At 69.8% G+C, this 227,565-nt stretch carries 197 protein-coding genes and 2 pseudogenes (2 of these 199 cut by a window edge); 97 read left to right on the plus strand and 102 right to left on the minus strand.

Features of this window, described 5'->3' with window-relative positions:
• From INQ48_05505 to INQ48_05570, 14 genes are all read left to right on the plus strand, one after another.
• On the plus strand, positions 1–524 hold the 3' end of the coding sequence (locus INQ48_05505; GenBank protein QRF58701.1) for a UDP-N-acetylmuramoyl-L-alanyl-D-glutamate--2,6-diaminopimelate ligase. Its footprint begins 1,033 nt before the window's first position; 524 of the gene's 1,557 nt are visible here — the last part of the coding sequence; its start codon lies beyond the left edge, outside the window; its stop codon occupies positions 522–524.
• The gene (gene murF / locus INQ48_05510; GenBank protein QRF58702.1) at positions 521–1,981 is read left to right on the plus strand and encodes a UDP-N-acetylmuramoyl-tripeptide--D-alanyl-D-alanine ligase; all 1,461 of its coding nucleotides are present in this window, start codon (positions 521–523) and stop codon (positions 1,979–1,981) included. The genes INQ48_05505 and murF overlap by 4 nt, the downstream gene beginning before the upstream one ends.
• A gap of 22 nt (positions 1,982–2,003) precedes the next feature.
• Entirely contained in the window at positions 2,004–3,182 is a 1,179-nt protein-coding gene (locus INQ48_05515; GenBank protein QRF58703.1) for a phospho-N-acetylmuramoyl-pentapeptide-transferase, read from the plus strand.
• A gap of 10 nt (positions 3,183–3,192) precedes the next feature.
• Positions 3,193–5,517 (plus strand): UDP-N-acetylmuramoyl-L-alanine--D-glutamate ligase, encoded by a 2,325-nt coding sequence (locus INQ48_05520; protein ID QRF58704.1) that lies wholly within the window; start codon positions 3,193–3,195, stop codon positions 5,515–5,517.
• Entirely contained in the window at positions 5,514–6,812 is a 1,299-nt protein-coding gene (ftsW, locus tag INQ48_05525; GenBank protein QRF58705.1) for a putative lipid II flippase FtsW, read from the plus strand. The genes INQ48_05520 and ftsW overlap by 4 nt, the downstream gene beginning before the upstream one ends.
• Positions 6,809–7,873 carry an undecaprenyldiphospho-muramoylpentapeptide beta-N-acetylglucosaminyltransferase gene (murG, locus tag INQ48_05530; GenBank protein QRF58706.1) on the plus strand — a complete coding sequence of 355 codons (1,065 nt, stop codon included), beginning with the start codon at positions 6,809–6,811 and terminating at the stop codon, positions 7,871–7,873. The genes ftsW and murG overlap by 4 nt, the downstream gene beginning before the upstream one ends.
• Positions 7,870–9,339 carry a UDP-N-acetylmuramate--L-alanine ligase gene (locus tag INQ48_05535; GenBank protein QRF58707.1) on the plus strand — a complete coding sequence of 490 codons (1,470 nt, stop codon included), beginning with the start codon at positions 7,870–7,872 and terminating at the stop codon, positions 9,337–9,339. Before murG ends, INQ48_05535 begins: the two co-directional genes overlap by 4 nt.
• Positions 9,336–10,307: a D-alanine--D-alanine ligase gene (locus INQ48_05540; GenBank protein ID QRF58708.1), complete on the plus strand. Its 972-nt coding sequence runs from the start codon at positions 9,336–9,338 to the stop codon at positions 10,305–10,307. Before INQ48_05535 ends, INQ48_05540 begins: the two co-directional genes overlap by 4 nt.
• A gap of 2 nt (positions 10,308–10,309) precedes the next feature.
• A complete protein-coding gene (locus INQ48_05545; protein ID QRF58709.1) occupies positions 10,310–11,101 on the plus strand; it encodes a cell division protein FtsQ/DivIB in 792 nt (263 codons plus the stop codon).
• Between the two features lie 21 nt (positions 11,102–11,122).
• The gene (gene ftsA, locus INQ48_05550; protein QRF58710.1) at positions 11,123–12,352 is read left to right on the plus strand and encodes a cell division protein FtsA; all 1,230 of its coding nucleotides are present in this window, start codon (positions 11,123–11,125) and stop codon (positions 12,350–12,352) included.
• Between the two features lie 170 nt (positions 12,353–12,522).
• The gene (gene ftsZ / locus INQ48_05555) at positions 12,523–13,728 is read left to right on the plus strand and encodes a cell division protein FtsZ (GenBank protein ID QRF58711.1); all 1,206 of its coding nucleotides are present in this window, start codon (positions 12,523–12,525) and stop codon (positions 13,726–13,728) included.
• A 255-nt stretch (positions 13,729–13,983) separates the two neighbouring features.
• Entirely contained in the window at positions 13,984–14,907 is a 924-nt protein-coding gene (locus INQ48_05560; GenBank protein QRF58712.1) for a UDP-3-O-acyl-N-acetylglucosamine deacetylase, read from the plus strand.
• A gap of 23 nt (positions 14,908–14,930) precedes the next feature.
• Entirely contained in the window at positions 14,931–15,107 is a 177-nt protein-coding gene (locus tag INQ48_05565; GenBank protein ID QRF58713.1) for a hypothetical protein, read from the plus strand.
• Between the two features lie 128 nt (positions 15,108–15,235).
• Complete coding sequence (locus INQ48_05570; GenBank protein QRF58714.1) at positions 15,236–16,405, plus strand: acyltransferase; 1,170 nt, start codon at positions 15,236–15,238, stop codon at positions 16,403–16,405.
• Positions 16,406–16,418: 13 nt separating this feature from the next.
• Here INQ48_05570 and ruvC read toward each other — a convergent pair whose 3' ends face one another.
• Genes ruvC through INQ48_05585 form a run of 3 tightly spaced genes read right to left on the minus strand, consistent with a single transcriptional unit; the run spans position 16,419 to position 18,618 of the window.
• Complete coding sequence (gene ruvC, locus INQ48_05575; protein ID QRF58715.1) at positions 16,419–16,967, minus strand: crossover junction endodeoxyribonuclease RuvC; 549 nt, start codon at positions 16,965–16,967, stop codon at positions 16,419–16,421.
• A 7-nt stretch (positions 16,968–16,974) separates the two neighbouring features.
• Positions 16,975–17,964, minus strand: coding sequence for a phosphatidate cytidylyltransferase (locus tag INQ48_05580; protein ID QRF58716.1), 990 nt, complete (start codon positions 17,962–17,964; stop codon positions 16,975–16,977).
• A gap of 6 nt (positions 17,965–17,970) precedes the next feature.
• Complete coding sequence (locus INQ48_05585; GenBank protein QRF58717.1) at positions 17,971–18,618, minus strand: 1-acyl-sn-glycerol-3-phosphate acyltransferase; 648 nt, start codon at positions 18,616–18,618, stop codon at positions 17,971–17,973.
• 7 nt (positions 18,619–18,625) lie between these two features.
• Here INQ48_05585 and INQ48_05590 point away from each other — a divergent pair, with 7 nt between their 5' ends.
• Positions 18,626–19,054 carry a DUF2809 domain-containing protein gene (locus INQ48_05590; GenBank protein ID QRF60624.1) on the plus strand — a complete coding sequence of 143 codons (429 nt, stop codon included), beginning with the start codon at positions 18,626–18,628 and terminating at the stop codon, positions 19,052–19,054.
• Here INQ48_05590 and mtgA read toward each other — a convergent pair.
• The 5 genes from mtgA to INQ48_05615 form a co-directional block, all read right to left on the minus strand.
• Positions 18,999–19,742, minus strand: a complete 744-nt coding sequence (mtgA, locus tag INQ48_05595; protein ID QRF58718.1) for a monofunctional biosynthetic peptidoglycan transglycosylase — start codon at positions 19,740–19,742, stop codon at positions 18,999–19,001. The genes INQ48_05590 and mtgA overlap by 56 nt on opposite strands.
• Positions 19,743–19,748: 6 nt before the next feature.
• Positions 19,749–20,603: a shikimate dehydrogenase gene (gene aroE, locus INQ48_05600; GenBank protein ID QRF58719.1), complete on the minus strand. Its 855-nt coding sequence runs from the start codon at positions 20,601–20,603 to the stop codon at positions 19,749–19,751.
• A gap of 43 nt (positions 20,604–20,646) precedes the next feature.
• The gene (locus tag INQ48_05605; GenBank protein ID QRF58720.1) at positions 20,647–21,498 is read right to left on the minus strand and encodes a TonB family protein; all 852 of its coding nucleotides are present in this window, start codon (positions 21,496–21,498) and stop codon (positions 20,647–20,649) included.
• Positions 21,495–23,567, minus strand: a complete 2,073-nt coding sequence (locus INQ48_05610) for an RNB domain-containing ribonuclease (protein ID QRF58721.1) — start codon at positions 23,565–23,567, stop codon at positions 21,495–21,497. The genes INQ48_05605 and INQ48_05610 overlap by 4 nt, the downstream gene beginning before the upstream one ends.
• 68 nt (positions 23,568–23,635) lie before the next feature.
• The gene (locus tag INQ48_05615) at positions 23,636–24,232 is read right to left on the minus strand and encodes an esterase (protein QRF58722.1); all 597 of its coding nucleotides are present in this window, start codon (positions 24,230–24,232) and stop codon (positions 23,636–23,638) included.
• Between the two features lie 316 nt (positions 24,233–24,548).
• On the opposite strand from INQ48_05615, the gene INQ48_05620 reads away from it, so the two are divergent.
• The 6 genes from INQ48_05620 to INQ48_05645 all read left to right on the plus strand — a co-directional run bounded on the left by INQ48_05620 (position 24,549) and on the right by INQ48_05645 (position 31,897).
• Positions 24,549–25,274, plus strand: coding sequence for a response regulator transcription factor (locus INQ48_05620; protein QRF58723.1), 726 nt, complete (start codon positions 24,549–24,551; stop codon positions 25,272–25,274).
• A 45-nt stretch (positions 25,275–25,319) separates the two neighbouring features.
• Complete coding sequence (locus INQ48_05625) at positions 25,320–27,149, plus strand: histidine kinase (GenBank protein QRF60625.1); 1,830 nt, start codon at positions 25,320–25,322, stop codon at positions 27,147–27,149.
• A 32-nt stretch (positions 27,150–27,181) separates the two neighbouring features.
• On the plus strand, positions 27,182–28,336 hold the full coding sequence (gene rodA / locus INQ48_05630) for a rod shape-determining protein RodA (protein ID QRF58724.1): 1,155 nt from the start codon (positions 27,182–27,184) through the stop codon (positions 28,334–28,336).
• Positions 28,337–28,441: 105 nt separating this feature from the next.
• Entirely contained in the window at positions 28,442–29,902 is a 1,461-nt protein-coding gene (gene tldD / locus INQ48_05635; protein ID QRF58725.1) for a metalloprotease TldD, read from the plus strand.
• Positions 29,903–30,147: 245 nt separating this feature from the next.
• On the plus strand, positions 30,148–30,516 hold the full coding sequence (locus tag INQ48_05640) for a hypothetical protein (GenBank protein QRF60626.1): 369 nt from the start codon (positions 30,148–30,150) through the stop codon (positions 30,514–30,516).
• A 262-nt stretch (positions 30,517–30,778) separates the two neighbouring features.
• Positions 30,779–31,897 carry a 3-deoxy-7-phosphoheptulonate synthase gene (locus INQ48_05645; protein ID QRF58726.1) on the plus strand — a complete coding sequence of 373 codons (1,119 nt, stop codon included), beginning with the start codon at positions 30,779–30,781 and terminating at the stop codon, positions 31,895–31,897.
• 4 nt (positions 31,898–31,901) lie between these two features.
• On the opposite strand, the gene INQ48_05650 is transcribed toward INQ48_05645, so the two are convergent.
• From INQ48_05650 to mpl, 3 genes are read right to left on the minus strand one after another with little or no spacing between them, the layout of a single operon-like run.
• Complete coding sequence (locus INQ48_05650) at positions 31,902–32,408, minus strand: cupin domain-containing protein (protein QRF58727.1); 507 nt, start codon at positions 32,406–32,408, stop codon at positions 31,902–31,904.
• 14 nt (positions 32,409–32,422) lie between these two features.
• Positions 32,423–33,724 (minus strand): hypothetical protein, encoded by a 1,302-nt coding sequence (locus INQ48_05655; protein QRF58728.1) that lies wholly within the window; start codon positions 33,722–33,724, stop codon positions 32,423–32,425.
• A 12-nt stretch (positions 33,725–33,736) separates the two neighbouring features.
• Positions 33,737–35,146, minus strand: a complete 1,410-nt coding sequence (gene mpl / locus INQ48_05660; GenBank protein QRF58729.1) for a UDP-N-acetylmuramate:L-alanyl-gamma-D-glutamyl-meso-diaminopimelate ligase — start codon at positions 35,144–35,146, stop codon at positions 33,737–33,739.
• A gap of 105 nt (positions 35,147–35,251) precedes the next feature.
• On the opposite strand from mpl, the gene INQ48_05665 reads away from it, so the two are divergent.
• The 7 genes from INQ48_05665 to INQ48_05695 all read left to right on the plus strand — a co-directional run bounded on the left by INQ48_05665 (position 35,252) and on the right by INQ48_05695 (position 41,837).
• Positions 35,252–35,851, plus strand: coding sequence for a hypothetical protein (locus INQ48_05665; GenBank protein ID QRF58730.1), 600 nt, complete (start codon positions 35,252–35,254; stop codon positions 35,849–35,851).
• Entirely contained in the window at positions 35,848–36,393 is a 546-nt protein-coding gene (locus INQ48_05670) for a TlpA family protein disulfide reductase (protein QRF58731.1), read from the plus strand. The genes INQ48_05665 and INQ48_05670 overlap by 4 nt, the downstream gene beginning before the upstream one ends.
• A 100-nt stretch (positions 36,394–36,493) precedes the next feature.
• Positions 36,494–36,952 (plus strand): acetyl-CoA carboxylase biotin carboxyl carrier protein, encoded by a 459-nt coding sequence (locus INQ48_05675; GenBank protein ID QRF58732.1) that lies wholly within the window; start codon positions 36,494–36,496, stop codon positions 36,950–36,952.
• A 2-nt stretch (positions 36,953–36,954) separates the two neighbouring features.
• Positions 36,955–38,304 (plus strand): acetyl-CoA carboxylase biotin carboxylase subunit, encoded by a 1,350-nt coding sequence (gene accC, locus INQ48_05680; protein ID QRF58733.1) that lies wholly within the window; start codon positions 36,955–36,957, stop codon positions 38,302–38,304.
• Positions 38,305–38,320: 16 nt separating this feature from the next.
• A complete protein-coding gene (gene prmA / locus INQ48_05685) occupies positions 38,321–39,205 on the plus strand; it encodes a 50S ribosomal protein L11 methyltransferase (GenBank protein QRF58734.1) in 885 nt (294 codons plus the stop codon).
• A gap of 88 nt (positions 39,206–39,293) precedes the next feature.
• The gene (locus tag INQ48_05690) at positions 39,294–40,862 is read left to right on the plus strand and encodes a zinc-ribbon domain-containing protein (protein QRF58735.1); all 1,569 of its coding nucleotides are present in this window, start codon (positions 39,294–39,296) and stop codon (positions 40,860–40,862) included.
• Between the two features lie 69 nt (positions 40,863–40,931).
• Positions 40,932–41,837 (plus strand): carbohydrate kinase family protein, encoded by a 906-nt coding sequence (locus INQ48_05695; protein QRF58736.1) that lies wholly within the window; start codon positions 40,932–40,934, stop codon positions 41,835–41,837.
• Between the two features lie 121 nt (positions 41,838–41,958).
• On the opposite strand, the gene INQ48_05700 is transcribed toward INQ48_05695, so the two are convergent.
• The 8 genes from INQ48_05700 to ccsA form a co-directional block, all read right to left on the minus strand.
• On the minus strand, positions 41,959–42,465 hold the full coding sequence (locus INQ48_05700; protein QRF58737.1) for a histone H1-like DNA-binding protein: 507 nt from the start codon (positions 42,463–42,465) through the stop codon (positions 41,959–41,961).
• Positions 42,466–42,662: 197 nt separating this feature from the next.
• Positions 42,663–43,886, minus strand: a complete 1,224-nt coding sequence (locus tag INQ48_05705; protein QRF58738.1) for a ribonucleotide-diphosphate reductase subunit beta — start codon at positions 43,884–43,886, stop codon at positions 42,663–42,665.
• 214 nt (positions 43,887–44,100) lie between these two features.
• Complete coding sequence (locus INQ48_05710; protein QRF58739.1) at positions 44,101–47,019, minus strand: ribonucleoside-diphosphate reductase subunit alpha; 2,919 nt, start codon at positions 47,017–47,019, stop codon at positions 44,101–44,103.
• Positions 47,020–47,369: 350 nt separating this feature from the next.
• The gene (ampD, locus tag INQ48_05715) at positions 47,370–47,990 is read right to left on the minus strand and encodes a 1,6-anhydro-N-acetylmuramyl-L-alanine amidase AmpD (GenBank protein QRF58740.1); all 621 of its coding nucleotides are present in this window, start codon (positions 47,988–47,990) and stop codon (positions 47,370–47,372) included.
• On the minus strand, positions 47,977–49,566 hold the full coding sequence (locus INQ48_05720; GenBank protein ID QRF58741.1) for a sigma-54-dependent Fis family transcriptional regulator: 1,590 nt from the start codon (positions 49,564–49,566) through the stop codon (positions 47,977–47,979). Before INQ48_05720 ends, ampD begins: the two co-directional genes overlap by 14 nt.
• A 4-nt stretch (positions 49,567–49,570) precedes the next feature.
• Entirely contained in the window at positions 49,571–51,277 is a 1,707-nt protein-coding gene (locus INQ48_05725; protein QRF58742.1) for a PAS domain-containing sensor histidine kinase, read from the minus strand.
• A 28-nt stretch (positions 51,278–51,305) separates the two neighbouring features.
• Positions 51,306–51,557 carry a hypothetical protein gene (locus tag INQ48_05730; protein ID QRF58743.1) on the minus strand — a complete coding sequence of 84 codons (252 nt, stop codon included), beginning with the start codon at positions 51,555–51,557 and terminating at the stop codon, positions 51,306–51,308.
• A gap of 9 nt (positions 51,558–51,566) precedes the next feature.
• Complete coding sequence (ccsA, locus tag INQ48_05735; GenBank protein QRF58744.1) at positions 51,567–52,376, minus strand: cytochrome c biogenesis protein CcsA; 810 nt, start codon at positions 52,374–52,376, stop codon at positions 51,567–51,569.
• A 126-nt stretch (positions 52,377–52,502) separates the two neighbouring features.
• On the opposite strand from ccsA, the gene ffh reads away from it, so the two are divergent.
• Complete coding sequence (gene ffh / locus INQ48_05740; GenBank protein QRF58745.1) at positions 52,503–53,891, plus strand: signal recognition particle protein; 1,389 nt, start codon at positions 52,503–52,505, stop codon at positions 53,889–53,891.
• Between the two features lie 65 nt (positions 53,892–53,956).
• Here ffh and INQ48_05745 read toward each other — a convergent pair whose 3' ends face one another.
• The 9 genes from INQ48_05745 to INQ48_05785 form a co-directional block, all read right to left on the minus strand.
• Complete coding sequence (locus INQ48_05745) at positions 53,957–55,096, minus strand: AAA family ATPase (GenBank protein ID QRF58746.1); 1,140 nt, start codon at positions 55,094–55,096, stop codon at positions 53,957–53,959.
• Positions 55,093–55,992 carry an RNA ligase family protein gene (locus INQ48_05750; GenBank protein QRF58747.1) on the minus strand — a complete coding sequence of 300 codons (900 nt, stop codon included), beginning with the start codon at positions 55,990–55,992 and terminating at the stop codon, positions 55,093–55,095. Before INQ48_05750 ends, INQ48_05745 begins: the two co-directional genes overlap by 4 nt.
• A 319-nt stretch (positions 55,993–56,311) precedes the next feature.
• On the minus strand, positions 56,312–58,315 hold the full coding sequence (gene mdoH / locus INQ48_05755) for a glucans biosynthesis glucosyltransferase MdoH (GenBank protein ID QRF58748.1): 2,004 nt from the start codon (positions 58,313–58,315) through the stop codon (positions 56,312–56,314).
• Between the two features lie 5 nt (positions 58,316–58,320).
• Positions 58,321–58,527, minus strand: coding sequence for a hypothetical protein (locus INQ48_05760; GenBank protein QRF58749.1), 207 nt, complete (start codon positions 58,525–58,527; stop codon positions 58,321–58,323).
• Between the two features lie 181 nt (positions 58,528–58,708).
• Positions 58,709–60,109, minus strand: a complete 1,401-nt coding sequence (locus INQ48_05765; protein ID QRF58750.1) for a sigma 54-interacting transcriptional regulator — start codon at positions 60,107–60,109, stop codon at positions 58,709–58,711.
• The gene (locus tag INQ48_05770; protein ID QRF58751.1) at positions 60,106–60,771 is read right to left on the minus strand and encodes a hypothetical protein; all 666 of its coding nucleotides are present in this window, start codon (positions 60,769–60,771) and stop codon (positions 60,106–60,108) included. The genes INQ48_05765 and INQ48_05770 overlap by 4 nt, the downstream gene beginning before the upstream one ends.
• A 63-nt stretch (positions 60,772–60,834) precedes the next feature.
• Positions 60,835–62,259, minus strand: coding sequence for a two-component sensor histidine kinase (locus tag INQ48_05775; protein ID QRF58752.1), 1,425 nt, complete (start codon positions 62,257–62,259; stop codon positions 60,835–60,837).
• Positions 62,259–63,617, minus strand: a complete 1,359-nt coding sequence (gene miaB / locus INQ48_05780) for a tRNA (N6-isopentenyl adenosine(37)-C2)-methylthiotransferase MiaB (GenBank protein QRF58753.1) — start codon at positions 63,615–63,617, stop codon at positions 62,259–62,261. The genes INQ48_05775 and miaB overlap by 1 nt, the downstream gene beginning before the upstream one ends.
• A 139-nt stretch (positions 63,618–63,756) precedes the next feature.
• Positions 63,757–64,215, minus strand: a complete 459-nt coding sequence (locus INQ48_05785; protein QRF58754.1) for a hypothetical protein — start codon at positions 64,213–64,215, stop codon at positions 63,757–63,759.
• A 184-nt stretch (positions 64,216–64,399) separates the two neighbouring features.
• Here INQ48_05785 and INQ48_05790 point away from each other — a divergent pair, with 184 nt between their 5' ends.
• Together INQ48_05790 and INQ48_05795 are read left to right on the plus strand one after the other, a co-directional pair.
• Positions 64,400–65,629: an efflux RND transporter periplasmic adaptor subunit gene (locus INQ48_05790; protein QRF58755.1), complete on the plus strand. Its 1,230-nt coding sequence runs from the start codon at positions 64,400–64,402 to the stop codon at positions 65,627–65,629.
• Positions 65,626–68,775, plus strand: a complete 3,150-nt coding sequence (locus tag INQ48_05795; GenBank protein QRF58756.1) for an efflux RND transporter permease subunit — start codon at positions 65,626–65,628, stop codon at positions 68,773–68,775. The genes INQ48_05790 and INQ48_05795 overlap by 4 nt, the downstream gene beginning before the upstream one ends.
• Positions 68,776–68,790: 15 nt before the next feature.
• On the opposite strand, the gene INQ48_05800 is transcribed toward INQ48_05795, so the two are convergent.
• Positions 68,791–69,717, minus strand: coding sequence for a LysR family transcriptional regulator (locus tag INQ48_05800; protein ID QRF58757.1), 927 nt, complete (start codon positions 69,715–69,717; stop codon positions 68,791–68,793).
• A gap of 222 nt (positions 69,718–69,939) precedes the next feature.
• Between INQ48_05800 and INQ48_05805 the strand changes: the two genes are divergently transcribed.
• The 8 genes from INQ48_05805 (at position 69,940) to INQ48_05840 (ending at position 78,014) form a co-directional block, all read left to right on the plus strand.
• Positions 69,940–70,713 carry a 5-oxoprolinase subunit PxpA gene (locus INQ48_05805; protein QRF58758.1) on the plus strand — a complete coding sequence of 258 codons (774 nt, stop codon included), beginning with the start codon at positions 69,940–69,942 and terminating at the stop codon, positions 70,711–70,713.
• Positions 70,714–70,763: 50 nt separating this feature from the next.
• Positions 70,764–71,012 (plus strand): biotin carboxyl carrier domain-containing protein, encoded by a 249-nt coding sequence (locus INQ48_05810; GenBank protein ID QRF58759.1) that lies wholly within the window; start codon positions 70,764–70,766, stop codon positions 71,010–71,012.
• A 13-nt stretch (positions 71,013–71,025) separates the two neighbouring features.
• Entirely contained in the window at positions 71,026–72,438 is a 1,413-nt protein-coding gene (locus tag INQ48_05815; protein QRF58760.1) for an acetyl-CoA carboxylase biotin carboxylase subunit, read from the plus strand.
• On the plus strand, positions 72,435–73,343 hold the full coding sequence (locus INQ48_05820; protein QRF58761.1) for an allophanate hydrolase subunit 1: 909 nt from the start codon (positions 72,435–72,437) through the stop codon (positions 73,341–73,343). The genes INQ48_05815 and INQ48_05820 overlap by 4 nt, the downstream gene beginning before the upstream one ends.
• A complete protein-coding gene (locus tag INQ48_05825; GenBank protein ID QRF58762.1) occupies positions 73,333–74,310 on the plus strand; it encodes a biotin-dependent carboxyltransferase in 978 nt (325 codons plus the stop codon). The genes INQ48_05820 and INQ48_05825 overlap by 11 nt, the downstream gene beginning before the upstream one ends.
• A gap of 65 nt (positions 74,311–74,375) precedes the next feature.
• Entirely contained in the window at positions 74,376–75,458 is a 1,083-nt protein-coding gene (gene torT / locus INQ48_05830; GenBank protein ID QRF58763.1) for a TMAO reductase system periplasmic protein TorT, read from the plus strand.
• Between the two features lie 7 nt (positions 75,459–75,465).
• A complete protein-coding gene (locus INQ48_05835) occupies positions 75,466–76,971 on the plus strand; it encodes a sugar ABC transporter ATP-binding protein (protein ID QRF58764.1) in 1,506 nt (501 codons plus the stop codon).
• Positions 76,968–78,014 carry an ABC transporter permease gene (locus tag INQ48_05840; GenBank protein ID QRF58765.1) on the plus strand — a complete coding sequence of 349 codons (1,047 nt, stop codon included), beginning with the start codon at positions 76,968–76,970 and terminating at the stop codon, positions 78,012–78,014. Before INQ48_05835 ends, INQ48_05840 begins: the two co-directional genes overlap by 4 nt.
• Before the next feature lie 9 nt (positions 78,015–78,023).
• On the opposite strand, the gene INQ48_05845 is transcribed toward INQ48_05840, so the two are convergent.
• From INQ48_05845 to INQ48_05865, 5 genes are all read right to left on the minus strand, one after another.
• Positions 78,024–78,671, minus strand: a complete 648-nt coding sequence (locus INQ48_05845) for a histidine phosphatase family protein (GenBank protein QRF58766.1) — start codon at positions 78,669–78,671, stop codon at positions 78,024–78,026.
• A 66-nt stretch (positions 78,672–78,737) separates the two neighbouring features.
• A complete protein-coding gene (locus INQ48_05850; protein QRF58767.1) occupies positions 78,738–79,364 on the minus strand; it encodes a DUF4136 domain-containing protein in 627 nt (208 codons plus the stop codon).
• A gap of 46 nt (positions 79,365–79,410) precedes the next feature.
• Positions 79,411–80,355, minus strand: coding sequence for a tRNA 2-thiocytidine(32) synthetase TtcA (ttcA, locus tag INQ48_05855; protein QRF58768.1), 945 nt, complete (start codon positions 80,353–80,355; stop codon positions 79,411–79,413).
• Positions 80,356–80,413: 58 nt separating this feature from the next.
• Entirely contained in the window at positions 80,414–80,791 is a 378-nt protein-coding gene (locus INQ48_05860) for a dihydroneopterin aldolase (GenBank protein QRF58769.1), read from the minus strand.
• A gap of 44 nt (positions 80,792–80,835) precedes the next feature.
• Positions 80,836–81,636, minus strand: a complete 801-nt coding sequence (locus INQ48_05865; GenBank protein ID QRF58770.1) for an SDR family oxidoreductase — start codon at positions 81,634–81,636, stop codon at positions 80,836–80,838.
• Between the two features lie 21 nt (positions 81,637–81,657).
• Here INQ48_05865 and INQ48_05870 point away from each other — a divergent pair, with 21 nt between their 5' ends.
• The 5 genes from INQ48_05870 (at position 81,658) to INQ48_05890 (ending at position 87,389) form a co-directional block, all read left to right on the plus strand.
• The gene (locus tag INQ48_05870; protein ID QRF58771.1) at positions 81,658–82,791 is read left to right on the plus strand and encodes an SAM-dependent methyltransferase; all 1,134 of its coding nucleotides are present in this window, start codon (positions 81,658–81,660) and stop codon (positions 82,789–82,791) included.
• 828 nt (positions 82,792–83,619) lie between these two features.
• Positions 83,620–84,501 (plus strand): TauD/TfdA family dioxygenase, encoded by an 882-nt coding sequence (locus tag INQ48_05875; GenBank protein QRF58772.1) that lies wholly within the window; start codon positions 83,620–83,622, stop codon positions 84,499–84,501.
• 106 nt (positions 84,502–84,607) lie between these two features.
• On the plus strand, positions 84,608–85,618 hold the full coding sequence (locus INQ48_05880; protein QRF58773.1) for an ABC transporter substrate-binding protein: 1,011 nt from the start codon (positions 84,608–84,610) through the stop codon (positions 85,616–85,618).
• Between the two features lie 92 nt (positions 85,619–85,710).
• Positions 85,711–86,523, plus strand: a complete 813-nt coding sequence (locus INQ48_05885; GenBank protein ID QRF60627.1) for an ABC transporter ATP-binding protein — start codon at positions 85,711–85,713, stop codon at positions 86,521–86,523.
• The gene (locus INQ48_05890) at positions 86,520–87,389 is read left to right on the plus strand and encodes an ABC transporter permease (GenBank protein ID QRF58774.1); all 870 of its coding nucleotides are present in this window, start codon (positions 86,520–86,522) and stop codon (positions 87,387–87,389) included. Before INQ48_05885 ends, INQ48_05890 begins: the two co-directional genes overlap by 4 nt.
• 6 nt (positions 87,390–87,395) lie before the next feature.
• On the opposite strand, the gene INQ48_05895 is transcribed toward INQ48_05890, so the two are convergent.
• A complete protein-coding gene (locus INQ48_05895; protein ID QRF58775.1) occupies positions 87,396–87,797 on the minus strand; it encodes a DUF5329 family protein in 402 nt (133 codons plus the stop codon).
• A 155-nt stretch (positions 87,798–87,952) separates the two neighbouring features.
• Here INQ48_05895 and hisN point away from each other — a divergent pair, with 155 nt between their 5' ends.
• The 4 genes from hisN (at position 87,953) to INQ48_05915 (ending at position 92,200) form a co-directional block, all read left to right on the plus strand.
• Positions 87,953–88,729 (plus strand): histidinol-phosphatase, encoded by a 777-nt coding sequence (gene hisN / locus INQ48_05900; GenBank protein ID QRF58776.1) that lies wholly within the window; start codon positions 87,953–87,955, stop codon positions 88,727–88,729.
• 9 nt (positions 88,730–88,738) lie between these two features.
• Entirely contained in the window at positions 88,739–88,933 is a 195-nt protein-coding gene (locus INQ48_05905) for a DUF2905 domain-containing protein (GenBank protein ID QRF58777.1), read from the plus strand.
• 32 nt (positions 88,934–88,965) lie between these two features.
• Positions 88,966–89,892 carry an ROK family protein gene (locus INQ48_05910; protein QRF58778.1) on the plus strand — a complete coding sequence of 309 codons (927 nt, stop codon included), beginning with the start codon at positions 88,966–88,968 and terminating at the stop codon, positions 89,890–89,892.
• A 166-nt stretch (positions 89,893–90,058) separates the two neighbouring features.
• Positions 90,059–92,200, plus strand: coding sequence for a hypothetical protein (locus INQ48_05915; protein QRF58779.1), 2,142 nt, complete (start codon positions 90,059–90,061; stop codon positions 92,198–92,200).
• Positions 92,201–92,212: 12 nt separating this feature from the next.
• Here INQ48_05915 and INQ48_05920 read toward each other — a convergent pair whose 3' ends face one another.
• A complete protein-coding gene (locus INQ48_05920) occupies positions 92,213–93,670 on the minus strand; it encodes a PLP-dependent aminotransferase family protein (protein ID QRF60628.1) in 1,458 nt (485 codons plus the stop codon).
• 199 nt (positions 93,671–93,869) lie between these two features.
• Between INQ48_05920 and INQ48_05925 the strand changes: the two genes are divergently transcribed.
• Positions 93,870–94,247 carry a hypothetical protein gene (locus INQ48_05925; protein ID QRF58780.1) on the plus strand — a complete coding sequence of 126 codons (378 nt, stop codon included), beginning with the start codon at positions 93,870–93,872 and terminating at the stop codon, positions 94,245–94,247.
• 9 nt (positions 94,248–94,256) lie between these two features.
• Here INQ48_05925 and otsA read toward each other — a convergent pair whose 3' ends face one another.
• The 5 genes from otsA to INQ48_05950 form a co-directional block, all read right to left on the minus strand.
• The gene (gene otsA / locus INQ48_05930; protein QRF58781.1) at positions 94,257–95,642 is read right to left on the minus strand and encodes an alpha,alpha-trehalose-phosphate synthase (UDP-forming); all 1,386 of its coding nucleotides are present in this window, start codon (positions 95,640–95,642) and stop codon (positions 94,257–94,259) included.
• Entirely contained in the window at positions 95,639–97,603 is a 1,965-nt protein-coding gene (locus INQ48_05935) for a glycoside hydrolase family 15 protein (GenBank protein ID QRF60629.1), read from the minus strand. Before INQ48_05935 ends, otsA begins: the two co-directional genes overlap by 4 nt.
• A gap of 86 nt (positions 97,604–97,689) precedes the next feature.
• Positions 97,690–98,490, minus strand: a complete 801-nt coding sequence (gene otsB, locus INQ48_05940) for a trehalose-phosphatase (protein QRF58782.1) — start codon at positions 98,488–98,490, stop codon at positions 97,690–97,692.
• 89 nt (positions 98,491–98,579) lie between these two features.
• A complete protein-coding gene (locus tag INQ48_05945) occupies positions 98,580–100,451 on the minus strand; it encodes a hybrid sensor histidine kinase/response regulator (protein QRF60630.1) in 1,872 nt (623 codons plus the stop codon).
• A gap of 113 nt (positions 100,452–100,564) precedes the next feature.
• The gene (locus tag INQ48_05950; protein QRF58783.1) at positions 100,565–101,824 is read right to left on the minus strand and encodes a multifunctional CCA addition/repair protein; all 1,260 of its coding nucleotides are present in this window, start codon (positions 101,822–101,824) and stop codon (positions 100,565–100,567) included.
• Between the two features lie 166 nt (positions 101,825–101,990).
• Between INQ48_05950 and INQ48_05955 the strand changes: the two genes are divergently transcribed.
• Positions 101,991–102,716 (plus strand): OmpW family protein, encoded by a 726-nt coding sequence (locus INQ48_05955; GenBank protein ID QRF58784.1) that lies wholly within the window; start codon positions 101,991–101,993, stop codon positions 102,714–102,716.
• Positions 102,717–102,762: 46 nt separating this feature from the next.
• Here INQ48_05955 and INQ48_05960 read toward each other — a convergent pair whose 3' ends face one another.
• The 3 genes from INQ48_05960 to INQ48_05970 all read right to left on the minus strand — a co-directional run bounded on the left by INQ48_05960 (position 102,763) and on the right by INQ48_05970 (position 106,183).
• On the minus strand, positions 102,763–103,446 hold the full coding sequence (locus INQ48_05960) for a glutathione S-transferase family protein (protein QRF58785.1): 684 nt from the start codon (positions 103,444–103,446) through the stop codon (positions 102,763–102,765).
• 114 nt (positions 103,447–103,560) lie between these two features.
• On the minus strand, positions 103,561–104,148 hold the full coding sequence (locus tag INQ48_05965) for an MgtC/SapB family protein (protein ID QRF58786.1): 588 nt from the start codon (positions 104,146–104,148) through the stop codon (positions 103,561–103,563).
• Between the two features lies 1 nt (position 104,149).
• Positions 104,150–106,183, minus strand: a complete 2,034-nt coding sequence (locus tag INQ48_05970) for a lytic transglycosylase domain-containing protein (protein QRF58787.1) — start codon at positions 106,181–106,183, stop codon at positions 104,150–104,152.
• A gap of 9 nt (positions 106,184–106,192) precedes the next feature.
• Between INQ48_05970 and INQ48_05975 the strand changes: the two genes are divergently transcribed.
• Complete coding sequence (locus INQ48_05975) at positions 106,193–106,810, plus strand: 5-formyltetrahydrofolate cyclo-ligase (protein ID QRF58788.1); 618 nt, start codon at positions 106,193–106,195, stop codon at positions 106,808–106,810.
• Between the two features lie 184 nt (positions 106,811–106,994).
• Here INQ48_05975 and INQ48_05980 read toward each other — a convergent pair whose 3' ends face one another.
• Positions 106,995–107,978 carry a LysR family transcriptional regulator gene (locus INQ48_05980; protein QRF58789.1) on the minus strand — a complete coding sequence of 328 codons (984 nt, stop codon included), beginning with the start codon at positions 107,976–107,978 and terminating at the stop codon, positions 106,995–106,997.
• 177 nt (positions 107,979–108,155) lie between these two features.
• On the opposite strand from INQ48_05980, the gene INQ48_05985 reads away from it, so the two are divergent.
• Positions 108,156–108,479 carry a DUF2917 domain-containing protein gene (locus INQ48_05985; GenBank protein ID QRF58790.1) on the plus strand — a complete coding sequence of 108 codons (324 nt, stop codon included), beginning with the start codon at positions 108,156–108,158 and terminating at the stop codon, positions 108,477–108,479.
• Positions 108,480–108,602: 123 nt separating this feature from the next.
• Here the strand turns inward: INQ48_05985 and INQ48_05990 are convergent, their stop codons facing one another.
• Positions 108,603–109,034 carry a BLUF domain-containing protein gene (locus INQ48_05990; GenBank protein ID QRF58791.1) on the minus strand — a complete coding sequence of 144 codons (432 nt, stop codon included), beginning with the start codon at positions 109,032–109,034 and terminating at the stop codon, positions 108,603–108,605.
• A gap of 100 nt (positions 109,035–109,134) precedes the next feature.
• Here INQ48_05990 and INQ48_05995 point away from each other — a divergent pair, with 100 nt between their 5' ends.
• A complete protein-coding gene (locus INQ48_05995) occupies positions 109,135–109,905 on the plus strand; it encodes a Crp/Fnr family transcriptional regulator (protein QRF58792.1) in 771 nt (256 codons plus the stop codon).
• Positions 109,906–109,918: 13 nt separating this feature from the next.
• Here the strand turns inward: INQ48_05995 and INQ48_06000 are convergent, their stop codons facing one another.
• Complete coding sequence (locus INQ48_06000; protein QRF60631.1) at positions 109,919–110,791, minus strand: hypothetical protein; 873 nt, start codon at positions 110,789–110,791, stop codon at positions 109,919–109,921.
• A gap of 16 nt (positions 110,792–110,807) precedes the next feature.
• Between INQ48_06000 and glmU the strand changes: the two genes are divergently transcribed.
• Complete coding sequence (gene glmU, locus INQ48_06005) at positions 110,808–112,235, plus strand: bifunctional UDP-N-acetylglucosamine diphosphorylase/glucosamine-1-phosphate N-acetyltransferase GlmU (GenBank protein ID QRF58793.1); 1,428 nt, start codon at positions 110,808–110,810, stop codon at positions 112,233–112,235.
• Between the two features lie 6 nt (positions 112,236–112,241).
• Here the strand turns inward: glmU and INQ48_06010 are convergent, their stop codons facing one another.
• A complete protein-coding gene (locus tag INQ48_06010; GenBank protein ID QRF58794.1) occupies positions 112,242–112,733 on the minus strand; it encodes an Lrp/AsnC family transcriptional regulator in 492 nt (163 codons plus the stop codon).
• 159 nt (positions 112,734–112,892) lie between these two features.
• Here INQ48_06010 and glmS point away from each other — a divergent pair, with 159 nt between their 5' ends.
• The 5 genes from glmS (at position 112,893) to INQ48_06035 (ending at position 117,354) form a co-directional block, all read left to right on the plus strand.
• Positions 112,893–114,776, plus strand: a complete 1,884-nt coding sequence (glmS, locus tag INQ48_06015) for a glutamine--fructose-6-phosphate transaminase (isomerizing) (GenBank protein QRF58795.1) — start codon at positions 112,893–112,895, stop codon at positions 114,774–114,776.
• Positions 114,777–114,915: 139 nt separating this feature from the next.
• A complete protein-coding gene (locus INQ48_06020; GenBank protein ID QRF58796.1) occupies positions 114,916–115,281 on the plus strand; it encodes a hypothetical protein in 366 nt (121 codons plus the stop codon).
• 121 nt (positions 115,282–115,402) lie between these two features.
• Positions 115,403–115,996 (plus strand): helix-turn-helix transcriptional regulator, encoded by a 594-nt coding sequence (locus tag INQ48_06025; protein ID QRF58797.1) that lies wholly within the window; start codon positions 115,403–115,405, stop codon positions 115,994–115,996.
• Between the two features lie 7 nt (positions 115,997–116,003).
• Positions 116,004–116,543: a GNAT family N-acetyltransferase gene (locus tag INQ48_06030; protein QRF58798.1), complete on the plus strand. Its 540-nt coding sequence runs from the start codon at positions 116,004–116,006 to the stop codon at positions 116,541–116,543.
• Positions 116,544–116,550: 7 nt separating this feature from the next.
• Complete coding sequence (locus INQ48_06035; protein QRF58799.1) at positions 116,551–117,354, plus strand: class I SAM-dependent methyltransferase; 804 nt, start codon at positions 116,551–116,553, stop codon at positions 117,352–117,354.
• A gap of 6 nt (positions 117,355–117,360) precedes the next feature.
• Here INQ48_06035 and INQ48_06040 read toward each other — a convergent pair whose 3' ends face one another.
• A complete protein-coding gene (locus INQ48_06040; protein QRF60632.1) occupies positions 117,361–118,455 on the minus strand; it encodes an NADH:flavin oxidoreductase/NADH oxidase in 1,095 nt (364 codons plus the stop codon).
• Between the two features lie 29 nt (positions 118,456–118,484).
• Positions 118,485–119,468, minus strand: coding sequence for a DMT family transporter (locus INQ48_06045; protein ID QRF58800.1), 984 nt, complete (start codon positions 119,466–119,468; stop codon positions 118,485–118,487).
• 137 nt (positions 119,469–119,605) lie between these two features.
• Here INQ48_06045 and INQ48_06050 point away from each other — a divergent pair, with 137 nt between their 5' ends.
• From INQ48_06050 to INQ48_06065, 4 genes are all read left to right on the plus strand, one after another.
• Positions 119,606–120,487 (plus strand): LysR family transcriptional regulator, encoded by an 882-nt coding sequence (locus INQ48_06050; GenBank protein ID QRF58801.1) that lies wholly within the window; start codon positions 119,606–119,608, stop codon positions 120,485–120,487.
• Between the two features lie 115 nt (positions 120,488–120,602).
• Positions 120,603–125,450: a CapA family protein gene (locus INQ48_06055; GenBank protein QRF58802.1), complete on the plus strand. Its 4,848-nt coding sequence runs from the start codon at positions 120,603–120,605 to the stop codon at positions 125,448–125,450.
• A complete protein-coding gene (locus INQ48_06060) occupies positions 125,447–126,400 on the plus strand; it encodes a prolyl oligopeptidase family serine peptidase (protein ID QRF58803.1) in 954 nt (317 codons plus the stop codon). Before INQ48_06055 ends, INQ48_06060 begins: the two co-directional genes overlap by 4 nt.
• Before the next feature lie 37 nt (positions 126,401–126,437).
• Entirely contained in the window at positions 126,438–127,508 is a 1,071-nt protein-coding gene (locus INQ48_06065) for a galactose mutarotase (GenBank protein ID QRF58804.1), read from the plus strand.
• A gap of 141 nt (positions 127,509–127,649) precedes the next feature.
• Here INQ48_06065 and INQ48_06070 read toward each other — a convergent pair whose 3' ends face one another.
• From INQ48_06070 to INQ48_06080, 3 genes are all read right to left on the minus strand, one after another.
• Positions 127,650–128,336 carry a Crp/Fnr family transcriptional regulator gene (locus INQ48_06070; protein ID QRF58805.1) on the minus strand — a complete coding sequence of 229 codons (687 nt, stop codon included), beginning with the start codon at positions 128,334–128,336 and terminating at the stop codon, positions 127,650–127,652.
• Positions 128,337–128,405: 69 nt separating this feature from the next.
• The gene (locus tag INQ48_06075) at positions 128,406–129,374 is read right to left on the minus strand and encodes a helix-turn-helix transcriptional regulator (GenBank protein ID QRF58806.1); all 969 of its coding nucleotides are present in this window, start codon (positions 129,372–129,374) and stop codon (positions 128,406–128,408) included.
• Positions 129,375–129,462: 88 nt separating this feature from the next.
• Positions 129,463–130,401, minus strand: a complete 939-nt coding sequence (locus INQ48_06080; GenBank protein QRF58807.1) for an SMP-30/gluconolactonase/LRE family protein — start codon at positions 130,399–130,401, stop codon at positions 129,463–129,465.
• A gap of 150 nt (positions 130,402–130,551) precedes the next feature.
• On the opposite strand from INQ48_06080, the gene INQ48_06085 reads away from it, so the two are divergent.
• Positions 130,552–131,328, plus strand: a complete 777-nt coding sequence (locus tag INQ48_06085) for an SDR family oxidoreductase (GenBank protein ID QRF58808.1) — start codon at positions 130,552–130,554, stop codon at positions 131,326–131,328.
• 140 nt (positions 131,329–131,468) lie between these two features.
• Here the strand turns inward: INQ48_06085 and INQ48_06090 are convergent, their stop codons facing one another.
• Positions 131,469–132,428 (minus strand): LysR family transcriptional regulator, encoded by a 960-nt coding sequence (locus INQ48_06090; GenBank protein ID QRF58809.1) that lies wholly within the window; start codon positions 132,426–132,428, stop codon positions 131,469–131,471.
• A 144-nt stretch (positions 132,429–132,572) separates the two neighbouring features.
• Here INQ48_06090 and INQ48_06095 point away from each other — a divergent pair, with 144 nt between their 5' ends.
• From INQ48_06095 to INQ48_06140, 10 genes are all read left to right on the plus strand, one after another.
• The gene (locus tag INQ48_06095; protein QRF58810.1) at positions 132,573–134,039 is read left to right on the plus strand and encodes an aldehyde dehydrogenase family protein; all 1,467 of its coding nucleotides are present in this window, start codon (positions 132,573–132,575) and stop codon (positions 134,037–134,039) included.
• 60 nt (positions 134,040–134,099) lie between these two features.
• Complete coding sequence (locus INQ48_06100) at positions 134,100–135,065, plus strand: ABC transporter substrate-binding protein (protein ID QRF58811.1); 966 nt, start codon at positions 134,100–134,102, stop codon at positions 135,063–135,065.
• A 9-nt stretch (positions 135,066–135,074) separates the two neighbouring features.
• Positions 135,075–136,148 carry a sugar-binding protein gene (locus INQ48_06105; protein ID QRF58812.1) on the plus strand — a complete coding sequence of 358 codons (1,074 nt, stop codon included), beginning with the start codon at positions 135,075–135,077 and terminating at the stop codon, positions 136,146–136,148.
• 38 nt (positions 136,149–136,186) lie between these two features.
• Positions 136,187–137,713, plus strand: coding sequence for a sugar ABC transporter ATP-binding protein (locus tag INQ48_06110; GenBank protein QRF60633.1), 1,527 nt, complete (start codon positions 136,187–136,189; stop codon positions 137,711–137,713).
• A 7-nt stretch (positions 137,714–137,720) separates the two neighbouring features.
• Positions 137,721–138,908 carry a sugar ABC transporter permease gene (locus INQ48_06115; GenBank protein QRF60634.1) on the plus strand — a complete coding sequence of 396 codons (1,188 nt, stop codon included), beginning with the start codon at positions 137,721–137,723 and terminating at the stop codon, positions 138,906–138,908.
• Positions 138,909–138,912: 4 nt separating this feature from the next.
• Positions 138,913–140,442 (plus strand): sugar ABC transporter ATP-binding protein, encoded by a 1,530-nt coding sequence (locus tag INQ48_06120; GenBank protein ID QRF58813.1) that lies wholly within the window; start codon positions 138,913–138,915, stop codon positions 140,440–140,442.
• Positions 140,443–140,767: 325 nt separating this feature from the next.
• Complete coding sequence (locus INQ48_06125) at positions 140,768–141,781, plus strand: ABC transporter permease (protein ID QRF58814.1); 1,014 nt, start codon at positions 140,768–140,770, stop codon at positions 141,779–141,781.
• A complete protein-coding gene (gene yjfF, locus INQ48_06130; protein QRF58815.1) occupies positions 141,778–142,803 on the plus strand; it encodes a sugar ABC transporter permease YjfF in 1,026 nt (341 codons plus the stop codon). The genes INQ48_06125 and yjfF overlap by 4 nt, the downstream gene beginning before the upstream one ends.
• An 11-nt stretch (positions 142,804–142,814) precedes the next feature.
• The gene (locus INQ48_06135) at positions 142,815–144,554 is read left to right on the plus strand and encodes a dihydroxy-acid dehydratase (protein ID QRF58816.1); all 1,740 of its coding nucleotides are present in this window, start codon (positions 142,815–142,817) and stop codon (positions 144,552–144,554) included.
• A gap of 16 nt (positions 144,555–144,570) precedes the next feature.
• Positions 144,571–145,488 carry a dihydrodipicolinate synthase family protein gene (locus INQ48_06140; GenBank protein QRF58817.1) on the plus strand — a complete coding sequence of 306 codons (918 nt, stop codon included), beginning with the start codon at positions 144,571–144,573 and terminating at the stop codon, positions 145,486–145,488.
• A 25-nt stretch (positions 145,489–145,513) separates the two neighbouring features.
• Here the strand turns inward: INQ48_06140 and INQ48_06145 are convergent, their stop codons facing one another.
• Positions 145,514–145,762, minus strand: coding sequence for a DUF3297 family protein (locus tag INQ48_06145; protein QRF58818.1), 249 nt, complete (start codon positions 145,760–145,762; stop codon positions 145,514–145,516).
• Positions 145,763–145,848: 86 nt separating this feature from the next.
• Here INQ48_06145 and INQ48_06150 point away from each other — a divergent pair, with 86 nt between their 5' ends.
• On the plus strand, positions 145,849–146,736 hold the full coding sequence (locus tag INQ48_06150) for a LysR family transcriptional regulator (GenBank protein QRF58819.1): 888 nt from the start codon (positions 145,849–145,851) through the stop codon (positions 146,734–146,736).
• Between the two features lie 126 nt (positions 146,737–146,862).
• Here INQ48_06150 and INQ48_06155 read toward each other — a convergent pair whose 3' ends face one another.
• From INQ48_06155 to cphA (INQ48_06245), 19 genes and pseudogenes are all read right to left on the minus strand, one after another.
• Positions 146,863–148,053: an ABC transporter substrate-binding protein gene (locus INQ48_06155; protein QRF58820.1), complete on the minus strand. Its 1,191-nt coding sequence runs from the start codon at positions 148,051–148,053 to the stop codon at positions 146,863–146,865.
• A gap of 56 nt (positions 148,054–148,109) precedes the next feature.
• A complete protein-coding gene (locus INQ48_06160) occupies positions 148,110–148,817 on the minus strand; it encodes an ABC transporter ATP-binding protein (protein QRF58821.1) in 708 nt (235 codons plus the stop codon).
• Entirely contained in the window at positions 148,804–149,568 is a 765-nt protein-coding gene (locus INQ48_06165; GenBank protein ID QRF58822.1) for an ABC transporter ATP-binding protein, read from the minus strand. The genes INQ48_06160 and INQ48_06165 overlap by 14 nt, the downstream gene beginning before the upstream one ends.
• On the minus strand, positions 149,561–150,562 hold the full coding sequence (locus INQ48_06170) for a branched-chain amino acid ABC transporter permease (GenBank protein QRF58823.1): 1,002 nt from the start codon (positions 150,560–150,562) through the stop codon (positions 149,561–149,563). The genes INQ48_06165 and INQ48_06170 overlap by 8 nt, the downstream gene beginning before the upstream one ends.
• On the minus strand, positions 150,562–151,428 hold the full coding sequence (locus INQ48_06175; protein QRF58824.1) for a branched-chain amino acid ABC transporter permease: 867 nt from the start codon (positions 151,426–151,428) through the stop codon (positions 150,562–150,564). The genes INQ48_06170 and INQ48_06175 overlap by 1 nt, the downstream gene beginning before the upstream one ends.
• A 248-nt stretch (positions 151,429–151,676) precedes the next feature.
• The gene (locus tag INQ48_06180) at positions 151,677–152,582 is read right to left on the minus strand and encodes an NAD(P)-dependent oxidoreductase (GenBank protein ID QRF58825.1); all 906 of its coding nucleotides are present in this window, start codon (positions 152,580–152,582) and stop codon (positions 151,677–151,679) included.
• Positions 152,583–152,600: 18 nt separating this feature from the next.
• Positions 152,601–154,049, minus strand: coding sequence for an aldehyde dehydrogenase family protein (locus INQ48_06185; protein ID QRF58826.1), 1,449 nt, complete (start codon positions 154,047–154,049; stop codon positions 152,601–152,603).
• 97 nt (positions 154,050–154,146) lie between these two features.
• Complete coding sequence (locus INQ48_06190) at positions 154,147–155,550, minus strand: amidase (GenBank protein QRF58827.1); 1,404 nt, start codon at positions 155,548–155,550, stop codon at positions 154,147–154,149.
• Positions 155,551–155,554: 4 nt separating this feature from the next.
• A complete protein-coding gene (locus INQ48_06195; GenBank protein ID QRF58828.1) occupies positions 155,555–157,048 on the minus strand; it encodes an ABC transporter substrate-binding protein in 1,494 nt (497 codons plus the stop codon).
• Positions 157,049–157,084: 36 nt separating this feature from the next.
• Positions 157,085–157,891: an ATP-binding cassette domain-containing protein gene (locus INQ48_06200; GenBank protein QRF58829.1), complete on the minus strand. Its 807-nt coding sequence runs from the start codon at positions 157,889–157,891 to the stop codon at positions 157,085–157,087.
• Positions 157,888–158,880: an ABC transporter ATP-binding protein gene (locus INQ48_06205; GenBank protein ID QRF58830.1), complete on the minus strand. Its 993-nt coding sequence runs from the start codon at positions 158,878–158,880 to the stop codon at positions 157,888–157,890. The genes INQ48_06200 and INQ48_06205 overlap by 4 nt, the downstream gene beginning before the upstream one ends.
• A 5-nt stretch (positions 158,881–158,885) precedes the next feature.
• Positions 158,886–159,767, minus strand: coding sequence for an ABC transporter permease (locus INQ48_06210; GenBank protein QRF58831.1), 882 nt, complete (start codon positions 159,765–159,767; stop codon positions 158,886–158,888).
• Positions 159,764–160,714 (minus strand): ABC transporter permease, encoded by a 951-nt coding sequence (locus INQ48_06215; GenBank protein ID QRF58832.1) that lies wholly within the window; start codon positions 160,712–160,714, stop codon positions 159,764–159,766. Before INQ48_06215 ends, INQ48_06210 begins: the two co-directional genes overlap by 4 nt.
• Before the next feature lie 340 nt (positions 160,715–161,054).
• Positions 161,055–162,137 carry a tartrate dehydrogenase gene (locus INQ48_06220; protein ID QRF58833.1) on the minus strand — a complete coding sequence of 361 codons (1,083 nt, stop codon included), beginning with the start codon at positions 162,135–162,137 and terminating at the stop codon, positions 161,055–161,057.
• A 481-nt stretch (positions 162,138–162,618) separates the two neighbouring features.
• Positions 162,619–162,885: a hypothetical protein gene (locus INQ48_06225; GenBank protein ID QRF58834.1), complete on the minus strand. Its 267-nt coding sequence runs from the start codon at positions 162,883–162,885 to the stop codon at positions 162,619–162,621.
• A gap of 330 nt (positions 162,886–163,215) precedes the next feature.
• Positions 163,216–163,617, minus strand: a pseudogene (locus INQ48_06230) (hypothetical protein).
• 40 nt (positions 163,618–163,657) lie between these two features.
• Positions 163,658–164,047, minus strand: coding sequence for a hypothetical protein (locus INQ48_06235; protein ID QRF60635.1), 390 nt, complete (start codon positions 164,045–164,047; stop codon positions 163,658–163,660).
• 236 nt (positions 164,048–164,283) lie between these two features.
• A complete protein-coding gene (gene cphA / locus INQ48_06240) occupies positions 164,284–166,851 on the minus strand; it encodes a cyanophycin synthetase (protein ID QRF58835.1) in 2,568 nt (855 codons plus the stop codon).
• Positions 166,852–166,931: 80 nt separating this feature from the next.
• A complete protein-coding gene (cphA, locus tag INQ48_06245; GenBank protein ID QRF58836.1) occupies positions 166,932–169,223 on the minus strand; it encodes a cyanophycin synthetase in 2,292 nt (763 codons plus the stop codon).
• Between the two features lie 85 nt (positions 169,224–169,308).
• Between cphA (INQ48_06245) and INQ48_06250 the strand changes: the two genes are divergently transcribed.
• Both INQ48_06250 and INQ48_06255 read left to right on the plus strand, forming a co-directional pair.
• Positions 169,309–171,588: an ABC transporter ATP-binding protein gene (locus INQ48_06250; protein QRF58837.1), complete on the plus strand. Its 2,280-nt coding sequence runs from the start codon at positions 169,309–169,311 to the stop codon at positions 171,586–171,588.
• Complete coding sequence (locus INQ48_06255; GenBank protein QRF58838.1) at positions 171,585–172,076, plus strand: DUF1854 domain-containing protein; 492 nt, start codon at positions 171,585–171,587, stop codon at positions 172,074–172,076. Before INQ48_06250 ends, INQ48_06255 begins: the two co-directional genes overlap by 4 nt.
• A gap of 5 nt (positions 172,077–172,081) precedes the next feature.
• On the opposite strand, the gene INQ48_06260 is transcribed toward INQ48_06255, so the two are convergent.
• Positions 172,082–172,492: a DUF2177 family protein gene (locus tag INQ48_06260; protein ID QRF58839.1), complete on the minus strand. Its 411-nt coding sequence runs from the start codon at positions 172,490–172,492 to the stop codon at positions 172,082–172,084.
• Positions 172,493–172,656: 164 nt separating this feature from the next.
• On the opposite strand from INQ48_06260, the gene queC reads away from it, so the two are divergent.
• Complete coding sequence (gene queC, locus INQ48_06265; GenBank protein QRF58840.1) at positions 172,657–173,385, plus strand: 7-cyano-7-deazaguanine synthase QueC; 729 nt, start codon at positions 172,657–172,659, stop codon at positions 173,383–173,385.
• On the opposite strand, the gene INQ48_06270 is transcribed toward queC, so the two are convergent.
• On the minus strand, positions 173,343–175,127 hold the full coding sequence (locus tag INQ48_06270; protein ID QRF58841.1) for an ABC transporter ATP-binding protein/permease: 1,785 nt from the start codon (positions 175,125–175,127) through the stop codon (positions 173,343–173,345). The genes queC and INQ48_06270 overlap by 43 nt on opposite strands.
• 119 nt (positions 175,128–175,246) lie before the next feature.
• Complete coding sequence (locus INQ48_06275) at positions 175,247–175,813, minus strand: HD domain-containing protein (GenBank protein QRF58842.1); 567 nt, start codon at positions 175,811–175,813, stop codon at positions 175,247–175,249.
• A 241-nt stretch (positions 175,814–176,054) separates the two neighbouring features.
• Between INQ48_06275 and INQ48_06280 the strand changes: the two genes are divergently transcribed.
• The 11 genes from INQ48_06280 to INQ48_06330 all read left to right on the plus strand — a co-directional run bounded on the left by INQ48_06280 (position 176,055) and on the right by INQ48_06330 (position 188,790).
• Positions 176,055–177,089, plus strand: coding sequence for a putative 2-aminoethylphosphonate ABC transporter substrate-binding protein (locus INQ48_06280; protein ID QRF58843.1), 1,035 nt, complete (start codon positions 176,055–176,057; stop codon positions 177,087–177,089).
• Positions 177,090–177,180: 91 nt separating this feature from the next.
• Entirely contained in the window at positions 177,181–178,254 is a 1,074-nt protein-coding gene (locus INQ48_06285) for an ATP-binding cassette domain-containing protein (protein QRF58844.1), read from the plus strand.
• Between the two features lie 287 nt (positions 178,255–178,541).
• A complete protein-coding gene (locus tag INQ48_06290) occupies positions 178,542–180,257 on the plus strand; it encodes a putative 2-aminoethylphosphonate ABC transporter permease subunit (GenBank protein ID QRF58845.1) in 1,716 nt (571 codons plus the stop codon).
• Complete coding sequence (locus INQ48_06295; GenBank protein QRF58846.1) at positions 180,254–181,387, plus strand: TIGR03364 family FAD-dependent oxidoreductase; 1,134 nt, start codon at positions 180,254–180,256, stop codon at positions 181,385–181,387. Before INQ48_06290 ends, INQ48_06295 begins: the two co-directional genes overlap by 4 nt.
• Positions 181,388–181,417: 30 nt before the next feature.
• Positions 181,418–182,242, plus strand: coding sequence for a phosphonoacetaldehyde hydrolase (locus INQ48_06300; protein QRF58847.1), 825 nt, complete (start codon positions 181,418–181,420; stop codon positions 182,240–182,242).
• A gap of 435 nt (positions 182,243–182,677) precedes the next feature.
• A complete protein-coding gene (locus INQ48_06305) occupies positions 182,678–183,940 on the plus strand; it encodes an MFS transporter (GenBank protein QRF58848.1) in 1,263 nt (420 codons plus the stop codon).
• Positions 183,941–184,006: 66 nt separating this feature from the next.
• Complete coding sequence (locus INQ48_06310; protein ID QRF58849.1) at positions 184,007–184,747, plus strand: GntR family transcriptional regulator; 741 nt, start codon at positions 184,007–184,009, stop codon at positions 184,745–184,747.
• 118 nt (positions 184,748–184,865) lie between these two features.
• Positions 184,866–185,909, plus strand: coding sequence for an ABC transporter substrate-binding protein (locus tag INQ48_06315; GenBank protein ID QRF58850.1), 1,044 nt, complete (start codon positions 184,866–184,868; stop codon positions 185,907–185,909).
• Positions 185,910–185,913: 4 nt separating this feature from the next.
• Complete coding sequence (locus INQ48_06320; GenBank protein ID QRF58851.1) at positions 185,914–186,729, plus strand: ABC transporter ATP-binding protein; 816 nt, start codon at positions 185,914–185,916, stop codon at positions 186,727–186,729.
• Positions 186,726–187,541 carry an ABC transporter permease gene (locus INQ48_06325; protein QRF58852.1) on the plus strand — a complete coding sequence of 272 codons (816 nt, stop codon included), beginning with the start codon at positions 186,726–186,728 and terminating at the stop codon, positions 187,539–187,541. The genes INQ48_06320 and INQ48_06325 overlap by 4 nt, the downstream gene beginning before the upstream one ends.
• Positions 187,542–187,554: 13 nt before the next feature.
• The gene (locus INQ48_06330) at positions 187,555–188,790 is read left to right on the plus strand and encodes an aspartate aminotransferase family protein (protein QRF60636.1); all 1,236 of its coding nucleotides are present in this window, start codon (positions 187,555–187,557) and stop codon (positions 188,788–188,790) included.
• Positions 188,791–188,938: 148 nt separating this feature from the next.
• Here the strand turns inward: INQ48_06330 and INQ48_06335 are convergent, their stop codons facing one another.
• The 22 genes and pseudogenes from INQ48_06335 to gspG form a co-directional block, all read right to left on the minus strand.
• Positions 188,939–190,363 carry an 8-oxoguanine deaminase gene (locus INQ48_06335; protein ID QRF58853.1) on the minus strand — a complete coding sequence of 475 codons (1,425 nt, stop codon included), beginning with the start codon at positions 190,361–190,363 and terminating at the stop codon, positions 188,939–188,941.
• 1 nt (position 190,364) lies between these two features.
• Positions 190,365–191,780, minus strand: coding sequence for a purine permease (locus tag INQ48_06340; GenBank protein ID QRF58854.1), 1,416 nt, complete (start codon positions 191,778–191,780; stop codon positions 190,365–190,367).
• A 119-nt stretch (positions 191,781–191,899) separates the two neighbouring features.
• Complete coding sequence (locus tag INQ48_06345) at positions 191,900–192,802, minus strand: LysR family transcriptional regulator (protein QRF58855.1); 903 nt, start codon at positions 192,800–192,802, stop codon at positions 191,900–191,902.
• 47 nt (positions 192,803–192,849) lie between these two features.
• Positions 192,850–195,111: a phospholipase C, phosphocholine-specific gene (locus INQ48_06350; protein ID QRF58856.1), complete on the minus strand. Its 2,262-nt coding sequence runs from the start codon at positions 195,109–195,111 to the stop codon at positions 192,850–192,852.
• 40 nt (positions 195,112–195,151) lie between these two features.
• The gene (locus tag INQ48_06355) at positions 195,152–195,340 is read right to left on the minus strand and encodes a hypothetical protein (GenBank protein QRF58857.1); all 189 of its coding nucleotides are present in this window, start codon (positions 195,338–195,340) and stop codon (positions 195,152–195,154) included.
• Between the two features lie 247 nt (positions 195,341–195,587).
• Positions 195,588–197,840: a phospholipase C, phosphocholine-specific gene (locus tag INQ48_06360; GenBank protein ID QRF58858.1), complete on the minus strand. Its 2,253-nt coding sequence runs from the start codon at positions 197,838–197,840 to the stop codon at positions 195,588–195,590.
• Positions 197,841–197,854: 14 nt separating this feature from the next.
• Positions 197,855–200,047 carry a phospholipase C, phosphocholine-specific gene (locus INQ48_06365; GenBank protein QRF58859.1) on the minus strand — a complete coding sequence of 731 codons (2,193 nt, stop codon included), beginning with the start codon at positions 200,045–200,047 and terminating at the stop codon, positions 197,855–197,857.
• 47 nt (positions 200,048–200,094) lie between these two features.
• Positions 200,095–200,286, minus strand: coding sequence for a hypothetical protein (locus INQ48_06370; protein ID QRF58860.1), 192 nt, complete (start codon positions 200,284–200,286; stop codon positions 200,095–200,097).
• A gap of 55 nt (positions 200,287–200,341) precedes the next feature.
• Positions 200,342–202,444 (minus strand): LamG domain-containing protein, encoded by a 2,103-nt coding sequence (locus tag INQ48_06375; protein QRF58861.1) that lies wholly within the window; start codon positions 202,442–202,444, stop codon positions 200,342–200,344.
• A gap of 360 nt (positions 202,445–202,804) precedes the next feature.
• Positions 202,805–203,698 (minus strand): annotated as a pseudogene (locus tag INQ48_06380) (5'-nucleotidase).
• 17 nt (positions 203,699–203,715) lie between these two features.
• Positions 203,716–204,300, minus strand: coding sequence for a hypothetical protein (locus INQ48_06385; GenBank protein QRF58862.1), 585 nt, complete (start codon positions 204,298–204,300; stop codon positions 203,716–203,718).
• A gap of 35 nt (positions 204,301–204,335) precedes the next feature.
• On the minus strand, positions 204,336–205,574 hold the full coding sequence (gene gspF / locus INQ48_06390) for a type II secretion system inner membrane protein GspF (GenBank protein ID QRF58863.1): 1,239 nt from the start codon (positions 205,572–205,574) through the stop codon (positions 204,336–204,338).
• A 15-nt stretch (positions 205,575–205,589) separates the two neighbouring features.
• Positions 205,590–206,981 carry a Flp pilus assembly complex ATPase component TadA gene (gene tadA, locus INQ48_06395; protein QRF58864.1) on the minus strand — a complete coding sequence of 464 codons (1,392 nt, stop codon included), beginning with the start codon at positions 206,979–206,981 and terminating at the stop codon, positions 205,590–205,592.
• Between the two features lie 50 nt (positions 206,982–207,031).
• Positions 207,032–209,365, minus strand: coding sequence for a type II secretion system secretin GspD (gspD, locus tag INQ48_06400; GenBank protein ID QRF58865.1), 2,334 nt, complete (start codon positions 209,363–209,365; stop codon positions 207,032–207,034).
• 7 nt (positions 209,366–209,372) lie between these two features.
• Entirely contained in the window at positions 209,373–210,173 is an 801-nt protein-coding gene (gene gspN / locus INQ48_06405) for a type II secretion system protein N (protein ID QRF58866.1), read from the minus strand.
• A gap of 28 nt (positions 210,174–210,201) precedes the next feature.
• Positions 210,202–210,768: a type II secretion system protein M gene (locus INQ48_06410; protein QRF58867.1), complete on the minus strand. Its 567-nt coding sequence runs from the start codon at positions 210,766–210,768 to the stop codon at positions 210,202–210,204.
• Positions 210,765–211,976, minus strand: coding sequence for a general secretion pathway protein GspL (locus tag INQ48_06415; protein ID QRF58868.1), 1,212 nt, complete (start codon positions 211,974–211,976; stop codon positions 210,765–210,767). The genes INQ48_06410 and INQ48_06415 overlap by 4 nt, the downstream gene beginning before the upstream one ends.
• Positions 211,977–212,104: 128 nt before the next feature.
• Positions 212,105–213,100 carry a type II secretion system minor pseudopilin GspK gene (gspK, locus tag INQ48_06420; protein ID QRF58869.1) on the minus strand — a complete coding sequence of 332 codons (996 nt, stop codon included), beginning with the start codon at positions 213,098–213,100 and terminating at the stop codon, positions 212,105–212,107.
• A complete protein-coding gene (locus INQ48_06425; protein ID QRF58870.1) occupies positions 213,097–213,807 on the minus strand; it encodes a prepilin-type N-terminal cleavage/methylation domain-containing protein in 711 nt (236 codons plus the stop codon). Before INQ48_06425 ends, gspK begins: the two co-directional genes overlap by 4 nt.
• Positions 213,807–214,199, minus strand: a complete 393-nt coding sequence (gene gspI, locus INQ48_06430) for a type II secretion system minor pseudopilin GspI (GenBank protein QRF58871.1) — start codon at positions 214,197–214,199, stop codon at positions 213,807–213,809. Before gspI ends, INQ48_06425 begins: the two co-directional genes overlap by 1 nt.
• Positions 214,196–214,675, minus strand: coding sequence for a prepilin-type N-terminal cleavage/methylation domain-containing protein (locus tag INQ48_06435; protein QRF58872.1), 480 nt, complete (start codon positions 214,673–214,675; stop codon positions 214,196–214,198). The genes gspI and INQ48_06435 overlap by 4 nt, the downstream gene beginning before the upstream one ends.
• On the minus strand, positions 214,650–215,090 hold the full coding sequence (gene gspG, locus INQ48_06440; GenBank protein ID QRF58873.1) for a type II secretion system major pseudopilin GspG: 441 nt from the start codon (positions 215,088–215,090) through the stop codon (positions 214,650–214,652). The genes INQ48_06435 and gspG overlap by 26 nt, the downstream gene beginning before the upstream one ends.
• A 50-nt stretch (positions 215,091–215,140) precedes the next feature.
• On the opposite strand from gspG, the gene INQ48_06445 reads away from it, so the two are divergent.
• Positions 215,141–215,764 (plus strand): hypothetical protein, encoded by a 624-nt coding sequence (locus INQ48_06445; protein QRF58874.1) that lies wholly within the window; start codon positions 215,141–215,143, stop codon positions 215,762–215,764.
• A gap of 98 nt (positions 215,765–215,862) precedes the next feature.
• Here INQ48_06445 and ilvA read toward each other — a convergent pair whose 3' ends face one another.
• A complete protein-coding gene (ilvA, locus tag INQ48_06450; protein ID QRF58875.1) occupies positions 215,863–217,455 on the minus strand; it encodes a threonine ammonia-lyase, biosynthetic in 1,593 nt (530 codons plus the stop codon).
• Positions 217,456–217,525: 70 nt separating this feature from the next.
• On the opposite strand from ilvA, the gene INQ48_06455 reads away from it, so the two are divergent.
• A complete protein-coding gene (locus INQ48_06455) occupies positions 217,526–218,656 on the plus strand; it encodes a hypothetical protein (protein QRF58876.1) in 1,131 nt (376 codons plus the stop codon).
• Positions 218,657–218,882: 226 nt separating this feature from the next.
• Here the strand turns inward: INQ48_06455 and INQ48_06460 are convergent, their stop codons facing one another.
• Entirely contained in the window at positions 218,883–220,172 is a 1,290-nt protein-coding gene (locus INQ48_06460) for a porin (GenBank protein QRF60637.1), read from the minus strand.
• A gap of 276 nt (positions 220,173–220,448) precedes the next feature.
• Here INQ48_06460 and INQ48_06465 point away from each other — a divergent pair, with 276 nt between their 5' ends.
• A complete protein-coding gene (locus tag INQ48_06465) occupies positions 220,449–220,898 on the plus strand; it encodes an OsmC family protein (protein ID QRF58877.1) in 450 nt (149 codons plus the stop codon).
• A gap of 12 nt (positions 220,899–220,910) precedes the next feature.
• Here INQ48_06465 and coq7 read toward each other — a convergent pair whose 3' ends face one another.
• Complete coding sequence (gene coq7 / locus INQ48_06470) at positions 220,911–221,540, minus strand: 2-polyprenyl-3-methyl-6-methoxy-1,4-benzoquinone monooxygenase (GenBank protein QRF58878.1); 630 nt, start codon at positions 221,538–221,540, stop codon at positions 220,911–220,913.
• A 280-nt stretch (positions 221,541–221,820) separates the two neighbouring features.
• On the opposite strand from coq7, the gene INQ48_06475 reads away from it, so the two are divergent.
• From INQ48_06475 to INQ48_06495, 5 genes are all read left to right on the plus strand, one after another.
• On the plus strand, positions 221,821–223,101 hold the full coding sequence (locus INQ48_06475; protein QRF58879.1) for a porin: 1,281 nt from the start codon (positions 221,821–221,823) through the stop codon (positions 223,099–223,101).
• Positions 223,102–223,325: 224 nt separating this feature from the next.
• Entirely contained in the window at positions 223,326–224,306 is a 981-nt protein-coding gene (locus INQ48_06480) for an ABC transporter permease (protein QRF58880.1), read from the plus strand.
• 1 nt (position 224,307) lies between these two features.
• Positions 224,308–225,582: an amidohydrolase gene (locus tag INQ48_06485; GenBank protein ID QRF58881.1), complete on the plus strand. Its 1,275-nt coding sequence runs from the start codon at positions 224,308–224,310 to the stop codon at positions 225,580–225,582.
• 32 nt (positions 225,583–225,614) lie between these two features.
• Positions 225,615–227,198, plus strand: a complete 1,584-nt coding sequence (locus INQ48_06490; protein QRF58882.1) for an ABC transporter substrate-binding protein — start codon at positions 225,615–225,617, stop codon at positions 227,196–227,198.
• Positions 227,199–227,357: 159 nt separating this feature from the next.
• On the plus strand, positions 227,358–227,565 hold the 5' portion of the coding sequence (locus INQ48_06495) for an ABC transporter permease (protein ID QRF58883.1). It continues 704 nt past the right edge of the window; the window shows 208 of its 912 coding nt (coding positions 1–208); its start codon is at positions 227,358–227,360; its stop codon lies beyond the right edge, outside the window.

Raw genomic sequence — 227,565 nt, forward strand, 5'->3', positions numbered from 1 at the left:
AGGCCGTGGCGGCGTGCGCCAACTTGAGCAGCGTGCCGGGCCGCATGGAGCGCGTGAGCGCCGAGGCCGGCGTGCCGCTCGCGGTGGTCGACTACGCCCACACGCCCGACGCCATCGACAAGGCGCTGGCCGGCCTGCGCCCGCTCGCGCAGCAGCGCGGCGGCAAGCTGTGGTGCGTGTTCGGCTGCGGCGGCGACCGCGACCCGATCAAGCGCCCGATGATGGCCGCCGTGGCCGAGCGCCAGGCCGACCTGGTCGTGGTGACCAGCGACAACCCGCGCAGCGAGAAGCCCGACGCGATCATCGCGCAGGTGCTGCGCGGCTTCGCGCGGCCCGAGCATGCGCGCGTGCAGGCCGACCGCGCGGCCGCCATCGCCGACACGATCGCGCAGGCCGCGCCCGAGGACGTGGTGCTGATCGCGGGCAAGGGCCACGAGGCCTGGCAGGAGATCGCGGGCCAGCGCCTGCCGTTCTCCGACCGCAGCCATGCGCACGACGCGCTCGCGAAACGGAGGGCTGCATGAGCGACACCACCTCCCTCGCGCTGACGCTGGCGCAACTGCAGCAGTGGATTCCGGGCGCGCGCCTCGTGGGCGATCCCGCGACCGTGATCGCGCGTGTGCACACCGACACCCGCACCCTGGCCGCGGGCGACCTGTTCGTCGCGCTCAAGGGCGAGAACTTCGATGCCAACGACTTCCTGCCGCAGGCCCGCGCCAGCGGTGCGGCGGCGGCGGTTGCGCACGGTGGCCTCGAGCCCGCGGGCCTGGCCGGCCTCGAGGTGCCCGACACTCTGGTGGCGCTCGGCGCCATCGGCGCACACTGGCGCGCCCAGTTCTCGCTGCCGCTGATCGCCGTGACCGGCAGCAACGGCAAGACCACCGTCACCCAGATGATCGCGGCCATCCTGATGGCCTCGAAGCCCGAGCGCGCGCTCGCGACCGCCGGCAACTTCAACAACGAGATCGGCGTGCCGCTGACCCTGCTGCGCCTGCGCGCGCAGCACCAGCGCGCGGTGGTCGAGCTCGGCATGAACCACCCGGGCGAGATCGCGCGGCTGGCCGCCATCTCGCGCCCGACCATCGCGCTGGTGAACAACGCCCAGCGCGAGCACCAGGAGTTCATGGTCAGCGTGGAAGCCGTGGCGGTCGAGAACGCCGCCGTGTTCGCGGTGCTGCCCGACGACGGCACGGCCGTGTTCCCGCACGGCGACGAGTTCACCACGCTGTGGAGCGACATGGCGCGCGACGGCGCCGCGCGCCGCTGCCTGAGCTTCGGCGAGCACGACGATGCCGACATCGGCCTCGAGCACGCCGAATGGACGCAGGGCGCCTGGCAGGTGCGCGTGCGCACGCCGCTCGGCGGTTTCGCCACGCGGCTGCACATCGCGGGCCGCCACAACGTGATCAATGCGCTCGCGGCCACCGCCTGCGCGCTGGCCGCGGGCGTGTCGATCGACACCATCGCCGCCGGCCTCGATGCCTTCGAGCCGGTCAAGGGCCGCTCCAAGGCCAGCGCGCTCGCGCTGGCCGGCGGCCGCGCCATCACGCTGGTCGACGACAGCTACAACGCCAACCCCGACTCGGTGCGCGCCGCGATCGACGTGCTCGCCGCGCTGCCGGGCCCGCGCCTGCTGGTGCTGGGCGACATGGCCGAGGTCGGCGAGCGTTCGGACGAATTCCATGCCGAGGTCGGCGACTGGGCGCGCCAGCGCGGCATCGAGACCGTCTACACGCTCGGCAGCGCCTCCGAGCACACCATCGCCGCCTTCCAGCGCGGCGACGCGGCCACGGTCGGCGGCGGACGCCATTTCGAGGACATCGACACCCTGAACGCCGCGGTGCTCGCGCGGCTGCCGCTGGTCGGCAGCGTGCTGGTCAAGGGCTCGCGCTCCATGAAGATGGAACGCGTGGTCCAGGTCATCGCCGCGCAGGGTGCGACCCCGCAGACACAACCACAACAAGAAGGAGGCCGTCCCTGATGCGGGGGCGGTGCGCAATTTCATGTTCATGAGCCTGGCCCAATGGCTGCAGACCCTCTCGCCGGAACTCGGGTTCCTGCGGGTGTTCCAGTACCTGACCTTCCGCGCGCTGATGGCGGCGCTGACCGCGCTCGTGGTCGGCCTCGTGGCCGGTCCGTACGTGATCCGGCGCCTGACCGCGCTGAAGATTGGTCAGCCGGTGCGCGGCTACGCGATGGAGACCCACCTGAGCAAGAGCGGCACGCCCACCATGGGCGGCGTGCTGGTGCTGTTCGCGATCGCCTTCGCCACCATCCTGTGGTTCGACCTCTCGAACCGCTTCGTCTGGATCGTGCTGTGGGTCACGCTGGGCTTCGGCGCGATCGGCTGGGTCGACGACTGGCGCAAGGTGGTGCACAAGGATCCCGAGGGCATGCGCTCGCGCGAGAAGTACTTCTGGCAATCGGTGGTGGGGCTGCTCGCGGCCTTCTACCTGCTGTTCAGCATCTCCGAGAGCTCGAACTGGCGCGTGCTGCAGCTGTTCTTCGCCTGGGTGCAGTCGGGCTTCGACCTCGACTTCCCGCCCAAGATCAACCTGCTGGTGCCCTTCTTCAAGGAAGTCAGCTATCCGCTGGGCGGTATCGGCTTCGTGATCCTCACCTACCTGGTGATCGTGGGCGCGAGCAACGCGGTGAACCTCACCGACGGTCTCGACGGCCTGGCGATCATGCCGGTGGTGATGGTGGGCTCGGCGCTGGGCGTGTTCGCCTACGTGACCGGCAGCGCGGTCTATTCGAAGTACCTGCTGTTCCCGAACATCCCGGGCTCGGGCGAGCTGCTGGTGTTCTGCTCGGCGATGGCCGGCGCGGGCCTGGCCTTCCTCTGGTTCAACACCCATCCGGCGCAGGTCTTCATGGGCGACGTGGGCGCGCTCGCGCTCGGCGGCGCGCTGGGCACCATCGCGGTCATCGTGCGCCAGGAGATCGTGTTCTTCATCATGGGCGGCATCTTCGTGGTCGAGGCGATCTCGGTGATGGCCCAGGTCACCTACTTCAAGTACACGAAGAAGCGCTTCGGCGAGGGCCGCCGCGTGCTCAAGATGGCGCCGCTGCACCACCACTTCGAGAAGAGCGGCTGGCGCGAGACGCAGGTCGTGGTGCGCTTCTGGATCATCACGATGCTGCTGTGCCTCGTGGGCCTGTCGACGCTGAAGCTGCGCTGAGAGACGACGCATGCGGCACCTGAAAGACCTCCCCGTCCTCATCCTCGGCCTCGGCGCGTCCGGGCTGGCGATGGCGCGCTGGTGCGCGCGCCACGGCGCGCAGGTGACGGTGGCCGACACGCGCGAGGCGCCGGCCTTGCTCGACACGCTGCGCGCCGAGTGGCCCGAGGCGGTGTTCGTCGGCGGGCCGTTCACGGCCGCGCTGATCGAGGGCACGCCGATCCGCGCCGTCTACCGCTCGCCGGGCCTGAGCCCCGAGACCATCGCGCCGGTGGCCGATGCGGCGCGCGCGGTCGGCCTGCCGGTGGGCGGCGAGCTCGACCTGTTCGCGCGCGCGCTGGCGGATCTCGCGATCGTCGAGACGCCGGCAGTGGCCGAGGTCGAGGAGGAAAGCGCGGCGCAAGGCGAACTGGCGCTGGAGGCGACGGTGCCGGCCGAGAGCGAGCCGGTGCCCGAGGTGGAGGCGCCTGTCGTGGCGCCCGAAGTTCAAGCGCCGGTGGCGGAAGAGGTCGTGGCCGAGGTCGAGCCAGCCGCGCCCGAGGCGCCCGCTGTGGCCGAGGCCATCGACGCCGTGACGCCCGCGAGCGAGGCATCGCCCGCCGAGCCCGAGCCTGCACTCGGCGAAGAAACCCCCGAGGCACCGCGCGCTCCGGCCGCCTTGCCCGAATCGATGCCGCGCGATCCCTCGCTGAGCGTCCCCGTGCTGCAGCCGCCCGAACCCGAGGCGCCGGCCGCCGATGCGCCCGTGGTGCAGGAAGGCGTCGAAGCAGCGCGGGAGCAGGGCGCCGAACCCGCCGCGATCGACACGCCGGACACCGCCGAAGACACGCCACCCGAGTCCGCCGAGTCCGAAGCCGCCGCCACGCCCGCCGCCGCACCGGCCCCCAAGCCCGCATCGAACCTGCCCGCCTTCACCGTCGGCAAGCCCTACGTCCCCACGGCCGCGAAGGAAGCGGCCGACTTTGTCGCGAAGATCGCCGAGTTCGCCGCCACCAATCCCGCTTCGGCCGTGGCCGAGGAAGAGCCCGCGCCGCAGCCCGAGGCCCAGCCCGAGCCGGCCCCCGCGCCCGAACCCGCCAAGGGCTACACGCCGGTCGTGCTCGCGATCACCGGCACCAACGGCAAGACCACGGTCACGGCGCTGACCGGCCAGCTCATCGAGCGCGGCGGCAAGAGCGTGGCGGTGGCCGGCAACATCGGCCCGACCCTGCTCGACACGCTGAGCGCGCACCTCGATGCCGGCACGCTGCCCGAGGCCTGGGTGATCGAGCTCTCGAGCTTCCAGCTCGACGGTGTGCAGGGCTTCGAGCCCGCGGCCGCGACGGTGCTCAACATCACGCAGGACCACCTGGACTGGCACGGCGACATGCCGGCCTATGCGCAGGCCAAGTCGCGCATCTTCGGCAAGACCGCGCTGATGGTGCTCAACCGCGACGACCCGACCGTGATGGCGATGCTCGCCACCGCGGGGCAGGAGCCAGTCAAGCCCGTCGAGGAGGTGGTGAACGCCCGCGGCGCGCGCCGTGCGCCGGCCAAGCCCAAGGCGCAGCGCGTGCAGGTGCGCCCGCACGTCACCTTCGGCGCCAACATGCCGCAGCGCCCCGGCGACTACGGCATCGAGCGCGTCAACGGCATGAGCTGGCTGGTGCGCGCGCACGAGGCCGACGAGACGCAGAAGCGCAAGCGCGGCCAGGTGGTCGAGGAAGAGATCTTCGTGCAGCGCCTGATGCCGGCCGACGCGCTGCGCATCCGCGGCCGCCACAACGCGATGAACGCACTCGCCGCGCTGGCGCTCGCGAACGCGGCCGACTGTCCGCTCGGCCCGATGCTCTACGGCCTGCGCGAGTACCGCGGCGAGCCGCACCGCGTCGAGCCGGTGGCGCTGATCGACGACGTCGAGTACTTCGACGACAGCAAGGGCACCAACGTGGGCGCCACCGTGGCGGCGCTCGGCGGCCTCGGCGAGGACCGCCGCGTGGTCGTGATCCTCGGCGGCGACGGCAAGGGCCAGGACTTCGAGCCGCTCGCGCTGCCGGTGCGCCAGTACGCGCGCGCCGTGGTGCTGATCGGCCGCGACGCGCCGCTGATCGAGGCCGCGCTGGCTGCCACCGGCGTCACGCTGATGCATGCGGGCTCGATGCACGAGGCCGTGCAGCTGGCCGCGCGCCGCGCCCACCCCGGCGATGCCGTGCTGCTGTCACCGGCCTGTGCGAGCTTCGACATGTTCAAGAACTACCCGCACCGCGCGGCGGTGTTCCGCGAGGCCGTGCAGGCGCTCGAGGACGAGCCGCGCGACTTCGGGGAAACCGATTCGACGGAAGGACCGGCATCGTGAACTCCGCCGCCGCGGGCGCCACGCCCAACACCCGACCCGGCCGCTTCAGCGGCTGGTTCCGGCGCGCGCGCAGCGGCATCGACGCGCTGCCGGTGCATCTGCCGGTGCGCCTCGGTGGCGCCGGCTTCACGCAGACCAAGGCCACGCCGATCCGCGTGTTGGGCTTCGACCAGGCGCTGGTGTGGGTCACGGTCGCGCTGCTGACCTGGGGCCTGATCATGGTCTATTCGGCCTCGATCGCGCTGCCCGACAACCCGCGCTTCGCGCGCGCCGGCTACAACGCCTCGTACTTCCTCACGCGTCACGCGGCCTCGGTGGTGTTCGCCTTCGTCGCCGCGCTGCTGGCCTTCCAGATCCCGATGAAGACCTGGGAGCGCGCCGCGCCCTGGCTGTTCGTGGCCTCGCTGCTGCTGCTGGTGGCGGTGCTGATCCCGCACATCGGCATCAGCGTGAACGGCGCGCGGCGCTGGCTGCCGATGGGCTTCATGCGCTTCCAGCCCTCCGAGCTCGCGAAGGTCGCGATGGTGCTCTATGCCGCCAGCTACATGGTGCGCAAGATGGAGATCAAGGAGCGCTTCTTCCGCGCCGTGCTGCCGATGGGCATCGCGGTGGTGGTGGTTGGCATGCTGGTGATGGCCGAGCCCGACATGGGCGCCTTCATGGTGATCGCGGTGATCGCGATGGGCATCCTGTTCCTCGGCGGCGTGAATGCGCGCATGTTCTTCGTGATCGCCGCGCTGGTGGTGGTGGCCTTCGGCACCATCGTGGCCACCAGCCCATGGCGGCGCGAGCGGATCTTCGCCTACCTCGATCCGTGGAGCGAGGAGCACGCGCTCGGCAAGGGCTACCAGCTCTCGCACTCGCTGATCGCCATCGGCCGCGGCGAGATCTTCGGCGTCGGCCTCGGCGGCAGCGTCGAGAAGCTGCACTGGCTGCCCGAGGCCCACACCGACTTCCTGCTGGCCGTGATCGGCGAGGAGTTCGGCCTGGTCGGCGTGCTGCTGATCATCGGCCTGTTCCTCTGGCTCACGCGCCGCGTGATGCACATCGGCCGCCAGGCGATCGCGCTCGACCGCGTGTTCTCGGGCCTCGTGGCCCAGGGCGTGGGCGTGTGGATCGGCTTCCAGGCCTTCATCAACATGGGCGTGAACCTCGGCGCGCTGCCGACCAAGGGCCTCACGCTGCCGCTGATGAGCTTCGGCGGCTCGGCGATCCTGATGAACATGGTGGCGCTGGCGATCGTGCTGCGCATCGACTACGAGAATCGAGTGTTGATGCGGGGAGGCCGCGTATGACCGGCCGCACCGCGCTCGTGATGGCCGGCGGCACCGGCGGCCACATCTTCCCGGGCCTCGCCGTGGCCGAGGCGCTGCGCGAGCGCGGCTGGCGCGTGCACTGGCTGGGCGCGCCCGGTGGCATGGAGGAGAAGCTGGTGCCGCCGCGCGGCTTCGCCTTCGAGCCGGTGCAGTTCGGCGGCGTGCGCGGCAAGGGCCCGCTCACGCTGTTCCTGCTGCCGCTGCGCCTGCTGCGCGCCTTCTGGCAGAGCCTGCGCGTGGTGCGCCGCGTGAAGCCCGACGTGCTGGTGGGCCTGGGCGGCTACATCACTTTTCCGGGCGGGATGATGGGCGTGCTGCTCAACAAGCCGCTGGTGCTGCACGAGCAGAACTCGGTCGCGGGCCTCGCCAACAAGGTGCTGGCGGGCGTGGCCGACCGCGTCTTCACCGCCTTCCCCAACGTGCTCAAGAAGGCGCAGTGGATCGGCAATCCGCTGCGCGCGGCCTTCACCTCGCAGCCGGCGCCGGCCGAGCGCTTCGCGGGCCGCGGCGGTCCGCTCAAGCTGCTGGTGGTCGGCGGCAGCCTTGGCGCCAAGGCGCTCAACGCGGTGGTGCCGCAGGCGCTCGCGCGCATCGAACCGGGCACGCGCCCGCAGGTGCTGCACCAGAGCGGCGCCAAGCAGATCGACGAGCTGCGCGCCAACTACGCGGCCGCCGGCGTCGAGGGCGAGCTCACGCCCTTCATCGAGGACACGGCCCTGGCCTATGCCGAGGCCGACCTCATCGTCGCGCGCGCCGGTGCCAGCACCGTGACCGAAATCGCGGCCGTCGGCGCCGCGGCGCTGTTCGTGCCTTTTCCTTCCGCGGTCGACGACCACCAGACCACCAACGCGCGCTTCCTCGTCGATGCCGGCGGCGGCTGGCTGGTGCAACAGACCGATCTCACCCCTGAATTGCTGGCCGATTTGCTACAGAAGACACAACGAACCGAACTGATCGAACGCGCGGAACGCGCCAAGACGATGCGCAAGACCGAGGCCGTCGAGGCGATGGTGCGCGCTTGCGAGGAGCTGGCCCGATGAAGCACGCGATCCATCACATTCACTTCGTGGGCGTCGGCGGCTCGGGCATGAGCGGCATCGCCGAAGTGCTGCTGAACCTCGGCTACCGCATCACCGGCTCCGACCTGTCCGACAGCGCCACCCTGCGCCGGCTCGCCGACCTGGGCATCGGCACCTTCGTGGGCCATGCGGCCGCGAACGTGGAGGGCGCCGACGCGGTCGTGACCTCGACCGCGGTGCAGGCCGACAACCCCGAGGTGCTGACCGCGCGCGAGAAGCGCATTCCGATCGTGCCGCGCGCCGTCATGCTGGCCGAGCTGATGCGCCTGAAACAGGGCATCGCGATCGCCGGCACGCACGGCAAGACCACCACCACCAGCCTGGTGGCGAGCGTGCTCGCGGCCGCGGGGCTCGATCCCACCTTCGTGATCGGTGGCCGGCTCAACAGCGCCGGCGCCAATGCGCGCCTGGGCAGCGGCGACTACATCGTGGTCGAGGCCGACGAGTCCGACGCCTCGTTCCTGAACCTGCTGCCGGTGATGGCGGTGGTCACGAACATCGACGCCGACCACATGGAGACCTACGGCCACGACTTCGGCAAGCTGAAGAAGGCCTTCGTCGACTTCCTGCACCGCATGCCCTTCTACGGCACGGCGATCCTGTGCACCGACGATCCGGCGGTGCGCGAGATCGTGGCCGACGTGACCTGCCCGGTCACCCGCTACGGCTTCGGCGAGGACGCGCAGGTGCGCGCGGTCGACGTGCGCGCCGTCGGCGGCCAGATGCACTTCACCGCGCAGCGCCGCAACGGGGTGACCCTGCCGGACCTGCCGGTGGTGCTGAACCTGCCGGGCGAGCACAACGTGCGCAACGCGCTGTCGGCGATCGCGGTGGCGGTCGAGCTCGGCATCGCCGACGAGGCGGTGCAGCGCGGGCTGGCCGGCTTCAAGGGCGTGGGCCGGCGCTTCCAGAGCTACGGCGAGGTCGCGGCCAAGGCCGGCGACGGCAGCTTCACCGTGATCGACGACTACGGCCACCACCCGGTGGAGATGGCCGCCACGCTCGCGGCCGCGCGCGGCGCCTTCCCGGGCCGGCGCCTGGTGCTGGCCTTCCAGCCGCACCGCTACACCCGCACGCGCGACTGCTTCGAGGATTTCGTCAAGGTCATCGGCACCGCCGACGCGGTGCTGCTCGGCGAGGTCTACGCGGCCGGCGAGCAGCCCATCGTGGCGGCCGACGGCCGCACGCTGGCGCGCGCGCTGCGCGTGGCCGGCAAGGTCGAGCCGGTGTTCGTCGACGACATCGCCGCGATGCCGCAGGCCATTCTCGACAACGCGCGTGCCGGCGACGTGGTGCTGTGCATGGGCGCGGGCTCCATCGGCGCGGTGCCGGGCAAGGTGGTCGAGCTCGGCGCGGCGCCGGCGGTGGCCGCATCTTCTTCATCCACGACATCGCAGCACGCTGCGCACAAGGGGGAGGCGTCGTGAGCCTTCAGGATCCCAAACTCTTCGGCAAGGTCGCCGTGCTGTTCGGCGGCAGTTCGGCCGAGCGCGAGGTCTCGCTGATGTCGGGCACCGGCGTGCTCGAGGCGTTGCGCTCGCGCGGCGTCGATGCCCATGCCTTCGACCCGTCGCAGCGCGACCTGTCCGAGCTCCGGCGCGAGGGCTTCGCGCGCTGCTTCGTGGCGCTGCATGGCCGTCACGGCGAGGACGGCACGGTGCAGGGCGCGCTCGAGATGCTCGGCATTCCCTACACCGGCTCGGGCGTGATGGCCTCGAGCGTGGCGATGGACAAGGTCATGACCAAGCGCATCTGGCAGGCCGACGGCCTGCCCACGCCCAGGTACGTGCGCCTGGCCTTCGACCAGCAGAGCCGCGAACAGGTGATGGCGGTGCCCGACGTGCTGGGCCTGCCGCTGATCGTGAAGCCGCCGCGCGAGGGTTCCTCGATCGGCGTGACCAAGGTCGAGGGCTACTCGCAGATGCAGGACGCGGTGACGCTGTCGGTCAAGTACGACGCCGACGTGCTGTGCGAGGAGTTCATCGAGGGCGAGGAAGTCACCTGCGCCGTGCTCGGCAGTGGCCTCGACGCGCATGCGCTGCCGGTGGTGCGCATCGCCGCGCCCGAGGGTGCCTACGACTACCAGAACAAGTACTTCACCGACGACGTGAAATACCACTGCCCGAGCGGCCTGCCCGAGGCGGAGGAGCGCGAGATCCAGCGCATCGCGCTGGCGGCCTATCGCACGCTCGGCTGCCGCGGCTGGGGCCGTGCCGACGTGATGATCCGCGCCAGCGACCGCAAGCCCTTCCTGCTCGAGATGAACACCTCGCCGGGCATGACCAGCCATTCGCTGGTGCCGATGTCGGCGCGCGCGGCGGGCATCGCCTACGAGGAACTCTGCCTGCGCGTGCTGGCCACGGCCACGCTCGACGCCACGGGAGGCGCGCACTGAAGATGGCCGACAGCATCCCCACGCCCTTCGACGTCAAGCTCATGAACATCGTCGCGAACCTCGCATTCGTGGCGGTGGGCCTGATGCTGCTCGCCGCAGGCGCCTGGTGGGTGCTGCGCCAGCCCTTCTTCCCGATCGCGGGCATCAAGGTCGACGGCGAGGTGACGCACAACAACGCCGTCACCCTGCGCGCCAACGTGGCGCCGCAGCTCAAGGGCAACTTCTTCACCGTCGACCTCGCGCGCGCGCGCACCGCCTTCGAGTCGGTGCCGTGGGTGCGCAGCGCGGTGGTGCGGCGCGAGTTCCCGAACAGGCTGCGCGTGACGCTGACCGAGCAGGTGCCGGTGGCCAACTGGGGCGACGAGTCGAGCTCCAGGCTGATCAACGGCTTCGGCGACGTGTTCGAGGCCAACGTGGCGGAGGTCGACGACAAGCTGCCGCGACTCGACGGCCCGATCGAGCAGGCCGGACAGGTGCTGGGCATGTATCGCGTGCTGCAGCCGATGTTCGAGCCCTACGACCTCGGCCTCGACGCGCTCACGCTGTCGAGCCGGGGCAGCTGGCGGGCGCAGCTCGACAGCGGCGCGACGATCGAATTGGGCCGAGGCCAGAGCGAGGAGGTGGCGGCGCGACTGCAGCGCTTCCTGAAGACCGTGACGCAGGTCGCGGGGCAGTACCGCCGGACCATGGACGACGTCGAGGGCGCCGACCTGCGCCACAACGACGCCTATGCGTTGCGCTTGCGCGGCGTCACCACCGTGGTGACCGACCCCAAGACGCCCAAGAAGAAATAGACGAATACCGAGGACATATCAATGCCCAAAGAATACAAGGACCTGGTCGTCGGCCTCGACATCGGCACCGCGAAGGTGATGGTGGTCGTGGCCGAGGTGCTGCAAGGCGGCGAGCTCAAGCTCGCGGGCCTGGGCATCGCGCCCAGCAATGGCTTGAAGCGCGGCGTGGTGGTGAACATCGACGCCACCGTGCAGAGCATCCAGCAGGCGCTCAAGGAAGCGGAGCTGATGGCCGACTGCAAGATCGGTCGCGTCTACACCGGCATCACCGGCAGCCACATCCGCGGCATCAACTCCAGCGGCATGGTGGCGGTGAAGGACAAGGAAGTGACGCCGGCCGACGTGGCGCGCGTGGTCGAGACCGCGCGTGCCATCAACATCTCGAGCGACCAGCGCCTCTTGCTGGTGGAGCCGCAGGAGTTCGTGATCGACGGCCAGGACGTGAAGGAGCCGATCGGCATGAGCGGCATGCGGCTGGAGGCCAAGGTGCACATCGTGACCGGCGCGCAGAGCGCGGCCGAGAACATCATCAAGTGCGTGCGCCGCTGCGGCCTCGAGGTCGACCAGCTGATGCTGAACCCGCTGGCCTCGAGCCAGGCGGTGCTGACCGAGGACGAGCGCGAGCTCGGCGTGGTGCTGGTGGACATCGGCGCGGGCACCACCGACGTCGCGATCTTCACCAACGGTGCGATCCGCCACACGGCCGTGATCCCGATCGCGGGCGACCTGATCACCAGCGACATCGCGATGGCGCTGCGCACGCCGACCAAGGACGCGGAAGACATCAAGGTCGAGAACGGCTTCGCCAAGCAGCTGCTGGCCGATCCCGACACGCAGGTCGAGGTGCCCGGCCTCGGCGACCGCGGTCCGCGCATGCTGAGCAAGCAGGCGCTGGCCGGCGTGATCGAGCCGCGCATCGAGGAGATCTTCTCGCTGGTGCAGCAGGTGGTGCGCGAGTCGGGCTACGAGGAAGTGCTGTCGTCCGGCGTGGTGCTCACCGGCGGCAGCGCCGTGATGCCCGGCATGGTCGAGCTCGGCGAGGACATCTTCCTCAAGCCCGTGCGCCGCGGCATCCCGAAGTATTCGAGCGCGCTCTCGGACATGGTCGCGCAGCCGCGCGCGGCCACCGTGATGGGCCTGCTCGAGGAGGCCCGCTTCGCACGCATGCGCGGCTTCAAGGTGGCGCAGAAGAACGGTTCGGTAAAAACCGCGTTCGGACGTTTCAAGGACTTCATCGTGGGGAACTTCTGACCATGAACCACTCCCCACTCTGGCTCGCGCGCGGCAGCCCTCCCTTGCATTTCAACGAGCGATGGCGACGAACAGGTCCACCATCGCGACGATGAATTCGTTCTCGTCGGGTACCCCCAAAAAAGATTCATTGATAGACAACGGCAACTGCAAGATTCAAGGAGTAGAAGATGACCATCGAAATGATCGAAGTTGAAGAATTCAACCAAGGCACGCAGATCAAGGTGATCGGTGTTGGCGGTGGCGGCGGCAACGCGGTCGCGCACATGATGGAACGCGGCGTGCAGGGCGTGCAGTTCGTCTGCGCGAACACCGACGCGCAGGCCCTGCAGCGCAGCAGCGCGCAGCGCAACATCCAGCTCGGCCTGAGCGGCCTGGGTGCCGGCAGCAAGCCCGAGAAGGGCCGTGAGGCCGCCGAAGCCGCGGTGGACGAGATCCGCGCGGCCATCGACGGCGCGCACATGCTGTTCATCACGGCCGGCATGGGTGGCGGCACCGGCACCGGCGCCGCGCCGGTGATCGCGCGCGTGGCCAAGGAAATGGGCATCCTCACCGTGGGCGTGGTGACCAAGCCCTTCGACTGGGAAGGCGGCCGTCGCATGACCAACGCCGAAGCCGGCCTGGCCGAGCTCGAGGCCAACGTCGACTCGCTGATCGTGGTGCTCAACGAGAAGCTGCTCGACGTGCTGGGCGAGGACATCACCCAGGAAGAAGCCTTCGCGCAGGCCAACGACGTGCTGAAGAACGCCGTGGGCGGCATCTCGGAAATCATCAACGAGTACGGCGGCGTGAACGTCGACTTCGAGGACGTGCGCACCGTGATGGGCGAGCCGGGCAAGGCGATGATGGGCACGGCCGTGTCCTCGGGTCCCGACCGCGCGCGCATCGCGGCCGAGCAGGCCGTGGCCTGCCCGCTGCTCGAAGGCATCGACCTCTCGGGCGCCAAGGGCGTGCTGGTGCTGGTGACCGCGTCGAAGAATTCGCTGAAGCTCAACGAGTCGAAGCTCGCGATGAACACCATCCGCGCCTACGCTTCGCCCGATGCGCACGTGATCTACGGCGCGGCCTACGACGACGCCCTCGGTGACGAGATGCGCGTGACCGTGGTCGCCACCGGCCTGTCGCGCGCCGACGCGCGCCGCCAGGCACCGACGCTCGAGGTGATCCGCACCGGCACCGACAACATCCCGTTCAACGTGCCCTCGATGGGTACCGGCCACAGCCTGGGCGGCAGCCAGCCCAACTACGAAGGCATGGCCGTGCCCAGCGTGTGGCGCACCAACCGCACGATGGCCGCGGCCAAGGTCGACGCGCTGTCCTCGGGTGGCATGGACGACTTCGAGATCCCGGCCTTCCTGCGCCGCCAGGCCGACTGAGACCCTACCGGACCAGGGCCCGCCGCGGGTATCCCGAAAGAGATGCCGCGCGGCGCGCCCGACCGGACGCAGAGGGTTTGAAGAACACGCAAGAGGCGCAGGAGGAGGCCCAGATAAAGCCTTCCCGCCTGTATCAGGCGCGTTTTCTTCATCCCTTTGCGTCCATTTCGGGGCTACGCCATACGAACGATGTCTATGGGTGTAATAGCCAGGGGATTGGCGCGCCACGCGCGCCGCGCGCCTAAAATCGCAGGCGTGCTGCAACAACGAACCCTCAAGTCGATCAGCCGCGCCGTGGGCGTGGGGCTTCACAGCGGGCAGCGCGTGGAACTCACGCTGCGTCCCGCGCCGGCCGACACGGGCATCGTGTTCCGCCGCGTCGACCTGCCCGAACCTGCCGAGATCCGCATGACCGCCGAGGCGGTCACCGACACCCGGCTGGCCTCGACCGTCTCCACCGGCGGCGCCAAGGTCCAGACCGTCGAACATCTGATGTCGGCCTGCGCCGGCCTGGGCATCGACAACCTCTACATCGACATCACGGCCGACGAGGTACCGATCCTCGACGGCTCGGCCTCGTCCTTCGTGTTCCTGCTGCAGAGCGCGGGCATCGAATTCCAGAAGGCGCCGCGGCGCTTCATCCGCGTGCTGCGCAAGGTCGAGGTGCGCGAGGGCGACGGCGCCAACGAGAAGTGGGCGAGCCTCGAGCCGTACCACGGCTACAAGCTCAGCTTCGAGATCGACTTCGACCACCGCGTTGTCAATTCCACGGGCCAGCGCGTCGAGTTCGATATCGGCAGCGGCTCGTACAGCCGCGACATCGCGCGCGCGCGCACCTTCGGCTTCACGAAGGACGTCGAGTACATGCGCACCCGGGGCCTCGCGCTCGGCGGCGGCCTCGACAACGCCGTGGTGATGGACGACACCAAGGTGCTCAATGCCGGCGGCCTGCGCTACGACGACGAGTTCGTGAAGCACAAGATCCTCGACGCGATGGGCGACCTCTACATCGTCGGCAAGCCGCTGCTCGCGGCCTACACCGCCTTCCGCTCGGGTCATGCGCTCAACAACAAGCTGCTGCGCGAACTGCTCGCGCACGACGACGCCTACGAGATCGTGACCTTCGCGGACGAGAAGCGCGCGCCGCGCGGCTTCAACGAAGTCGCGCGCGCCTGGTAGGCCAGGCCGCGGCCGATCCACGCATGCTCCTCTTTCGCTGGGCCCTGCTGTTCCTCCTGCTGATGGCCGGCGTCTCGTTCGCGTTCTATGCCGGCACCGGCCAGCCCAAGTACCGCCGCTTCGGCTGGATCGTGCTCAAGTGGACCTTGCTCGCGGCCTGCGGTTTCTTCGCGGTGCTGATCGCCGAGCGCGTGGCCTGATCCACGCCGGCGACGCCGGATGGCCGGCGCCGCGTGGATCGCGGCTCACACTCCTCCGTCCGGAGGAGATTTCATTAAGAATTCCTTTTGTAGTATCCGCCCCGAAATTTTGATCGGGGAGTGGGTGGATGACTCCATCGCAACAGGGTGGCGTCTGCGGCGTGGCCGAGGCGCAGGAAGAACAGAAAGAACAGGCAGCGGGACGGATCTTCGGGCTGGATCTTCTGCGGGCACTGGCCATCGGCGGCGTGCTCGTCAGTCATCTGCAACTGGTGTTCTGGGGCGGCCGCTCGGCGCTGGCCGGCGTCCTGGGCACCCTGGGCGTCGAGCTCTTCTTCGTGCTCAGCGGCTTCCTCATCGGCGGCCTGCTGCTCGACATCCTCGAGCAGGGCGCCGGCCCGCGCGCCCTGTGGACCTTTCTCGTGCGGCGCTGGATGCGCACCATCCCGCTGTACTACCTGTGGCTCGGCGTGCTGCTGCTGTGCGGAACCTGGGCCGGCGCCACGCGATGGCCCTGGTTCTTCATGAGCTTCACGCAGAACCTGGCCTGGCCGATGACCAGCGTCTGGTACGACGTCTCCTGGTCGCTGATGGTCGAGGAGTGGTTCTACCTGCTGTTCGCCAGCCTTCTGCTCGCGCTGGCCGGCGTCATGCGCGCCTCGCGGGCCCTCGGCATCGCCTGCGCGCTCTTCATCGTGCTGCCCTTGCTGGCGCGCTGGCTCGCCGACGACCCGCTCGTGGCCGACTGGGATGCCCAGATCCGCAAGGTCGTGCTGCTGCACCTCGACGCCATCGCCTATGGCGTGGCCATGGCCTGGCTGATGCGCAGCCGGCGCCGGGCCTGCGATGCGCTCGCGCTGCCGATGCTGGCGCTGGGCCTGGCACTGGTCGCGGCCTCGCTGCTGAGCAGCCTGGATCCGGCCTCCTACCGCAGCGCGACATGGCGCGCGGGCTTCTTCGGCATGGCCTCGACGGGCTTCGCGCTGTGCTTTCCGGCCGTCGTGCGGCTGCGGCAGCCGGGCTGGGGCCTGGATGCGGCGGTGCGCTGGACCAGCCAGCGGTCCTACGGCATGTACATCGTCCACCTGTCGGTGATGGAGTTCGCGCGCCGGCTGGTGCTCGACGGCACGCTGCAGCCGCGCGAGGGCCTGCTGCTGGCGGGCCTGGCCACCGCCGCGCTGGCCGAGCTGTCCTACCGGCTGGTGGAGGTGCCGCTGCTGGTCCGGCGTCCGCCGCAGCATGCGCGCGGCGAAGGCGGCCATCGCAACCGCCGCGGCATGCGCGTCATCGCTTCCTGAGCGCGCCGCCGCTTCAGCGCGAGCGGCCCTGCCGGTAGCGCCCGGTCGACGAGCTCGACAGCGTGGTGGCTTCGGCCAGCCGCGCCAGCGAACGTCCGACCTGCGCATGCGTGATCGCGATGCCCAGCGCGTCGGCCGCGTCGCTGCCGGGCAGGCCCGGCAGCTCGAGCAGGCGCTTCACCATCTCCTGCACCTGTGCCTTGGCCGCCTGGCCGTGGCCCGCCACCGCCTTCTTCATCTGCAGCGCGGTGTACTCGGCCACCGGCAGGTCGTTGCTGACCAGCGCGGTCACGCAGGCGCCGCGCGCCTGGCCCAGCAGCAAGGTGGACTGCGGATTGACGTTGACGAACACGATCTCGACCGCCGAACTGTCGGGCCGGTAGCGCTCGGTGATCTCGGCGATGCCGTCGAACAGCACCTTGAGGCGCTGCGGCAGGCTGCCGCTGGTGACGCTGCGCGTGCTGATGGTGCCGCTGGCCACGTAGCGCAGCGCATGGCCGTCGACATCGACGATGCCGAAGCCGGTGGTGTTGAGGCCGGGGTCGATGCCCAGGATACGCATCGTGTGTCTAGGCTCCGAAGTACCAGCGCACGGAATGGAAGAAGATCGGCGCCGCGAAGCACAGCGCGTCGACGCGGTCGAGCAGGCCGTTGGCGCCGGTCACGCCCACGCCCTTCTGGCCCCAGTTGGGAATGCCGCGGTCGCGCTTGAGCGCCTTCATCACCAGGTGGCCCATCGAACCCGCGATGCAGGCGATGACCGAGACCGCGAGCGCCTGGCCGAACCTGAAGGGCGTGATGAAGGAGAACAGCGCGCCCACCAGGCTGGCGACCGCGATGCCGATGCCCCAACTGGTCCAGTTGAAGCTGCGGCTCACGTTCGGCGCGAACGGCGCGCGCTGGCTGCGGCGCGAGATCAGGTGCTGCACCAGCACCGAGGTCTGGACCACGAACACCAGGAAGAACACGAGGAAGGCGCTCTTGCCCTCGTAGCCCGGAAAGCTCAGCAACAGCAGCGCCGGCACGTGGCTCATGCCGTAGACGCAGACCATGATGCCCCACTGCAGCTTGGCGTTGCGCTCGAGGAAGTGGCTCGGGTCGTCGGCCAGCGCGCTGGCCACCGGGATCGCGAGGAAGACGTAGACCGGGATGAACACGGTGAACAGGTCGAAGCGCGCGGTGGCCACGAGCCAGAACTGCACCGGCAGCACCACGAAGAAGGCGAGGATCAGGCTGCGGTGGTCGCCGCGCCGCGTGGGCGAGAGGGTGATGAACTCGCGCAGCGCGAAGAAGGCGATCAGCGCGAACAGCACCGTCGCCACGGTCTCGCCGAGCGCCCAGCCGATCCAGAAGATCACGGCCATGAACCAGGTGGTGCCCAGCAGCTTGCGGAAGTGCGCGAGCTCGGCCTGCCAGGTGGCGTCGTGCACCGGGGTGCGCCGCTCCCTGAAGCTCAGGAAGAAGGCGGCGGTGCTCACGATCACGAGCACGCCGAAGACGATCAGGAACAGCGCCGCGACCTGCTGCGTGGGGCTGAGGCTGCGCAGGAACTGGTTCATTCTTCTTCAAACGTCGCGCAGGGCGATCACTGCGGCACGCGCGCGGTCGAGGAAAGCGCGCCGCTCCTCGCCGGCCTCGACGCGGATCGGCGCGCCGAAGGTGACGGAGCAGAGGATCGGCACCGGCACGATCTCGCCCTTGGGCATCACGCGCTGCACGTTGTCGATCCAGGCCGGCACCAGCACCACCTCGGGGAACTGGGTGGCGAGCGCATAGAGGCCCGACTTGAATTTCTGCGGCTCGCCGGTGTGGCCGCGCGTGCCCTCGGGAAAGATGATGATCGAGTCACCGCTGCGCAGCGCCTCGACCAGCGGCGCGAGCGGGTCGACGGCGCGGGCCTCGTCGGGCACCGCGGCGGACGGGTCGGGCGCGGGCGCCTGTCGTTCCACGTACACGGCGTTGAACACCTCGGTCGTGATCCAGCGCTTGACCGGCGTGTTGGCCCAGTAGTCGCGCGCCGCGATCGGGCGCGTGATGCTGCGCAGCTCCTCGGGCAGCGCGGCCCAGATCATCACCAGGTCGGCATGGCTCTGGTGGTTGGCGAAATAGATGCGCTGCTCGGCCTTCGGCGGGCAGCCGTACCAGCGTGCCTGGGCACCGGTGAGCAATCGCACCACGCCCAACAGCAACCATCCCACCAGCTTCGCCAACATGGAGGCGATGATACGGGCCATGCGATGGCGTCTAGCTCCTCTCTCCCTGGCCGGGGCTTTGGCCCTGTTCGTGCTGCTGGCACTGCTCGCGACCGTGGGCGCGCGCTGGGGCTGGGTGCGCAGCTTCCTCGGCGACGTGCTGGCCGTGGTCTGGGTCTACCTGGTGTTCAAGGCCTTCGTCGAGGCGCGCGTGCTGCCGCTGGCGCTCGCGGCCTTCGGCGTGGGGCTGCTGGTGGAACTCGGCCAGTACCTGGCGGCCACCTGGCAGCTGCACATTTCCAACCGCGCGCTGCGCATCGTGCTTGGCAGCACGGCCGACTGGTGGGACGTGCTGGCCTATGCGATCGGCTTCGCCGCGGTGCTGGCGGGCGAGGCCCTGTTCAGGGCAGCTCGGCCGACGGCATCCGCGCCACGATCGTCGACGCCCGTCCGTTGAGGTAGGGCGAGTTGGGACGGCGCTCGTAGAACTTCGGGCTCGGCAGCATCACCGCGAGGCGCGCCGCCTCGTACGCGCTCAGGCGCGCGGCCGGCTTCTTGAAGTAGTACTGCGCGGCCGCCTCGGCGCCGAACACGCCTTCGCCCCATTCGACGCTGTTGAGGTAGATCTCGAGGATGCGCCGCTTGTCGAGCAGCGTCTCGAGCAGCACGGCGAGCACCAGCTCCTGGCCCTTGCGCAGCATGGTGCGCTCGCCCGACAGCAGCAGGTTCTTCGCGAGCTGCTGCGTGATGGTGGAGCCGCCGCGCAGCGGCGCCGGCTGCACCGACTTGCCGCGCGCGGCCGCGCGTGCCATGCGCTTGGCGGCCAGTTCCTCGGCACGCGCATTGCGCTGGCGCGCGCGTTCGATGGCTTCCCACTCCACGCCGTCGTGGTCGATGAAGCTGGCGTCCTCGCTCGCGATCACCGCGCGCTTGAGGCTGTCGTTGATCTGCGCATAGGGCACCCACTGCTGGCGCCACGCGCCCTCGCTGCCCTTGTCGGTGGCGATCTGCCAGGCCTCGGAACGCTGGAAGGCGGTGCTCTGTGGATCGATCGCCGCCATGGCCGCGATGCGCACGACGAAGAACAGTTCGAGCGCGAGGCCGGCCAGCAGCAGGCAGGCGATCCAGCGCAGCGCGGCCTTCATCGTGCTTCAGGCCGCGGCGAGCCGCGCGCGCAGTTCGTCGAGCACCTGTGCCGAAGGCGGGCGCACGCCGCGCCAGATCTCGAAGGATTCGGCCGCCTGCTCGACCAGCATGCCGAGGCCGTCGCGCGCCACGGCGCCGTGGGCCTGCGCCCATTGCATGAAACCCGCGGCCGCGGGGCCGTACATCATGTCGACCGCCAGCGCGCCGGGACGCAGCACCCGCGCGCCGACCGGCACCGCATCGCCCGCGAGGCTGGAGGCGGTGGCGTTGACCACGACGTCGAAGTCGCCCGGCACCGCGTCGAGCGCCCAGGCCTCGAGCGAGGCGCCGTGGGCCAGCGCGAGCGCCGCATGCCGGCGCACCAGCGACACGGCCTTGTCGACCGTGCGGTTGGCCACCACCACGCGTGCCGCGCCCGCGTCGAGCAGCGGCCCGAGCACGCCGGCCGCGGCGCCGCCGGCGCCGATCAGCAGCAGCGACCTGCCGGCCAGCGGCACGCGCGCATTGCGCTCGATGTCGTTGACCAGGCCGATGCCGTCGGTGTTGTCGGCATGGATCTCGCCATCGGCCGCGAAGCGCAAGGTGTTGACCGCGCCCGCCAGCGTGGCGCGCTCGCTGGTGTGCTGCGCGATGCTGGCGGCATCGAACTTGAAGGGCACGGTGACGTTGCAGCCACCCGCGAGGTCGCCGCGTTCGGCGGCCTCGCGGCGGAAGGCGGCGATGCCCTCGGCGAAGGCGCCGAGCGCGATCAGCCGGCGCTCGTAGGCGATCGGCTGGTGGCAGAGCTCGGCGAAGCGGGCATGGATCCACGGCGAGCGGCTGTGCTCGACCGGGTTGCCCATCACGCAGTACAGATCCATGGCGCGGGTCTCCTGGCTTCTTTTTCTTCGTCGGGCCGCGCGGCTACTGCGACGACAGCTCGATGGTCTCGTCGCGCGTGAAGCGGAAGCGCGACTGGATCACGATCTGGTCGGTCTGGCGGCGCATCGCGTCGGTGAACTTGCCGAAGCTGCCGATGCTGCGCACGATGGCCTGGGCACGGCGGTCGAGCGTGGTGTTGCCCGAGCTCTCGTCGACCGCGGTGTCGAGCAGGCTGCCGTCGTGGTTGATGGTGATCGTCATCTTGAGTTCGCCGTAGAGCTTCTTGCCGGCCGCGGTCGGGAAGTTCTCGGTGCCGCGCACCTCGATGCGCCGGCGCAGCGAATCGACGTACAGCGCATAGGCGGCCTCGCGCGTCGACGGGCTCAGGTAGCGCTTCTTGGGACGCGCGTTCTCCTCGTTCACGCGGCGCTCGATCTCGGCCAGCAGCTCGACCATCTGGCGGCGTTTCTCCTCGCGCGCGGTGGCTTCCTTGGGATCGCCGCTCACGCGCGGATCGGGCGGCGGCATGGCCGCGAGGTCGCGCTTGAGCTGCGTCAGCAGCTGCATCTGCTGCTGCTGCATCAGGTCGACCTGGCGCTGCACCTCCTCGGCGGAATCGCCGACCGCGCTGAAGGAGGAGGGTGGCAGCGGACTGGTGGCGCGGCCGCGCTCGAGGTCGCCGCCGCCGGCGAGCGAGGTCTGGGCCATCACACGGGCCTTGGGATCCGGCGCTTCGTTGGTCTTCGAGTTGACGAGGATCACTTCGAGCGGCGTTTCGGTGAAGGCGCGGTTGAAGGCCTCGGGGTCGACGAAACGCACCGCCAGCAGCGCGGCATGCGCGATGACGGACACACCCAGCGCAATCTGCAGGGTGCTCAGATCCTTGAGGTTCATGCGGGCGCGTTCTCCACGGCCGCTCCCGTGTCGGGGGCGGCATCGCCATCGGCCAGGTCGACCGCGATCGCGATCGGGCCGGCGACCACCTCTTCCTCGTCCTCGGCGTCGTCCACCGCGCCGGCCGCGGGCGCATCGAGGCGCTCGAGCACGGTGCCGCTGACGTCGAGCGCGATCTCGTCGATCTCGCCGAGCTTCACGCGCAGACGCGCGCCGCGTTCCTGCTGGCCGGCCACCGGGAACACCAGCGGCAGCGCATCGGCCCGCACCAGCGCGCCGTTGGGCAGGTCCTTGATGACGGTGGCCTCGAGCTCGGTGATGCCCTGCTGCTCGAGGTACTTCAGCGTCCAGAAGCGTTCCATGCCGCCCTGGTAGCCGTTGTAGGCCGCATAGGCCGCGTCGAAGCCCGAGAGGATCGAGAACAGGTCGGCGTCCTTGGGCTTGAACGGCGCGGCCAGCGCGGCGGTCTTGCCGTGGCGCGCGGCCGCGATGATCTGCCACTGGTTCACCAGGTCGGTGTAGCGGCGCAGCGGCGAGGTGCTCCAGGCATAGCTCTTCACGCCCAGGCCCGCGTGCGGCAGCGCGCGCGTGCCCATGCGCACCTTGATGCCGGGCGCGAGGCTGGCCTGGCTGCGGTAGAGCGCGGGCACGCCGAGCTCGCCGAGCCAGCCGCCCCAACTGCTGTTGGCCAGGATCATGGCCTCGGACACGATCAGGTCGAGCGGCGCGCCGCGCTGGCGCGTCGTGATCTGCACCTGCTCGGCGCCCGTGGGTTCGGCGCCGTCGTTGCCGACGAGGCGGAAGTTGTAGTCGGGCCGGTTGAAGTTCTCGGGCTTGCCGCGCACGACCTCGCGCTGCGCCTTCAGGTGGCGCGCGAGGCGGTGCAGGAACGAGAGCTGCGGGCGGAAGCGCGTGGCCACGGCCGGCGTGTCCTCGGGCGCGACGCTCGCGTCCTCGAGCCAGGCCTGCGTCACCGCCGTGTCGAGCTGGTCGTGGCGCAGGTTGGCGGCGATCGGCACGCGCTCGAGCTTCGTCTCGGTGGACTGCAGCTCGAGCGTGGCTTCGTCGAAGCGCGCATAGAGCGACACGGCCGGGCGGTCGGCGCCCTCGAGCAGCGTGTAGGTGTCGACCACCGCGTCGGGCAGCATCGTGATCTTGTAACCCGGCATGTAGACCGTGGACATGCGCGCGCGCGCCACCTGGTCGATGGCGCTGCCGGGAGCGAGCGCGAGGCCCGGCGCGGCGATGTGGATGCCGACCGTGATGGTGCCGCTGCCCAGGCCCTGCACCGAGAGCGCGTCGTCGATCTCGGTGGTCTGCGAGTCGTCGATGGAGAAGGCCTCGACGCCCTCGGCCAGCGGCAGCTCGTCGGCGATGGCCGGTGCCGTGAGCGCGGGGAAGCCCGTGCCCTTGGGGAAGTTCTCGAACAGGAAGCGGCGCCAGTGGAACTGGTAGGGCGAGTCGATCGCGCCCGCGCGCTCGAGCAGTTCGAGCGGCGCGCGCTGCGAGGCGCGCGAGGCTTCCACCACCGCCTTGTATTCGGGCGCGTTCTTGTCGGGCTTGAACAGGATGCGGTAGAGCTGCTCGCGCACCGGCGCCGGGCACACGCCTTCGGCGAGCTGGCCGGCCCATTCCACGATCTGCGCCTGGACCGCCTTCTTCTTCTCGATCGCGGCCAGCGCCTGCTGCACGATCTCGGCCGGCGCCTTCTTGAAGCGCCCCTTGCCTGCGCGGCGGAAGTAGTGCGGCGCCTCGAACAGCGCGAACAGCGCCGCGGCCTGCTGCGCCAGCGAGGGCTTGTCGCTGAAATACTCGGCCGACAGGTCGGCGAAGCCGAATTCGCCCTCGGCCGCGAATTCCCAGGCCAGGTCGAGGTCCATGGCGGCCGCGAGCGCACGCGCCTCGGCGATCAATTCGGCGGGCGAGGGCTTCTCGAACCGCAGCACGATGTTGGCGCCCTTGACCTTGACGCGCTTGCCGGTCTCGAGCTCGACCTGCGCCGAGGCTTCCGCCTCCGACAGCACGCGCCCGCCGAGGTATTTGCCGGCTTCTTCAAACAATACAAACATGGGGCGGATTCTCCCATGCAGGCGGGGCGGGCCTGTGGCGCGGGAGCCGCAGGCGGGCGGTTGGCGCGTTAAGGAACGGGGTTGATGAAGGCCATCACGTCATCCAGATGGCTCTTCTTGAAGTCCGAAAGGGCATGGTCGCCGCCCTCGATCAGCTTGACGCGGCTGTCGGCGTAGCGCGCCGACATCTCGTGCCAGTCGAGCACCTCGTCGCCCTTGGCGATGACCGCGAACACGCGCTCGGGGCGGGTCAGCGAGCCGACCTCCATGGCGCGCAGCTCGTGGATGTATTCGGGGCGGAAATAGAAATGCTCGGCCGGATCGTGCCAGGCGCTCTGGTCGCCGATGTAGAGCGTGAGGTCGCGCGCGGGATAGACGGCCGGGTTCAGCAGCACGGCGCGGCAGCGCGTCATGCCCGCGACGTAGGTCGCGTAGAAGCCGCCGAGCGAGGAGCCCACCACCGCCATCGACTTGCGCGGCCAGTCGGCGATGCCCTTCATCACCATGTCGATCGCATCCTTGGGGGAGGGCGGCAGCTGCGGGCACCACCAGTGCAGGTTCGGGTGCCGCTGCGCCACCCGGTCCGCCACCGCGCGCGCCTTGGTCGAGCGGGGCGAGGAACGGAAGCCGTGCAGGTACAGCAGATGGGTGGTTTGTGGTTCCATGCGGGGGGGCGACGGAAAGCGCGTCGATGGCGCGCTGCTTGCGAAGTCCAGGTAATTTTGCATGAGGTCCGTGCCCATCAGATGGCGTCGAGGCGAGAAAAACCCCGCGGCGCGGGCTTCCCGGAACGGGAGGAGGTCCTCGATGCCAGCGTGGCGCGGCAGGGGCACAACGCGAAAGTATTCATCGCGTGTTCCTCCCAGCGTGCAAAGTTCGAAGACGATTCGAGTGTGTGTGCAAGCCGCCCGATGCACATCCCATGAAAGGGTGAGGATTCGCGGACCTGCGAAAGCGTGCGCCGGCTTATGCTTCGGCCCCATGACTACCGAGGACCCCCATGACGCTACGCCCCGCCGCTGGGGCGTGCTCGTGGTCGAGGACGACAGCCGCGCGCGCGCATTCTTCGAGACCAGCGTGCAGCGCAGCCCGCAGCTGTTCTGGCTCGGCAGCGCCGGCACGGTGAGCGAGGCCCTGGGCTGGCTCGCGCGCACCGCCACCATTCCCGATGTGCTGCTGGTCGACCTCGGCATGCCCGACGGCACCGGCCTGGACGTGATCCGCGATGCCGTTGCGCGCTTCCCGGGCTGCGAGCCGCTGGTGGTGTCGGTGTTCGGCGACGAGGAGAACGTGCTCGCGAGCATCGAGGCCGGCGCCGTCGGCTATATCCACAAGGACGCCGCGCCCGAGGACATCGCCCAGACCATCGTCGAGATGAAGGCCGGCGCCTCGCCGATCTCGCCCATGATCGCGCGCCGCGTGCTCGCCAAGTACCGCAGCCTGCAGTCGGCCAGCGTGCCGGGCACGGCCGAACCCGAGGCCGCGCCCGACGCGGGCGAGCGCGCGCTGCTGTCGGCGCGCGAGCACGAGGTGCTGACCTTGATCGCGCGCGGCTTCTCGTACGCCGAGATCGCTCGCCTCAAGGGCCTGAGCGTGCACACGGTGCAGACCCACATCAAGAACCTCTACGGCAAGCTCGCGGTGCATTCCAAGAGCGAAGCCGTGTTCGAAGCCACGCGACTGGGGCTGCTGTCGCGCTCTGGCTGAGACGGGACGTCCGTGCTCCGGATCCTGCGCGGGCGGCTGCCCGCGATGCCGATCGCGTCGTGGCTGCTGCTGCTCGTCCTGGCGCTGTGCAGTGGATGGGCCGGGGGGGCGCATGCGGCCGACGCGCCGATCGAGCTGCGCAGCGGCACCGTCACCACCGCGGTCGATGGCGTGCTGCGCAGCGAGCCGGTGGAGTTGTCGTACCACTGGGACCGGCAGCACCGCGGCCGCTCCGGCTTCGCGAGCTTCGACCTGCCTTTCAAGCTGGCGGTCGCGCCGAACACGCCCTGGGGCATCTTCATCCCGCGCACCGGCAACGTGTTCGAGGTGGAGCTCAACGGCGCGCTGCTGCAGGTCTACGGCGACCTCTCGAAGGGCAACGGTGCCGACTACGCCAAGGCGCCGATCTACGTGCCGGTGCCCGGCGAGTTGCTCCGGGCCGGCGAGAACCACCTGCTGATCCGCATCCATGCCGACAGCGCGCGCCGCGCGGGGCTGTCGCGGGTGTTCATCGGTCCGGCCGACCCGGTGCGCAACGGGCTGTTCGAGCCGGCCTACGCCTGGCGCTTCACCGCCTCGGTGCTGCTGACCGCCTTCAGCCTGGTCGTCGGCGCCATCGCGCTGGCGCTGTGGCTCACGCAGGTCGACGCGACCACGGCCGGACAGCCGCGCCGCGACGGCATCTACCTGTGGGCGGCGCTGGCCGAGTGCTGCTGGGCGATCCGGGTGGCCGACGGGGTGATCACCGAGCCGCCGCTGCCGTGGGTGCCCTGGGGCGTGCTGATGGCGGCCTGCTATGCCGGCTGGGCCGCCTCGGCCATGATGTTCTGCTACCACCTGGCCGACTGGGGCCGCACGGCGCGCACGCGCTGGCTGCGCTGGCCGCTGCTGGCCGTGGTGCTGGGCACCGTGGTCTCGACCACGCTCGCGCTGCAGCGCGAGGAGCCGATCTGGCTCACCGGCTGGCTCGCGATCGAGATCGTGGTGATCGCGGTCTTCGTCGGCGCCTTCGTCGGGTCCACGGCGCGGCGGCCCAGCGCCGAGCGGCTGCTGGTGGCCGCCGCGGCCCTGCTCACGCTGGCCTTCGGCGTGCGCGACTGGCTGGTGATCCGCCTGAGCGACGCCTACGGCGAGACCACCTGGGTGCGCTACTCGTCGGTGTTCTTCGGCATCGCGCTGCTTCTGATCGTGCTGCGGCGCTTCCGCGCGGCCAGCGTGGCGGCGCGCGGCGCGGTCCGCACCCTGGCCGAGCGGGTGGCGCAGCGCGAGCGCGAGCTGGCCTCGACCTATGCCGAACTCGAGCGGGCGGCGCGCGACCAGGCGCGCACCCACGAGCGCGAGCGCATCCTGCGCGACATGCACGACGGCGTGGGCTCGCACATCAGCTCGGCCATCCGCCAGCTGCAGTCGGGCCAGACCAGTTCCGAGGAGCTGCTGCGCACGCTGCGCGACTCGATGGACCAGCTCAAGCTGTCGATCGACTCGATCCACCTGCCGCCGGGCGACGTCGGCGCGCTGCTGGCGGCGTTCCGCTACCGGCTCGAGCCGCGGCTGGCCACGGCCGAGATCGCGCTCGACTGGGCCGTGGACGAGGTGACGCCGGTGGCGCACCTCGACGCGCACGGCATGCGGCAGTTGCAGTTCCTGCTGTTCGAGGCGATCTCGAACGTGCTGCAGCACGCCCGGGCGCGGGTGCTGCGGCTGGAGGCCAGCATGGAGGGCACGGCGGTGGCGCTGCGCGTGATCGACGACGGGCGCGGCTTCGACGCCAGCCGGCCGCCGCGCTCGCTGGCCGAGCGCGCGGGCGCCATCGGGGCGCGGCTGGCGATCGAAAGCCGACCGGGCCGCACGGTCGTTCAACTGGTCTTCGATTGAGCGGGCGCAGCGGGCGCGGATAATCCGCGCCCATGTCCGCCGTGTTCAATCAGCCCTCCCTGGCGCGCCGGGTCGCGCCCATCTTCCAGGGCTTCGACGGCTTTCTGGCCTTCGCCGTGCTGCTGCTGGCCTTCGCGGGCCTGCTGACGATGTACTCATCGGGCTACGACCACGGCACCCGCTTCTTCGACCACGGTCGCAACATGCTGCTGGCCGGCTTCATCATGTTCGTGGTGGCGCAGGTGCCGCCGCAGCGGCTGATGCTGGCGGCCGTGCCGCTCTACGCGGCGGGGGTGGCGCTGCTGGTCGCGGTGGCGCTGTTCGGCATCACCAAGAAGGGCGCCACGCGCTGGATCAACGTGGGCATGGTGATCCAGCCCAGCGAGATCCTGAAGATCGCCATGCCGCTGATGCTGGCCTGGTGGTTCCAGCGCCGCGAGGGGCAGCTGCGGCCGCTCGACTTCGTGGTGGCGACCGTGCTGCTCGCGGTGCCGGTCGGCCTGATCATGAAGCAGCCCGACCTCGGCACCTCGCTGCTGGTGCTGGCGGCCGGCCTGGCGGTGATCTTCTTCGCCGGCCTGCCATGGAAGCTGATCGTGCCGCCGGTGCTGCTGGGCGCCGTGGCGATCACGCTGATCGTGAGCTTCGAATCGCGGCTGTGCACCGACGGCGTCGACTGGCGCGTGCTGCACGACTACCAGAAGCAGCGCGTGTGCACCTTGCTCGACCCGAGCAAGGACCCGCTGGGCAAGGGCTTCCACATCATCCAGGGGATGATCGCCATCGGCTCGGGCGGCGTCGGCGGCAAGGGCTTCATGCAGGGCACGCAGACGCACCTCGAGTTCATCCCCGAGCGCACCACCGACTTCATCTTCGCCGCCTATTCCGAGGAGTTCGGCCTGGTGGGCAACCTGGCGCTGATCTCGGCCTTCATCCTGCTGATCTTCCGCGGGCTGGCGATCGCGCTCAACGCCACCACGCTGTTCTCGCGCCTGCTGGCGGGCGCGGTGACCATGATCTTCTTCACCTACGCCTTCGTGAACATGGGCATGGTCAGCGGCATCCTGCCGGTGGTGGGGGTGCCGCTGCCCTTCATCAGCTATGGCGGCACGGCCATGGTCACGCTGGGGCTGGGGCTCGGGATCCTGATGTCGATCGCGCGAGCTCGAAAACTGGCGCAGTCGTAGCGGGAAACACCGCGGAAACGGCTTTGCCGGGCCGCTGGTGTTGCCCCCGGTAGGGGGTTGGAGCGCACGCAGTGCGCGGAGCCTGGGGGCGAGCAATAATCCTTCATGATCTCCCGCGAACCCACCATCGAGCGCCTTGCCACGGCGCAACAACTGCTGCTCACGCCGTTCGGCCTCGACGAATCGCATCTGAGCAAGGCCCTGGCCGAGATCACCGCGCACCGCGTGGACGACGCCGACCTGTATTTCCAGTACACCCGCAGCGAGGGCTGGAGCCTCGAGGAAGGCATCGTCAAGACCGGCAGCTTCAGCATCGACCAGGGCGTCGGCGTGCGCGCGGTCAGCGGCGAGAAGACGGCCTTCGCCTATTCCGACGACATCTCCGAGGCCTCGCTGCTCGACGCGGCGCGCACCGTGCGCTCGATCTCCTCCGCGGGCCGCACCGGCCGCGTGAAGACCGTGCCGCGCAAGATCGCCTCGAGCCGCTCGCTCTATGCCGGCCTCGATCCCATCGCCACGCTCGACAGCACCGCCAAGGTGAAGCTGCTCGAGAAGGTCGAGCAGCTGGCCCGCTCGCGCGACCCGCGCGTGTCGCAGGTCATGGCCGGCCTCGCGAGCGAGTACGACGTGGTGCTGGTGGCGCGCGCCGACGGCACGCTGGCGGCCGACGTGCGGCCGCTGGTGCGGCTGTCGGTCACCGTCATCGCCGAGCAGAACGGCCGCCGCGAGGTGGGCTCGGGCGGCGGCGGCGGACGCTTCGGCCTGGCCTACTTCGACGACGAGCAGATCGCCGAGTACGTCGACCATGCCGTCAAGTCGGCGCTGACCAACCTCGAGTCGCGCCCCGCGCCCGCGGGCGAGATGACCGTGGTGCTCGGCCCGGGCTGGCCCGGCATCCTGCTGCACGAAGCCATCGGCCACGGCCTCGAGGGCGACTTCAACCGCAAGGGCTCGAGTGCCTTCTCGGGCCGCATCGGCCAGCGCGTGGCCGCCAAGGGCGTGACCGTGCTCGACGACGGCACCATCGCCGACCGCCGCGGCTCGCTCAATGTCGACGACGAGGGCAACGCCAGTCAGCGCAACGTGCTGATCGAGGACGGCATCCTCAAGGGCTACATCCAGGACGCGCTCAATGCGCGCCTGATGAAGGTCAAGCCGACCGGCAACGGCCGCCGCGAGAGCTATGCCCACGTGCCGATGCCGCGCATGACCAACACCTACATGCTCGGCGGCGACAAGGCGCCCGAGGAGATCGTGGCGAGCATCAAGAAGGGCCTGTACGCCGTCAACTTCGGCGGCGGCCAGGTCGACATCACGAGCGGCAAGTTCGTGTTCTCGGCCAGCGAGGCCTACTGGGTCGAGAACGGCAAGATCCAGTACCCGGTCAAGGGCGCGACCATCGTGGGCAACGGCCCCGACGCGCTGACCCGCGTGAAGATGATCGGCGACGACATGGCGCTCGACTCGGGCGTGGGCACCTGCGGCAAGGAAGGCCAGAGCGTGCCGGTGGGCGTCGGCCAGCCCACCTTGCGCATCGACGGGCTCACTGTAGGCGGAACGGCTTAAGACTTTCGTCACTTGCGAAGCGTTTCCTCCCGTTGCTAAGCTGCGCCCTTTTGCGAACGACGCATTCAAGGAGCATTTCAATGGGGAACAGGATCCACTCGCCCGCCGCCCTCTGGGCCATGACCGCCCTGGTCGCGCTGGCCAGCGCCGGCTGCGCATCGCGCGGCGGCTCGGGCAGCCAGAGCGAGGCCGCGCCCGCGGCGGCCGCCCCGGCGGCTCCCGCGCGCAGCGGCTCCAGGGCCGGCATGGACGCGCAGGGCAATGTCGTCGATTCGTCCAAGGTCGAGGCCGGCAGCGGCCGCACCGTCAAGGGTCTCAACGGCTACGAGGGCGAGATCACCGGCAACCCGGCGCGCAACAGCAAGTTCACTCGCCTGCAGATCGGCATGAGCGCCAAGCAGGTCACCGACCTCGCGGGCCAGCCCACCGACCAGGGCGCCTACGTGACCGGCAAGGCCTTCATCCCGTTCTATTTCGGCAGCGACCGCCATCGCTTCGAAATGACCTACAAGGGCCAGGGCCGCCTGATCTTCGCGGGCGGCGGCATGGGCGACTACTCGAGCGGCAACCTGATCTGGATCATCCACAACGCCAACGAATCGGGCTACCGCTGAGCCCGTTCCCGGGCGCCGGTCCCGTCGGCGCCAAAACAACGAACGCCCGGCCTCCAGGCCGGGTTTTGTTTTTCCGTGCTACATTCGCGCCCATGTCCGCCGCTCTCCGCGCCTATTTCTTTGCCTACTTTTGGTTCCCGGTTTCCGGCGGACGAGAGGCGAGCGCGTAAAGCAGACAGGCACCCCTCCCAAAACCGCCGGCGCAAGCAGCCCCGGCGGTTTTTTTATGCCCTGACGATATTCAATCCAACAAGGAACCCTCATGAGCACGAACACTGCCCCGGCCAGCGAGAGCTGGTATGCGAGCGTCGAAAAAACCAGCAAGACCGACGACGAACGCATCAAGGACATCAACGTGCTCCCCCCTCCCGAACATCTGATCCGCTTCTTCCCGATTCGCGGCACGCCGGTCGAAACGCTGATCACGGGCACGCGCCGCAGCATCCACAACATCATGGACGGCAAGGACGACCGGCTGCTGGTGGTGATGGGGCCCTGCTCGATCCACGACCCGGCCGCCGCGCTCGACTACGCGCGCCGCCTCAAGGTCGAGCGCGAGAAGTACGCCGACACGCTGGAGATCGTGATGCGCGTGTACTTCGAGAAGCCGCGCACCACGGTCGGCTGGAAGGGTCTGATCAACGACCCCTACCTCGACGAGAGCTACCGCATCGACGAAGGCCTGCGCATCGCGCGCCAGCTGCTGATCGACATCAACCGCCTGGGTCTGCCGGCGGGCAGCGAGTTCCTCGACGTGATCTCGCCGCAGTACATCGGCGACCTGATCGCCTGGGGCGCGATCGGCGCGCGCACCACCGAGAGCCAGGTGCACCGCGAACTGGCCTCGGGGCTGTCGGCACCGATCGGCTTCAAGAACGGCACCGACGGCAACATCCGCATCGCCACCGACGCCATCCAGGCCGCGGCCCGCGGCCACCATTTCCTCTCGGTGCACAAGAACGGCCAGGTCGCGATCGTGCAGACCAACGGCAACCGCGACTGCCACGTGATCCTGCGCGGCGGCAAGGCGCCCAACTACGACGCGGCCAGCGTCGAGGCGGCCTGCAAGGACCTCGAGGCGGCCAAGCTGCCGCCCACGCTGATGGTCGACTGCAGCCATGCCAACAGCTCGAAGCAGCATCAGAAGCAGATCGACGTCGCGAAGGACATCGCCGGCCAGATCGCCGGCGGTTCGCACCGCGTGTTCGGCGTGATGGTCGAGAGCCACCTGCAGGCCGGCGCCCAGAAGTTCACGCCGGGCAAGGACAGGATCGCGGGCCTCGAGTACGGCAAGAGCATCACCGACGCCTGCCTGGGCTGGGACGACTCGACCCAGGTGCTCGAGACGCTGTCGCAGGCGGTCAAGCAGCGCCGCGGCTGATCGCTCAGATCAGCGCGGCGAGTTCGGGCCAGTGATGGCGCACCGCGGCGGCCTCGTCGCCGTCGGGCGCCATCAGCGAGAAGTCGGCGAAGTCGAAGCCCGGCCCGACCATGCAGGCGACCAGCGTGAAGTCGCCCGCCGCATGGCTTTCGATCGGCCGCGCGGCCTGCCACTGGCCCGCGGGCACCACGTGCTGGGGCCGCGTGCCGTGCACGTCGACGGGCCCGAGCCGCACATGGGCCGGCGCGGTGCGCAGCGCGGCATCGCAGGTCCACAGTGCCAGCGGCACGCCTTCGAGATGCACCCAGACCTCGTCGGACAGCACCCGGTGCCAGCGCGAATGCTGGCCGGCTTCGAGCAGGAAGTAGATGCTGGTGAGTGCGCTGCGGGCCGCGCGATCGTCGGCGGGAGTCACCTGCACCGCGGAGCGGAACACCTCGCGGTACCAGCCGCCCTCGGGATGCGGCTGCAGCCCCAGCGTGTCGATGAGTTGGGTGGCGCGCTGGGTCATGGGCGGGTCCTCGTTCAGGGGGTGGCGGGAAAGTGCCAGCCGGCCAGGTGCTTCAGGTCGCTGGCCTGGCCGCCGGGAATGCGCTCGGGCAGGGGCTGGGCATGCGATGGCGCCGGCACGCCGACCGCGATCCGCGTCACGCCGGTGGTCTTGCCGAGCCCGGCGACCCAGCTCTGCCAGCGCTCGCCGTTGCGGCGGTCGCGAAAGCCGATGCCGACGATCTGCTCGGCGGTGGGTGGTGTGGGCGAGAGCAGGTCCAGGTATTCCACGCGGCCGCGCACGATGCCGCGATGGTCGGCCTTCACTTCGTGGCAGTAGGCGGCGGTCCACAGGTCCTCGCGCAGGCGCACGGCATGCACGTCGCCTGCGGCCGGCGCGCCGGGGATCGACTTGGCGCGCGCACCGGCGGCGGGCTTGCGCCGAACCGGCTCGGCGGCCTCGGCGGGCGGTTCCTGCCTGGGACGCTTCAGATGGCCGAACAGCCGCGCCACCAGTTGCTCGTCGAGGCCGTCGGCCGCGCGCCACCAGCCCAGCGGGGCCGGTGCCTCGACCCTGGTGGAAGGGCGCTGATCGCGTTCGATCGCGGTGGTCCAGCGCGTGAACAGTCCCGGATGCTCGGGCGTCTGCATGACGCCGAGCGTGGCCAGCGCCTCGAGCACCGTCTCGCGGCGATAGGGATTGTTCACGCGCAGCAGCTTCGCATCCTTGAGCGCGGTGCGCGCCTTGCCGTAGCGCGCATCGGCCGGCAGCGCGCGCAGCAGGTCGAGCAGGCGATGGAAGACCCAGATGTCGCGCGGTGTCGGCCGCGGCCAGCCATCGGCCGGGCCCGCGGCTTCCAGCGCCAGCAGGCCTTCGACCGGTCCGCCGGTGCCCCAGCCCGCGCCCTGCAGATGGCGGAAGTAGGCGCGCAGCGTCGGGTCCGCGCGCTCGTCGCGGTGGAAGCAGACGCGGCAGCTGCCGCCGCCCATGGCCTCCATCGGATGCGCCGGCATCGCGAGGCCGAGGGCAGTGGCGGGCAGCACCGTGAGCCAGGCCAGGTCGCTCGAGCTCATCGAGGCGACGAAGGCGTCGGCCGCGCGGCGCAGGTCGACGCGGGCCGCGGCCTGCCGCAGGCGGTTCACCGCCTCGTCGTGCGGGATCGCGATGAAACGGTTGGGCTCGAGGCCGGCGTCGGCCAGCGCTTGCCGCTCGGTCTCGCTGAAGGTGTCGGGAATGCGGTGGCAATGGTTGCCGTCGGCGTCGAAGTAGCTGTTGCCGTTGTCGTAGACGCGGCGCAGCAGGCCGAGCAGCGTGTCGTCGGGTGCCGCGGCCGCCATGCGCGATCCCGCTCAGGCGATGCCGTCGCGCAGGGCCTGCAGCAGCTTGTCGTGCACGCCGCCGAAGCCGCCGTTGCTCATGCAGACGATGTGGTCGCCGGGCCGCGCCGTGGCGACCAGCTGGCCCACCAGCGTGCCGATGTCGCCAGCCACCCGAGCGCGTTCGCCCATCGGGGCCAGCGCGGCGGCCGCGTCCCAGTCGAGCCCAGCCGTGTGGCAGAACGACAGGTCGGCCGACTCGAGGCTCCACGGCAGCTGCGCGGCCATCACGCCGAGCTTCATCGTGTTGCTGCGCGGCTCGAAGGCCGCGAGGATGCGCTCGCCCTGGTGGCCCGTGGCGTCGAGCTTCTGGCGCAGGCCGTCGAGCGTGGTGCGGATCGCGGTCGGATGGTGGGCGAAGTCGTCGTAGACCGCGATCGCACCGCCCGCGCCCTCGACCGTGCCGCGCAGTTCCATGCGCCGGCGCACGTTGCGGAAGCTGCCGAGCGCGCGCGCCGCGTCGGCCGGCGACACGCCCACGTGCTCGGCGGCAGCGATCGCGGCCAGCGCGTTCATCTGGTTGTGCAGGCCCGACAGCGCCCATTCGACGCGTCCGACCGGCTCGCCCTCGTGCAGCACGTCGAAGGCGTCGTGCGTGCCGCGCGCCTGCCACTGCGCGCCCGGGCCTTCGCCGCCGAAGCGCGCGAGTTCGCTCCAGCAGCCCTGGGCCAGCACGCGCTCGAGGCTGGGCTCGGTGGCATTCACCACCAGCCGGCCGGTGGACGGCACGGTACGCACCAGGTGATGGAACTGCCGCTCGATGGCCGCGAGGTCGTCGAAGATGTCGGCGTGGTCGAACTCGAGGTTGTTGAGGATCGCCGTGCGCGGTCGGTAGTGCACGAACTTGCTGCGCTTGTCGAAGAAGGCGGTGTCGTACTCGTCGGCCTCGATCACGAAGGCCGGTCCGTCGCCGAGCCGGGCCGAGACGCCGAAATCGAGCGGCACGCCGCCGACCAGGAAGCCCGGCGCCTTGCCCGCGCGCTCGAGCACCCAGGCCAGCATCGAGGTGGTGGTGGTCTTGCCGTGCGTGCCGGCCACCGCCATCACGTGGCGGCCCAGCAGCACATGCTCGGCCAGCCACTGCGGGCCGCTGGTGTAGGGCTTGCCGGCGTCGAGGATGGCTTCCATCAGCGGAAACTTCGGCGTGCCGTCGGCCAGCCGGGCACGCGACACCACGTTGCCGACCACGAACACGTCGGGCGCCAGCGCGAGCTGGTCGGCGCCGAATCCCTCGATCAGGTCGATGCCGAGCGCGCGCAACTGGTCGCTCATCGGCGGGTACACGCCGGCGTCGCAGCCGGTGACCCGGTGGCCTGCCTCGCGCGCCAGGGCGGCCAGACCGCCCATGAACGTGCCGCAGATGCCCAGAACATGAATATGCATGGGGGGCGATTCTAGGGAGGCCGATCGTCCGGGCCCGGGGCCACGGCCTTGGCCGCGGTACTGATGTTCATCGTACGGACCATGCTCTGCGGGCAAAATGGCCCGATGGACACGTCCAAGCGCGAAATCGCCGCCACCGCCGCCCGTCTCGTGGTCGAGGAGGGGCTCGAATACGGCCCCGCCAAGCGCCGCGCGCTGCGCGATCTGGGGCTGTCGGCGCGCACCGCGCTGCCGAACAACGACGAGGTGGAGGCCGAGGTGCGCGACTACATCGCGCTGTTCTGCGCCGACACCCAGCCCAGGGAACTCCAGGCGCTGCGCCTGCTGGCGCTCGAATGGATGGAGCGCATGGCCGTGTTCCGGCCCCATGTGGGCGGCGCCGTCTGGCACGGCACGGCCACCCGGCTGTCAGACATTTATATTCAGTTGTTCTGCGATGATTCGAAGTCGGCCGAGATCGCGCTGATCGACCATCACGTGGATTACGAGCCGCGCATGGTGACCGGCTTCCACGGCGAGCAGGTCGAGGCCTTGAGCGTGCACGCGCCGAGCCGGGCCCTCGGCGAGGAGATCGGCGTGCACCTGCTGGTCTACGACCTCGACGACCTGCGCGGCGCGCTCAAGCCCGATGCCCAGGGCCGCACGCCGCGTGGCGACCTGGCGGCGCTGCGGCGGCTGATTGAAAGAGAAAAGGACAACGGATGACTTCTTCGACCACACGACGCGGCCTGCTGTATGGCGGCGTGGCGGTGGTGGCCGCCGCGGCCGGCCTCGGTGGTGCCTGGTGGCGCCATCGCGGCAGCGGCACGGCCGGAGAGATGCTCGGCGCCGACTTCTGGGCCCAGCGCTTCGAGCGGCCCGAGGGCGGCGAGCTCGCCATGACCAGCCTGCGCGGCAAGCCGGTGCTGCTCAACTTCTGGGCCACCTGGTGCCCGCCGTGCGTGGAAGAAATGCCGATGATCGATCGCTTCTTTCGCGATCATGGTGCCAACGGCTGGCAAGTCGTCGGCTTGGCGATCGATCAGCCGAGCGCGGTGCGCAAGTTCCTGCAGCGCACGCCGGTCACCTATCCGACCGGATTGGCTGGGTTGCAGGGCACGGAACTGGTCAAAAATCTCGGCAACACCGGCGGTGGCCTGCCGTTCACGCTGGTGCTGAACGCCGACGGTTCGGTGGCGGCCCGTAAAATGGGCAAGCTCGAAGAGGCCGACCTGGAGGGTTGGCGACGTGAACTCGTTCACAGTTAGAATTAGATACACAGGTCGGCGTTAACCGCCGAAAGCCGACAATCAACGATGTTCGGCCTAGTTGTATCCTAATAACCGGAAAACCCGGCACTGGAGTCCCATGGATCTGCGCAAACTCAAGACACTGATCGATCTGGTGTCCGAATCGAATATTTCCGAGCTGGAAATCACTGAAACCGAAGGCAAGGTCCGCATCGTCAAGGGTGGCGGTGCCGCTCCCGTTCAGTACGTGCAGACCCTGGCGGCACCCGCCGCGGCCCCGGCCGCAGCCCCCGCGGGCACGGCGGCTCCCGCTGCTGCTCCCGTGGCCGAGGCCGCCCCCGCCGGCCATGCCGTGAAGTCGCCGATGGTCGGCACCTTCTACCGCGCCGCGAGCCCGGGCGCCCCGTCCTTCGTCGAGGTCGGCAGCAAGGTCAACGAGGGCGACACGCTCTGCATCATCGAGGCGATGAAGATCCTCAACGAAATCGAGGCCGACAAGGCCGGCACCGTCACCCAGATCCTCGGAGAAAACGGTCAGGCGGTCGAATACGGCCAGCCGCTGTTCATCATCGAGTGACCATGTTCAAGAAGATCCTGGTCGCCAACCGCGGCGAGATCGCTTTGCGCATCCAGCGCGCGTGCAGCGAGCTCGGCATCAAGGCCGTGATGGTCTATTCCGAGGCCGACCGCGAGGCCAAGTACGTCAAGCTGGCCGAGGAAGCCGTCTGCATCGGCCCGGCCCCCTCGTCGCTGAGCTACCTCAACATGCCGGCCATCATCTCGGCGGCCGAAGTGACCGATGCCGAGGCGATCCACCCCGGCTACGGCTTCCTGAGCGAGAACGCCAACTTCGCCGAACGCGTCGAACAGAGCGGCTTCCAGTTCATCGGGCCGACGCCCGAGAACATCCGCACCATGGGCGACAAGGTCTCGGCCAAGCAGTCCATGATCAAGGCCGGCGTGCCCTGCGTGCCCGGCTCCGACGGCGAGCTCTCCGACGACGCCACGGCCAACAAGCGCATCGCGCGCGCCATCGGCTATCCGGTGATCATCAAGGCCGCGGGCGGCGGCGGTGGCCGCGGCATGCGCGTGGTCCACACCGAGGCCGCGCTGATCAACGCGATCCAGATGACCAAGGCGGAGGCCGCGGCGGCCTTCAACAATCCCTCGGTCTACATGGAGAAGTTCCTCCAGAACCCGCGTCACGTCGAGATCCAGGTGCTGGCCGACAAGCACCGCAACGCGGTCTACCTCGGCGAGCGCGACTGCTCGATGCAGCGCCGTCACCAGAAGGTGATCGAGGAATCGCCCGCGCCGGGCATTCCGCGCAAGCTGATCGAGAAGATCGGCGAACGTTGCGCGGCCGCCTGCAAGAAGATCGGCTACCGCGGTGCCGGCACCTTCGAGTTCCTCTACGAGAACGGCGAGTTCTACTTCATCGAGATGAACACCCGCGTGCAGGTGGAGCATCCGGTGACCGAACTCACGACCGGCATCGACATCGTCAAGACGCAGATCATGGTGGCGGCCGGCGAGAAGCTGCCGTTCACGCAGCGCCAGATCCAGATGCACGGCCACGCGATCGAATGCCGCATCAACGCCGAGGACGCGTGGAAGTTCACGCCGTCGCCGGGCCGCATCACGATGTGGCATCCGCCGGGCGGTCCGGGCGTGCGCGTGGATTCGCATGCGTACACCAACTACTTCGTGCCGCCGAACTACGACTCGATGATCGGCAAGATCATCGTCTTCGGCGACACCCGCGAGCAGGCCATGGCGCGCATGCGCACCGCGCTCAACGAGACCGTGATCGAAGGCATCCAGACCAACATCCCGCTGCACCGCGAGCTGATGGTCGACGCCAAGTTCATGGCCGGCGGCACCAACATCCACTACCTCGAAGAGTGGCTGGCCGCGCACAAGCGCTGAGCCGTCCCTGCCCGCCATGTTCGAACTCCGCCTGCTGGCCCCCGAGGAACGCATCGAGTCCCTCGGCGATGCGCTCGATGCGCTCGACGCACTGAGCATCTCGGTCGAGGATGCCGACGCGCAGACCGACGCCGAGCATGCGCTGTTCGGCGAGCCCGGCATGCCGCCGCCCAAGGAGGGCTGGCAGCGCTCGCGCGTGATCGCGCTGTTCGCCACCGAGGAACTGGCGCGCGACGCGGGCTCGGTGCTCGCGCTGCAGGACTTCTTCGAAGGCTGCACCTTGCTGGGCATCGCCGAGCTGCAGGACCAGGACTGGGTGCGGCTCACGCAATCGCAGTTCGCGCCGGTCGAGATCACGCCCGAGTTCTGGATCGTGCCGAGCTGGCACGAGGCGCCGGCACAGGCCACGCAGGTGATCCGGCTCGATCCGGGCCTGGCCTTCGGCACCGGCACCCATCCCACCACGCGCATGTGCCTGCGCTGGATCGCGACCCGCGGGGCGTTCGCGGGCCAGCGCGTGCTCGACTACGGCTGCGGCTCCGGCATCCTGGCCATTGGTGCCGCGAAGTACGGCGCTGGCGAGATCGACGCGGTCGACATCGACGAGGCCGCCGTGAGCTCGACGCGCCTCAATGCCGAGGCCAACGGCGTGACGCTCAATGCGGGCCTGCCCGAGGCGGCGCAGGGCCAGTACGGCACGGTGCTCGCGAACATCCTCGCGACCCCGCTCAAGGTGCTCGCGCCGCTGCTGTGCGAGCGCGTGGCGAACGGTGGCTCGCTGGTGCTCGCCGGCATCCTCGAGCGCCAGGCCGACGAGCTGAAGGAAGCGTACGCGCCCTACGTGGCGCTCGAAGTCAGCGACAGCGAGGACGGCTGGATCCTCATGACGGCACGCCGCTGAACGCGCTCGCGCCGGGGGCTTTCTCCGGCGCAAACGGCGCCGCCGGCATCGCGTCGCGCCGAGGGCCCAACCCTACAATCGCCCCCTCATGAGCCTCGTCACGCGTTGCCCCGCCTGCGCCACCACCTTCAAGGTGGTGCGCGACCAGCTCCGGATCTCGGACGGGTGGGTGCGTTGCGGTCGCTGCAGCCATGTGTTCGATGCGACGCTCGATCTTCATGAGACGCCGGATGGGGTCGTTGGGTCGGGCAGTGGTGTCGCGTCGCCGCAGGTGCAGGTGCCATCGATGCCATCGGCGCCCGCGGTCGTGCCGAGCGCGGCGCCCGAGGCTTCGACACCGCCGGCACCTGCCAGTCCTTCGGTCGACTCCGGCTTCGGATTCGATGCGCCCGCCGGCAAGGCCGCATTGCCATCGCACGAGCCTGTCGGCGAACTCGACAAGCTGTCGGCACCGCCTTCCTTCGCGCCGGCCCCGCCGCAGGTCGAGGAGTCCGACTTCCTCGACGACGAGGTCAACGAAGACCTGTCGCCGGCACGGTCCGAGCCGCCACCGCCTCCCGCTCAGCCGCAGTCCCCGGAAGCTCGCGACAGCGCGGACTTCGCCTTGCCCGCGCACGGCATCGTCGCCGACGAGCCCTGGTCCGACCTCGAGGTGCGCGAGCCGCAATGGCGGCCGCCGCCGAGTTCGCTGCCGCCGTTTCCCGACATCGACCTCAACCTCGCCGCGCCACCATCGCCGCCGCCCGCGCCGGTGCCGCCGCTGCCCGCGGTGTGGACGCGTCGCTCCAGCGCGAGCGCGGCGCCGTCGAATGAAAGGCCGGCGGGCTTCGCGACGCTGCGCCGTTCCGGTTCCGACGAAGACAGCGACGAGGACACCGAGCTCGAGCGCGACGACGCCGACGCACCCGAGACGGGCGACGATCGGGACCAATTGCAGATGCAGAAGGCGCTGCGCCGGGCGCGCGCCAAGTCGGCCAAGATCGCCGCCAGCGCCAAGGCGCGCGAGGAGCGCGACGACCAAGAGGCGCGCGCGCGGAGCGAGGACCCCGCGCCGCCGCCCTTCGCCACCGTGCTCGACGCGGCGGACGAGACCGAGGATCGCGCGGCGCACCGCTTCGTCGACGATGCCGAGGACGACGAGCGCGACGATCGGCCGACATCCCTCTGGCAGCGCATCGGCAAGCGCCGCGCGCTGATCGCGCTCGCGGTGCTCGCGGGCCTGCTGCTGGTCGTGCAGATCCTGCGTCACGAGCGCGACGGCATCGTCGCGCGCCAGCCCTCGCTGCGTCCCGCGCTCGCCGCGCTGTGCCAGGCGACGGGCTGCGAGCTCGCGCCGCTGCGCCGCATCGGCGACATCGTCATCGAGGGCGCCGCCTTCGCGCGCGAGAAGAGCGGCGGCAACGACTACCGCTTCAGCTTCAACCTGCGCAGCAACGCCGCGGTGCCGCTCGCGATGCCGTCGATCGAGCTGGTGCTGCTCGACACGCAGGAGCGTGCCGTGGTGCGGCGCGTGCTCTCGCCGGCGGACTATGGCGCACCAACGGTGCTCGCGGCGCGCGGCGAACGCGCGGCCTCGCTGCCGATGACGCTGACGGCGACCGAGGCCGCGGCCCTGCCGCCAATCGCGGGCTATCGCGTCGAGGCCTTCTATCCCTAGGCCCGCGGCGAGCCGCCGGTTGCGCGTCCGCGCCTTCCTTCCTTTTTCTTCACCTCAACGGATCAGCCCATGGCAGCAGTGATTTGCGGTTCCCTCGCCTTCGACACCATCATGACCTTCGAGGGCCGGTTCGCCGACCAGATCCTCCCGGACCAGTTGCACATCCTCAACGTGTCCTTCCTGGTGCCGAGCCTGCGCCGCGATTTCGGCGGCTGCGCCGGCAACATCGCCTACAGCCTCAACGCGCTCGGCGGCACGGCGCTGCCGATGGCCACGCTGGGCAGCGATGGCGCCGACTACATCGAGCGCATGCGTTCGCTGGGCATCAGCACGGAGTTCGTGCGCCAGCTCGACGACACGTTCACCGCGCAGGCGATGATCATGAACGACGCCGACAACAACCAGATCACCGCCTTCCATCCGGGCGCGATGCAGCAGGCGCACATCACGAAGATCGCGGCGCGCGAGGACATCCGTCTCGGCATCGTCGCGCCCGATGGCCGCGAGGCGATGCTGCAGCACGCCGAGCAGTTCGCGGCCGCCGGCATTCCCTTCGTGTTCGATCCGGGCCAGGGCCTGCCGATGTTCGACGGCGAGGCGCTCAAGCATTTCGTCGAGCTCGCGAGCTGGGTCGTGGTCAACGACTACGAAGGCAAGATGCTCTCGCAGCGCACGGGCTGGAGCCTGGCGGAGATCTCGCAGCGCGTGCGCGGCCTCGTGGTCACGCTCGCGGCCGAGGGCTGCGAGGTGTGGACGAACGGCGAGCGCGAGCATGTGCCGGGCGTGGTGCCGACCGCGGTGATCGAGCCCACGGGCTGCGGCGATGCATGGCGCGGCGCGCTGCTGTTCGGGCTGGAGAAGGGCTGGCCGCTCGCGCAGTGCGCGGCGCTCGGCAACCAGGTCGGCGCGCTCAAGATCGCGCAGCGCGGCCCGCAGAACTACCAGATCGATCGCCAGGCACTCGGCCTGGCTTGACGAGCGATGGCATGGCGGTGGATGCCACCGCCTTTCCGCTTCGCGTTTATCTTTGCCCAATGAAAAAGCCCGGCACCTTGCGGTGCCGGGCTTGATGCCTTTTCAGGGCTGCCGAGAAAACTCAGGGCTTGCTGGCCGTGGGAAACGGCCAGGCTGCCTGGGGATTCAGCGTCGTCTGCGCAGCAGGGGCGGGCGCAGCGGCAGCGGCCTTGGCGGGTGCCTTGGCAGCCTTCTTCGCAGCAGGCTTCTTGGCAGCAGCGGCAGGCTTGGCAGCGGGCTTTTTCGCGGCTTTCTTGGCCGCAGCCTTCTTGGCAGGAGCCTTCTTGGCGGCAGCCTTCTTCGCAGGCGCCTTCTTGGCAGCGGCCTTCTTCGCCGGCGCCTTCTTCGCAGCGGCCTTCTTGGCCGGAGCTGCCTTCTTCGCCGGCGCCTTCTTGGCGACGACCTTCTTCGCGGCTACCTTCTTGGCAGCGACCTTCTTGGCCGGAGCCTTCTTGGCAGCGACCTTCTTGGCTGCCGGAGCCTTCTTGGCGGCGACCTTCTTGGCCGGAGCCTTCTTCGCTACGACCTTCTTGGCCGGAGCCTTCTTCGCTGCGGCTTTCTTAGCCGGTGCTTTCTTTGCAGTTGCCATTTCTGTTTTCTCCTTGATCAAGTTGAAAAAATCAACCTATTGAAGCACTCCGCGCATGTTGGTAGCGCTGGAGTGATTCATGGCGTTGGATTCCGTGCTCCAGCACCATGAACACCTGAGCCCTCGTCCATGCCGCGCTCTTCGGCGCAGTCGGTGGCAAGGGCAATTCTTGAATTCATTTATTGTTATCGAAATATTCAATCCCAGGAGAGCGCACCACCCGATTGGTATTCGATCACGCGGGTCTCGAAGAAATTGCGCTCTTTCTTCAGGTCAATCATCTCGCTCATCCACGGGAACGGATTTTCCTCGTTCGGGAAGAGCGTTTCGAGGCCGATCTGCTGCGCGCGCCGATTGGCGATGTAGCGCAGATAGCCCTTGAACATGGAAGCGTTCATGCCGAGCACGCCACGCGGCATGGTGTCTTCGGCGTACTTGTATTCGAGCTCGACGGCGCGCATGAACAACGCCTTGATCTCGGCCTTGAACTCGGCCGTCCAGAGGCCGGGGTTCTCGAGCTTGAGCTGGTTGATCAGGTCGATGCCGAAGTTGCAGTGCATCGATTCGTCGCGAAGGATGTACTGGTACTGCTCGGCGGCGCCGGTCATCTTGTTCTGGCGGCCCAGCGCGAGGATCTGCGTGAAGCCGACGTAGAAGAAGAGGCCTTCCATCAGGCAGGCGAACACGATCAGCGACTTGAGCAGCGTCTGGTCGGTCTCGTGCGTGCCGGTCTTGAAGTTCGGATCGCTGATCGCGTCGATGAACGGAATCAGGAACTGGTCCTTCTCGCGGATCGACGGCACCTCGTTGTAGGCGTTGAAGATCTCGCTCTCGTCCAGGCCGAGCGACTCGACGATGTACTGGTAGGCGTGCGTGTGGATCGCTTCCTCGAAGGCCTGGCGCAGCAGGAACTGGCGGCATTCGGGCGCCGTGATGTGGCGGTAGGTGCCCAGCACGATGTTGTTGGCGGCCAGCGAGTCGGCGGTGACGAAGAAGCCGAGGTTGCGCTTGACGATGCGGCGCTCGTCTTCGGTCAGGCCGTTCGGGTCTTTCCACAGCGCGATGTCGCGCGTCATGTTCACTTCCTGCGGCATCCAATGATTGGCGCAGGTGGCGAGGTACTTTTCCCACGCCCACTTGTACTTGAACGGCACCAGCTGGTTGACGTCGGTCTCGCCGTTGATGATGCGCTTGTCGGCGGCCCTGACGCGGCGCGTTTCAGCCGGAGCGCTCGCGCCGCTCGATGCGGGCACGGCCTGGCGGGCAGGCTGCTGCACGGGTTGCAGCGAAGGTTGTGCCATCGATGAAGCCGACACATCCACCGCACGGCCGGCGGCGACGCCGGTCGAGGGGTGGTGATGCAAACCTTGTTGCATGTCCTTTGGCAAGGAGGGCTTGACTTCTTCGTCCCAGGTCAACATAGAAAAATCCAATGCTCAAATTATCCGAGCAACGATGTGAGTTGCAAAGTGCTCGTTCACATCGCACTCCATTTATGTGGTTGTTATGTTGCTCGCATGCATCGCGCGATGTCGGTCAATGCCTTCAACTGGCCTCCGTCATCGCACGACATCGCATGCGCCTCACTCTTGGTAGCGCAGCGCACAGCGCTGTGTTCGCGGTGCGCTGCGTGCATCACTGGCAGGCTTCGCAGGTCGGATCGTCGACGCCGCAGAAGGCGATGTCGGTCGCGGGGATCGCGCTCATCTGTGCCTTCGCCGCGGCAGCCGCTGCCTCGAGTGCGCTCATGCCCGACGGTGCGTCGTTGCCCGAGGACACCGCGTTGAGGCGGCCCGACTGCACCGTCGACTTCTCGGCGTGCGTCGCGCTCTGCGTGCGCAGGTAGTAGGTGGTCTTCAGACCGCGCAGCCATGCGAGCTTGTAGGTGTCGTCGAGCTTCTTGCCCGAGGCGCCGGCCATGTAGATGTTCAGCGACTGCGCCTGGTCGATCCATTTCTGGCGACGCGCGGCGGCTTCCACCAGCCACGTCGTCTCGACTTCGAACGCGGTGGCGTAGAGCGCCTTCACGTCCTGCGGCACGCGGTCGATGGGACGCAGCGAACCGTCGAAGTGCTTCAGGTCCATCACCATCACGTCGTCCCACAGGCCCAGGCGCTTGAGGTCGCGCACCAGGTAGTGGTTGATCACGGTGAATTCGCCCGACAGGTTCGACTTGACCGAGAGGTTGCCGAAGCAGGGTTCGATCGAGGCGTCGACGCCGATGATGTTCGAGATGGTCGCCGTCGGGGCGATGGCCACGCAGTTCGAATTGCGCATGCCGTCGGCCTTGATCTTGGCGCGCAGCGCGTCCCAGTCGAGGGTCGACGAGCGGTCGACCTCGACGTAGCCGCCGCGGGCCTTCTCGAGCAGGTCGAGCGAGTCGATCGGCAGGATGCCCTTGTCCCACAGCGAGCCCTTGTAGCTCGAGTACTTGCCGCGCTCGCGCGCCAGCTCGGTCGAGGCCCAGTAGGCGTGGTAGCAGATCGCTTCCATCGATTCGTCGGCGAACTGCACGGCTTCCTGCGAGGCGTAGGGAATACGCAGGTCGTACAGCGCGTCCTGGAAGCCCATCAGGCCCAGGCCGACCGGACGGTGGCGCAGGTTCGAGTCGCGCGCCTTCTTCACGGCGTAGTAGTTGATGTCGATCACGTTGTCGAGCATGCGCATCGCGGTCGAGATCGTCTTCTTGAGCTTCTCCTGGTCGACCTTGCCGTCCTTCAGATGCTGTAGCAGGTTGACCGAGCCGAGGTTGCAGACCGCGGTTTCGGTGTCGCTGGTGTTCAGCGTGATCTCGGTGCAGAGGTTCGACGAGTGCACCACGCCGGCGTGCTGCTGCGGCGAGCGCACGTTGCAGGCGTCCTTGAACGTGATCCAGGGATGGCCGGTCTCGAACAGCATCGTGAGCATCTTGCGCCACAGGTCGGTGGCCTGCACGGTGCGGCTGGGCTTGATCTCGCCGCGCGCGGCCTTCTCTTCGTAGGCGACGTAGGCCTTCTCGAAGTCGGCGCCGAACAGGTCGTGCAGGTCGGGCACGTTCGAAGGCGAGAACAGCGTCCAGGAACCCTTCTCCATCACGCGGCGCATGAACAGGTCGGGGATCCAGTTGGCGGTGTTCATGTCGTGCGTGCGGCGGCGGTCGTCGCCGGTGTTCTTGCGCAGCTCCAGGAACTCCTCGATGTCGAGGTGCCAGGTTTCGAGGTACGTGCAGACGGCGCCCTTGCGCTTGCCGCCCTGGTTCACGGCCACGGCGGTGTCGTTCACCACCTTGAGGAAGGGCACCACGCCCTGCGATTCGCCGTTCGTGCCCTTGATGTGGCTGCCGAGCGCGCGCACGCGGGTCCAGTCGTTGCCCAGGCCGCCCGCGAACTTCGAGAGCAGCGCGTTTTCCTTGATCGACTCGTAGATGCCGTCGAGATCGTCGGGCACGGTGGTCAGGTAGCAGCTCGACAGCTGCGAGCGCAGCGTGCCGCTGTTGAACAGCGTCGGCGTGCTCGACATGAAGTCGAAGGACGACAGCACTTCGTAGAACTCGATGGCGCGGGCTTCGCGGTCGATCTCGTTGAGCGCCAGGCCCATCGAGACGCGCATGAAGAAGGCCTGCGGCAGCTCGATGCGGTTCTTGCGCACGTGCAGGAAGTAGCGGTCGTACAGGGTCTGCAGGCCGAGGTAGTCGAACTGGTTGTCGCGTTCGGCCTTCAGCGCCGCGCCCAGGCGGGGCAGGTCGTACTGCAGCAGCTTCTCGTCGAGCAGCTCGTTCTCGACGCCCTTCTTGATGAAGGCGGGGAAGTAGTCGGCGTAGGCGGTGGCGCGGTCGACGGGCATGACTTCGCGGCCGATGATCTCCTTGAAGATCGTGTGCAGCAGCAGGCGCGCGGTGGCGAAGGTGTAGTCGGGATCCTTCTCGATCAGCGTGCGGGCCGCGAGGATCGAGGCCTTGTAGACCTCGTCGAGCGGCACGCCGTCGTACAGGTTGCGCATCGTCTCGGCCACGATCGGCGCGGCCGTGATGCTGTCGCCCAGGCCCTGGCAGGCCGATTCGATCAGGCCCTTGAGTTCGCTGACGTCGAGCGCGACGCGTTCGCCGCGGTCGAGCACGTGCAGCGCGGGAGCCGCGACCTGCACATCCTGCTCGCCCTGCTTCGCGCGTTCCTGGGTGCGGCGCTCGCGGTAGAGCACATAGGCACGCGCCACTTCCTGGTGGCCGCCGCGCATCAGGCCCAGTTCGACCTGGTCCTGCACGTCCTCGATGTGGAAGGTGCCGCCGCCCGGACGCGAGCGCACCAGCGCCTTCACGACGGCCTGCGTCAGCGCGTCGACGGTCTCGCGCACGCTGGCCGAGGCCGCGCCCTGGGTGCCGTGCACGGCCAGGAAGGCCTTCATCATCGCGATCGCGATCTTGTTGGGCTCGAACGGGACCACGGCGCCGTTGCGGCGGATGATCTGGTAGTGCGCGAGGTTCTGTCCGGTGGGCGAACCGGCGGTATCGCGGGGGGACTGGGGCGGCGTGGAGGGGATGGCACGCGCGGCGGTGGGAGTATTCAGTGCTGTTTGCATTCGCTTCCTCTCGGTTGGCAATTCTTGTTGGATGAGCGGCGCTGCTGGGGCCGCTGCGTCGGCTCTGAGGCCGGACGGGACACACTATATCTAGGGTGCCGGGGGTGTACAACCCACTAGATGTAGCGTTTTCCATCAGGCTTCAAGAGGGAGCAGAAACCTGTTTTCGCGCTGCGCGGCCATCCATGCCGCATGAACAGTGGATCATCCTCTCGCAACCCACGTTCCATGCGGCTTTCGAGGCGATTTGGGCCTGCAGGGCGCATGGTTGCTACGCATCGCGCTTGCGAATGGAGCGATCGCTGCACGACGAGCCCGGGGCATCGCGTGGCGCGCAGCGATTGAAAAAATTAGCGGTCCACCACCTGCGAGGGAAACATGTGTGGACTCCAGCCGAGGTGATCGCGCAGCCGATGCCAGTCGAAGCCGGCACCCGGATCCTGCTTGCGGCCCGGCGCGATGTGCTCGTGGCCCGCGATGTGCGCGATCGGATAGTGCTGCGCGATCGCCGCGGCGAGGCTCGCGAGCGTCTCGTACTGCGCGTCCTCGAACGGCCCGCCCTCGAGGCCCTCGAGCTCGATGCCGATCGAGTCGTCGTTGCAGTTGTCCCGGCCGCGCCACGACGACACGCCCGCATGCCATGCGCGGTCGTCGCCGCTCACGAACTGCCAGAGCTCGCCGTTGCGGCGCACGTAGAAATGCGAGGACACCTCGAGGCCACGAATGCTTTGGAAGTAAGGATGCGCGTCCCAGTCGAGCCGGTTGGTGAAGAGCTGCTGCACCGCGTCGCCGCCGTACTCGCCGGGCGGCAGGCTGATCGAGTGCAGCACGACGAGGTCGATGCGCTCGCGCGCGGCCGCGGGGCGCGGTCCGAAGTTGGGCGAGGGCAGCGCCTTCGCGAAGCGGTACCAGCCGTCGCGCCAGAGCGCATCGCCGCCGGTGGCGCGCGCGCCGTCTTCAGTCGTCGACATGGCTGCTCGCGCCATCGTCGCCGTTGGGCGTGCTGATGCCCAGGCGGGCGATGCGGTAGCGGATCTGGCGCAGGCTCATGCCCAGGCGCGCGGCGGCGGCCGTGCGGTTGAAGCCGCTCTCGTGCAGCGCGCGCACGAGGATCTCGCGCTCCTGCTGGTCGAGGTAGGCCTGCAGGTCGGAGGGCAGCGGCGTGGGCACCACGGGCCGCGGCGCAGGCGGCGGCGCGGCCACGACGGGCTTCGCTTCGAACGCTTCGGGGGGCGTGGCGGGTGCCGAGGTCGTCGCGGCGTGCGGCGCGGCGGGTCCGGGCGCGGCCGCCGTCCAGCCGCCGCCGAGCGCGCCATCCATCAGGTCGAGCTGCAGTTCGTCGCCGTCGTACAGCGCGACCGCGCGATGCAGCAGGTTCTCGAGCTCGCGCACGTTGCCGTGCAGCGGATGCTGCGCGAGTTGCCGCAGCAGCGCGTCCGACAGGCGCGGCGCGGGCAGCCCGCCGTCCTGCGCGATGCGCGCGAGCAGCGCGACGCACAGCGCGGGCAGGTCCTCGCGGCGCTCGCGCAGCGCGGGCACGGCGATCTCGATCACGTTGAGCCGGTAGAACAGGTCCTGCCGGAAGCGGCCGGCCTGCACCTCGGCGTGCAGATCCTTGTGGGTCGCGCTCACGATGCGCACGTCGACCGCGTCTTCCTGCGTGGAGCCGATCGGCCGCACGCTGCGTTCCTGGATCGCGCGCAGGAGCTTGGACTGCATCGCCAGCGGCAGGTCGCCGATCTCGTCGAGGAACAGCGTGCCGCCGCGCGCGGCCTGGAAATAGCCGTCGCGGTCCTGCGCCGAGCCGGTGTACGAACCCTTGCGCGCGCCGAAGAATTCGGCCTCGAGCAGGTTCTCGGGAATCGCGCCGCAGTTCACCGCGACGAAGGGGCCGTCGCTGCGCTGGCTGCACGCATGGACCGCGCGCGCCACCAGCTCCTTGCCGGTGCCCGACTCGCCGCGCACCAGCACCGGCGCCATGCCGCGCGCCACCTTGGCGATGCGCGACTTCACGAGCCGCATCGGCTCCGAATCGCCGACCAGCCGATCGAGCGCGGACGCGCCCGCGCTGCCCGCGGCGGCCAGCGCCGACGTGCCGTCGTTCGCATCGGCGGCCTTGGCCAGGCGCACGGCGGCCTGCGCGACCGGCGGCGGCTGCTGCGCCTGCACCGCGGAAGCGACGACCGCGCGGAACTGCTTCAGGTCGACCGGCTTGGTGAGGTAGTCGAAGGCGCCGGCCTTCAGCGCCTCGACCGCGTTCTCGGCCGAGCCATAGGCGGTCATCACCACGCAGCGCTCGCTGCGCTGGTTCTTCTGGATGCGCTGGATGATCTCCATGCCCTGGCCGTCGGGCAGCCGCATGTCGGTGATCACGGCGTCGAAGCGCGTGGCCTCGAGGTGCTGCCAGGCTTCGGAGACGCTGCCCGCGGCCTCGACCCGGTAGCCTTCGCGCAGCAGCGTGAGTTCGTAGAGCGTGCGAAGGTCGGGTTCGTCGTCGATGACGAGGATCTGCGCGGGACGCTGGGAGGGCGGATGGGAGCTGCTCACGCCGCTATTGTGTCAGCCGGTTTTCGCTCGCGGCGAAGCCGACGAAGAATTCGTTGCCCTCGGGCCCGTCGGCCGCCAGCGCGCGCCGCTCGTAGCCGATGGCCGCGCCGTGGCGCCGGCACAGCTCGCGGCACAGGAACAGGCCCAGCCCGCTCGAGCGGCTCTCCGACGAGAAGAAGGGTTCGAACAGGTGGCGCTGCACGGCCGGCTCGAGCGGCGCGCCGTCGCTCCAGACCTGCAGGGTCGGCCGGCCCGGGCTGCCCGCGCGCTGCAGCGTGGTCACGACCTGGATCGCGCCCTCGCGCAGGCTCGCGTAGCGCGCCGCGTTGTCGAGCAGGTTCACCAGCAGGCGGCGCAGGTGCTCGACGTCGAAGCGCACCTCGGCGCCCGGCGCATCGAGCGCCACGGTCACGCCCTTGCGCTGGGTCTGGCGCATCCATTCCTCGGTCAGCGCCTGCACCGTGGGATCGAGCACCACCTGCTCGCCGAGCGACAGCACGCGCTGCTGGCGCGCGCGCGAGACGTCGAGCACGTCGTCGGCGATGCGCGCGAGGCGCTGCGCGTTGTGCTGCACCATGTGCGTGAGCTGGCGGTGCGCGGGATCGGTCAGGTCCTCGTTGAGCAGCGCGCTGGCCTGCGTGATGGCGGCCAGCGGGTTGCGGATCTCGTGCGCGACCGCGGCCGACATGCGGCCCATCGCGGCCAGCTTCTCGGTGCGGATGCGCGCCTCGAGCTCGCGCAGGTCCTGCAGGAACATCACGCACAGGCTGCCCATGCGCCGGTCGCTCGAGGGCGTGAGGCGGGTGCGCACGCGCACCTCGCGCGCCGCGCCGCGTGCCTGCGCGACCGGGATCTCCTCGGTCTGCGGCTCGCGGCGCGCATAGGTCTGGCGCGCCAGCGCGGCCAGCGCATGCCAGGCCGGCTGGGCATGCAGCGGGAAGGGCAGCCGCAACTGGCCCAGGCCCTGGCCCAGGATCGCGTCGGCCGCCGGGTTGGCCGCGTGCACCAGGCCTTCGGCGTCGATCACCAGCACGCCTTCGCTCAGCGTCTCGATCACCAGATCGTTGACCTGCGCCTGCATCTGCGCGCTGCTGCGGTTGTGCTGCGACACCGCCTCCTCGCGCGCCAGCCGCCGCGCGAGCTCGTGCGCCAGCAGCGCCACCACGAACAGCCCGGTGCCCGTGAGCGCCGCCTGCACGAAGCGCGCGGGCGAGTCGCCGGGCTGCTGCACCCAGTGCCAGGCGGCATCGGCCAGCAGCAGCAGCGTGACGGTGGCGGTGGTGCCCATGCTCACCATCACCGTGCCGAGCACCGCGCTCATGAGCACCGGCAGCGCGAACAGCGGCGTGTAGTTGATGTTGCCGCCCTGCGTGACCTGCAGCGCCGCGAAGACCGCGAGGTCGACGCCGGTGCTCATCATCCAGGTGGCGCCGAAGCCGCGCATCGGCGGCTCGAAATGCACGTAGCGCGCGCCCAGCGCGGCCGCCGCGAGGTAGCTGGCCGACAGCGCCACCGCCATCGGCTGCATGGTCTGGCCGAGCGCGAAGCTCACGCCCTGCAGCAGCACCAGCACCAGCGCGACGAAGCAGCGCGCGCCCATGAAGCCGCGCCACAGCCGCAGCAGCGCGGCGCTCTCGCGCGCGCCGGGCTCCAGCACGTCCCAGTCGGTGACCGGTTCGCCGCTGGCCCAGAGGGAGGAACTGCTGCCCATCGCTGCGACGAAGCCGGCTCGGCGCCGTTCAGGCGCGCTCGGCGACCTGCCGGTGCGCGGCGCTGCAGAAGGGGGTGCCGTCGGCGCCGCGCACCGCGTCGCTCGCGGGCAGGTGCAGGCCGCAATGGGCGCAGCGCACCATCGCCTGCGGCGCGCCCACCGCGGGCGGCGCGGCCGGACGCGGCGTGCGCGCGGCGCGCTCCTGCATTTCTTCGCGGCGGTTCATGCGCCAGAGCCAGATCGCGACCCAGACCACCGCGAGGACGAGAAGGTATTTCATGAGGTGTCTTCAGGCCGGCGGACGCGCCAGCACCACTTCGAGCACGAAGCGCGAGCCCACGTAGGCCAGCAGCAGCAGCGCCGAGCCCGCGTAGAGCACGCGCCGCGCGGTGCGCCCGCGCCAGCCGAAGCGCGCGCGGCCGATCAGCAGCACCGCGAAGCTGATCCAGGCCAGCACCGAGAAGGCCGACTTGTGGTCCCACTTCCAGGCCCGGCCCGCGGCGCCGTAGAGCTGTTCGCTGAACAGCAGCCCGGCCAGCAGCGTGGCCGACAGCAGCACGAAGCCGGCCGTCACGAAGCGGAAGGTGAGGCGCTCGAGCGTCAGCAGCGGCACGCCGCCCTGCGGCTCGGCGGCCAGGCGGATCTGCTTCTCGGCGCGGGTCGTGAGCCAGGCGTGCACGACGGCGGCGGCGAACAGGCCGTAGGAAGAGATGCCCAGCGCCAGGTGCAGCGGCAGCCAGGGCGAGGCCGACACGTGCAGCGGCGTGCCGGGAAAGAGGATCGCGAGCAGCACCGCCGCCGCGCCGAGCCAGGCCAGCGCGCGGCGCACCTGAAGCTGCGGGTACATGCGGCTTTCGACCGCGTAGACGGTGAGCACCAGCCAGGCCGTGACCGACAGGGCGGGCGCGAAGCCGAAGCGGGGTTCGTGGCCGACCAGGCCATGGCCGAGCACCGCGGCATGCAGCAGCCAGGCCAGGCCGAGCGCCCACTGGGTGGCCTGGCGGCTCAGCCGGGCGCCTGCGGCAGCGGCAAAACCGTAGGCGGCCGCGGCGGCGATGCCCAGCGCCACGCCGAGTGGGGAGGGGATCGCTAAAATCATCGATCGGAGTTTAGCCGCTCACCCTTGCATTTCCGGGTGCCGCGCGCCAGCTTCCCTCCTACCCGTCTCCCGCGACTTCTCCCATCCGTCCCGCCGCAGCGGGGCAGCAAGCAAGGCATCCCCTCCATGGCCAGCGCTCTCACCGAAAAATTCTCCCGCCTCGTCAAGACGATGAGCGGCCAGGCGCGCATCACCGAAAGCAACGTGCAGGACATGCTGCGCGAAGTGCGCATGGCGCTGCTCGAAGCCGACGTGGCGCTGCCCGTGGTGCGCGACTTCGTCGCCCGCGTGAAGGAAAAGGCGCTCGGCCAGGAAGTGCTGGGCTCGCTCAAGCCGGGCCAGGCGCTGGTCGGCATCGTCAACCGCGAGCTCGCCGCCACCATGGGCGAGGGCGTCTCCGACATCAACCTCGCGGCCCAGCCGCCGGCGGTGATCCTCATGGCCGGCCTGCAGGGCGCCGGCAAGACCACCACCACCGCCAAGCTCGCCAAGCACCTGATCGAGAAGCGCAAGAAGAAGGTGCTCACGGTCTCGGGCGACGTCTACCGGCCCGCCGCCATCGAGCAGCTCAAGACCGTCACGAAGCAGGCCGGCGCCGAATGGTTCCCGAGCACGGCCGACCAGAAGCCGCTCGACATCGCGCGCGCCGCGCTCGATCACGCCAAGCGCCACTTCTTCGACGTGCTGCTCGTCGACACGGCCGGCCGGCTCGCGATCGACGAGGTGCTGATGGCCGAGATCCAGCAGCTGCACGGCGCGTTGAACCCGGTCGAGACCCTGTTCGTGGTCGACGCCATGCAGGGCCAGGACGCGATCAACACGGCGCGCGCCTTCAAGGAGGCGCTGCCGCTCACCGGCATCATCCTGACCAAGACCGACGGCGATTCGCGCGGCGGCGCGGCGCTGTCGGTGCGCCAGGTCACGGGCGTGCCGATCAAGTTCGCGGGCGTGAGCGAGAAGATCGACGGCCTCGAGGTGTTCGACGCCGAGCGCCATGCGGGCCGCATCCTGGGCATGGGCGACATCGTCGCGCTGGTCGAGCAGGTCACGGCCGGCGTCGACGTGGCGGCGGCGCAGAAGCTCGCGGCCAAGGTCAAGAGCGGCGCGGGCTTCGACCTCAACGACTTCCTCGGCCAGCTGCAGCAGATGAAGCAGATGGGCGGCCTCTCGAGCCTGATGGACAAGCTGCCCACGCAGATGGCCGCCAAGGCCAGCGAGGCCGACATGACGCGCGCCGAGCGCGACATCCGCCGCAAGGAAGGGATCATCCAGAGCATGACCCCGCTGGAGCGCCGCAAGCCCGAGCTGCTCAAGGCCACGCGCAAGCGCCGCATCGCGGCCGGCGCGGGCGTGCAGGTTCAGGAAGTGAACCGCCTGCTCAACGAGTTCGAGCAGATGCAGGGGATGATGAAGAAGATGAAGGGCGGCGGCCTCATGAAGATGATGAAGAAGATGGGCGGCATGAAGGGCATGGGCGGGATGGGCGGTCCCGGCGGGCCGAAGCTGCCGTTCTGAGCCGCGTACATATATAGAGGGATGGACGAAGCCCGCCGGGGAGGACCCGGCGGGCTTCGGCGTTTTCAGGTCTGCACCGCGTAGACCGTCGCGTGCGCCTCGATCGGCGTCGGCAGCTCCCAGCGGTGCAGCATGCGCTCGATGCCCGCGCTCGACAGCGTCGTGTCGCGCTCGCGGTTGCGGCGCATCAACTCGGTGTGCGGCACCTCGAGGTACACCAGTTCGATTTGGGCGTGGTAGGCCCACAGCAGGTCCAGCGTCTTGGTGCGCATCTGCTGGCTCAGGTGGGTGGCGTTCCAGACGAAGTGTTCCTGCCTGCGCAGCAGCGCCTTCGCCTGGTCGACCGCATGGTGCGCGGCGAGCCCGTCGTTCTCGCCGTGCTTCAGGCCCAGCTCGGCGCGCGCATCGTCGAAGGACACCACCGGCCAACCCTTGCGCTGCTGCGCCACCCAGTGGTTCTTGCCGCTCGCGGGCAGGCCGCACATCACCCTCACGCGCGAGCCCGGGTTCTGGAACAGCGGGTAGTCGGGGCTGGTGTCGGCGCCGCGGAAGTAGGCCAGGCGCGTGTGGGCGTCGACCATCTGCCGCGGGCCGTCCCAGCAGCCTTCCTCCTGCGCGAGCTGCTCGAACAGTGCGATGTCGGCCAGGCTGTCGGAGCGCTCCTCGTAGTGCCGTCCCAGCATGTCGCAGCGCGCCACGCAGCACAGGTCGGGCAGGCTCAGCTCCCACGACAGCCGATGCACCAGCCGCTCGGGCCGCTCGCCCTTGCGCGACGCGAAGGCATGGAACGGCAGCTGGTGCACCGCGACGATCCGGCACACGGCCTCGCGCAGCGCGAAGGGCACGCGTGCCTTCCACATCAGCACGCGCACGTCGACCGCGCCGCGGCGCGAATGGCCGGGCTGGCCGATGCGGCCGCTGGCCTCGTCGATCACCGTGGTGTCGGGCTTGGCGATGTCGTGCAGCAGGCAGGCCATGAACAGCACGAAGCGGCCGTCGGCATCGGCGCGTCGGTAGTGCGCGTCCTGCGCCAGCGCATCGAGCACCATGCGCGTGTGGAGGCCGACGTTGCCCTCGGCGTGGTAGTACGGGTCCTGCGGCGTCTCCTCGAGGCGCAGCAGGTCCGGCAGCAGTTCGCAGCAACGTGCCCAGTCGGCGCCAGCTCCGGGCGCGGGCACCAGCGTGCGAAGTTCGTCGAAAGTCATCGCGGCCTCCCGGTGGTCGTGAGTTCGGCGGGATCGCGCAGCGTGCGCAGTCCCAGGTCGTGCCAGCCGAGCGACGGCACCGGCGCATGCAGGTCCGCGCCCGGTGCCAGCCGGTTCGGCAGCAGCGGCCGGCGGGTGTCGTGCGAGCCCGAGTCGAGGATGGTCTGGACGAAGTCCGGGCGCACCCACTTGTAGCGGCCCGTCACCTGGCCGTTCGACTCGGTCTTGAGGTACAGGCCCTCGGCCAGGTCCGAGAGGTCGGTCTGCTGCCGCGCCAGCGTGAGCGGCTGGCCCTTGTCGGCCACGGCCCGTTCGAAGGCCGAGCGCCAGTCGGTGCTGCGCGCGAGCGAGGGCCGCACGAGCGAACGCAGGGCCTTCGGCTGGCGTGGCATCGCGCCCTCGTAGAGCACGGGCACCGACAGCACCGGGCCGCCCGCGAGCAGCGCCTGCCGCGCCGGCGTCGAGAGAAAGCACTGTGCCTGGCGGTCGTAGAGATCGAACTCCAGGAAGAAGGCCGGCAGCCGGTCGTACCAGCAGCTGTGCTTGGCGAAGCACCATTCGCCGTACATCACGTAGCGGTCCTCGAGCCGTTCGAGCAGCGCCGCCTCGTGCGTGGCGGCCCAGTGTTTGAACAGGTTGAACTGGCGCTCGCCGGCACCGCCCGCGAGGTAGTGGCCGCGCGACTGCAGCAGCAGCTCGCCGGCCGCGCCGAACGACACGGCGGCGTTCGCGCCATCGAGCTTTTCCTCGATGACCACGTGCAGTCCGTGCAGCGTTGCCAATGGCGTCTGGCCGTCGTCGCTGTCGCCGGGCTGCAGGCGCGAGCCTTCGAGGTGCGCGGTCCGCGGGTACTTCAGCAGCGGCAGCGACGAGAGGGAAGAAGAAAGGGGAAACACGTTTGTTCTCCGGATGGAAACCAGGAAGAACCGACAACGTGCGGGAGCGAAGCTGAGAGGGATCGGGAGCGACTTCGACGGCCGCTGTTTCCAGCGAAGGGCCGTGTCCGGTCAGCGGATGCGCAGCTTGGCGCCCGACATGACCAGTGAAGTGGTGTTGTCGGCGTCAGAGGGTGGTGACGGCGAATCGGGGCACTTGGCGCTCCAGGGGATCGAGAGGATCCGTGGGTTGAAAAAAGGAAGGCGCGATTCTAGGCGCGCCATGAAAAAAGCCGGCCCCTCGGGGCCGGCTTCATGCGAGGCGTGTGGCGCGCGCGCGTCAGGCGGTGGCCAGCGCGGCGGGGCGCGAGAGGCGCAGCGCATGCATCCAGGCGCGGCGCAGCACGGCCGGCGAACGCGATTCCTCAGGGATCAGCAGGAAGCCGCGGTCGCGCAGCGTGGTGCCCAGCGCGATCTGGCTGGTCAGCACGGTCAGCGGGATCGCCAGCAGCAGCGGCAGGCCGACCGGCATGAGCCACATCAGGGCGCTCGGGTCGATCATCGCGACGCCGACGGCCAGCAGTGCGATCACCAGCGTCATGGGGGCCAGCTGCGAGGCAGCGACCTTCCACGGCACGGCGGCGGCTTCACGCGGGGGCGACTTCCAGTCGAGCTTGATGCCGGTGAGGGCGACCAGCACGAACAGCGAGTGGGCCAGCATGCGCACCGGTGCCTGCACGATCGCGAGACCGCTTTCCATCACCGAGCTCTTGACCAGGCCCCACAGGCCGCCGAACTGGCGTTGCTCGCCGCGCATCAGCACGGCAACGATGCCGAGCACGCGGGGCAGGAACAGCAGGCACAGGGTCCAGATCCAGAGGCCGGCGAGTTCGGCCGGCAGCACGCTCCAGCTCGAGATCAGGCTCGAACCGCTGAGCCACAGCGCGGTGCCCAGCGTGAGGAACGCGAGCCACAGCGGCGCGGAAACATAGGCCATGGTACCGGTCACGAACATCGCGCGGTGCACCGAGTGGATGCCGGGCTCGGCCATCAGGCGGGCGTTCTGCAGGTTGCCCTGGCACCAGCGGCGGTCGCGCTGCAGCTCGGCCAGCAGGTCCGGCGGTTGCTGTTCGTAGCTGCCGACCAGGTCGGACACCAGCCACACGTTGTAGCCGGCACGGCGCATCAGCGCGGCTTCGACGAAGTCATGCGACATGATGCCGCCGGACATGCCGCCGGTGCCCTTGATCGGGGCCAGCGCGCAGTGCTTCATGAAGGGTTCGACGCGGATGATCGCGTTGTGGCCCCAGTAGTGCGATTCGCCCAGTTGCCAGAACTGCATGCCCAGCGTGAACAGGCGGCCCGTCACGCGGGAAGCGAATTGTTGGGCGCGGGCATGCAGCGTCACGTGGCCGATGGCCTGGGTGGCGGTCTGGATGATGCCGGCGCTCGGGTTGGCTTCCATCAGCTTGACCATCGAGGTCAGGCAGTCGCCGCTCATCACGGAGTCGGCGTCGAGCACGACCATGTAGCGGTAGTCCTTGCCCCAGCGGCGGCAGAAGTCGGCCACGTTGCCGGCCTTGCGGTGCGTGCGGCGGGTGCGCAGGCGGTAGTAGACCTCGACCTGCGGCTGGTTCGGGCTGTCGGCCAGCGCGGCGCGCAGGTCTTCCCAGGCGGCGCGCTCGGCGGCGGCAGTCTCGGGGTTGTAGCTGTCGGACAGCACGAACACGTCGAACTGCTTGGCGTGGCCGGTGGCCGCGACCGATTCGCAGGTGGCGCGCAGGCCGGCGAACACGGTGGCCACGTCCTCGTTGCAGATCGGCATGATGATCGCGGTGCGGGCCTCGGGGTTCATTGGGTGGTTGGCCACCTGCTTGACCGAGAGCGCGTGCTTGTCGCCGCGCACCGAGACGTAGAAGCCCATGAGGGCGGTCACGAAACCGGTCACGACCCAGCCCGAGAGCAGGCCGTAGAGGCCGATCTGGCCGTATTCGAGCCAGACGTTGTCGTAGTCGGGCTGCACGCCCGCGAACAGCGTGGAAGCGACCACGGTGCTCAGCACGGTCAGCAGCATGAAGGCCAGGCGGCGCTGCGAGGCGGCGCGCTGCCACGGCTGCCTGGCTTCGGCCGGGGCGCTTTCGCGCTTGCCGCCGGCACCCAGGCGGACCAGCAGGGCGGTGCCGAGGCTGTTCCAGAAGCCGCGCCAGGGGCGCGGCGTCATCGAGCCGCGGTTGACCGGAGGCGCGGTAACGGCGTTGGGATGGCGTTCCTCACGCACCGGGCTGCGGCGCGAGAAGTCGGCATCGGCCAGGACATTGAGTTGGGAGAAGTCGTTCGGCTTCATGGTGTTTACCAACGTTGCTTGTCGAGGGAGGAGGAGGTGTCGCCAATGGCCGGAAAGCGCTTGAAGACGCAATCCGTCGCGACGCCGCCGGCGCTGGCGAGCGCGGCTGGCGAATGGCCCGCGGCACGGGGCCGCGAGGCGGAAAACTGCTTTTGACGCAGGCCGTCGCGCTGCGGACGCAGTGCGAAAGATGGGCTGTTGAATGCTGTCATGCCACTACAGGGGCAAACCCTGTGCCAGCATGGAAAAGTGCTTTGGAATCAAGCACTTGGGCCGCATCGGCCGGAATTTCAGGGGGCCGGAGGGCGAAAAGGGCCTCAAAACCCCCGTTTTTGTCGCCGAATCCCGACAAGCTCACCGGCCTGCCGAAAAACACCCATATGAATCAACGACTTAGGGGCGTCGCTCGTCAGCGACACCCTCGCCACCCGGAGCGACAGCGTCGGCCTTGAAGTGGCCCGGCGTGAGCTCGTGCTTCTGCAGCAGACGGTAGAACTCGGTGCGGTTGCGGTCGGCCAGGCGGGCCGCGTCGGCCACGTTGCCGTCGGTCAGTTTCAGCAGGCCGACCAGGTATTCGCGCTCGAAGCGCTGCTTGGCCTCGGCATAGGTCTGGACCTCCACGGTCGGCACGCGCAGCGCCCGCTGCACCAGCGCCAGCGGGATCAGCGGCGAGCTCGACAGCGCGCAGACCTGCTCGACCACGTTGTAGAGCTGGCGCACGTTGCCGGGCCAGGCCGCGGTGGTCAGCGCCTTCAGGGCCTCGGGCGCGAAGCCCGACAGCCGCTTGCCGTACTTGGTCGAGAGCTTCTGCAGGAAGTGGTTGGCCAGGAGCGGGATGTCCTCGCGGCGCGCCGACAGCGGCGGCAGCGTGAGCGTCACCACGTTGAGCCGGTAGTAGAGGTCCTCGCGGAACTGGCCGGCCTCCATCGCGGCGTCGAGGTCGCGGTGGGTGGCCGAGATGATGCGCACGTCGACCTCGATCGACTGGCTGGCGCCCAGCGGACGCACAGCGCGCTCCTGCAGCACGCGCAGCAGCTTGACCTGCAGCGCGGGCGGCATGTCGCCGATCTCGTCGAGCAGCAGGGTGCCGCCGTCGGCCTGCTGGAACAGGCCCTTGTGGTTGGCGTGGGCGTCGGTGAAGGCGCCCTTCATGTGGCCGAACAGCTCGGACTCGAGCAGCGCCTCGGGGATGGCGCCGCAGTTGACCGCCACGAAGGGCTTGTCGGCGCGCGCGCTGGCCTTGTGGATGGCGCGCGCCAGCATCTCCTTGCCGGCGCCCGAGTCGCCGCGCAGCAGCACCGAGGCGTCGGACTTGGCGACCATGCGCGCCTCGGCCAGCAGCTCGGCCATGCGGTTGCTGCGGCTCACGATGTCGACGCGCCAGCTGTCGTCGCCGGTCTTGCTCGGCACCGTGGCCGGCGCGCCCAGCGCGAGCGCCTGGGCGATCTTGTCGAGCAGCTCGCGCCCGTCGTAGGGCTTGGTGAGGTAGGTGAAGACGCCGCGCGCGGTGGCTTCCACCGCGTCGGGGATGGTGCCGTGCGCGGTCAGCAGGATCACCGGCAGCGAGGGATGGCGCTTGCGGATCTCGTCGAAAAGCGCCAGGCCGTCGCGCCCGGGCAGGCGCACGTCGCTGAGCACGAGCTGCGGATGCTCGATCTCGAGCTGCGTGAGCGCCGTCTCGGCCGAGGTCACGGCCGTGACCTGGTAGCCCGCCGAGCTCAGCCGCATCGACAGCAGCCGCAGCATGTCCGGATCGTCGTCGACGACCAACAGGCGGGCGCCCGAAGTACTCATGGGGTGGACCTGTTCCCGTTGGGTGCCGAGGCCGGTGCCGCGGGCGTGTTGGGCCGCGCGAAGCTGCGCTCGATGGCGCGCAGGGCTTCGATGCGGTCGTTGAGCTGGTCGATGCGGCGCTGGCTGTCGCGCAGCTGCTGCACCTGCTTGTCGCGGTCGTCCTCGACGCGGCGCTGCTCGATGTAGCGCGCGGCCAGCGCGCGCGCCAGCGGCTGCAGCGGCTGGGCCTCGGGCGAGGGATTGGCGATCACGCGCTGCAGCAGGCCCAGCGCGCGCGCCAGGTCGGCCGGCACGCGGGTCTGCGACAGCAGGATCGCGAGGTGCATCTGCGCCGTGGGCGCGTCGCCGGGGTCGCCCAGGCGCTGGATCTCGGCGCTCAGTTCGGCACCGCTGAGCGGGCGCATCTTGTCGGCGTAGGCCAGCACGGCGGCCACCGGGCCCTGGGTCATCAGCGTGAACAGCGAGGCCGGCTGGGTGGCCGGCGCCTTCGGCTCGGCCTCGACCGGCATCACGCGCGGCAGCACCACCGGCGGCGGCAGCGCCTCGGCTTCCGCGGGCGGCTTGGGCGGTGCGCTGCAGGCGGCCAGCAGCAGGAGCCACGGCGCGGCCAGCGCAGCCAGTGCGCGGGTGGCGGTGGAGGGGCGTACGGACGGAAAAGACATGGACGAGGAAGGACGACGCGGGGCGTTGGCGATGGCTACGGGGATGTGGGGGCGCCGGGAAGCTCAGCCCGTGCGCGGCAGCTCGATGCGGAAACGCGCGCCGGGCCCCTCGGGCAGCAGGGCGATGCGGCCCCCATGGGCTGCAATGTACTCCTGCACGATGGAAAGTCCGATGCCCGTGCCCTTGACCGCATGCTCCGGTTGGCGTTCGCCGCGGTAGAAGGGCTCGAAGATGCGGTCGCGGTCGCCCTCGGCGATGCCCGGGCCGGCGTCGTTGACGTCGATGCGCACCGCCTCGGGCGTGCCCGAGACCACGAGGGTGATGGTGCCGCCGCGCGCCGAGAAGCGGATCGCGTTCGACAGCAGGTTGGCGATCGCGGTGCCGAGCTTGGTGCGGTCGACCGTGAGCGCGATGCGTTCGCCCTCGGCGCGCACCGTGAGGCCGTGGGCCTGCCACTGCAGCCGCTGCGCCTCGATCTGCTCCTCGATCAGCGGCAGCAGGTCGGTGCGCTCGCGGCGCAGTTCGCGCGCCTCGAAGGCGGCCGCGTTGAAGCGCAGCAGCGCCTCGATCTGGCCCTGCAGCGCCACCGTGTTCTGGTTCAGGATCTGCGCCACCTCGAGCTGCGCCGGGTTCAGCGCGCCGGTCACGCCGTCCTCCAGCAGCGACACGCCCTCGCGCAGCGCCGCCAGCGGCGTCTTCAGTTCGTGCGAGACATGGCGCAGGAAGCGCGCCTTGTCGGCGTCGAGCTCGGTCAGCCGCAGCCGCAGCCATTCGAGCTGCTGCGACACGCGCCGCACGTCGGCTGGGCCGCGGATGTCGATCGGCTCGTCGAGCCGGTTCTGGCCCAGGCCGACGATGGCGTGCTCGAGCCGCTTGAACGGCCGCGCCAGCCAGATGCCGAAGGCCAGCGCCAGCGACACCGCGAGCACGCTGGCCGCGACCACCTCGCGCATCAGCCGGCGGCGCGCGTTCTCGATGCGCTTGGACAGCGCGTCGTTCTGCATCTCGATCAGGAACTGGGCCTGCTGCGCGATGTTGGTGTTGAGCGCGTCGAGCTCGCGGAACTGCATCGCCATCGTGCTCTCGCGCTGCAGCGCGCTGTCGGCGTTGCCGCTCATCAGGCCCTCGATCACGCCGAGCTGGGTGCGCCAGGCCTCGGTGCTGGCGGGCGCCAGGCCGTTCTTCTCGAGCCGCTCGAGCACGCCATGGGCCTCGCGCGCGGCGTCGTCGAAGCGGCGCCGCAGCACCGAGTCGTTGAGCACCAGCGACTGGCGCCCGGCGCGCTCCATCGCCGCGCTGCGCTCGGCCAGCGACTGGGCCGCGCCCGACAGCCGCAGCGCGCGCGCCGCGGCGTCGCGGCTTTGCGTCATCAATGTGTCGTACTGCAGCACCGAGCGCAGCGCCACGCCCACCAGCAGCGCGGTGATCAGCAGGAAGGCGAACAGCAGGAGCTGCTGGAACGAGCCCCGTATCGATCGTTTCGCCATCAGGCGAGCGCCCCGGCGGCGGGCGCGCTCTCGCGCGTGGGCACTTCGCCGCGCAGCGTGTAGGCCAGCGAGCGCGTGATGCGGATGTCGGTCATGTGGCCCACGAGCCGCGCGTCGCCTTCGAAGTTGACGACCCGGTTGCAGGCCGTGCGGCCCATGAGTTCGCTCGCGTCGCGGCGCGAGGCGCCTTCCACCAGCACGCGCTGGGTGCTGCCCACCAGCGCCTCGCCGAAGCGCTTCACGTTGCCGTCGATCACGGCCTGCAGCTTCTGCAGCCGCGCCAGCTTGACCTCGTGCGGCGTGTCGTCATGCAGCGCAGCGGCCGGCGTGCCGGGGCGCGGGCTGAAGATGAAGCTGAAGCTGGCGTCGAACTGGCAGTCGTCGATCAGCTTCATCATCTTGTCGAAGTCGGCCTCGGTCTCGCCCGGGAAGCCGACGATGAAGTCGCTCGACAGCGCGAGCTCGGGCCGGATCGCGCGCAGCTTGCGCACCGTGCTCTTGTATTCCATGGCGGTGTAGCCGCGCTTCATCGCCATCAGGATGCGGTCGCTGCCGTGCTGCACCGGCAGGTGCAGATGGCTCACGAGCTGCGGCACCTTGGCATAGGCCTCGATCAGCCGCGGCGTGAACTCGTTCGGGTGGCTGGTGGTGTAGCGGATGCGCTCGATGCCGGGGATCTCGGCCACGTACTCGATCAGCAGCGCGAAGTCGGCGATCTCGGCCGTGTCGCCCATGCGGCCGCGGTAGGCATTGACGTTCTGGCCCAGCAGCGTGACCTCGCGCACGCCCTGGTCGGCCAGGCCGGCGATCTCGACCAGCACGTCGTCGAGCGGCCGGTTGACCTCCTCGCCGCGCGTGTAGGGCACCACGCAGTAGCTGCAGTACTTGGAGCAGCCTTCCATGATCGACACGAAGGCGGTGGCGCCTTCCACGCGCGCGGGCGGCAGGTGGTCGAACTTCTCGATCTCGGGAAAGCTGATGTCGACCTGCGGGCGGTCGAGCCGCTCGCGCTCGGCCAGCATCTCGGGCAGCCGGTGCAGGGTCTGCGGGCCGAACACGATGTCGACGTAGGGCGCGCGCGCGATGATGGCGTTGCCCTCCTGGCTGGCCACGCAGCCGCCGACGCCGATCTTCACGCCGCGCGCCTTCAGGTGCTTGACGCGGCCCAGGTCGGAGAACACTTTTTCCTGCGCCTTCTCGCGCACCGAGCAGGTGTTGAACAGGATCAGGTCGGCCTCGTCGACGTTCTGCGTCGGCTCGTAGCCCTGCGCGGCATGGAGCACGTCGGCCATCTTGTCCGAGTCGTACTCGTTCATCTGGCAGCCGAAGGTTTTGATGAAGACTTTCTTGGCGGTCATGGGGAGCTCTTCTATATGTAAGAGGCCCTCGTCTCGCGGAGGGCCGGGCGGACACGGGGCTTTCGTGGCGAAAGCGGCGGGCGTGTCCGCGAAAGGGATGCCGGTGCGACCGACGGCCGCCGGCGAGATGCCGAGCGGCCTACTGCGTGTTGACCGTGTCGTTCTGCACGAAGGGCCAGATGTTGAGGAAGGGCTTGTTCAGCGATTCGCGGCTGGCGGTGGCTTCGTCGGGCGTGAGGATCCAGACCTCGCGCAGCATGCCCGCGGCATCGCGCGTGTAGTTGACCAGCAGGTTCTGGCCCGTGATCGCGCCGCTCATCACCAGCATGTTCTGGCCGCTGCGGATGCGCGCGCCGGGCGCGAGCCGGTCGGGGCGGCCGTCGAGCATCACGTCGTTGCCGTCGATCACGCGGAACTTGCCGCGCAGGGTGCCGACCGGGAAATTGCGCCCGCCGACCAGCGATTCGTTCTGGGTCTGCGGCCGGGGCACCGCGTCCTGCGCGCTCGCCTGGAGCGGGAAGACGCTGGAAGTGGCTGCCAGCATTGCGCAGGCTGCTATGAAATGAAGAGCGTTCGTGGGTGTCTTGCAGCGGTTCATGGGGTTCATCCAGAGGCTGTGGAGCGGGGATTCTAGCGAGCGGGGTGCCTGTCCATCGGTGCTTATCCCGACCGTTTTTACCGGGCGCGGCGCCCTGGCCTTTACTTTTCTTTACGGCGTGGATGGACACTCGGAACCCCCCGCGATCCAATTGCCGCTGTCAGCCCAAAGTGCACAAAAACCCATGAAGAAGAACGCAGTCATCGCCCTCGTGGGCGTGTCGATCGTCGCCGCCGCGGGATGGTGGTGGAGCGGCTCGGGCGAGCGCGCCGCGGCGAAGAGCGCCAAGGGGCCGGCCGCCGCGCCCACCGCGCTGGTCACGCTCGCCACCGCCGTGCGCCAGGACGTGCCGGTCACGGTGCAGGTCAACGGCAGCGTGGTCTCGCTCAACAGCGTCGACCTGCGCCCGCAGGTGACCAACACGGTCGACGTGGTGCACGTGAAGGAAGGCCAGTTCGTGAAGCAGGGGCAGCTACTCTTCACGCTCGACGACCGCAACGACCAGGCCAACCTGGCGCGCGCCCAGGCCCAGCAGAAGCGCGACGAGGCCACGCTGGCCGACCTCGAGCGCCAGTACAAGCGCAGCCAGGAATTGCTGGCGCAGAACTTCATCTCCAAGAGCGCGACCGATGCCACGCTGTCGCAGCTCGAGGCGCAGCGCGCGGCGGTCGCGGCCGACCGCGCCGCGGTGCAGTCGGCCCAGGTGGCGTTGAGCTACACCAAGCTGCGCGCGCCGATCGCGGGCCGCATCGGCGCCGTCAACATCTACCCGGGCACGCTGGTGCAGCCCACGCTGTCGCTGGTCACGGTCACGCAGCTCGACCCGATCGCCGTGAGCTTCCCCGTGCCCGAGGCCAACCTGCAGGACCTGCTGGCCGCCGCGCGCACCCGCTCGCGCGTCGAGGCCGTGGTCACCGGCCGCAAGGACACGCTGCAGGGCACGCTCAACTTCGTCGACAACACGGTCGACCCGCAGATCGGCACCGTGCGCGCCAAGGCCGTGTTCGACAACGCCGACCAGAGCCTGTGGCCCGGCCAGTTCGTCGGCACCCGCATCACGGTGCGCACGCTCGAGGGCGTCACGGTGGTGCCGGCGGCGGCGCTGATGATGCTGCCCGAGGGCACCTCGCTCTACGTGGTGGACAAGGAGCGCAACGCGAGCCGCCGCAAGGTGAAGACGCTGCATACCTTCGGCACCAGGGTCGCGGTCAGCGGCGTCGAGCCCGGCGAGCAGGTCGTGATCGAGGGCAGCCAGAACGTGCGGCCCAACGGCAAGGTGCGCATCGACGACAAGCCGCGCGGCGACGCGCCCGCGACCCCGGCCGCGCCCGGCGGCACCACGGGCGTGACGCCCGGCAGCGCGGCGTCGTCCGAGGGCGTCGACATCCGCTCGGTCCAGCGGGAACGCGCATGAACATTTCAGAGCTGTGCATCCGCCGTCCCGCGATGACGGTGCTGCTGTCCGCGGCCGTCGTGGTGGTGGGCATCTTCGCCTACTTCAGCATCCCGGTCGCGGCGCTGCCCAGCTACAACACGCCCGTCATAAACGTCAATGCGCAGCTGCCGGGCGCCAGTCCCGACACCATGGCGAGCTCGGTCGCGCTGCCGCTCGAGAAGCAGTTCTCGACCATCCCGGGCCTGCAGACCATCAGCTCGGTCAATACCCAGGGCGTGACCTCGCTCACGCTCGAGTTCGTCAGCAGCCGCGACATCGACGCCGCCGCGGTCGACGTGCAGGCCGCGCTCCTGCGCGCGCAGCGCCAGCTGCCGCAGGAGCTCACGCAGCTGCCCTCGTACCGCAAGGTCAACCCGGCCGATGCGCCGGTGCTGTTCATCGCGCTGATCTCGCCGTCGATGAACCCCTCGGAGCTCAACGACTACGCCGAGAACCTGATCTCGCCCACGCTGTCGACCATCGACGGCGTGGCGCAGGTGGGCGTGTACGGCCGCAAGGCCTTCGCGGTGCGCATCAAGGCCAATGCCGACCTGCTCAACGCGCGCAACATCACGCTCGACGAGCTCGCGCGCGCGGTCAACTCGGCCAACGCCAACACGCCCGTCGGCGTGCTCGACGGCCCGCGCCAGACGCTCACCATCCAGGCCAACCAGCAGCTCACGCGCGCGGCCGACTTCGCCAAGCTGATCGTCGGCCAGCGCAACGGCGCGCCGGTGCGGCTCGACGAGGTCGCGACCATCGAGGACAGCTTCGAGTCGGTCAAGACCGCCAGCAGCTTCAACGGCCAGAGCTCGATCTCGCTGGCCGTGCAGCGCCAGCCCAATGCCAACACGGTGCAGGTGGTCGACGCGGTGCGCGCGCTGATCCCGCGCTTCAAGGCCGAGCTGCCGCAGTCGGTCGAGATCCAGATGGTCAACGACCGCTCGCTGTCGATCCGCGAGGCGGTGCACGACGTGCAGCTCACGCTGCTGGGCACCATCGCGCTGGTGGTGCTGGTGATCTTCCTGTTCCTGCACCGACTGGTCGCCACGCTGATCCCGGCCGCCACCATCCCGATCTCGCTGATCGGCGCGGTGGCGCTGCTCTATGCCTTCGGCTACAGCCTCGACAACGTCTCGCTGCTGGGCATCACGCTGGCCGTGGGCCTGGTGGTGGACGACGCGATCGTGGTGCTCGAGAACATCATGCGCTACGTCGAGAAGGGCATGGACCCGCTGGCGGCCTCGCTGCGCGGCGCGCGCGAGGTGGGCTTCACCATCGTCTCGATCTCGATCTCGCTGGTGGCGGTGTTCATCCCGATCTTCTTCATGCCGGGCGTGATCGGCCTCTTGTTCCACGAGTTCGCGGTGGTGGTGGCGCTGGCGGTGCTGGTGTCGGCGATCGTCTCGCTGACCCTGGTGCCGATGCTCGCGAGCCGGCTGCTCAAGCAGGTGCCGCGGCCCGAGGGCGGCGCGCGCCACGACCATGAAGAAGAGCATCCCGAGCCCGGCACCGCGATCGGCCGCGCCTTCGAGCGCGGCTACCGCTGGGTGCATGGCAGCTACATGCGCACGCTCGACTGGACCCTGGCGCACCGCGGGCTGATGCTGCTGATGGCCGGCGCCACCTTCGTTGTCACCGCCTGGCTGTTCATCACGATCCCCAAGGGCTTCTTCCCCGAGGAGGACATCGGCCAGATCCAGATCACGACCGAGGCCGCCGAGGACATCTCCTTCACCGCCATGAAGGCGCTGCAGGACCGCGTGTCCGACGCGCTGATGGCCGACCCCAGCGTCGACTACGTGAGCTCCTTCGTCGGCGTGGGCGGCCCCACCGCCACGCAGAACTCGGGCCGGCTGTTCGCGGTGCTCAAGGCGCGCGGCGAGCGGCCGAAGATGTCGAAGGTGCTCGAGTCGCTGCGCCAGCGCTTCCGCGAGATCCCCGGCATCGCCGTCTACATGCAGCCGGTGCAGAACCTGCGCCTGGGCGGGCGCCAGAGCAAGGCGCGCTTCCAGTACACGCTGCAGAGCGTGAACGCCGGCGAGATGGTGCCCTGGGCCACGCGGCTGATGGAACGCATGCGCGCCGACCCCGACTTCCGCGACGTGACCAGCGACTCGCAGAACCGCGGCCTGCAGGCCACGCTGAAGATCGACCGCGACAAGGCCGGCGTGCTCGGCGTGGCCGTGGGCGACCTGCGCACCGCGCTCTACAACGCCTACGGCGATCGCCAGATCGGCAGCATCTACGCGGCCAGCAACACCTACCAGGTGATCCTCTCGGCGGCCGATAACGACCGCCAGTTCGAGGACGACGTCTCGCGCCTGTCGGTGCGCAGCACCACCGGCCGGCTGGTGCCGCTGTCGGCCTTCTCGAGCATCGAGCGCACCGTGGGCCCGACCTCGGTCAACCACCAGGGCCAGCTGCAGGCGGTGACGGTGTCGTTCAACCTCGGCCCCGACGTGCCGCTGGGCAACGCCACCGCCAAGATCGACCGCTTCAAGGAAGAGCTCAAGATGCCGCAGTCGATCATCACCACCTACGGGGGCGATGCCGCGGTGTTCCAGAGCTCGCAGTCCAGCCAGGCCGTGCTGCTGGTGCTCGCGGTGCTGGTCATCTACGTGCTGCTGGGCGTGCTCTACGAGAGCTACATCCATCCGATCACCATCCTCGCGGGCCTACCCTCGGCAGCGGTGGGCGCCTTGATCTCGCTGAAGATCTTCGGCTTCGACCTCACGCTGATCGCGACCATCGGCATCCTGCTTCTGATCGGCATCGTGAAGAAGAACGCGATCATGATGATCGACTTCGCGCTCGACGCGCAGCGCACCGAGGGCCTGCAGCCGGTGGAGGCGATCCGCGAGGCCTGCCGGCTGCGCTTCCGCCCGATCCTGATGACCACGCTGGCCGCGCTGATGGGCGCGCTGCCGCTCGCGCTGGGCCTGGGCGCCGGCGCCGAGCTGCGCCAGCCGCTGGGCGTGGCGGTGGTGGGCGGGCTGATCTTCTCGCAGGTGATCACGCTCTACATCACGCCCGCGATCTACCTCGCGCTCGACCGCTACAGCGGCAGCGGGCCGATGGTCGACCTGCCGAAGGAAGCGCAGGCCGAGGTCTCGCACGCCTGAACGGGCGCGGCGCGTTCAGGCGCGCCCGCGCCCCTGCCGCGCCGACGCGGGATCGAGGAACAGCTGGCGGAAGTAGTCGCGCAGCGCCGTCATCGCGGGCGAGAACTCCACGCCCTGTTTCCAGCCCAGCCCGATGTTCATGGTGGGGATCGGGTCGCGCAGGTTGATGGTCTCGATGCGCTTGCCCTCGAGCGACCACGGGCGGTAGACCATGTCCGACAGCACCGTCACGCCGCCGCCGTTGGCGACCGTGCTGCGCACCGCCTCCACCGAGCTGGTGCGCAGCCGCACCTTGGGCTGGTGCGGCGTGCGGCCCCAGTACTTGAGCGCGGTGGCCGCGGCCTCATCGACCGTGAGCATGATGTAGGGCTCGGCCGCCACGTCGGCCAGCGTGACCTCGGCCTTGTCGAGCAGCGGGTGCTTGGCCGGCACCCACAGCCGCCGCTGCGAGCCGAAGAAGGTCTCGAGCGAGAGCTCGCGCAGCACCACGTTCGAGGTCAGCACCACGCCGAGGTCGTAGCGCCGCGTGATCAGCCCTTCCTCGATCGCCTCGCGCGCCACCTCGTGCACCTTCAGCGTGACCTGCGGATGCAGCTGCTCGAAGCGCTGCAGGTGGTGCGGCAGGAAGTAGCCCAGCACCGTGTAGCTCGCGGCGATGGTCAGCTCGCCCTGCACGGCGGCGTCCTCATGCGGCATGCGCTGCGCCTCGTCGGCCGCGGCCAGCACCGCGTAGGCATGGCTCAGGAAGCGGCGCCCGCCCTTGGTCAGTTCCACGCCGTGCGGATGGCGCTCGAACAGCTGCTGGCCCAGCATCTCCTCGAGTTCGCGGATCGCGGTGGTCACGGCCGACTGCGAGATGTTGAGCTGCAGCGCCGCGTGCGAGATGCGGCCGGCCTCGGCCACCGCCGAGAAGTACTTGAGCTGGCGAAGGGTCAGGGACATGGCGGGGCTTCGGGGAGTGGATCGGTATCGGCAACGCGGGGCAGCCGGTGCATGGGTTGGTGAAAACCCGATACCGCGCGAGCGAGTGACGCCAGCGTAGCAAGGCATGCGCCGCCGCGCAGCATCTGTTTTTCAGATACCGAGCGCGCGGAAAACAATGCTTTTCAGCCTTTGGACCGCTCACTAATCTTCGGCCCGTCCATCGAACAAAGGCTGTCACACGTGAACAAGAAGCGGATCGATCTGAACTCCGACATGGGCGAGGGCTTCGGCCCCTGGACCATCGGCGATGGCGTCGACGCGGAACTGATGCCGCTGATCAGTTCGGCCAACATCGCCACCGGCTTCCATGCCGGCGATCCGAACATCATGCGTCGCATGGTCGCGCTGGCGCGCGAGCACGGCGTGGGCATCGGCGCGCACCCGGGCTTTCGCGACCTCGTGGGCTTCGGCCGGCGCCACATCCAGGCGCCGGCCGAGGAACTGGTCAACGACATGGTCTACCAGCTCGGCGCGCTGCGCGAGTTCGCGCGGCTCGAGGGGCTGGCGCTGCAGCACATCAAGCCGCACGGCGCGCTCTACATGCACGCGGCGCGCGACGAGGCGCTGTCGCGCACGCTGGTCGAGGCGCTGCAGCGCATCGAGCCCGGCCTGCGCCTGTTCTGCATGGAGTCCTCGGTCACCTGCCGCGTGGCGCGCGAGCTGGGCCAGCCGGTGGTGCGCGAGTTCTATGCCGACCGCGACTACGACCTGAGCGGCTCCATCGTCTTCACGCGGCGCGTCGGCGCGCTCGACCCCGAGGCGGTCGCGGCCAAGGTGCTGCGCGCCTGCACCGAGGGCACGGTGCGCACGGTCGAGGGCGAGGACCTGGCCATCGGCTTCGACTCGGTCTGCATCCACAGCGACACGCCCGGTGCGCTTGCGCTGGTGCAGGCCACGCGGCGCGCGCTGGCCGCGCATGGCATCGAGGTTGCAGGGCTCGCCGCGCAGGGCTGATCCCCTCTTTCCCTTCCCCGTTTTCCGTTCCGTCCCCAGGAGTGCATCCCATGTCCGCTACCCATGAAGTCCTGAGCCCGCTGCCGGGCACCTTCTACCGCCGCTCGGCGCCCGACGCGCCGCCGTTCAAGTCCGAGGGCGACACGGTGGCCGTGGGCGACGTGCTGGGCCTGGTCGAGGTGATGAAGCAGTTCAGCGAAGTGACGGCCGACGCGGCCGGCCGCCTGCTGCGCTTCGCGGTCGAGAACGCCGAGCCGGTCGATCCGGGCCAGCCGCTGGCCGTGATCGAGACCGCCTGAGGAAGACGACGCGATGACCGCTGCATTCGACAAGCTGCTGATCGCCAACCGCGGGGAGATCGCGGTGCGCGTGATCCGCGCCGCGCAGGAGCTGGGCCTGAAGACCGTCGCCGTCTACAGCGACGCCGACGCCCAGAGCCTGGCCGTGCAGATGGCCGACGAGGCCGTGCGCATCGGCCCGGCCCATGCCAGCAAGAGCTACCTGAGCGCCGACGCCATCCTGCAGGCCGCGGCCCAAAGCGGCGCGGGCGCCGTGCATCCGGGCTACGGCTTCCTCTCGGAGAACGCCGACTTCGCGGCGCGCGTCGAGGCCGCGGGCCTGGTGTTCGTGGGCCCGACGCCGCATGCGATCCGCACCATGGGCGACAAGGCGGCCGCGCGCGCCGCCGCCATGAAGGCCGGCGTGCCGACCGTGCCCGGCAGCGCCGGCGTGGTGAGCGATGCCGGCGTGGCGGTCGAACTCGCGCGCGACATCGGCTATCCGATCATGATCAAGGCCTCGGCCGGCGGTGGCGGGCGCGGCATCCGCGTGGCGCACGACGAGGCCGAGCTGCGCCAGCAGTTCGCCACCGCCACCGCCGAGGCGCAGGCCGCCTTCGGCAACGGCGAGGTCTACCTCGAGCGCTTCATCCGCAAGGCACGCCACATCGAGGTGCAGATCCTCGGCGACGGGCAGCGCGTGGTGCACTGCTTCGAGCGCGAATGCTCGCTGCAGCGCCGGCGCCAGAAGGTGTGGGAAGAAGCGCCCTCGGCCGCCATCGATGCCGCCACGCGCGCCGCGCTGTGCGAATCGGCGCTGCGCCTCGCGAGCGCCGTGGCCTACCGCGGCGCGGGCACGCTCGAGTACCTCTATGACGACGACACGCGCGAGTTCTTCTTCATCGAGATGAACACCCGCATCCAGGTCGAGCATCCGATCACCGAGATGGTCACCGGCATCGACCTCGTGAAGGAGATGCTGCGCATCGCGCTGGGCCAGCCGCTGCGCCTGAAGCAGGAGGACATCCGGCTCGACGGCGCCGCCATCGAGGTGCGCATCAACGCCGAGAACGCCGCGAAGAACTTCATGCCGAGCCCGGGCCTGGTGACGCGGCTCGCGGTGCCGGGCGGGCCCGGCGTGCGATTCGACACCCTGATGTTCGCGGGCTGCAACGTGCCGGCCTACTACGACTCGCTGCTCGGCAAGCTGATCGTGCACGACAGCGACCGCGCCGCCGCGCTCGCGCGCATGCGCCGCGCGCTCGGCGAGCTGCGCGTGGAGGGCATCCACACCACGATCCCGCTGCACCGCGCGCTGTGCGAGGACGCCGAGGTCGCGGCCGCGGCCTTCCACACCGGCTTCCTCGAGCAGTGGCTCGCGGCGCATCCGCTGGCCGAGCCGGCCGCTCCCGTTCCTGCTCCTACGCCCGAGAAGGTGCCCGCATGACCGCTGCCATCCTCCCGGCCCAGGCCCGCTACAGCTTCGGCGGCGACGAGCACCTGTTCGTCGAGATCAGCGAATCGATGTCACTGCCGGCCTTCTTCAAGGGCATGGCGATCTGCAACGAGCTGCGCCGCCGCGTGCAGGCCGGCGAGATCGCGGGCGTCACCGAGATCTGCCCGGCCAACGCGGCCTACCTGGTGCGCTTCGATCCCGACCTGATCGCTCCCGACGCGCTGCAGGCCGTGCTCGAGGGGATCGAGGCCGGCATCGGCGAGGCCGACCTTCGGCTTTCGACCCGCATCGTCGAGATCCCCGTGCTCTACAACGACCCGTGGACGCACGAGACCCTGATGCGCTTTCGCGAGCGCCACCAGGACCCGGCCAGCACCGACATCGAATACGCCGCGCGCATCAACGGCCACGACTCGGTCGAGGCCTTCATCGCCGCGCATTCGGGCGCGCCGTGGTTCGTCTCCATGGTGGGCTTCGTGGCCGGGCTGCCCTTCCTGTTCCAGATGGTCGAGCGCGAGCGCCAGCTCGAGGTGCCCAAGTACCTGAGCCCGCGCACCGACACCCCGCGGCTCACCCTGGGCCACGGCGGCTGCTTCAGCTGCATCTACTCGGTGCGCGGGGCCGGCGGCTACCAGATGTTCGGCGTCACGCCGGCGCCGATCTTCGATCCGGCCCAGCGCCTGCCCTACCTCAAGGAGCTGATGGTGTTCTTCCGCCCCGGCGACATCGTCAAGTGGAAGCCGATCGACCGCGCCGAGTACGACCGCCAGGTGGCGCAGGTGGAGGCCGGCGACTACACCTTGCGCATCGCGCCGGTGTCGTTCTCGCTGCAGGAATTCCTGGCCGATCCCGACGGCTACAACCAACAGCTGCTGAAGGTGCTCCATGGCGATTGAAGTGCTCAAGCCCGGCCTCGCGACCAGCGTGCAGGACGCGGGCCGTCCCGGCTACTACCACCTGGGCATTCCGCTGTCGGGCGCGCTCGACCAGCAGGGCCTGGTGCTGGCCAACCTGCTGGTGGGCAACGACGAGGGCGCGGCCGTGATCGAGAGCACCCTGCTCGGGCCCGAGCTGCGTTTCGATGCGCCCGCCGTGGTGGCGGTGACGGGCGCGCAGGCCAAGGTCAAGCTCAACGGCGCCGAGAGGCCGCGCAACGAAGCCTTCGCGGTGCAGGCCGGCGACGTGCTGGGCTTCGACTTCATGCTGCTGGGCGCGCGCATGTGCATCGCGGTGGCCGGCGGCATCGACGTGCCGCTGGTGCTCGGCAGCCGCTCGACCTACGGCCTCGGCGCCTTCGGTGGCTTCGAGGGCCGCAAGCTGCTGGCCGGCGACCGGCTGCCGGTGGGCACGCCCTCGGCGCGCGCGCGGCCCGGGCGTGGCGTGGCGGCCGAGCTGCTGCCGGTGCTCGCCAAGGAGGTGACGCTGCGCGTGCTGCCCGGCATCTACTTCCACCGGCTGCAGCAGGACTCGGTGCGCAGCTTCTTCGCCGACACCTGGAGCGTGGGCTCGGAGGCCGACCGCATCGGCTACCGCTACAAGAACGGCACGCCGCTGAAGTTCATCGAGCGCACGCCGCCCTTCGGCGCGGGCGCCGATCCGTCGAACATCGTCGATGCCGGCTATCCCTACGGCTCGATCCAGGTGCCGGGCGGGCGCGAGCCGATCATCCTGCACCGCGACGCGGTCTCGGGCGGCGGCTACGCGATGGTCGGCACGGTGATCAGCGCCGACATGGACCTGATCGCCCAGATGCAGCCCAACCACAAGGCCCGCTTCGTCGCGGTCGACATGGCGCAGGCGCTGGCCGCGCGCGCCGAGCGACGACGGCGCATCGACCGCCTGCGCGCCGCGCTCGCCGACTGAGCGCCTGGGCGGCAAGGCCGCCCACCCCAACCGTTTTCTTCCCCGTTGCCACCTAGGAGTTCTTCATGAACAGCTTGCCCCTGCGCGTTTCATTGACCGCCGCCGCCTTCGCCGCCACCGTGCTGTGGCACGGCGGTGCCTCGGCCGCCGACTGGTTTCCCTACAAGGCCGAGGCCACCGAGCCCGCCTTCTCGGCCGAGGGCACGAAGAAGCCCATCGACTACGTGCCGCTGCCCAAGGCCTCGAAGAAGTGGGACCTCTGCGTGTCGTTCCCGCACATGAAGGACGCCTACTGGCTCGGCGTGGACTACGGCGTGATCGAGGAGGCCCGGCGCCAGGGCGTGAAGCTGCAGGTGGTCGACGCGGGGGGTTACACCAATCTCGGCAAGCAGGTATCGCAGATCGAGGACTGCGTGGCGCGCGGTGCCAACGCGGTGATCATCGGCGCGATCTCGGGCGACGGGCTCAACAACGTCATCAAGGCCACGGCCGCGAAGAAGGTGCCGGTGATCGACCTGGTCAACGGCATCAACTCGCCCGACCTGTCGGCCAAGTCGCTGGTGTCCTTCCACACCATGGGCCAGTCGACCGGTGCCTACCTCGCGAAGAAGCACCCGGCCGGTTCGCCGCCGGTCAAGGTCGGCTGGTTCCCGGGCCCGGCCGGCGCGGGCTGGGTCGAGGCCGCGCACAAGGGCTTCATGGAGGCGGTCAAGGGCAGCGCGGTGGTGGTGCTCGATCCGAAGTACGGCGACACCGGCAAGGAAGCGCAGAGCAAGCTGATCGAGGACGTGCTGCAGGCCAACCCCGACCTGGCCTACGTGGCCGGCACGGCCGTCACGGCCGAGGCCGCCACCGGCATCCTGCGCTCGCGCAACCTCGACAAGAAGGTGCAGGTGCTGTCCTTCTACATGACGCCGGGCGTCTACGAGGGCATCCAGCGCGGCCGCATCGTGGCGGCGCCGGCCGACTCGATGGTGATCCAGGGCCGCATCGCGGTCGACCAGGCGGTGCGCCTGCTCGAGGGCAAGGAGGTCGCGAAGCACGTGGGCCCGAAGATCTTCGTGGTCGACAGCAGCAACATCCAGAGCGTGAAGCAGGCCGACATCCTGCCGCCGACCGGCTTCAAGCCGGTGTTCGAGGTCAAGTAGGCCCGCGATGCCACCCCTGCTGCAGACCCGCGGACTCGGCAAGCGCTATCCGGGCGTGCTGGCGCTCGACGGCGTGGACTTCGAGCTGCGCGCGGGCGAGGTGCACGTGCTGTTCGGCGAGAACGGCGCCGGCAAGTCGACGCTGATCTCGCTGCTGGCCGGCGCCAATGTGCCGAGCGCCGGCGAGATCCGGCTGCGCGGCGAGCCGGTGCGCTTCGCGAACGTGCACGACGCGCGGCGCCACGGCATCAGCGCGGTGTTCCAGGAGTTCTCGCTGATCCCCACGCTGTCGGTGGCGCAGAACCTGAGCCTTGGCGAGGAGCCGCGCCGCGGCGGCCTGCTCGACCGCGGCGCGCTGCGCGAACGTGCCCGCGCGATGCTGGCCGACCTGGGCTTCGCGATCGACGTCGATGCGCCCGTGGCCGGCCTCACGCGCGCCCAGCAGCAGATGGTGGAGATCGCCAAAGGCCTGCGCGGCGAGGTCTCGGTGCTGATCCTCGACGAGCCCACCGCCTCGCTGACCGATGCCGAGACGCAGCGCCTGTTCGAGCTGGTGGCGCGGCTGCAGGCGCGCGGCGTGGGCATCGTCTACATCTCGCACCGCATGCAGGAGATCGCGCGGATCGCCGACCGCATCACGGTGCTGCGCGACGGCCGCCAGGTCAGGACGGTCGAGGCGCGCGAGACCGATGCCGACCGCCTGATCGAGCTGATGAGCGGGCGTGCCATCGAACAGGTCTATCCGCGCATCGCCTTTGCGCCCGGCGAGACGGTGCTCGAGGTCGAGGGCCTGCATTCGCCCAACGGCGTGCGCGGCGCCAGCCTCAGGGTGCGGCGCGGCGAGGTGGTCGGGCTGGCCGGCCTCGTGGGCTGCGGCAAGTCGGAGCTGTTCCGCGCGGTCTGCGGGCTCGACCCGGTGAGCGCGGGCCGCGTGCTGTTCAAGGGCCAGCCGCGCACCGGCGCCAGGGTGCGCCGGCTGCTCGACGAGGGCCTGTTCTATCTGCCGCCCGACCGCAAGGGCGAGGGGCTGGTGCTGGGCTTCAGCTCGCGCGCCAACATCACGCTGCCGCTGGTGCACGGCCCGCTGCGCGGCCATGGCGGCTGGCTGCGCAAGCGGCTCGGGCGAAGGCTGTCGACGGCCGCGGCCGAGCGCGTGGAGCTCGCGCCGCGCAACCTCGAGCGGCCGGTGGCGCTCTTGTCGGGCGGCAATCAGCAGAAGGTGCTGTTCGGCAAGGGCATGACGCGCGACGCCGCGCTCTACGTGTTCGACGAGCCCACGGTGGGCGTCGACATCGGCACCCGCAGCGCGCTCTACCAGGTGATCCGCAAGCTCTGCGAAGGCGGCGCGGCGGTGGTCGTGATCTCCTCCGACCTGCCCGAGGTGCTGCACCTGAGCCACCGTGTCTACGTGATGTGCCGCGGCGAGATCGCCGGCGAGCTGCGGGGCGACGCCATCGGCGAGACCGCCGTGCTCAATCTCTTCTTCGGTTCCAGCGAGAACAACAAGCCATGACTTCGTCTTCCTCCGTCGCCACCGCCGTGTCTTCGGCACCGGGGCCCGCCGGCCGCGCGCTGGCCCTGCTGCGCGCCCTGTTCCTGCGCCTGGGCGTGCTGCCCTTCATGCTGGCGATCGCCTTCGTGGTGTTCGGCACCCTGTCGGACCAGTTCCTCACGGTGCAGAACCTGATCAACCTGCTGCGCCAGTCGGTCTACCTGATCCTGGTGGCCATGGGCCAGATGCTGGCGCTGGTGACCGGCGGCTTCGATCTCTCGGTCGGCACCGTGATGGCGATCACCTCGGTGGTGGCGGCGCTGGCCATGCAGTTCTTCGGCGCCGCGCTGCCCGACGCCGCCTGGCTGGCGATCGCGCTGGGCTGCGCCTGCGGCATGCTGGCCGGGCTCGCGGTGGGGCTGGTCAACGGCATCGGCGTGGCCTTCATCGGCGTTTCGCCCTTCATCGTCACGCTGGGCGTGCAGTCGATCGGCTTCGGCCTGGCGCTCTACCTCACGGGCGGCGTGCCGGTGTCGGGTCTGCCCGCGGGCTTCAGCGAGCTGTTCGGCTTCGGCACGCTGCTGGGCGTGCCGGTCCCGATCTGGGTCACGGCGGTCTGCGTGACGGCCATGGGCGTGCTGATGGGCCGCATGCCGACCGGCACCCACCTGCTGGCCGTGGGCGGCAATGCCAAGGCGGCGGCGCTGTCGGGCATCGACACCCGGCGCGTGCTGCTCGTGGCCTACCTGTTGTGCGCGGGCCTCGCGGCCGTCAGCGGCCTGCTGCTGACCGCGCGCGTCGAGACCGGCGAAGCCAACCTCGGCGGCACCGTGGCGCTGGAATCGATCGCGGCCTGCGTGATCGCCGGCGTGAGCCTGCGCGGCGGCATGGGCCGGGTGCCGAACGTGGTGATGGGCGCGATCTTCATCGGCCTGGTGCAGAACGGCATGAACCTCGCGAGCGTGGGGTCGTACCTGCAGATGGTGGTGCTGGGCGCGTTGCTGATCGTGGCGGTGGTGGCCGATCAGTTGCGCCACCGCATGGTGGCGCCCGGCTCGCACTGACGCACTGAGCTAGTTGGCGAACTCGTCGCGCGGCCCGCCCTCGGCCGCGAGGTGCGCGATGTCGCTCCAGCCCACGAGGCTGAAGCCCTCGCTGCTCCACAGCATGCGGTTGATGGCCGCGTTGCCGAGCTGCCAGGTGCGCGGCGCCTGCAGCTCCTGGCGCGTGGCGGCGCGGTAGAGCACGTCCATCACGCCGCCGTGCGCGACCAGCGCCACCAGCTCGCCCGTGTGGCGCGAGGCCAGGTCGGCGGCCACGCGCGTGATGCGCTCGCGGAACACCAGCAGGCTCTCGCCGCCCTCGGGTTCGAACTCGGGATCGCGCTCGCGCCAGCGCCTGGCCTGCTCGGGCAGCTCGGCCTCGATCTCGGCGAAGCTCATGCCCTCGAAGCGGCCGAAGGCGCGCTCGCGCAGGCCGGGTTCGGGCCGGACCTCGAGGCCGTGCGGCTTGGCGATCTCGAGCGCGGTCTGCCAGGCGCGCGAGAGGTCGCTGGCGTAGATGACGGCCAGCGGCTCGTCGGCCAGCGCCTGGCCCACGCGCTGGGCCTGCCAGATGCCGGTGGCATTGAGCCCGATGTCGAGCTGGCCCTGGATGCGCGTGTCGACGTTCCAGGCGGTTTCGCCATGGCGAACGGCGATCAGGCGGGTGATTTCTTCCATCGTGCGAAATTCTAGGAGGGCGGCATTTCGGATCGTGCCGTCCCGCCACGGGGCCGGAGTGAGCCGCTACTGCTGCTTCTTTGCCGTCGGCAGCTCGATGTTGACGCGCCGCACGCCCTCGGGCGGCTTCGGGAAGCCCTGCAGCGCGGCCTGGAACATCACCGGCAGCACCGCGGCGCTCGCGGTGTAGGGGCCGTCGTTGCGCGCGCGGGTCTCGTAGACCACGCGGTTGCTGCCGAGCTCGCGCAGCACCACGCCGACCTCGCGCTCGTACCAGGGGTTCGAGGCCTGCGGAATGACCGGCGCGCCATACCAGCCGCCGCCGTACCAGCGCCGGCCGTAGCCGTAGGGGCCGTAGCCGTAGCCGTAGCCGAAGGGGCCGTCCCAGAGCCAGGGATCGGCCCAGGGCGACAGCGTGGTGGTCACGCGGGCGCTGATCTGCGCCGTGTAGCGCGGGTTGGCGTCGTCGCGGCGCAGGCCGACCTGCTCGAGCGCGGCGGCGGCCATGGCCTCGAGCGAGGCCTGGCGCTCGCCGTTGGCCTGCTGCGAGGGCAGGCGCTCGAAGCGGTAGGTGGCGCCGGCGGGAACGGTGTCGATGGCGGAGAAGCTCTTCACGTCGCTGTCGACCACCCAGGAGGTGGCGCAGCCGGACAGTGTTGCTACTAGAAGCAGAGCAGGAAAAGCACGTTTCATGAGGGTCTCCGGGCCGGTGGGCCCCAAATTCCCCTGGGTAGCCGGATCAGCCCTGGACGATGCGAAGGGCGGCGGGTGCCTGGGAGAGCGGGTCGAAGGAGGGCGTGTCGAAGGCCTTGTCGCCGTTCTCGTCGGCCACGCCCGTCGGCTTCAGACCCTTGAAGTCGTGCAGCGTTCCGTCGAGCAGGTGCGAAGGCACCACGTTCTGCATCGCGCTGAACATGTTCTCGATGCGCCCCGGGTACTTGCGCTCCCATTCGCGCAGCATCTCGCCGACCTGCTTGCGCTGCAGGTTCTCCTGGCTGCCGCACAGCGTGCACGGAATGATCGGGAACTCGCGGTGCTGGGCCCAGCGCACCAGGTCCTTCTCGGCCACGTAGGCCAGCGGCCGGATCACCACGTGGCGGCCGTCGTCGCTCACCAGCTTCGGCGGCATGCTCTTGAGCTTGGCCGCGAAGAACATGTTGAGGAAGAAGGTCTGCAGCATGTCGTCGCGGTGGTGGCCCAGCGCGACCTTGGTGGCGCCCAGCTCGTCGGCCACGCGGTAAAGGATGCCGCGGCGCAGCCGGCTGCACAGGCCGCAGGTGGTCTTGCCCTCGGGGATCACGCGCTTGACGATGCTGTAGGTGTCCTGGTTCTCGATGTGGAAGGCCACGCCGAGATCGCTCAGGTACTTCGGCAGCACTTCCTCGGGGAAGCCGGGCTGCTTCTGGTCGAGGTTGACCGCGACGATGTCGAAGTGGATCGGCGCGCGCGCCTTGAGCTTGAGCAGGATGTCGAGCAGGCCGTAGCTGTCCTTGCCGCCCGACACGCAGACCATGACCTTGTCGCCTTCCTCGATCATGTTGTAGTCGACGATGGCGCGGCCCACCTCGCGGCACAGACGTTTCTCGAGCTTGTGCGTTTCGCGCTCGATCTTCATCGAGTTGGCGGGAGAGGGCGAGGCGGAGGCGTCGGCGACGGGCGCCTCGTCGATCCAGACGGCGTTCATGGCAAAAGGGCTGCCCGGGGCAGCAAAAAACGGGGGAAGGGGGCGATTTTGCCCCGGATCACCATTCCCCGGCTTCGATGCGGATCGCGACCTCGCAGTCCTCGAAGATCTCGAGCTTGGCGATCTTCACGCGCACGCCCAGCACGCCGGGCAGCTGCAGCAGGCGCTGCGCGAGCTTGCCGATCAGGCTTTCGAGCAGGTTCACGTGCTCGGCCGTGCACTCGTCGATGATGATCCGGCGCACCTTGCGGTAGTCGAGCACGTGGAAGATGTCATCGTCCTTGGGCAGCAGCGGCTGCGGGCCGAGGTTGAGCTCGGCATCGACCTGGATCGGCTGCGGTGCGACCTTCTCCTGCTCGAGGATGCCGAGGTTGGCGTCGAAGCGCAGGCCGTGGAGGGTGAGCGTCTGGCGCCCGAGGGGGGTGGTGGGTGACATCGGGTGGGGCTCGAAAGAAGGGGCCTCGGGCGGCGGGCCTGGATTCACATGTGCGAGAAATCGCGCTCGAACTTCATCAGGTGCTGGCCGCCGTCCACCAGCAGCGTGGTGCCGGTGATCGAGCCGTTCTCGAGCGCGAAGCGCACGGTGGCGGCCACGTCGGCCGGCGTGGACGAGCGCCCCAGCGGCGACAGCCTGTGCAGCTGCGCGAACTTGTCGTCGTCGTGCATGTGGCTCGGCAGCGTGAGGCCGGGCGCCACGCCCACCACGCGCACGCGCGGCGCGAGCGCCAGCGCCAGCATCGGCGTGGCGGCCTCGAGCGCGGCCTTGGAGAGCGTGTAGCTGAGGAAATCGGGGTTGGTGTTCCACAGCTTCTGGTCGAGCATGTGGACCACCGCGCCGGTGAGCGTGCCTTCTGGGTCGCGCTGCGCGAGGTGCGCGTGCAGCGCCTGCGCCAGCACGATCGCGGCCCCCGTGTTGCCGCGCGCATGGCGGTCCATCAGCGCGTAGCTGAAGCTGGCCGCGTCGTCGTGCTCGAACAGCGCGGCGCTGTGCACCACCGCGTCGACCCGGCCGAAGTGCGCCGCCACCTGAGGCAGCAGCGCGCGCGTGGCGGCCTCGTCGAGCAGGTCGGCGCCGAAGGCATGGGCCTCGCCTGCGAGCGCGGCGCAGTCGGCCACCGTCTGCTCGGCCTCGGCGCGCGACTGGCGGAAATGCACCGCCACGCGCCAGCCGCCCGCGGCCAGCGCCAGCGCGATCTCGCGCCCCAGCCGCTTGCCCGCGCCCGTGACGAGGACGGTGCGGCGCTCGGGTGGCGTGGCGGTGGAGGAGGGCGCGGCGCTCATGCGGAAGGTGGGGGCTGGAGGATGCGAGGAGAATCGGTGCCCGTGACGACACAGACCCACAGCAGTTTACCCATCGCCCTCGATACCCTGATCGCCCGTGCCGTCGAGCGCGCCGGCGGCTGGATCGGCTTCGACCGCTTCATGGCGCTCGCGCTCTATGCGCCCGGCCTCGGCTACTACGCCAACAGCCTCGCCAAGTTCGGCCAGATGCCCGAATCGGGCAGCGACTTCGTGACCGCGCCCGAGCTCACCCCGCTGTTCGGCCGCGCGCTGGCCGCGCAACTGGCCGAGGCGCTCGAGAAGACCGGCACCGCCACGGTGTGGGAATTCGGCGCCGGCTCGGGCGCGCTCGCCGCACAGTTGCTCGATGCGCTCGATGCGCTGGGCCGCGGCGACGTGAACTACCGCATCGTCGACCTCTCGGGCACCCTGCGCGCGCGCCAGCAGCAGGCCTTGGCGCGCTTCGGCGACCGCGTCGAATGGCGGCTCGAGCTGCCCGCGGCGATGCAGGGCGTGGTGGTCGGCAACGAGGTGCTCGACGCGATGCCGGTGCAACTGCTCGCGCGCCACGGCGGGCGCTGGTTCGAGCGCGGCGTGGTGCGCAATGCGGCCGGCGACGGCTGGGCCTGGGCCGACCGCGAGACCGAGCTGCGGCCGCCGGTCGAGGTGCCGGGCGAGCACGACTACCTGACCGAGATCCATCCGCAGGCCAAGGCCTTCGTGGCGACACTGGCGGACCGGCTCGAGCGCGGGGCTGTCTTCCTGATCGACTACGGCTTTCCCGAGAGCGAGTACTACCACCCGCAGCGGCACATGGGGACGGTGATGTGCCATCGGGCGCATCGGGCGGATGGGGATCCGCTGTCGGACGTGGGGTTGAAGGACATCACTGCGCACGTCGACTTCACGGGGGTGGCGTTGGCGGGGCAGGAGGCGGGGTTTGCCGTGTTGGGGTATGCGAGTCAGGCGCGGTTTCTGCTGAACTGCGGGCTGGTTTCTTTGATGGAGACGGCTTCTGTGGGGGAGAGGGCTATGGGGGCTCGGTTGGTGCATGAGCATGAGATGGGGGAGTTGTTCAAGGTGGTGGGGTTTGCTGTGGGTGATGCTTGGGAGGCTGTTGGGTTTAGTGAGGGGGATCGGAGTCATACGCTCTGATCTTTTTTGAAGGCGCGCTTTTGGTGAGGCTGTTGGCCGGGTCTCGCCCCGGCGGGCGAGTCACTTTCTTTTGCTTCGCCAAAAGAAAGTAACCAAAGAAAAGGCGACCCACTGTCTGTGTCCCTCCGCTTCGCTACGGGCAACCTGCGGTGCTCGAAGAAAGCGGGGGTCCGCAGAACTCGCTTCGCTCAGACAGCTGCGGCCCTTATCCCGCTTTCTCCTGCGCTCCTCGGCACAGCCAGAGGGGAGTGGTTCGGGCCATCGCTGCGCTCGGCCACACGACATCTACTCGGGCCTTCGCTTCGCTCGGCCTTTGTCTTGCTCCTTCTCCCTCTGGGAGAGGGCTGGGGTGAGGGCGCTGGGCGGTGGATACCGTCGCAACATCGGTGAGGCCCGGTGCCCTCACCCTAACCCTCTCCCAGAGGGAGAGGGGACAAGACAAACACAAGGCCGAGCGAAGCGATGGCCCGAACAGCATTGCAAGGCCGAGCGAAGCAAAGGCCTGAACGCCCCCCTCTGGCTGCGCCGAGGAGCGCAGCGTTTCGCGGATCAGGGCTCGCAGCTGTTTGAGCGAAGCGAGTTCTGCGAGACCCCGCGAAACGCGAGCACCGCAGGTTGCCCGTAGCGAAGCGAAGGGACGCAGACAGTGGGGTCGCCTTCTTTTGCTTACTTTTCTTGGCGAGACAAGAAAAGTAAGTCGCCCGCCGGGGCGAGTCCCGGCCAACAGCCTAAGCAAAGAGAGAAAACCCAAAAAACACCAGAGCAGTCATAAGCATTCAACGAAGAGTTCGTTGCCCAACCCCCCCATCCCCGCCTACATTGCGGCACATGAGCCAAGTCCTCGTCCCCGAGCGCACCCAATCCTTCGAGATCCGCCCCTTCCCCGCCCCCGTAGGCGCCGAAGTCATCGGCCTCGACATCGCGCGCCCCATCCCGGAAGAAGACTTCGCCCGCATCCACCGCGCCCACCTCGACCACCACGTCCTGGTCTTCCGCAACCAGCAGATCACCCCCCAGCAGCACATCGACTTCAGCCGCCGCTTCGGCCCGCTCGAGATCCACGTCCTGCACCAGTTCCAGCTCAAGAACCATCCCGAGATCCTCATCGTCTCCAACATCAAGGAGAACGGCGAGCCCATCGGCCTCGGCGACGCGGGCGTCTACTGGCATTCCGACATCTCCTACAAGCCCAAGCCCAGCCTCGGCTCCCTGCTGCACGCGCAGGAACTGCCCAGCGAGGGCGGCGACACGCTGTTCGCCGACCAGCATCTGGCCTGGGAAGCACTGCCGAGCGACCTGCAGCAGCGCATCCTGCCGCTCAAGGCCGAGCACAGCTACCTCGCCAAGTACGAGGAACTGCGCGCCAAGAACCCGTGGCGGCCCAAGCTCTCGCAGGCGCAGATCGACCAGGTCGCGCCCGCGGTGCAGCCGGTGGTGCGCACGCATCCCGAGACCGGGCGCAAGGCGCTGTTCGTCAGCGAGCACTTCACCACCCGCATCGTCGGCCTGCCGAAGGAAGAAAGCGATGAACTCCTGTCCGAGCTGTTCGCGCACAGCGTGAAGCCCGAATTCGTCTACCGCCACCAATGGGCGCCCCACGACCTCGTGTTCTGGGACAACCGCTCGCTGATGCACCTGGCGGCGGGCACGCCCGACCACCTGCGCCGCCGGCTCAACCGCACCACCATCGTGGGCGACGAGCCCCGATAGACCGAGACCGACCACCTCCGCAGACGAATCTCCTCGACGGACCGGCGATGCCGGGTCCGCGCGGAGCGCTGCACCCCGAATTTCTTCCCTTGGAGTCCTTCCCGCCATGAACCGCTTCACCCGCAAGGCCGCATCCCTCGTCGCCGGCCTCGGCCTGCTGGCCGGCAGCCTCGCCGCGCACGCCGAAGGCCAGATCCGCATCGCCGAGCAGTTCGGCATCGTCTACCTGCTGCTCAACGTGGCGCAGGAACAGAAGCTGATCGAGAAGCACGCGAAGGCCGCGGGCGTCGACGCCAAGGTCGAATGGGTCAAGCTCTCGGGCGGCTCGGCGGTCAACGACGCGCTGCTGTCGGGCAACATCGAGATCGCGGGCGCGGGCGTCGGCCCGCTGCTCACGCTGTGGGACCGCACCAAGGGCAAGCAGAACGTCAAGGGCGTGGCCTCGCTGGGCAACTTCCCCTACTACCTGGTGAGCAACAACCCGAACGTGAAGACCATCGCCGACTTCACGGACAAGGACCGCATCGCGCTGCCCGCGGTCGGCGTGTCGGTGCAGTCGCGCGTGCTGCAGTTCGCCTCGGCCAAGCTCTGGGGCGACAAGGAATTCAACAAGCTCGACAAGATCAGCGTGGCGGTGCCGCATCCCGACGCGGCCGCGGCCATCATCAAGGGCGGCACCGAGATCACGGCCCACTTCGGCAACCCGCCGTTCCAGGAACAGGAGCTCGCGGGCAACCCCGCGGCGCACATCGTGCTGAACTCCTACCAGGTGCTGGGCGGCCCCTCGTCGGCCACGGTGCTCTACGCCACCGAGAAATTCCGCAACGAGAACCCGAAGACCTACAAGGCCTTCATCGACGCGCTCGACGAGGCCGCGAAGTTCGTCAGCGCCAACCCCGAGAAGGCGGCCGACATCTACCTCAAGGTCAGCAACGCCACCCTCGACCGCGAGCTGCTGCTGAAGATCATCAAGAACCCCGAGGTGCAGTTCAAGACCACGCCGCAGAACACCTACACGTTGGCCGACTTCATGCACCGCGTGGGCGCGATCAAGAACAAGCCGGCCTCGGTGAAGGACTACTTCTTCGACGACGCCCACAACGCCTCGGGCAACTGATGATGAGCGCGGCGGCGGTGCTGGATTCGCGGGCCGAGGCCCTGGTCCACCGGCAGCGGGTAGCGCCCGCGGCCGGGTCCTCGTTCCCGGACCTGGCACGCGACGAGTCGCGCGCGCCCGAAGCCGCGGCGCCGCTGCTGCAGGTCGACGGCGTCAGCCTCGAGTACCGCACGCCCGAGCGCGTGGTGCGCGCCACCCACCGCGTGAGTTTCGACGTGCACCAGGCCGACCGCTTCGTGCTGCTCGGCCCCTCGGGCTGCGGCAAGTCGACCCTGCTGAAATCGGTCGCGGGCTTCATCGCGCCGGTCGAGGGCGAGATCCGGCTGGCCGGCGAGCGCGTGCTGCGGCCCGGGCCCGACCGCATCGTGGTGTTCCAGGAGTTCGACCAGCTGCCGCCGTGGAAGACCGTCAAGCAGAACGTCATGTTCCCGCTGCTGGCCTCGCGCACGCTGGGCCGCAAGGAGGCGGCCGAGCGCGCGCTGCACTACCTCGACAAGGTGGGCCTCGCGAAATTCGCCGACGTGCATCCGCACCAGCTCTCGGGTGGCATGAAGCAGCGCGTGGCGATCGCGCGCGCGCTCGCGATGCAGCCGCGCGTGCTGTTGATGGACGAGCCCTTCGCCGCGCTCGACGCGCTCACGCGCCGGCGCATGCAGCAGGAGCTGCTGGCGCTGTGGGACGAGGTGCGTTTCACGCTGCTGTTCGTCACCCACTCGATCGAGGAGGCGCTGGTGGTGGGCAACCGCATCGCGCTGCTGTCGCCGCATCCCGGGCGCATGCGCGCCGAAATCAACAGCCATGGCTTCACGCTCGACAGCCTCGGCGGCACCGAATTCCAGCAGACCGCCAAGCGCATCCACGACATGCTGTTCGACGAAGCACACGACACCGAGGCCGGCCGATGAGCGCGATCCTTCCCCCCGTGCGCCCCGAGTACGAGCGCACGCTCGAACCCTTCACCGAGCTGCCGGTCGAGCGCCGGCTGCCGCTGGGCGCGCGCCTGGCTTCGCAGGCCTGGCTGCGCAAGGGGCTGATCCTGGTCGCGATCGCGCTGCTGTGGGAACTGGCGGCACGCTGGCAGGACAACGACCTGCTGCTGCCCACCTTCAGCGCCACCGCGCGCGCGCTGGTCGAGGGCCTGGCCAGCGGCGAGCTGCTCGAGAAGGTGCGCATCTCGCTCGCGGTGCTGGTGCAGGGCTACCTCGCGGGCGTGGCGCTGGCCTTCGCGCTGACCACGCTCGCGGTGTCCACGCGCATCGGCCGCGACCTGCTGGACACGCTGACCTCGATGTTCAACCCGCTGCCCGCGATCGCGCTGCTGCCGCTGGCGCTGCTGTGGTTCGGCCTGGGCCGCGGCAGCCTTGTGTTCGTGCTGATCCATTCGGTGCTGTGGCCGCTGGCGCTCAACACCTACGCCGGCTTCCAGGGCGTGCCCGAGACCCTGCGCATGGCCGGGCGCAACTACGGGCTCACGGGCCTGCGCTACGTGCTGCAGATCCTGGTGCCGGCCGCGCTGCCGTCGATCCTCTCGGGGCTCAAGATCGGCTGGGCCTTCGCCTGGCGCACGCTGATCGCGGCCGAACTCGTGTTCGGCGCCTCCTCGGGCAAGGGCGGGCTCGGCTGGTACATCTTCCAGAACCGCAACGAGCTCTACACCGACCGCGTGTTCGCGGGCCTCGTCATGGTGGTGCTGATCGGGTTGCTGGTGGAAAGCCTGGGCTTCAAGACGCTCGAGCGCCTGACGGTGCGCAAGTGGGGCCAGCAGCGCTGACGCGCTTCAGCCGGCCTTGCCGCCGCCCTTCTTCGCGTCCTCGCGCAGGCTGCGCAGTTCGGCGCGCAGGAACTCGTTCGATTCCCTGACCACGCCGTTGGTGAGCTTCACGCGGTAGGCCTGGCCGGTCATCTCCGAGCGCGTGGCGCAGCGCTCGATGAAGTCCTCGGCGGTCACGATCTCCTTGCGGAAATGCTCGTACTTGGCCTGCATGTGCTTGGCGGCATCGGCGGCGTTGTACTCGCTGCCATTGCGCAGGAAGGTCATCGAGCCCATCTTCGCCACGCGCTGGATCAGCGAGTCGATCAGCCGGTGTTCCGATTCGGACGGCGTGGCGTGGGCGAGGGCGGCGGCGGTGCCGAGCAGGGCCGCGAGCAGGGCGCGGCGCAGGGGCTGGAAGCTGGTCATGTCGTCTCCGCTTGGCAATTTCCGGGCCATGCTAGGACGCGCTGCAGCGTCGGTCAAACCCCGCGCCGATCCAAGTTCGGCCTGGACCCCGGCGCAAGGTCGGGTCTAATCCGGGGTCCGCGGCAACCGTGCCGCCTTGCCCGCAGTCCTTCGCCATGAGCACTTCCAACGCCGATCTCCCGAGCCTCGCGCAGGCGCTGGCCGACGCCGCCGCCGCCCAGTCGATGCGTCATTTCCGCACCCCGCTGGACATCATCACCAAGGCCGACGAGAGCCCGGTCACGCTGGCCGACCGCGCGGCCGAGACCGCCATGCGCGAGCTGCTGGCGCAGCGTGCGCCGGCCGACGGCATCTACGGCGAGGAACACGGCGCCGAGCGCCTCGAGGCCGAGCGCGTCTGGGTGCTCGACCCGATCGACGGCACCCGCAGCTTCATCACCGGCTCGCCGCTGTGGGGCACGCTGATCGGCGTGCTGCAGGGCGGGCGCGTGGTGTTCGGCATGGTCGACATGCCGGTGCTCAAGGAGCGCTGGGTCGGCCAGGCCGGCGTGGGCGCCACGCGCGACGGCCAGCCGGTGCATGCGAGCGCCTGCACGGAGGTCGCCAAGGCGCGCATCGTCACCACCTCGCCCGATATCTTCGCGCCCGCCGACTGGCAGGCCTTCGACCGGCTGAGCCGCCAGTGCGCGATGCGCCGCTTCGGCGGCGACTGCTACGGCTATGCCCAGCTCGCGGGCGGCACCATCGACCTGGTGGTCGAGACCGGCCTGCAGCCCTACGACTACCTCGGCCCGGCCGGGCTGATCGAGGCCGCGGGCGGCGTGATCACCGACTGGGAAGGCCGGCCGCTGGGGCTGAAGTCCGACGGCCGCGTGATCGCGGCGGCCACACCCGAACTTCACCGACAAGCGCTGGCCGTGCTCCAGGGCTAGACTGGTTTCATGCTTCGCTGGCTGATCGTCGTCGTCCTCGCGCTGGTGCTCATGAGCGGCCTGACCGCCTGGCTGCGCCGCTTCGGCTTCGGACGACTGCCCGGCGATTTCGAGTTCCGCGCCTTCGGCCGCGAATGGCAGCTGCCGATCGCGAGCACGGTGGTGCTCAGCATGCTGGCCGCGCTGGTGGCCCGGCTGCTGTAGCCGTTTCGCACCTGAAAGAGAAGACAACCGCAATGAGAGCCTGCGTCGACATCGGTGGCACCAAGGTGGCCGTGAGCCTTTCCGCTTCGAGCGATGCGCCGCTGATCGGCCGGCGCAGCGAACCCACCGCGAAGACCGGCGACAACGACGCGGTGGCGCAGCAGATCCTGCGCATGATCGATGCCGTCTGCGCCGAGCAGAAGGTCGACCCCGCAAGCATCGAGCGCGTGGGCGTGTCCTCGACCGGTCCCTTCGAACTGCGCGACGGCAAGGTCGAACTCGCCACGCCCAACATCTGCGGCGGCATCGCCGGCCCGGCGCGCGGCCTGCCCAACGACTGGATGACGGCGGTGGTTGAGGCGCCGCTCGCGCAGCGCTACGGCTGGGTGCGCGTCGAGAACGACGCCGTGGCCGCGCTCGAGGCCGAACGCCACTGGGGCGCGCTGCAGGGCCTGGACCACTGCGCCTACGTCACCTGGAGCACCGGCGTGGGCGTGGGCCTGTGCGTGGACGGCCGCGCGCTGCGCGGCAAGAACGGCAACGCGGGCCATGCGGGCCACAGCTTCGTGGCCGACGACGGCAGCGGCGCGCTGTGCGGCTGCGGCAACATCGGCGACGTCGAGGCGCTGGTGGCCGGCAACTCCATCGACCGCCGCTTCGGCCGGCCCGCGCCCGACCTGTTCGCGGCCGCCTCGGCCGGCGAGCGGCATGCGCTCGAGGTGGTCGACGCGCTGTGCCGCGTCATGGGCCGCCTGCTCTACAACCTGGTCGCCACGCTCGACCTGCAGCGCATCAGCCTCGGCGGCAGCGTGTTCCTGCACCACAGCGACTTCCTGCTGCCGCGGCTGCAGGCGCAGATCGACGGCCGGCTGCTGCCGCTCACGCGCGGCGTCGAGCTGGTGCGCGCGGGCCTCGGCGACAAGATCGGCGACTACGCGGCGCTCGCGCTGCTCGACTGAACGCCGCCGGCACCGGGCCGGACCCGCACCGGCCCCGCGCGATCAATTCGCGCCATCACCCCGCTTCTCATTCATTTCGATGATGCGCGCCCGCGCGCGGGCCAGAACACTCGAGCCGAGGGGGTTCATGGAGAACCTTCGTTGACGCAAAAAAAGGAGTGTTCCCATGACTGGTTCCAAGAGGGTGTTCTCGCGTTCGGGCATGTCGCTGGCGAGCGTCGCGGCGTTGCTGGCGCTGGCGGCATGCGGGGGTGGAGGCGGCGGTGGTGGCGGTGGCTTTCCCTTCGTCGGCGTCGCGCCGCCGCCGCCGCCACCGGCGCCCGCACCGCCGGCCGCGCAGAAGCTCGAGGTCAAGGTGGTCGACGGCGTGCTGCGCAATGCCAACGTCTTCCTCGACAAGAACAACAACGGCCTGCTCGACAGCGGCGAGCCCAGCGGCAGGACCGACACGGCGGGCAAGGTCACGCTCGAGATCGATGCCGCGGACGCCGGCAAGTACCCGGTCGTCGCGCTCGTGGGCACCGACGCCGTCGATGCCGAGCTCGGGCCGGTGAAGACCGCCTACGTGCTCAAGGCACCGGCCGACAAGCCGGGCCTCGCGAGCCCGCTGACCACGCTCGTGCACTACCTGGGCACCGGCGCGGGCGCCACCTCCGCCGAAGCCGAAGCCAACCTGCGCGCGCAGCTCGGCCTGGGCGGCAGCCTGTTCGACGACTACACCGCCAACGGCGACCTGCTCTCGGCCACCACGGCCGCGACGCTGGTCGCGTTCTCGCAGGCGATCTCCCGCACGCTGGCCGACAGCATCGGCACCGCCGACATCAGCGGCGGCACCATCTCGGCCGGCGACATCTCGCTCGAGACGCAGCGCATGCTGCTCGACAAGCTGACCTCGGTGCGCAACCTCGTGAACCAGGAGTTCTCGCGCGCCAGCTGCGCGGGCGGCGTCGGCACCAAGTCGTGCCAGGACCTGATGGCGGGCCAGTCGACCTACTACGCGACCAGCCCCCAGGAGAACCAGCTGCGCCCGGCCAACATCGGCGTGGCCGTGGGCCTCACCAAGCTGGCCGCCGGACCGTCCGTGGGCGCCGGCGAGGCCATCGCGGCGACCGGCATCCTCGACTGGTTCACCATCTCCGACAGCAACAACTGGAGCCGCCGCCTGCTGGTCTCGACCGTCGCGGAGAACACGCCGGTGGACGGACTGACGCACTTTCGCGACCGGCGCGAGCGCAACGTGGCCGGCACGGTCACGCGCTGGGCCTCGGGCGGCGATCCGGCGCGGGTCGGCGACCTGCACTGGAACGGCCGCAGCTGGCTCGCGTGCGCGGACTCGAAGAACACGACCACCGTGCGCGACGCCGCCGGGCGCAACATCTCGGACTACTGCGACGGCCTGAGCGTGAGCCGCTCGCGCCGCATCGATATCGACATCTCGGGCCAGAAGCTGGCCGACGTGGTGAACCGCATCAAGTCGTACCCCTACACCAGCAACGGGCCCTATGGATCGCGCTATGCGAACTGGGGCCCGCAGGCCAGCGCGGCGGCGATCAGCGCCGACCTCGGCAGCGCCACCTTCCCGGCCGGCTCCCGGTTGCGCCTGCAAGGCAGCATGGACCTCGCCACCGCCATTGCGTACGACGTGCGCGACAACGCGAAGGTCCAGCTCTATCCGGCGGACATCGCGCAAGGCGGTGACAGCACCCGGGGCACCGTGGCCTGCGCGGCGACCCCGCTGCCAGCCACCGCGCGCATCGCGACCCTCGAGACGCTGATCCAGCGCAGCCCGGGCGTGCCCTGCGTCTTCGGTGCGGGCACCATCGACGGCGACAACGGCAGCTTCCAGAGCGGACCGACGAACGAGTGGTGGGGTGCCACCTCGATCGAGCTGGGCACGGTCGGCGGCGCGCCGCTGGGCACCGCGGCCACCATCACCGGCTACTACACCGGCAACTACCTGATGCGCGCGAGCTTCGCGGGCGGCAGCAGCAACGCCGTGACCTTCCTGCAATGCCAGCAGCGCGTGATCAACGGCTCGCCGCGCAACTGCATCGCGGTCGGTACGGGCACCTACAAGATCGAGACCCTGGGCGATGCGCGCGTGCTGAGCTTCAGCCAGGTGGGCGACTTCGCGCAGTTCATCGACTACGAGCGCGTCTTCATCGAACGCGGCGGCGAGGTGTCGTCCGGCTACAAGTCGAAGGCGGTCGGCAAGCAGCAGCTGCGGCTGAACCTTGCGGCCTCGAACGCGCTGTTCGCGGCCTATGCGGCGAAGGGCGCCACGGAACTGACGCCGATCGTGCCCTGAGCGAGCCGAGGTTCAGGCAGCCCGACGCACCGCGGCGCAGCATTGCGCCGCGAGCTCGCCGAGCCGCTTCAACCCCGCATCGATGGCCGGCGAGTAGGGCCAGCCGCAGTTGATGCGCAGGTAGTGGTCGAAGCGGCCCGAGTTCGAGAACATGGCGCCGGGCGCGATCTGGATGCGCTCGGCCAGTGCCGCCTCGAACAGGGCGTTGGCGCCGATGCGCTCGGGCAGCTCCAGCCACAGCTGCAGCCCGCCGCGCGGCAGGTTGAGCCGGGTGCCGGCGGGAAAGTAGTTCGCGATCGCCTCGGCCGTCTGCTCGCGCTGGCGGCCCAGGTGCTCGCGCAGCCGGCGCAGGTGGCGGTCGTAGCTGCCGGTGCCCATGAATTCGCCGGCCGCGAGCTGGGCCAGGTCTTCGTTGTTGCGCGTCTGGGCGTACTTGAGCATCTCCACGCGCGCATGCCAGCGCCCGGCGGTGATCCAGCCCAGGCGCAGGCCGGGCGCCAGGATCTTGTGCAGCGAGGCGCAGTAGATGACGTTGCCCGTGCGGTCCCACGACTTGAGCGCGCGCAGCGGGGTCTCGCTGTCGACCAGTTCGCTGTAGGAGTCGTCCTCGATCACCGGGATGCCGTGGCGCTCGCACAGCTGCGCGAGCCGCTGCTTGTGCGCGTCGGGCATCACGCTGCCCAGCGGGTTCTGCAGGTGCGGCACCACGGCCACGGCCTTCACGTTGTCGTAGGCCTGCAGCGCGAGCTCGAGCGCCTCGATAGAGATGCCGGTCTGCGGGCTGGTCGGAATCTCGAGCGCGCGCAGGCCCAGGCTCTCGAGCACCTGCAGCAGGCCGTAGAAGGTGGGCGACTCCACGGCCACCGTGTCGCCGGGCTGCGTGACCGCGCGCAGCGCGAGGTTCAGCGCCTCGATGCAGCCGTTGGTGACCAGCACCTCGTCGGGCGGGATCGTCATGCCGATGCGCAGGCTGCGCTGGGCCAGCACGGCGCGGAACTGCGCATTGCCCTTCTGCGGCGTGGCCGAGGTCAGCAGTTCGGGCTTGTGGCGCAGCGCGCGCGTCATCGCGTTGCGCAGCGCCTCGGCCGGATAGAGCTGCGGCGCGCCGCGCGCGATCGCGAAATTGAGCGTGTCGCCGGCCGTGCGGCCGCGCACCACGAAGTCGGACACGCGCGCATGGATGCCCACGTACTGCGCCGGATCGGGCGGCAGCACGGTCAGCGGCTCCTCCATCGGCGCGATCGCGAGCCGGCGCGGCCGGCGCACGAAGTAGCCCGAGCGGTCGCGCGCCTCGACCCAGCCGTCGCTCTCCATGGCGCGACACAGTTGCAGTGCGGTCGACAGGCTGATGGTGTGCAGCCGCATCAGGCTGCGCAGGGAGGGCAGGCGGTCGCCCTGCTTGAGCGAGCCGGTGTGGATCGCGTCCACGTAGCGCGCCGCCAGTTGCCGGTAGAGCGGTAGCGAGTCCATGGCCTCGATGCTCGCGCGATCGTTCATTGGAAAACAGATGCAGTTGCGAGGGAAAACGACCATAACAGATGGCCGCCGGCCTGGGCTGTTCCGGTGCGAATCGCGTTGGCGTGTGCCTGTTTCACGGGCCGGGGAATTTCTACGATCGAAGCGCGCCCAGCCCTTCCTTCACCGACTTCCGAACCGCCGAGGTACCGCCATGATCACCACCCTCTCGCAAGCCCCCGATGCCGTCTTCCTCGAAGCCGGCGACTCCTTCCGCACGGCGGTGGACGCCGGCACCTGGCTGCAGGTGGCCGAGGGCCGCGTGCGGGTGTCGGCGCCGCCGCGCTGGATCGGCGAGGCCGTGTGGACCGCGCACACGGTGCTCGGCGAGGGCGAGACGCATGGCGTGGAGCACGGCGGCTGGATCGAGCTGACGGCGCTGTCGCCCGTGCAGCTGCGCATCCATGCGCCGATCGCCGTCGCACGGCGGTTGCCCGCGCGGGCCGAGCCGCCGGCCGAGCCGGTGTCGGCCGCCTGGGCCGTGCCGCGGCGGCCGGTGATGCGGCTGATGCAGCTGCTCACCGGCTGGTGAGCGGCCGCGTCAGCGCACGCTGGCCGCCTCGCGCAGCGTCTCGAGGAAGCTGCGCCGCCACCAGTGGATGTCCTGCGCGCGAATGCGCGAGAGCAGCGCCTGGTGCCGTTCGCGGCGTTCCTCCAGCGGCATCTGCAGCGCCTGCTGCACCGTCTCGGCGGTGCCGTGGGTGTCGTAGGGATTGACCAGCAGCGCCTCCTGCATCTGCTCGGCCGCGCCCGCGAAGCGCGACAGCACCAGCACGCCGGGGTCGGCCGGGTCCTGCGCCGCCACGTACTCCTTGGCGACCAGGTTCATGCCGTCGCGCAGCGGCGTCACCAGGCCCACGGCCGCGGCGCGGCACAGGCCCGGCACGCGTTTGCGCGCGACCATGCGGTGGATGTAGCGCACCGGCATCCAGTCGAGCTCGCCGTAGTCGCCGTTGATGGCGCCGCACAGCGACTCGAGCTCGCGCCGGATGTCGGCATAGGCATCGACCGTCTCGCGCGTGGGCGAGGCGATCTGGATCAAGGTGGCGCTGCGCCGGTTCTCGGGGTAGTGGGCCAGCAGTTCGCGGAAGGCGCGCACCCGGTTCGGGATGCCCTTGGAGTAGTCGAGCCGGTCGATGCCCAGCAGCAGCCGGCGCTGCGAGTACTCGCGCTTCATGGTCTCGTACATGTCGCGCGCTTCCTTGGCATGGGTGAGCGCCGCGAACTCGTCGACGTCGATGCCGATCGGGAACGCCGCCGCGCGCACCGTGTTGCCGTAGGCGCGGTACATCTCGCCGCCCAGGCTCTCGCCCTTGGCTTCGTTGTGCACGTAGTGCTCGAAGTGCTGCACGTCCTGCTGGGCCTGGAAGCCGATCAGGTCGTAGGCGAACAGCGAGCGCATCAGCCACTCGTGCTGCGGGATCGCCGCCAGGATGATCTGCGGCGGCAGCGGGATGTGCAGGAAGAAGCCGATGCGCTGCCTGCAGCCCATGGCGCGCAGCTCGGCCGCCAGCGGGATCAGGTGGTAGTCGTGCACCCAGATGACGTCGTCCTCCTTCAGCAGCGGCATCAGCTTGCGCGCGAACAGCTGGTTCACGCGCCGGTAGCCGCCGATGAAGTTGGCGTCGAAATGGGCCAGGTCGAGCCGGTCGTGGAACACCGGCCACAGCACGTCGTTGCTGTAGCCGAGGTAGTAGCTGTCGTGGTCCTCGCGGCTCAGGTCGATGGTGGCCAGCGTGACCTTGCCGGCCTGCTGGCGCCGCAGCTCGCCTTCGCCGGTCGGCCCGTCCTCGACGATCTGGCCGCTCCAGCCGAACCACATGCCGCCCGACTGCTGCAGGCTCTCGCCGAGCGCCACGGCCAGGCCGCCGGCGGCGGGCTTGCGCGGGTCGGCCACGCGGTTGGAGATGACGACGAGGCGGCTCATATGGCGGAGTCCCAGGGGGCGGACAGACGCATCGCCGCGTTGATGATGCCGACCATGGAATAGGTCTGCGGAAAGTTGCCCCACATCTCGCCCGTGACCGGATGCGTATCCTCGGACAGCAGGCCGAGCGGATTGCGCGCGGCCAGCATGGTCTCGAAGATCTGGCGCGCCTCGGCCTCGCGGCCGATCTTCGCGAGCGCGTCGATGCGCCAGAAGGTGCAGATGTTGAACGCGGTCTCGGGCTTGCCGAAGTCGTCGGCTGCCTCGTAGCGACGCATGTAGGGGCCGTCGCACAGCGTCTTCTCCATCGCGTCGACGGTGGAGACGAAGCGCGGATCGCGCGCGTCGATCAGGCCCACCTCGGCCATCAGCAGGATGCTGGCGTCGAGCTCGCGGCCGCCGAAGCTCTCGGCGAAGGCCTGGCGCTCCTCGCTCCACGACTTCGAGAGGATCTCCTCGCGCATGCGCGAGGCATGGCCGTGCCAGTAGGCGGCGCGCTCGGCGAAGTCGATGCGGGTGTCCACGGGCTTGCCGGCCGACGCGGCCTCGGCGTGCGCGTTCTTCTCGAGCGCGCGCGCGATCTTCGCGAGCCGGTCGCAGGCGGCCCAGCTCATGAGCGCCGAGCTGGTGTGCACGCGCGCACGCGTGCGCAGCTCCCACATGCCGGCGTCGGGCGTGCCGTAGACCGCGATCGCGCGCTCGCCCACGGCCTCGAGGTGCGGGAACTCCGCCTCGCCCGCGCGCTGCAGCAGCCGGTGGTCGTGGAAGGCCTGCGCGGCGCCCAGCACGATGTTGCCGTAGACGTCGTGCTGGAAATGCTCCTGCGCCTGGTTGCCCACGCGCACCGGGCCCATGCCGCGGTAGCCGGGCAGGGTCTCGACGAAGGACTCGGGCAGCTCGCGTTCGAGCCCGATGCCGTACAGCGGCTGGATGTGCTCGCCGTGCGAGCCGATCACCACGTTGCCGAGCCAGCGCAGGTAGTCCTCCATCGTGCCGACCTCGCTCAGCGAGTTGAGCGCGCGCACCACGAAGAAGGCATCGCGCAGCCAGCAGTAGCGGTAGTCCCAGTTGCGCTGGCTGTCGGGCGCCTCGGGGATGCTGGTGGTCATCGCGGCGACGATGGCGCCGGTGTCCTCGTACAGCGACATCTTCAGCGTGATGGCCGCGCGGATCACCGCGTCCTGGTACTCGAAGGGGATCGCGAGCCGCTTCGACCAGACGCGCCAGTAGGCGATGGTCTCCTGCTCGAAGCGCCGCGCGGTGTCGGCGATGCCGTCGAGCAGGGTCTCGTCGACGCCGAACATGAAGTTGTATTCGCGTGAGACCACGAAGGGCTGGCGCGAGAGGATGTGCGAGATCGAGGCGTCGGTGTTGAGCCGCAGCGTCACGTCGGGGCCGACGTAGCGGATGTGGTTGCTGCCGCGCGTGACCTCCACCGGCTCCTGCGTGCCCCACTGGAAGCGCGGGTCGAGCGCCACGCGCATGCGCGGCGCGCCGGCGATCGGGCGCACGCGGCGCACCAGCATCAGCGGGCGGAAGTAGCGCGCGCGGCTGTAGAAGCGCGGTGCGAAGTCGGTGATCTCGATGCCCTGGCCCGCGCTGTCGAACAGCTGGGTGCGCAGCACGGCGGTGTTCGGCTCGTACCACTGCTTGGCGTGCGCGAAATCCTCGATCTCGAAGCCCCAGGCGGCCGCGCCCTCGCCCGGATGCAGCAGGGCGTTGAACACCGGGTCGCCATCGAAGCGCGGCAGGCAGCACCACACCACGCGCGCGCGCCCGTCGATCAGCGCGCTGAAGGCGCAGTTGCCGATCACGCCGAGGTTGAGCGAACAGTCGGCCGGGCGCGAAAATTCGCGCGGCTTGGGCGCGGTGGCCGTGCCTTCGTCGACCGGTGCCTCGTCGTCGGGGCCGGCCGCGCCGGCCACCGACTCGCCGCCGCGGTCCTCGGGGGCCTTGGTCAGTTGCCGCGCCTGCGGGTCTGCATGTCGGCTGGTGGGTGCCGCGTCGGCGGCCGTCGATGGTCGTTGTTCTTCCTGCTGGGTGTCGCTCATCCGGGATTCCTTGGCGAAGCTTCTTCGGGTGCGGGCCGCGGCGCGTTCGCGAGCCGGTCGCGCGCCTGCACCAGCCATTCGTAGACGGCGCGCGGCGACTCGAGCCGGTGCAGCGCGAGGCTCGGTCCCGAGCCGACCTTGATGCCGATGCCGCCGCGCGGCTGCACCACGGCGAAGCCGCTCTCGTCGGTGGTGTCGTCGCCCGCGAACACCGGCACGCGGCCCGCGAACGGCGGCTCGTGCATGAAGGCGTCGATGGCGATGCCCTTGTTCACGCCGGCGGGCTTGACCTCGAACACGAACTTGCCGTGCAGCAGCTCGAGCTGAGGCTGGTCGGCGATGGCGCGCGACATGGCGTCGCCGCACACCGCCTCGAGCTGCGGCGCGAGCCGGTAGTGCAGCGCGATGGCCGCGTGCTTGCGCTCGACCAGCAGGCCTTCGTGCACGCGCGCGAGTTCGTTGGCGATCTCGAGCACGGGCACCAGGTCGGGCGGATGCTGCTCCTGCATCGCGCCCTTGGCATCGCGGCGCTGCACGCCGTGCTCGCCGGCGGCCGGCAGGCGCAGCGGCGCGAGGAAGCGGTCGAGCACGTCGATCTGGCGGCCCGACACCACGGCGAGGGCGCCGCCGAGCTGGTCCTTGAGATCGCCGAGCAGCGCGACCAGGGCAGGGGGAACTTCGATCGCCTCGGGCGTGGCCGCGAGGCCCACCAGGGTGCCGTCGAAATCGAGGAAGAGGGCCGCGTCCGGGCCCAGGGGAGGAGGCAGCGGATCGCTGCCGTGGATGGGATTGGACATCGTGAAAGACCTTAGCACGGCCCCCGCGCGTGCCGTGTCGGCCAAAACCGGACGTGCCCGGGGGCCGGGGCCGCGACCCGCGAGGAGCCTCAGCGTGCCGTGGCGGGCGCCGTATCGGGTGACGTGGGGGGCGCGAGATCGGCCAGCGCGCGCAGCAGCGCCGCGGCTTCCACCGGCTTGAACAGCACCGGCACGCCCGAGGCGCGCACGCGCTGCAGCCGCTCGGGCGCGGTCTCGCCGGTCACCAGCAGCAGCGGCGCTTCGAGCGCGAAACGCGCGCGCAGGCGCTGGCCGACGTCGAGGCCGTTGTCGCCGTTGGCGAGCCGGTAGTCGCACAGCAGCGCGCGAAAGGGCGCCGGGCCCGAGGCCAGCAGCGCGGCCGCCTCGGCCTCGCCGGCCACCGCCTGCAGGTCGATGCCGTGGGCCCGCAGCAGCGCGGTCATCGCCGCGCGGATCTCGGCGTCGTCGTCGATCAGCAGGATGCGGCCGGGCACCGGCGCGGTCGGGGCGGTCAGCGCCTCGGCGCGCACGGCCCACGGCCCGGCGGCGACGGGCGCGTCGCAGCGCGGCAGCACGAGCCGAAAGCGCGTGCCGCGTCCCACGCGCGAGCGCAGCTGCACCGGATGGCCGAGCAGCCGCGAGAGCCGGCGCACGATGGCCAGGCCGATGCCCAGGCCGTGCGAGCGGTCGCGCCCGGGGTTGTCGACCTGATAGAACTCCTCGAACACGCGCTCGAGCTGGGCCGGCGCGATGCCGATGCCCGAGTCGACCACCTCGATCCACACCGCATCGCCCTGTCCGTGGCCGCCGGGCCGCACACGCGCGCGCACCGCCACGCCGCCGCGCGCCGTGTACTTGAGCGCGTTGTCGAGCAGGTTCGACAGCATGCGGTGCAGCAGCCGCGGATCGCTGCGCACCCACAGGCCGCTCGCGCGCAGCCGCAGCTGCAGCTGGCGCTGCTCGGCCTGCCCCGAGAACATGGGGTTGAGCGCGCGGAGCAGGGCATCGAGCGAGACCGGCTCGAGCACCGGTTCGACCACGCCGGCGTCGAGGCGCGAGACGTCGAGCATGGTGTCGAGCGAACTGCCGAGCGCGTTCACCGCGCGCATCAGGCGCTGCGCGTTGCGGCTTTGGGGATGCTCGTTCTCGAGCGCGGCGCCGAACAGCGCGATCGCATGCAGCGGCTGGCGCAGGTCGTGGCTGGCGGTGGCCAGGAAGCGGGTCTTCTCGATGCTCGCGCGCTCGGCCGCGGCGATCTGCTCGCCCAGCCGTTCGGCCAGCGCCTCGTTCTCGAAGCGCAGCACCAGCGAATCGGTGAGCAGCCGGTGCTGCTGCTGGCCCACGCGCAGCGTGAACAGCAAATAAGCCAGGCTGAAGATCGACAGGAACAGGTGCATGCCGTCGCCCTGCCAGGCCAGCGCACCGATCAGGCTCAGCATCATCGGCAGCGTGTAGCCGTGGAGCGCGGGCTTGAGCGGCCACAGCAGCTGCATGGCGCGCGCGCAGCTGCCGATGACGACCACCGTCAGCACCGAGGTCGCGGGCAGGTCGCCGCGCGAGATGAACAGCCAGGGCGCGGTGGCGGTCGCCAGGCTCACCAGCGTGACGGTGCGCGCATGCCGGCGCGCCCACAGCGGGGTCTGGTCGAGCGGCAGGCCGGCATGCCAGCGCGGCATCAGGTACAGCGCGAGGCCGAGCAGCAGGTGGGCCGCCATCCAGGCCAGGATCCAGCCGCGCGGCGAGGCGATGTACATCGCGGCCCCGAGCGCGGCGCCGAGGCCGAAGTGCACCGCGATCGAGGCGTCGTAGGCGCCGTAGACCGAGGCCAGGTGCTCGCGCAGCACGCGCAGCGCCAGGTCCGGCGGCAGCGCGGCGGCGACCCGCGGCGCGGCCTGCGTGGCCGGCGCGTCGGCCGGGTCCGGCGAGGAGGTGGGAGGCGGGGCGGCGATCACCCGATCCATGCTAGCCATGGCGTCCGGCCCGGGAAGTGCCCTAAGTCATGCAACCTCCGCCATAGGCATGAAGACATGCCGCGGCGTGCGTGGTATGGCGCGCCGGCCGGTTGGCTGGAGGCTCAGCCGGCCGCGGCCTTCACCGCGTCGATGCGCGCGCGGTGGATCGCCTCGCCGATCTTCGGGCCGGTGGCGCCGGCCTGCTGCGCCTGGCGCGCGACCGCGTCGGTGGCCACGGCCGCGGCCACGGCCAGCACCGCAAGCAGGCGCTCGCGCTGTGGATAGTCGCGCTGCGCGAAGCCGAGCCGGCCGCGCGCGTCGCATTCGCAGGCCAAGAGCGCCTCGGCGAAGCGCGCGGGCTTGCGGAAGGCATCGCAGCGCTCGAGCAGCCGCACCAGCGCGGCGGCATCGAGCTCGCCGCTGCGGTGGATGTTGCCGTGCTCGCGCGCCACCACCTCGGCCAGCTCGCGGAGGTCGACCGGCACGCGCCAGCGCTCGCACACCGCCTGCAGCAGCTCGGCGCTGCGCTTCTCGTGGCCGATATGGCGCGGCAGGATCTCCGGCTCGGTGGTGCCCTTGCCGAGGTCGTGCATCAGGCAGGCGAAGCGCACGCCCAGCGACGCCGACAGGCGTGCGCTGGTGTCGAGCACCATCATCAGGTGCACGCCGGTGTCGATCTCGGGATGGTGCTGCGCGGGCTGCGGCACGCCCCAGAGCCGGTCGACCTCGGGCAGCAGCACCGCGAGCGCGCCGCAGGCGCGCAGCACCTCGAACATGCGCGAGGGCCGGGTCTCCATCAGCCCGCGCGAGAGCTCCTGCCACACGCGCTCGGGCACCAGCGCGTCGACCTCGCCGGCCGCGACCATCTCGCGCATCAGCGCCAGCGTGTCGGGCGCGACCTCGAAGTCGTCGAAGCGCGCGGCGAAGCGCGCCACGCGCAGGATGCGCACCGGGTCCTCGCGGAAGGCGTCGGTGACGTGGCGCAGCCGCTTCTCGCGCAGGTCGCGCTGGCCGTCGAAGGGGTCGGCGAGGTCGGCGGGCGCGGGGTCGAAGCTGCCGTCGGCGGCCACGCGCTCGGCCGGCAGCGCGATCGCGTTGATGGTCAGGTCGCGCCGCGCGAGGTCCTGTTCGAGGCTCACGTCGGGCGCCGCATGGATCACGAAGCCGCGGTAGCCGGGCGCGCTCTTGCGCTCGGTGCGCGCGAGCGCGTATTCCTCGCGCGTCGATGGATGCAGGAATACCGGGAAATCGCGCCCCACCGGCAGGAAGCCCTGTGCCACCATGGCCTCGGGCGTGGCGCCGACCACGAGCCAATCGTGGTCCGACACCGGGCGTCCTAGCAGGCGGTCGCGCACCGCGCCGCCGACGAGATAGGTTTTCATGCGCTCAGTGTAGGGATACCCCGCAGGGCCTAAAAAGAACGGTCGTTCGATAATTGCCCGGCAAATCGAACGATCGTTCGCTCGTTCGAGGCGCTCGAACGCCTCACCGGCCGCAGACCGGGACCGCGTTTGGAGGGGGAATTTCAACCAAAGGAGTATTCACATCATGAAAAAGACCATGTTGGCGTTGGCAGCCCTCGGGGCACTGACGTCCGGCAGCGCCTTTGCACAGAAGGCCGGCGACTGGGTCGTCGGCGCGGGCTGGTTCCATCTGTCGCCGCAGGACAAGAGCAAGCCGCTGACGCTGACGGCGCCGGTGCAGAGCGTGCTCGTCGGTTCGGGCGCGAGCGTGAGCGATTCCGACACGCTGGGCCTGAGCGCCATGTACTTCGTCGACGACCACTGGGCCGTGGAAGGCGTGCTGGGCATCCCGCCGAAGTTCAAGCTCAACGGCACCGGCACGCTGGCGCGCGTGGGCCAGCTCGGCGAAGCGCGGCAGTGGAGCCCGACCATCCTCGGCAAGTACTACTTCAACGAGGCCAACTCGGCCTTCCGCCCCTTCGTGGGCCTGGGCGCCACCTACGTCTGGTACAGCGACATCAACCTGACCTCGAACCTGCAGGAAGCGCTCGGCAGCCAGCTGCACCAGCGGCCGCTGTCGACCGCGACCACCGCCAAGCTCGACAGCTCCTTCGCGCCCGTGCTCAACGCCGGCCTGGCCTACCAGTTCGACAAGCACTGGGGCATTTCCTTCTCGGTCTCCTACATCCCGCTGAAGACCAAGGCCAAGCTCACGACGACCTCGATCTCGGGCCTGCCGATCGCGACCAGCGAAGCGCGCCTGAAGCTCAATCCGATCGTGACCTACGTGTCGGCGACCTACCGCTTCTGACCGGCGCGACGCGGCCTGGCCGGCTCGCGCCGATCGCGAACCACGATCAGCGCGAGGTCCGGTAGGGCTCGTCGAAGGCCACGAAATCCTGCTCCGCGAGCGCCTGCTCGATCCACGCGGCGACGCCCGGCAGGGCCGCCACCCGATCGATGTAGGCCTGCGCCGCGGGCGGCATCGGCAGCCCGTAGCTGCGGATGCGCATGCACACCGGCGCATAGAAGGCATCGGCGATGCCGAACTCGCCGAACAGCATCGGGCCGCCATGGGTGTCGAGCAGCTCGCTCCACATGGCCGCGATGCGTTCCAGGTCCTCGACCACGCCGGGCTGTTCCTGCAGCACGCGCGCGCCGACCTCGGGCAGCGAGGCCTCGATGTTCATCGGGAAGTGGTTGCGCAGGTTGCCGAAGCCCGAGTGCATCTCGGCGCTGACGCTGCGCGCGCGGGCGCGCGCGGCCTTGTCGCGCGGCCACAGTGCCTTGTCGGGGAACTGCTCGGCCAGGTACTCGGCGATGGCGAGCGAATCCCAGACCGTGATGTCGCCGTCGATCAGCACCGGCACGCGCGCCGTGGGGTTGACCGCGCCGACCACGGCCTTGAAGTTGGAGCCGGCCTCGAAGGCGTCGAAGCGCACCATCACTTCCTCGAAGGGAATGCCGGCCTGCTTGAGCAGCACCCAGGGACGCATGGACCACGACGAGTAGTTCTTGTTGCCGATGTAGAGCTTGAGCATGGATTTCCTCCGGTGGGTTTCGTGGCAAAGCCTTCGATGCTAGGGCGCCGGCGCCGCGCGATTGATACCGTTTGCGGCGCGCATTGATGACGGGCGCGGCCCGCGCGCCGGCGGCTATCGCCGGTCGCTGTCGTCGGTGCGCAGTTCGGGCTCGCTGCTCGAGGCGATGACGCGCGGCACGGCGCGGCCTGTTGCCTCCTCGCTCTTCGATGGACCGATCGCGCGCTCGATCAGGCTCACGAGCCGCGGCACGAACTGCAGCACCACCAGCGCCAGCAGCGCGCTGATCACCGCCGTCGCCTCGCGGCCCAGGCCGCAGGCCATGCCGATCGCGGCCGTCATCCACAGCCCCGCGGCGGTGGTGAGGCCCTGCACGTGGTGCTCGTCCTTGCCCTGCTTGAGGATGGTGCCCGCGCAGAGGAAGCCGACGCCGGCCACCAGGCCCTGGATCACGCGGCTCATGTCGGCCGGCACGATGCCGGTCTGCTGCGGCACGAGCACGAACATGGCCGAGCCGATGGCCACCAGCATGTGGGTGCGCACGCCGGCGGCCTTGCCCTGCTGCTCGCGCTCGAAGCCGAGCACGAAGCCCAGGAGCGACGCGAGCAGCAGCCGCACCAGGATGCGCGTGAGCTGGGCGAGGTCGCCCACGTCCGAGAACTCGGCGGCGATGGTGTCGAGGACCTCGTCGCTCCAGCTCATCTCAGGGCAGGTCCTTGTTGGGCTCGGGCATCGCGGCGTCGCGCGGGCCGACCCGGCCCAGGCGTTCCTTCAGCGACTGCGGCCGGCCGGTGATGATCGCCGCGTAGTTGGTGGTGTTGGCCAGCACCTTCTTCACGTAGTCGCGGGTCTCGTTGAACGGCACGTTCTCGGCCCAGATCGCGGCATCGAGCACCGGGCCGTTGCGCCAGCTGCGCGGGCGGCCCGGGCCGGCGTTGTAGGCCGCGGCGGCCAGCGCCATCGAGTCGTCGAAGTCGTCGAGCGCGAGCTTCAGGTAGTTGGTGCCGATGGTGATGTTGGTCTCGCGGTCGTTGATCTGGCCCGGCGTGAAGTCGGTCATGCCGATCTTGCGCGCGGTCCAGCGTGCGGTGGCGGGCATCACCTGCATCAGGCCCGAGGCGCCGACGCCCGAGCGCGCGTCCATGATGAAGCGGCTCTCCTGGCGGATCAGGCCGTAGACGTAGGCCGGATCGAGGCCGATGTCCTGGCTCTTGCGCAGCACGGTGTCGTGGAAGGGCATCGGGAAGCGCTGCTCGACGTCGATCACGCCCTTGGTGCGCTCGCTGGTGTTGATGCAGCGGTCCCAGACCTCGCGCTGGCAGGCGAAGTCGGCCGCGGCCAGCAGCGCGCGGTCGTCCATGCCGCCGCGGTCGTGCAGGTTGGTGGCGTAGTTCCATTCGCGCGTGCCCTCGGGGCGCAGGCCGATCGCGATGGCGTAGAGGCCGCGGTTGAGCGAGGGGTTCATGCGCGCGGCATTGCGTTCCTCGGGCGTGAGCGGCGCGGGCCGGGTGGCGGCCATCACGCGCTGGCCCAGCTCCTCGAGCGCCAGCATCTCGTAGAAGCCGCGCGTACCGGCGATGCCCTGGTAGAGCTCGCGCGCCTGGCCGCGGCGCTCGTCGCCGCCGGCATTGACCAGCGCGCGCGCCTTCCAGTAGGTCCAGGTCGGGTCCTGCTGGCTGGCCTCGCTCATGGCGTTGATGGCGGGCGCCACGTCCTTCCACTGGCCGGCGCGCAGCGCGGCGCGCACGCGCCAGCCAAGCATGTCGTCCGACAGGTCGGCGTTCTTGGTGACGTTGCCGAAGTAGCTCACGGCCTGCGGCCAGAGCTTGATCGCCGACTGGCGGCCGATGGTGCCCCAGATCCAGTTGCGCTCCTCGACCGAGAGCATCGCGCTCCACTTGGCGTCGAGCTGCGAGGCGGCCTGCTCGGGATCGGCCATCGCGATCTTGATCAGTGCCAGCGTGACCAGCTCGCGGCGCGACTTGGCGGCCACGGGCCCGCGCGTGACGAGGAACTTGGCCGCGCTCGCGTTGACCTCCTCGAACAGCGGCAGCGCATCGGGCGAGGCCAGCGTGACGGCGCCGCGCGCGGCCTGCGGCCGGTTGGCCTCGATGGCCAGGCGCGCCTTCTTCCAGGCGTCGTTGGGCGACAGCAGGCGCGCGGCGATCATGCGGTCGGCGGCCGTGAGGCAGCCGTCGTCGCTGTCGCGCTGGGCGAACCAGTTGCGCCGGATCTCGTCGGCCTGGGCCTGGGTGGCGCTGCCGCTGCGCAGCGCGTCGACCAGGATCGCGTAGCAGCGCACCTGGGCGTCGTCGCCCATGCGGAAGCCCGCGATGGCGGCCGAGAAGTTGTCCCAGTCGCGGCGCTGGCCCGTGAGCAGCAGCCAGTCGTTGCGCAGCCGGTCTTCCTGGTAGGTGCCGGGGTAGCGCGCGAAGAAGTCCTGCACCTCGTTCGCGCCGGCTTCCTGCAGCCGGGCCTTGAGTTCCCAGTAGGCGGCCCAGGGTTCGAGCACGTGGCCGCGGGCCTGCGGCAGCAGCGCCGCCAGCCGGGCCTTGTCGCCGCGCTGGAAGGCCTGCTTCATCTGCAGCAGCACCTCGTCGTTGGTGTTGCCCTGGGCCGATGCGGACGCGGGCGCGAGGAGGGTCAGCGCGCAGGCCGCCAGGGCCGAAAGAACCAGTGCCGGCGCGACGCTGCGCGGGCGGCGGCACATGGATGCCAAAATGCTTGGAAACTGCATCGGGAGATTATGGACAAGTCAAAGGATGCCGCCACGTCGGCGACGGCGAGTTTTCTCAAGGATCAGCTGCGCAAGGCGTTGATCGAACAACGTCTGGGGATGCCGGACCGGCTGACACGCGCGGACCTGCTGCAGCGCGTGATGCGCATCTGGCTGGTCGGCCGGCCCGACACCGTGATCGGCGCCTACTGGCCGATCAAGGGCGAGTTCGATCCGCTGCCCGCGCTGCATCGGTGGAAGGAGGACGGCGAACTGATCGACGAGCCGCAGCGCCGCCGCATCGGCCTGCCCGTGATCGACAAGGTCCACAAGACCCTGACCTTCCACGCCTGGTACCCGGGCTGCCAGATGGAAGAGGACGCCTACGGCATCCCCAAGCCCAAGGACACCGAGCTGATCGTGCCGACCCTGCTGTTCGTGCCCTGCGTGGGCTACAGCGCGGGCGGCTACCGGCTCGGCTACGGCGGCGGCTTCTACGACCGCACGCTGGCCGCCCTCGAGCCGCGGCCCTTCACGGTCGGCCTGGGCTTCGCGAACGGCTTCCTCGAGGACTTCGAGCCCGAGGCGCACGACCTGCCGCTCGACGCCATCCTCAACGACAACGGGGTGGTCTGGCCGATCGGCTGAGCGGCTGCTCCCTGCAAGGCACGAAATCGCGGATGCGTTCGAAGGCGGGAGCGGACTTCCGGACGCAGAGGACGCGAAGGATTCGCGAAGAACGCAAAAGGAATGCAGGAAAAATTTTGAATTTCTCTTTCGCGCCTTTTGCGAATCCTTTGCGTCCTCTGCGTCCGGTTGCCCGTGTTTCTTGTCAGTCCATGTTGTCGACGGTGTCCGGGTCCGGCACCTCGCCGATGGTCTCGCGCGTGGTGCCGGCCTGCGCCAGCAGCCAGTCCCAGAAGGCCTTGATCTCGGGCCGCAGCGCGCTGCGCGGGCCGGCGATCAGCCAGTAGGACATCGGCGAATCCATGCGGTGCTGCGGCAGCACCTCGATCAGGTCGCCGTTGGCCAGGCTCTCGGCGATCAACGAACTGCGCGCCAGCACCACGCCCTGGCCGGTGAGCGCGGCCTGCACCATCTGATAGGCGTAGTTGAAATAGAGCCAGCGCTTGGGCTGGGCGCGTTCCAGGCCGTGCAGCTCGAACCAGCGCCGCCAGGTCAGCCATTCGAGGTGGGTGCGGTGGGCGTCGCCGGCCTCGATCAGCGTGAAGCGCGCGATGTCCTCGGGTTTCCTGATCGGCGGGCTGCTCTTGATGAGCCAGGGGCTCGCCACCGGCGTGAGGTTCTCGCCGAACAACCGCACGGCCTGCGGGGGCATGGCCTCGCGCGGGCCGTAGCGCAGCGCGATGTCGACGTCGGCCACCTCGAGGTCGACCGCGAGGTCGCTGGCGTCGATCCGGATGTCGATCTCGGGGTTGTCGCGCTGGAAGGCCTCGAGCCGCGGGATCAGCCACATCGAGGCGAACGAGGCGAAGGTGGTCAGCGACACGCTCTTGCGCCCGGCGCTCTGGCGGATCTGGCGCACCGCCGTGTCGACGCGCGGCAGCGCCTGCTGCACCGCCAAAAGCAGCTGGGCGCCCGCGCTGGTCAGCTCGACCGCGCGCGTGTGGCGCAGGAACAGCGGCACGCCCACTTCCTCCTCGAGCGACTGGATCTGGCGGCTCACGGCCGACTGGGTCAGGGCCATTTCCTCGGCCGCGGCGCGGAAGTTCAGGTGCCGCGCGACCGCCTCGAAGGCGCGCAGGTGGCCGGCGGAGATCGGGCGGGAGCGCAGGTGGGTTTGCGAATGCTGCATGGATCGGGGGCCGGCGCCTGCCTCGGGATTGATGCGAAACCGGAATCAGTAGGCTACCTCCTTTTCATTGGACTGCCAACGGCCGGGAAACGATCATTCATTCCCGAACCGCGCCATTGCTGCCTCCTTTCGCAAGCACCCATTGATTCGCGATTCGGCAACACCTAGGAGCCCATCATGTCCACTGCCGTCTGCACCACCTCTACGCTGTCCACCCTGTCGCTGCCCAACCGCAACACCGCCGCCGCGATTCCGCCGGCCGTGCGCCGCGGTGCCTGGCAAATCGCGCCCGGCGAGGCGATGAGCCTGAAGGCGCGTGGCGAGAGCGTGCTGCGCGTACGCCAGGGCCGGGTCTGGATCACGCCCGATGCCACGCTCGAGAGCCCGAGCGAGGACCTGGTGCTCGCCCCCGGTGAATCGCTCACCGTGGCGGCCGGCCAGCGCATCGTGATGGAAGCCTGGGACGGCTACGGCGCCACGTACACGTGGGACGCCGCTTGATCCCGCGGGTTTCCTGATCGATCCTGGGCCACCGGGCGGCGGCGAAGGCCGCGCCCGTCATACCAAGGGGCCGGACGGCGCGTCGAGCGCGGTCCGGCCCCTGTTCTTTTTGGGGGGGGCTTTTCAGCCGTTGATGTCGAAACTTCGGCGCAGCGCCAGGAAATGCTTGAGCGCGACCTCGCCGTCGAGCGCGTGCACGCCGGCCATCAGGTCGGGCCCCTCGCTCTCGGCCAGCCCGAGCCGGAAGCCGCTGTAGCGGCGCGCGGCCAGTTCGCCCTGCCAGGCCACGCGCACGTCGAAGTGGCGCGCATCGCGCGCGATGCGGTCCATCAGCGTTTGCAGGGCGCCGGGCGGTCCCTCGATGTGCTGGCAGAAGCGCTGGCCGTCGAAGACCAGCAGCCCGGTGATGCCGAGTTCGCCGTTGCGCACGCGGGCGCGCGCGACGATGCTGGCCACCGTGTCGGGCGGCAGGTCCGGCGCAAGCTCGCTGCAGTAGAGGATCTCGGAGAGCGCCGGGGCGGGCGCGGGAGCTTGCGTCTGTTCGTCGGGAATCATGGGCCGGGATGGGGGGAAGCGAGCGCAGTGTAGGCAGCCGTCCGACATCACGAAATGTAAAAAGACATACCGGCACCACCCCCCTCGATGCCTATAGTCGGTGGTGCTCGACCAGTACCCCACACCCGCCGCCCCGGAGAACGGGCCCCATCCCTGCAGCCGTTGCGCGCTGCGTCAGCTGCCGGCCTTCCTGCCGGTGTCCGCCGACCAGTTGCGCACCATCGAATCGTTCCGCGTCGGCGCGCGCCGCGTCGAGGCCGGCGGCTCGATCGTCGAGGAACACCGGCGCAGCCCGCAGCTGTTCACGCTCTATTCGGGCTGGGCCTTCCGCTACAAGACCCTGAGCGACGGCCGACGGCAGATCCTCAACGTGCTGTTGCCCGGCGACTTCGTCGGGCTGCAGGACGAGTTCGCCGACGGCCAGACCCACGGCGTCGAGGCCCTGACCGAGGTCTCGCTGTGCGTGTTCGCGCGCGACCGACTCTGGGAGCTGTTCCATGCCGAGCCCAAGCTCGGCTACGACATCACCTGGCTGGCCGCGCGCGAGGAAAAGATGATCGACGACAACCTCGTGACCACCGGCCGGCGCAGCGCCGTCGAGCGCGTGGCGATGCTGTTGATGCACCTGTACCGCCGCGCCGAGCGCGTGGGCATGGTGCGCGACGGCTGGGTCGAGTTTCCGCTGAACCAGCAGCACATCGCCGATGCGCTCGGGCTGTCGCTGGTCCATACCAACAAGACCTTGCGCCGGCTGTCGCAGATGGGGCTCTACAAGCTCGACGACCGCTGGCTGCGCATCCTCGAGCCGCGCGCGCTCGAGGCGCTGGGCGACTACTTCGAGCGGCCGCTGCGGCCCACGCCGCTGATCTGAGGCCGGGGCCGGCTCAGCCGGCCGTGCCCGCGAGCTGCCGCAGGTCCTCGCGGTAGGCCTGCAGCCGCTTCACCGCCTGCGCGCGCTGCGCCGCGCTGGTGCCGTTGTGCAGCGCGGCCAGGTTGCGGCAGCCTTCCTGCAGCAGCGCCTGCTGCTGCTCGCGCCAGGGCCCCGGGGGCGGATCGGCGATGCGCTGCAGGTAGCCGTGCAGCGCGGCGCGCGCCTCGGTGGGCGGCGTGCGGTTGGCGACGAAGCCGCGCAGCAGCACCAGCGCCTCCTGCTGGCGCTTGCGGCGCTCCACGTCCTGCAGCTTCGGGTCGAACACCGACTGCGCCACCTGCTGGCGCAGCAGCTCGCGCTGCTCGGGCGAAAGCCGGCCGTAGAAATCCTCGAAGCGGTCGAGGAACTGGTCGTAGCGCTTCTCCTGCACCCGGGCCGGCGAGCGGTCGAGCCAGTCCTTGCGGTAGTCGGCGTTGTTCTTCGCGTACTTGCGCTCGAGCTGCTGCAGCTGGGCGTCGCTCAGGCTCAGCAGCAGCTCGGTGCCCGCGGGTTCGGCGCGCTCGCTGACCGCCAGCAGCCGGTCGCGGATGCGGTCGGTCATGGCGCAGGCCTGGGCCGGCGTGATCTCGCCGGGCGCCAGCGCCTCGGCCTCCTGCAGCAGCGCCGCGATCTTCGGCAGCTCGTTGCGCCGGTGCCAGTCGAGCAGTTGGGCCAGCTCGTCGCGCACCTTGGGCGTCTGCGAACCGTCGAAATCGAGGTAGCCGTCGAGCCACCAGTAGCTGAGCTCGGGCAGGTTGTTGTAGGCCAGCCGGATCGCGCTGCAAGCCCCGAGGACGGCCAGCAGCGCCATCACGCCGATAATCCGCGCCAGCTTGAACCAACGCATCCGGGTAGAAAAAGGCATGAATCAGATTCCGAAGCAGGGCAACCAGGGACCGGTCGACGTCGTGATCATGGCGGCCGGCAAGGGCACGCGCATGAAGAGCAGGCTGCCCAAAGTGTTGCATCGTTTGGCCGGCCGCGCACTGTTGTCGCATGTGACCGGCACCGCCGCGCACATCGGCGCCCGGCACGTGGTGATCGTCACCGGCCACGGCGCCGAGCAGGTCGAGGCCGCCATGGCCGCCTCGCCCGAGGCCGCCTCGCTGCGCTTCGCGCGCCAGGAGCCGCAACTGGGCACCGGCCACGCGGTGCAGCAGGCCACGCCGCTCTTGCCCGACGACGGCACGGTGGTGATCCTCTCGGGCGACGTGCCGCTGATCGCCGAGGACACCTTGCGCACCCTGATCGCCGCCAGCGGCGGCGAGCGGCTGGCGCTGCTGACCATCGAGCTGGACGATCCCACCGGCTACGGCCGCATCATCCGCAACGCCGCGGGCGGCGAGGTGACCGCCATCGTCGAGCACAAGGACGCCAGCGAGGCGCAGCGCGCGGTGCGCGAAGTCAACAGCGGCGTGATGGCCGCGCCCGCGAAGCTGCTCAAGGGCTGGCTCGAGCGGCTGGACAACCGCAACGCCCAGGCCGAGTACTACCTGACCGACATCGTCAAGCATGCCGCGGCCGACGGCGTGCCGGTGGTGGCCCACATCACGACCGATGGGCTGCAGGTGGCCGGCATCAACAGCCCGGTGCAGCTGGCCGAGCTCGAGCGCGCCTTCCAGCGCCGCCAGGCCGAGGCCCTGATGACCCAGGGCGTGCGGCTGGCCGATCCGGCGCGCTTCGACCTGCGCGGCACGCTCGAATGCGGCGGCGACGTCGAGATCGACGTCAACTGCGTGTTCGAAGGCCAGGTCTCGCTCGGCGAGGGCGTGCGCATCGGCGCCAACTGCGTGATCGCCAATGCCCGCATCGAGGCCGGCGCCGTGATCCATCCCTTCACCCACATCGACGGCGAGAAGGCCGGCGTGACGGTGGGCGAGCGCGCGCTCATCGGCCCCTTCGCGCGGCTGCGCCCCGGCGCCCAGCTCGGCACCGAGGTGCACATCGGCAACTTCGTCGAGGTCAAGAACTCCACCCTGGCCGCCGGCGCCAAGGCCAACCACCTGGCCTACCTGGGCGACGCCACCGTGGGCGCGCGCGTCAACTACGGCGCGGGCAGCATCACGGCCAACTACGACGGCGCCAACAAGCACCGCACGGTGCTCGAGGACGACGTGCACATCGGCAGCAACTGCGTGCTGGTGGCGCCGGTCACCATCGGCGCGGGCGGCACCGTGGGCGGCGGCTCCACCGTCACCAAGACCACGCCGGCCGGCGCGCTGACCGTGGCGCGCGGCAAGCAGATCAGCCTGCCGAACTGGCAGCGGCCGCAGAAGAAGCCGAAGGCCTGACGCGCCTCAGCCCGCGGGCGCCAGCGGCACCCGCGGCTCGAACTTCGCGCGCTTGAGGCTGAAGAAGGCCTTGACGTTGCGCACGTTGGCGTCGGCGGTGAACAGCCGCTGCACCAGCGCGCCGTAGCCGGGCATGTCGCGCGCCGCCACCACCAGCACGAAGTCCGGCCCCGGCGACACGCGCCAGCACTGCTGCACCGCGTCGTCCGCGATCACGCGCGCCTCGAAGGCCTCGAGCGACTCGGCGTCCTGCCGGTCGAGCGAGATCTCCACCACCGCCTGCAGCCCGTGGCCCAGCACCGCGGCCAGCCGGTCGGGCGACAGCAGCGCCACCTGGCGCTCGATCAATCCCTCCTGCCACAGCCGCTGCACCCGCCGCAGGCAGGTCGGCGGAGAGATGCCCACGCCCGCGGCCAGCTTCTGGTTGGTGGCCGAGGCGTCGCGCTGCAGGGCGTCGAGCAGCTTCAGGTCGATGGCGTCGAGTGCAATGGATTCCATAATTCGTGAAATTATGGAATAAAAATTCATCCAGCCGGATGTGTGAAATAAAAGTCCATATTCATGGAAATTTAGACGGCAAATTTCTTTTCACCCTGCCTACCATTCGCAGCAATTCTTTTTCGTTCTCCCTCATTCCTTTCCAAAGGCAAGACAACCATGTGCGGCATCGTCGGCGCGGCTTCCCATCGAAACATCGTCCCGGTCCTGGTCCAGGGCCTGCAGCGGCTCGAGTACCGCGGCTATGACTCCTGCGGCGTGGCCGTGCATGCGGGCGGCCTGACGCGCGCGCGCACCACCTCGCGCGTGGCCGACCTCCAGACCCAGGTGGCCGAGGACAAGCTCGAGGGCCTGACCGGCATCGCCCACACCCGCTGGGCCACGCACGGCGCGCCCGCGGTGCACAACGCGCATCCGCACTTCAGCCATGGCCCGGGCGTCGGCGCGCAGGAAGCGCGGCCCGGCCGCATCGCGCTGGTGCACAACGGCATCATCGAGAACCACGAGCCGCTGCGCGCCGGCCTCGAAGCCAAGGGCTACGTGTTCGAGAGCCAGACCGACACCGAGGTCATCGCCCACCTGGTCGACAGCCTCTACGACGGCGACCTGTTCGAAGCCGTGAAGGGCGCCGTGCGCCAGCTCACGGGCGCCTACGCCATCGCCGTGATCTGCCGCGACGAGCCGCAGCGCGTGATCGGCGCGCGCGCCGGCTCGCCGCTGATCCTGGGCGCCGGCAAGGACGGCGCCGAGAACTTCCTGGCCAGCGACGCGATGGCGCTGGCCGGCGTCACCGACCAGATCGTGTACCTCGAGGAAGGCGACGTGGTCGACCTGCAGCCAGGCAAGTACTGGATCGTCGACCGCGCCCACAAGCCGGTGCAGCGCCCGGTGCGCACCGTGCAGGCCCACAGCGGCGCGGCCGAGCTCGGCCCCTACCGCCACTACATGCAGAAGGAGATCTTCGAGCAGCCGCGCGCCATCGGCGACACGCTCGAGGGCGTGGAAGGCATCGTGCCCGAGCTGTTCGACGGCATCGGCCAGGACGGCAAGCAGAGCGGCGCCAGCGCGCACCGCGTGTTCAAGGACATCGACCGCATCCTGATCCTGGCTTGCGGCACCAGCTACTACAGCGGCTGCACCGCCAAGTACTGGCTCGAGGGCATCGCCAAGATCTCGACCCAGGTCGAGATCGCGAGCGAGTACCGCTACCGCGACTCGGTGCCCGACCCGCGCACCCTGGTCGTCACCATCAGCCAGTCGGGCGAGACCGCCGACACCCTGGCCGCGCTCAAGCATGCGCGCTCGCTCGGCATGGAACAGACCCTGACCATCTGCAACGTCGCCACCAGCGCCATGGTGCGCGAGTGCAAGCTGGCCTACATCACGCGCGCCGGCGTCGAGATCGGCGTGGCCTCGACCAAGGCCTTCACCACCCAGCTCGCGGGCCTGTTCCTGCTCACGCTGGCGATCGCGCAGTCCAAGGGCCTGCTGAGCGCGGAAGACGAGGCGCGCTACCTCAAGGAGATGCGCCACCTGCCGGTCGCGCTGCAGTCGGTGCTCGCGCTCGAGCCGCAGATCATCAACTGGGCCGAGGACTTCGCGCGCAAGGACAACGCGCTGTTCCTGGGCCGCGGCCTGCACTACCCGATCGCGCTCGAGGGCGCGCTCAAGCTCAAGGAGATCACCTACATCCACGCCGAGGCCTATGCCGCCGGCGAGCTCAAGCACGGCCCGCTCGCGCTGGTGACCAGCGAGATGCCGGTGGTCGCCGTGGCGCCCAACGACGCTTTGCTCGAGAAGCTCAAGAGCAACCTGCAGGAAGTGCGCGCGCGCGGCGGCGTGCTCTACGTGCTGGCCGACGGCGACTCGAAGATCAAGAGCAGCGAAGGCCTGCACGTGATCCACATGCCCGAGCACTACGGCGCGCTGTCGCCGCTGCTGCACGTGGTGCCGCTGCAGCTGCTGGCCTATCACACGGCCTGCGCGCGCGGCACGGACGTGGACAAGCCGCGCAATTTGGCGAAGAGCGTGACGGTCGAGTGAGGGGGCGGGGCGGTCTCGGCCCCCTGGCGTGTTGAATCCGAAGCCGTCTCCACTGCGTAGATGGCGTTGGTCGACGACCAATTCCCGTGGTGCGGGCTGCCTGGCCGTGGGTCAGGTTCCACCCCCACCAGAGAGCGCCATGGCTTTGAGCACCCCCAAGGATCTTCCGGCAAGTCGCCGATCGAAGGGCTTCACGCAGAGGGATCACCGCCGGCTCGTCGAGGCGGGGGCGAAACCCGGACAGGTCGTTCCCGTGGGGCTCTGGCACCGGGACGGGCATTTCGGCAGCGAGGCCGAGGCGCAGGGTGCCTTCAAGCTCGCGTACCAGCAGGCGGTCGACGGCCTGGGTCTGTCGACGGCCGACTGGATGGGCATCTCGCAGGGTGAGCTCGATGCATGGCTGCGGCATGGCACCCTGCCTGCCGTTCGCGGGCAGCCACCCGAAGGCCCTGTGCCTGCCGACCAGGCCGGGCCCGGCGCGCCAGCGGGGGCGTCGAAAGCCTAGAAGCCCAGCGGACTCGATCGCGCGTTCTCGCTCGATGAGCTCGTGGCCGCCTGCAAGACACTGCGCGAGGCGGCATCGCCGGCTTGACCGACATTCCATCATGTTGGAGAATTAATCCAACATGAAAGAAGAAGAGCCCGCCCCCCTCAACGACCGCATCGCCCGCCGCGTGCGCGAACTGCGCGCCGCGCGCGGCCTCTCGCTCGAGGCGCTGGCGGCGCAGAGCGGGGTCAGCCGCTCGATGATCTCGCTGATCGAGCGCGGCGAGAGCAGTCCCACGGCGGTGGTGCTCGAGAAGCTCGCGGCCGGCCTCGGCACCATGCTGGCCGCGCTGTTCGACGAGCCGCGCCCGCGCGCCGATCCGGTGGCGCGCCGCGCCGACCAGCCGCAATGGCGCGATCCCTCGTCGGGCTACCTGCGGCGCAACGTGTCGCCCGGTGGCATCGCCTCGCCGCTGCAGATCGTCGAGGTGCTGTTCCCGCCCAAGGCGCGCGTGGCCTACGAATCGGGCGCGCGCGAGTCGCAGGTGCACCAGCAGGTCTGGATGCTCGAGGGAACGATCGAGATCACGGTGGGCGAGGAGCGCCACCGGCTCGATGCCGGCGACTGCCTCGCGATGGTGCTCGACCGGCCCGTCGCCTACTTCAATCCCACGCGCGAGACAGCCCGCTATGCGGTCGCGATCGTGAGCCCCCATCCCGATGTCTGGAAGTGAGAACGCCATGAACCCCACGAGCCCCACCAGCCTCCACCCGGTGCGCCGCCTGCGGGCGGTGGACGCGGCGCAACTGCAATCGCTGGCCGAGCTGCTGATCGACTGTGTCGACGGCGATGCCTCGGTGAGCTTCATGCATCCGCTGCCGCTCGAGCAGGCGATGGCCTTCTGGCGCAAGGTGGCCGACGGCGTGGCGCGCGGGGAGCGCGCGCTGATGGTGGTGGAGGACGCGCAGGGCATCGTCGGCACGGTGCAGCTCGTGCTCGACCAGCCCGACAACCAGCCGCACCGCGCCGACCTCGCGAAGATGCTGGTGCACCGGCGCGCTCGGCGCCAGGGGCTCGGCGCGCTGCTGATGCAGGCGGCCGAGCAGGCCGCGCGCGACAGCGGCAAGACGCTGCTGGTGCTCGACACCTCGAGCCCCGAGGCCGAGCGGCTCTACGAACGCTCGGGCTGGCAGCGCAGCGGCACCATCCCCGGCTATGCGCTGCTGCCGCGCGGCGGCTTCTGCGACACCACCTACTTCTATCGCACGCTCGCGCCTTGAAGCCGACATGCCGCAGACTGGCGCGATGACCGAATTCGATCGACTGCTGGCCGAGGCCGAGCGCAAGCCGCTGGTCGGCTGGGACCTGTCCTGCGATGGCCGCATCGCGACCACCGCCGTGCCCTGGGATTTCGAACGGGCGGTGGTCCACCGCGCGCGCCAGTCGCCCGACCTGCTCGACATGGGCACGGGCGGCGGCGAGTGGCTCAGCCGGCTGCCGCTGCGGCCCGCGCGCACCGTCGCCACCGAGGGCTGGGCACCCAACGTCGCCGTGGCGCGCGAGCGGCTCGCGCCGCTGGGCATCGAGGTGGTGGCGGTGGAGGGCGCGCTCGACAACGGCGCGCAGCACGATGGCGATGCGCACGACGAGGCGCCGCTGCCCTTCGCCGACGGCGAGTTCCACCTGGTGGTCAACCGCCACGAGTCCTTCGTGCCGGCCGAGGTGGCGCGCGTGCTCGCGCGCGGCGGCCACTTCCTCACGCAGCAGGTGGCCTCGGACTTCAATGCCGACCACCACCGGCTCGCGGGCCTGGCACCGGCCGAGCCGCCGCCCGAGTGGCGGCTCGACATCGCGCGGCGCCAGCTCGAGCGCGCGGGCTTCGAGATCCTGCGCGCCGAGGCGGGCGCCGAGCTGCTGCGCTTCGCCGACGTGGGCGCGTTCGCCTGGTACCTGAAGAACGTGCCGTACGTCTGCCCCGGCTTCACGATCGAGGGCACGCGCGATGCGCTCGCGCAGCTGCATCGCCGGCAGCAGGCGGGCGAGGCGATCGAGGTGCGGCAGACCTTGTTCTGGATCGAGGCGCTGCGCTGAAGGCCTTCAGCGCGCCCCGAACTTCGCGTTCTCGAACAGGTCCTTGAACTCGCGCGGCTGCGAGCGCCAGTACTGCACGGGCGCCTTCACCCGCGCGCCGAGTTCGGCGGCCGCGTGCCAGGGCCAGCGCGGGTCGTAGAGGATGGCGCGCGCCAGCGAGATGGCATCGGCCTTGCCCTCGGCGAGGATGGCCTCGGCCTGCCGCGGCTCGGTGATCAGGCCGACCGCGATCACCGGGATGCCGACCTCGGCCTTCACGCGTTCGGCGAACGGCACCTGGTAGCCCGCGCCCAGCGCGATCGCCTGCTTCGGCGACACGCCGCCGCTCGAGACATGGATGGCCGCGCAGCCGCGCGCCTCGAGTGCTTTGGCGAAGGCGACGGTGCCTTCGAGGTCCCAGCCGCCTTCCACCCAGTCGACCGCCGACACGCGCACCCACACGGGCCGCTCGGCCGGGAAGACGGCGCGCACCGCGTCGAACACCTCGAGCGGAAAGCGCAGCCGGTTCTCGAGGCTGCCGCCGTAGTCGTCGTCGCGGTGGTTGGCCAGCGGCGACAGGAACTGGTGCAGCAGGTAGCCGTGCGCGGCATGGATCTCGATGCCCTCGATGCCGAGCCGCGCGGCGCGGCGGGCGGCGGCCACGAAGGCTTCGCGCACGCGCGCCAGGCCCTCGGCGTCGAGCGCGAGCGGCGTGTCCTCGTCGGGCGCGTGCGGCACGGCCGAGGGCGCGAAGGCCTTCCAGCCGCCGGGCTCGCCGGGGCGGATCTGCGCGCCGCCTTCCCAGGGCGCGCGGCTCGAGGCCTTGCGTCCCGCGTGGCCGAGCTGCATCGCGATGGGCATCGACGAATGGGCGCGCACGGCGGCGAGCACGCGCGCCAGGCCCGCTTCGTTGGCATCCGAATAGAGCCCGAGGTCGCCGGGCGTGATGCGGCCCTCGGCCTCGACCGCGGTGGCCTCGAGGATCAGCAGCCCCGCGCCCGACAGCGCGAGATGGCCGAGATGGATCAGGTGCCAGTCGCCCGGCGTGCCCTCGCTCGCCGAGTACTGGCACATCGGCGCGATCAGGATGCGGTTGTCGAGCGAAAGCGGGCCGAGCCGCATCGGCTCGAAGAGGCGGGGGGTGTCGCTGCTCACGGTGTCGTGGCTCCAGGGGTGCGGTAGGTGCAGCGATTCTGCGGGTGCTGCGCGATCCTTGCCGCGGGCAGGGCGTTGGCCTTGCGGTTCAGGACGGTATGGATCAGGAGCGCCGCCACCACCATCGCCATCCCCAGCAGCTCGTTCGCCGTGGGCAGGGTGCCGAGCGCCGCGCTCATCAGCAGCGCCGACACCGGCACGAAGTTGAGGAAGGCGGTGCCGGTGACCGCGCCGAGCGTGCGCACGCCGTGGTTGAAGGCCAGCACCGAGGCGGCCGAGGGCACCACGCCGACGAACAGCAGCGCCCGCCACGAGAGCCGCAGCCCTTCGAGGCTGGGCGCCGCCGACCAGCCGAGCAGTGCGGCACCGACCGCGGCGACCAGCAGCACCGGCCACGCGGCCAGCACCGTGAGCGCGCTGTACTCCACCGCGTCGAGTTCGGGAAAGCGCGCCGCGCCGCGCGTGTACCAGACCCAGCCCAGCGTGCCGACGAAGGCGATGGCATCGCCGAACAGCGTGGCGTTGCCCGCGCCGCCGTGACCGCCGATGAGACCCGAGACGATCGCCACGCCCGCGAGCGCCAGCGCGGTGGCGAGCAGCGCGGCGCGCGTGGGGCGCACGCCGTCGAGCAGCCAGCGCACGAGCTGCGTGGTCATCGGCGTGGTGGCGATGATCACCGCGCCGTGCGAGGGCACCGAGTGCGCGAGGCCGATCAGCAGCAGCACGCTGAAGAGGCCGAAGCCGGCCGCGCCACGCAGCGCCAGCGCTCCCGCATGGCGGCGCAGCCTGCGCCAGGGCGCGGCGCCGCGCGGCAGCACCAGCAGCGCGAACAGCAGCGCCGACAGGCTGTAGCGGATCAGCGTGAACCACACGGGTTCGACATGGTGGAGCACGCCCTTGCTGACGAGGAACAGGGAGCCCCAGCCGGAGGTGGCGAAGAGCAAGGCGGCGATGCCGTACAGGCGTTGGGATCGGGACATGGAAGGCTTTCGGACGATGAAGGAATCGATGTCCGAGGATCGGGGCGGGGCCGCGCGAATGCCATTCGCTTCTTTGGAGCGGGCCCTCCGAAAAAACGAAGGGACCGGGCGCCGCCGCGCGCTCACAATCGGCCGCCATGGAGCTCTACCAGCTGAAGACCTTCGTCGCCATCGCCCGCGAGGGCAGCCTCACGCGCGCCGCCGAACGCGTGTTCACCAGCGCGCCCGCGGTGAGCGCGCAGCTCAAGGCGCTCGAGGACGAGCTCGGCGTGCGCCTGTTCGAGCGCACGCCGCGCGGCATGACGCCCACGCCCGCGGGCCTGAGCCTGCTCGAGGAGGCCGAGCGCACGCTGGCCTCGGCGCTGCGCATGCGCTCGGCCGCCGAGCAGCTGCGCGGCGCCGCGCACGGCGTGGTGCGCTTCGGCACCGTGGTCGATCCGGTCTCGCTGCGGCTCGGCGACGTGCTCGTGAAGCTGGCCGAGCGCCATCCGCAGGTCACGCTGCAACTGCGCCAGGGGCTGTCGTACGAGACCGCCTCGGCGGTCGAGCGCGGCGAACTCGACTGCGCCTACACGCTGAGCGACGTGGCTTCGCGCGAAGGCCTGACGCTGCACCGGCTGGCGCCGGTCGACCTGGTGGTCGTGCTGCCGCTGCCGATGGCCGGCGCCCATCCGGGCCTGTCTCTCGAGGCGCTCACCGAGCAGCCCTGGGTCGGCACGCCGCCCACCTGCGTGCTGCGCGCGCACCTCGACCGCCTGTTCGCCGGCGCCGGCCGCGAGTACCGCCAGGGCCGCACCGCCGACAGCGAGAGCGCGGTGCGCAGCATGGTCGCGAGCGGCATGGGCGCGGGGCTGATGCGGCTCGACCAGGCCGAGCAGGGCGAGCGCAACGGCGAGCTCGCGATCTGGCCCGGCTGGCGCGCCCACACCTGGCTGTGCTGGATCGAACCGGTTGCGCTCGCGCGGGCGCCGGCGGTCGAGGTGGTGCGGCAGGCGGTGTTCGAGGCCTGGGGCGTCTGAGGGGTTCGGCACCCGTGGCAAGGCGGCACCTGTCAGCCTCCGGTCAGCGCGAAACGCCGGCGCGCGGGTACGATGCGCGCGGCCTGCCGCTGGCGGGGTCTTCCTCCTTTCTCGCATGCCCGACCCGACCCTCTCTCTCGCCGAACTCCTGAACCGCGCCAGGCAGGCACTGGCCGGTCCCGAAGGCGTGCTGCCCGCGCTGCCGCCGGCCACGCCGGTCACCGGCAGCGTGGTGTTCCTCGCGATCGGCGAGGGCGGCAGCCGCGCGCGCGTGGTCTCGGGCCGCGGCGCCGATGCCGCGCAGGCCTGGGAGGAAGCGGCCGAGGCGCTGGCCGATGCCGCGCAGCGCGGCGAACGGCCGCCGCAGCGGCTGCGCGCGGAACTGGTCGAGCACGTGCTGCCGATGCACTGGGGCGAGTTCAAGGAACTGCTCGCGAAGACGCGGCGCAACTACTTCCAGCAGGGCGTGTCCTTCGACAGCCGCTTCGAGTTCGCGCTGCTCGCGCCCGAGGCCAACGGCAGCGCGGTCTTCTACGACGGCAGCGTGGACCACTGCCAGCCCAACCCCGGCAACCTGCGGCTGCACACCCGGCGCCGCTTCGGCAAGGAGCTCGACTTCCCCGACGACGACGCCGCGCCCGTGTGGTGCTTCACCACGCGCGCCGTCTACGTCGATGCCGAGGGCGCCTGGCCGATCGTTCCCGAGGGCCAGGAGGCGCAGCTGCGCCGCCTCGACGACTGGGGTGCCGCGCCGGTGCGCCGCATGGTCGAGGACGCGAGCCGCTACCTGGCCGCGCAGGTCAAGCCCACGGGCGAGTTCCACTACGGCTGGTTCCCCTGCTTCGACCGCGCCATCCCGACCTACAACACGCTGCGCCATGCGAGCTCGACCTATGCGCTGCTCGAGGCCTGGGAGCTCACGCGCGACACGGCGCAGAAGGAGGCCATCGACCGCTCGCTGGCCTTTCTCGCCGGCTCGCTGATCCGGCCCGCGGTGCTGCCCGACGGCGGCAGCGCGGCCTTCCTGGTCGACGTGGCGCACGAGGTCAAGCTCGGCGGCAACGCGGTCTGCCTGCTGGCCTTCGTCAAATACACCGAACTGACCGGCGACCGCCGCTTCCTGCCGCTGCTCGAGCAGCTCGCGCTCGGCATCCGCCACATGCAGGACCCCGAGACCGGCCGCTTCGTGCACGTGCTGCACCGGCCCAGCCTCGCGGTGAAGGACGCCTTCCGCGTCATCTACTACGACGGCGAGGCCGCGTTCGGGCTGATGCGGCTGTACGGCCTCACGCGCGATCCGCGCTGGCTCGCGATGGTCGAGAAGGCCTTCGACCACTTCATCGCCGCCGAGCACTGGCGCGCGCACGACCACTGGCTCAGCTACTGCGTCAACGAGCTCACGCGCCACCGGCCCGCGCTGCGCTACTACGAGTTCGGGCTGCGCAACGTGGCCGACTACCTCGACTTCGTGCTCGAGCGCATCACCACCTTCCCGACCCTGCTCGAGCTGATGATGGCCGCGCGCGAGATGGTGCTGCGCATCGAGGCCGATCCCGAGCTGCGCCACCTGCTCGAGGGCCTGGACCGCGACAAGTTCGAGCGCGCGCTCGAGCACCGCGCGCGCTACCTCGCGAACGGCCACTTCTGGCCCGAGCTCGCGATGTTCTTCCGCCATCCCGACCGCATCGCGGGTTCGTTCTTCATCAAGCACCACAGCTTCCGCGTGCGCATCGACGACGTGGAGCACTACCTGTCGGGCTATGTCGCCTACCACCGGCTGCTGAAGGCGCGCGAGGGCGGCGAGATCGCCGCGCCGTCCGCGCCGCAGGCCGAGGCGCAGGCGCCGGCCGAGACGCCCGCGACGCGCACCGGCACCGTCGCCTTCGGCGGCGACGTGAACCTCGGCCGCCGCCTGCACTACCGGCGCCTCGAGCTCGGCGGCGCGCGCCGCATGCTCAGCGGCATCCCCGCGCTGCGCGCGGCCGACCTGCGCATCGTCAACCTCGAGTGCGTGGTCGCCACCACCGGCGAGCAGGGCGTGGACAAGGGCGAGGCCGGCTCCTACTACTTCCGCGCGCGGCCCGAGATGCTGGACGTGCTGACCACCGCGCGCATCGGCATCGTCGCCACCGCCAACAACCACAGCGGCGACTACGGCCCGGGCGCGCTGATGGAACAGCAGTGGCACCTGCAGGCCGCGGGCATCGCCTGGGCCGGCACCGGCCGCGACCTCGAGGCCGCGCTGCGCCCGGCCTTCGCGCTGGCCGGCGGCGTGCGCGTCGCGCTGTTCTCGCTCGACGCCACCCAGCCCCAGTTCGCGGCCGGCACCGACAAGCCCGGCGCCGCCTACCTGCCGCTCGACGAGCCCGCGGCCTGGACCGCGCTGCTCGCGCCGCGCATCGAGAAGGCGCGCGAGTCGGCCGACGTGGTGCTGGTGGCGGTGCACTGGGGCGACAACCTCGAGACCGAACCCTCCGAGGCCGAGGTCGCGGTTGGCCATGCGATCGTCGATGCCGGCGCCGATGCGGTGCTCGGCACCTCGGCGCACGTGCTGCAGGGCGTCGAGGTCTACCGCGGCCGGCCGATCGTGCACGACGCGGGCGACCTGCTGTTCGAGGCGGTGCGCAGCGACTTCGTCGACGCGGGCGTGTTCACGCTCGCGCTGAGCCCGCGCGGCGTCGAGCAGCTGAGCTTCACGCCGATCGGCGTGGGCTTCGGCCGCTCGCGCCAGTACGCGAACGAGCGCGCGCGCGGCGCGGCCGCGCGCTTCGCGCGCCAGTGCGAGGCGCTGGGCACCCGCATGGCGGTGCTGCCCGAGGGCCGCTGCACGCTGGCGCTGGCGCCACCCGAGCGCGCCTCGCGCCTGGCCGCCGATGCACCGGCGCTGCCCGAGCCGGCGTTCGCGCGCGTCGCGCCGCTGCTCGCGCCGCGGCCCGAATGGCTGGTCGACGTGCTGCCGCCCGATTCGCGCCACTTCGCACCCGTGCGCTTCGGCCCGCTCGAGCTGCTGGGCATCCGCTGCGCGCCGACGCAGATCTCGGGCCGCCGCATGCTGTGGATCGAATCGTTCTGGCGCGCGGTCGAACCCGTGACCGACGATCTGCGCGTGCAGTTCCGCGCCATGCCGATGCGCAGCACGCAGATGCCGCCCTGGGGCGAGAGCATGGACCACGATCCCTGCGACTGGATGTGGCCCACCAGCCGCTGGCAGCCCGGGCGCATCCACCGCGACCGCTACGGACTGCGGCCGCCCGCGAGCAGCCTGCTGCGCAGCGACGTGCTGCAGATCGAGGTGCGGGTGGTCGGCAGCGCCCGGCCCGCGCGCCTGGGCGAGGAGACCGAGGAGACCGTGCCCGCGCCCGAATGGCCGGCGCAGCGCCTGCCCGTGTGGTGCGGGCTGCGCGCCTCGCAGGTGGCGCTGCCGCTGCCCGAGCGGCCCGCGCCGGTGCTGTTCGCGCTGCGCCCCGGCGCCTCGGCCACGCCCGAGCCGGTGTGGACCGCCGAGGCGCTGCAGCGCATCACGCGCGGCGAGTGGCTGGTCGAGCCGCCGCCCGGCTGGCTCGCGCGCTCGGTGGTGCGCGGGCCGAAGCACATGGCGCTGCTGCCGGCGCCGGCGCTGTTCATCGCCTCCGACTACCAGACCCTGGCCGCGCACGAGCGCTACAGCCGGCCGCGCAGCACGGTCAACTGGGACCGCCACCTGCTGCTGCCCGGCCTGCAGGACCAGCTCGCAGGCGCGATCGTGCAGCACCCGGTCGAGGGCCTCGCGAGCGATTTCCCGCTGCTGCGCGTCGAGGACCCGATCCGCGCCATGCTGCGCCTGGGCGCCGCCGCGCGCGAGCGCTACCGCGGCCTCCTGGTCGGCGTGACCGGCACCGTGGGCAAGTCCTCCACCATCTCGATCCTGCGCGACCTGCTGCCCGCGCAGGCGCGCGTGCACACCACCATCGACAACTACAACTCGCGCGTCGGCGTGCCGGCGATGCTGGCCAGCCTCGGGCCCGACGTCGACGTCTGCATCCTCGAGATGGCGCAGAGCTCGCTGTGGATGGACCGCGGCCCGATCTCGCTGATGGCGCGCCCGCACGTGGCGATCGTCACCGAGATCGGCCTGTCGCAGACCCGGCAGGCCGTGAGCGTGGAGCAGACGGCCGAGTACAAGTCGCGCATCTTCCTCGGCCTGGAGCCCGGCGGCGTGGCCATCGTGCCCGACCACATCCCCTGCCTGCTGCAGACGGTGCAGGCCGCGGCGCGCACCGCGGGCGCGGTCTGGGTGGTGGGCCGCGGACCGCAGGCCGACGTGCGCGTGCTCGGCACCGAGCCCGAGGGCCACGGCTGCCGCGTGCACATCGCGCTGCGCGGGCGCACCCATTCCTACCTGTTCCCGGTCGCGAGCGAAGGGCTGGTGCGCAACTCCACGCTCTCGTTCGCGGCGCTGGTCGCGATGGGCTTCGACCCCGAGGCCGCCTGCGCGCGCATGCCCGGCGTGCGGCTGCCGGCCTCGGTGATGCACGTGCAGGCGCTGCGCACCGAAGGCGGGGTGCAGGCCACGCTGGTCGACGACAGCTGGAACGCCGAGGTGATGTCGATGCGCAATGCGATGGCTTTCGTGCGCGACTACGGCCGTGCGGGCGGTGGCGGCAATGGCGCCGCGCCGGTCGCGCGCCGCATCGCCATGCTGGGCCGCATCGTCAACCTCGACCATGCGGCCGAGGCGATGCACCGCAGCCTCGCGGCGCCGCTGCTGGACTCGGGCATCGAGCACGTGGTGACGCACGGCCAGGAGATGCGCTGGCTGCGCGAGGAGATGCCGACCTCGATGCTGGGCCCGCACTTCGAGAACGCGGCCGATGCCGCCGGCTACCTCGGCGCCTTCCTGCGCGACGGCGACCTGCTGCTGGTGAAGGGCGACCGCGACCGCTCCGATTTCGGCGAGATTCCCGAACTGCTGCGCAAGCTATGAACCTGCGCTCGACCTCCGTGCTGCTGTGCGCGCTCGCCGTGGCGCTGGTGCAGGCGGCCTGCGCGCAGCGCGCCGAGATCCGGCCGCCCGCGATCCGCGTCATCGGCGACGAGGTGCTGCACTGGAACCAGCCCGCGGTGCGGGAGAACTGCCCCGAGGACCGCTTCGGCTTCCTCTGGGTGCAGCCGATCGAGGGGCCGGCCTGCATCCGCTATTTCGCGAGCAGCGACATCGAGGGCGCGCGCGTCGCCATCGTGCAGTTCTCGGGCGACCGCGACGCGGTGATGGACCAGCCGCCCACGCGCATCTCGGGCAACACCGAGGCGCTGCGCACCACCGACGCGCAGCGCAACCGCGACCGCGCCGGCGTGCCCTGGATCTTCGTCGCGCGGCCCGGCACCTACGGTTCCTCGGGCAACCACCGCCAGCGGCGCCAGCCGGTGGAGTTCCATGCGCTCGATGCCGCGCTCGATGCGCTGATGCAGCGCCACCGCATCCAGCGCCTGGTCATCCTCGGCCACAGCGGCGGCGCCACCGCGGGCGCGGCGCTGCTCACCATGGGCCGCACGCGCGTGGCCTGCGCGGTGCTGACCTCGGGCGCCTACGGCCTGCTCGAGCGCGCGCGCCTGCTCGGGCGTTCGCGCGACGGCCGCACCGACACCACCGGCAGCACGCGCTTCTACGACCCGCTCGACCATGTCGACGGCGTGGTGCCCGATCCGGCGCGTCGCATCGTGCTGATCGGCAACCGCGAGGACGAGAACACGCCCTTCGCGCTGCAGGAGCGCTTCGCCGAGGCGCTGCAGCACGCCGGCCATCGCGTCGAGATCCGCACCGCGGCCGCCGAGCCGCCCGACTTCCACGACCTCAAGGACCGCGCGGGGCCGAACGCCGCCGCGGCCTGCGCGCGCGAAGCCATGTACCCGGGGCCGCGCGGCACCGAGCGCTGAGGGCCGGGCCCGTTCCACCCACACCCGACGTCATTCCATGAGCGAACCGAGGATCTCCCAGCGCAGCTACGGCCGCATGCCCGACGGCCGGCCCGTCATCGAGTACACGCTCGACAACGGCCTCGGCCTGCGGCTGCAGGCGATCAACCTCGGCGGCATCGTCACCGCGCTGCTGGTGCCCGACCGCCAGGGCCGCGCCGCCAACGTGGTGCTGGGCCTGCCCGACCTCGCGGCCTACCTCGGGCCGCATCCGCACCTGGGCACCATCGTCGGCCGCTTCGCCAACCGCATCGCCGCCGGGCGCTTCGAGCTCGACGGCCAGGCGCACCAGCTCGCGCTCAACGACGGGCCGAACGCGCTGCACGGCGGAGCGCAGGGCTTCGGCAAGCGCTTCTGGAGCATCTACGCGCTGCCGAACGAGCCCGGGCGCATCGGCATCGAGCTGCGCCATGTCAGCGCGCATGGCGACGAGGGCTACCCGGGCGAGCTGCGGCTCGCGGTGCGCTACGAACTGAGCACCGCGGCCAACACCTGGCGCATCGTCTACCGCGCCGAGACCGACCGGCCGACGGTGCTGAACCTGAGCCACCACGACTACTTCAACCTCGCGGGGGAAGGCAGCGTGATGGGGCACCGGCTCACGCTGCCGGCCAGCCGCTACTGCCCGGTCGATGCCACGCTGATCCCGACCGGGCTGGCCGAGGTGGCGGGCACGCCCTTCGACTTCCGGCAGCCGATGGCCATCGGCGAGCGCATCCGCGACGGCCATGCGCAGATGCTGATCGCACGCGGCTACGACCACAACTGGGTGCTCGACCGCGCGCAGGAGCGAGACGGCCTCGCGCTGGCCGCGCGGCTGGCGCACGAGGCCTCGGGCCGCACGATGGAAGTGCACACCACCGAGCCGGGCGTGCAGTTCTATTCGGGCAACTTCCTCGACGGCAGCCTGCTGGGCAGCGGCGGCGCGGCGATCCGCCAGGGCGACGGCCTGTGCCTGGAGACGCAGCACTTTCCCGATTCGCCGAACAGGCCGGAATTCCCGTCCACGGTGCTGCGGCCCGGCGAGGTGTTCCGCGGCGTCACCGAGCACCGCTTCGGCATCGCCTGAAGAAGCCCGGCGCGGGGCTCACAAGGTGTGAAGAAACCGTAGCGAGCGCCCCGAGGTCGCGCCGAGGACCGCAGCCGTACTCTGTACGGTGAGGACCGCAGGTGCGAGATCGGGGCGCGCAGCAGGTTTATTCATACCTTGTCAGGCCGTCGACAGCCGGTCGTCGGGCAGCGCACCGAAATCCGTCTGCGCGAAATCCTCGGGCACGTGCACGGCCTGCGCATCGCGCCGCAGCAGGCCGCGCTGCTCCATGGCGCGCATGGTCTTGTTGACCACCTCGCGCGACAGCCCCGAGTACGAGGCGATCATCGATTGCGAGATGCGCTTGTCGAAGCCGCCCGCATGCACCGGCGCCAGCTGCGTGAGCTGGTGCAGCACGTGGCCCACCAGCGCGCCCGACGACAGCGTGGAAACGCGCCGCAGCCGTCCGCGCAGCAGGGCCTGCCGCTTCGCCACCAGGCCCAGCAGGCGCAGCGCGATCTCGGGCCGGCGCTCGCACAGCTCGCGCAGCGCGGCCACCGACACCAGGTGCACCGACGCGGGCAGCGCGGCGACCAGCGCCTGCGTCGAGCGGTAGCGGTCCTGCTGCAGCCCGAGGTCGAAGAAGAAGTCGTCGGCGCGGATGAACTCGCTCGTGAAGTCGGCGGCCGGCGTGCGGCCGCGCGCCACCACGCGCAGCAGCCCGGTCGCCACGCAGTAGACGCGGTCGGTCTCTTCGTGGGCCTCGAGCACGGTCTCGTTGCGCCGGAAGTAGCGCAGCTCGCTGTGCCGGGTCAGCCATTCCCGTTCCGTCATCGGAAGGCCGGCCGTGAGGGGATGCAGGTACATGGGCGCGATGATTGGCGAGTGCGACGGCGGCGTCTTCTCATTGCGCGCAGGCGGCCGGCGGCGAAATGCTCAGGAGGGGCCGGCCAGCGCCCGCGCGTCGCCCGGCGTCATCGCATAGGCGGCGCGGAAGGCGCGGTAGAAGGTCGCGAGGCTGTCGAAGCCGCTGCGGTAGGCGATGTCGGTGACCGAGCGCTCCGGCGCCACGGCCAGCTGCCGCGAGGCATCGGCGAGCCGCAGCGCGGTGAGCGTGCGCGCGAAGCTGTGGCCGGTGGGCTCGAACAGCACGTGCACCTGGCGCAGCGAGATGCCCAGTTCGCGCGCGACGTTCGAGGGCGAGAGCTCGGGCCGGCGCAGGTCGCGCTGCAGGATCTCGCGCGCCGCGTGCAGCAGGCCCGAGCGCAGCGCGGCGCGGCTCTCGGGCAGGCCCGGCGCGAGGCGGCCGCGCGCCAGCAGCGTCAGCCGCACGGCATTCACCACCTCGGCCCCGGCGTTCGCGAGTTCGCCCGGCCGCGTCGTCAGCGCGCGGAACAGCGCCAGCAGCGGCCGCGCGAAGGCGGCCGTGCGCGCCAGGGGCGCCGCGAACAGGTCGTCGGCGCGCGCGCCGAGCAGCATGCCGGGCACCAGCGGGATGCGCAGCGAGCGGAAGTCGAAGCCGTCGCCGCGCATCGGCGTGGCCTCGAAGGGAAGGTCGGCATGGTGGACCACGAGGTCGCCCTCGCGCACCGGCCGGCCTTCGTCGCGGCCGCTGCTGACCCAGCCCGGGCCGCGCACCTGCAGGCCGATGCACAGGCTCTGGCCCGCGACGCGCGCGATGTCGGCGCGCGTGCGGCTCACGCGGTAGGAGGAGGCGCGCAGCTCGGAGACGCTGGCGGCGATGCCCGCGTCGCCGACCGGCGTGGAGAGGAAATGCCCTTCGAAGGCCGTGCGCCGCTCGCGCGGCACCTCGATGGTGACGCCGAACAGATGCTTGCCGCGCACCTCGCACCAGTGGTCGAAGCGGTCCTGCGGGCGGAGGTCGTCGGTCGTGAAGTGCAGCATGGCCGTCGGAGCGATGCGGCGGATTGTCCGGCGGCTTCGCGTCGCCGGCGTGGCAATTTCCGGTGCCCCCGGAGCGCGCGGGGTCGGGTCAGCCTGCGTACAGGCCCGCCGGTGCACCGGGGCCGTCGATGCGCACCGCGAACAGGCCGCCGGCCAGCGGTTCGGCGGCGAGCTGCGCTTCGGTGCGGCCGTTGCGCGCGGTCGAGATGTAGAGCGTGCGCAGGTCGGGGCCGCCGAAGGCGCAGTCGGTGACGTTGCCCGCGGGCAGCGCGATGCGCGCGAGTTCCCGCGCGCTCACCGGGTCGTGGCAGCTCACGCAGGCGCCGTCCCAGTGCGCGATCCAGAGCCGGCCGGCCGCGTCGGTGGTCATGCCGTCGGGCAGGCCGTCGGTCGCGGGGAAGCGGTGCCAGAGGCGGCGGTTCGCCACCGTGCCGGCGTCCATGTCGAAGTCGTAGGCGTAGAGGTGGTTGAGCACCGTGTTGTTGAAGTACAGGGTGCGTCCGTCGGCCGACCAGGTCGGCCCGTTGGTGACCTCGAAGCCGTCGTCGTGCCGGCTGCAGCGGCCGTCGCCGTCGAAGCGGTAGAGCGCGCCGGTGGGCGCCCGGCAGTCGAAGTCCATGCTGCCGCCCCAGAAGCGGCCGTGCGCATCGCACTTGCCGTCGTTGAAGCGGTTGCCCGCGCGCTCGGGCTCGGGCTGGTGCAGGTAGGCGGGCGCGGCGATCTCGCCCTCGGGCGCCGTCGCGGGATCGAAGAAGGCGAAGCCGCGGCGCAGCGTGATCGCCAGGCCCGGGGCGGCGGCGCGCTCGGCGATCGCGGTGATCTCCTCGGCGAAGCGCCAGGTCCGGCGCTCGCCGCTCGCGGGGTCGAAGCGGAACAGCCGCGGCGTGAGGATGTCGATCCAGTAGAGCGCCTGCTCGCGCGGCGACCACATCGTGCCTTCGCCGAGGTTGGCGCCGGCATCCCAGATGCATTCGGGCGTGCCGAGGATCGTCGGCGCGGGGAGGGGGCTTGTCTCTGCGGCGGTCATGGCGCGTGCCTTCTTTCTTGTGTGCCTCGTGGCGGGTCTTCTTGACGCCGCGGATCGTATCAAGGCATATTGATAACGGAAATTAAAAATATCTGCATGCATTGATATGCAATTTGCAATGCATCAAGACCACCCCGTCCGGAGACCTCCTTGACCGCTTCCTCCTCCCTCGCCATCCACCCCAGCCTCTCGGGCCGCACCGTGTTCGTCACGGGCGGCGGCAGCGGCATCGGCGCGGCCATCGTGTCGGCCTTCGCCGCGCAGGGCGCCCGGGTGGCCTTCATCGACATCGCCGAAGCCGCGAGTGCCGAACTCGCGCAGCGCATCGCGCAGGCCGGCCACACGGCGCCCTGGTGGCGCGCCTGCGACGTGCGCGACATCGGCGCGCTGCAGGCCGCCATCGCCGACGCAGCGGCCGAACTCGGCGACTTCGCCGTGCTGGTCAACAACGTCGCGAGCGACGACCGCCACACGCTCGAGTCGGTCACGCCCGACTACTACGACAACCGCATGGCGATCAACGAGCGCCCCGCGCTGTTCGCGATCCAGTCGGTGGTGCCGGGCATGAAGCGCCTGGGCGCGGGCTCGATCGTCAACCTCGGCTCCACCGGCTGGCAGACCAAGGGCTCGGGCTATCCCTGCTACGCGATCGCCAAGTCCTCGGTCAACGGCCTCACGCGCGGGCTCGCGGTGGAGCTGGGCCGCGACCGCATCCGCATCAACACCGTCTCGCCCGGCTGGGTGATGACCGAGCGCCAGGTCGCGCTGTGGCTCGACGCCGAGGGCGAGCAGGCCCTCAAGCGCAACCAGTGCCTGCCCGACAAGCTCATGCCCGAGGACATCGCGCGCATGGTGCTGTTCCTGGCCTCGGACGATGCGCGGATGTGCACGGCGCAGGAGTTCACCGTGGACGCTGGGTGGACCTGAGAGAGACAGCCGAACAGCCGGACGCAGAGGACGCGAAGGTTTCGCGAAGGGCGCGAAAGGAATACCAAATTTTTTGAGGTCTCTTTTGCGTACTTCGCGAAACCTTCGCGTTCTTCGCGTCCGGCTGCCCGCTCCCGCATTCAGTCGATCTCCAACTTGCGCCCATAGACGCTGAGGCTCGCCGTCTTCAGCGCCTTCATCATCACCTTGGCCGCCGGCGACAGCAGCCGGTCGGTGCGCGTGATGATGCCGAAGGCGTCCATGTGGCAGGGCATGTCCAGCGGCAGCAGCGACACGATGCCGTGCGAGGCGTAGTAGCGCGCCACGTCGGTCGCCAGCACCGCCACCATGTCGCTCTGCTGCAGCATGCGCGTGATGAACAGCAGCGCCGAACTCTCGATGGTGTTGATCGGCGGCTGCAGTCCCTCCTCCTGGAACATCAGCTCGAAGCGGTGCCGCAGCACGCTGCCGGCCGGCGGCACGATCCAGCCCTCGCCGACCACGTCGCGCAGCGTGAGGCCGCTCACGCCCAGCAGCGGATGGCCGGGGCGCACCAGCGCGCACACCGGCTCCTCGGTCAGCGCCTCGTAGCGCAGCTGCGACTTGTCGTGCTCGGCGAACAGCCGCGCCACCAGGATGTCGAGCTTGCCCTGCTCGAGCCGCTCGATCAGCACCGGGCTGGTCTCGATCTCGAGCGAGACCCGCAGCTGGGGCTGCTCGCGCTTGACCATCGCCACCGCGGGCGGCAGCAGCGTGAGGCCCGGCGCGGTGATCGCGCCCACGTTCACCTGCCCGAAGCGGCCGGCCTTGAGCGCGGTGAGCTCGTCGTGCGCCTGGTTCAGGCTCGCGAGGGCGACCCGCGCGTGGCGGATCATGGTCTCGCCGTACCAGGTGGGCCGCATGCCGCGCGGCAGCCGTTCGAACAGCGGCACCTCGAGCACGTCCTCCAGGTCCTTGAGCAGCTTGGAGGCCGCCGGCTGCGTCATGTTGAGCACCTGCGCGGCGCGGTGGATGTTGCCTTCCTCGGCCAGCGCCACCAGAAGCAGCAGCTGGCGCGTCTTGAGCCGCGCGCGGATAAACCAATGGGTGTAGTTCGTCATGAAGGCTGAGAACCTCGGTTCGCCGGGTTTTCCAGAATGTCTCGATCGATATTCATTTTGTCGAAAAAATGATTGGATCGATATCCGTTTCATTCCTAGACTGCCGCCAACCCCTACAACAACAGAGACAAGGTCGGCGCCACGGTGTTCCACGGCGAGATCCATCAGAACGTGCGGCAATACATCAACGGCCGCTGGGAAACCAGCGCGACCACCGGTGTGAGCACCAATCCCTCGGACACCAGCGAAGTGGTGGCCGAGTACGCACGGGCCGACCGCCGCCAGACCGACGCGGCGATCCGCGCCGCCTCCGACGCCTTCCCCCACTGGAGCCACAGCACGCCGCAGCGCCGCGCCGACGTGCTCGACCGCATCGGCGCCGAGCTGCTGGCGCGCAAGGACGAGCTGGGCCTGCTGCTGGCGCGCGAGGAGGGCAAGGTGCTGCCCGAGGCCGTGGCCGAGGTGGCGCGCGCGGGCCAGGTGTTCAAGTTCTTCGCGGGCGAGGCCTTCCGCGGCGGCGCGGGCGCCGGCGGCGGCGAGAGCCTCGCCTCGGCGCGCGCGGGCGTGCAGGTCGACGTCACGCGCGAGCCGCTCGGCGTGGTCGGCCTGATCGCGCCGTGGAACGCGCCCTTCGCGGTGCCGGCCTGGAAGATCGCGCCCGCGCTCGCGCACGGCAACAGCGTGGTGTTCAAGCCGGCCGAGCGGGTGCCGGCCTGCGGCTGGGCGCTGGCCGAGATCATCAGCCGCGCGGCGCTGCCCGCGGGCGTGTTCAACCTCGTGATGGGCAGCGGCCGCGAGGTCGGCCAGGCGCTGGTCGACAGCCCGCACGTCGACGCGCTGAGCTTCACCGGCTCGGCCGCCGTCGGCGAGCGCGTGCTGCGCGGCGCCACCGCGCGCCGGGCCCGGGTTCAGCTCGAGATGGGCGGCAAGAACGCGCTGGTGGTGCTGGCCGATGCCGACCTCGAGCGCGCGGTCAACTGCGCGGTGCAGGGTGCCTACTTCTCGGCCGGCCAGCGCTGCACCGCCTCGAGCCGGCTGATCGTCGAGGCCGCGGTGCACGACGCCTTCGTGGCGCGGCTGCGCGAGCGGCTCAAGGCGCTGCGCGTGGGCCATGCGCTCGAGCGCGGCGTGGAGATCGGCCCGGTGGCCGACGCCGAGCGGCTCGCGGGTCACCTCGCCTGGGTCGAGATCGCGCGTGCCGAGGGCGCCGAACATGTGTGGGGCGGCGAAGCGCTCGAGCGCGCCACCACCGGCCACTACATGAGCCCGGCGCTGTTCCTGGCCGAGCCCGGCCACCGCATCGCGCGCGAGGAGATCTTCGGCCCGCTGGCCTGCGTGCTGCGCGCCACCGACTACGAGCATGCGCTCGCGCTGTGCAACGACACGCCCTTCGGCCTGTGCGCCGGCATCTGCACCAACTCGCTGAAGCACGCGATGCATTTCAGGCGCCATGCCGAGGTCGGCATGACCATGGTCAACCTGCCGACCGCGGGCGTGGACTTCCACGTGCCCTTCGGCGGCCGCAAGGGCTCGGGCCACGGCCCGCGCGAGCAGGGACGCCATGCCGCCGAGTTCTACACGCAGGTCAAGACCGGCTACATGCTGGCCTGACCCGCACCCAGGTCCCCCGGTTTCCGACAAGCAGCCCCCATCCACAACAGGAGACGACCCATGACCATGAACCGCCGCACCCTCAACGCCGCGCTCGCCGCCGCCGCCCTCGGCGGTCTGCTGCCGGCTTCCGTCCTCGCGCAGAAGAAGCTCGTGCTGGGCTTCGCGCAGGTCGGCGCCGAAAGCGAATGGCGCACCGCCAACACCGAGTCGATCAAGGCCTCGGCCAAGGAGGCCGGCATCGAACTCAAGTTCTCCGACGCGCAGCAGAAGCAGGAGAACCAGATCAAGGCGATCCGCTCGTACATCGCGCAGAAGGTCGACGTGATCGCCTTCTCGCCCGTGGTCGAGTCGGGCTGGGACACGGTGCTGCGCGAGGCGAAGGCCGCGAAGATCCCGGTGGTGCTGACCGACCGCTCCGTCAACAGCAAGGACGACACGCTCTACGTGACCTTCATGGGCTCGGACTTCGTCGAGGAGGGCCGCAAGGCCGGCCGCTGGCTGGTCGAGAAGATGAAGGACCAGAAGGGCGAGGTCAACATCGTCGAGCTGCAGGGCACGGTGGGCTCGGCGCCCGCCATCGACCGCAAGAAGGGCTTCGAGGAAATCATCAAGGCCGACCCGAAGTTCAAGATCGTGCGCTCGCAGACCGGCGACTTCACGCGCGCCAAGGGCAAGGAGGTGATGGAAGCCTTCCTCAAGGCCGAAGGCAAGAAGATCAACGTGCTCTACGCGCACAACGACGACATGGCGATCGGCGCGATCCAGGCCATCGAGGAGGCCGGCCTCAAGCCCGCGAAGGACATCGTGATCATCTCCATCGACGGCGTGAAGGGCGCCTTCGAGGCCATGATCGCCGGCAAGCTCAACGTTTCGGTCGAATGCAGCCCGCTGCTGGGCCCGCAGCTGATGCAGGCGGTGAAGGACATCAAGGCCGGCAAGACGCTGCCCAAGCGCATCGTGACCGAGGAGGGCATCTTCCCGATGGAAGTGGCCGCCAAGGAATTCCCGAGCCGCAAGTACTGAGGACGGCCCATGAAGCGCAGCAACTTCCTCAAGGCGGCCGTCGCGGGCCTCGCGCTCGCAGCCGCCGGCATCGCACCGCTGGCCCAGGCACAGGACAAGGGCCTGATCGCGATCTCGATGCCCACCAAGTCCTCGGCGCGCTGGATCGCCGACGGCGCCAACATGGTCAAGTACTTCAAGGAGAAGGGGTACAAGACCGATCTGCAATATGCGGACGACGACATCCCGAACCAGCTCGCCCAGGTCGAGAACATGGTGACGAAGGGGTCGAAGGTGCTGGTGATCGCGGCCATCGACGGCACCACGCTGTCCGACGTGCTGCAAAAGGCTGCCGACAAGGGCGTGAAGGTGATCGCCTACGACCGGCTCATCAAGGGTTCGAAGAACGTCGACTACTACGCCACCTTCGACAACTTCCAGGTCGGCGTGCTGCAGGCGCAGTCGATCGAGAAGGCGCTCGACCTCAAGGCCGGCAAGGGGCCGTTCAACATCGAGCTGTTCGGCGGCTCGCCCGACGACAACAACGCCTTCTTCTTCTACAACGGCGCGATGTCGGTGCTCGAGCCCTACATCAAGAGCGGCAAGCTGGTGGTGCGCAGCAAGCAGATGGGCATGGACAAGGTCGGCACCCTGCGCTGGGACGGCGCGGTGGCGCAGGCGCGCATGGACAACCTGCTGTCGGCCTTCTATACCAAGGAGCGCGTCGACGCGGTGCTCTCGCCCTACGACGGCCTGTCGATCGGCATCCTGTCCTCGCTCAAGGGCGTGGGCTACGGCTCGGGCTCGCAGGCCATGCCGGTGGTGTCGGGGCAGGACGCCGAGATCCCCTCGGTGAAATCGATCCTGCGCAAGGAGCAGAGCTCGACCGTGTTCAAGGACACGCGCGAGCTCGCCAAGGTCACGGTGGCGATGGTCGACGCCATGCTCTCGGGCAAGACGCCCGAGGTCAACGACACCAAGACCTACAACAACGGCGTCAAGGTCGTGCCCTCGTACCTGCTCAAGCCGGTCAGCGTCGACGGCAGCAACTGGAAGCAGGTGCTGGTCGACAGCGGCTACTACAAGGAAAGCCAGGTCAAGTGAACGAGCGCGACGCCCTCGGCGGCGGCACGATCCTCGAGATGCGCGGGATCACCAAGACCTTCCCGGGCGTGAAGGCGCTGAGCAACGTCAACCTCGCGGTGCGCGCGGGCGAGATCCATGCGGTGGTGGGCGAGAACGGCGCCGGCAAGTCCACGCTGATGAAGGTGCTCAGCGGCGTCTACCCCTGCGACTCGTACGACGGCGAGATCCTGTTCGAGGGCGAGCCGCGCCGCTTCAGGGGCATCGCCGACAGCGAGAAGCTCGGCATCATCATCATCCACCAGGAACTCGCGCTGGTGCCGCTGCTGTCGATCGCCGAGAACATCTTCCTCGGCAACGAGATCGCGCGCGGCGGCGTGGTCGACTGGTTCGCGGCCTATGCGAGGACGCGCGAGCTGCTCGCCAAGGTGGGCCTGAAGGAAGCGCCGACCACGCTGGTGACCGACCTCGGCGTGGGCAAGCAGCAGCTGGTGGAGATCGCCAAGGCGCTCGCGAAGGAGGTGCGCCTGCTGATCCTCGACGAGCCCACCGCGAGCCTCAACGAGACCGACAGCGACGCGCTGCTGCGGCTGCTGCTCGAGCTCAAGCGCCAGGGCATCGCCTCGATCCTGATCTCGCACAAGCTCAATGAGATCGCCAAGGTGGCCGATGCGATCACCGTGCTGCGCGACGGCGCGACGGTCGAGACCATGGACTGCCGTGCCCAGGTCATCAGCGAGGACCGCATCGTGCGCGGCATGGTGGGGCGCGACATGGCGCACCGCTATCCACCGCGCGAGCCGAGGATCGGCGAGACGGTGTTCGAGCTGCGCGACTGGCGCGTGCACCATGCGCAGCATGCCGACCGCGAGCAGATCCACGGCGTGAGCCTGCGCGTGCGCCAGGGCGAGATCGTCGGCATCGCGGGCCTGATGGGCGCGGGCCGCACGGAGCTCGCGATGAGCGTGTTCGGCCGCTCCTACGGCCAGCGCATCAGCGGCGAGGTGCTGATGCACGGCAAGCCGGTGGACGTGAGCACGGTGCGCAAGGCGATCGACCACGGCATCGCCTACGTGACCGAGGACCGCAAGGGCCTGGGCCTGGTGCTCGAGGAGGAGATCCGCAAGAACGTGAGCCTCGCGAACCTCGACGCGGTGGCCGACGGCCTGGTGATCGACCCGGGCCGCGAGTTCCAGGTAGCGAACGAGTACCGCAAGGCGCTCAACATCCGCTGCGCGGGCATCGAGCAACCGGTGGTCAACCTCTCGGGCGGCAACCAGCAGAAGGTGGTGCTGAGCAAGTGGCTCTTCACCCAGCCCGAGCTGCTGATCCTCGACGAGCCCACGCGCGGCATCGACGTGGGCGCCAAGTACGAGATCTACACCATCATCGACCGGCTCGCGCGCGAGGGCAAAGGCATTCTCATGATCTCTTCCGAACTGCCGGAACTGCTCGGCATGTGCGACCGCATCCACGTGATGAACGAGGGGCGCTTCGTCGCCGAATTCACGGCCGCCGAGGCCACGCAGGAACGCATCATGCACGCCATCGTGAGCGCGGGGAGCACGGTCCATGTCGCAGCCTGAAGCGCAGGTGGCGACCGCCGCCGTGGCCGCCGAGCCCGGGGGCCTGCACGCGGGCTTCCTCAAGAACAACCTGCGCGAATACGGCATGCTGATCTCGCTGGTCGCGATCATGGTGCTGTTCCAGGTGCTGACCGACGGCACCCTGCTGCGGCCGCTGAACCTCACGAACCTGCTGCTGCAGAACAGCTACGTGGTGATCATGGCGCTGGGCATGCTGCTGGTGATCGTGGCCGGCCACATCGACCTGTCGGTGGGCTCGGTCTGCGGCTTCATCGGCGCGCTGGCGGCGGTGCTGATGGTGGAGTACGAATGGCATTTCGTGCCGACAGCGATCGTGAGCATCCTCGCGGGCGCGCTGATCGGCGCGGCGCAGGGCTGGTTCGTGGCCTTTCGCAAGATCCCCTCGTTCATCGTCACGCTCGCGGGCATGCTGGTGTTCAAGGGGCTCACGCTGGCGCTGCTCGCGGGCCAGTCGGTGGGGCCGTTTCCCGAGGCCTTCCAGCGCCTGAGCTCGGGCTTCATTCCCGACCCGATCGGCGGCACGGCGCTGCGCACCACCTCGCTGGTCGTGGGCGCGCTGGCGGCCGCGGCGCTGGTGTTCTTCAAGCTGCGCGGCCGCGCGAAGCTCGCCGCGCACGGCATGGCGCAGGAGCCCTATGCCTTCTTCCTCGTGAAGAACCTGTTCTTCGCGGCCATCATCCTGTTCTTCAGCTACCTGCTGGCCACCTACAAGGGCCTGCCCAACGTGCTGATCGTGATGGCGGTGCTGATCGTGGCCTACGACTTCGTCACCAACCGCACCACCATCGGCCGGCGCATCTATGCGCTGGGCGGCAACGAGAAGGCGGCGCGGCTGTCGGGCGTGAAGACGCAGCGCCTGGCCTTCCTGACCTTCGTGAACATGGGCGCGCTGGCGGCGCTCGCGGGCCTGGTGTTCGCGGCCCGGCTCAACACCGCCACGCCCAAGGCCGGCCTGGGCTTCGAGCTCGACGTGATCGCGGCCTGCTTCATCGGCGGCGCCTCGGCCTCGGGCGGCGTGGGCAAGGTGATGGGCGCCGTCATCGGCGCCTTCATCATGGGCGTGATGAACAACGGCATGTCGATCCTCGGCATCGGCATCGACTACCAGCAGGTGATCAAGGGGCTGGTGCTGCTGGCGGCGGTGTTCATCGACGTCTACAACAAGAACAAGTAGCGCCATGACCGAATCAGCGACCTCCGCGCCCCTGCCCGTGCTCGCGCTGCGCGGCATCCGCGAGCAGTTCGGCGGCATCGCCGTGCTCGACGACGTGCAGCTGAAGCTGTACCCGGGCGAGGTGCATGCGCTGATGGGGCAGAACGGTGCGGGAAAGTCGACGCTGATCAAGGTCCTGACGGGCGTGCTGCCGTCGAGCGGTGGCGAGATGTTCCTCGACGGGCAGGCGATCCATCCGGCGTCGCCGCTCGATGCGCAGAAGCTCGGGATCAGCACGGTCTACCAGGAAGTGAACCTGTGCCCGAACCTGTCGGTGGCGGAGAACGTGTTCGCGGGCCGCTATCCGCGCCGCGGCGCGCTGCAGGGCTTTCGCATCGACTGGCGCGCGGTGAACCGCCGCGCGGAAGAACTGCTCGCGCGCATCGGTCTCGAGATCGACGTGACGCGGCTGCTGTCGAGCTATTCGGTGGCGGTGCAGCAGATGGTGGCGATCGCGCGCGCGCTCGGCGTGTCGTCGAAGGTGCTGATCCTCGACGAGCCGACCTCGAGCCTGGACGACGACGAGGTCGAGAAGCTGTTCGAGGTGCTGCGGCGGCTGCGCGCGGAAGGCATGGCGATCGTCTTCGTGACGCACTTCCTCAACCAGATGTATGCGGTGTCCGATCGCATCACGGTGCTGCGCAACGGCCACTGGGTGGGCGAATGGACGGCGGCGGACCTGGGCCCGCAGGCGCTGATCGCGGCGATGCTCGGGCGCGAGCTGGCGGCGCAGTCGGCGCGGCCCGCGGCGTTGCCGGCCTTCGACGAGGCGGCCCCCGCGCTGCTGCAGATCGAGGGACTGGCACAGGCCGGCCAGCTGCAACCGACCGACCTGCGCGTGCGTGCCGGCGAGGTGGTCGGCATCGCAGGCCTGCTGGGCGCGGGCCGCACGGAACTGGCGCGGCTGCTGTTCGGGCTCGAGACGCCCGACCGCGGGGTGTTGAAGATCGAGGGCCGCGCACTGAGCTTCTCGAACCCGGCCGATGCGATCCGCGAGGGCCTGGCGCTGTGCCCCGAGGAACGCAAGACCGACGGCATCGTGGCCGAGCTGTCGGTGCGCGAGAACATCGCGCTCGCGCTGCAGGCACGCCTGGGCACGCGCAAGTTTCTCTCGCATGCCGAACAGACGGCGATGGCCGAACGCTTCGTGGCCTCGCTGGGCATCAAGACGGCGAGTGTCGAAACCCCCATCGGCCTGCTCTCGGGCGGCAATCAGCAGAAGGCGATGATCGCGCGCTGGCTCGCGACCGAGCCGCGCATCCTGATCCTCGACGAACCCACGCGCGGCATCGACGTGGCGGCCAAGCAGGAGATCATGGAAGAGATCCTGCGGCTCGCGCGTGCGGGGATGGCGGTGATCTTCATTTCCTCCGAGATGAGCGAGGTGGTGCGGGTCGCGCATCGCATCGTCGTGCTGCGTGACCGGAAGAAGGTGGGGGAGTTGCCGGGCGGGGCTACGGAGGACGAGGTGTACGACATGATTGCTGCGGCATGAAAGCTTGCTCGATGTCTTGTTCGGGGTGGGCGTGCGCCGACGGGGTACTCCCCTCCGCGAATGTCCCCCGCCCTTCGGGCTCCTCCTTTATTTCGCTGCGGGGAGTACCCCGCCGACGCACGCCAGACGCGCAGCACTCGATCCGCCGGCACCACCGCAGCGCCTCCGTGCACAGGGCAGTGGGTGCTTCCCGCAGCGAAATAAAGGAGGAGCCGAAGGCGGGGGACATTCGCGGAGGGAAGTACCCGCTGTCCTGTGCACGCGCCCCAGCCCTCCAGCAGAGACCCCCCCAATGACAACAACAAAAAGCCGAGCGCACAAAGCCATGCACCACCGCCTGACCTGGCCCCTGGTCACGCTGTTCCTCCTGCTGGCCATCAACACAGCCTTCAACCCCAGCTTCCTCCACCTCGAATGGAGAGAGGGCCATCTCTACGGCAGCCTCATCGACATCCTCAACCGCGCCGCCCCCCTGGTGCTGGTGTCGCTGGGCATGACCCTGGTGATCGCCACGCGGGGCATCGACATTTCGGTCGGCGCCGTCGTGGCCATCGCGGCGGCGCTCGCGGCCTGGATGATCGGCGGCTCGGTGGCCAGCGACGTGAGCCGCTTTCCCATGAGCCTGGCCATCGTGGCCGCCATCGGCATCGCGCTGCTGTGCGGCCTGTGGAACGGCCTGCTGGTCGCCAAGGTCGGCATGCAGCCGATCATCGCCACGCTGATCCTCATGGTGGCCGGGCGCGGCATCGCGCAGCTCATCGCCGACGGCCAGATCATCACCATCTACTACAAGCCCTTCTTCTTCCTCGGCAGCGGCTACCTGCTGGGTCTGCCGTTCTCGCTGTTCATCGTGGCGACCGTGTTCGTGCTGCTGTATCTCGCCATCACCCGCACCGCGCTGGGCCTGTTCATCCAGGCCGTGGGCATCAACCCGACGGCCGCGCGCGTGGCGGGCGTGCAGGCGCGGCGGCTGATCGTCGGGGCCTATGCCTTCTGCGGTGCCTGCGCGGGCGTGGCGGGCCTCTTGATCAGCTCCAACGTCAAGAGCGCGGACGGCAACAACGCCGGCCAGCTTATCGAACTCGACGCGATCCTTGCCGTGACCCTCGGCGGCACCGCGCTGACCGGCGGGCGCTTCAGCCTCGTGGGCAGCGTGATCGGCGCGCTGATCATCCAGACCCTGACCTATGCGATCTATTCGCTCGGCGTGCCGCCCGAGATCAACCTCGTGGTGAAGGCCGGCGTGGTGTTCGCGGTGATGCTGCTGCAGTCGCCGGAGTTCAGGGCGGAGATCCGGACGCTGGTGCAACGGCCGGCGCATGACGGAGTCAAGGCATGAGCGCCGTGATCGAAACCGCACCCTCACCCCGGCCGGCTCCCGCAGGCGGCAGAGGGAGCAAGCGGCTCAATCCCAAGTACCTGCCGCTGGCCGCGACCATCTCGCTGTTCGTGCTCGTCGCCACGCTGGGCTCGGTGTTCTACGACGGCTTCTTCTCGGCTCAGGTCTTCCTCAACCTGCTGATCGACAACGCCTTTCTGATCGTCGTCGCCGTCGGCATGACCTTCGTGATCCTCTCGGGCGGCATCGATCTTTCGGTGGGCTCGGTGATCGCGCTCACCACCATGGTGTCGGCCGCGCTGGTCGAGAAGCACGGCTGGAGCCCGGCGGTGGTGATTCCGCTCGTGCTCGCCATGGGCACCGCCTTCGGCGCCTTCATGGGGCTCCTGATCGAACGCTACCGGCTGCAGCCCTTCATCGTCACGCTGGCCGGCATGTTCCTCGCGCGCGGCCTGTGCTACCTGATCAGCATCGACTCGATCAGCATCACCAACGAGTTCTACACCGAGGTCTCGCAGATCCGCATTCCGATCTGGGGCGAGGCCTCGATCTCGCTGAGCGCGGCGATCGCCATCGGCGTGCTGCTGGCCGCGGTCTTCATCGCCCACTGCACGCCCTTCGGCCGCGCCGTCTACGCCATCGGCGGCAGCGAGCATTCGGCCATGCTGATGGGCCTGCCGGTGCGCCGCACGCTGATCGGCGTCTACACCCTCTCGGGCTTCTGCTCGGCGCTGGCCGGCGTCATCTTCACCTTCTACATGCTCTCGGGCTACGGCCTGCATGCCGTGGGCCTCGAGCTCGACGCCATCGCGGCGGTGGTCATCGGCGGCACCTTGCTCACGGGCGGCGTGGGCTACGTCGCCGGCACGCTGTTCGGCGTGCTGATGCTCGGGATCATCCAGACCCTGATCTCCTTCGACGGCACGCTGAGCTCGTGGTGGACGCGCATCGTCGTCGGTGCGCTGCTGTTCGTGTTCTGCCTGCTGCAACGCTTCTTCACCTCGCGCGCCCCACACCGCTGATCGACCTCCCCATGACCCCCAAGAAATTGCGCTCCGCCGAATGGTTCGGTTCGGCCGACAAGAACGGCTTCATGTACCGCAGCTGGATGAAGAACCAGGGCATCCCCGACCACGAGTTCGACGGCCGGCCGATCGTCGGCATCTGCAACACCTGGTCGGAGCTCACGCCCTGCAATGCCCACTTTCGCAAGATCGCCGAGCACGTCAAGCGCGGCATCTCGGAGGCCGGCGGCTTCCCGGTCGAGTTCCCCGTGTTCTCCAACGGCGAATCGAACCTGCGGCCCACCGCCATGCTCACGCGCAACCTCGCGAGCATGGACGTCGAGGAAGCCATCCGCGGCAACCCGGTCGATGCCGTGGTGCTGCTGACCGGCTGCGACAAGACCACGCCCGCGCTGCTGATGGGCGCCGCGAGCTGCGACATCCCGGCCATCGTGGTCACGGGCGGGCCGATGCTCAACGGCAAGCTCGACGGCCGCAACATCGGCTCGGGCACGGCCGTGTGGCAGCTGCACGAATCGCTCAAGGCCGGCGAGATCGACCTGCACCAGTTCCTCTCGGCCGAAGGCGGCATGTCGCGCTCGGCCGGCACCTGCAACACCATGGGCACGGCCTCCACCATGGCCTGCATGGCCGAGGCGCTGGGCACCTCGCTGCCGCACAACGCGGCCATTCCCGCGGTCGACGCGCGGCGCTACGTGCTGGCGCAGATGTCGGGCATGCGCGCGGTCGAGATGGCGAAGGAGGGCCTGACGCTCTCGAAGGTGCTCACGCGCGAGGCCTTCGAGAACGCCATCCGCGTCAATGCCGCCATCGGCGGCTCGACCAATGCCGTGATCCACCTGAAGGCGATCGCGGGGCGCATCGGCGTCGAACTCGAGCTCGAGGACTGGACCCGCATCGGCAGCCACACGCCGACCATCGTCGACCTGATGCCCTCGGGCCGCTTCCTGATGGAGGAGTTCTATTACGCGGGCGGCCTGCCCGCGGTGCTGCGCCGGCTCGGCGAGAACGGCCTGCTGCCGCACCCGGGCGCGCTCACCGTCAACGGTCGCTCGCTGTGGGACAACGTGCGCGACGCGCCCAGCCTCGACGACGAGGTGATCCGCCCGCTCGACAAGCCGCTGATCGCCGACGGCGGCATCCGCATCCTGCGCGGCAACCTCTCGCCGCGCGGCGCCGTGCTCAAGCCCTCGGCGGCCACGCCCGAGCTGCTCAAGCACCGCGGCCGCGCCGTGGTGTTCGAGAACCTCGAGCACTACAAGGAGCGCATCGTCGACGAATCGCTCGAGGTCGACGCCAGCTCCGTCCTCGTGCTGAAGAACTGCGGCCCCAAGGGCTATCCCGGCATGGCCGAGGTCGGCAACATGGGCCTGCCGCCCAAGCTGCTGCGCCAGGGCATCAAGGACATGGTGCGCATCTCCGACGCGCGCATGAGCGGCACCGCCTACGGCACCGTGGTGCTGCACGTCGCACCCGAGGCGGCCGACGGCGGCCCGCTGGCGGCGGTGCGCGACGGCGACTGGATCGAGCTCGACTGCGATGCCGGCCGGCTGCACCTGGACATCGGCGACGAGGAACTGGCCGCCCGGCTGGCCGCGCTCGGGCCCTCCGACGCGCAGCCCATGAGCACGCGTGGCGGCGGCTACCAGAAGCTCTACGTGAACCACGTGCTGCAGGCCGACGAGGGCTGCGACTTCGATTTCCTGGTCGGCTGCCGCGGCGCGGCCGTGCCGCGTCATTCCCATTGAAAGCCCGAGCCATTCCATGACCCCCCGATACCGCGGCATCTTCCCGGTGGTGCCCACCACCTTCGACGAACAGGGCGCGCTCGACCTCGAGAGCCAGAAGCGATGCGTCGACTTCATGATCGACGCCGGCTCCGACGGCCTGTGCATCCTGGCCAACTTTTCCGAGCAGTTCGTGCTGTCGGACGAGGAGCGCGAACTGCTCACGCGCACCGTGCTCGAGCACGTGAAGGGCCGCGTGCCGGTGATCGTGACCACCACCCACTACAGCACCCGGGTGTGCGCCGAGCGCAGCCGCCGCGCGCAGGACATGGGCGCCGCGATGCTGATGGTGATGCCGCCGTACCACGGTGCCACCTTCCGCGTGCCCGAGGAACAGATCTTCGCGTTCTATGCGCGGCTGTCGGACGCCGTGGGCATTCCGATCATGGTGCAGGACGCGCCGGCCAGCGGCACGGTGCTGTCGGCGCCGTTCCTCGCGCGCATGGCGCGCGAGATCGAGCACCTGGCCTATTTCAAGATCGAGACCGCGGGCGCGGCCGCCAAGCTGCGCGAGCTGATCCGCCTGGGCGGCGACGCGGTCGAAGGCCCGTGGGACGGCGAGGAGGCGATCACGCTGATGCCCGACCTCGATGCCGGCGCCACCGGCTCGATGACCGGCGGCGGCTATCCCGACGGCCTGCGCCCGATCCTCGTGGCGCACCGCGAGGGCCGGCGCGAGGAGGCCTTCGCGCGCTACCAGCAGTGGCTGCCGCTGATCAACTACGAGAACCGCCAGGCCGGCCTTTTGGCCTGCAAGGCGCTGATGAAGGAGGGCGGCGTCATCGCCTGCGAGGCGCCGCGGCATCCGCTGCCGGCGCTGCATCCCGAGACGCGCGCGGGACTGATCGAGACCGCGCGGCGGCTCGATCCGCTGGTGCTGCGCTGGGGGCGCTGAAGAACTACTGCCGCCTCAGCGAGGGTCAGCGGTAGTAGACCTCGACCGTGCCCTTGAGCTTGAGCAAGAGCGGATGGCCCTTGCGGTCCACCGTCTTGCCGGCCGGCACCTTGATCCAGCCTTCGCTGATGCAGTACTCCTCGACGTCGAGGCGTTCCTTGCCGTTGAAGCGGATGCCGATGTCGTGCTCGAAGGCCGTGGGCAGGTGGAAGGGGCTGCGCGCGTCGGTCGAGAGGCGGTCGGGCAGGGGCGGGCGTTCGGTGGCGTCGGTCATGGCAAGGATTGTCGGTCGAAGGGGCCTGCCGCGGCAGTGGGCGCGCGGCGGCGTGCAATGATAGTGGCCGACCGACCCCCGCCCCCATGAGACCCGACCTGGATTCCCTTGCGCTGTTCCTGCGTGCCGTCGAATGCGGCAGCCTCTCGAAGGCCGCCGCCGAGAGCCACACGGTGCTGTCGGCCGCGAGCCGCCGCATCGCGATGCTCGAGAGCCAGTTCGGCGTGACCCTGTTCCAGCGCAGCTCGCGCGGCGTGACCGTGACGGGCGCGGGCGAATCGCTCGCGGTGCATGCGCGGCTGATCCTGCGCGACGTCGACCGCATGCGCGCCGACCTCTCCGACTACGCGCAGGGCGCCACCGGCCGCGTGCGGCTGCAGGCCAATGCCTCGGCGATGGGGCAGTTCCTGCCCGACGACGTGGCGAGCTTCCGGCGCGGCTATCCCGAGATCCGCGTCGACGTGGAGGAGCATCGCAGCGTGTGGATCGTGCAGGCGATCCGCGAGCGCCAGGCCGACGTCGGCGTGATCACCGGCGAGACCTCGGACGCCAGCCTCAACTTCATCCCCTACCGCATGGATCGGCTGGTGGCCGTGGTGCACCGGCGGCATCCGCACCGCGGCCGCGAGGTCTCGTTCGAGCAGCTGCTCGATTTCGATTTCGTCGGCCTCGAGAGCGACTCCGCGATCGCGCGCACCATCGAGGACGCGGCCGCGCTGGCGCGCAAGGTGCTGCGGCTGCGCGTGCAGGTCAAGAGCTTCGAGGCCGTGTGCCGGATGATCGAGGCCGGCATGGGCGTGGGCATCCTGCCCGAGGGCGCGGCCGCCACCTACCGCAAGGAGATGGGGCTGCGCTTCCTGAACCTCACCGACGCCTGGGCCTCGCGCCGCATGTACATCTGCACGCGGCAGGAGACGCTGGGCTTTCCGCAGCGCCGGCTGGTGGACCACCTGCTGGCGCGCAGCGTGCCCTGAGCCAAGCGACACCCCAGAACCGTTCACGCTGAGCCTGTCGAAGCGCCGCGCGAGGCTTCGCCCTTCGAGCGCCTCAGGACAGGCCAAGCTCAGCCCGAACGGGGATGAGGATGGACCGTCGAGCTCTTACTTCATCAGGTCGCTGAGGTTCACCGGCTTGATCTTGCCGCCTTCCACCGTGGCCACCAGCGGGTCGACGATGGTGCCGCCCACGCCGTCCACGCCCTTGAAGCTGCCGGCATTGATCTTCTCGGGCAGCGCCTTGAGCGCATCGCCGAGCCTGGCGCGGATCGCCGTCGCGTCGCTGGTGGTGCCCGCGAGCTTCATCGCGGCGGCCAGCGCGTGCACCAGCGTGTAGTTGTAGGAAGACTCGGTGGTCGCGTCCTTGTCGGCGCCGTAGGCCTTGCGGTAGGCCTCGGCGAAGCTCTTCGGGCCCACGCGCTCGTCGTAGGACACCGGCAGCACGCCGATCGAGCCCTCGAGCGCGCCGAGGCCGCCCGTGACCTTGGCCATCTCGTCGAACTTGGCCTGGTCCATCACCAGGAAGCCGCCCTTGAAGCCGAGCTCGCGCGCCTGCTTGGCCACCAGCGCGGTGGGCTCCGAGGGGCCGCCGACGAACAGCACGTCGGGCTTCTCGGCCAGCACGCGGCTCACGCCGCTGTAGAAGTCGGCCGAGCGGTTGTACGACATGGGGTTGTTCGAGGCGATGGTGCCGCCGGCCTTCTCCCAGGCCGGGCCGAACAGCTGGCTCCAGTTCTTCGCGTACTCGTGGTCGCCCGGCAGCATGCCGACGCGCTTGCCGAACTTGTTCATCTCGTAGCGCGTGAAGGGCTCGATGTAGGAGTTGAAGGTCGGCGGGATGCGGATGGTGAGCTTGTTGCCGGTCTCGGTGATCTTCGGCGTGCTCGAGTACGCCATCACGATGAACTTCTCCTGCTCGTTGAAGGCCTGCAGCGCGTAGATGCCGCCCGAGTGCGGCACGAACACCGCCGGCGACTGGTGCTGCTGCACCAGCCGGCGCGCGTTGATGGCGGCATCGGCCGGCGAGTACTTGTCGTCGAGCGCGACCAGCTCGAACTTGTACTTCTTGCCGCCGACCTCGAGGCCCGCGGCATTCACTTCCTTGATCGCCATCTCCATGCCGTTGACCACGTTCTTGCCGTAGAGCGCGGCACCGCCGCTCAGCGGGCCGGTGAAGCCGATCTTCACGGTGTCCTGCGCGAAGGCGGTGCCGGCACCGAAGGCGGCGGCCAGCGCGGCGGCCACGGGCAGCGCGGCAAAACGGCGGCGGGTGCGAAGGGGCGTGGTGGATGTCATGGCGTTGTCTCCTGTAGTTAGGGGGCGAGAAAAAAAGCGGGCGGCCGGCGCGCGGCTCAGGCGCCGATGTAGGCGGCGCGCACCGCCTCGTTGTGCAGCAGCGACTCGCGGTCGCCCTCGAGCGCGATGCGGCCGCGCTCGATGACGTAGGCGCGGTGCGCGATGGCCAGCGCCGAGTAGGCGTTCTGCTCGGCCAGCAGCACCGTGGTGCCCTGCTGGTTGATGCGCTGGATCACCTCGAACACCTGCTTCACGATCAGCGGCGCCAGGCCCAGCGAGGGCTCGTCGAGCAGCAGCACCTTGGGCCGCCCGAGCATCGCGCGGCCGATCGCCACCATCTGCTGCTGGCCGCCCGACAGCGACCCCGCGGGATCGTTCTGCTTGGCCGCGAGGATCGGGAACAGCGAGAACACCTCGTCGAGCGAGCGCTGGATGCCGGCCTTGTCGCCGCGGTGCACATAGGCGCCCAGCGTGAGGTTCTTGCGCACCGTCATCATCGGGAACAGCTTGCGGCCCTCGGGGCAGTGCACCAGGCCCGAGGCCACGATCTGCGCCGGGCGCTGGCCCGTGATGTCGCCGTCGCCCAGGCGGATGCGGCCCGCGCTCGGGCGGCGGATGCCGCTGGCGGCCATGAAGATCGAGGTCTTGCCCGCGCCGTTGGCGCCCAGCAGCACCACCAGCTCGCCCGGGTCGGCATGCAGGCTCACGCCGCTGAGCGCACGAAAGCTCCCGTAGTGGAGGTCGACGCCCTCAAACCGCAGCATGGTCGGTCCCCAGGTAGGCCTCGATCACCTGCGGATCGCGGCGGATCTCGGCGGGCGTGCCCTCGGCGATCTTGGCGCCGTTGTTGAGCACGACGATCTTGTCGGCCAGCTGCATGATCATGTCCATCTTGTGCTCGATCAGGCACACGGTCTTGCCGTGCGCCACCAGCTTGCGGATCAGCGCCGCCAGGCCCACGGTCTCCTCGGGGTTCACGCCACCCGCGGGTTCGTCGAGCAAAAGCAGCTGCGGGTCGGTCGCCAGCGCGAGCGCGAAGGCCACGCGCTTGCGCTCCTCCTGCGTGATGTCGGCCGCGATGCGGTGGGCGATGTGCGAGAGGCCCACGAAATCCAGCGCCTCCTGCGCCTTGTCGCGGCACAGCTTCTCTTCCTCGCGCAGGCGGCGGCTGCCGATCAGCACGTCCCACAGGCCCGAGTGCGTGCGCAGCCGGTGGCCCACGATCAGGTTGTCGAGCACGGTGGCGTTGTCGAACAGGTGCGTGGTCTGGAAGGTGCGTGCGATGCCCAGCCGCGCCACGTGGTCGGGGCGCATGCCGGTGACCTCGCGGCCCTCGAAGGCGATGCGGCCCGCGCTCGGCTTGTGCGTGCCCGCCACCAGGTTGAAGAAGGTGGTCTTGCCGGCGCCGTTGGGGCCGATGATGGCGCTGATCTGGCCGCGCTCGAAGCGCGTGCTCACGCTGTCGACCGCGGTCAGGCCGAAGAACTGCTTGGTGAGGCCCTCGATCTCAAGCATGGCGCTGCACCTCCTGCACGGTGGCGCTGGAGGTCGCGGCCCGCCGCGCATCGGCACGGCGCGCGCGGCGCTTGAGCCAGGTGCCGACGATGCCGTCGGGCAGGAAGATGATCAGCGCGATCAGCACCGGGCCGAACACCACCATGCGGTAGTCCTGCAGGAACTGCAGGCTCTGCGTGAGGCCGGTGACGAGGAAGGTGCCCACCAGCGGCCCGAGCAGGGTGCCGATGCCGCCCACCAGCACGAACATCACGAGGTCGAAGGTCACGGCCTCGCTCGCGAGGTCGGGGCCGAGGAAGCGCACCTGGCCCGCGTAGAGCGCGCCCGCGAAGCCGGCGTAGATCACCGACAGCACGAACGACAGCGTCTTGGTGCGCATCAGGTCGGTGCCCAGCGCCTCGGCCAGCTCGTCGCTGTTGCGCACCGCCATGAAGCTGCGGCCCAGCAGCGAGCGCACGATGCGCGCCATGACCCAGATGCCCAGCGCGAGGAAGGCCAGCACCAGGTAGTACTGCGACAGCGGCGTGCCGAACTGCAGCGGCCCGATGCCCGTGGGCGAGGGGATGCCCATGATGCCCACCGGACCGTGCGTGAGGCTCTCCCACTTCTCGATCAAGAGGAACATGATGTAGCTCACGCACAGCGTGAAGATCGAGAAGTAGTGGCCCTTCAGCCGCAGCGACAGGATGCCGATGAAGAAGCCCAGCACGCCCGTGACCACGCCCGCGAGCGCGAAGGCGATCCAGAACGGCACCTGGTGGTCGACCGTGAGGATGCCCACCGTGTAGGCGCCCACGGCCATGAAGGCGCCGTGCGCGAGGTTGAACTGGCCCGTGTAGCCGGTGATCAGGTTCAGGCCCAGCGCGGCGATGGCCATGATGAAGGCCTGCGTCGCCACCGAGATCAGGTAGTTGTTGGGCGCGAACAGCGGAAAGGCCAGCGCGATCAGCGCGAGCACGGCCCAGCCGGCCTTGCCTTGCAGCAGCGATCCCATCAGCGCGCTCCCTTCGGCGTGAACAGGCCCTGCGGGCGCAGCGACAGGATCACCACCAGCAGCACGAAGGCGATGATGTCCTTGTAGTCGGTCGAGAAGTAGAAGCCGCCGAAGCTCTCGGCCATGCCGATGATCAGGCCCCCGACGATGGCGCCCGGGAAGCTGCCCATGCCGCCGAGGATGATGATCACGAAGGCCTTGGTGATCACCAGGTTGCCCATGCTCGGGTAGACCAGGTTGATCGGCGCGTAGAGCACCGCCGCCACCGCCGCCAGCGCGCCCGAGATCGCGAACACCAAGAGCGTGACGCGCGTGGCGTCGATGCCCACCAGCGCCGCGCCGTCGCGGTTCTGCGCCATCGCGATGATGGTCGAGCCCAGCACCGTGTGGTTGAGGAACAGGTGCAGCAGTACCATCAGCCCGAAGGCGCCCGCGATGATCAAGAGGCGCTGCAGCGGCGCCGTGAGCCCGAACACCTCGACGATCTGGCCGTAGGGCGTGGGCATGCGGTGGAAGTCGGCGCCGAAGATGGCCTGCGCGCCGGCCTCGATGAACAGCAGGATGCCGATGGCGGCGATCATGTCGTGCAGCTCGGGCGCGTTGCGCAGCGGATGGAACACCAGCCGCTCGGCCAGCATCGCGATCACCGCGACCACCACCGCCGCGCCCGCCATCGCGAGCCAGTAGTTGAGGCCCAGCCGCGCCATCAGGTAGTAGCCCGCGAAGGCCCCGGCCATGTAGAAGGCGCCGTGCGCGAAGTTCGGCACGTGCAGGATGCCGTAGACCAGCGTGAGGCCCAGGGCCACCAGGCTGTAGACACCGCCCACGGTCAGGCCGTTGAGCAGTTGCTGAAAGAACAGTTCCACGTCGATCCTCGCAGTTGCCGTCAAGGCATTCACCCGCGCACCGGCTCTGAAGGTCGGTATCGCCGGGGTCCAGCGAGGATTGTGGAAGCGCGGTGTGGCCGCGTCGACTGAGGTTTGCCCGAACTTGCCTTGTCGCTTCAGCGACTTCGAAAAACGGGTATGGGTTTGCGCGGGGCCCGGCGGTCATGCGGGCGTCGCGCGGATCTGCGCAGGAAACGCCCGCGCGGGGGCGTTTCCCGGGCGGGTGCTCAGCGCTTGAGCGCCTCGACCAGGTCCAGCACCATGCGGTCGCCGCCGAAGGTGTCGACGCCGCGCGTGAGCAGCGCGTCGACCGCCTGGGCGATGCCGTGCGCGGACGCGGACTGCTCGGCCATGTCGTTGTAGTAGCCCAGGTCTTTCTTGGCGTTGGCCATCGAGAACTTGAGCGAATCGGTGCTGCCGGTCAGGAGCTTGGGCTTGACGCGCTCGAGCGCGACGCCGTTGCCGCCGCCCTTGGCCAGCACGTCGACGAAGACATCGGGCTTGACGCCCGCGCGCTCGGCGCAGGCCGCGGCCTCGCACAGCAGCGCCACGGTGCCCAGCGAGACGAAGTTGTGCAGCAGCTTCATCGCATGGCCGGCGCCGATGCCGCCCACGTGCGTGACGTTCTCGGCGAAGGCGCGCAGCAGCGGCAGGCAGGAGGCCAGCACCTCGGCGTCGCCGCCCACCAGCAGGTTGAGCCGGCCCTCGGCCGCTTCCTTGGCGGTGCGGGTCATCGGCGCGTCGAGGAAATGGCCGCCCCTGGTCTCCACGGCGCGCGCCACGCGCGAGGTGGATTCGGGCACCGCGGTCGAGCAGTCGACCACCACGGTGCCGGGACGCAGCGCGGAGAGCGCGCCCTTCTCGCCGAGCATCACGGCCTCGACCTGCGGCGTGCCGGTCACGCAGAGGATCAGCACGTCGACCTCGGCCGCGAGCTTCGCCACGTCGGGCGTCGAGCGCGCGCCGGCCGCGAGCAGGGCGTCGATCGGCTGGTTGCCCGGGTGCTCGAGCACCGTGAGCGCATGGCCATGGCCCACGATGTTCTGCGCGATGCCGCTGCCCATCAGGCCCACGCCCACGAGGCCCACGCGGCGCTTGGGAGCGGCCGCCTTCTCTTGTTCGTTCAATGCCATGGTTTGGTTCCGCCTTGCTTATCCGTGCTTGATCGCGATGGTCTTGAGGGTGGTGAAGCCGAGCAGGGCCTCGAAGCCCTTCTCGCGGCCGAAGCCCGAGGACTTCACGCCGCCGAAGGGCAGTTCCACGCCGCCGGCCGCGCCGTAATTGTTGATGAAGACCTGGCCGCAGTGCATCTTGTGCGCCATGCGCAACTGGCGGGCGCCGTCGCGCGTCCAGATGCCGGCCACCAGGCCGAAGTCGGTGCCGTTGGCCAGGCGCACGGCCTCGGCCTCGTCGGCGAAGGGCGTGAGCGCCAGCACCGGGCCGAAGATCTCGCGCTGCGCGATGTCGCTGTCGCCGGGCACGTCGCGGAACAGCACGGCCTCCTGGTAGAAGCCCTGGGCCGAGGCACTGGGCGCCACGCTGCCGCGCGCGGCCACCTTCAGGCCCTGGGCCTCGGCGGTGGCGACCATGTCGCGCACCTGGCGGAACTGCTTCTCGTTGATCAGCGGGCCCATGTCGAGGTCGTCGGCCGGCGGGCCGGCGCGCACGGCCGAGAAGCGCTTCGCGAGCCGCTGCACCACCTCTTCGTAGATCGACTGCTCGACCAGCACCCGGCTGCCCGCCGAGCAGGTCTGACCGGCGTTCTGGATGATGGCGTTGACCAGCACCGGCTCGGCCGCGTCGAGGTCGGCGTCGGCGAACACGATCTGCGGCGACTTGCCGCCCAGTTCCAGCGTCACGGGGCAGTGGCGCTCGGCGGCCGCCAGGCCCACGCTGCGGCCGGTGACGGTGGAGCCGGTGAAGGAGATGTGGTCGATGCCCGGGTGCGCGCACAGCGCCGCGCCGGCTTCCTTGCCGTAGCCCGTGACCACGTTGAGCGTGCCGGCCGGAAAGCCGACCTCGGCCGCCAGCTCGGCCAGGCGCAGCAGCGAGAGGCTCGCGTCCTCGGCCGGCTTGACCACGCAGGCATTGCCCGCGGCCAGCGCGGCGCCCACGCTGCGGCCCGCGATCTGCATCGGGTAGTTCCAGGGAATGATGTGGCCGGTCACGCCGTGCGGCACGCGCACGGTGAGCACGGTGTAGCCGCGTTCGTAGGGCAGGGTGTCGCCGTGCAGCTTGTCGCAGGCGCCGGCGTAGTACTCCATGTAGCGCGCGAGCGCGGTGGCGTCGTTGCGCGCCACGCGCAGCGCCTTGCCGGTGTCGCGCGCCTCGAGCTGGGCCAGTTCCTCGTGGTGGGCGATCACGGCCGCGCCGAGCTTGGCCATCAGCCGGCCGCGCTCGAGCGCGCTCAGCGCGCCCCAGGGGCCGTCGAAGTTCTCGCCGACCGCGCGGCGCGCGGCCTTCACGGCGGCATCGATGTCGCCCGCGGTGCCGCGCGCGAGCTGGCCGAAGCGCTCGCCGTCGCTGGGGTCGATCACGTCGATGGTGGCGTTGCCTTCCGAGGGCACGCGCCGGCCGTCGATGAAGTGGGTGGGGTTCATGGGGGTGTCTCCTTGCGGGCGGCGCCGGCGGGGCGGCGCGAAAAAACGGGGGCGGTGCGCGAGAGGCTCGCGCGCCGCCCAGTGTCGGACAAGCGCTTCAGCCGAGTTCGGGCCAGGGCTTCTGCGGCTCGCGGATCTGCTCGAAGGCGCGGCTGAACTGCAGCACGCCGAGGTCGTCGAAGCGCCGGCCGATGATCTGCAGCCCGATCGGCAGGCCCTCGGCGGAGTAGCCGCAGTTGATCGAGGCCGCCGGCTGCTCCGACATGTTGTAGGGCACGGTGAAGCCGATGTGCTCGAGCGAGCGCAGCGGGTCGTTGGTGGGCGAGGCATGCTCCGCGGGCGCGGGCATGTTGGGCGACACCGGCGAGATCACGAAGTCGAAGCCGACCGTGGCCGCCACCGCCGCGGCGCGCGTGGCGATGAACTGGCTGTAGGCCTCGTAGATGTGCTCGCCCGAGAACCCGGCCGCGCTCTCGGCCCAGGTCAGGATGTAGGGCAGCATCTTCGCGCGCTGCTCGGCGCTCATCGTGCGCAGGTCGCTCAGCGAGCGCATGCGCCAGAAGTGGTCCATGCCCTGCAGCATCTTCGGCGTCATGAAGGGCTGCATCGGCTCGACGTGCGCGCCGGCGTCCTCGATGCGCTTCGCGGCGCGGCGCACCGCCTCGGCGATCTGCGGATCGAGCGGCAGGCCGCAGCCCGCGTCCATCAGCAGGCCCACGCGCTTGCCCTTGATGAAATCGGGCTCGACGGCGAACGCGGCCCAGTCGATCGCGCCGGGCGGCAGCTCGGAGTAGTCGCGCGCGTCGGGCTGGGCCATCGAGGCCATCATCAGCGCCGAGTCCTCCACGGTGCGCGTCATCGGGCCGGCGCAGCGGCCCATGTAGGGCGTGCTCAGCGGGATGCGGCCGAAGCTGGGCTTGAGCGAGTAGATGCCGCACCAGCTCGCGGGCAGGCGCAGCGAGCCGCCGATGTCGGTGCCCACGTGCAGCGGGCCGTAGCCGGCCGCGGCGGCCGAGCCGGCGCCGGCGCTGGAGCCGCCCGGCGTGCGCGACAGGTCCCAGGGATTGCGCGAGAGATGGTGGAAGGTCGACAGGCCCGAGGACAGCATGCCCACGTCGGGCATGGTGGTCTTGGCCACCAGCACCGTGCCGTCCTCCTTGAGGCGCGCGGCGGGCGGCGAGTCCTGCGCCATCGGCACCAGCGGATAGGCGGCGGTGCCCAGCGGCATCGGGTCGCCCGCGGTCGCGAGGTTGTCCTTGATGGTCACGGGCACGCCGTCGAGCGCGCCGCGCTGCGTGCCGGCGAGCCAGCGCGCCTCGGAGGCGCGCGCCTGCTCGAGCGCGAGCTCGGGGCGGAACAGCCAGGTGGCGCAGAGCTTGGGCTCGAGCGCCTCGATGCGCGCATTGACCGAACGCGCCACCTCGACCGGCGAGAGTTCGCGGCGCGCGTAGGCGGCGCCGAGCTCGGCCGCGCCGAGGTCATAAAGGTTCTTCGTCGTCATCGCATCAGCTCCACGAGATGGCCGCGAGGTCGTTCACCACGATCGGCATGCTGGGCCACAGGCCCTTGACTTCCTTGCGCGCGATGGTCGGGAACACGGCCTGGTAGAGGAAGCCGTTGACCGCGTCGGTCGCGAGCATCTTCTGCGCGTCGCCCAGCAGGTCGGCGCGGCGCTTCTTGTTCTCCTCGTTCTGGATCGCGACGTACAGGTCGCGGAACTTCTTCGAGTCGTAGCCCCAGTAGTAGTCGGGCTCGGTGTACTTCACGAGGTCGAAGGGCTCGACGTGCGCGACCATCGTGAGGTCGAAGTCGTGCGCGCCGCCGAAGGTGCCGCTGAGCCACTGGGCCCATTCCACGTTCTGGATCTTCACGTTGATGCCGATCTGCGCGAGCTGCGCGGCGATCACCTCGCCGCCCTGGCGCGCATACGACGGCGGCGGCAGTTGCAGGCGCAGCTCGAGCGGCGTCTTCACGCCGGCCTCGGCCAGCAGCTTCTTCGCCTTCTCGACGTCGAAGGGATTCATCGCGGTGGTGTCGACGAAGCCCGGCGCGCCCAGCGCGTAGTGGCTGCCGATGGGCTTGCCGAAGCCGTCGGCCGCGCCCTGCACGATCGCGTTGCGGTCGATCGCCGCCAGGATCGCGCGGCGCACGCGCACGTCGTCGAGCGGCTTCTTGCGGTTGTTGATGGTGAGGATCACCTTGCCGCGCGTGCCGACCTCGATCACCTGGAAGCGGTTGTTGCCCTTGAACTGGCTCACCGAGCGCGTGCCCGCGCGCGGGAAGATGTCGATGTCGCCCGACAGCAGCGCGGCGGTCTGGGCCGCGGTGTCCGACATGAAGCGGAACACGAAGCGCTCGATCTTGGCCTGCGCCGGATCGCGGTAGGTGGTGGACTTGACCAGCGTGCACGAGGCGCCGCGCTGCCAGCCGCCGAGCTTGTAGGGGCCGGTGCCCACGGGCTGCGTGGCATTGGTGTCGGCGCTCTTGGGCTCGACCAGGCAGGCGGTGGACTGGCCCAGCATGAAGGGCAGGTCGGGATTGGGCAGCGTGCTGTTCACGCCCACCGTGTGCTCGTCGAGCACCACGGTGCCGATCTCGCTGAAGAAGCGCTTGTCCTTGTTGGTGCTCTTGGCGTTGCCCGCGCGGTCGAAGGAGAACTTCACGACCGCCGCGTTGAAGGGCTCGCCGTTCTGGAACTTGACGCCGCGCTTGAGCTTGAAGACGAAGGTCTTCATGTCGGGCGAGGAGGTCCAGCTCTCGGCCAGCATCGGCGTGACCGAGCCGTCGGCATTGACCTTGGTCAGCGTCTCGAAGATGTTGTACTGCGTGATCTCGGCGATGGCCGAGGCCGCGCCCGTGGTCGGGTCCAGGCCCGGCGGTTCGAGCGGCATGCCGATGGTCAGCGTGTTCTTGCCGGCCTGCGCGCGCGCCTGCGGCAGGAAGACGCCCGGGATGGCCGCGGCCATGGCGGACGTCATGAGGGTGCGTCGCTTCAACATACTTCGATAGCTCCTGGAAAAGACAACAGAAAAAATTCAGTGGGCCGGTGCCTGCAGCACGGCGCCGAGCAGCGTGCGCGTGTACGGATGCTGCGCGTTGGCGAAGAGCTCCTGCGGCGTCCCGCGCTCGACGATCTGCCCCTTGAAGACCACGCACACTTCGTCGCACAGGTGGTTGACGACGGCGAGGTCATGGCTGATGAGCAGGTAGCTGATGCCGAACTGCTGCTGCAGGTCCTGCATGAGGTTGAGCACCTGGGCCTGCACGGAGACGTCCAGGGCGCTCACGGGCTCGTCGGCGACGATGAGCTTGGGGCGGGTGATGAGCGCGCGCGCGATCGCGATGCGCTGGCGCTGGCCGCCCGAGAACTCGTGCGGGTACTTGTCGAGGTCGGTGGGGCGCAGGCCCACGGCCGCGAGGGATTCGGCGGCGCGCTCGCGCTGCTCCTTCTTCGAGACCTGGGCCAGTGCTTCGAGCGGTTCGGCGACGATGCGCGCGACCGTTTGGCGCGGGTCGAGGGAGCCGTAGGGGTCCTGGAAGACCATCTGGAAGTCGCGCCGCGCGGTGCGCAGTTCGTCCTTGCTCAGCGCGTGCAGCTCACGCCCTTCGAGCTTCACGCTGCCCGAGGTGGGCTTGTCCAGGGCCATCACGAGCCGAGCGATGGTCGACTTGCCCGAACCGGACTCGCCCACGATGCCCACGCTGCGCCCGGCCTGCACCTCGAAGCTCACGCCGTTGAGCGCCTTGACCGTGGGCGGCGGGCCCAGCAGCTTCTCGCGCGGCAGCGCGTAGTGGCGCACGAGGTCGGTGACTTGCAGCAGCGGCGTCTTCGTTTGCGTCATGCCACGGCCTCCGCTTCGATCTCTGCAATCTCTCCAAGCCGGATGCATCGCACCGCATGGTCGTCAGGCAGCATTACCGCGGGCGGCCGCGTCGACTGGCACGCATCGACCGTGTAGCTGCAGCGCCCCGCGAACGGACAGCCCGCGGGCAGGTCCACCAGCTCGGGCACGCTGCCGCGAATCGTCGCCAGCCGCTGGCCCTTCGGCGCCCCGATCACCGGCCGTGCCGCGAACAGCCCCTTGGTGTACGGATGCGCGCGGTTCGCGAAGAGCGCGCGCGTCGGCCCGCTCTCCACCACGCTGCCGCCATACATCACGAGCATGCGCTGCACGCTGTTGGCGATCACGCCCAGGTCGTGCGAGATCAGGATCAGCGCCATGCCCATCTCTGCCACCAGGTTCTGGATCAGGTCGAGCACCTGCTTCTGGATGGTCACGTCCAGCGCGGTGGTGGGTTCGTCGGCGATCAAGAGATCCGGCCCGCAGGCCAGCGCCATCGCGATGCCGATGCGCTGCCGCTGGCCACCCGAGAACTGGTGCGGATAGGCATCCAGGCGGGAGGCCGCATCGGGAATGCCCACGCGCTGCAGCAGGTTCAGCGCTTCGGCGCGGGCCTGCTTGGCCGTGAGCCCACGGTGCAGCCGCAGCGGTTCGCCGACCTGGCGCGCGATGGTGTGGACCGGGTTCAGGGCCGTCATCGGCTCCTGGAAGATCATGCCGATGCGGTTGCCGCGGATCTGGCACATGGCCGACTCGGGCTGCCCGATGAGCTCCTGGCCGTCCAGGCGGATGCTGCCGGTGACCTTGGCGGTGGCCGGCAGCAGGCCCATGAGGGACATGACCGTGATGGACTTGCCGCAGCCCGACTCGCCCACGATGCCGAGGGTCTGGCCGCGTTCGAGCGAGAAGGAGACGCCGCGCACGGCCTGGGCGGGGCCGCGCTGGGTCTGCAGGCCGATGTGGAGGTTGTCGACTTCGAGGAGGGGCATGGGGTTCACCTCGCGCGCGCCAGGCGCGGATCGAGCAGGTCGCGCAGGCCGTCGCCCAGCAGGTTCAGGCCCAGCACCGCCAGCGCGATGGCCATGCCCGGGAAGACGGCCAGCAGCGGCTGCTGGAACATCAGGGTCTGCGCCTCGCTGAGCATGCGGCCCCAGGAAGGCTGCGGCGGCTGCGTGCCCAGGCCGAGGTAGGACAGGGCGGCCTCGGCCAGGATCGCGATGGCGAAGCGGATGGTGATCTGCACGATCAGCACCGCCGAGATGTTGGGCAGCACGTGCTGCATGGTGATGGCGAAGCTGCCCTTGCCGCAGGCACGGGCCGCCGCCACGTACTCGCGCGACCAGATGGCGTTGGCCGAGGCGCGCGTGATGCGCGCGAAGGTGGGGATGTTGTAGATGCCGATGGCGATGATGGCGTTGACGATGCCCGCGCCGAAGACGGCCGTCATCATGATGGCCGAGAGGATGGCGGGGAAGGCCAGCGAGAAGTCGGAGAAACGCATGATGGCTTCTTCGACCCAGCCACGCCTGGCCGCGGCCAGCAGGCCCAGGGCGGTGCCCACTACCAGGCCGATGCCCACGGCGATGACGCCCACCAGGATGGAAGCACGGGCCCCCACCAGCAGCAGCGAGGCCACGTCGCGCCCGAAGGCGTCGGTACCGAGCCAGTGGCTGGCCGAGGGCGGCTGCATCTTGTTGGCCATGTCCATGGCGTAGGGCGAGTAGGGCGTCCAGAGGTAGGAGACCAGGGCCGCGAGCAGCAGCAGGGCGGCGAGCACGCCGCCGATGACGAAGCTGCGGTGATGGCGCGCGCGCTGCCAGAAGCCGGGCAGCTTGAGGGCGGCGGCGCTGGGGGTAACCGATGCAATGGCGCTCATATGTCGCTCGCCTTGATGCGCGGGTCGATGACGGCATAGAGCACGTCGACCACGAAGTTGACGATGACGACCATGGCCGCGAGCAGCATGACGCAGTTGCGCACGACGATGAGGTCGCGGTTGCTGATGGCCTGGAAGATCAGGCGGCCCAGGCCCGGCAGGTAGAACACGTTCTCCACCACGATGGTGCCGGCGAGCAGCTCGGAGAACTGCATGCCCATGACGGTGATGACGGGGATCAGGGCGTTGCGCAGCACGTGGGTCCAGAGCACCGCGCGCTGGGTCACGCCCTTGGCGCGCGCGGTGCGCACGAAGTCCTCGCGCATGACCTCGAGCACGGCCGAGCGTGTGATGCGCGCGAGGATGGCCGCCTGCACGACGGCCAGGGACAGGGCGGGCAGCAGCAGCGACTTCAAGCCAGCGAAGACACCCTCGCCCCAGCCGTCGAAGCCACCGGCGGAGAACCACTGCAGCTGCACGGAGAAGACGAGGATCAGCAGGATGGCGAACCAGAAGTTGGGGATGGCGATGCCGACCTGGGTGAGGCCCATCAGGCCGACGTCGCCGAGCTTGTTGTGGCGCGCGGCGGCGGTGACGCCCACGAGCAGGGCGAGCACGGTGGTGAAGGCCATGGCCAGCAGGGCCAGGGGGACGGTGAGTGCGAGGCGCTCGAGGATGAGGTCGAGCACGGGGGAGCTGTAGGCGTAGGAGTCGCCGAGGTCGCCGGTGAGCAGGCCCGCGATCCAGTGCCAGTAGCGGGTCCAGGCGGGCTGGTCGAGGCCGAGCTTGGTGGCCAGGGCGGCGACGGCTTCGGGAGCGGCGTCCGGGCCCATGAGCATCTGCGCGGCGTTGCCGGGCAGGATCTCCAGGACCAGGAAGACGATGATGGAGGCGCCGATCAGCGTGCCGATCAGCGTGGCAAGGCGCTTGATTAAGAAGAGGCTCATCGCTTTGCGTGTTTGTTTCTGTTCGAGGCGCTTTTGTCCGGGGCGCGTGCACAGGACAGCGGGTACTTCCCTCCGCGAATGTCCCCCGGCCTTCGGCCTCCTCCTTGATTTCGCTGCGGGAAGCACCCACTGCCCTGTGCACGGGAGGCGCTGCGGTGGTGCGGGCGGTTCAACAACGGCTGCGTCCAGGCGCGCGTAGATGGGGTACTCCCCGCAGCGAAATAAAGGAGGAGCCGAAGGCGGGGGACATTCGCGGAGGGGAGTACCCCGTCGGCGCGCGCCCGCCCCGACCCACGCACCTCATCCAAGGCGCGACGAACCGTACGGCAGGCGCGAGAACTCATGCCGAGATGCACTCGGCGATCGCACGCCCCACGTCGACGGTGTTGGCGGTGCCCCCCATGTCGCGGGTGCGCGGACCTTCGCTGAGCACGGTCTCGATGGCCGAGAGCACGGCGGCCGAGGCTTCGGCGTAGACCGGGTTGTCGCCGCCGAGGTGGTCGAGCATCAGCGCGGCCGACCAGATCTGGCCGATCGGGTTGGCGATGCCCCTGCCCGCGATGTCGGGGGCCGAGCCGTGCACGGGTTCGAACAGCGAGGGGAACTTGCGCTCGGGGTTGAGGTTGCCCGAGGGCGCGATGCCGATGGTGCCGGTGCAGGCCGGGCCCAGGTCCGACAGGATGTCGCCGAACAGGTTGGAGGCCACCACCACGTCGAACCAGTCGGGGTGCTGCACGAAGTGCGCGCACAGGATGTCGATGTGGTACTTGCTCGTCGCCACGTCGGGGTAGCGCTTCGCGATCTCGGCCAGGCGCTCGTCCCAGTAGGGCATCGTGATCGAGATCCCGTTCGACTTGGTCGCGGCCACCAGGTTCTTGCGCTTGCGGCGGCTCGCCAGCTGGAACGCGTAGTCGATGATCCGGTCCACGCCCGTGCGCGTGAACACCGCTTCCTGGATCGCCATCTCGCGCGGCGTGCCCTCGAACAGGCGGCCGCCGACCGAGGTGTATTCGCCCTCGGTGTTCTCACGCACCACCAGGAAGTCGATGTCGCCAGGCTGGCGGTGCGCCAGCGGGCCGGGCACGCCGGGCATCAGGCGCACCGGGCGCAGGTTCACGTACTGGTCGAACTCGCGGCGGATCTTGATCAGGAGGCCCCACACCGCGATGTGGTCGGGCACCTTGTCGGGCGCGCCCACCGCGCCGAAGTAGATCGCATCGTGGCCCTGGATCTTGTCGTCCCAGTCGGCCGGCATCATCAGGCCGGTGCGCACGTAGTGGTCCGAGCCCCAGTCGAAGTGGTCGAACGAGAAATCGATGCCGAAGCGGCGGCCCACGGCGTCCAGCACGCGAAGGCCCTCGGGCATCACCTCGACGCCGATGCCGTCGCCGGGAATGACGGCGATCCTGTGTTTTGCTTGCATTTGATCCAGTACCCGGTTGATGAGGGACGGCGCGGGGCACCCGTCGTGCGGGGCGTGCGCCTGCCGCGTCGAAGTCTAGGACTGGATCGGCGGGCCGGGATCGGGAATGGCACGTACGCCGGCTTGCCAATATTGGAAGGGGCTGCGGCGGGTCTTTCCAGGGGAGTCGGCAACGGATTCGGTGCGTCGCAGCGCTTGGCCTTCCAAAAATTAGAAGGCTGGAGGCCGCATCGGCGGCTCGGCGACACGGTCGCGACACGCGCGCGTGCCAGCGCCACGCGAGCGCGCTCCCGCCGCGCGCCCGCGCAAAGGCAGGCGCGTCGCGTGGCGCAGGTTCAGGAAACGGAAGGGATGCGGATCAGCCGGCTGCGACGGTGCAGCGGGTCGCGTCGAACGCGAGGGGAACGGGGAGAAGAGAGAGGAGAGGCGGGAAGCGGGAGGGAGGAAAGCGGAAAACGAAAAGGCGCGGAACCGTCGAATCTCAGTTGCTGCTGCTGCTCTTGTCGAGCTCGCTGACTTGCAGCGACAGATCGAACAGCTTGGACTTGCTGGCGTAGTAGCGATCGAGGCGCCATTCCTTGAGGATGTCCATCGCCAGCTGGAAGCTCTTGTAGTCGAGGCTGTAGAGCGTGACGAGTTCGAAGCTGCGTTCGGATTCGAGGGCCAGCACGAGCTGGGCGAGGATCTTGGCCGATTCGTTGGCCGGGTCCGTTTCGATGAATCGGCGAGCGACCTTGATGGCATTCATGGGTGAAAAGTTTCTCGGTAAGGCAGGAGCCGAGAACTATAGCTAGCAGCCCCCAGGGCTTTTATGACAATTCTGTGACATTGCGGGGCATCGATTCGCAGCCTTGCAAGCTCTCGCCAAGAGGGAAAACACTCGGATTTCGGGGGCCTGCAGGCTATTCGTCGCATTAAAAAGGCGCCCCGCGGGACGCCTTGCTGCCGGACGCGATGCCGATCAGCGGATCGGCTGCGGTGCCGGGTAGGGCATCGGCGCGGCCGGATAAGCGGCCGGCGGCACCATCACGGGCTCGGGCGCGCGCATCACCGGGGCGGGCGGGGCCACCGGGTACGGTGCGGGCGCCGGCATCACGACCGTGGTGACCGACTCGCGGATCACGCCGCCGCCCATCACGCTGCCGTCGACAGCGGCGCGGGTGTTGCCCTCGCCGCCGAGCACGCGGGCTTCGCAGTCGGCGCGGTCGCCCGGCGGCTGCAAGGCGCAGCGCTGCAGCGCATTGCGGCGGTAGTCGGGCGCAGCGGTGAGGCCGCCGCGCGCCGCTTCCTGGCGCGCCGCGCCGGCTTCGCGGATGCAGGCCGCACGGTCCTGCTGGTTGTGGCCGCAGACGGCCAGTTCGCGTTCGTAGGTGGCGTCGCCGCGGCGCGATTGCGCGCTGGCGGTGCCGGCGCTGGCCAGGGCGCCGAGCGCCACGAGGGCGGCGATGGCGCCGCGGGTGAGGAGAAGACGCTGGTTCATGGTGTGCTCCTTGAGATCAGCCGATGAAGAGGACGGGGGATCAGCGCGCCGGTGCCGGCTGCGCGGGCAGCGGTGTCACGGTCTCGCGGATCACGCCGCCGCCCATCACGCTGCCTTCGGTGGTGGTGCGGCCGGCGCCCGCGCTGCCGCGGATGCGCGCTTCGCAGTCGGCGCGATCGGCGGCCGGCTGTTCGCGGCAGCGCGCGAGCGCATTGGCGTCGTAGCCGCCGGGGCCGGCGCTCGTGAGGCCGTTGCGGCCGGCTTCCTGCCGTGCCGCGCCGGCTTCGCGCAGGCAGGCCGCGCGGTCCTGCTGCACGCCGTCGCAGGTGGCGCGCTCCTTCTGCATGCGGGCCTCGGAGCCGGGCGCCTGGGCCTGCGCGCCGAGCGCGACCAGGCCGGCCGCGAGCGCGAGGATGCGAAGGGAACGCAGCGGCCGCGTCGCGCGGCGGGTCGGGATCGTTCCCGCGTGGATCGTTGGGGTCATCGTGCCTCCTGGAAAGGACGCGACTTCCTCGAGAGCGAGGCAGTGCGCGACTGGAGGCCCAGTGTCCGGCCGCGCGGCGCGCGCGGCCTGTGGGACGGCACAGATTGCGGACCCGGCGGGACGCGCCCTCGCGTGTGGGACGAATCCCGCAGGCCGCAGGCCGCGGGACCCGGCCCGAGCGCTCAGCCCTCGGCGATGCGCTTGGCGAGGTGAGCGAGCGCTTCCTCGACCTGGTCGACCAGGATCAGCGAAAGGTCGCCGGGCTGCAGCCGGGCCAGCGCGGCGTCGATGGCAATGAACTCGCCGCGGATCTCGTCGATCTGGCGCGTGCGGGTCGCGCCCTGCAGGCCCTGGCGCAGCAGGCCCATCACCTCGCCGTCGGCGCGGCCGCGCTGGGCCGCGTCCTGGTAGAGGATCACGTCGTCGAAGGCCTGGCCCAGGATCGCGGTCTGGTCGCGGATGTCGGAATCGCGCCGGTCGCCCGCGCCGCTGATGACCACCGAGCGCTTCTTCGCGGGCATGGTGTCCACGGCCGAGACCAGCGCGCGCATGGCGTCGGTGTTGTGGCCGTAGTCGGCGATCACGGTGGCGCCGCGGTAGTCCATCACGTTGAAGCGGCCGGGCACGCCCGCGGCGTCGTTGAGGAAGCTCGCGAGGCCGCTGCGGATGGTGTCCCAGTCCAGGCCCACGGCCCAGGCCGCGGCCACGGCGGCCATCACGTTGTCGACCTGGAAGCCGATGCTGCCGCCGCGCGTGATCGGCACGTCGCGCAGCGAGATGCGTTCGCGCCACGAGCCCTCGGCCGCCACCACCGTGTCCTGGTCGACGTAGACGGTGCGCTTGCCCTGCGCGCGGTGCGTGGCCATCACCGGATGCTGGCGGTCGGCGGCGAAGAAGATCACCTCGCCCGGGCAGTTGGTGGCCATCGCGGCGACGTTGGGATCGGCCGCGTTGAGCACGGCGTAGCCGCCGGGCGCCACGTTGCGCACCACCACGCGCTTGAGCACCGCGAGGTCCTCGACCGTGGTGATGTAGTTCAGGCCCAGGTGGTCGCCGCTGCCGATGTTGGTGACCACGGCCACCGAGCAGCGGTCGAAGCCCAGGCCCTCGCGCAGCACGCCGCCGCGCGCGACCTCGAACACGGCCGCGTCCACGTCGGGATGCAGCAGCACGTTGCGCGCGCTCTTCGGGCCGCTGCAGTCGCCGCTGTCGGTCTGGCGGCCGTCGACGTACACGCCGTCGGTGTTCGTCATGCCGGTGCGCAGGCCGCTGGAGGCGACGATGTGGTTGATCAGCCGCGTGGTGGTGGTCTTGCCGTTGGTGCCGGTGACCGCGATCACCGGGATGCGGCCGTCGTCGCCCTGGGCGAACAGCGCGTCGACCACCGCCTCGCCGACCGCGCGGCCGCGGCCGAACGAGGGCGAGATGTGCATGCGCAGGCCCGGCGCGGCATTGACCTCGACGATGCCGCCGTGCTGCTCCTCGAGCGGGCGCAGCACGCTCTCGCAGACCACGTCGACGCCGCAGATGTGCAGGCCGACCATCTGCGCCGCGTCGACCGCGCGCGCCGCCACCTCGGGATGCACGGTGTCGGTCACGTCGGTGGCGGTGCCGCCGGTCGAGAGGTTGGCGTTGTTGCGCAGCACCACGCGCTGGCCCAGCGCGGGCACGCTGTCGGGCGTGAGGCCCTGGGCTTCGAGCCGGCCGACGGCGATGTCGTCGAGGCGGATCTTGGTCAGCGAGGTGGCATGGCCCTCGCCGCGGCGCGGATCGAGGTTGACCGTGTCGACCAGCTGGCGCACGGTGGCGCTGCCGTCGCCGATCACGTGCGGCGGATCGCGCCGCGAGGCCGCCACCAGGCGATCGCCCACCACCAGCAGGCGGAAGTCGAAGCCCGGCAGGAATTTCTCGACCATCACCTCGCCGTGGGCATCGGCGGCCGTGTAGGCCGCGTCGAGCTGTTCGCGCGTCGTGATGTTGACGGTCACGCCCTTGCCCTGGTTGCCGTCCTGCGGCTTCACCACCACGGGCAGGCCGATCTCCTGCGCGGCGGCCCAGGCGTCGTCCATGTCGGCCACCGGGCGGCCCAGCGGCACCGGCACGCCGGCGGCGTTGAGCAACTGCTTGGTGAGCTCCTTGTCCTGCGCGATCGATTCGGCCACGCCGCTGGTGCTGTCGACCTCGGCGGCCTGGATGCGGCGCTGCTTCGAGCCCCAGCCGAACTGCACCAGGCTGCCGCTGGTGAGGCGGCGGTAGGGGATGCCGCGCGCCACGGCGGCGTCGACGATGGAGCCGGTGCTCGGGCCCAGGCGTTCCGACTCATCGAGGTCGCGCAGCTCGGTGATGGCGGCGGTGGCGTCGAAGGCGGTGCCGTTCTGCGCCGCGGCGATCAGCGCCTCGGCCAGCTCGAGCGCGCGGCGGCCGACGGCCTCCTCGGTGTATTGCACGACCACCTGGTAGACGCCTTCTTCGAGCGTCGGCGAGGTGTGGCCGAAGTTGACCGCGCAGCCGGCCTGGGCCTGCAGCGCCACGGCCGCGTTCTCCAGCACGTGGGCCAGCGCCAGCGGCTGGCCCAGCACCATCGGGTGCAGCTCGCCGATGGTCGGGAAGGCCGCGCGCAGGCGGTCCTCGAAGCCGGCCAGCCGGCCGATGGCGTTCTCGTCGCCGTCGCAGGCAACGACCGCCTCGATGGCGGTGTGGCGGCTCCAGAGGTTGGGGCCGCGAAGGGCGCGGGTGCGGGTGACTTTCATGAGGCGGCGCGGTTCTTCAGGGGTATCGGCGGGTGCCCCCGCGCTGAGGCGGGGGGACCGGATGGATCAGGCGAGCTGGATCAGGCAAGCTGGAGCTGGGGCGAGGGCTGGCTCTGCGAGAGCTGCAGCGAGGCCAGTGCCGCCTGCAGGTCGGCCTCGAAGGCTTCGATGCCCGCGCCGATGAGGTTGAGCGGAATGCCCAGCGCCCAGGCCGCGGCCACGGCGGCCAGCAGGCTCTCGAGGCTGACGCCCGCATGGGTGGCGCGCCACACGGTGAGGCGGCCCAGGCCCGGCAGGAACGACTCGCTGGTGCCGTTGGCCAGCACCACGCGGTCCTGGCGGATCAGCACCGCCTTGCCGCCGGCGGCCTGGTGGGCCGTCAGCGACGCGGCCTGCGCGTCCACGCTGTAGAGGATCACGGCGCCGTCGCACAGCGGCGCCAGGCCGGCCACGCGTTCGTCGTCGGCGTTGAGCACCGCGGTGCCCTCGGGCAGCACCACGTCGACCTGGGTGCGCAGCACCTTGACCATGTGGTCGCTCTCGCGGATGTCGAAGTCGCCCAGCTGCTCGAAGCCGCCGAGGTCGGTCACGATGCCGACCTCGCAGCGGTCGTAGGGCAGGCCGTCCTGCAGGATGGTGCGTGCGCCGTTCTCGATCACCACGGCCTGCACCTGGCGGTTCATCAGCAGGCGGTGGCCGGCTTCCCAGTTGGCGCTGTCGCGCGCATCGACGCGGCGGCGCTCGAGGAACAGGCCGTCGCGGCAGGCCAGGCCGGTGTGGCGGCCGCCGAGGCCGACCAGCCAGGCCACCAGGCGGGCGATCACCGCGTTGTCGCGCGAACCGGCCACGCCCACCACGGGGATGCGGCCTTGCGAGTCATCGGGGAACAGGTGGTCGCAGATCGCGCGGCCCACCGGGCGCGGCGAGCCGACGGCCGGCTTCAGGTGCATCAGCAGGCCGGGGCCGGCGTTCACTTCGACGATGGCGCCGCCCTGCGGGCCGAGCGGCTTCGAGATGTCCTCGCACACCAGGTCGATGCCGGCGATGTCCAGGCCGACCACGCGCGCGGCCAGCTCGACCATGTGCGCGACCTCGGGATGGACGCTGTCGGTGCAGTCGATCGCGACGTTGCCGTTGCGCTGGATCAGCACGCGGCGGCCGGCCTCGGGCACCGACTCGGGCGCCAGGCCCTGGCGGCGCAGGTCCGACAGGATCGCGCCGTCGCGCGCGCCCAGGAACGACAGCGGGAAGTCCTCGGTGTCGCCGCGGCGCGGGTCGCTGTTGATCTGCAGGTCGATGAGTTCGCTGCAGTTCGACTTGCCGTCGCCCGTGACCCAGACGGTCTCGCCGCGCGCGGCCGCCACCATGCGGCCGCCGACGACCAGCACGCGGTGCTCCTCGCCGCGGATGTAGCGCTCGACCAGCACTTCGCTGCCGTGGCGCTCGGCCACCGAGAAGGCGGCCTCGATGTCCTCGCGCTTCGTCAGGTCGAGGATCACGCCGCGGCCGTGGTTGCCGTCGGAGGGCTTGACCACCACCGGCACGCCCATCTCCTCGGCCACTTCCCAGGCCTCGGCCGGGCTGGCGACCGCCTGGCCGCCGGGCACCGGGATGCCGCAGCCCGCGAGCAGCGACTTGGTCAGCACCTTGTCGCTGGCGATCGATTCGCCGATGGCGCTGGTGTAGTCGGTCTCGGCGGTCCATATGCGCTGCTGGTTGGCGCCGTAGCCCATCTGGACCAGGTTGCCGCTGTTCAGGCGCATGTAGGGGATGTCGCGGTCGATCGCGGCATTCACGATCGCCTCGGTGCTCGGGCCGAGGTAGCAGTCGTCGACCTTCGACTTGATCGCCTCGATCGCGGCCTGCACGTCGGCCGGGCCGATCGGGTCGTTGTTGATCGCGGCCATCATGATGCGGTGGCCCTCGGCCAGCGCCACCCGCGCCACTTGCTCGTCACGCGAGCGGAACACCATGCGGTAGGTGCCCGAGACCGAGGTCTCGCGGGTCTGGCCGAAACCGGTGGCCATGCCGGCCAGGTTCAAAAGTTCGATCACCACGTGCTCGAGCACATGGCCCGACCAGGTGCCTTCGCGCAGCCGCTGGATGAAGCCGCCGCGCTCGCCGACGCCGCAGTGGTGCTCGATCAGCGCCGGCAGCAGGGTCGTCAGCCGGTCGCCGAAGCCTTCGATCTTGTTGGAGGGGAATTCCTCGAGCCGGCCGAGGTCCAGCCAGACTTCGAGCACCGGGCGGTAGGTCCAGATGCTCGGGCCGCGCAAATAGTTGATGCGCAGCAGGCGAATGTCGTCGAAACGGGTCATGCAAACGTTCGATGTGCTTTGGCCGAGCACCGCGGCGCCTTCAAGCGCGCCCATGGCGATCGGTCAGAATCGGCGCCCCGCGAAGGGCGTCATGGCGCGGTCCCAACGGGCCGCGACGGGCAAGAGTCAAAGAAACACAATGCAACATCACGATCCAGTCGGCACCCAGGAGGGCGAAAACGAAGCGGTTTCAGAGGCTCTGAAAAGCCGGCTCGCAGTCGCGGAAAACGTTCTGGCAACACTGTCGGTTGACCTCGATGAAGAACTTCGTTTCGGTTTTGGGCTGGTGGCGCTCACCGACCGCCGGCTGCTGGCGCTGGAGCCCGGTGGCAAAGGCGTGTGGCGTGAGTGGTCGCTCGCCGACCCGGCGCTCGAACTGCAGCTGAGCGACCAGTCCGGCGTCGCCCTGCTCGACCTCGTGGACGGGCGCGGCCGGCTGGTGCGCTGGCGCTACACGCTGGCCCAGCAGGTCGCCGCGCTGCGCCTTTTGCGGCTGTTCGGCCAGCGTGCCAACGCGGGGGGTGTCGCGCGTGCGACACCCGAGGCCGATGGCGACGAGGTCGACACCGAGCTCCAGACCCCGCCCTCGACCTGGGTGCTGCTGCGGCTGGGCCGCTTCGCCCGGCCCTACCGCAAGCAACTGATCGCCGGCTTCTTCCTCACCGTGCTGTCCACGGCCGCCACCCTGGTGCCTCCGTACCTCACGATCCCGCTGATGGACGACATCCTGATCCCGTTCCAGAACGGGCAGAAGATCGATCCGATGCGCGTCGGCCTCTACCTGAGCGGGCTGCTCGGCGCGGCGCTGGTCGGCTGGGGCCTGGGCTGGGCGCGCACCTACCTGCTGGCGCTGGTCTCCGAGCGCATCGGCGCCGACCTGCGCACCACCACCTACGAGCACCTGCTGACCCTGCCGCTCGACTACTTCGGCGGCAAGCGCACCGGCGACCTGATGGCACGCATCGGCTCCGAAACCGACCGCATCAACGTCTTCCTGTCGCTGCACGCGCTCGATTTCGCCAACGACGTGCTGATGATCGTCATGACGGCGGCGATCCTGATCTCGATCAATCCGCTGCTGGCCGTGGTCACGCTGGTGCCGCTGCCCTTCATCGCCTGGATGATCCACGTGGTGCGCGACCGCCTGCGCACCGGCTTCGAGAAGATCGACCGCGTCTGGTCCGAGGTCACCAACGTGCTGGCCGACACCATTCCCGGCATCCGCGTGGTCAAGGCCTTCGCGCAGGAGCGCCGCGAGGCCGAGCGTTTCCGCGCCGCCAACGCCTACAACCTGCAGGTCAACGACAAGCTCAACCGCACCTGGTCGGTGTTCACGCCCACGGTGTCGCTGCTGACCGAGATCGGCCTGCTGGTGGTCTGGGCCTTCGGCATCTGGCAGGTGGCGCGCGGCAGCATCACGGTGGGCGTGCTGACCGCCTTCATCGCCTACATCGGCCGCTTCTACACGCGCATGGACTCGATGAGCCGCATCGTCTCGGTGACGCAGAAGGCCGCGGCCGGCGCCAAGCGCATCTTCGACATCCTCGACCACGTGAGCAACGTGCCCGAGCCGGTCAACCCGGTGAAGGTGGAGCGCGTGCAGGGCGCCATCGAGATGAAGGCGCTGGGCTTTCGCTACGGCTCGCGCGCCGTCATCCACGACCTCGACCTGCGCATCGAGCCCGGCGAGATGATCGGCCTGGTGGGCCACAGCGGCTCGGGCAAGAGCACGCTGGTCAACCTGATCTGCCGCTTCTACGACGCCACCGAGGGCGCGATCGAGGTCGACGGCACCGACATCCGCCGTTTCGCCGTGGCCGACTACCGGCGCCACGTCGGGCTGGTGCTGCAGGAGCCCTTCCTGTTCTTCGGCACCATCGCGCAGAACATCGCCTACGGCAAGCCCGACGCCACGCGCGAGGAGATCGTGGCCGCGGCGCGCGCCGCCCATGCGCACGACTTCATCCTGCGGCTGCCGCATGGCTACGACTCGCTGGTGGGCGAGCGCGGCCAGGGCCTGTCGGGCGGCGAGCGCCAGCGCATCAGCATCGCGCGCGCGCTCTTGATCGACCCGCGCATCCTGATCCTCGACGAGGCCACCTCGGCGGTCGACACCGAGACCGAGAAGGAGATCCAGAAGGCGCTCGACAACCTCGTGCAGGGCCGCACCACGATCGCGATCGCGCACCGGCTCTCGACCCTGCGCAAGGCCGACCGCCTGGTTGTGATGGACCGCGGCGAGATCGTCGAGGTCGGCTCGCACGACGCGCTGATGGACAAGCAGGGCGCCTACTGGCGCCTCTACCAGGCGCAGCTGCGCCAGGGCGACGACGACGCCAGCGAAGGCGCGGCCAACGAGCGCGTGGGCGCGCAGGGCATCCCGGTGAGCCATGCGGCGCATCCGGCGGGAGAGGCATGATGGAAACCACGACGACCACCACTCCCGCCGACTTCGCGCTCGAGCGCGATGCCTTCGGCCGGCTGGTGCTGACCGATGCGCAGGGCCAGCGGCACGTGGGCATCTCGGCGGTGCGGGCCTTTCCGCTCAGCGCGCCGGACGAGGGCGTCTCGCTGGTCGGCGGCGAGGGCCGCGAGCTGGTGTGGATCGACCGCGTCGATCAACTGCCGCCCGCGGCGCGCGTGCTGCTCGAGGAGGAACTCGCGGTGCGCGACTTCGCGCCCACGCTGCTCAGGCTCCACAGCGTGTCGAGCTTCGGCGTGCCCAGTACGTGGACCGTGAGCACCGACCGCGGCGACACCCGCTTCGTACTCAAGGCCGAGGAGGACATCCGCCGGCTCGAGCATGGCGCGCTGCTGATCGCGAGCGCGCACGGGGTGCAGTTCCGCATCGCCGACGTGAAGGCGCTCGACCGGGCGTCGCGCAAGCTGCTCGAGCGCTTTCTTTAGTCAGGTCAGCGCCCGCCCATCCAGCGCAGCGCCGCCCCGCCCGCGGTCGCGGCCACGCCGCTCGCGAAGGTGCCCCAGGCCAGGTCGAGCAGCGACAGGCCCAGCGGCCAGCCCTTCATGATCGAGAGGTTGGTCAGGTCGTAGGTGGCATAGGCGAACAGGCCGAGCAGGGCGCCGAGCAGCGCGGTGCGCGCGAGGCTCGCGGCCTCGGCGCCGGGCAGCACCGCGAAGAACACCAGTCCCACCGGGTACAGCAGGTAGAACAGCGCCGCGAAGCCCAGCTTCGGCTCGGAGGCCATCAGGTGGCCCAGCCCCTGCTGGTAGAGGCTCTTGGCGATCACGCCGAGCCAGAGCGAATCGATCAGCGCCATCACGAGGAAGGTGGCGGCCCAGGCGGCGAGGTGTTTGGTGGTCATGGTGACGGTGCGGATGGGTGGGTGGGGTGTCGCGGCCATCGTAGCGAGGCCCGCGCGCCGCCGGTAGCGGCCGCGGCGCGGGCTGCGAAAATCGCGCGTTCGGACTACACGGTCCGCCGTTCCCGCGCACCGACGCGCCCTGCCATCCATTGCCCGAGCCCCTCATGCCCCTGCACACCACCGCCCTCGTCCTGTTCTCCGGCGGGCAGGACTCCACCACCTGCCTGGCCGACGCTCTCTCGAAGTACCAGCGCGTCGAGACCCTGGGCTTCGACTACGGCCAGCGCCACCGCGTCGAGCTCGACGTGCGCGCCGGCATCCTGGCCTCGCTGCGCGCGCGCTTTCCCGACTGGGCGCCGCGCCTGGGCCAGGACCACGTGCTCACGCTCGCGGCGCTGGCCCAGCTCGGCGGTTCCTCGCTGACCGAGGAGGTCGCGTTCGAGATGCAGGCCGACGGCCTGCCCAACACCTTCGTGCCGGGGCGCAACCTGCTGTTCCTCACGCTGGCCGGCGCGCTGGCCTACCGGCGCGGGCTGCAGGTGATCGTCACCGGCGTCTGCGAGACCGACTTCTCGGGCTACCCCGACTGCCGCGACGACACCATGAAGGCGATGCAGCTCGCGCTGTCGCTGGGGCTGGAGCGCCGGCTGGTGATCGACACGCCGCTGATGTGGATCGACAAGGCCGAGACCTGGCAGCTCGCGCACCGCCTCGGTGGCCAGCCGCTGGTCGACCTGATCGTCGAGGAGACCCACACCTGCTACCTGGGCGATCGCACCCACCGGCAGGCCTGGGGCTATGGGTGCGGGGAGTGCCCGGCGTGCGAGCTGCGCGCCAAGGGGTGGGCGCGCTATGCCGAGCCGGCCGTGCCCGGCACGACCTCCACGCGATAGCGCGCGGGCGCGCCCTCGGCCTCGGGCACCAGCGTCCAGCGCTGGGTGTGGAACTCGCCGACCGCGGCGCGGTGCGCGATCGAGACCATCGCGCCGCCTTTCTCGCGCACCATCCCGGCCAGCCGCTGGTAGAGCGTGCGCTCGGCCGGCGCGTCGAGCGCGCTGCTGATCTCGTCGGCGAAGATCCAGCGCGGCTTCTTGAGCAGCACGCGCGCGATCGCGAGCCGCTGCTGCTCGCCGCCCGAGAGCTTCTGGCCCCAGGCGTCGCTGTCGTCGAGGCGCGCCACCAGGTCGGGCAGCAGCGCATCGGCCAGGGCCTGGCGCAACTGGTCGTCGCTGAAATCCGTCGACGGGTTGGGATAGGTCAGGGCATCGCGCAGCTTGCCGTCGGGCACGTAGGGACGCTGGGGCATGAAGGCCACGTCCTCGGGCACCTCGAGCCGGCCGTTCGAGAACGGCCAGATGCCCGCGAAGGCGCGGAACAGCGTCGACTTGCCGCTGCCCGAGGGGCCTTGCACCAGCACGCTGTCGCCGGGCTGCACCGACAGGGCGGCGCCGCTGAGCAGCGGCGTGCCGTTGGGCAGCGCGACCGACAGGTCCTGCGTGCTCAGCGCCGCGGCCGGCGCGCGCTCCAGCGTTTCGGGACGCGCGGCGTGCGCGGTCATGCCCTCGTCGAAGCTCGAGAGGCGGTCCGCGGTGGCGCGCCAGACGGCCAGGCTGTCGTAGTTGTCGACGAACCAGCTCAGCGACTCCTGCACCTTGCCGAAGGCCGAGCCGATCTGCATCAGGTGACCGAGCTGGAAGGCGCCGCCGAAGTACTGCTGCCCCGCGACCAGGAACGGAAAGATCACGGCCGCCTGGCCGAAGAAGGAGGTGAAGGTGACGAGGTTCTTCTGCTGCTTGATCAGCAGCAGGTAGTTGCGCAGCACGTTGCCGAAACGCGTGTCGAGCTGGGCGCGCTCGACCTTCTCGCCGTGGTCCAGCGCCACCGCTTCGCTGTATTCGCGCACGCGCATCAGGTGGTGCCGGAAGTCGGCCTCGTAGCGCTGCTGGCGGAAGTTGATCCCGATCAGCGGGCGGCCGATGAAATGGGTGATCGCGGTGCCGACGATGGAGTAGGCGAGCGCGATCCAGACCATCGCTCCCACCACCTGGTAGGTGGTGCCGCTGAAGGTGAAAGAGAAGTTGCCCGACAGGCCCCAGAGCAGGCCGATGAAGCTCATCAGCGTGACGACCGCGTTCAGCAGGCCCATCGACAGCGACATGGTGGCGCTGGTGAACATCTGCACGTCTTCCTGGATCCGCTGGTCGGGGTTGTCGGGCGCCTGGCCTTCCTTGCCGGCGTAGCGCGCGAGCTCGAGGTGGTAGAAGGTTCGGTCGGCCATCCAGCGCGACATGTATTCGCGTGTCATCCAGGTGCGCCAGCGCAGCTGCAGCAGCTGCGTCACGTAGAACTTGAGCACCTGCACCGCGATGTTGAAGAAGGCGATCCAGCCGAACACGCCGACCTCGCGCCAGAAGCTCGCCGCATCCTTGTTCTGCAGCGCGTCGTAGAAGCGCCCATACCACTGGTTGCCGAGCACCGCCACATACACGTAGCCCAGGTTGAGCGCGACGATGGTCGCGAACATGAGCCGCGCCTTCCATTTCTCGTCGGACCGGAAGTAGGGCGCCGCGAGCTTGAAGACGCGGCGCAGCACCTGCAGGAAGGTCTGGGCGCGTTCGTTGACGGTGGGGGACATGCTGGCTTTCCTCGCTGGCGCGGGCGCGCCGGTCATCGTGAGGAGGCCATGGTAGACAAATGTTTCTTAAACCGGGCTGAAACATGCCGGCACGGCATGCGACCCGCGTACCGCGCCCCTCAATAGGTGTCCAGCATCACGCGCGCCGCGGTCGCCAGGAAATGCGAGAGCGGCGGCGTCTTCAGGCCCTCGACCTTCGCCTCCTCGTCCCACAGCCGCAGCCGGATCGCATCGCCCGACCATGGATGGTCGGCGAAGCGTCGCGCGGCCGCGTCGTTCATTGGGCCGCCCTGCAACTGCAGGCTGCGCACCGAATCGGGCGAGAGCCGCGAGAAGTAGTCGGGCCGGGTCGCGCAGAGGTAGCGCTTGGCATCCACGTGCAGCCGGATCGGTTCGCGCACCTCGAGGCCGAAGGCGCCGCGCAGCAGCGGCAGCGCGATGTACTGGTGGCGGTCGTCGATGCCGAGTTCGGTCGGCGAGCGCTCGAGCGTCTGGTGCTCGGTGATCAGCATATGGCCCAGGTCGTGCAGCAGCGCGGCCGTCACCAGCGCATCGCCGGCCTCGGCCTGTTCGGCCAGCCAGGCGCATTGCAGCGCGTGCTCGGCCTGCGACACGGGCTCGCCCGCATAGGCCACGCCGCCGCGTTCGGCAAAAAGGCGGGCGATCTCGGCGAGGTCGAGTGTCATTGTTCTGAAACGGAGCGCGTGCGACAGCACACCGAAGTTCGCGTATCTCGATGACAAGGCCATGACCGCCCGCGCGAGCCCGGTCGCAAGAAGGGTTTTGGCATGCCCCAACGCATGCGTCTGACAAATGCCTGTCACACGCCGCTGCGAGCATCGCCGCGTCCACGGCAGGCCTGCGCCACCGTGTTGCGTTTTCGTTTGTCTCCCGTTTCTCGCTCCAATCTTTCCCGAGGGATCTCACATGCTGCGTCGTTGTCTTCGCTGGGCCGCCGTGCCCGCCCTGCTTTCGCTGGCCTTCGCCGCCACCGCCCAGGGCCGCACCGAGCTGCTGGTCTACACCGCGCTCGAAGCCGACCAGGTGCAGGCCTACAAGGCCGCGTTCGAGAAGGAGAACCCGACCATCGAACTGAAGTTCGTGCGCGACTCCACCGGCATCGTCACCGCCAAGCTGCTGGCCGAGAAGGCCAACCCGCAGGCCGACGTGGTGTGGGGCCTGGCCGCCACCTCGCTGATGCTGCTCGACAAGGAAGGCATGCTGCAGCCCTACGCGCCCAAGGGCCTCGACGCGGTGAAGCCCACCATGCGCGATCCGGCCAACCCGCCCAAGTGGGTCGGCATGGACGTGTGGTCCTCGGCCATCTGCTTCAACACCGCCGAAGCGACCAAGAAGAACCTGCCCAAGCCCACGAGCTGGGCCGACCTCACGAACCCGGTCTACAAGGGCCAGATCACGATGCCCAACCCGGCCGCCTCGGGCACCGGCTACCTGATGGTCTCGGGCTGGATCCAGATGATGGGCGAGGACAAGGCCTGGAAGTACATGGACGCGCTGCACCAGAACATCGGCATCTACAGCCAGTCGGGCAGCAAGCCTTGCCGCCAGGCCGGCGCCGGCGAGTTCGCGCTCGGCATGTCCTTCGAGTACCGCGCCAACAAGACCAAGCGCGACGGCGCGCCGATCGACATCGTGCTGCCCAAGGAAGGCCTGGGCTGGGACATGGAAGCCACCGGCATCATCAAGACCAGCAAGAAGCAGGACGCCGCCAAGGCACTGGCCGACTGGGCCGTGACGAAGCAGGCCAACGAGCTCTACGCGAAGAACTTCGCGGTGCTGGCGCTGCCGGGCATCCAGGAAAAGCTGGAGTTCGTGCCGGGCGACGTGGAGAAGCTGCTGGCCAAGAACGACTTCACCTGGGCCGCCGCGAACCGCGACCGCATCCTGGCCGAGTGGTCGAAGCGCTACGAATCGAAGTCGGAAAAGAAGGCCCCGCTCTGATGCACGCCCAACCGTTCGGGCTGAGCCTGTCGAAGCCTGGCGCGAGCGAAGCAGCCCTTCGACGGGCTCAGAGCGAACGGTGGATACCCTCATGACCAGTTTTCTTTCCCTCCGCGGCATCGAAAAATCCTTCGGCGCGACGCGCGTGCTCGACGGTATCGATCTCACCATCGAACCCGGCGAGTTCGTCTGCCTGCTCGGCCCCTCGGGCTGCGGCAAGACGACCTTGCTGCGCATCGTCTGCGGCATCGAGCGCGCGGACCGCGGGCAGATCCTGCTAGGCGGCCAGGACATCGCGGGCCTGCCGCCGGCGGCGCGCGGCTTCGGGGTGGTGTTCCAGTCGTATGCGCTGTTCCCCAACCTGACGGCGGCGCAGAACATCGCCTACGGCCTGCATCCCACGGGCGCGCTGGCGCGCGAGATGGCCAAGCGTTCGCGCGAGATGCTCGACCTGGTGGGCCTGGCGGCACATGCCGACAAGTACCCGGTACAACTCTCGGGCGGCCAGCAGCAGCGCGTGGCGCTGGCCCGCGCGCTCGCGCCCAATCCGCGCCTGCTGCTGCTCGACGAGCCGCTGTCGGCGCTCGACGCGCAGGTGCGCGCCAGCCTGCGCACCGAGATCCGCGCGCTGCAGAAGCGCCTGGGCATCGTCACCATCATGGTCACGCACGACCAGGAAGAGGCACTCTCGATGGCCGACCGCGTGGTGCTGATGCACGACGGGCGCATCGAGCAGGCCGGCACGCCCGACGAGCTCTACCGCCAGCCGCGCACGCGTTTCGTCGCGGGCTTCGTCGGCCGCATGAACATGCTGCCGGCCACGGTGCTGGCCGACGGCAAGGTGCGCGTGCGCGACGCCGAACTGTTCTGCGCCCCCGGCAACCTCAGCGTGGGTTCGCAGGCCACCGTGGGCATTCGTCCCGAGCACGTGGTGGTGAAGCGCTTCGGTGCCGAGCTCGGCGCCAACAGCTTCGCGGCACGCCTGCTCGACACCGAGTTCTTCGGCAACCGCACCGCCGCGCGCCTGGCCTGCGAGCCGCTGGGCATCGAGATCGAGGCCGAGCTGCCGGCCGATGCGCAGGGCCATGGCGGCGAGCCGCTGGTGCCGAGCAGCATGGTGCATATCCAGTTGCCTTTGCATGCGTTGTCGGTGCTGGCGCATTGAATGACGTGTTGTCTGGCGATGCAAGGTTCGGGGCGGACTCACGCCGACGGGGTACTCCCCTCCGCGAATGTCCCCCGGCCTGCGGCCTCCTCCTTTATTTCGCTGCGGGGAGTACCCCATCGACGTGAGTCTGGAGCAGGTCGGTTGAACCGGCTGGCACCACCGCAGCGCCCACGTGCACAGGGCAGTGGGTGCTTCCCGCAGCGAAATAAAGGAGGAGCCGAAGGCGGGGGACATTCGCGGAGGGAAGTACCCGCTGTCCTGTGCACGCGCCCCGGACAATCAAAATGAGCAGCACCCAAGAAGCCATTGCAGTAATCCCCGTAGCGCCGATACGCGCCAGCGCCGTAGACCGCGAGCGCTGGCTCACCGGCGCCGCCGTGCTGCTCGTCGTCGCACTGCTGCTGGTCATCGTCGCCTTCCCCGTCAGCGCCCTCGTAGGCCAGAGCTTCTTCGACCGCGAGGGCGGCTTCGTAGGCCTCGCCAACTTCGCGCGCTACCTCGACAACCCCGCCCTGGTCCAGTCCGCCTTCAACAGCCTCTGGCTGGCCGCGATCAGCGCCGTGATCTGCACCGCCATCGCCTACGTCTACGCGTATGGCCTCACGCTCTCGTGCATGCCGGCCAAGGGCGTGCTGCGCGCCGTCGCGCTGATACCGCTGCTCGCGCCCTCGCTGCTGCCCGCCATCAGCCTGGTCTACCTGTTCGGCAACCAGGGCCTGTTCAAGGGCCTGCTCGGTGGCGCGTCCATCTACGGTCCGCTGGGCATCGTGCTGGGCTCGGTGTTCTGGACCCTGCCGCATGCGCTGCTGATCCTCACCACCGCGATGGCGACCTCCGACGGCCGCCTCTACGAGGCCGCGCAGACCCTCGGTGCTTCGCGCTGGCGCATGTTCCGCACCGTCACCTTGCCGTCCACGCGCTACGGGCTGATCGTGGCCGCGATGGTGGTGTTCGTGCTGGTGATCACCGACTTCGGCGTGCCCAAGGTGGTGGGCGGCCAGACCGGCGTGCTCGCGACCGACATCTACAAGCAGGTGGTCGGGCAGCAGAACTTCCAGATGGGCGCGGTGGTGGGCTTCGTGCTGCTGATCCCGGCCGTGCTGTCCTTCCTGGTCGAACGCCACGTGCGGCGCAAGCAGGCCGCCGCGCTGTCGGCGCGTGCCACGCCCTACCAGCCCGAGCCGGTGCGCACGCGCGACCGCGCGCTGCTCGTGTTCTGCGCGCTCACGGCCTGCGCCATCCTCGTGATGATCGGCATGGCCGTGTTCGCCTCGCTCGCCACCTACTGGCCCTACCAGCTCGCGCCCTCGTTCAAGAACTACGACTTCAGCAACATGGACGGCGGCGGCTGGGGCAGCTACTTCAACTCGCTGCGGCTCGCGGTCTGCGCCGCCGTGGCGGGCGCGCTGCTCACCTTCGTCTCGGCCTACCTGGTCGAGAAGCCGCGCCACTTCGGCCTGTTGCGCGAGCTGCTGAACCTGCTGGCCAACCTGCCGCTCGCCGTGCCGGGCCTGGTACTCGGCGTGGGCTACATTTTCTTCTTCATCTCGCCCTCGAACCCGCTGCGCGCCATCTACGGCAGCATGACCATCCTCGTGGTCTGCACCGTGGCGCATTTCTTCTCGGTCGCGCACCTCACCTCGCTGACCGCGCTGCGCCAGCTCGACCGCGAGTACGAGCTGGTCTCCGAATCGATGGGCATCCCGTTCTGGCGCACCCTGTGGCGCGTGCACCTGCCGGTCGCGCTGCCCACGGTGCTCAACGTCGGCGGCTATTTCTTCGTCAACGCGATGACCACCGTCTCGGCCGTCGTGTTCCTCTATTCGCCGCAGACCACGCTGGCCGCCATCGCCGTGCTCAACATGGACGATGCCGGCGACGTGGCGCCCGCCGCGGCCATGGCCTCGCTGATCATGCTCACGGCCGCCGCCGGCCGCGGCCTGTTCGCGCTGGCCGGCCGCTGGGCGCTCGTTCGCACCCAAGCCTGGAGACACCGTTGACCGCCGCTCCCAACTCCTCCTCGTTCGACGTCATCGTCGTCGGCGCCGGCATCGTCGGCCTCGCGCATGCCTACACGGCCGCCAAGCGCGGCCTGCGGGTCTGCGTGATCGAGCGCGATGCTGCCTGCATCGGCGCCTCGATCCGCAACTTCGGCTTCATCACCGTGACCGGCCAGGCGCCGGGCGACAGCTGGCGCCGCGCCATGCATTCGCGCGACGTGTGGCAGGAGATCGCGCCGCAGGCCGACATCGACATCGTGCATCGCCACCTGTGGCTCGCGGCCTACCGGCCCGAGGCGCATGCGGTGCTCGAGGCCTTCATGCGCACGCCCATGGGCGAGGCCTGCCAGCTGATCGACGCCGCCGAGGCCCAGGCCAAGGCGCCCGCACTGCACCTGGCCGACGCGCGCTCGGTGCTGTTCAGCCCGCACGAGCTGCGCGTGGAATCGCGCACCGCGATCGGCCGGCTCGCCACCTGGCTGGCGCGCGCGCACGGCGTGACCTTCCGCTTCGGCGAGGCGGTGCTGGAGGTGCAGACGCCGCGCGTGCGCACCTCGCGCGGCGAGCTGCATGCCGAGCGCGTGGTGGTCTGCACCAACAGCGAACTGCATGGCCTGTTCGCCGATCGCATCGCGGCCCACGACCTCACCCTGTGCCGGCTGCAGATGCTGCGCGTGCAGCCCGAGGCCGGCTTCCGGCTGCCGGGCGCGGTGATGATGGACCTGAGCCTGGTGCGCTACGAGGGCTACAGCACGCTGCCCGAGGCGGCCGCGCTGCGCGAGCGCCTGCAGCAGGAAGAAGCGGCTTCGCTCGCGCACGGCATCCACCTGATCGTGGTGCAGAGCGCCGACGGCTCGCTGGTGGTCGGCGATTCGCACCACTACGCCGCCGCGCCCGAGCCCTTCGCGCTGGAGGAGGTCGACCGGCTGATCCTGCGCCACCTGCGCAGCACGCTCGACCTCGAGAGCGCGCAGATCGTCGAGCGCTGGAACGGCGTCTATCCCTCCTCGAAGACCACGCCCTGCGTGATCGACGCGCCCGACGATGCGACCCGCGTGGTGCTGGTCACCAGCGGCACCGGCGCCAGCACCGGCTTCGGCATCGCGCACGACGTGTTCGCCGGCTGGTGACACCCCATTTCTCCTGAACCAAACTTCGCCATGTCCGATCCGCATTCCTCGAAACTCCAGGCCGTCGTCTTCGACTGGGCCGGCACCATCCTCGACTTCGGCTCCTGCGCGCCCATGGGCGCCTTCGTGAAGCTGTTCGAGCAGTTCGGCATCGAGATCACCATCGCCGAGGCGCGCGGCCCGATGGGCATGGCCAAGTGGGACCACATCAAGGCGCTGGGCTCGCAGCCGCGCATCGCCGCGCAGTGGGAGGCGAAGCACGGCCATGCCTTCGATGATGCCGACGTCGACCGGCTCTACGAGGTGTTCACGCCGATGAATGCCGCGAGCGCGCGCGACCATGCCGACTTCATTCCGGGCGCGCTCGACGCCGTGGCCGCGGCGCGTGCGCGCGGCATGAAGATCGGCTCGACCACCGGCTACAACCGCCCGATCATGGAAGTGGTCGCGGCCATCGCCGCGCAGGGCGGCTACGTGCCAGACAACATCGTGTGCGCGGGCGACCTGGCGGCCGGCCGGCCTTCGCCGCTGATGATGTACCGCTGCTTCGCCGACCTCGGCGTGTGGCCGGCCCACACCGTGGTGAAGGTCGACGACACCGGCGTGGGCCTCGAGGAAGGCCTGAACGCCGGCACCTGGGCCGTGGGCCTCGCGGTCAGCGGCAACGTGATGGGGCTGACCCTGGCCGAATGGCAGGCGCTCGGCGCCGACGAGCAGCAGGCACGCCGCGAGCAGGCCACCGAGCAGCTGAAGGCGTCCGGCGCGCACTACGTGATCGACAGCGTGGCCGAGCTCATGCCGGTGCTCGACGACATCGAGCGCCGCCTCGCCGCCGGCGAGCGTCCCGCGCGCTGAGTTTTCTTTCTTTCTCCCTCCCCCGCTGGGGGAGGGCCGGGGTGGGGGCACGCAGCCTCCGCACGATGCGCCGCCTGCCCCCATCCCGACCTTCCCCCAGAGGGAGAAGGAGCAGGACGACGTTCCAATCGGCGCAGCGTCCGACTTGACCGCACCCCGAGCGGTCCTAGCATGCCTCGCATGCGAAACCTCTTCCTCGCACTCTGCTGCTGCCTCGGCCTGATGGCCGCCGGCTGCGACGACAAGCCCAGGCCGGGCGGTCCGATGCCCAAGGCCTCGACCGCGCAGCCGCTGGTCGCGCCGTCGGTGGGCTGACAAGGCCCCGGGGCATTGACGCGCCGTTGGCGCGGTGCGCTCGTGCGCCATCGCGGCTTGCCTTGTATGCTCGCCCTCGCCGTCTTCCCGACGGCCGCATGCAGGACAAGAAAGAGAACGATGACGGAGACGCTCGCAGCACGCCACCCCTCCCACCAGCCCGACTCGCGCTACGCCATGGTGCGGCTCGGCCTCACGCTGCTGATCATGACGGTCGGCAGCAGCGGCATGTACGTGGTGTCGGTGATGCTGCCCTCGGTGCAGGCCGAGTTCGGCATCGACCGTGCGCAGGCCTCGCTGCCCTACACGCTGCTGATGCTGGGCTTCGGCATCGGCGGCGTGCTCATGGGCAAGCTGGCCGACCGCTTCGGCATCATGTGGCCGCTGCTCGGCGGCGCCGTCTGCCTCGGGCTCGGCTATGTCGCCTCGGGCCTCGCGGGCGGCATCGTCTCCTTCACCATCGCCCAGACCCTGCTGGTCGGCCTGCTCGGCAGCTCGGTGGCCTTCGCGCCGCTGGTGGCCGACACGTCGCTGTGGTTCGTCAAGCGGCGCGGCATCGCGGTGGCGATCTGCGCCAGCGGCAACTACGTGGCCGGCGCGGTGTGGCCGCCGATCGTGCAGCACTTCATCGAGACCGTGGGCTGGCGCCAAACCTACATCGGCATGGGCCTGTTCTGCAGCGTCACGATGGTGGCGCTGGCCTTCTGCTTCCGCGCGCGTCCGCCGGCGGCCGTCGCCGCACCGCCCGTGGCCGGCCCCGGCGGCGCCGCGGTGCGCAACCTCGCGCGGCCCTTCGGCTTCAGCACCGGCACGGCGCAGGGCCTGCTGTGCGTGGCGGGCGTGGCCTGCTGCGTGGCGATGGCGATGCCGCAGGTGCACATCGTGGCCTACTGCAGCGACCTCGGCTTCGGCGCCGCGCGCGGTGCGCAGATGCTCTCGCTGATGCTGGCCTTCGGCGTGGTGAGCCGGCTGGTGTCGGGCGCCATCTGCGACCGCATCGGCGGGCTGCGCACGCTGCTGCTCGGCGGCGCGCTGCAGTGCGTGGCGCTGCTGCTGTTCCTGCCCTTCGACGGCCTGGTGCCGCTGTACGTGGTGTCGGCGCTGTTCGGCCTGTTCCAGGGCGGCATCGTCCCTTCTTACGCGATCATCGTGCGCGAGCACTTCCCGGCCTCCGAGGCGGGCGCGCGCGTGGGCACGGTGCTGATGTTCACGCTGTTCGGCATGGCGCTCGGCGGCTGGATGTCGGGCAAGGTGTTCGACCTCACGGGCAGCTACCACGCGGCCTTCCTCAACGGCATCGCCTGGAACCTCGTCAACGTCTCGATCGCGGCCTTCCTGCTCTACCGCGTCATGGGGCGCGGCCGCCGCGTCGCGCCGGCCTGAGCCAGCGCCCGGGCGGCTGGAGGCGGCAGAGTATATTCAAGCCACAATCCCACCGAGCCGATCCCGATGCCCGCCTCCAAGCCCACCGCCCGCCGCCCCGACGTTCGCCCGCGCGCGCGCCGTGCCGCCCATGCGGAACCGGCGCTGAAGGAAGAGGCGCAGGGCGCGCGCGCCGACACGCTGACCGACCAGGTCTACCAGCGGCTGCGCCAGTCGCTGATGACCGGCGCGCTGCTGCCCGAGCAGGTGCTGACCGTGCGCGGCGTGGCCGAGAGCCAGGGCGTGAGCCTGACGCCGGTGCGCGAGGCGGTGCAGCGGCTGGTGGTGGAGCACGGGCTCGAGGTGGTCAACGGCCGCACCATCCGCGTGCCGCGCCTCGACGTCGAGACCTACCGCGAGATCCTGAAGATCCGCATGGAGCTCGAATGCCTGGCCGCCAAGGAGGCCGCGCCGCGCATCTCGAACGACGAGATCGAGCGCCTCGACGGCGTGGTGCAGGCGCACCTGGCGGCCATCCAGGCCGGCGACGCCCATCGCACCCTGCTTGAGAACACCGAATTCCATCTCTCGATATATCGCGCCTCGGGCCAGGCCATCCTGATCCGCATCATCGAGAGCCTGTGGCTGCGCGTCGGCCCCACGCTGAACCTGCTGTTCCCGCAGTACTGCGGCAGCCTCACAGGGCACGAGACGCATCTGACGGCCATGGACGCCCTGCGCCGGCGCGACGGCGACGCGCTCGGGCAGGCGATGCGCGACGACCTGACGCATGGCTCGCGTTACCTGATCCGGCTGCTCAAGCCCTGAAAAAGCGGCTGGCGCGGGTTATTGCGTAGACAGAATATATTCTGATCGCCTAAAGTGCGGCCCAAGGCCTCGTTGCCGGGGCTCCAGTTCCTTCGTCTGTTCGAAGAAAGGCCGTCGCATGAAGTTGAATCTCTCCCGCCGCGAGTTCCACCTGGCCAGCGCCCACATGCTGCTGGCCTCCTCCGCCGGTTCGCTGCTGCTCGGGGCCTCGGGCCCGGCCGCCGCGCAGTCGCGCTCGGTCAAGCTCGGCACCTTCGGCGCCATCGATGCGCAGAACTACATCCGCGCGAAGAACATGGCGGCCAGGACCTTCGGCGCCGGCACCAGCGCCGACTTCGTGACCGTGCGCGCGGGCTCCGAGGTGATCGCTGCCATGGCCGGCGGCAGCCTCGACATGTGCAACATCGGCTCCAGCCCGATGATGGTCGGCTACGCCAACGGGCTGAAGGCCTCGATGGTCTACGTCTACAAGAACATCGTCGACAGCGAATGCCTGGTGGTGCAGGGCAACTCGGGCATCACCACGGTGGCGGGGCTCAAGGGCAAGAAGATCGGCCTGCCGTTCAACACCTCGGTGCACTTCGCGGCGGTGGCGGCGCTCAAGACCGCGGGCATCGGCCTGGCGGACGTGCAGCTCATCAACATGCGCGCCGACCAGATCGCCTCGGCCTGGCAGCGCCGCGAGATCGATGCCAGCTACATCTGGGTGCCGGTGCTGCCGCGCCTGACCGACGACGGCGGCAAGATCATCTTCAAGACCGGCGATCTCAACAAGAACAACCTGCTGATCTTCGACGGCCTGCTGGTGCGCGACGAGTTCAAGCAGAAGTCGCCCGACCTGGTGCTGGCCTTCCTCAAGGACTACGAGCAGATCGCGCGCACCTTCAAGCAGGAACCGAAGGAAGTGGTCGAGACCATGACCAAATTCCTCAACGTCGACGAGGCCGCGGTGATGCGCTCGCTCAACACCTTCTACCCGGTGCCCGCGCGCGAGCAGCTGCAGAGCCACTGGATGGGCAAGCCCGGCGAGAAGGACACGGGCGTGCTCAAGACCTTGCAGACGCAGGCGCAGTTCCTCCTGGAGTCGGCGCAGATCTCGGCCATGCCGAAGGACCTGAGCGGGCTCGTCGATTCGAGCTTCGTCGCCAAGATGGCCGCCTGAGGCCATGGGACTGCCACCGCAGCAGGCGGGCACGCCCAAGGTCCGTTTCGAGGAAGTCTCCAAGCGCTTCGGCGACGGCCCCGACGCGGTGCAGGCGCTGGAGCCGATCACGCTCGACATCGCCGAGGGCGCCTTCACCTGCCTGCTCGGCCCCTCGGGCTGCGGCAAGAGCACGCTGCTGAACATCCTCGCGGGCTTCGAGCAGCCCACGGCCGGCCGCGTGCTGATGGACGGCCAGCCGGTGCGCGGCCCCGATCCGCGCCGCGGCGTGGTGTTCCAGCAGGGCGCGCTGTTCACCTGGATGCGCGTGATCGACAACGTGGCCTTCGGGCCGCTGGCCACGGGCAAGTCGGCCGCCGAGGCCACGCGCATCGCCTCGCAGTACCTCGAGATGGTCGGCCTCACGAGCTTTGCGAAGCGCTATCCCTACGAGCTCTCGGGCGGCATGCAGCAGCGCGTGGGCATCGCGCGCGCGCTCGCCAATTCGCCCGAGATCCTGCTGATGGACGAGCCCTTCGCCGCGCTCGACGCGCAGACGCGCGAGCTGCTGCAGGAGGAGATCAAGCGCATCTGGCACGAGACGCGCAAGACCGTGCTGTGGATCACCCACAGCATCGACGAGGCGCTGTTCCTCGCGACCGAGATCGTCGTGATGTCGGCGCGGCCCGGGCGCATCAAGGCGAAGTTCCATCCGGGCTTCGCGCAGAGCGACGATCCGGCCGTGGTCGCGAGCGCCGAGTTCGCGCGCATGAAGGCCGAGATCTTCGGCCTGCTGCGCGAGGAGGCGCTGGCCGCGCAGCATCAGGAGGCCCAGCGATGAGCGCCGTATCCAATCGGCCGAACGGCGCGCGCGGCCGTGCGCGCTGGATCAACCTCGGCTCCTTCGCCGCGCTGTTCGCGCTGTGGCTGCTGATCACCGTGCCGATCGTGGGCGACCAGCCGCTGGTCGCGCCGCTGTTCCTGCCTTCGCCGATGTCGGTATGGAACACCTTTTTGCAGCTCATGCAGAACGGCTACCAGGGCAAGACGCTCGCGCACCACCTGGGCATCAGCCTGTTCCGCTTCGGCGTGGCCTTCGGGCTCACGGTGCTGGTGGCGGTGCCGCTGGGGCTGTGGATGGGCATGAACGAGACCGTGAAGGCGCTGCTCGATCCGCCGATCGAGATCACGCGGCCGATGCCCAAGCTCGCGCTGCTGCCGCTGCTCATCATCTGGTTCGGCATCGGCGAGGTCTCGAAGATCGTGATCATCGTGCTCGCGCTGTTCCCGATCCTCTCGATCAGCGCCATGCAGGCGGTGCGCGCGGTGGGCCGGCGCAAGGTGCAGGCCGCAATGGCGCTGGGCGCCTCGCGCACCATGATCTTCCGGCGCGTGATCTTCCCGGCCAGCCTGCCGGGCATCTTCACCGGCATCCGCGTGAGCATCGGCCTGGGCGTGACCATGCTGGTGGGCGCCGAGATGATCGCCACCAACGCGGGCATCGCCTACATGGCGATGTCGGCCTCCGACTTCCTGCTCACCAACGTCGTGATCGTCGGCGCGCTGATCATGGCGGTCCTCGGCTACCTGCTCGACCTGCTGGCGCGGGCGCTCGAAAACAAGGTCGTCCACTGGGGCGGCAAGGAAGGATGAAGCGACCATGGCACTGACACTTCCCGAGCAAGGCGCGTCCTGGCCCGAGCTGCAGCGGCGACTCGAGGAGGCCGGCCGCGGCGACGCCGACTGGCGCAACGGCCGCGTGCCGATGTTCATCCACTACGCGGGCGAGGATGTGCTCGAGGTGGCCAAGAAGGCCTACCTGATGTACTTCTCCGAGAACGGCCTGGGCCCGCGCGCCTTCGCGAGCCTCGCGACCTTCGAGCGCGAGGTGGTGGAGATGGGCCTCGCGCTGCTGCATGGCGGTGCCGAGTCGCGCGGCGCCATGACCACCGGCGGCACCGAGAGCATCTTCCTCGCGGTCAAGTGCGCGCGCGACCGCGCGCTGGCGCGCCGCCCCGGCATGGCCAAGCCCGAGATCCTGATGCCGCAGAGCGCGCACCCGGCCTTCGACAAGGCCGCGCACTTCCTCGGCCTGGTGCCGGTGCGCACGCCGCTGGCGGCCGACTTCCGCGCCGACCCGGCGGCCATGCGCGCCGCCTTCACGCCCGACACCGCGATGGTGGTGGGCTCGGCGCCGGCCTTTCCGCATGGCGTGGTCGACCCCATTCCCGAGATCGCGGCGCTGGCGCGCGAGCAGGGCTGCTGGATGCATGTCGATGCCTGCGTGGGCGGCTACTTCGCACCGTTCGCGCGCGAGCTCGGCGCCGACATTCCCGACTTCGATTTCGCGGTCGAGGGCGTGACCTCGATCTCGGCCGACCTGCACAAGTACGGCTACACCGCCAAGGGCGCCTCGACCCTGTTCTTCGCCGATCCCGAGGCCTTCGCGCTGATGGGCTACTACTTCGACGACTGGCCGCGCGGCCAGTATTTCACCCACACGCTGGTGGGCACGCGCGCGGGCGGCGCCATCGCCGCGGCCTGGGCGGTGATGAACTACCTGGGCCATGCGGGCTATCTGCGCGTGACCGAACGCGTGCTCGCGACGCGGCGCGCGATGCAGCAGGGCCTCGATGCGCTGGGCCTGCCCACGCTGGGCCGGCCCGAGCTGTCGATCTTCGCCTTCGGCTCGCCCGAACGCGACATGGGCGCCATCGGCCGCGGCCTCGGCACGCGCGGCTGGACCGTGGGCTACGTGAAGAACCCCGACGGCATCCACCACATGCTGAACCTCACGCACGAGCCGGTGGTGGGGCAGTACCTGGGCGACGTGGCGGCGGTGCTGGAGGATCCGGCGACCTTGGCGGATGGCGGTGCTGGCGGGGTGGTGGCGCAGTATTGAACGCGGGAGCGGACAGCCGTACGCAGAGGGCGCGAAGGTTTCGCTAAGAGCGCGAAAGAGTCAAAAGAAACTTCTTGATGTTTTCTTTCGCGTCCTTCGCGCAACCTTCGCGCCCTCTGCGTCCGGAAACCCGCTTTCAGCAGCCATCTCAGGCTGTGTGCGGATGGCGCGCGCGCTCGTACAGCGTGCGCGCGAGTTCGCGGTGCCGCGCGAGCAGCGGCGGCAGTTCGAGATCGACGAAGCGGCCCTCGCGGATGCGCACCTGGCCATCGATGATGCTGAGCGCGGCCGAGGCCGGCGTGCAGAACACCAGCGCCGCCACCGGGTCGTGCCATGCGCCCGCGTGCGACACGCCGCGCAGGTCGAAGCCCACCACGTCGGCCGACATGCCCGGCGCGAGCGCGCCGATGTCGTCGCGGCCCAGCACGCGCGCGCCGCCCAGGGTCGCGATCTCGAGCGCCTCGCGCGCCGTCATCGCGGCCGGGCCATGGCCCACGCGCTGCAGCAGCATGGCCTGGCGCGCCTCGCCGAGCAGGTGGGCGCCATCGTTCGAGGCGCTGCCGTCCACGCCCAGGCCCACCGGCACGCCGGCGCGGCGCATGGCGCCGATGGGCGCGATGCCCGAGGCCAGCCGCATGTTCGAGCACGGGCAGTGGGCCACGCCGGTGCCGGTGCGGCCGAAGAGGGCGATGCCCGCGGGGTCGAGCTTCACGCAGTGCGCATGCCAGACGTCGCGGCCGACCCAGCCCAGGTCCTCGGCGTACTCGGCCGGCGTCATGCCGAACTTCTCGCGCGAGTAGGCGACGTCGTTGTCGTTCTCGGCCAGGTGCGTGTGCAGCGACACGCCGCGCTCGCGCGCGAGCAGCGCCGAGTCGCGCATGAGCTCGCGCGAGACCGAGAACGGCGAGCAGGGCGCGAGCACGATGCGCCGCATCGAGTGGCGCGAGGCGTCGTGCCAGCGGTCGATCAGCCGCTCGCTGTCGCGCAGGATCGCGGCCTCGCTCTCCACCACCTCGTCGGGCGGCAGGCCGCCGGCGCTGCGGCCCACGCTCATGCTGCCGCGCGCGGCATGGAAGCGCATGCCCATCGCGGTGGCCGCCTCGATCGAATCGTCGAGCCGCGCGCCGTTGGGGAACAGGTAGAGATGGTCGCTGGTGGTGGTGCAGCCCGAGAGCATCAGCTCGGCCATCGCGGTCTGGGTCGACACGCGGATCATCTCGGGCGTGAGCCGCGCCCACAGCAGGTAGAGGTTGGTGAGCCAGCCGAACAGCTCGGCGTCCTGCGCCTCGGGCACCGCGCGCGTGAGGCTCTGGTACATGTGATGGTGGGTGTTCACCAGCCCCGGCATCAGCACGTGGCCGTGCAGGTCGATGGCCTCGGCGCCACCGCTGCGCAGCGCCTCGAGGTAGACCGGCGGCAGCTCGGCCGTGGCACCGACCCAGGCGATGGCCGGCCCGTCGATCACCAGCGCGCCATCGGCGATCTCGCGCCGCGCGGCGTCCATGGTGACGAGCACGTCGGCGTGGCGCAGCACGCGCAGCGGCCGGGGCGAGGAAGCGGTGGAGGAGGTCATGTCATTCGGTTCCGTGCGAGGTGCGTGCCGCCAGTGTGAAGGAACGCTCCCTCGACTGCACGCCGTTGTAGAAGAGATTGAGCAGCACCGCGGCGACCGTGCCCAGCACGATGCCGCTGTGCGTCAGCGGATGGGTCCAGGCCGGGAAGTGCTGGAAGAAGTTCGGCGACAGCGTGGGGATCAGCCCGAGGCCGACCGAGATCGCGATCACGTAGAGCGCATGGCGCTCGCGCGTGTAGTCGATGCTGCCGAGGATGCGGATGCCGGTGGCCGCGACCATGCCGAACATCACGATGCCCGCGCCGCCGAGCACGAAGGAGGGCACCGAGGCCACCACGTGCGCGACCTTGGGGAATAGCGCGAGCGCGATCAGCAGCACGCCGCCGCCGGCCGCCACGTAGCGCGAGCGCACGCCCGTGACCGTGACCAGCCCCACGTTCTGCGAGAACGAGGTGTAGGGGAAGGTGTTGAACACGCCGCCGATCACCGTGCCCAGGCCGTCGGCGCGCAGGCCGCGCGAGAGCGCGTCGGTGTCGACCTTGCGGCCCGTGATCTCGCCGAGCGCGAGGAACATGCCGGTCGATTCGACCAGGGTGATCAGCATCACGATGCACATCGAGGCGATGGCCGTGAGCTCGAAGCGCGGCAGGCCGAAGTGGAAGGGCGTGGTCACGGCCATCCAGCTCGCTTCCTCGAGGCCGTCGAACTGCATGCGGCCGAGCGCCAGCGACAGCAGCACGCCGAAGACGATGCCCAGCAGCACCGCGATGTTGGCGATGAGGCCCTTGCCGAAGCGCGTGATCGCGATGATCGCCGCCAGCACGGCCGCGGCGATGGCGAGCTTCACCGGCTCGCCGTAGGCCGGGTTGGCCACCGCATGCACCACGCCCTCGATGCTGCGCGTCGAGGTGGGCTGCCCGCCCGCGGCCCAGTGGATCGCCACCACCATCAGCGAGACGCCGATCAGCGTGATGACCGTGCCCGTCACCAGCGGCGGGAACACGCCGAGCACGCGCCCCATCAGCGGCGCGAGCGCGATGCCGAACAGCCCCGCCACGATGGTGGCGCCGTAGATCGCGGGCAGGCCCAGCGAGGGATCGATGCCGATGGCGATCATCGGGCCCACGGCCGCGAAGGTCACGCCCATCATCACGGGCATGCGGATGCCGAAGCGCCAGAAGCCGATGGCCTGCACCAGCGTGGCGATGCCGGCGGCCAGCAGGTCGGCATTGATGAGGAAGGCGATGTCGGCCTTCGAGAGGCCGAGCGCGCCGCCCACGATCAGCGGCACCGCCACCGTGCCCGCGTACATCACGAGCACGTGCTGCAGGCTCAGCGCGCCGCAGCGCACCAGGGGAAGCTTCTGGTCGACCCCTTCGCCGTCTCCTGCGGGGGTCTTTTTGTCGTTCGAAAGCATGGGACTTTTCCTTCCGGCCGATGACCGGAGCGGCAGTCTAGGAGCCATGCCTTCGAACGCGCAAAGTCAATAAATGGCGCGCCCCGTGCACAAAAAGTGGACGGCACCCGGCGCCGCGCTCAGGGCGCGAGCAGCTCGTCGAGGCAGGCCGTCACATGGTTCGCGAACAGCTCGGCCGCGGGGCTCGGTGCCTGCGCGGCGCGGGTCTCGAGCGTGAGCGTCTGGGCCGGCAGGGTGGCGTCGCGCAGCGGCACGAAGACCAGCGAGCCGTCGTGCATCTCCTCGGCCACGTCGAGCCGGTTGAGCAGCGTGATGCCCTCACCCTCGCGCACCAGGCGGCGCATCAGCGCGGTGGAGGTGGTCTCGATCACGGGCGAGGCGCGCAGGCCCGAACGCTCGAAGGCCGCGTCGATGATCGGCCGGATCGACAGCGAGGGCGCGGGCAACAGCAGCGGATGGCCCACGCACTCGGCCAGCACCGTGCTCGCATGGGCCGTGAGCGCATGGCCGGGCGGCACCACCGCGCCGATCGGCCATTCGCTCGCGAACAGTGTGCGAAAGCCCGCCGTGGCCGGCACGTCGTAGGCCAGCGCGAGGTCGGCATCGCCTTCGCGCACGCCGTGCAGCACGGCCGCGATCGGCAGGCCCAGCAGCTTGAGCTGGATGCCGGGATGCGCCGCGCGAAAGCGCCGCACCACGCCCGGCAGGAAGGCGTCGGCGAGGCCGGCGGTGGTGGCCAGCGTGACCTCGCCCTGGCGCAGCCCGCGCATGGCCTCGATGCGCTGGCGCACCCCGTCGAACTCGCGCAGCGTGCCGCGCGCATGCGCGAGCACCAGCTCGCCCACCGGCGTGAGCTTGAGCGTGTTGTGGATGCGCTCGAACAGCGGCGCGCCCAGTTCCTCCTCGAGGTTGAGGATCTGCCGGTTGATCGCCGTCGGCACCACGTGCAGCTGCGCGGCCGCCTTGCGGATCGAACCCGCGCGAACCACCTCGACGAAGTACCGGACCACCTTGGCGTGCATGACATCTCCCGCGCCACCGTGGGCGCGGGGGGATCATGCATGCGGGGTCAGAGGTCGGGCAAGCCCAGCGCGGGATCGCTGACCGAATGCTTGCCGGTCTCGACGCGGCCCGCGAAGCGGCGGTAGTAGGCCGGATCGGCATCGCAGGTGACGGCGAAGTCGTACCACTGGCCGCTGGCCGCGAGCTCCCAATGCTGCTCGGCCTTGGCGCCGCCCTGCACGGTGGCGGTCCACGGGCCGTCGTCGCGGTAGGCCTTGGCGCGCACGCTGAACTTCGTCGCGGCCTGGCCGCCGTTCATCATCTCGAGGTAGACGTTGCCGTTGGCGATGTCGTAGCACACGCGCACTTCGGGCACGGCCGCGCCGCCCGCGCGCAATGCGTTGAGGTCGCCCTGGAAATGGCGGTGGTAGCCGTTGGGGCCGAGCACCCAGAGGTCGTAGCGGCCGGCGTTGTCGGCGGTCGCGTTCCAGCGGTCGTCGAGCGACTTGCCGGCTTCGACCATGTAGCGGCGCGGCAGGCGGTCGAGGTTGAGCCGGTCGTAGACATGGAACACGGCGGCCGCGCTGCCGGTGTTGGCGAACAGCAGCTGCAGCGTGCCGCCGGCCGCGTCGGCCCTGGCGCTGGTGTGCAGCTCGTAGGGCAGCGCGCGCGAGGGCCGCGTGCCCGTGGCCTGGCGCGGCAGCAGGCCGTTGGCCGGCGGCGTGACCTGCGGCAGCGCCTGCTGCGCGGCGCGCAGCTGGTCGGCCTCGGCCTTGGTGCGGCGGCCCGCGAGCGTGGGCAGCGCCTCGCCGTTGGGATTGGCGAAGTTGAAGGCGCTCGTGAGGTCGCCGTTGACCGCGCGGCGGAACGGGCCGATGTTGCTTTCCTTCACGCCGAAGCGGGCCTCGACGAAGCGCAGCACCGAGGTGTGGTCGAAGGTCTGCGAGTTGACCCAGCCGCCGCGGCTCCAGGGCGAGATCACGTACATCGGCACGCGCATGCCGGGGCCGTAGACGTTGCCGTCGGGCGTGGGCTGCGCCTGCGTCATGCCCGGCGGCTTGGGATGGTTGAAGTACTCGAAGCTCAGGTCCGCGTCGGACATCGTGGTCTTGCCCGCGAAGGCCTTCACCGAGGGGTCGGCCGATGCGATGGGCGAGGGCGCCGAGGCCGAGGGCACGTGGTCGAAGTAGCCGTCGTTCTCGTCGAAGTTCACGAACAGCACGGTCTTGCTCCAGACCTCGGGCACGGCGGTGAGCGCCTCCAGCACCTGCTGGATGTACCACGCGCCCTGCACCGGGCTCGAGGGGCCGGGGTGCTCGGAGTAGACGTCGGGCGGGATCACCCACGACACCGCCGGCAACCGGCCGGCCTTCACGTCGGCGCGGAAGGCATCCATGATCGCGCCCGCGTCGAAGGCCGCCTGGTCGGCCACCGGCAGCGTGTTGGCCGTGCCCTTGTAGAGCGGGTTGCCGGCGTCGTCGCCGGGCGCGTAGGCCGGCGATGCGCCCTGCGGCAGCGAGGTGCTGACCGGCTTGGCCGAGGCTTCGTTGGCCTTGCGGAAGTTCTTGAAGCCCAGCAGCGGATTGCAGCCGTAGTTGTTCGGGATGTTCTGGTAGACCATCCAGCTCACGCCCGCGTCCTGCAGCCGCTCGGCATAGGTCTTCCATTCGTAGCCCTCGGTCGAGGGACCGGTCGAGCTCCAGGCGTTTACGTTGTTGACGTAGGCCACGTTGCCGCCCGTGGGGCCGTTGGTGCCGGTCCAGTGGAACGAGCGGTTGGCGTGCGTGCCGGTGTGCATCGCGCAGTGGTAGTCGTCGCAGATCGTGAAGGCGTTGGCCAGCGCGAACTGGAACGGCAGCTCGGCCTCGGCGAGGTAGCCCATCGACTGCACGTAGGGCGCGGTGCTGCTGACCTTCTTGTAGCGCGGCCACTGGTAGAGGCGGCCGCCGTCCCAGGCGTTGTGCGAGTCGACCCAGGTGTGCGGCGTGCTGCTCACGCGCTGCGCGTTGCCTTTGCTGCCGTCGAGGTGGTAGGGCAGCACCACCTTGCCGTTCTCGTCGAGCTGCTGCCACACGTTGAGGCCGTTGGGCAGTGGGATCGGGAAGCGGTCGCCGAAGCCGCGCACGCCCTGCAGCGTGCCGAAGTAGTGGTCGAACGAACGGTTCTCCTGCATCAGGATCACGATGTGCTCGACGTCCTGGATGGTGCCGGTCTTGTTGTTGGCGGGGATCGCGAGCGCGCGGCGGATGGCCGGCGGGAAGGCCGAGAGCGCGAGCGCGGCGGCGCCGGTGGTGGCGGTGCCGGTGAGGAATTTGCGGCGTGAGGTCATGGTGTTGTTGTGCTGGTTTTTTCTCGTGAAGGTCGTTGTATCAAGGCGCGCAGCGCATCACGGGCTGCGTGGTGGCGGGCGGGTTCTGCGTGCCGCCGTCGCCGCCGCCGGGGTTGCCCGTGCCCGGCAATCCGCCGAAGCCGCCGCCGCTGCCGCCGCCGCAGGCGGCGAGGGTGCAGGCCAGGATCAGCGCCGGCAGCAGCCGTGCGCGCGAGAAGAAGAGATGCATGAGGAATCCTCGCAGGTGTGTTTTCTTTTGAAGAGGCGACGAGGAGCGCGCCGCCCCTGCCACGGTAGGAAGCGGCAATGACAGTCGAGTGAAGAACGAGGCCGAGGTGTAAGCGCGCGTTGCGCCTGCGCGCGCGATGAATACCAAAGCCGGACAGGCAGCGCGCGAAGGGCTCGCGCGTACCGTGTCCGGCTTGGTGGGAAGGCTGCGGGAGCGGGTCCCGAGAGCCTTCAGCGATGCATGCGCCTCAGAGGTCGGCCATGCCCATCGCGGGATCGCTGACCGAGTGCTTGCCGGTCTCGACGCGGCCCGCGAAGCGGCGCGCGAAGATCGGATCGGCATCGCAGCCCACGGTGAAGTCGTACCAGGCACCGCTCGACGAAAGATCCCAATGCAGCTCGGCCTTGGCGCCGGGCTGCACGGTCGCGGTCCACGGGCCGTCGTCGCGGTAGGCCTTGGCGCGCACCGTGAACTTCGTGGCCTTCTTGCCGCCGTTGAGCAGCTCGAGGTAGACGTTGCCGTTGGCGATGTCGTAGCACACGCGGACTTCGGGGGCGGCCGCGTCGCTCGCACGCAGGCTGCCGAGGTCGCCCTTGAAGTGGCGGTGGTAGCCGTTCGGGCCGAGCACCCACAGGTCGTAGAAGCCGCTGTTGTCGCGGCCCGCCATCCAGGTGTCGTCGAGCGTCTTGCCGGCCTCGACCATGTAGCGGCGCGGCAGGCGCGCGAGGTTGAGCTTGTCGTAGACGTGGAACACCGCGGCCGCCTTGCCGGTGTTCGCGAACAGCAGCTGCACCGTGCCGTCGAGCGGTGCCGTGCGCGCGCTGGTGTGCAGCTCGTAGGGCAGGGCGCGCGAGGGCCGCGTGCCGGTGGTCTGGCGCGGCAGTTGCGGGTCGAGCGGCAGCGGCACCTGCGACAGCGCCTCCTGGTTGCGCCGGATCTGGTCGACCTCGGCGCGGGTGGCGCGGCCGGTCAGCGTGGGCAGCGCTTCGCCGTTGGGGTTGGCGAAGTTGAAGGCGCTCGTGAGGTCGCCGCACACCGCGCGCCGGAAGGCGCTGATGTTGGGTTCCTGCACGCCGAAGCGGGTTTCGAGGAAGCGCAGCACCGAGGTGTGGTCGAAGGCCTGCGAGCTGACCCAGCCGCCGCGGCTCCATGGCGAGATCACGTACAGCGGCACGCGCGGGCCCGGGCCGTAGACGCGGCCGTCGGCCTTGGGCTGGCCGCCGCTGCCCAGCGGCGCGGCGTGCGTGAAGTACTCGGGACCCATCGCCGAGTCCGACAGCGTGGTCTTGCCCGCATAGCTGCCGTCGCCGTTGGGCGAAGGCGCCGAGGGCGAGGGCAGGTGGTCGAAGTAGCCGTCGTTCTCGTCGAAGTTGATCAGCAGCACGGTCTTGCTCCACACCTCGGGCACGGCGGTGAGCGCGTCCAGCACCTCCTGCAGGAACCAGGCGCCCTGGATCGGGCTCGAGGGACCGGGATGCTCGCAGTAGATCGACGGTGCGTTCATCCAGCAGACCTGCGGCAGCTTGCCCTCGCGGATGTCGCGCTTGAACGCGTCGAGGTAGTCCTCGGGCTTCGTGCCGGGCAGCGTGTTGGCCACGCCCTTGTAGAGCGGGCTCTTCGCATCGTCGGTGGCGCGGTCGTAGGCCTTGTAGGGCAGCGCCTGGCCGGTGTCGGCATAGGGCTTGTTGGGCTCGCCGCCGCTGGAGACCGGATAGCCCGAGTCGATGTTGGCCTTGCGGAACTGGCGGAACGCGCCGAGCATGTTGTCGCCCCATTCGTCGGGCATGTTCTGGTAGCTGATCCAGCGCACGCCCGCGTCTTCCAGGCGCTCCGCATAGGTCTTCCAGGTGTAGCCCACGTTCAGCGAGCCGGGCTTGCCGTCGATCCAGTCCCATTCGTTGCGCACGAAGGCGGTGTTGGTCGCGGTCGGACCGTTGGTGCCGGTCAGGTGGAAGGAGCGGTTGGCGTCGGTGCCGGTGTGCATCGCGCAGTGGTAGGCATCGCAGATCGTGAAGGCGTTGGCCAGCGCGAACTGGAACGGGATCTCCGTTTCCTTGTGATAGCCCATGGCCTTGCTGGTCTTGTAGCGCGCCCACTGGTACATGCGCCCGCCGTCCCAGGCGTTCTGGCTGTCGGCCCAGTCGTGCGGCGTGCCGCCGTCGCGCTGCGCATTGCCTTTCGAGCTGTCGAGGTGGTAGGGCAGGATGGCCTTGCCGCTGGCATCGCTCTGCTGCCAGACATTCATGCCCCTGGGCAGCGGAATCGTGAAGCGGTCGCCGAAGCCGCGCACGCCGGCGAGGGTGCCGAAGTAGTGGTCGAACGAACGGTTCTCCTGCATCAGGATGACGACGTGCTCGACGTCCTGGATGGTGCCGGTCTTGTTGTTGGCGGGAATGGCGAGGGCGCGGCGGATGCTCGGCGGAAAGGCCGAGAGCGCGAGCGCGGCGGCGCCGGTGGTGGCGCTGCCGGTAAGGAACTTGCGGCGTGCGTTGTCGGTCATGGTGCGTGCCTCCTTCACAGATCGCCCAGGCCCATGGCCGGATCGCTGACCGAATGCTTGCCGGTCTCCACGCGGCCCGCGAAGCGGCGCTGCCAGCTCGCATCGGCATCGCAGCTCACGACGAAGTCGTACCAGGCGCCGCTCGACGCGAGATCCCAGTGCAGCTCGGCCTTGGCGCCGCCCGCGACGCTCGCGCTCCACGGACCGTCGTCGCGGTAGGCCTTGGCGCGCACCGTGAACTTCGCGGGGGCCTGTCCGGCGTTGAGCATCTCGAGGTAGACGTTGCCGTTGGCGATGTCGTAGCACACGCGCACCTCGGGCACGGCGGTGCCACCGGCGCGCAGCCGGCTCAGGTCGCCCTTGAAGTGGCGGTGATAGCCGTTCGGCCCAAGCACCCAGAGGTCGTAGAAGCCGCTGTCGTCGCTGACCGCGTTCCAGGCGTCGTCGAGCGTCTTGCCAGGCTCCACCATGAAGCGGCGCGGCAGGCGGTCGAGGTGCAGCCGGTCGTAGACGTGGAACACGGCGGCGGCCTTGCCGGTGTTGGCGAAGATCAGCCGCACGCTGCCGCCGGTGGCATCGGCGCGCGCGCTGGTGTGCAGCTCGTAGGGCAGCGCGCGCGAGGGCCGCGTGCCGGTGGCCTGGCGCGGCAGCTGCGGGTCGAGCGGCAGCGGCACCTGGGCCAGCTTCTCCTGGTCGCTGCGCAGCTGGTCGGCCGCGCCGCGCGTGGTGCGACCCGCGAGCGTGGGCAGCGTCTCGTTGTTCGGGTTCGCAAAGTTGAAGGCGCTCGTGAGGTCGCCGCACACCGCGCGCCGGAAGGCGCTGATGTTGGTCTCCTTCACGCCGAAGCGCGCCTCGATGAAGCGCAGCACCGAGGTGTGGTCGAAGGCCTGCGAGTTGACCCAGCCGCCGCGGCTCCACGGCGACACCACGTACATCGGCACGCGCACGCCGGGGCCGTAGACGCGGCCGTCGGGCGCGGGCTGGCCGGTGGTGCCCGGCGGCTTCGGATGGTTGAAGTACTCGGGCTTGAGCGCATCGAGCGGCAGCGTGGTCTTGCCCGCGGGCGTGCCGTCGGGGTTGATCGAGGGCGCGGCGGGCGAGGGGTAGTGGTCGAAGTAGCCGTCGTTCTCGTCGAAGTTGATGAGCAGCACGGTCTTGCTCCACACCTCGGGCACGGCGGTCAGCGCATCGAGCGTCTCCTGGATGTACCAGCCGCCCTGCACCGGGCTCGACGGTCCGGGATGCTCGGAGTAGGTGGCCGGCGCGACGATCCACGACACCTGCGGCAGCTTGCCGTTCTTGATGTCCTGGCGGAACTGCTCGAGGAAGCCGCCGTCGCCCATGGTGTTGGCGATGCCCTTGTAGAGCGGGTTGCGCGCGTCGTCGCTCGCCGGATCGTAGACCGGCGAGGGGCCGTCGTTGCTGACCGGTTTGCCCGAGGCCTCGTTAGCCAGGCGGTACTGCTTGAAGCCCGCCAGGGGGTTGTCGCCGAAGTTTTCCGGCATGTTCTGGTAGACGATCCAGCTGACCTTGGCCTCCTGCAGGCGCTCGGGATAGGTCTTCCACTCGTAGCCCTTGGCCGAGCCGTCGATGGAGTCCCACTCGTTGTTGACCGTGGCCACGCCCGCGCCGGTCGGGCCGTTGGTGCCGGTCCAGTGGAACATGCGGTTCGAGTTGGTGCCGGTGTGCATGCTGCAGTGGTACTCGTCGCACAGCGTGAAGGCGTTGGCGAGCGCGAACTGGTAGGGCACCTCGGCTTCCTTGAAGTAGCCCATCGCCGCGTTGGTCTTGTAGCGCGCCCACTGGTAGGTGCGCCCACCGTCCCAGGCGTTCTGGCCGTCGCTCCACGAGTGCGGCGTGCCGCTCACGCGCTGGGCGTTGCCCTTGGTGCTGTCGAGGTGATAGGGCAGGATGGCCTTGCCGCTGGCATCGCTCTGCTGCCAGACGTTCATGCCCTTGGGCAGCGGAATCGTGAAGCGGTCGCCGAAGCCGCGCACGCCCATCAGCGTGCCGAAGTAATGGTCGAACGAGCGGTTCTCCTGCATCAGGATGACGATGTGCTCGACGTCCTGGATGGTGCCGGTCTTGTTGTTGGCGGGAATGGCGAGGGCGCGGCGGATGCTCGGCGGAAAGGCCGAGAGCGCGAGCGCGGCGGCACCGGTGGTGGCGGTGCCGGTGAGGAATTTGCGGCGTGCGTTGTCTGTCATCGCGGGGTCGTCCTTGGCGTTCTTCCGGTTCTGGAAAGCGCGAACGCTCACGGTGCGCAGCGCTTCACGGGCTCGGTGGCGGCCGGCGGATTCGGGGTGCCGCCGCCAGGGTTGCCCGCGCCGGGCAGGCCGCCGAGGAAGCCGCCGCCGCCATCGCCGCCGCCGCAGGCGGACAGCAGGCAGGCCAGCAGCAGGGCGGGCGCGAAGCGAAGCAGGTGAAGGGGACGTGGGACTTGCATGGTGATCCTCTCTCTCGGGGTCGTTGTGTGTTGGGGGAACGGGATGCGATGAGGCTCAGGGTTCGAGCGTGGACAGCGGCTGGCCCGACTTGAAGATGCTCGCGAGCTCGTCGGCCGTGAGCGCGCGGTTCCAGATCGCTAACTCGTTGAAGTCGAGCGGGCCGCGCGGCGAGCTGGTCCAGCGCTTGTAGTACTGGCCGGTGCCGTCCTCGTTGAGGCTCAGGCCGTTCTTCAAACCGCCGAGCTGGGCCACGATGTCGGCGGTCATGTCGGCGCTGCCGGTCTGCAGCGCGCGCGCCGCGTCGAACAGGAAGCCGGTCATCTTGAGGTTGGCCTTGTCGATCACGACCGCCACGTAGGCCCACTGGCCGGCGCTCAGGCGATAGCCGTTGCTGTCGGCGCGGCCGCCGCCCTTGCCGACGTTGAAGCGCAACTCGCAGCCATCGAACAGGCCGATCGCGAGGCCGGCGTTGCTGCCGCTGTCGTAGTTCTTGTTGGCGATCACCGAGGCGCCGTCGCCCGCGCCGACGCTGCAGGTCGCGTCGGTGCGCAGCCAGAAGCCGATGGTGTAGGCCGTGACCGAGGGCGCGGTCGCGACGTCGGCGGTCTGCAGCAGGCGATAGCCGGCGGTGCCGTCGGCGGTCTTCAGGCTGCTGTCCACGCGCAGGGCCTTGGCCTTGTACGGGGCCTTGAAGCCGTCGTCCGTCAGGCTGCCGCCATCGGCACCGGCGGCCCAGGGCGCGAGCGTGGAGGCGCTCCTGCGGTCGGTGGGCGGCAGCGCGTCGAGTGGGTAGTAGTTGACCAGGCCGTTGCGCAGTGTGGGCGCGAGCGTGGCGGGCTTCACGTAGGTCACGCGCGCCGGCAGCGCGAGGCTCGCATCCCCCGCGACCACGGTGTAGTCGAAGGCCAGGATGCCGTCGCTGGCCGCCTCCACGGGATCGTTGTAGGCGGTGGCGCCGGCCGCGAGCGTGGCGACCAGCTTACCGTCGCGCAGCACCTTCACCGGCACGTTCGCGTTGCCCGCGAGCGTCCACGAGAGATCGACGCTGGCCTTGTCGGCGCCGGTCTTCGCCAGCAGGCCGCGCAATGCGGTGGCGGCCTGCAGCGGCTGGCCGTTGAAGCGATAGGCCTCGGCCGCGGGCAGCGCGCCGAGGTGGCGCAGCACGGTCGGTGCGATGTCGGTCGCGGCGGCCAGCTTCGTCAGCGCGGCGACGTCGGTGGGCGCGGCTTCGCCGGTGGCGGGCAGCGCGGCCAGCGTCTTGTTGCTCGCGACGAAGACCGTCTTGGTCTGCGCGCTCTGCGTGCCGGTCGCATTGCCGAAGGCATCGAGGCCGTTGGGCGTGGTGAGCACCACGAGCCAGTCCTCCTTCGCATCGTTGGCGCTGCGCCGCGCGATGCGCGCGAGCAGCTGGCCGACCGCGGCGGCGGTGTCGGACACGGCGCGCTGGTAGGCCTCGCCGCGCAGGCCGGAGGGCGCCGCTGCGGCGGGCGCGCCGTACTGCGCCACCAGCAGGTCGTAGCCCTGGTCGATGAGCTGGGCGGTGCGCTCGGTCACGCAGGCGTCCGCGCCCGCGCAGTCGACGGCGGCATCGAGCGTGCCGCTCTCGTTCGCGAGCAGCGAGCGGTAGTTGGCGCCGGCCGTCACCGAGCCGGTGAGGTAGCCGGCGTCCTTCTTCTGCTTCGCGAGCGCGAACACCGAGGGCGCGAGCCTGGCGTCGATGCGCTGGTCTGCCGTGTCCCATTGCACCGAGTGGCGCTGCGCCCAGGTGCCGGTCACGAGCGTGGCCCAGCCGGGGCTCGCGGTGGTGCGCTGCTCGGTGAGCGCGCCATTGGCGCCGCCGGTCCAGGCCGGCGCGAGCTTCAGGCCCTGCAGCGCGGGCACCTTGTTCTGCGCCATCCCATCGCGCAGCGCGGCATGGGTGAGGCCGTCGACCTGGACCACCAGGGCCTTGGGGCCGCTCTTGCCCTGGTTGGTGGTGGGCGTGTTGCCGCCGCCGCTGCCACCGTCGGCGGGTGGGGCGGCCGGTGGGAAGACCACGCCGCCGCTGCTGCCACCGCCGCCACATGCGGCGAGCGCCATGGCCGCGGTCAGCGGCAGCATCCAGCGGGTTGCGGCGCGTGTTCGGAATGCGGGAAGTGCGTGAAGTTTCGGACGCATCGTGTAGTCCTGGAAGGAGATGGGACGGAGTGCCGGTGACAGTCGGCCCGAGGCAAAAAAAAGTGCCCGGAGGGCACGTGTGCGGACGCCGCGAAGATTAGGGAGAACCCGTGACGCAGCAGTGAATCGCACATGACAAAGCGAAGGCATGCGCGTGACAGCGCACCGCCAGTTACTGCGAAAGAATGAAGTTGGAGGTGGCCGAAGCGCTCGGCCTGACGCCGCGCGTCGAAGCGGCGCCCGTGCCTATCGCGCGCGTTTCGCGGGCTTGGCCGCGGCCTTGGGTGCGCGTTGCTTCGAAGGCGCCGTCACGGCCTTCTTTCCGGCTGTCTTCTCGGCCTCGACAGCGGGCATCGAAACCTCATTGCTGATCCCGCTCGACACATGCCCCGACGGCACATGCCGTGCCGCCGCATCCACATGCCCGGTCTGGTCGTCGAAGAAGAAGTCGGGCTCGAACTCGCGCAGGAACTCGCCCTTGGGCAGGCCGCCGAGGAACATGGCCTCGTCGACGCGGATGTTCCAGTTCATCAGCGTGCGGATGGCGCGCTCGTGCGCGGGCGCGCTGCGCGCCGTGACGAGCGCGGTGCGGATGCGCATCTGCGCATTGCCCGCCATCTGCAGCCGGTGCAGCGCGGCCAGCAGCGGCTTGAACGGGCCGCCGGGCAGCGGCAGGTCGACCTTGCTCGCCTCGTGCGCCTGGAAGGCATCGAGGCCCTGGGCCTGGAACACGCGCTCGGCCTCGTCGCTGAACAGCACGGCGTCGCCGTCGAAGGCGATGCGCACCTCGTTGGGCCAGGCATCGCCGGCCTTCACCGACTCGACCAGCACGCGCGCGGCCGGAAAGCCCGCGCCCAGCGCCTCGCGCACGTCCTGTGCGTTGACCGAGAGGAACAGGTGCGCGCGCAGTGCGCGCAAATAGCCGAAGGGCGGGCGGCCCTGGGTGAACACGCCGCGCTGCAGCTTGATGTCGGCCGCGGCGCTGGAGCGGAAGATGCGCATGCCCGAGACCGGGTCGTTGCGCGAGAGGATCACGACCTCGACGCGCTGCACGCCGTCGTCGTTGAAGCGCAGCAGCTTGCGGATCAGCGAATAGGCGATGCCGGGCGCGGCCGGCACGTCGAGGCGCTCGAGCTGCAGCTTCATGTAGCCCGCGTCGTCGCCCGACTCGAAGATCTTGTTCTCTTCTTCGAGGTTGAACAGGGCGCGCGAGGAGATCGCGACCACGAGCTTGTCTTCGAGGGTGACGGGCATGGCGTGCGGTTGTGCGGTCAGGAGTCGTCGCGACCATCGTCGGCCGCGTCGAACGAGAAGTAGAGCGTATCCGACCAGTGGCCCAGGCCGAGCTCGCGGATCGGTGTCTCGACCACCTGCTGCGCGGGCGGCAGCAGGCGCTGCCAGAAACTTTTCGGGCGCGGCGCGAGCGTGGCGAGCGTGCGCTCGATCTCGGCGTCGAGCTCGCCCAGGCCCAGGCGCAGCTTCTCGACCTCGTCGGCCACGGGCGCGTCGCCCATGCCCAGCACCTCGGCCGGCTCGAGCACGAACCATTCGTCGGGCCGCGTGCGTTCGGCCAGGAAGCGCAGCGCGTCCTCGCGCAGCGGCGAGATCGCGGGGTGCTCGATGCGCGCGAGGAAGGCGGCCAGGCGCGCGATGCCCGGGCCGCAGCGCCCGGCCAGCGCGAGCGGCCGGGGATCGTTCCAGATCGCCGAGTGGCAGGGCCGCGTGTCGCACGACACCAGCAGGCGGAACACCAGCGGCACGTCGTAGGCGTATTCGGAGATGCCGCGCAGCGCGGGCGTGCCGGCCTGCGCACCGGGCAGCGCGGTGCTGGCATAGAGGTAGCTTCGATTGGCCATCGGCGTGTTCCTTGCCCGCGGCCGAACCGCGGGCGCTACTTCACGAACTGGTTGAGCTGGATGATCGGCAGCATCACGGCCAGCACGATCAGCATCACCACGCCACCCATCGCCACGATCAGCAGCGGCTCGAGGATGGTCGCCAGGTGCATCGCGCGGCGCTGCACTTCGGCGCCGAGCTGGTTGGAGGCGCGCTGCAGCATCAGCGGCAGCGTGCCGGTCTGCTCGCCGAGCCGCGCGAACATCGACACCAGCCCCGGGAAGCGCTTCTTCTGCGCCAGCGCCGAGGCCAGCGGCGCGCCCTCGCGCACCAGCACCAGCGCGTCGAGCGCGTCGGCGCGCATGGCGCGGTTGCTCAGGGTCTCGGCGGCGGCCTGCAGTGCGCGCAGGATCGGCACGCCGGCGGTGGCCAGCATGGCGAGCGTGCTCGCGAAGCGCGCCGCGTTGTAGCCGCGCGCGAGCTTGCCCACCAGCGGCAGCTTGAGCCAGGCGGCATCGAACTTGAGGCGGAAGGCTTCCTGCGCCAGCGCCAGCCGCGCGCCGATGGCGGCCAGCAGCACGGCGCCGAGCATCCACCAGCCGTAGTTGCGCACCGCGGCGCTCAGGCCGAGCATCACGGTGGTGAGGAAGGGCAGCGAGCGCTTGGTGCCCGCGAACACCTGGGCCACCTGCGGCACCACGTAGCTCACGAGGAAGATCACGATCACGATCGCCACCAGGGTGACGATGGCCGGGTAGAGCGCGGCGCCGACCAGCTTCTGCTGCAGCGCCTGGCGTTCCTCGAGGTCGTCGGCCAGGCGGTCGAGCACCAGGCCGAGGTTGCCGCTCTGCTCGCCGGCGCCGATCACGGCGGTGTAGATCGGCGAGAACTCGCGCGAGTGCGCCGACAGCGCGCGCGCGAACGGCGAGCCCGCGTTGACCTCGGCGCGCAGCGAGGCCACGAGGTTGCGTTGCTGTTCGGATTCGGCCTCGTCGGTGAGCGCCGTGAGCGCGCGCTCGAGCGGCAGGCCCGAGGACACCAGGCCCGCGAGCTGGCGCGTCCAGACCGCGAGGCCGGTGGAATTGAAGACCCGCTTGCCGCCGCCGAGCCAGCGCGAGAGGCCGCTGCGCTGGCCGGTGCCGTTGACGTGGTCGCTGCCGACCGGCTTGACCGACAGCGGGATCAGCGCCTGGGCGCGCAGCATGCTGCGCGCGCTGCGTGCGGTGTCGGCCTCCAGCACGCCCTCGCGCGACTGGCCGGCGGCATCGATGGCTTCGAAGGAATAGGCGGGCATGGCGGAACTCGCGCGCTAGTCGCGCGTGACGCGCAGGAGCTCGGCGCGCGAGGTGATGCCGGCCTGCACCAGCCGTTCGCCGTCCTCGCGCATCAGGCGCAGGCCGCCGCGAGCGCCGGCCTTGAGCAGTTCGCTCTCGGCCGCCTTGCTGTGGATCAGGCCCTGGATGGTCTCGTCGGCCACCAGCAGCTCGAAGATGCCGGTGCGGCCCTGGTAGCCGGTCTGGCCGCAGGCCTCGCAGCCGGCGCCGCCGCAGCTGGTGCAGACCTTGCGCACCAGCCGCTGCGCGAGCACGCCCAGCAGCGAGGAGCTCAGCAGGAAGGGCTCGACGCCCATGTCGGTGAGACGCGTGACCGCGCTGACCGAGTCGTTGGTGTGCAGCGTGGCCAGCACCAGGTGGCCGGTGAGCGAGGCCTGGATCGCGATCTGCGCGGTCTCGAAGTCGCGGATTTCGCCGATCATGATCACGTCCGGGTCCTGCCGCAGGATGGCGCGCAGGGCCTTGGCGAAGGTGAGCTCGATCTTGGCGTTGATCTGGGTCTGGCCCACGCCCGGCAGTTCGTACTCGATCGGGTCTTCCACCGTCATGATGTTGCTGCGGCTCGCGTCGAGCCGGGCCAGCGCGGCATACAGCGTGGTGGTCTTGCCAGAGCCGGTGGGGCCGGTCACGAGGATGATGCCGTGCGGCTGCGTGATCAGCTTCTCGAAGCGTTCCAGCGTGTCGCCCAGCATGCCCACCGATTCGAGCGTGAGCTTCGACTCGCTCTTGTCGAGCAGCCGCAGCACGGCGCGTTCGCCGTGCGCGCTCGGCAGGGTCGACACCCGCACGTCGACCGCGCGCGTGCCGATGCGCAGCGAGATGCGCCCGTCCTGCGGCAGCCGCTTCTCGGAGATGTCGAGGTCGGCCATGATCTTCAGGCGCGAGATCAGCGCGGCATGCAGCGCGCGGTTGGGCTGCACCACCTCGCGCAGCGTGCCGTCGATGCGAAAGCGCACCGACGACGTGCGCTCGTAGGGCTCGATGTGGATGTCGCTGGCGCCGTCGCGCGCGGCCTGCGTGAGCAGCGCATTGAGCATGCGGATGATGGGCGCGTCGCCCGCGCTCTCCAGCAGGTCCTCGACCGCCGGCAGCTCCTGCATCATGCGCGAGAGGTCGGCGTCGCTCTGCACTTCGCTGACCACCGCGGCGGCGCTCGATTCGCCCTGCGCGTAGGCGGCGCTGATGCGCTGTGCGAGCGGGCCGTCGGCCAGCACCTCGAAGGCCTGCACGCCGTACTTGCGCGTGACCTCGCCGACGGCGCTGCGCGCGGGGTGGCTCGACATCCACAGCGTGTAGCGGCCGTCGTCGGCTTCCTCGAGCAGCAGTTGCTGGCTGCGGGCGAAGGCGTAGGGCAGGGGATAGCGCATGGGGCGGGTCGGCGGGGCGTGGTCGGTGCGTTGCGGGGAGGGCCGGAGGGTCAGGGCATTTCGCGCTGGGTGGCCGGGTCGGCGGTGGGAGGCAGGGCGCCGCGCAGCACGCCTGGCGCGAGCCTGCGATCGTCGACAGGCGGTGGCGGCTGCGGAATGAGCTCGGTGCCTTGCGTGCGCAGCGTGCCCGGGGTCGGGCGGCTGGGCCGCGGCAGTGGCGACGGCGGCAGCACGGGGGCGGAATCGACGTTGTTCAGCATCACGTTGCTGTTGTCCGGCTGTGCCCCCTGCTGCATGCCGCGGATCTGGTCGTAGCGGTCGAAGGCGAAGGCCTCGGTGGCGCTCGCGTCGCGCATCACGGCCGGACGCAGGAACATCATCAGGTTCTTCTTCTCGCGCGAGCGGACCTGGTTCTTGAACAGGTTGCCCACGACCGGGATGTCGCCGGCCAGCGGCACCTTGTCGATGGAGTTGGAGTAGGTGTCCGACAACAGGCCGCCGAGCATGACCAGGCCGCCGTCCTCGACCAGCACGCTCGATTCCAGCGAGCGCTTGGTGGTGGTGGGGCCGTTGGGGTTGGTCAGCGTGTTCGCCAGCACGTCCGAGGTCTCCTGGAAGATCGTCATGCGCACCGTGCCGTTCTCGTTGATGGTCGGGCGCACGCGCAGCGTGAGGCCGACGTCCTTGCGCTCCACGGTGGTGAACGGGTTGACGCCTACCGAGCCCGAGGTGCTGGCGTAGGAGCCGGTGGGGAACGGCACGTTCTGGCCGATCACGATCTTGGCCTCCTCGTTGTCCAGCGTCAGCAGGTTCGGGGTCGACAGCACGTTGGCATCGTCGTCGCTGCTGAAGAAGTTGGCGATCGCGCCGAGGATGTACTGGCCGTTGATCTTGCCGGCGATGCCGAGATTCAGGCCCTGGGGCAGCGAGATGCCGGCGGGGTTGCGCGTGGCCAGTGCCTGCGTCAGCGCCAGGATGTTGGTCCCGGTCAGGCTGGAGTTCGAGCCGATCACCGCGTTGTTGCCCAGCGCGCTTTGCCACTGCACGCCGAACTGCGCGGCCTTGGTGGCGTTCACCTCGACGATCAGCGCCTCGATCATGACCTGCGCGCGGCGGCCGTCGAGCTTGTCGATCACCGCGCGCATCTGGCGGTACTGCGGCTCGGGCGCCGTGATGATCAGCGAATTGGTCGACGGGTCGGCCTGGATCTGGCCGCCGGTGGAGGGCTGGTTGGCGTTGTTCAGCGGCGCGTTGGCCTGCGGCGAACTGCTGCCCTGCGAGCTGCCGCTGTTGAAGTTGACGGGCATGGCCGCCGACAGGTTGGGCTGCGATTGCGCCGCGGCCGCACCGGCACCGCCGGCGGCGCCGGGCTGGCCCTGGTTGTTGGTCTGCGCCGCCGCCATCGCCGCGCGCAGCGTCGCCGCGAGCCGCACCGCGTCGGCGTTCTTCAGGTAGACCACGTAGATGTTGCCGGCACCGCCGTTGCTGCTGTCGATGGCGGGGCGGTCGAGCTTGTCGACCAGCGTGCGCACCAGCGCCGCGCGCGCCGGATTGGCCGCGCGCAGGATCAGCGCGTTGCTGCGCGGATCGGCCATCAGCGTGGTGCGGAACGAGGCGTCGGTGCCGCCGCCGGCCGCGGCCGCGCCGGGCTGGCCCGTGGCGCCGCCGCCATCGACCAGGCGCTGGATCAGCGGCACCATGTCGGTGGCGATCGAGTGCTTGAGCGGGATCACGTCGATGTCGGAGGCGTTGGGCACGTCGAGCGCCGCGATGATGCGCGCGAGGCGGCGCATGTTCTCGGCGTAGTCGGTGATCACGAGCGAGTTGTTGCCCGGGTTCACGTTGATGGTGTTGTTCGGCGGGATCAGCGGCCGCAGCACCGGCAGCAGGTTGTTCGGCGACTCGTAGTTGAGGCGGAAGATCTGCGTGATGATCTGGTTGCCCGCCACCGCGGCGGTGCCGCCCGTGGTGGTGGTGACGGTGCTGGTCTGCAGCTTCGCGTCGGCCTCGGGCACGATCTTGTAGAGGCCGTCGGCCTCGACCACCGCGAAGCCCTGCAGCCGCAGTGCCGAGGCGAACTGGTTGAAGGCGGCCGAGGGCGGGATCGCGCGGTCGGTCACGAGATTCATCGTGCCCTTCACGCGCGGGTCGACCACCACGTCGCGCCCCGTGACCACCGCCATGGTGCGCGCCACGGCCTCGATGTCGGCGTTGGCGAAGTTCAGCGTGATCGGCTCGCCGCGGCGTGGCGCCTCGCCCTGCGCGAAGGCCGGCATCAGCGCGAGCGGCGCGGCCTGCAGGAAGGTGGCGGCGATCAGCAGCCGGACCGCATGCGCGACCAGGCCACGGGAGGCGCGGGGGAAGGAGGACAGGGGCGTCGTCATGGTCAGGTCAACCCAGGGTGATGATCGAGCGCGCGTTGTCGCGCCGCCCGATGATGTTCAACAAGTTGGAGAGAGCGTCTTCGCTGCCCGGCGCCGCACTGGCCTCGCCGTTGAAGCGGAATGCGGTGCCGTTCCAGCTGCCGCTGCCGTTGAGCACGAGGCTGCCCTGGCGCGTGCTCAGCAGCAGCGAGGGGCGGTTGCCGCCCTCGAGCGCGAGGCGGTAGCTGCCCATCGGTCGCAGGGTCGAGAGGCTGGAGGAAACGTCGGTGGCATCGAGCGTGGCCTGGCCCGCGATGCGCAGCACCGGGCCGTCGGTGCGCAGCGAGAAGGCGCGCGTCGAGAGGTCGAGCGTGCCTTCGAGCTTGAGCGTGTTCCACGGCGCGCCGAGGCCGCTGAGCATGGTGGCGGGCCAGCGCGAGCGGCCGTCGCTCCAGTCGATCTGCACGCCGCCGGCGCGCGGGCCGGCGCGCAGCTCGAGCGGCTGGGCGGCGCAGCAGGGCAGGTCGAGCGAGGCCGACACGCCGCCCCAGCCCGGCCGCAGGCGCCAGTTGAGCGTGCCGGGCAGCGAGACGGCCTCGCCGCCGCCCGCGCCGCTCGCGAACACCACGGCCGCGGCGCCGTTCCAGACCGTGCCGCGCGGATTGACCAGCAGCAGGCGGCCGTCGCTCCAGCTCGAGAGACCGGCCGCGAGCCAGCGCGCGGGCGCGAACAGCACCAGCGCGACCAGCGCGCCGACGACGATGCCGAGCACGGCCCAGCGCCAGCCGCGGCGCGGCTTGGGAGAAGACAGCGGGGCGCGCGTCACCATGGCCGGGCGCACCGGTGGAGGGGGCGGCTCATCGCGCGGCCGGCAGCGTCATGACGAGGGTGCCCTCCCAGCGGATCTGCGGTGTCTCGGGGGCCTTGTCGCGCGCGGCGGCCTGCGCCGCGCCGGTGGGCGGAGTCGGCGCGGAGGCGACGGCGCGCGTGAGGTGCGCCTCGCGCGGCACCGCATGGGCATTGCCGCGCGCCTGCGCGAGCCATTGCGCGAGCGCATCGGCGGCGGTGGGGCGCAGCGTGACGGTGGCGACGTCGCCGGAGCCGCCACCGCCGGTCATCAGCTGGCCGCTGGCGCCGATGCCCTGGCGCACCGAGGTCTCGAGGGCGCGCAACGCGTCGTCGCGCGCCAGCCGCGGTTGCGACTGCAGCGCCTTGGCGCGGTTCTGCAGGGTGGCCATCTGCTGCAGCTGCGCGTCGAGCTTCGCGTGCTCGGCCGGCGCGGCCCAGAGGGTGCGCAGCGCGGGCGCGAGCGCGATCCACCACAGCAGGGCCAGCGCCACCAGCGAGACGGCGGCGATCACCATGCGGCGCTCGCGCATCGCGAGGACGGCCCAGCGGGCCTTGAGTTCTTCGGTGAATTTCATCGGGTGGCCTCGGCCTGTACCAGCAGCAGATCGCCTTCGGTGCGCACGCCGTAGCCGCGCGGCGCCATCGCGGACGTGAGCTGCGAGACCTCGGAAGGCTGCAGTCCGAGGCCGCGCAGCCGAAGCTGGCCGGCCACGTAGTCGATGGCGCTCGGCACGCGGCCCGGCGGCAGGTTGCCGGCGAGCGCGCCGAGCATGGGTTCGAAGTCGCCGCTGGCCACGTCGCCCACGGCGAGCTGCAGCGCGGCGACTTCGCGCTGCATCTGCACCGGCGCGTCGACCACCAGCTTGACGCTGGGGAAGGTCTGCGTCAGCACGCCCTTGACGGCTTCGCGCTTGGCCTCGAGCGCGCTGCGCTCCTTCCAGGCCCAGGCGTTGAGGCCGACGAGCTGCACCAGCACCAGCACCACCGCGCCCCAGCGCGCGGCGCGCCATTCGGGCGCGTAGCGCAGGGTCTGCAGCACCGATGCGAATTTCTTGCCGGCGCGCGCGCGGCCGGTGACCGCGAGGTCGAACTGCGCGAGCTCCCAGCGCGAGCGCGCGGCCTGCAGCCAGCGCTGCGGCGCCTGCACGATCGGCACGCGCTGCTCGAGCAGCCGCTCGGCCGCCGCGGCCACGGCCGGTTCGGCGGAGATCACGGCGGTGTCGGCCGGCAGGCTGGCCGAGAGCGCGAGGCCGGCGCCCGCGAGCGGCAGCGAGACCACGCCGTCGGCGTCGCAGACCGTGAGTTGCGGCGCGTCGGGCTCGCCGGTGATCAGCAGCTGCGGCGGGCCGTCGGCCGGCTGCGGCGCGAACTCGGGAACGATGCGGGTGACGCGCCGGCCGCTGGCCTCGAGCGCCTGCACCACCGAGCGCAGCCAGATGCGGTTGCAGGCCGCGACCCACACGGGCTCGCCGGCACGCGCCTCGGGCTCGAGCGCGAAGTGCAGCGCCTCGGGGTCGTCGAGCAGGTGTTCCTCGAGCAGGCCGTCGAGCACGGCGCGCAGCTTGGAGGCGCTGCCCATGCTGCCCTTGGGCAGGGTGACGCGGTGCCACGAGAGCGCGGTCGAGGGCACGGCCAGCGTGACCTCGCTGCCCGAGGGCAGCAGCGCGAGCAGCGCGCGGCCGTGGTCGCGCAGCACGATGCCGTCGTCGCCGGCCTGGGCCCAGTCGTACTCGCCCGCGGCGTCGGCCGGAGGCTGGGGAGCGATGAGCAGCAGCGGGGTCATGGGGGTGTGGGGAAAAGCCGGTGATTGTAGGTGGGCGTCTTACAAAGGCGCACTACGTTTTTCATAGCGTACCTGACAGATATGACGGGCGTTAGAAGGCTTTTATGCTCGTAAAAATGTAACGGGCCTCAGGGTTTGACCGAGGTGTAGGTGGCGCCGGTGCCACGGGTACGCCAAAGGGTCTTGACGGTGACGCCGTCGCGCTGCAGCAGCGAGCGCTCGTCGACCCAGGTGCGGTCGATGCGCAGGCGGCCGTAGACCTCGAAGAATTGCGTGCCGACGCTGTGCTGCTCGGCGTTGAACAGGATGCCGTCGGGCAGGCCGGCGTTGGCGGCCGCGATGTCCTTGAAATACGAGCGCGTGCGGCGCTCCACGAGCTGGCGCGCGTCGGCGATGGTGAGCCGCGGCAGGCTGGCGGCGAGGACTTCGGCGCTGGCGGTGTTGACGTTGATCGGCGTGCGGATCGGCAGCACGGTGACATAGGGTTCGAGCGCGGCCGCGGTCGAGGGCGAGAGGCCGAGCCACACGAGCTGGGACACCTCCTGCGGCATCAGCGGCGCGCTGGCGCCGTCGTCGGCCGGTGCGCCGGCCGAGGCATCGGTGGTGGTGGCCAGCGTGCGCGCCAGCGAGGCGGTCATCGCATTGAGCTCCGCGCCCGGCAGGTTCAGCAGCCCGAACAGCTTGGTGAAGGCCGCGAGCGCCGCCGGCACCGGCTTGCCGGCATTCACCAGCGTCAGCACGTTGAGCTTGGACTGCGCATCGACGATGCGGCCCGACAGGAAGGCATCGGGCAGGCCCTCGAGCTGGTCGCTCGAGACGTTCTTGTCGGCCGCCAGGAAGCTGGTGAGACGCGCTTCCTCGAGCGGCACGGCCCAGGGCTCGGCCAGGTGGTCGGGGCCGCCGGCGCGGCCGTCCTCGCGCAGGATCAGGCGCGACCAGTCGAGCGCGCCGACCAGCACCCAGGCGGCCTGCACGCGCGCGCGCTCGGCCGATTCGACCTCGGATGCGCGCCACTGCTGCCACAGCGCGGCGGCGGCGAAGGTGGCGACCAGGGTCACGGTGAGCATCGCGGCCAGCAGCGCGGCGCCCGCCTGCCGGTGGCGTTGGTGGTGGGGTGGCGTCATGAGCGTTGCGATCCCACGGTCGGCCGCACCCAGTCGCGCTTGAGCGTGCCCGAGAGGCCGTCGCCCGGCGGCAGGGTCAGTACCAGCCGCACGCCGTCGGGCATGCTGACGATCGAGCCGATCGGGGCCTGCGGATTGGCCGGCGTGGCCTGCAGCTCGCCCGCGGGCACCCAGACGTCGTTGCGGAAGTAGTAGAGCTGCCAGTTCTGCACCGGGATCAGCACCGTGTCGCTGAAGCCGTTGGGGCCGCCGTAGCTGCCCTGCGCGCCGCCGTTCTCCTGCGCCCACGAGGCGGCCTGGGTCCAGGCCTGCTGCCAGGCGCCGCGCGTGCTGAAGGGCGGCGACTGCCAGCGGCGCCAGCGCACGCCGTCGGGGCCGGCGCGCAGCGTCCAGGCCACCACCAGCACGCTCGGGTTGGCGGCATCGCCGCCGCTGCGCGTGAGGCGCAGCACGCGGCCGTCCCAGTCGATCGGGCGCGTCTGCGCGAGCGCGACCACCGCGTCGAGGTCGGCGCTCCATTGCGACAGCGTGGTCTGCAGCGTGAGCACCGCGTCGGCGCGCAGCTGGTTCTGCGTAGTGGCGCGCGACATGCCGTCGAGCCCGCGCCAGCTGACCAGCGCGAGCAGCGCCATCACCGCGAGCGCGACCAGCAGCTCGATCAGCGTGAAGCCGCGCGCGCGCCGGGCGCGGGAAGGGGTGCGGTCCATCAGTAGCGTCCCACCACGGTCGACACGCGCAGGATCGGCGCGTCGACCGCGTCGCGCACCTGCACGTCGACGCGGTTGAAGTTGGGGTTCAGCGTGGCGGAGACGGTGGTCGTCACGTTGAAGCTCGCGCCGGCCTGGGCGCAGATGGAGCCCGAGATGCCCACGCCCGGCATCTGGCGCGCGAGCCGGGCCTTGGCCAGCTCGTTCTCGGCGCACAGGTCGGCCAGCAGCAGGTCGGACTGGCGCTGCGCGTTGCGCGTGAGCGCCATCGTCGCCTCGGAACCGGCGGCCAGCGCCAGCGCGACGATGCCGAGCGCGATCAGCACCTCGATCAGCGTGAAGCCGCGACGGCGCCGCGCAGCGGCCGCGGCGCGGGGGGCGCGCTGCCTCATGGATTGCTGACCGAGAAGGGACGCAGGCCGTCGGTCGCGATGCGCAGGGTGCGCGCGGGCGGGCCGTCGGAGGACAGCAGCACCTGCTGGGGCGCGATGATCGGATCGGGGCCGAGCAGCAGCGCCGCGACCGGAATGCCGTTGGCGAAGAAGGCCTGCGCCGTCATGCCCTGCGAGGCCCAGCCGTTGGGCAGGGTGCCGGGCGGCAGGCCGTCGAACACGAAGCTGCCGCCCTCGACCAGGCGCCAACGCACCGCGATGCCGCTGGCGCGCGACTGGGCGCGGGCCGATTCGAGCAGCGCGGCGAGGCGGTCGGCTTCGCGGTCGAGGCGGGCCTGGCCGCTGTCGCGCATCGCGAAGCTCACGCCGGCCGTGGCGATCGCGATGATCGCGATCACCACGATCAGTTCGATCAGCGTGAAGCCCGCGGCCCGGCGACCGGCGCGGCGTCTATTGCCAGCTGCCGATGTCGGCATTCTTGCCCTCGCCGCCGGCCTGTCCATCGGCGCCGAGCGAGAGCACGTCGATTTCGCCCTTGATGCCCGGGTTCATGTACTGGTAGGGATGACCCCAGGGGTCGTTCGGGAGCTTCTCGACGTAGGGCTTCCAGTTCGGCGCCGCCGGGCCGGTGGTCGGGCGCACCAGCAGCGCCTGCAGGCCTTGCTCGCCCGTGGGGTAGCGCTGGTTGTCGAGGCGGTAGAGCTTGAGGGCCTGCATCAGGTTGTTGATGTCGGTCTTGGCGGCTGTCACACGGGCGTCATCGGCCCGCTCGATCACGTTCGGCACGATCAGCGCGGCCAGCACGCCGATGATGACGAGCACCACCATCAGCTCGATCAGCGTGAAGCCGCGCTGGGCGGAACGGGTGGCGGCGCGAAGGAGTTTGGTCATGGATTTCGGTGACATGGTTCGGAAAGCGCGCTGCATGATAATCCGCGCCCATGACAAGTCCCTATACCGCCGCGCGCTGGCATGCGCCCCTCGCAACCACGGGCCTGTGGGCGCTCGCGGCCGGTGCGGCCGTGTTCTGGGGCCTGCGGCTGGCATCACCGGTGCAGACCGTCGCCGCGGCCGCTGCCGCCGGACGGCCCGCCGCGGCGGCCGACACCGACGCGGTGGCGCGGATCTTCGGCGTGCTGCCGGCCTCGAGCAATGCGCCGGTGGCGCCCGAGGCGGCCAGCCGCTTCGCGCTCGCGGGCGTGGTGGCCGATCCCTCGAGTCAGGGCGCGGCGCTGATCGCCATCGACGGCAAGCCGCCGCGGCCCTTCCGCGTAGGCTCGCGTGTCGGCGACGGCTACGTGTTGCAGTCGGTCGGCCTGCGCTCGGCGACCCTGGGCGCGCGGATGGATGCGCCGGCCGCGTTCACCCTGCAACTGCCGGTGAAGGCGCCCATCAACGTGAGCGTGCCGCCGCCGATCGGCATGGCGCCCGCGATGCAGGCGCCGGTGAACGTGGGCGGCCTGCCCGCGACCATGCCCGCGATGGCGCCGGCCGCCAGCGCGCTGCAGCCGGATGGCGGGGCGCCGATGCCGCAGCCCGGGCAGGGCGGGGCGACCGCGCAGTAGCCTTCGCGCCGTCGCGCGTTCGGCAGGAAAAAAAACCGGCATCGCGCCGGTTTTCTTTTTGGGGGGAGGCGCTGCCGTGGCGCCTTCGGGCCTTCGGATCAGGCCTGGAGGAACAGGCGGTACGCGGGGTTCGCGGTTTCTTCCACGTAGGGATAGCCCAGCGTCTCGAGGAAGGCATCGAAGGCCTCGCCGTCGCCGGCCGGCACCTGCAGCCCGACCAGGATGCGGCCGTAATCCGCACCCTGGTTGCGATAGTGGAACAGGCTGATGTTCCAGTTCGGCCGCATCAGGCTCAGGAACTTGAGCAGCGCACCGGGGCGCTCGGGGAAGATGAAGCGCAGCAGGCGCTCGTCGTGCGCGAGGCCGGTGCGGCCGCCGACCAGGTGGCGCAGGTGCTCCTTGGCGAGCTCGTCGTGCGTGAGGTCGAGGGCGTCGAAGCCGTGCTCGCCGAAGGCCTTGGCGATGACCGCCGACTCGCCGCGCGTCGAGGTCGTGAGACCGACGAAGACGTGGGCCTGGGCCGCGTCGCTGATGCGGTAGTTGAACTCGGTCACGTTGCGCAAGCCACCGCCCGGCGAAGCCGCGTTCGTGTCGGCGTCGCCGATCGGCATCTGGCCGACCAGCTCGCACAGCCGGCGGAAGCTGCCGCGCTCCTCGGGGATCGTGACCGCGAACAGCGCTTCGCGCTCCTCGCCCACTTCCGCGCGTTCGGCCACGAAGCGCAGGCGGTCGAAGTTCATGTTCGCGCCGCTGAGGATCGCCGCGTAGGTCTCGCCATGCCGGCCATGCTGCGCGGCGTACTGCTTGATCGCCGCCACCGCCAGCGCGCCCGAGGGCTCGACGATGCTGCGCGTGTCGACGAACACGTCCTTGATCGCGGCGCAGACCGCGTCGGTGTCGACCGAGACGTAGTCGTCGACGAGGTCGCTCGCGACGCGGAAGGTTTCCTCACCCACCAGCTTGACCGCGGTGCCGTCGGCGAACAGGCCCACGTCGGTCAGCGTCACGCGCTGGCGCGCGGCGACCGATCGCATCATCGCGTCGGAGTCGTTCATCTGCACGCCGATCACCTTGATCTCGGGACGCACGGCCTTGATGTAGTTGGCCACGCCCGAGATCAGGCCACCGCCGCCGATCGCGACGAAGACCGCGTCGAGCCGGCCCTGGTGCTGCCGCAGGATCTCCATCGCGATCGTGCCCTGGCCCGCGATCACCTCGGGGTCGTCGAAGGGATGGACGAAGGTCAGGTTCTGTTCGGCCTGCAGCTCGAGCGCGCGCGTGTAGGCATCGGAATAGCTGTCGCCGTGCAGCACGACCTCGCCGCCGAAGCCGCGCACCGCATCGATCTTGAGCTTGGGCGTGGTCACCGGCATCACCACCACCGCGCGCGCGCCGAGCTTGCGCGCGCCGAGCGCCACGCCTTGCGCGTGGTTGCCGGCCGATGCGCAGATCACGCCGTTCGCGAGTTGCTCGGCGCTCAGGTGCGCCATCTTGTTGTAGGCCCCGCGCAATTTGAAGCTGAAGACCGGCTGTTGATCTTCGCGCTTGAGCAGCACGGTGTTGCCGATTCGCTCGCTCAGCGCACGCGCTTTTTCGAGCGCCGATTCGACCGCCACGTCGTACACGCGGGCGTTGAGAATTTTTCGGAGATAGTCAGCAGGTGTCAGTGCCGACGGAGGTGCATGGCGCACGATTGTTCCTGGGGAGAATTTTGTTAACAACGAATGATAAGAGGCATCGGGATTGCATACGGGAGACGACATGGACACAAATGTCATAACTCTCTTTCCCAACGCGCCTGCCGCGAATGATTCCGGTTTTTTTGGACGCACCTATCCCGCAGTCCCACCGGCCGCCGAAAAGTTCAAAGACGGACAGAATCTGTTATCAATTTCTGTCAGTGATCTTTCGGAAAAGTTGATGCGCGCCGAGGCGGCGCGCGTTCAACGCGGGGAGATCGGACGTCCCACCTGGCAGGTGATGGGCAACAGATTGCGTGCGCATGTCCTTCCATTGCTCGGGGACTTGCCCGCGCAGGCCTTCACCACGCGCGATGCACAACGGCTCATCGATCGGCTCGGCGACGAGGGCTTCACGAGCACGACGATCGCGCAGTACCTCGTGCTGCTGCGCAAGGTCGTGATGCATGGCGTGCACATCGGCGTGTTGCGCGAGGCGCCGGTGTTCCCGAAGGTGAAGGTGCGCAGCCGGCCGCGCGGCAGCTTCAGCGTGGCGGAGTACCGCGCGTTGATCGCCGCGGCGCGCAGGCTGCGCGGACGATCGCATCCCGTGCTCGATGCACTCGCGCCCGGCGACCGCTTCTGGATCGCGCGCGAACTGCTGGTGATGCCCGAGGAGATGCCGTGGCTGATCCGCTGGATGGTCAACACTTTCGTGCGGCCGAGCGACATCAAGCTCATGAAGCACAAGCACATCGAGGTGGTGCGCGCGAAGCATGTCTACCTGCGCATGAACCTGCCCGAGACGAAGCGGCACAGTCAGCCGATCGTGAGCCTGCAGCCCGCGGTGCGCGTCTACGAACGGCTGGTTGCCCATCGTGCGCGGCACGGCTTCGATGGCGCGGACGACTACATCTTCCTGCCGCAACTCAAGAACCGCGAGCACGCGCTCGCGGTGCTCAACTTCCTCTTTCACTGGGTGCTCGAGGTCGAGGGCATCGAGAAGGGACCGCTGGGACAGGACCGCACGCTCTACTGCCTGCGCCATACCGCCATCACGTTGCGTTTGCTCTACGGGCAGGGCATCGACATGCTGACCCTGGCGCGCAATGCGCGTACGAGCGTCAACATGGTCGAGCGCTTCTATGCGTCGGTGCTCAATGGGGAGATGAATGTGGGGCTGCTGCAAAGCAGGCGAGGGCGAACAGTCTGAGCAAACGCGGAGAGCCCGTTTGGCGACGGGCACTGGTGTAGCGCCGCCGACCTCGAACGCCTGAGGGCGCCGCCGCAGATGCTGCAAAAGTGGATTCGGAGAGAGCGCCGAGAGAGCGCCCGGCATAGACGACCAAAAAGCCGCCCGGCGTGAGCCGGGCGGCTTTGGATCGGAAGGATTCGATCTGGCGAGAGCCAGCATCGGAATCGGCTTCTTTCAGGCTTGCTTAGAACGCGTGGCGGATGCCGATGTCGTAGCCGGTGGCCGTGCGCGGAGCCCAGCCGAGGTTCTTGGCGGCATCCAGGTAGCCCGGGGAGCCGCCCGTGGTTGCACCCATCACGCCGGGGTTGTTCTGGCCGTCCTTGATGCGGATGCGAGCCACCGTGGCATACAGCGCCGTGCGCTTCGACAGGTTGTGCACATAGCCGATGGCGAGCTTGTTCGCCGAGGCATCGCGATTGCCGCCGAGGAGCGCGTCTTCGACGCTGAGCGGTGCGCCGTTCTTGAACTTCACGGTCGAGTACGAAGCGCGGATCAGGCCCGGGCCGACCGGCACCGTCACGCCCAGCAGGTAGCCGTTGTACTTGTCGCTTTGCGAGGTGGTGGCGAAGTAGGGGACCGATTGCAGCGTGAGGGGGTTCACGAAGCTCGAGCTCGCGCCCGTTTCGTTCTTGTCCTTCACGCGGGACACCTCGCCGAAGAGCTTGACCGGACCGAAGTCGTACGAAGCGCCGAGGTTGAAGGTGCTGATCTTGCGATCCTGCGAACCGGTGATGAGCGAGAACTTGTCGAAGGTCACGCTGTCGGCCGCGGTGCTTTGACCGTAGGCGGCTGCCACGTCGATCGGACCGTTGGCGTAGCCGAAGCGGCCGCCGATGTATCGACCCTTGGTCGACGGGCTTTCGGGCAGGCCGCTCGACTTCGTGTTCTCGTGCAGCGCGTACTGGATCTGACCGTAGAAGCCGCCCAGGTTCGGAGGCAGGAAGTACCCGATGCTGTTGCTGGCGCGGTAGTAGTTGTCGGTCTTGCTCACCGGAGAACCCGGGCCGACGGCCGTCGACAGGTTGCTGTTGATCGTGGCGAAGAGGTTGGTGCCGACGCCATTGGTGCCGAACGGATCGAACACGGTGTCGTTCCAGAACGTGGGGGTGTAGTCGCGGCCGAGGCGGACTTCACCGAAGCCACCCGACAGGCTCACGGTCGAACGGCGGCTGAAGTCGGCGATACCCTTGGCGCCATCATCGTTGCTGATGGGAGCCTCGAGCCAGAAGCTGGCGGCCAGGCCGCCGCCGAGGTCCTCGGTGCCGCGAAAGCCGATGCGGCTGGTGTTGTAGCCCGAGTTCGTCAGCGCGGTCTGGCTCTGCTTCACCCCAATCGGGGCCACCAGGAAGGGATTGGCGAGCGCGCTGTAGTAGGTGCTCTTCGTCGAATAGTTGCTGACTGCGGCATCGACCACACCGAACAGCGTCACGGAAGACTGGGCCGAGGCAACACCGGCAACAGCCAGGGCAGCCAGAGCAGCTGCCCTTTGGGGTGGCTGGCTAGAGTGGCCGGCTTCGGCTGGCTAGAGTGGGCGACGCGCCCAAGAAAAAAGCCCCGAGCCTTGCGGCTCGGGGCTAAATCCACCAATTGGAAGGGTGGAGGAGACAACTTGCACGCACCGGGGTGCGCAATGAAATAAAGTATATCGGTTGTTTGTTGCGATGCAACAAGCGAGTGACGCTTTTCCCACACAGATAACGATGCTGGGCGTGATTTTTGCCAGACATCCGGAACCGGAGTTCAGAAAAAGATGGAATGCACTGTAAGTTGGACCGGCAATGCGGGTGCGCGCTCGTCCATGGGATTCGTGGCCGAGACAGGCAGTGGCCACGTCCTGATGATGGACGGGGCGCCCGACGCGGCAAAGCCCGAGAACGGCGGCCAGAACCTGGCGGCGCGCCCCATGGAGACGGTGCTGGCCGGCACCGGCGGCTGCACCGCCTACGACGTGGTGCTGATCCTCAAGCGCGGCCGCCACCAGGTCGAGCGCTGCAGCGTCAAGCTGACCAGCGAGCGGGCCGAGAAGGATCCCAAGGTGTTCACCAAGATCCACATGCACTTCACGGTGGCCGGCAAGGGAATTCCGGCCTCGGCGGTGGAGCGAGCGATCGCTCTCAGCCACGAGACCTACTGCTCCGCCAGCATCATGCTGGCCAAGACCGCCGAGATCACGACCAGCTTCGATCTGATCGAAAGCTGATCCTTCCCGGGGTCAGATCCGGTGCGCCAGCGTCGTCATGACCCGCGAGGCGACCCGCATCAGGGCCTTGGCGGGCGGCGGCAGCTCCGCGGCGCCCGCCGCCACGGCATTTTCGGCATGCCGGGCCTCGTCGGCCTTCATCTGTTCGACCACGGCGCGCGAGGCGCTGTCCGCCAGGGGCAGCCGATTCAGGTGACTGTCCAGATGCGCCTCGACCTGGCGTTCGGTTTCGGCCACGAAGCCCAGGCTCAGCGGGTCGCCGAGCCGTCCGGCGACCAGTCCGAGGCCGAATGCGCCCGCGTACCAGAGCGGATTGAGCACCGAGGGACGGGCGCCGAGCGCGTCCAGCCGCTCGCGCGTCCAGGCCAGGTGGTCCGTTTCCTCGTGCGCCGCCTCGAGCAGCTGCGCGCGCAGCACGGAATCGCGTGCCACGGCCGCCTGCGCCGTGTAGAGCGCCTGCGCGCAGACTTCCCCGACGTGATTGACGCGCATCAGCGCGCCGGCTTCGCGCCGCTCCGCATCACTCAGTTCGCCTGGCGGCCGGGACGGGACCGGGGTGGCGCGGGTGGCATGCGGCCGGGCGAACAGCGTCCGGAGCGCGGAATCGGCGGCGGTCAGCAGGGGGTCGAGCGAAGTCGTCATGGAAGGGATTGGAACGCAACTTGCCAAAGCACCGATCCCGGCAAGTTTTTTCGCATCGTGAGATCAAAAGGCCCTAAGTCCTTTGTTGCATCACTGCAACGAAACGCGGCAGGGGTAGGAGATTTCGGCCGAATTGTTTTGCCCTGCCGCATCGGCTCTGGTGCAATAGCGACAACTTCCCAAAAGGAGGTTGGCCCGGGGTCCGGTGGGAGCACAGAAGTGCCAGTCACGGTGAGCCCTTCGCACCGGAGCCCTATGTTTAACCTTGGAGAAACTTGCAATGAAAAAATCTCTAGTTGCTCTGGCTGCCCTGGCTGTTGCCGGTGTTGCCTCGGCTCAATCGTCCGTGACGCTGTTCGGCGTGGTTGACGCTGCAGTCAGCGGCTATTCGACCAAGAGCAATCTGATCGTCGCCAACCCGTTCGCGATCCCCCCGTTCGGCGTTCCCGGCTCGCTGAAGCGCAGCCAGACCGCTCTGTCGAACTCGGGCTACAACTCCAGCCGCATCGGCTTCCGTGGTACGGAAGACCTCGGTGGTGGCCTGGCAGCCAGCTTCTGGCTCGAAGCCCCGATCACGAACGACGACGGCAAGGGTGGTATCTCCAACTTCGCTCGCCGCTCGACCGTGAGCCTGTCGGGTGGTTTCGGTGAAATTCGTCTGGGTCGTGACTACACCGCCACGTTCTGGAACGACACCGTGTTCGACCCCTTCGGCACCAACGGCGTGGGCTCCAGCGCGATCTTCCGCACCAGCGTGAACCTGGCTTCGGCCCACGGCGGTCAGCCGGCTGGCGTGTCGGCTTCGGACAGCTATGTTCGTACCAGCAACGCCATCGCTTACTTCCTGCCCCCGAACCTCGGCGGTTTCTACGGCCAGTTCCAGTACGCTCTGCATGAGAACGTCAAGTCGGACGAGCTGCTGAACAGCCCGAGCAAGCGCGGTCGTTACGTCGGCGGCCGCTTCGGCTACGCCAACGGTCCCCTGGACGTCGCTGTCGCCTACGGCATCGACACCAAGGACGGCGCTCCCCTGCCGGGCAACGCTGCTGGCTTCTCGAAGGACGAGCTGAAGACCTTCAACCTGGGCGCTTCGTACGACTTCGGTCCGGTCAAGCTGTTCGGTGAACTGTCGCAAGTCAAGGACTCGTACGACCGTAACCAGTCGGTCACGCTGCTCGGCCTGCCGTTCATCTACACCCAAGGTCTGTCGGACAAGTACAACGGCGCCCTCATCGGTGCTACGGTCCCCGTCGGTCCTGGCCTGATCCGCGCTTCGTACTCGCAAGTCAAGTTCAAGCCTGACAGCGCTCTGGTTCCGTTCAACTTCTACAACGACGGCAGCGCTCGCGCCAGCCAGTTCGCTGTTGGCTACGTGCACAACCTGTCGAAGCGTACGGCTCTGTACGCTACGCTGTCGCGCATCAGCATCAAGAACGGCCAGAACAACAGCATCCTCGGTCTGACGACCGGTGGTTCGCCTGGCTTCGGCACGATCGCTGGCCAAACGTACGCTCCGAAGAGCGCTACCGGCTACGACTTCGGTATCCGTCACGCTTTCTAATTTGACGCTGGCGCAAGCCAGCTTCGAATCGAAAGATCAAGAAGCCGCTCGACGCAAGTCGAGCGGCTTTTTTTCATGGGCATTCGATCGGCATCGGGCCCTGTCGAGTCAGCCTCGCGCCGCTCTCGAAAAGCACACGCGCACCAAGCGCGTGCACCCCGGGGGAACCCCCGTGCGGGCACGCAGTTTGCACTGCTAGCATGCCTGCTCTTTTTCAGAACTGAATGATTGCCTTCGTACTGCGCCGCCTGATCCAGGCCGTGATCGTGATGGTCGCGGTCGCGTTCATCGCCTTCCTTCTCTTCCAATACGTGGGCGACCCGGTCGTGTTCCTGCTGGGCCAGGACGCCCGCCCCGAGCAGATCCGCGAAATGCGCTCCGCGCTGGGGCTCGACCGTCCCTTCTTCGTGCAGTTCTGGCATTTCCTGGTGAATGCGGCGCAGGGCGAATTCGGCCTGAGCCTGCGCCAGGGCGCCAAGGTCTCGCGCCTGATCGGCGAGCGCTTCCCGGCCACGCTCGAACTGGCCCTGGTCGCCGCGCTGCTCGCGCTGCTGGTCGGCATCCCGATGGGCGTGTACACCGCGCTGCGCCGCGGCACCTTCATGAGCCAGGTCTTCATGACCGTCTCGCTGCTCGGCGTGTCGCTGCCCACCTTCCTGATCGGCATCCTGCTGATCCTGGTCTTCGCCGTCACGCTCGGCTGGTTCCCGAGCTTCGGCCGCGGCGACACCGTGCAGCTCGGCTGGTGGTCCACCGGCCTGCTCAAGTCCGATGGCTGGATGCACATCGTGCTGCCGGCGATCACGCTCGCGATCTTCCAGCTCACGCTGATCATGCGGCTGGTGCGCGCCGAGATGCTCGAGGTGCTGCGCACCGACTACATCAAGTTCGCGCGCGCACGCGGCCTCTCGAACCGCGCCATCCACTTCGGCCATGCGCTCAAGAACACGCTGGTGCCGGTGATGACCATCACCGGGCTGCAGCTCGGCGGCCTCATCGCCTTCGCGATCATCACCGAGTCGGTGTTCCAGTGGCCGGGCATGGGCCTGCTGTTCATCCAGGCCGTGACCTTCGCCGACATTCCCGTGATGGCCGCCTACCTGTGCCTGATCGCGCTGATCTTCGTCACCATCAACCTCATCGTGGACCTGCTGTATTTCGTGGTCGATCCACGGCTGCGCATCGGCAAGGCGGGAGGACACTGACATGAGCGCCACCCCCACCGCGGCCACCCCGCGTCTGCAGGCCAACGGCCGCGCCTTCGCCCACATCGCGAGCTTCTACCCCGAGATCGAGGCCTTCCGGCGCGACCTGCACGCGCATCCCGAACTGGGCTTCGAGGAGGTCTACACCTCGGGCCGCGTGCGCGAGGCGCTGCGTGCCTGCGGCGTCGACGAGATCCACGACGGCATCGGCAAGACCGGCGTGGTCGGCGTGATCCGCGGCCGTTCCACCGCCAGCGGCCGCATGATCGGCCTGCGCGCCGACATGGACGCGCTGCCGATGCGCGAGGACAACGACTTCGGCTGGCGCTCGTGCACCGAGGGCCTGATGCACGGCTGCGGCCACGACGGCCATACGGCCATGCTCGTGGGCGCGGCGCGCTACCTCGCCGAAACGCGCAACTTCGACGGCACCGCGGTGCTGATCTTCCAGCCCGGCGAAGAAGGCTACGCCGGCGCGCGCGTGATGATCGAGGACGGCCTGTTCGACCGCTTCCCGGTGCAGTCGGTCTATGCCATGCACAACTGGCCCGCGATGCCGGCCGGCACGGTCGGCATCAACCGCGGCGCGATGATGGCCGCGGCCGACCGCATCACGATCGAGATCAAGGGCAAGGGCGGCCATGGCGCGCACGCCTACCTCACGGTCGACCCCGTGGCCATCGCGGCGCACCTGATCACCGCGGTGCAGACCATCGTCTCGCGCAACGTGCGGCCCATCGACGCGGCCGTGATCAGCATCTGCGCGATGCAGGCCGGCGATCTCGGTGCCTTCAGCGTGGTGCCGGGCGAGGCCACGCTCGTGGGCACCGTGCGCACCTTCAGCGCGCGCGTGCAGGCGCAGGTCGAGCAGCGGCTCGGCGAGCTCTGCAAGTCCGTGGCCGCGGGCTTCGGCGCCACCGCCACGCTGAAGTACGAACGCATCTACCCGGCCACCATCAACACCGCGCCCGAGGCCATGTTCGCGGCCGACGTGGCCGAGTCGCTGGTCGGTGCCTCCAACGTCGATCGCAGCCTCGAACCCAGCATGGGCGCCGAAGATTTCTCGTTCATGCTGCAGAAGAAGGCCGGCGCCTACCTGCGCCTGGGCCAGGACGCGCGCCGCGGCGCCTTCCTGCACAACAGCCGCTACGACTTCAATGACGAGATCCTGCCGCTCGGCGCCGCGCTGCACGCGGGGCTGATCGAGCGGGGCATGCCGCTTGCCGCGACCCGCGGCGGGCAGCCGGAGAGAGCTGCCGCCACCGCGGCGCCTTGATTGTTTTGATCCCAACCCGAGGAGTGTTCCCCATGAGTCTCAGAAGAAATGTGGCCGCGGCCGCCGTCGTGTGCGCCCTGGGCGCCGTCAGCATGGTCGCCGGCGCGCAGACCATCCGCATCGCCAACCAGGGCGACGCGCTGTCGCTCGATCCGCACTCGCTCAACGAATCGCTGCAGCTCAGCGTGACGGCGAACGTCTACGAAACCCTCGTGGGCCGCAACAAGGACCTGAGCCTCGCGCCGCTTTTGGCCACCAGCTGGAAGCAGACCTCGCCCGACGTCTGGCGCTTCGAGCTGCGCAAGGGCGTGGTGTTCCATGACGGCACGCCGTTCACCGCCGACGACGTGGTGTTCAGCTTCGCGCGCGCGCAGGGCGACGGTTCCGACATGAAGGCCACGCTCAGCGAGATCAAGGCCGTGCGCAAGGTCGGCGAGCTCGCCGTCGAGATCGAGACCAACGGCCCGTTCCCGATCCTGCCCGACGTGATCTCGCTGACGATGATCATGAGCAAGAAATGGTGCGAGGAGAACCAGGCCACCAAGCCGGTCGACCGCCGCAAGGGCATCGAGAACACGGCCTCGTTCAAGGCCAACGGCACCGGCCCGTTCCGCGTGCGCGAGCGCCAGCCGAACGTGCGTACCGTGTTCACGCGCAACGGCACCTACTGGGGCAAGATCGACGGCAACGCGCAGGAGATCGTCTTCACGCCGATCGCCAACCCCGCCACCCGCGTGGCCGCGCTGGTCTCGGGCGAGGTCGACGTGATGGAGCCGGTGCCCGTGCAGGACATCGCGCGCATCAACGCCGCGCCCAACGCACGCGTCATCACCGGCCCCGAGCTGCGCACCATCTTCCTGGGCATGGACCAGAAGCGCGACGAACTGCAGTACTCGAACATCAAGGGCAAGAACCCGTTCAAGGACAAGCGCGTTCGCCAGGCCTTCTACCAGGCCATCGACATCGCCGGCATCCAGCGCACCGTGATGCGCGGCGCCTCGCGGCCCACCGGCCTGCTGGTCGGCCCCGGCATCAACGGCTGGACCGCCGAGCAGGACAAGCGCCTGCCCTTCGACGTCGAGGCCGCCAAGAAGCTGCTGACCGAGGCCGGCTATCCGAACGGCTTCGAGGTCTCGCTCAACTGCCCGAACGACCGCTACGTCAACGACGGACAGATCTGCCAGAGCGTGGCCGCCAACCTCGCGAAGATCGGCGTCAAGATCAACCTCGTGGCCGAGACCAAGGGCACCTACTTCCCGAAGATCCTGCGCCGCGACACCAGCTTCTACATGCTGGGCTGGACCCCGACCACCTACGACTCGCACAACGCGCTGAGCTCGCTGACCTCCTGCCCCGACGACAAGGGCACGGGCCAGTTCAACCTGGGCGCCTACTGCAATCCGAAGCTCGACGAGATCACGAAGAAGATCCAGTCCGAGAGCGACAAGGCCAAGCGCAACGAGCTGATCAAGGAAGCCTTCAAGATCCATGCGGACGACGTCGGCACGCTGCCGCTGCATCAGCAGTCGCTGGCCTGGGGCGTGAGCAAGAAGGTCGAGCTGGTGCAGCTGGCCGACAACTTCATGTATTTCAAGTGGATGAGCGTCAAGCCCTGACGCGGCCCTTGGCTGCTCCTGCGGCCTGACCCATGGGCCCGCTTCTTGCGGGCCCATTCCTTTTGCTTCCACGATGAAAAATAACCCCCACGCTCTCCTTGCTGCGCAAGGTCCGCTGCCCCCCGAGGGGGCCGCTTTTCCTCTTGGGGCGGCCCGGCGATGAAAAGAACCATAGCCCGCTGGTTCGACAGCGACGTCGGCTACAGCTTCCGCACCTCGCCGGTGGCGATCGTCGCGGCGCTGATCGCGCTGACCTGCCTGTTCTGCGCGGTGTTCGCCGGCTGGGTGTCGCCGCACAACCCCTTCGATCTCGCATCGCTCGAACTCGGCGACGCGCGCCTGCCGCCGGCCTGGACCACCGACGGTT

This window comes from Variovorax paradoxus (assembly GCA_016806145.1).
In the GTDB taxonomy this organism is placed as follows: Bacteria; Pseudomonadota; Gammaproteobacteria; order Burkholderiales; family Burkholderiaceae_C; genus Variovorax.

Excerpts from the sequence above, each read along its gene's own strand:
- INQ48_06135 (QRF58816.1), top strand. The coding sequence starts at position 142,815 with ATGACCCCCAAGAAATTGCGCTCCGCCGAATGGTTCGGTTCGGCCGAC.
- INQ48_06110 (QRF60633.1), top strand. The coding sequence starts at position 136,187 with ATGCGCGGGATCACCAAGACCTTCCCGGGCGTGAAGGCGCTGAGCAAC.
- ccsA (QRF58744.1), bottom strand. The coding sequence starts at position 52,376 with ATGATTTTAGCGATCCCCTCCCCACTCGGCGTGGCGCTGGGCATCGCC.
- INQ48_06385 (QRF58862.1), bottom strand. The coding sequence starts at position 204,300 with ATGGCCAATCGAAGCTACCTCTATGCCAGCACCGCGCTGCCCGGTGCG.
- ampD (QRF58740.1), bottom strand. The coding sequence starts at position 47,990 with ATGTCGACGACTGAAGACGGCGCGCGCGCCACCGGCGGCGATGCGCTC.
- INQ48_05980 (QRF58789.1), bottom strand. The coding sequence starts at position 107,978 with ATGCAGCATTCGCAAACCCACCTGCGCTCCCGCCCGATCTCCGCCGGC.
- INQ48_06465 (QRF58877.1), top strand. The coding sequence starts at position 220,449 with ATGGAATGCACTGTAAGTTGGACCGGCAATGCGGGTGCGCGCTCGTCC.
- INQ48_06340 (QRF58854.1), bottom strand. The coding sequence starts at position 191,780 with ATGCTTTCGAACGACAAAAAGACCCCCGCAGGAGACGGCGAAGGGGTC.
- INQ48_05690 (QRF58735.1), top strand. The coding sequence starts at position 39,294 with ATGAGCCTCGTCACGCGTTGCCCCGCCTGCGCCACCACCTTCAAGGTG.
- INQ48_06145 (QRF58818.1), bottom strand. The coding sequence starts at position 145,762 with ATGACCGACGCCACCGAACGCCCGCCCCTGCCCGACCGCCTCTCGACC.
- INQ48_06210 (QRF58831.1), bottom strand. The coding sequence starts at position 159,767 with ATGAGCGCCATTGCATCGGTTACCCCCAGCGCCGCCGCCCTCAAGCTG.
- INQ48_06000 (QRF60631.1), bottom strand. The coding sequence starts at position 110,791 with ATGCGTTGGTTCAAGCTGGCGCGGATTATCGGCGTGATGGCGCTGCTG.
- INQ48_05565 (QRF58713.1), top strand. The coding sequence starts at position 14,931 with ATGCTCCTCTTTCGCTGGGCCCTGCTGTTCCTCCTGCTGATGGCCGGC.
- INQ48_06105 (QRF58812.1), top strand. The coding sequence starts at position 135,075 with ATGAAGCGCAGCAACTTCCTCAAGGCGGCCGTCGCGGGCCTCGCGCTC.
- INQ48_05710 (QRF58739.1), bottom strand. The coding sequence starts at position 47,019 with ATGCAAACAGCACTGAATACTCCCACCGCCGCGCGTGCCATCCCCTCC.
- INQ48_06425 (QRF58870.1), bottom strand. The coding sequence starts at position 213,807 with ATGGACCGCACCCCTTCCCGCGCCCGGCGCGCGCGCGGCTTCACGCTG.
- accC (QRF58733.1), top strand. The coding sequence starts at position 36,955 with ATGTTCAAGAAGATCCTGGTCGCCAACCGCGGCGAGATCGCTTTGCGC.
- INQ48_05890 (QRF58774.1), top strand. The coding sequence starts at position 86,520 with ATGAGCGCGATCCTTCCCCCCGTGCGCCCCGAGTACGAGCGCACGCTC.
- INQ48_05695 (QRF58736.1), top strand. The coding sequence starts at position 40,932 with ATGGCAGCAGTGATTTGCGGTTCCCTCGCCTTCGACACCATCATGACC.
- mpl (QRF58729.1), bottom strand. The coding sequence starts at position 35,146 with ATGCATATTCATGTTCTGGGCATCTGCGGCACGTTCATGGGCGGTCTG.
- INQ48_05910 (QRF58778.1), top strand. The coding sequence starts at position 88,966 with ATGAGAGCCTGCGTCGACATCGGTGGCACCAAGGTGGCCGTGAGCCTT.
- INQ48_05860 (QRF58769.1), bottom strand. The coding sequence starts at position 80,791 with ATGTCACCCACCACCCCCCTCGGGCGCCAGACGCTCACCCTCCACGGC.
- INQ48_06270 (QRF58841.1), bottom strand. The coding sequence starts at position 175,127 with ATGTCCCCCACCGTCAACGAACGCGCCCAGACCTTCCTGCAGGTGCTG.
- INQ48_06250 (QRF58837.1), top strand. The coding sequence starts at position 169,309 with ATGCAACATCACGATCCAGTCGGCACCCAGGAGGGCGAAAACGAAGCG.
- INQ48_06165 (QRF58822.1), bottom strand. The coding sequence starts at position 149,568 with ATGCTTGAGATCGAGGGCCTCACCAAGCAGTTCTTCGGCCTGACCGCG.
- torT (QRF58763.1), top strand. The coding sequence starts at position 74,376 with ATGAACAGCTTGCCCCTGCGCGTTTCATTGACCGCCGCCGCCTTCGCC.
- INQ48_06475 (QRF58879.1), top strand. The coding sequence starts at position 221,821 with ATGAAAAAATCTCTAGTTGCTCTGGCTGCCCTGGCTGTTGCCGGTGTT.
- INQ48_05800 (QRF58757.1), bottom strand. The coding sequence starts at position 69,717 with ATGTCCCTGACCCTTCGCCAGCTCAAGTACTTCTCGGCGGTGGCCGAG.
- INQ48_05985 (QRF58790.1), top strand. The coding sequence starts at position 108,156 with ATGTCCACTGCCGTCTGCACCACCTCTACGCTGTCCACCCTGTCGCTG.
- INQ48_06335 (QRF58853.1), bottom strand. The coding sequence starts at position 190,363 with ATGACCTCCTCCACCGCTTCCTCGCCCCGGCCGCTGCGCGTGCTGCGC.
- INQ48_05850 (QRF58767.1), bottom strand. The coding sequence starts at position 79,364 with ATGAAACGTGCTTTTCCTGCTCTGCTTCTAGTAGCAACACTGTCCGGC.
- INQ48_05835 (QRF58764.1), top strand. The coding sequence starts at position 75,466 with ATGCCACCCCTGCTGCAGACCCGCGGACTCGGCAAGCGCTATCCGGGC.
- INQ48_05795 (QRF58756.1), top strand. The coding sequence starts at position 65,626 with ATGAACATTTCAGAGCTGTGCATCCGCCGTCCCGCGATGACGGTGCTG.
- INQ48_05615 (QRF58722.1), bottom strand. The coding sequence starts at position 24,232 with ATGGAACCACAAACCACCCATCTGCTGTACCTGCACGGCTTCCGTTCC.
- INQ48_05620 (QRF58723.1), top strand. The coding sequence starts at position 24,549 with ATGACTACCGAGGACCCCCATGACGCTACGCCCCGCCGCTGGGGCGTG.
- INQ48_05770 (QRF58751.1), bottom strand. The coding sequence starts at position 60,771 with ATGTCTTTTCCGTCCGTACGCCCCTCCACCGCCACCCGCGCACTGGCT.
- INQ48_06370 (QRF58860.1), bottom strand. The coding sequence starts at position 200,286 with ATGCAAGTCCCACGTCCCCTTCACCTGCTTCGCTTCGCGCCCGCCCTG.
- INQ48_05880 (QRF58773.1), top strand. The coding sequence starts at position 84,608 with ATGAACCGCTTCACCCGCAAGGCCGCATCCCTCGTCGCCGGCCTCGGC.
- INQ48_05670 (QRF58731.1), top strand. The coding sequence starts at position 35,848 with ATGACTTCTTCGACCACACGACGCGGCCTGCTGTATGGCGGCGTGGCG.
- INQ48_06375 (QRF58861.1), bottom strand. The coding sequence starts at position 202,444 with ATGCGTCCGAAACTTCACGCACTTCCCGCATTCCGAACACGCGCCGCA.
- ffh (QRF58745.1), top strand. The coding sequence starts at position 52,503 with ATGGCCAGCGCTCTCACCGAAAAATTCTCCCGCCTCGTCAAGACGATG.
- ftsA (QRF58710.1), top strand. The coding sequence starts at position 11,123 with ATGCCCAAAGAATACAAGGACCTGGTCGTCGGCCTCGACATCGGCACC.
- INQ48_06455 (QRF58876.1), top strand. The coding sequence starts at position 217,526 with ATGGACACAAATGTCATAACTCTCTTTCCCAACGCGCCTGCCGCGAAT.
- gspK (QRF58869.1), bottom strand. The coding sequence starts at position 213,100 with ATGACGCCACCCCACCACCAACGCCACCGGCAGGCGGGCGCCGCGCTG.
- INQ48_05975 (QRF58788.1), top strand. The coding sequence starts at position 106,193 with ATGGACAAGTCAAAGGATGCCGCCACGTCGGCGACGGCGAGTTTTCTC.
- INQ48_06415 (QRF58868.1), bottom strand. The coding sequence starts at position 211,976 with ATGACCCCGCTGCTGCTCATCGCTCCCCAGCCTCCGGCCGACGCCGCG.
- ttcA (QRF58768.1), bottom strand. The coding sequence starts at position 80,355 with ATGAACGCCGTCTGGATCGACGAGGCGCCCGTCGCCGACGCCTCCGCC.
- INQ48_06360 (QRF58858.1), bottom strand. The coding sequence starts at position 197,840 with ATGACCGACAACGCACGCCGCAAGTTCCTTACCGGCAGCGCCACCACC.
- INQ48_05605 (QRF58720.1), bottom strand. The coding sequence starts at position 21,498 with ATGAACCTCAAGGATCTGAGCACCCTGCAGATTGCGCTGGGTGTGTCC.
- gspD (QRF58865.1), bottom strand. The coding sequence starts at position 209,365 with ATGACGACGCCCCTGTCCTCCTTCCCCCGCGCCTCCCGTGGCCTGGTC.
- INQ48_06140 (QRF58817.1), top strand. The coding sequence starts at position 144,571 with ATGACCCCCCGATACCGCGGCATCTTCCCGGTGGTGCCCACCACCTTC.
- yjfF (QRF58815.1), top strand. The coding sequence starts at position 141,778 with ATGAGCGCCGTGATCGAAACCGCACCCTCACCCCGGCCGGCTCCCGCA.
- queC (QRF58840.1), top strand. The coding sequence starts at position 172,657 with ATGCCCCTGCACACCACCGCCCTCGTCCTGTTCTCCGGCGGGCAGGAC.
- INQ48_05775 (QRF58752.1), bottom strand. The coding sequence starts at position 62,259 with ATGGCGAAACGATCGATACGGGGCTCGTTCCAGCAGCTCCTGCTGTTC.
- cphA (QRF58835.1), bottom strand. The coding sequence starts at position 166,851 with ATGAAAGTCACCCGCACCCGCGCCCTTCGCGGCCCCAACCTCTGGAGC.
- INQ48_06065 (QRF58804.1), top strand. The coding sequence starts at position 126,438 with ATGAGCGAACCGAGGATCTCCCAGCGCAGCTACGGCCGCATGCCCGAC.
- ftsZ (QRF58711.1), top strand. The coding sequence starts at position 12,523 with ATGACCATCGAAATGATCGAAGTTGAAGAATTCAACCAAGGCACGCAG.
- INQ48_05570 (QRF58714.1), top strand. The coding sequence starts at position 15,236 with ATGACTCCATCGCAACAGGGTGGCGTCTGCGGCGTGGCCGAGGCGCAG.
- INQ48_05705 (QRF58738.1), bottom strand. The coding sequence starts at position 43,886 with ATGTTGACCTGGGACGAAGAAGTCAAGCCCTCCTTGCCAAAGGACATG.
- INQ48_06035 (QRF58799.1), top strand. The coding sequence starts at position 116,551 with ATGCCGCAGACTGGCGCGATGACCGAATTCGATCGACTGCTGGCCGAG.
- INQ48_05640 (QRF60626.1), top strand. The coding sequence starts at position 30,148 with ATGGACGCGCAGGGCAATGTCGTCGATTCGTCCAAGGTCGAGGCCGGC.
- INQ48_06315 (QRF58850.1), top strand. The coding sequence starts at position 184,866 with ATGAAGTTGAATCTCTCCCGCCGCGAGTTCCACCTGGCCAGCGCCCAC.
- INQ48_05895 (QRF58775.1), bottom strand. The coding sequence starts at position 87,797 with ATGACCAGCTTCCAGCCCCTGCGCCGCGCCCTGCTCGCGGCCCTGCTC.
- INQ48_06170 (QRF58823.1), bottom strand. The coding sequence starts at position 150,562 with ATGGGATCGCTGCTGCAAGGCAAGGCCGGCTGGGCCGTGCTCGCGCTG.
- INQ48_06325 (QRF58852.1), top strand. The coding sequence starts at position 186,726 with ATGAGCGCCGTATCCAATCGGCCGAACGGCGCGCGCGGCCGTGCGCGC.
- INQ48_06190 (QRF58827.1), bottom strand. The coding sequence starts at position 155,550 with ATGACGACGAAGAACCTTTATGACCTCGGCGCGGCCGAGCTCGGCGCC.
- INQ48_06260 (QRF58839.1), bottom strand. The coding sequence starts at position 172,492 with ATGACCACCAAACACCTCGCCGCCTGGGCCGCCACCTTCCTCGTGATG.
- INQ48_05950 (QRF58783.1), bottom strand. The coding sequence starts at position 101,824 with ATGAAAACCTATCTCGTCGGCGGCGCGGTGCGCGACCGCCTGCTAGGA.
- INQ48_06160 (QRF58821.1), bottom strand. The coding sequence starts at position 148,817 with ATGCTGCGGTTTGAGGGCGTCGACCTCCACTACGGGAGCTTTCGTGCG.
- INQ48_06040 (QRF60632.1), bottom strand. The coding sequence starts at position 118,455 with ATGCGGCTCGGCCCGCTTTCGCTCGACAACCGCATCCTGATCGCGCCG.
- INQ48_05760 (QRF58749.1), bottom strand. The coding sequence starts at position 58,527 with ATGACAGCATTCAACAGCCCATCTTTCGCACTGCGTCCGCAGCGCGAC.
- INQ48_06150 (QRF58819.1), top strand. The coding sequence starts at position 145,849 with ATGAGACCCGACCTGGATTCCCTTGCGCTGTTCCTGCGTGCCGTCGAA.
- glmU (QRF58793.1), top strand. The coding sequence starts at position 110,808 with ATGAATCAGATTCCGAAGCAGGGCAACCAGGGACCGGTCGACGTCGTG.
- INQ48_05825 (QRF58762.1), top strand. The coding sequence starts at position 73,333 with ATGGCGATTGAAGTGCTCAAGCCCGGCCTCGCGACCAGCGTGCAGGAC.
- INQ48_06185 (QRF58826.1), bottom strand. The coding sequence starts at position 154,049 with ATGAACCCCACCCACTTCATCGACGGCCGGCGCGTGCCCTCGGAAGGC.
- INQ48_05515 (QRF58703.1), top strand. The coding sequence starts at position 2,004 with ATGTTCATGAGCCTGGCCCAATGGCTGCAGACCCTCTCGCCGGAACTC.
- INQ48_06055 (QRF58802.1), top strand. The coding sequence starts at position 120,603 with ATGCCCGACCCGACCCTCTCTCTCGCCGAACTCCTGAACCGCGCCAGG.
- INQ48_06355 (QRF58857.1), bottom strand. The coding sequence starts at position 195,340 with ATGCATCTCTTCTTCTCGCGCGCACGGCTGCTGCCGGCGCTGATCCTG.
- tadA (QRF58864.1), bottom strand. The coding sequence starts at position 206,981 with ATGCGCTATCCCCTGCCCTACGCCTTCGCCCGCAGCCAGCAACTGCTG.
- INQ48_06180 (QRF58825.1), bottom strand. The coding sequence starts at position 152,582 with ATGGCATTGAACGAACAAGAGAAGGCGGCCGCTCCCAAGCGCCGCGTG.
- murF (QRF58702.1), top strand. The coding sequence starts at position 521 with ATGAGCGACACCACCTCCCTCGCGCTGACGCTGGCGCAACTGCAGCAG.
- INQ48_05955 (QRF58784.1), top strand. The coding sequence starts at position 101,991 with ATGAAAAAGACCATGTTGGCGTTGGCAGCCCTCGGGGCACTGACGTCC.
- glmS (QRF58795.1), top strand. The coding sequence starts at position 112,893 with ATGTGCGGCATCGTCGGCGCGGCTTCCCATCGAAACATCGTCCCGGTC.
- INQ48_06155 (QRF58820.1), bottom strand. The coding sequence starts at position 148,053 with ATGACATCCACCACGCCCCTTCGCACCCGCCGCCGTTTTGCCGCGCTG.
- aroE (QRF58719.1), bottom strand. The coding sequence starts at position 20,603 with ATGGATCTGTACTGCGTGATGGGCAACCCGGTCGAGCACAGCCGCTCG.
- INQ48_05815 (QRF58760.1), top strand. The coding sequence starts at position 71,026 with ATGACCGCTGCATTCGACAAGCTGCTGATCGCCAACCGCGGGGAGATC.
- INQ48_06305 (QRF58848.1), top strand. The coding sequence starts at position 182,678 with ATGACGGAGACGCTCGCAGCACGCCACCCCTCCCACCAGCCCGACTCG.
- INQ48_06125 (QRF58814.1), top strand. The coding sequence starts at position 140,768 with ATGCACCACCGCCTGACCTGGCCCCTGGTCACGCTGTTCCTCCTGCTG.
- INQ48_05665 (QRF58730.1), top strand. The coding sequence starts at position 35,252 with ATGGACACGTCCAAGCGCGAAATCGCCGCCACCGCCGCCCGTCTCGTG.
- INQ48_06365 (QRF58859.1), bottom strand. The coding sequence starts at position 200,047 with ATGACAGACAACGCACGCCGCAAATTCCTCACCGGCACCGCCACCACC.
- INQ48_05580 (QRF58716.1), bottom strand. The coding sequence starts at position 17,964 with ATGAACCAGTTCCTGCGCAGCCTCAGCCCCACGCAGCAGGTCGCGGCG.
- gspG (QRF58873.1), bottom strand. The coding sequence starts at position 215,090 with ATGACCAAACTCCTTCGCGCCGCCACCCGTTCCGCCCAGCGCGGCTTC.
- miaB (QRF58753.1), bottom strand. The coding sequence starts at position 63,617 with ATGACCGCCAAGAAAGTCTTCATCAAAACCTTCGGCTGCCAGATGAAC.
- INQ48_06445 (QRF58874.1), top strand. The coding sequence starts at position 215,141 with ATGACAAGTCCCTATACCGCCGCGCGCTGGCATGCGCCCCTCGCAACC.
- INQ48_05875 (QRF58772.1), top strand. The coding sequence starts at position 83,620 with ATGAGCCAAGTCCTCGTCCCCGAGCGCACCCAATCCTTCGAGATCCGC.
- tldD (QRF58725.1), top strand. The coding sequence starts at position 28,442 with ATGATCTCCCGCGAACCCACCATCGAGCGCCTTGCCACGGCGCAACAA.
- rodA (QRF58724.1), top strand. The coding sequence starts at position 27,182 with ATGTCCGCCGTGTTCAATCAGCCCTCCCTGGCGCGCCGGGTCGCGCCC.
- INQ48_06060 (QRF58803.1), top strand. The coding sequence starts at position 125,447 with ATGAACCTGCGCTCGACCTCCGTGCTGCTGTGCGCGCTCGCCGTGGCG.
- INQ48_06320 (QRF58851.1), top strand. The coding sequence starts at position 185,914 with ATGGGACTGCCACCGCAGCAGGCGGGCACGCCCAAGGTCCGTTTCGAG.
- INQ48_05545 (QRF58709.1), top strand. The coding sequence starts at position 10,310 with ATGGCCGACAGCATCCCCACGCCCTTCGACGTCAAGCTCATGAACATC.
- INQ48_06275 (QRF58842.1), bottom strand. The coding sequence starts at position 175,813 with ATGACACTCGACCTCGCCGAGATCGCCCGCCTTTTTGCCGAACGCGGC.
- gspN (QRF58866.1), bottom strand. The coding sequence starts at position 210,173 with ATGGTGACGCGCGCCCCGCTGTCTTCTCCCAAGCCGCGCCGCGGCTGG.
- INQ48_06225 (QRF58834.1), bottom strand. The coding sequence starts at position 162,885 with ATGAATGCCATCAAGGTCGCTCGCCGATTCATCGAAACGGACCCGGCC.
- INQ48_05725 (QRF58742.1), bottom strand. The coding sequence starts at position 51,277 with ATGGGCAGCAGTTCCTCCCTCTGGGCCAGCGGCGAACCGGTCACCGAC.
- INQ48_06070 (QRF58805.1), bottom strand. The coding sequence starts at position 128,336 with ATGTACCTGCATCCCCTCACGGCCGGCCTTCCGATGACGGAACGGGAA.
- INQ48_05745 (QRF58746.1), bottom strand. The coding sequence starts at position 55,096 with ATGACTTTCGACGAACTTCGCACGCTGGTGCCCGCGCCCGGAGCTGGC.
- INQ48_06300 (QRF58847.1), top strand. The coding sequence starts at position 181,418 with ATGTCCGATCCGCATTCCTCGAAACTCCAGGCCGTCGTCTTCGACTGG.
- INQ48_05840 (QRF58765.1), top strand. The coding sequence starts at position 76,968 with ATGACTTCGTCTTCCTCCGTCGCCACCGCCGTGTCTTCGGCACCGGGG.
- otsB (QRF58782.1), bottom strand. The coding sequence starts at position 98,490 with ATGTCCAATCCCATCCACGGCAGCGATCCGCTGCCTCCTCCCCTGGGC.
- murG (QRF58706.1), top strand. The coding sequence starts at position 6,809 with ATGACCGGCCGCACCGCGCTCGTGATGGCCGGCGGCACCGGCGGCCAC.
- INQ48_05700 (QRF58737.1), bottom strand. The coding sequence starts at position 42,465 with ATGGCAACTGCAAAGAAAGCACCGGCTAAGAAAGCCGCAGCGAAGAAG.
- INQ48_05845 (QRF58766.1), bottom strand. The coding sequence starts at position 78,671 with ATGGAAGAAATCACCCGCCTGATCGCCGTTCGCCATGGCGAAACCGCC.
- INQ48_06490 (QRF58882.1), top strand. The coding sequence starts at position 225,615 with ATGAGTCTCAGAAGAAATGTGGCCGCGGCCGCCGTCGTGTGCGCCCTG.
- INQ48_06350 (QRF58856.1), bottom strand. The coding sequence starts at position 195,111 with ATGACCTCACGCCGCAAATTCCTCACCGGCACCGCCACCACCGGCGCC.
- INQ48_05790 (QRF58755.1), top strand. The coding sequence starts at position 64,400 with ATGAAGAAGAACGCAGTCATCGCCCTCGTGGGCGTGTCGATCGTCGCC.
- INQ48_05810 (QRF58759.1), top strand. The coding sequence starts at position 70,764 with ATGTCCGCTACCCATGAAGTCCTGAGCCCGCTGCCGGGCACCTTCTAC.
- INQ48_06050 (QRF58801.1), top strand. The coding sequence starts at position 119,606 with ATGGAGCTCTACCAGCTGAAGACCTTCGTCGCCATCGCCCGCGAGGGC.
- INQ48_05625 (QRF60625.1), top strand. The coding sequence starts at position 25,320 with ATGCCGATCGCGTCGTGGCTGCTGCTGCTCGTCCTGGCGCTGTGCAGT.
- INQ48_05610 (QRF58721.1), bottom strand. The coding sequence starts at position 23,567 with ATGTTTGTATTGTTTGAAGAAGCCGGCAAATACCTCGGCGGGCGCGTG.
- INQ48_06220 (QRF58833.1), bottom strand. The coding sequence starts at position 162,137 with ATGCAAGCAAAACACAGGATCGCCGTCATTCCCGGCGACGGCATCGGC.
- INQ48_05675 (QRF58732.1), top strand. The coding sequence starts at position 36,494 with ATGGATCTGCGCAAACTCAAGACACTGATCGATCTGGTGTCCGAATCG.
- INQ48_05730 (QRF58743.1), bottom strand. The coding sequence starts at position 51,557 with ATGAAATACCTTCTCGTCCTCGCGGTGGTCTGGGTCGCGATCTGGCTC.
- INQ48_06285 (QRF58844.1), top strand. The coding sequence starts at position 177,181 with ATGACCAGTTTTCTTTCCCTCCGCGGCATCGAAAAATCCTTCGGCGCG.
- INQ48_05535 (QRF58707.1), top strand. The coding sequence starts at position 7,870 with ATGAAGCACGCGATCCATCACATTCACTTCGTGGGCGTCGGCGGCTCG.
- INQ48_06080 (QRF58807.1), bottom strand. The coding sequence starts at position 130,401 with ATGACCGCCGCAGAGACAAGCCCCCTCCCCGCGCCGACGATCCTCGGC.
- INQ48_06100 (QRF58811.1), top strand. The coding sequence starts at position 134,100 with ATGACCATGAACCGCCGCACCCTCAACGCCGCGCTCGCCGCCGCCGCC.
- hisN (QRF58776.1), top strand. The coding sequence starts at position 87,953 with ATGAGCACTTCCAACGCCGATCTCCCGAGCCTCGCGCAGGCGCTGGCC.
- INQ48_06205 (QRF58830.1), bottom strand. The coding sequence starts at position 158,880 with ATGCCCCTCCTCGAAGTCGACAACCTCCACATCGGCCTGCAGACCCAG.
- INQ48_05905 (QRF58777.1), top strand. The coding sequence starts at position 88,739 with ATGCTTCGCTGGCTGATCGTCGTCGTCCTCGCGCTGGTGCTCATGAGC.
- otsA (QRF58781.1), bottom strand. The coding sequence starts at position 95,642 with ATGAGCCGCCTCGTCGTCATCTCCAACCGCGTGGCCGACCCGCGCAAG.
- INQ48_05865 (QRF58770.1), bottom strand. The coding sequence starts at position 81,636 with ATGAGCGCCGCGCCCTCCTCCACCGCCACGCCACCCGAGCGCCGCACC.
- INQ48_05925 (QRF58780.1), top strand. The coding sequence starts at position 93,870 with ATGATCACCACCCTCTCGCAAGCCCCCGATGCCGTCTTCCTCGAAGCC.
- INQ48_06030 (QRF58798.1), top strand. The coding sequence starts at position 116,004 with ATGAACCCCACGAGCCCCACCAGCCTCCACCCGGTGCGCCGCCTGCGG.
- cphA (QRF58836.1), bottom strand. The coding sequence starts at position 169,223 with ATGGGCGCGCTTGAAGGCGCCGCGGTGCTCGGCCAAAGCACATCGAAC.
- INQ48_05650 (QRF58727.1), bottom strand. The coding sequence starts at position 32,408 with ATGACCCAGCGCGCCACCCAACTCATCGACACGCTGGGGCTGCAGCCG.
- INQ48_05960 (QRF58785.1), bottom strand. The coding sequence starts at position 103,446 with ATGCTCAAGCTCTACATCGGCAACAAGAACTACTCGTCGTGGTCCATG.
- INQ48_06090 (QRF58809.1), bottom strand. The coding sequence starts at position 132,428 with ATGACGAACTACACCCATTGGTTTATCCGCGCGCGGCTCAAGACGCGC.
- INQ48_06195 (QRF58828.1), bottom strand. The coding sequence starts at position 157,048 with ATGTTGAAGCGACGCACCCTCATGACGTCCGCCATGGCCGCGGCCATC.
- INQ48_05915 (QRF58779.1), top strand. The coding sequence starts at position 90,059 with ATGACTGGTTCCAAGAGGGTGTTCTCGCGTTCGGGCATGTCGCTGGCG.
- INQ48_05645 (QRF58726.1), top strand. The coding sequence starts at position 30,779 with ATGAGCACGAACACTGCCCCGGCCAGCGAGAGCTGGTATGCGAGCGTC.
- INQ48_05920 (QRF60628.1), bottom strand. The coding sequence starts at position 93,670 with ATGGACTCGCTACCGCTCTACCGGCAACTGGCGGCGCGCTACGTGGAC.
- INQ48_06485 (QRF58881.1), top strand. The coding sequence starts at position 224,308 with ATGAGCGCCACCCCCACCGCGGCCACCCCGCGTCTGCAGGCCAACGGC.
- INQ48_06255 (QRF58838.1), top strand. The coding sequence starts at position 171,585 with ATGATGGAAACCACGACGACCACCACTCCCGCCGACTTCGCGCTCGAG.
- INQ48_05585 (QRF58717.1), bottom strand. The coding sequence starts at position 18,618 with ATGTTGGCGAAGCTGGTGGGATGGTTGCTGTTGGGCGTGGTGCGATTG.
- INQ48_06310 (QRF58849.1), top strand. The coding sequence starts at position 184,007 with ATGCCCGCCTCCAAGCCCACCGCCCGCCGCCCCGACGTTCGCCCGCGC.
- gspF (QRF58863.1), bottom strand. The coding sequence starts at position 205,574 with ATGCCCGCCTATTCCTTCGAAGCCATCGATGCCGCCGGCCAGTCGCGC.
- coq7 (QRF58878.1), bottom strand. The coding sequence starts at position 221,540 with ATGACGACTTCGCTCGACCCCCTGCTGACCGCCGCCGATTCCGCGCTC.
- INQ48_06020 (QRF58796.1), top strand. The coding sequence starts at position 114,916 with ATGGCTTTGAGCACCCCCAAGGATCTTCCGGCAAGTCGCCGATCGAAG.
- INQ48_06345 (QRF58855.1), bottom strand. The coding sequence starts at position 192,802 with ATGCACGCCAAGGTGGTCCGGTACTTCGTCGAGGTGGTTCGCGCGGGT.
- ruvC (QRF58715.1), bottom strand. The coding sequence starts at position 16,967 with ATGCGTATCCTGGGCATCGACCCCGGCCTCAACACCACCGGCTTCGGC.
- INQ48_06010 (QRF58794.1), bottom strand. The coding sequence starts at position 112,733 with ATGGAATCCATTGCACTCGACGCCATCGACCTGAAGCTGCTCGACGCC.
- INQ48_06290 (QRF58845.1), top strand. The coding sequence starts at position 178,542 with ATGAGCAGCACCCAAGAAGCCATTGCAGTAATCCCCGTAGCGCCGATA.
- INQ48_05765 (QRF58750.1), bottom strand. The coding sequence starts at position 60,109 with ATGAGTACTTCGGGCGCCCGCCTGTTGGTCGTCGACGACGATCCGGAC.
- INQ48_06120 (QRF58813.1), top strand. The coding sequence starts at position 138,913 with ATGACCGAATCAGCGACCTCCGCGCCCCTGCCCGTGCTCGCGCTGCGC.
- INQ48_05965 (QRF58786.1), bottom strand. The coding sequence starts at position 104,148 with ATGAGCTGGAGCGACGAGGTCCTCGACACCATCGCCGCCGAGTTCTCG.
- mtgA (QRF58718.1), bottom strand. The coding sequence starts at position 19,742 with ATGAAGGCCGCGCTGCGCTGGATCGCCTGCCTGCTGCTGGCCGGCCTC.
- INQ48_06025 (QRF58797.1), top strand. The coding sequence starts at position 115,403 with ATGAAAGAAGAAGAGCCCGCCCCCCTCAACGACCGCATCGCCCGCCGC.
- INQ48_05820 (QRF58761.1), top strand. The coding sequence starts at position 72,435 with ATGACCGCTGCCATCCTCCCGGCCCAGGCCCGCTACAGCTTCGGCGGC.
- INQ48_06410 (QRF58867.1), bottom strand. The coding sequence starts at position 210,768 with ATGAAATTCACCGAAGAACTCAAGGCCCGCTGGGCCGTCCTCGCGATG.
- mdoH (QRF58748.1), bottom strand. The coding sequence starts at position 58,315 with ATGAAGCCGAACGACTTCTCCCAACTCAATGTCCTGGCCGATGCCGAC.
- INQ48_06480 (QRF58880.1), top strand. The coding sequence starts at position 223,326 with ATGATTGCCTTCGTACTGCGCCGCCTGATCCAGGCCGTGATCGTGATG.
- INQ48_06200 (QRF58829.1), bottom strand. The coding sequence starts at position 157,891 with ATGACGCAAACGAAGACGCCGCTGCTGCAAGTCACCGACCTCGTGCGC.
- INQ48_05785 (QRF58754.1), bottom strand. The coding sequence starts at position 64,215 with ATGAACCGCTGCAAGACACCCACGAACGCTCTTCATTTCATAGCAGCC.
- INQ48_06075 (QRF58806.1), bottom strand. The coding sequence starts at position 129,374 with ATGCTGCACTTCACGACCGACGACCTCCGCCCGCAGGACCGCTTCGAC.
- INQ48_05945 (QRF60630.1), bottom strand. The coding sequence starts at position 100,451 with ATGGATCGGGTGATCGCCGCCCCGCCTCCCACCTCCTCGCCGGACCCG.
- INQ48_05655 (QRF58728.1), bottom strand. The coding sequence starts at position 33,724 with ATGGCGGCCGCGGCACCCGACGACACGCTGCTCGGCCTGCTGCGCCGC.
- gspI (QRF58871.1), bottom strand. The coding sequence starts at position 214,199 with ATGAGGCAGCGCGCCCCCCGCGCCGCGGCCGCTGCGCGGCGCCGTCGC.
- INQ48_06280 (QRF58843.1), top strand. The coding sequence starts at position 176,055 with ATGCTGCGTCGTTGTCTTCGCTGGGCCGCCGTGCCCGCCCTGCTTTCG.
- INQ48_06045 (QRF58800.1), bottom strand. The coding sequence starts at position 119,468 with ATGTCCCGATCCCAACGCCTGTACGGCATCGCCGCCTTGCTCTTCGCC.
- INQ48_06215 (QRF58832.1), bottom strand. The coding sequence starts at position 160,714 with ATGAGCCTCTTCTTAATCAAGCGCCTTGCCACGCTGATCGGCACGCTG.
- prmA (QRF58734.1), top strand. The coding sequence starts at position 38,321 with ATGTTCGAACTCCGCCTGCTGGCCCCCGAGGAACGCATCGAGTCCCTC.
- INQ48_05520 (QRF58704.1), top strand. The coding sequence starts at position 3,193 with ATGCGGCACCTGAAAGACCTCCCCGTCCTCATCCTCGGCCTCGGCGCG.
- INQ48_06435 (QRF58872.1), bottom strand. The coding sequence starts at position 214,675 with ATGCCGACATCGGCAGCTGGCAATAGACGCCGCGCCGGTCGCCGGGCC.
- INQ48_05590 (QRF60624.1), top strand. The coding sequence starts at position 18,626 with ATGATACGGGCCATGCGATGGCGTCTAGCTCCTCTCTCCCTGGCCGGG.
- INQ48_05870 (QRF58771.1), top strand. The coding sequence starts at position 81,658 with ATGCGAGGAGAATCGGTGCCCGTGACGACACAGACCCACAGCAGTTTA.
- INQ48_05990 (QRF58791.1), bottom strand. The coding sequence starts at position 109,034 with ATGATTCCCGACGAACAGACGCAAGCTCCCGCGCCCGCCCCGGCGCTC.
- INQ48_05970 (QRF58787.1), bottom strand. The coding sequence starts at position 106,183 with ATGCAGTTTCCAAGCATTTTGGCATCCATGTGCCGCCGCCCGCGCAGC.